This window comes from Halomonas sp. PGE1 (assembly GCF_013000985.1).
GTDB classification, from domain to species: domain Bacteria; phylum Pseudomonadota; class Gammaproteobacteria; order Pseudomonadales; family Halomonadaceae; genus Halomonas; species Halomonas alkalicola.
The window spans coordinates 55,859-277,654 of record NZ_CP053032.1; the positions used below are offsets into that span (position 1 = coordinate 55,859).

Sequence of the window (221,796 nt, forward strand, 5' to 3'; positions counted from 1 at the left end):
ACGGCAACCGTCTGGTGGATATCCAGCGGGAGGGCAACCTGGAACGCGACATCGACCTGCGCTCAAGCGAGGGTGCCGGCCCCCAGGTGGAAGGCGCCGACCCGCTGGAGACCACCCCGACCCCGGAGCCGCAGCCCGAAGGAGGCGCGACCGTGCCCATGGGCGGCGAGCCGGCCAGCGATTTCTGACCCGCAGGCGACGCCCCTGGACGCCCCGCCGTGGCCCTGCCCGGCGGGGCGTCAGCGTTTTTCGGCGGCCCGGGCCAGCCGGGCCTGCTTGGGATCGATGGTCAGCGGGCGGTAGAGCTCCACGCGATCGCCGGCCCGCAGCCGATGGCTCGCCGGCTCGCGCAGTCGCCTGCCGAAGATGCCGAGGTCGGGCTGCTCGAACGTCTCCGCGGGCAGCTCGGGGAAGCGCCCCGGCAGGTCGGCCAGGACCACCGCCTCGTTGGCGGTGGTGCCAAGGGGCACGCTCAGCGCCACTACGGCCTGATGCCCGGGCAGGGCGAAGGCGACCTCCACCGCGATCTCGGCCATGGCTCAGCGCCCGTAGAGCTGATCGGCGCGGCGGGTGAAGGCCTCCACCAGCTGCCCCGCCACCTGCTGGAAGAGCTTGCCGAAGGCCATGCCCAGCAGGCGGTTGGCGAACTCGAACTCCATCTCCAGGCACACCTTGCAGGCGTTCTCGCCCATGGGGATGAACATCCAGCGCCCGCGCAGGCGCTTGAAGGGGCCGCTGACCAGCGACATCTCGATGCGCTCCGGCTCGATCAGGTCGTTGCGCGTGGCAATGCTCTGCTCGATGCCCGCGCGACCCAGGGTCATCTCGCCGATCAGGTGGGAATCATCCCGCTCGATCAGGCGGGCGCGACGACAGCCGGGCAGGAACTCCGGATAGCGCTCGAAATCGTTGACCAGGTCGAACATCTGCTGGGGGGTATGTCGCACCATGGCGGTTCGGTTGACCGTTGGCATTGAGCTCTCCGCTGACTTCACAGTGCCCAGGGCGTATCATGAGCCGTTATTTCAGGCCTTGAATGGTATCACGCTTCCCCCCATATCGAAGGGGCGGCCGCCAAGGGCACGGACAGACACGAGGTTTCATGGCCAACAAGAAAGGCAAGGGCAATGGGCCCAGCAGCAACGTCATCGCCCAGAACAAGAAGGCGCGCTTCGAGTACCACATCGACGAGGTCTTCGAGGCGGGCCTGGTGCTGGCCGGCTGGGAGGTGAAGAGCCTGCGCGCCGGCAAGGCGCAGCTCACCGATACCTACATCCTGGTCAAGAACGGCGAGGCCTGGCTGCTGGGCAGCCATATCATGCCGCTCAACACCGCCAGCACCCACGAGATCGCCGACCCCGTCCGCACCCGCAAGCTGCTGCTGCACCGGAAGGAGATCGCCAGGATCTTCTCGCGGACCCAGGACAAGGGGCACACCTGCGTGCCGCTCAAGCTCTACTGGAAAGGCAACCGGGTGAAGTGCGAGCTGGCGCTGGTGACGGGCAAGAAGCTCCACGACAAGCGGGCCACCGAGAAGGACCGCGACTGGCAGCGCCAGAAGGGCCGCATCATGCGGGAACAAAACAAGGCGTAGGCTGTCACAGTGACGCGCATCCTGATAGGATGCACGATCAAGGGGGCGACATGGTTTCGACGCCGGTGACAACCCCTGCGGTGCATGCCGAGAGCGTGATGTATCTCGTAAATCCAACATCACGACTAAATAGTCGCAAACGACGACAACTACGCTCAGGGCGCGCTGGCAGCTTAAACGCTGTTAGCTTCTAGTCCGGCCCCGAAGTGATGTGCCCATTCATCACGGAGGGGATATGAGCCAAGACTGATGGGATCGTGATCGGTAGCGTCCTCATGCCGGTTGCTAAATCTACGAGGAATCGCGTCGCTGGATCCTGACCGTTGGAGCCAGAGGCGTTAAATCAAATAACGGAATCTAAGCATGTAGAGCCAATGGGCGAGTGCTGGCGGACGCGGGTTCAATTCCCGCCGCCTCCACCAAACAGTCGACGAATCAAGCACCTACGGGTGCTTTTTTCGTTTCTGGCCCTGCCGGGCGGCTGCCATCGGCCCGTCATGATGCGTGCGGCAGAATGACCTGGCCTCCCCTGAGCACCCTGGCCTGCGACTTTGGTCGCAGGCTTGACTCGAAAACCACTTGATACCAGCCTCAGGGGGAGCCATTATCTGCGCCCACTCGTCATCCCCCCCTGCGGGGAGCCGGGCGAGGCCAAGACCGGGGTGGCATCGGGTCGGGGGCGCCGAGGCGCTTCACTACCGATAAGACCCTACCACTGTTGACATTTCCCGATCTGGATTCGAAACCCCATGAGCAAAGTCCTGATTATTGGCGCCGGCGGCGTCGGCGGCGTGGTGACCCACAAGTGCGCCCAGCACCCCGAGGTCTTCAGCGAGATCATGCTGGCCAGCCGCAACGAAGCGAAGTGCAAGGCGATCGCCGCCCAGCTGGATCGCCAGATCCAGACCGCCCAGGTGGACGCCGACAGCGTCGATGATCTGGTCAAGCTGATCGAGTCGTTCAAGCCCGACGTGCTGATCCACGTGGCCCTGCCCTATCAGGACCTGACCATCATGGAGGCCTGCCTGAAGACCGGCGTGCCCTACCTCGACACCGCCAACTACGAGCATCCCGACGAGGCGAAGTTCGAGTACAAGGAGCAATGGGCCTTCCAGGAGCGCTACCAGGCGGCCGGCAACATGGCCACCCTGGGCTGCGGCTTCGACCCGGGCATGACCAACATCTACTGCGCCTACGCCCAGAAGAACCTGTTCGACGAGATCCACCGCATCGACATCCTGGACGCCAACGGCGGTGACCACGGCTACCCCTTCGCCACCAACTTCAACCCGGAGATCAACATTCGCGAGATCACCGCGAAGGGTCGCTACTGGGAGAAGGGCGAGTGGAAGGAGACCGACCCGCTGGCGGTGAAGCGCAAGTTCGACTTCGACGGCATCGGCGAGAAGGACATCTACCTGCTCTACCACGAGGAGCTCGAGTCCCTCAGCCAGAACATCAAGGGCCTGGAGCGCATCCGCTTCTGGATGACCTTCTCCGAGAAGTACATCACCCACCTCAAGGTGCTCGAGAACGTCGGCATGACCAGCATCGAGCCGATCGAGGTAGGTGGCGCCAAGATCGCCCCGCTGGAGTTCCTCAAGGCGGTGCTGCCCGACCCGGCCTCGCTGGGCCCGCGCACCAAGGGCAAGACCAACATCGGCATCATCGCCGACGGCATCAAGGACGGTAAGCGTCGCAAGGTGTACATCTACAACATCTGCGACCACGAGAAGTGCTACGAGGAGGTCCAGTCCCAGGCGATCTCCTACACCACCGGCGTGCCGGCGGTGACCGGCGCCATGCTGATGCTGGAAGGGATCTGGAAGGGCGCGGGCGTGTTCAACGTCGAGCAGCTCGACCCCGACCCCTTCATGGCGCGCATCGGCGAGATGGGGCTGCCCTGGCAGGTGGTCGAGCTCGACCCCGACCACGACCCCCTGGCCTGAGCCATGGCGAACGCACGCGAGCAGAGCCCGGACTTCGATCTCAATTTCGACGTTATGGCCTGCCCCTCACCGGCCTATGTGGTGGACGACGCCCTGCTGCGCAAGAACCTGGAGCTGCTCGGGCAGGTCCAGGCGCGCAGCGGTGCGCGCATCCTGCTGGCCCTGAAGGGCTTCGCCATGTGGAACACCTTCCCGCTGGTGCGCCAGTACCTGGTGGGCACCACGGCCAGCGGGCAGGACGAGGCGCGCCTGGGGGCGGAGACCTTCGGCGGCGAGGTGCACTGCTACTCGCCGGCCTTCACCGAAGAGGAGATGTCGGTGGTGCTGCGCTACGCCGACCACCTGAGCTTCAACTCCCCGGGCCAGTGGCGGCGCTTCCGCGAGACCATCGCGGGCGCGCCGCGCCGGGTCTCCTGCGGCATGCGGGTCAACCCCGAGCACTCCACCGGTTCGGTGCCGCTCTATGACCCCTGCGCGCCGGGTTCGCGGCTCGGCACCCGGGCGGCCGACCTCACCCCCGAGGTGATGGAGGGGCTCGAGGGGCTGCACTTCCACACCCTGTGCGAGCAGAACAGCGACGACCTGGAGTCGACCCTGGCGGCTTTCGAGGAGCGCTTCGGCCACTACCTCGCCGGCCTCAAGTGGGTCAACTTCGGCGGCGGGCACCATATCACCCGTGCCGACTACGACGTCGAGCGGCTGGTGCGGGTGATCCGGGGCTTCCGGGAGCGCCATCCGCACCTCACGGTCTACCTGGAGCCGGGCGAGGCGATCGCGCTGAACACCGGCTACCTGGTCTGCAGCGTGCTGGATATCGTCGACAACGAGGGCCCCATCGCCATCCTCGACACCTCCGCCACGGCGCACATGCCCGACGTGCTGGAGATGCCCTACCGGCCGCACATCATCGGCGGCGGCGAGCCGAACGAGAAGGCCCACACCTACCGCCTGGGGGGCATGACCTGCCTGGCCGGCGACGTGATCGGCGACTACTCGTTCGATGCGCCGCTTAAGATCGGCGACCGCCTGGTGTTCACCGACATGGCCCACTACACCATGGTCAAGACCACCACCTTCAACGGCATCCGCCTGCCGTCGATCTGCCGCATCGACGAGGCGAGCCGCGAGGTGAGCACGGTCCGCACCTTCGGCTACGTGGACTACATGCAGCGGCTCAGCTGAGCCGAAGCCGGACCTGGCACCGCCACCGTCCCGCCCCCCCCCCTGGCGCCCGCCATAGCAGGTCAGCGCAGCGCCAGGATGCCCAGCCCCAAGGTAATCACCACCATGCCCAGCACGCGCCGCCGCCAGGCGGCGCGCTCCCTGAACAGGAAGATTGACAGCAGAGTGGCAAACACGATGCCGGCGTTGGTGTAGGCCACCACCTCAGCCGCCGGCAGCTCGCGCATGGCGTGGATGACAAGGGCATAGGCCAGGCCGATGCAGCTGCCACCGACCAGCCCCGCCACGGCGCCGATCCGCTGTGGCGGTCGCCAGCGCCGGGTCTGGCCATGCATACGCCAGGTCAGGCACAGCCAGGCGGCCAGGTAACCCACCGAGAGGAACCCGACCAGCGCCATGAACGTCGGCAGGTGCGGCGTGGCCGCCTTGTCGCTAAGCGAATAGAGGCTGGTCGCCAGCATGGCCAGCAGGGCCCACGGCAGCGCGCGACGGTCCGTGGCATGGCGCGCCGTCGAGGCCATGATCCAGAGGCCGAACACGCTGACGCCGATGCCCACCCAGGCCAGCAGCGGGAGCGACTGTCCCAGCAGCAGCGAACCCCATAGCGCGATGAGCAGCGGAGAGCTGCGCACCAGCGGGTAGACCAGCGCCACCGGAGCCTGCTCATAGGCACGGGCCAGGCCCAGGAAGTAGATCGCATTGGCCGTCGCCGAGACCGCCAGCAAGGCCACCAGCTCCAGCGACCACGCCGCGCGGCTTGCCAGTTCCCAGAAACCCCAGGGGGCAAACAGCAGCAGGTGCGCGAGCAGCACCCACCATAGCGGGTTGGCCTCCCGCGGCAGATGGCGCGCCATCAGGTTCCAGATCACGTGCATCGTCACGGACAGCGCCAGCGCCAGCGAGGCGCTCATCGATCATCCGCCGAGATCTCCACGATATCGCCATCGCCGGCCACCGCCACCCCTGGCGGCGTGTCGGCGCCTTCGGCGATCCGCCACGCGTCCAGCTCATGGCCGATATGGGTGAGCCAGGTACGGTGTGCTCCCGCCTCGGTGGCGAGCCGCCGGGCCAGGTGCCAGTCGTTGTGGTTGCGCGGCTCGTCCCGGGGAGGGAAGGTGCAGTCGAGCGCCATCTCGAACGCCCCCCACCCCTGCAGGAAACCCATGGTCCCGGGTGGCAGGCCGAGGGTGTCGGTGAGGTAGGCGAAGCGCCCGCCCTGGCCATCCTCGATGGCATAGCCCAGGGTGGGCTTGGAGTGGATGAGCGGCAGAGGCGTGAAGCGCAGCCCCCCCAACCTCGAAGGGCGCGTACTTGCGGGCCGTCTCGAAGGCCAGCAGGCCGGGGTGCTTGAAGAGGTCGGCACACCCCTCGCTGTCCGGCGGGCCGAAGACGGGAATCGCGTCACCGCGCCCCCAGCGCAGATGCAACAGTCCCTGCACATGGTCGGCATGGTAGTGAGTGAGCACGATGGCATCCAGCCAGCCAGGCGGGAAGCGCTCGTGGAGATCCATCAGCCCGGCATCGATCAGCACCCGGGTACCGCCGCTCTCGACCAGTGCGCTGGACGGCAGACGCACATGTCGCGGGTCAACCCTCGCCCGCTCGCAGGCCGGGCAGTCACAGCCGAAGAGGGGCACGCCCCCCACGGCCCCGGTACCGAGAAAGGTCACGCGCATGGCAGCACCTCCCGGTGGCCTTCCCGGATCAGCCGCACCAGGGCCTCGCCGGCATCCTCGATCGTGCCGTCGTTGTCGATCCGGTGGCCCGCGAGACCCTCCGTGCGCAGCGCCGCGTGGCGCGCCAGACGCTGCTCGATGGCCACCGGCGTCTCACGGCCACGCGCCAGCAGGCGCTCGCGCAGGGTCTCGGTGGAGACCTCGATGGAAACCGGCACCAGCCGCGGATAGCGCGCTCGAGCCTGTTCCAGATAGCCCCGCGAGCCGTTGACCACCACGCTGATGTCGCCCGCCAGCCAGGCATCGATCTCGATGCCGATGGCGTAGCGCAGGCCGTGGCTCTCCCAGTGCATGGCGAACATCCCGCGCACCAGCCGTGCGGCGAACTCCACCTCGCTCAGCGCCACGTGGTTCTCGCCACCGGCCCCGGCCTCCCGGGTGATGTAGCGGTGGGCGAAGCACGCCGCGCCCGTATCCGCCAGTCGCTGCCTGGCGTAGCTCATCAGGGTATCCTTGCCGCTGCCCGAGGCGCCCATCACGTAGATCAGGCGTGCCTCGCTGCCGTTCTCCCTGCCCATGCCCCTGCTCCTCATCCGTGGTCGAAGTGGGCGACCAGTGCCGGCACGCCCCCCGACCAGACCCGCTCGGCCTGAGGCAGCCCGCCCAGGGTCTTCACCGCCACCAGGTCGGCGCGCTGGCCCACGGCAATCTCGCCGCGATCGGCCAGGCCCGCCGCCCGGGCCGGATTTCGCGTCACCAGCGCCACCGCCTCGGCCAGCGAGATGCCGGCCAGGTCGGGGAGGCGCATCACCGAGGGCAGCAGGGCCGCCGGCGAGTAGTCACCGCACAGGCAGTCGGCCACCTCCGCCAGCACCGCATCCAGCGCGCGCATGTTGCCGGACTGGGACTGGCCACGCAGGATGTTGGGCGCACCGAACAGGGTCGCCATGCCCTGCCTGCGGGCCGCCTGGGCGGTCTCAAGATTGACCGGGAACTCGGAGATGGCCGCTCCCAGCGTCCTGACGGTCGCCACCTTCTCGGGCGTGTCATCGTCGTGGCTTGCGATGGCCACGCGCTGCTCGCGAGCCAGCTCGGCAAGCCCTTTCATCCGCTGCATGGCCCCCTCGGCGGCGGCCGCCTTCTGGGCCAGGAGCACATCGATCTGTGCCCCGTCGGTTCGGTAGGTGCGGGACAGGTAGGTGCGGTAGGCCTCGACATCGCGGAACTGCCCCTGGCCAGGGCTGTGGTCCATGAACGAGATCAGGTGGGCATGCCCCTCGTTCAACAGGGCCGCGATGACCGGCGGCGCCGAGTCGTCGGTGACCTCATAGCGAACGTGGACACGGTTGTCGATCAGGGCGTGGGCGCGCCAGTCGCCGATGGCCCGGGCGATCTCGGCGGCGAAGGCGTTGTTGCGCACCCCCAGCTCATGGTTGGCGAACGACAGGGCGTGGTACACGGTGGTGACGCCGGCCGTGGCGTTGCGCTTGTCGGCCTGGGCGCAGGCGAACTCCAGCGGGAAATGCACACCGGGGCGAGGCTCCACCTCCTTCTCCATGGCATCGCAGTGCAGGTCGATCATCCCGGGCATCAGCACCCGGCCGCGCAGGTCGAGCTCGATGGCCCCGGCATGGCCGGCGGGGTCCAGGGCGGCGATGCGCCCCTCCTCGATCAGCACGGCGACATCGTCACGCACTTCGTCGGGCAGCACCACGCGGGCATGGGTCAGCAGGATCGCGGTCATGGGGTCGTCTCCTCCAGCAGGGCGGAAGCAGCAACCGGCGAGGAGAGCGTCACCACACGGTCGGCCAGCCGCTCCACCAGTTGCGGCTGGTGGAAGATGGCGAGCATTCCCACCCCCTCCGCCTTGATGGCGTTGAGCAGGTCCACCACGCGGTCGGTGGTGGCAGGGTCGAGGCTCGCGGTGGGCTCGTCGAGGAGCAGCAGCCGCGGCCTGGCGATCAGGCCCCGGGCGAGGTTTACGCGCTGTTTCTCGCCCCCCGAGAAGGTCGCCGGCGGCACCCGCCACAGGCGCTCGGGCACGTTGAGCAGTTCGAGCAGCCCGCAGGCGCGTTCGACGGCGAGCTCGCGGGAGGTGCCGCGCATCACCAGGGGCTCGGCCACCACCTCCATCGCCGACTTGCGCGGCAGGCAGTGCAGGAACTGGGTCACGAAGCCCAGGTCCTGGCGACGCAGTTCCAGTATGCGGTGTTCGCTGGCCAGTGCCAGGTCGGTGATGGCGCCGTTGGCATCGCGATAGAGGATGCGGCCGCTGCTCGGCAGGTAGGTGCGGTAGATGGCCTTGAGCACCGAGGACTTGCCGGCGCCGGTGGGGCCCACCAGGGCGGTCAGCTCGCCCGCATGGACCGCCAGGTCGACCCGAGCGCAGGAGGGAATCAGCGCATTCTGGTCATGCAGCTGGAACTGCTTGGAGAGACCTTCGATCTCGAGAATAGGAGGGTGCACGTCGGGCTCCTTACAGCGCAGAGGCCACCAGACGCTGGGTATAGGCGTGCTGGGGGTCTTCGAGGATTTGGTCGGTCAGGCCGGATTCGATGATGCGGCCATACTTCATGACGATGGTGCGCCCCGCCAGGAGCCGGATAACGCCCAGGTCGTGGGTTACCACGATCATGGCGGTGCCCAGCTCCTGCTGGATCTCCAGGATCAGGTCGAGGATGCGCGCCTGCACCGAGAGGTCGAGCCCGGTGGTCACCTCGTCGAGGTAGAGCAGCGGGGGCTGGGTGGCCAGCGCCTTGGCGATCTGCACGCGCTGCTGCATGCCACCGGAAAACTGCCTGGGAGACTCGTCCATGCGCTCCGGCAGCACCTCGGTACGCGCCAGCAGCCGTCGGGCACGCTGACGAATCTCGCCGTAGTGGGTCAGGTCGCTCATCAACAGGCGCTCGGCGATGTTGCCGCCGGACGACACATTGAAGTTCAGCCCCAGGTGGGGGTTCTGGTAGACCATGCCCAGGCGGTGGTTGCGCAGCCAGCGTTGCTGGGCGGCATTCAGGCTGAACAGGTCCCACTGGCGCGCCTCATCGAAGAGCAGCGCCTCTCCCGCGGTGGGCTGGTCATCGAAGTACAGCGTCTTGACCACGGTGGACTTGCCACTGCCGGATTCGCCCATGATCCCCAGGATCTCGCCCTGGTGCAGATCGAAGTCGATCCCGTGGCAGGCCACGACCGAGTGACAGTGCGGACAGATGTTGGTGTCCATCTCCGGGCCGGTGCTGTCGGTACACTGGGCGCAGCCGTGACCGTGAATCTTGGTCAGGCCGCGCACCTCGAGAATCTTCTTCATGACATCGCCTCCCCGGGGATGGTGTCGTGTTCGGCCAGGCGCGAGTGGCAGTAGTCGGAATCGGAGCACTGCCACTGCTTGTTGCCGTCGTCGTCGATCAGCTCATCGAGGAAGCTGTCGGTGGCGCCGCAACGGGCACAGGGTCGGCGCGCCCCCTGGGCATCGCGGAAGTCCTCGACGCGAAACGGCACATCATCGAAGGCCAGCGGCTCGGCCCGGGTGTAGGGCGGCACGGCGTAGATCTTCTTCTCGCGACCGGCACCAAGCAGGATCAGCGCCGGGCTGTTGTCCAGGCGCGGTACGTCATAGCGCGGGATCGGGCTGGGGTCGATCACGTAGTGGCCGTTGATACGCGTCGGATAGCGGTGCGAGATGGTGATCTCGTCGAACTGCACGATGTCCTCGTAGAGCTTGGTGAGCAGCCGCGAGTAGTCGGCCTCGCCGTGCATCACCTTGCGCCGCGCCTCTGAGGGCTCCACCACCACCAGCGGGTCGGGATAGGGCACCTGCAGGATCATCACCTGGGACTCGCTCAGCGCCACTTCGGGGATACGGTGGCGGGACTGGATCAGGCTCGCCTCGGTAGTGCGTTCGGTGGTGTCGACGCCCGGGCAGGTCAGCTCGACGAAGTGACGAAGGTTGACCGCGTTGACCGAGTCGTCGGCACCTTGGTCGATTACCTTGAGGGTGTCGCCCTCGCCGATCAGCGACAGCGTCACCTGCAGGCCACCGGTGCCGAAGCCACGCCCCATGGGCATCTCCCGCGAGGCGTAGGGGGTCTGGTAGCCGGGAATGCAGATCGCCTTGAGGATGGTGCGGCGCACCTCGCGCTTGGCGTACTCGTCAAGGAAACCGAAGCTGTAGGCCGCATCATCCAGCGGCAGTTCATAGCTCACGTTCATGACTCGACTCCTTGCGAGGACTGAGCGGCATCGGCCTTGCCCTGGGTGGTGCGCAGGCGGTCCATGTCGGACTGGAAGGTGACGTAGTGCGGCATCTTGTAGTGACTGGCAAAGCCCATCGAATCAACACCGTCCACGTGCAGCAGCACGAACTCCGGGTCCTCCGAGGGGTTGGCGGGGCCGTCACGCATGCCCTTCTGCAGGGCCCGGTCAAGGATCGCCATGGAGATGGCCTTGACCTCGTTGTGGCCGAAGCAGGCGCCATAGCCGAGGGTGAAGGTGGGGGGGCCATCGCTGTCGGCGCCCTCGTACATCGCCACCACCTCACACTCGGTGACCAGCACCTCGCCGGCCTCGACCGGCTCCCCGGTGACCGGATGCGGCAGCACCACGGGCAGGTAGCCCACGCGAAGCTCGGCAATGGTGGGGTGCACGTCGCCGTAACCGCGCATGTTCGAGTAGGCGATGGCCAGCAGCGAGCCGGTCTCGGCGCGCGCCATGGTGGCCAGCGCCGCCGAACGTGGCACCGGGAACACCAGCGGGTCACGGGTGATATCGAAGGCAGCCTCCCGCGAGCGCGTGAGCGGCGGCAACAGCCCCTCCTCGCGCAGGGCGTCGACCACCTTGGGGTAGCTGTCGGGCAAGTCGCTGTCGGCAACCCCTTCCATGAAGCGCCGCGAGACGGAGCGGAACGCCTCGGGTGACTCGTCGGCCAGATCGAGGCGCATCAGCCGCAGCGCGTAGTCGGTGGTGGGGCCGAGCATCTGCCCACCGGGGATGTCCTTGAAGGCACTCGAGATGCGTCGGATCAGCCGCATCTGGCGTGTCTCCTGCACCGGCAGGTCGAGCAAGCGCGGCTTGGTGGAGCGGTAGGCACGCAGCGCGAAGGCCGCCTCCAGGGTATCGCCCTGCATCTGCTTGATGGCCAGCGCCGCCAGGCGCGGATGATAGAGCCCCCCCCTCGGAGACTACCCGGGAGGTGAGCAGCCGCAACTGCTGCTCGATAGCAGTAAGGCTCAGCGGTGTGCCGGCCTCGCCTTCGGCGCAGCGCAGCGCCTCCATGGCGGCCTCGGCCCCGGCGATCGCCCGGCCGCCGCCCTTGATGGCAACATATCCCATCAGTGCACTCCTTCTACAGTCAGCCGAGTGGTACGCGGTAGCACCGCCACCGCCTGCTCACTCGCCAGGACCAGGTCCACGCCCAGGGGGAAGTGGACGTTCCACTCGTCGCGCAGTCGCCACCAGGCGGGATCGACGCCGGCTACCCGCAGCGTCTGCTCGGCCTGGATTCCCGGGCCGGTCAGGTGCAGTTCGATGCCCTCCTCCAGCGCCGGCACCTGGATGATCAGGGTGGCGCCCTGCTCGGGGTTCTCCAGCGAGCCTAGGCGGGGCGTCACCTCCGGCGGATGGGCGCCGGTGCAGAGCACGAAATCGGCGGATTCGACCGCGCTGCTGCGCACGCCCAGGCGCCTGACATCATCCTCCGACAGGCGCCGCTCGGGATCGGCCAGGCGGGAGGCACCATCGGTGAGGGTCGCCAGCAGCAGTAGGGTGGCCAACTCACCGTCGTCGGCCAGGCGCACGACCCGTCCCGGGTAGGAGAACGCCGTCAGCAATCCCCGGAAGGCTCGCTGCTGGCGTGGCGGCTGCCAGACGCCCATGCGGACATCGCGAGGGGCATCGAGGGTCATGGGATCATTCATCGCCATCCTCCTCGGCAGTGCCCAGCAGGGCGAAATCCACGCGGGTGGCGGCCAGCAGGGCGCGCCGCTGGTGGTCGCTTTCGGCCACCACCGTCGCCCCCTGCGCCAGCAGCTCGACGGCGCTCTCGTGGCCCGGCAGGCGGGCACTCACGGCGGCGTCGAGAATGGCCAGGTCACGCACCAGGCCCACCCGGTCGTCGACCAGGGTGGCCGCCCCCTCTACCGGGCCCTGTGCCGGACTGGCCAGTCGCACCTGCGAGCGGGCCAGGGGCACCTCGCCGATGAAGTAGGTCTCGCCCAAGGCGCTGTCGGCGAGCGGCATCAGCCCAAGGCCGGACTGCGCCAGCTCCAGGTCCTCGACCTCGTAACGCTCGGCCAGCTGTCGTGCCGTGGCCCGCACCAGCGTCGCAGGGAGCGCCGACCAGAGCCGCAGCCACTGCCCTCTGGGCCATTCATTCATTGAATTCATGGGATTGCCTTGCATGTCGGTTGGCGATCAGATCAGTCGGGCACGGATGCGCGCCTGCAGCTGATCGAGCAGGAAGACGAAGATGAAGATGGCGATCAGGATGGTCATCACATGGCCATACTGGAACATGTCGAAGCGGCCCTTGAGCTCCTGGCCGATGCCGCCTGCCCCCACCAGCCCCACCACCGTGGCCATGCGCAGGTTGCGGTCCATGATGTAGGCGGTGTAGGCGATGTACTGCGGCAGCACCTGGGGCAGCACGCCGTACCACAATGTCTTGATCTTGCCGGCACCGATGGCCTCCAGTGCCTCCTGGGGCTTCTTGTCGGCGTTCTCGATGTCCTCGGCGTAGAACTTGCCGAGGAAGCCCGCGGCATGCAGGCCCAGGGCCAGCACCCCGGCAATCGGGCCGAAGCCATAGGCCAGCACCAGAAACAGGGCCACGATCAGCTCGGGAACGGAGCGCAGCAGGCTGATGAACCCTCGGGCGGCGGTGTAGGTGAAGCGGTTGGCGCTGTAGTTGCGCGCCGCGAAGTAGGCCAGGGGAATGGAGAGCACCACCGAGAGCAGCGTTCCCCACAGGGCGATCTCCAGGGTCTCGACCATCTTGACGAAGACGGTCCAGACGTAGCCGAGCGGCTTGACCAGCACCTCGACCTGCTCGGTGGCCGCCTCCAGTTGCAGCGTCTCGAGGTTCATGCGCTGCTCGACACGCTCCTGCACCTCGATGTAGGAGAACAGGGGCAGGCGGTCGCGATCGAGGTCGCCCATGCGGTTGACCTCCTCGACCTCGCCGATCACCGGGGGCCACATCGCCGTGCCGACTCGCGAGAGGCCGCGCACCACCTGGGAGTCATCCGCCACGCCGATCAGGTTGCCCACCGCCTGGGTGGTCATCGCCACCATGCGATCCATGTCGGTACGCTGGCCGGTCACCAGCAGCAGGGCAACGATCAGCACCAGCCACAGCAGGTGCCTGGCGCTGTAGGGGGGCGACAGGTGCCACTTCACTTCCGCCCCCTTGGGGGGCACGGGAATAGGTCGCGTCGTCATGGCTCTCTCCTTACGCCAGGGAGACATTGGTCGTGCCTACAGCCAGCGATGACCCGTCCGCTTCTTCCGATGTGGTGTCGTCCCACACCGCGCCGTGGTAGAGCGATTCCACGCACTCGTCGGTGAAGGCCTCCGGCGAGCCATCGAAGACGACCTGGCCATCGCGCATGCCGACGATGCGGTCACCGAACTCCCGCGCCAGCTCGACCTGGTGCAGGCTGCACAGCACGGTGGCATTGCGCTCCCGCGCCGCGTCGCGAATCAGGCTCAGGATGTCGCTGGAGATCTTGGGGTCGAGGCTGGCGACCGGCTCGTCGGCCAGCACCACCTCGGGGTCGAGCATGAAGGCCCGGGCGATACCGACGCGCTGCTGCTGCCCGCCGGAGAGATCCCCGGCGCGGCGCTTGAGGTGTGCCGGGGAGAGCCCCACCTGGGCGAGCAGCTCGCAGGCCTTCTGGCGCTGCTCCGGCCGGAACCAGCCCGACATCGCCCGCATGGTGGATACCGTGGGCAGCAGCCCGGCAAGCACGTTGGCGGCCACGCTCATGCGGTTGGTCAGGTTGAAGTGCTGGTGGACCATGGCCACGCGACGGCGCAGCGCCGACTGGGTCCTGACACTGAGCTCGGTGCCATCGATCACCACCCGCCCCGAGGAAGGCTGCATCAGGCCGTTGACGGCCCGTAGCAGGGTGGACTTGCCCGCCCCGGAGGGGCCCAGGATCACGCAGAACTGCCCACGGGGTACCTCGAGGGAGACATCGCGAATGGCGTGGGTGCCGTCGGGCCATACCTTGTTGAGTGACTCGAAGCGAATCATGTCATTGCCTCTTGCTGACGCCCGGGCGGTGCCGGCCCGTGGTAACGGGCCGGCCTCCCGGGGCGTGAAGGGGGAACCGGCCGCTCAGCGGACGCTGCTCTTGCGGATGATGTCCTGCTTGAGGGGATCGTTGACCCGCTCGAACATCTCGCCGGCCTTGGTCATCACCTCTTCGCTGACGTCGGCGGTGTAGCCGTCCACCCGGCCGCCGCCGTAGCCGCGAATCTGCTCTGGGGTGATGCCCGGCAACTGGTCGATGCGGTTGAAGACGTCGCGCAGGGTCGCCTTGACTCCCCCATCGACATCGGGATGGATGGCCAGCGGCGGGTAGGGAATCGGCTCGCTCTTGGCCACCACGGTGATCCGGCTCGGGTCGATCGACCCGCCGTTGACCGCGCGCTCGTAGGAATCGAAGGAGGCACCGCCGGCATCCACCAGGCCCTCGGCCAGGGCCTGGAGCACGTTGGCGTGGCTGCCGGCCATGTTGATGGCACCGAGATCGTTCACCGGGTCGATCTCCGCCTCGAGCATCATCGCCAACGGCACCGCGAAGCTGGAGGTGGAGTTGACGTCGCCCAGCGCCACCCGCTTGCCGGGGAAGTCGGCCAGTGTCTCGATGCCGCTGTCGGCATGGGCGAAGAGGCCGGAGTAGTAAACGGAGCCGCCGTCGCGCACGGCCAGCGCCAGCAGTTCGGCGCAGCCCTGATCGCGGGCCTGCAGGTAGCTCAGCGGGCCAAACCAGGCGATGTCGGCCACGCCGTTGCACATCGCCTCCACCACCGAGCCGTAGCTCTGGCCCACCTTGATGTCGAAATGCAGGCCGGTCACCTGCTCGATGGCCGAGAAGACCGGCTGGAAGTCGCGGCGTGTGCCGTCCTCGGTTCCGCCATCGGCGGGCACCAGGATCACCCGCAGGGGGCTGCCGGCGCTGCCGTCGTTCTGCGTGGCCATGGCGGCAAGCGGAAGCGCCAGCAGCAGGGTGGCAGCGGCAAGCGGTTTGATCGAGGCAAGAGGTTTCAGATACATTGCAGGAGCTCCTGTGGGGGGAATGACGTTCAGCGAGGTTTGCGAGACCTTCATGGGTTGAGGCGCAGTTGGATCCGGTCTGCGCGGAACCGGGTGATGGCGTACTCGACCGGGGTACCATCCCGGTCATTCACGTTCACGCTCTTGACCCGCAGCACCGGTCGGTTCTGCGGCATGCCCAGCATCCTGGCGTCGTCCCCTTGCGGGAGCACCGCCGTCACCAGGCTCTCGGTACGACGCAGTCGGCAGCCGTAGCCCGCCTCCAGCAACGCATGCAGCGAATCGCGCTCGAAGCGCTCCAGCAGATCGGGAAAGCGCTCGGCCGGAGCGAAGTGCGAGATCACACACAGCGGGCGCCCCTCCACCAACCGCAGCGTCTCGATCCAGTGCACCGCCTCTCCCACGCCAATATCCAGCCGCTCGGCCACTCCTGCGATGGCGCCGAGGGTCTGCTTGCGCAGGATGCGCAGGTCGGTTATCAGGCCGAGCGAGGCCAGGTTCTCGGTGAAGCGGGTCGCCTGGGTGATCCGGTAGTCCAGTTGGGTATCCAGCACGAACACGCCGAGCCCATGGCGCCGCTCCAGCAGCCCCGCCTCGACCAGCTCATCCACGGCACGGCGCAAGGTATGGCGATTGACGCCGAACTGTTCGGCGAGGGCGGTCTCGGAGGGCAGGCCGTCACCCGGGACGAAACGGTGACGCACCTCCTGTTCGAGTCGGCTGGCGATCTGGCGGTAAAGGGCCAGCCCGGACTCACGGTCAACGGCGTAGAGGCTCATGTGTAGTCGTCTAGATAAGTGGACAGGTGCCACACTAGCGACGCTTGATGACGGCAAGGTGTCGGTTACGTGATAGTTGCCTTGCGCACCGCGGCACTTTCCAGCGGCGGCCCTGGCCTCTAAGGTGGAGGAAACCCATCGTGAAGGGAGTCAGTGATGCCCCGGGTCTACAAGTTCGGCGGCGCCTCGATCCAGGATGCCGACGCCATTCGCCGCCTGGGCGCGCTGCTCGCCGAGGGGGTGGCGCGCCCCCGCGCCATGGTGGTCTCGGCCATGGGCAAGACCACCAACGCCCTGGAGGCGCTGCTCGCGGCGGCCCGCCGGGATGACCAGGCCGACTACCGCCGGTGGCTCGCGGCGATCCGCGACGACCACCTGGCCGTGGCCCGCGCGCTGTTCGGCCCGGACAGCCAGGTGGCGGCCGAGCTGTCACGGCTTGTCGATGAGCTGGACGCCGCCCATGGCGCCCACCGCGAGGCCCCCTACCCCTTTCACTACGATCAGACCGTGGGCATGGGCGAGCTGCTCTCCACCACCCTGGTGGCCGCCTGGCTCAACGAGATCGGCGTGGCGACCCGCTGGTGCGACGCCCGGGCGCTGATCGTCACCGACGACCGCCACCAGACGGCCGAGATCGACTGGGCGGCCACCCACGAGCGCATCGCCTCGCTTGCCGCCGAGAGCGACGAGGTGCTGCTGACCCAGGGCTTCATCGGTGCCACCGAGGGCGGCGCCATGACCACCCTGGGCCGCGAGGGCTCCGACTTCAGCGCGGCGATCCTCGCCGAGGCCCTGGGCGCCGACGAGCTGACCATCTGGAAGGACGTGACGGGGCTCTTCAACGCCGACCCGAGGCGCTTCACCAACGCGCGCCAGATTGCCCGCCTCAGCTATGACGAGGCCCTGGAGCAGACCTGGTACGGCGCCAAGGTGATCCACCCCCGCACCCTGGCCCCGCTGCAGCGGGCCGGCATTCCGCTGACGGTGCGCTCCTTCCTGGAGCCCGAGGCCCCGCCCAGCACCATCGGCCCCGAGCCGGGCGAGGGCGACCGCCAGCCCGCCTTCATGCTGCGCGACGACCAGGTGCTGCTCGATGTCAGCCCCCGGGACGGCGGCTTCCTGGACGAAGCGCGCATGGCGGAGATACTGGCTCGGCTCGCCGAGGCCGGCCTGCATGCCAACCTGCTCGACGTCGAGGCCCTGCGGCTGCGGCTCTGCGTCGACCCGGCGCCCGAGAAGCTCGAACCGCTGGCCGACGCCTTGGCCACCGACTACCGCGTCCGTCGCCATGAGAAGCTGACGCTGCTCACCGTACGCCACCCCGACGAGGGGCTGCTGGCAAGGCTGGACGGGCACAGGACGCGGCTCGCCGAGCGCTGCAGCGCCACCACCGCCCAGCGGCTCTATCCCGCCGCCGAGTGCCCCGACACCTGGCAGATCCCGGAGTGAGCCCTCAGGCCGCGGCCAGGCGCCGCCCCACGCCGTGGCCGTGCCAGGCGGCGGCCAGCCACAGCAGCAGGCTGGCCAGGCCGTAGCCCAGCGCGGCCAGCGGCCGCGCCTGGGTCAGCAACGCCATGACCTCCAGCCCGAACAGCGAGAAGGTGGTGAAGCCGCCACAGAAGCCGGCCACCAGAAAGGGCTGCCAGCGCGCCACCCGACCGTGCCGTCGGCCGGCGGCCAGGGCGGCGAAGAGGGCGATCAGCCAGGAGCCCAGTACATTGACCGCGAGCGTCGCCCAGGGGAACCAGGGCCCCGGCAGGGCCAGCAGGGCCAGGCTGAGCTGGTAGCGCAGCGAGGTGCCGAGTGCGCTGCCGGCGCCTACGGCGGCATAGGCACGCCAGGCGCTCATGCCAGGCCTCCCGCCAGCCAGGCGCCCAGCCCCACCGCGACAAGCCCCATCCCCAGCGTGGCCGCCACATTGGCCAGTGCCGCCGTGGCCCGCCCCTGCTGCCACAGGGTCAGGGTCTGCAGGCTGAAGGACGACACCGTGGTATAGCCGCCAAGCAGGCCGATCGCCGCCAGGGACCAGGCGAGGCGCTCCTCGCCGGCCACTGGCAGCCCCATGAGTCCCGCCAGCAGGCCGATCACCAGGGCACCACTGAGGTTGACCACCAGGGTGCCAAAGGGAAAGGCGCTGCCGAGCCTTCGGCTCACCGCATTGCCGACCGCCAGGCGCGCCATGCCCCCCAAGGCCCCTCCGGCCGCCACCAGCAGCAGGCTGATTGCCATCCCAATGTCCTCTTCCTTCGCCTGAAATCGCGCGCCCTGCGCGCGCCTGCCCCCCAGTATCGCATGCCATGAACGGTCTACATGACCTGTACAGCGCTGTGCCGCTGCGACAGGTCGGGTCGAGGTCTCGCCGCAAAGCCCGTATCATGCCAAACCAGCGTTACCCTTGGATTCACACGACACATCGCCAACACGCAAGAGACGGAGGTCACAGCGTGAACCCCATGCGAGCCCTACCCCTGATGCTCGGCTGGCTGCTGATCGCCCTGCTGGCGCTGGCCGGCCCGGCCCAGGCCCAGCCGGCCGACGCAGCGGGCAGCCAGCCGGCGAATGCCACCCTGGCCGACCTGCTCGAGAACGAGGAGACCCGCCGGCAGCTGATCGAGCAGCTGCGCGGCATGGCCGAGGCGCCCGCCGCCGAGCCACCCGCGGAGGAGGCCGCCACGGCCTCGCTGCCCCGACAGCTGGCCGAGCTGACCAGCCGCATCGCCAGCGACATCGGCGGCCAGTTCGGCAGTGCCGTGGAGGCGGTCGGCGACCTCTTCACCGGCGGCCTGGAAGACAGCACCTTCGACACCGCGGCCTTCACCAGCGCGACCATCAACCTGGGCCTGGTGATCCTGGCCACCCTGGCGCTGTTCGTGGCCTTCCGGCGCCTGGCCAAGCCGCTGTTCACCGGAATCAGCCAGTGGTCGCTCAACGGCGAGGGGCTCACCCCGGTGCTGCGCCTGGTGATCTGCGTGGCCCTGGCCGCCCTGGTGGACGTGCTGGTGGTGGCGCTGGCCTACGTGGGCGGCAACCTGGTCGCCACCTTCGCCATCGGCGAGACCGGCGAGCTCTCCACCCGCGCCTCACTGTTCCTCAATGCCTTCCTGGTGATCGAGCTGCTCAAGGCGGCGCTGCGGGTGCTCTTCTCGTCGCGCTACGAGGGGCTGCGCCTGCTGCCGATCACCGCCGGGGAGGCCTCCTACTGGAACCGCTGGATCGCCAGGCTGATCGGCCTGGTGGGCTACGGCCTTATGGTGGTGGTGCCGCTGATCAACGTCTACATCGCCCCGGCCCTGGGCCAGGGGGTCGGCACCCTGATCATGTTCGGCGCCTTCCTCTACGCGGTGATCGTGGTGATGAAGAATCGCCTGCGCCTGCGCGACGCCATCAACGACAAGGCGAATCGCGCCACCATGGCCGCCACCCGGGTGAGCCTGCAGCTCTTCGCTCGCACCTGGCACCTGTTCGCCCTGGCCTACTTCGTGATGGTGCTGGTGGTGACCCTGACACGGCCGGTGGATGCCCTGCCCTTCGTGCTCTTCGCCACCCTCAAGACCATCGCCGCGGTGGTGGTGGGCATGCTGCTCTCCAGCTTCCTGACCCAGACCATCGGCCGGCGCATCACCCTCTCCGATGACCTGCGCCGCAAGCTGCCGCTGCTGGAGCCGCGCCTCAACAGCTACGTACCCAACGCCCTGCGGGTGATCCGCACCGTGATCCTGATCCTGGTGATCATGCTGGTGCTCAGCGCCTGGGGCGCCTTCGACCTGGCGGGCTGGTACGCCTCCGAGGCGGGTCGCGGCCTGGTCGGCAAGATGGTCAGCGTGGCGACGATCCTGGTGATCGCTATCGGCGCCTGGCTCGGCCTGGCCAGCCTGATCGAGCACAAGCTCAACCCGGAGACCGGCACCGGCGAGCCCGACGCCCGCGCCAAGACCCTGCTGACGCTGTTCCGCAACGCCCTGGCCATCGCCCTGATCACCATGACGGCGATGATCGTGCTGGCCGAGATCGGCATCAACATCGGCCCGCTGATCGCCGGTGCCGGTGTCCTGGGCCTGGCCATCGGCTTCGGCGCCCAGAGGCTGGTCCAGGACATCATCACCGGCATCTTCATCCAGGTGGAGAACGCCATGAACACCGGCGACGTGGTGACCGTGGGCGGCATCACCGGCACCGCCGAGCGCCTGAGCATCCGCTCGGTGGGCATCCGCGACCTCAACGGCACCTACCACATCGTGCCCTTCTCCAGCGTGGACACCGTCTCCAACTACATGCGCGAGTTCGGCTACCACGTGGGCGAGTACGGCATCGCCTACCGCGAGAGCATCGACGACGCCATCGTGGCGCTGCGCGAGGCCTTCGACGAGCTGGCGGCCGGCGACGACCACAAGATGAACATCCTCGCCCCGCTGGAGGTGGCCGGCGTCATTGCCCTGGCCGACAGCTCGGTGAACATCCGGGTGCGCATCAAGACCACCCCGGGCATGCAGTGGGCGGTGGGCCGCGCCTACAACCGCCTGGTGAAGCTGCACTTCGACAGCAAGGGCATCGAGATCCCCTTCCCCCACACCACCCTCTACTTCGGTCAGGACAAGACCGGATCGGCACCGCCCGCCAACCTGCGCGTCATGCAGCAGGACTTCACTATCGACGGCAGCCCGGCGGGACAGCCCAAGCAAGCTAACAACCACACCGACGACCGCTTCGATCCGCGGTCCCGGCCCAACCCGAAGTTCAAGGGCGACTTCGACGAGGACTGAGCCGACGGCTCAGCACCCTCGCAAGGCAAGGCGGGGCTGCCATCGGCAGCCCCGCCTTTGTTCTGCTGCATGGCGTCGCCCCGGGCCTCGCCGCGGCCGTGTCCCGCGGGCGCATGCCGACAACAACGAAGAAGCAGGAAGCAGAAGCAAGGAAGAAACAGGAAGCCGAAAGCAGGAAAGGGGCGCCGGATGGCGCCCCCTTCTCGGGTGGTGGCAGGGCGGCCGGAGCCGCCCGGCCTCAGGCCGACTTCTTCTCGCCGGCCTTCTCTCCCGCAGGCTTGCCGCCCTTGCCCGAGGCGTCCTCGGGTTTGGCTTTCGAGGGCCGCTTCTCGGCCAGCACGTCCTTGTCCTCCCGGGGCTGGGGCAGGGAGGGCAGCGACTTGTCGAGCAGCTCCACGCTCTGGCGGTAGTAGAGCTGGCTCTTGTTGTGCTCGCCCAGGTTGGCATAGAGCCTGGCCAGCTCGGCACAGACCACGCCGCTGGGGCGCTGGCGCTGGCTCGCCTCGAAGTACTCCTGGGCCTTGCCCCAGTAGGCGTTGCGCAGCGACAGGCGGCCCAGCGTCAGCAGCAGGTCCGGGTCGTTGGGCCGCTCCTGCAGCCACTTCTCGGCGGTCACCAGCTGGCGCGCGGCATCCACGTCGAGCAGGCCGTAGCGCAGCACCAGGCGGCTGTCCCAGTGCTCCTTGAGGGAGTGGCGCAGCAGCCGCTCGGCGATGGGCTCCTGGCGACCGCGCACCAGCGCCTCGGCGTAGAGCACGATCAGGTCGATGTTGCCGCGCAGGTGGTCGGGCATGTCGGCCCACAGGCCGCGCACCTTCTCGATATCGCTGCCCTCGCGGGCCTCGCGCACGATCAGCTCACGGTAGGCGCGCTGCTCGAGCTGGTCGCGCTCCTCCTTCGAGATCAGCTGCTGGGCGCCCAGGCGCGGCATCAGGCGGCGCAGGCCGTCCCAGTCGCTGACGCTAAGGTAGGCCTGCTTGAGCTGCTTGAGCACCTGGGGATGATTGGGCAGCTGGCGGTCCAGGCGGGTGAGGATCGCCAGGGCCTCCTCGTACTGCTGGCGGTCCAGCATCAGCTGGGCCTGCATCATGCCCACCGCGGTATCGGCCCCCTCGGTGCTCAGGTGCGCCCGCTTGAGCAGGGTGTCGGCCTGGTCGAAGCGGCCCTGGTAGTGGGCCGCCAGCGCCGCGGAGAGGTAGTTGACCAGCGGGGTGCTGGAGTCGTCCGCCGCCTTGACCAGCGACTTCTCGGCCTTCTTCCAGCGCCCCTCGGCCAGCGCCACCAGGCCGCGCACGGTACGCTTCATGGCGTTGCGGTTGCGGGCGCGGCTGTTCCATACCTTGAAGCGCGAGACCGGACGGGTCAGGCGCATCAGCACGCGCAGGGCGAAGTGCAGCACCAGGAAGCCGGCCAGCAGGATCACCAGGCCGAACCAGAAGGAGGTCTGCACCGAGGTGTCGCCGACGCGCACCAGCCAGTAGCCAGGCACGGACATCATCAGCTGGCCGAACAGCGCGCCGAGCGCCAGGCCCAGGACGACGATCAGGATCAGCTTTCTCATGCGTCATCTCCCCGGCGCGACTCGAAGCGGCGCTCGATGAAGGTGGCCAGGGCCTGCTGGGAGCCGCTGATATCCGGCAGCTCCGGGCGGATCGCCTGGGCCTTGAGCTCGCCCAGACGCTCGACGACCGACTGGACGCCGGAGGCGTCGGTGTCGTAGTAGCCCTCGATCAGGGTCAGCGCCTTGTCGAGGCTCGCCTCGAAGAGCTCCTGCTCCTCCTTGAGCAGCGCCAGCTGCGACTGCTCCAGCACCAGGCGCACGCTCTGGCGCAGGTAGGACTCCTGCTCGGGGGTGATCAGCGCCTCCAGGTCGGCGTCGTGGTGGCGGATGGTGACCAGCTCCTTGAGCTCCTGGCCGAAGCGCGAGAGCTGCTGCTGCCAGGTGCCGCTGGGCGCCTCCGTGATGCCGGAGCGCACGGTGACCTCCTCGATCTCCTGGGAGAGCGGCTGGCGGGCGATCTGCTGCTGCTGAGCGTTGAGGGCCAGCCACAGGCCGGTGCGGTCGACCCGCGGCACGGCATCCAGGGCGGCCAGCTCGCTGGCGATCTCGCGGCGCACCGGCACCAGGGCGGGGTTGTCCGCCTCGCGCAGGCGATCATCGGCGGTGCGCAGCAGGGCGGCCGCGCCCTGGACATCGCGCTCCAGCTGCAGGCGCTGGTTGGCCAGGCGCAGCAGGTAGGCGGCCTCGGCATGCAGCCAGTCGCGCTCGTCGGCCTCCTGCTCGCTGGAGAGCTCGTCGAGCACCCGGTCGAGGGTCTGGTTGACCTCGCCGCGATAGTCGGCGAACTCCCCCTGCAGGGCCTCGATGGCACCGTCCAGGGCGGCGTCGCGCTCGCTCTCACCCTGGTCCAGGCGGCTCTCCAGGTCCGCCAGGTCGGCGGCGCTGGCGAACTGGCCGGAGGCGGACTCCAGCTCGCTGATGCGCGCCTGCTGGGCATCGAGCTTCTGCCACGCCTGCCAGCCGAACAGCACCACGGCGATGGCGAGCAGGATCACCAGCACGATGGCGGCGAGGCCCGCCTTGCCGCCCTTGCCGCCCTTGCCGTCACCGCCGCCAGCCGGGCGAGCCGCGGCACCCGCACCGCTGCCGCCGGACACCGGCCGGGGCTCGGCGGGCTTGCCCTTGTCGGCAGCGCCGGCGGCCTTCTCGCCGCTGGCGGCCTGGGAGGCGGCCGGCTTGGCCGGCGGGGGCGTGCCGCCGGCCGCCGTGGCGTCCGACTTGCCTGACGACTGGGCCGGCGTGTCGCCCTTGCCCGCTGCCGGCTTCGGCTCGGGGCTCTCCGCCGGAGCCGGCTGAGCCGAGTCCTGGGAGGCCGCGTTCTGGCTGGCCTTGTCGTAGCGCCGCGAACGTCGCCGATTCTGGTGATTGCCCTTCCCGGCGTCGCCGCCCGAGGTCGCCGCTTGCGCGCCGTCAGACGCCTTCTGTTCGTCCTGCTCGTGTGGTTGCTTGCTCATCTTGTCGCTAGCCCTTTTCGAGATCGTCTTGATCGACATCGGCTTCCTGCGAGTGACAGGCGGCGGCCAAGGCCGTCGTCAGCGCGGTCGGCGTGGCGCCGGACGCCACGACAGGGGCACGGAACCCCAGCTTGCCGGCCAGTGTAGCCAACCGGGCGCTGGAAACGATTAGCGGTTGGTTCAAGGCGGCGCCCGTGCACCATCTTGCCAGATGTTCGAGGATTTCTCCGCTGCTGACCACCAGGGCGCGAAAGTCGCCCCGGGCCAGGCGGCGCTGCATGTCGGGAGAGGGGGAGAGCGGGGTGCGGCGATAAACCGCCAGGCGGGTCAGGCGGGCGCCGCGCGCGGCGAGGGTCTCGGCCAGCAGGGTGCGCCCGCCCTCGCCGGCCACCAGCAGGATCTTCTCGCCGTCGAGGCGCTGCAGGGAGCCCAGCTGCAGCAGCGCCTCGCTGGTGTCCTCGCCGGCCGTGGCCGGTGGCACGTGCACCCGCACGCCGAGCGCCTGATGCAGGGCGGCGGCGGTGGCCGCCCCCACGGCGTAGTAGTCGATGCCCACGGGAAGCTGCGGCCAGTAGCGGTCCAGCGCATCGGCCAGGCACTCGGCGGCGAAGGGGCTGACCACCACCACCCGCCGGAACTGGTCGAAGTCGAGCCAGGCGGCGCGCTGCGCCGGCGTCTCGGGCAGCGCCTCGAGGCGCAGCGCCTCGAGGCGGGCCACCGGCAGGCCGCTGGCCTCGATGGCCGCGGCGAGCACGTCGCCCCGCTCACCGGGCCGGGTGATCACGACCGGCTGGGCGTCCATCAGCCGGCGCCGTAGACCTCGGCGAGAATCTCGCCGGCACCCATCTCCAGCAGCTCCTCGGCGACGCGGATGCCCAGCGCCTCCGGCTCGTGGATGGAACCGCGCCCCTCGGCGCGCAGCACCCGGCTGCCGTCCGGGGTGCCCACCAGGGCACGCAGCCACAGGGTCTGGCCGTCATTCTCGAACACCGCATGGCCGCCGATGGGCACCTGGCAGCCACCCTCCAGGCGGGTATTCATGGCGCGCTCGGCGCGCACCCGGGTGGCGGTGTCGGGGTCGTCCAGGGGCGCCAGCAGGCCGATCAGCTCGGGGTCGTGCAGGCGGCACTCGATGCCCAGCGCCCCCTGGCCGCAGGCCGGCAGGCACACCTCGGGGGGCAGCTCCATGGCGATGCGCTCGTCGAGGCCCAGGCGCTTCAGGCCGGAGGTGGCCAGGATGATGGCGTCGAACTCGCCGGCGTCGAGCTTGGCCAGGCGAGTCTGGACGTTGCCGCGCAGGGAGAGGATCTCGAAGTCCGGGCGCGCCTCCTGCATCTGCAGGCCCCGGCGCAGGCTGGAGGTGCCGATGCGCGCCCCTTCGGGCAGCTCGTCGAGGCTCCTGTAGTGGTTGGAAACGAAGGCGTCGGTGGGCTCGGCACCGGCGAAGATCACCGACAGCCCCAGCCCCTCTGGGAAGTGCATCGGCACGTCCTTCATGGAGTGCACGGCGATATCGGCGCGGCCGTCGAGCATCGCCTCCTCGAGCTCCTTCACGAACAGCCCCTTGCCCCCCACCTTGGCCAGCGGCGTATCGAGGATCTTGTCGCCGCGGGTGGACATGGCCACCAGTTCCACCTCGAGACCGGGGTGGAGCGCCATGAGGCGGTCGCGAACGTGTTCGGCCTGCCACAGGGCCAGTTGACTCTTGCGGGTGGCGATACGCAGCTTGGTGATGGCTTGCACGAGGTTCTCCCTGTCCCGGTTCCCCTGCCGGCGTCCAGCGTCGCCGACGCCCGGTGGTATTGGCATTCGCTACAGCATATAGCCTGCCATCATAAAGCACCCGGCAGGGCAGGAGAAATCGACGCCCCGGGCGCCCCCTCGCCACGCCGACGGACTCTGGTACACTGCCCGGCATGTCCAGCCAGCGCCGCCGTGGCGGCGCCGGGGCCCTGTGGCCCCGCTTCACCGCAACCCGTTACGCAGGATGCAAAGTCCGATGAGCGCAGATTCCACCACCGCCGGCACCAACCAGTCCTGGGGCGGCCGCTTCAACGAGCCCACCGACGCCTTCGTCGCCCGCTTCACCGCCTCGGTCGACTTCGACCAGCGCCTGGCCTTCCACGACATCCAGGGCTCCATCGCCCATGCCACCATGCTGGCCAGGGTCGGGGTACTCAGCGAGGCCGAGCGCGACGCCATCATCCAAGGGCTCAGCGAGATCCGCGGCGAGATCGAGCGCGGCGAGTTCCAGTGGTCCGTGGCGCTGGAAGACGTGCACATGAACATCGAGGCGCGCCTCACCGACAAGATCGGCATCACCGGCAAGAAGCTGCACACCGGTCGCTCGCGCAACGACCAGGTGGCCACCGATATCCGCCTCTTCCTGCGCGACGAGATCGACCGGGTGGCCGCCGAGCTGGCCCGCCTGCGCCGCGGCCTGATCGAGCTGGCCGACCGCGAGGCCGACACCATCATGCCCGGCTTCACCCACCTGCAGACGGCCCAGCCGGTCACCTTCGGCCACCACCTGCTGGCCTGGCACGAGATGCTGGCCCGCGACCACGAGCGGCTGCTCGACTGCCGCCGCCGGCTCAACGTGATGCCGCTGGGCGCCGCGGCCCTGGCCGGCACCACCTACCCCATCGACCGCCACGTCACCGCCGAGCTGCTGGGCTTCGCGCGTCCCGCCGAGAACAGCCTGGACGCGGTGAGCGATCGCGACTTCGCCATCGAGTTCACGGCCTTTGCCAGCCTGCTGCTGATGCACCTGTCGCGCATGAGCGAGGAGCTGGTGCTGTGGACCAGCGCCCAGTTCGACTTCATCGACCTGCCCGACCGCTTCTGCACCGGCTCCTCGATCATGCCGCAGAAGAAGAACCCCGACGTGCCGGAGCTGGTGCGCGGCAAGACCGGCCGGGTCTACGGCCACCTGATGGGCCTGCTGACCCTGATGAAGTCCCAGCCGCTGGCCTACAACAAGGACAACCAGGAGGACAAGGAGCCGCTGTTCGACGCCGTGGATACCGTCAAGGACTGCCTAAAGGCGTTCGCCGACATGGTGCCGGCCATCGAGCCGAAGAAACCGCAGATGGCCGAGGCGGCCCGCCGCGGCTTCTCCACCGCTACCGACCTGGCCGACTACCTGGTGCGCCGCGGCGTGGCCTTCCGCGACGCCCACGAGATCGTCGGCCTCTCCGTGGCCTATGGCATCCGCGAGAGCAAGGATCTCTCCGAGATGAGCCTCGAGGAGCTCCGGCAGTTCTCCGACGTCATCGACGGCGACGTCTTCGAGGTGCTGACCCTGGAGGGCTCGGTGGCCGCCCGCAACCATATCGGCGGCACCGCCCCGGATCAGGTGCGCGCCGCCGCCCAGCGCGCCCGCGACGCCCTGGCCGCGATGGAGAGCGCCCCGGAGGCCGGCGCCTGATGGGCCGCCTGGCACTCGCCGCCCTGCCCCTGACGCTGGTCATGGCGCTGGGCCTGGCCGGCTGCGGCCAGAAGGGCCCCCTCTACCTGCCCGATGACGAGCAGGCGGCCGAGCAGTACGGCCCCCGCGACGCCGACAACGCCCCCGACGACAGCGAGACCTAGGCATGGATCATTTCGAGTATCGCGACGGCGTGCTCTACGGCGAGGAGGTCCCCCTGACCCGCATCGCCGAGCAGTTCGGCACGCCCTGCTACGTCTACTCCAAGGCCACCCTGGCCCGGCACTTCCGCGCCTATACCGAGGCGCTGGGCGGCCACCCCCACCTGATCTGCTACGCGGTGAAGGCCAACTCCAACCTCGCCGTGCTGGGCCTGCTGGCCCGCCTGGGCGCCGGCTTCGACATCGTCTCGGTGGGCGAGCTGGAGCGGGTGCTGGCCGCCGGCGGCGACCCCGCCAAGGTGGTCTTCTCCGGTGTGGCCAAGCAGGAGGCCGAGATGGCCCGGGCGCTGGAGGTGGGCATCAAGTGCTTCAACGTGGAGTCGCGCCCCGAGCTCGAGCGTCTGAATGAGGTGGCCGGCCGGCTCGGCAAGGTGGCGCCGGTGTCGCTGCGGGTCAACCCGGACGTGGACGCCGGCACCCACCCCTACATCTCCACCGGGCTCAAGGACAACAAGTTCGGCATCCCGGTGGACGAGGCGCTGGCGGTCTACGAACTGGCCGCGAGCCTGCCCCATGTGAAGGTGACCGGCCTGGACTGCCATATCGGCTCCCAGCTCACCGAGCTCTCGCCCTTCCTGGACGCCCTGGACCGCCTGCTGGTGCTGCTCGAGCGCCTGCGCGAGCGGGGCATCGAGGTGGAGCACCTGGACCTCGGCGGCGGCCTCGGCGTGCCCTATCGCGACGAGCATCCGCCGGCGCCCTTCGACTACGCCTCGGCCCTGCTGGAGCGCCTCTCCCGCTGGGCCGGCAGCGAGCGGCTGACCCTGCTCTTCGAGCCGGGCCGCTCGATTGCCGCCAACGCCGGCGTGCTGCTGACCCGGGTGGAGTTCCTCAAGCCCGGCGAGACCCGGAACTTCGCCATCGTCGACGCCGGCATGAACGACCTGATCCGCCCCGCCCTCTACCAGGCGTGGCAGGCGATCCTGCCGGTGGATACCCGCCGCGCCCGGGAGAGCGCCACCTATGACGTGGTGGGCCCGGTGTGCGAGACCGGCGACTTCCTGGGCAAGGAGCGTACACTGGCCATCGCCCCCGGCGACCTGCTGGCGGTGCGCTCCGCCGGCGCCTACGGCTTCGTGATGGCCTCGAACTACAACAGCCGCCCGCGCCCCGCCGAGGTGATGGTGGACGGCGAGTCCGCCCACCTGGTGCGCCGCCGCGAGCGCCTCGAGGAGCTGTGGGCCGGCGAGGCGCTGCTGCCCGACGACGAGGAGGGCGCGCGCTGATGCTGCTGCACTTCACCAAGATGCACGGGCTGGGCAACGACTTCATGGTGCTCGACCTGGTCACGCAGCGGGCGCGCCTGCAGGACGACCAGATCCGCCGCCTGGCCGACCGCCGTTTCGGCGTCGGCTTCGACCAGCTGCTGATCGTCGAGCCGCCCCGGGACCCGGACATGGACTTCCGCTACCGCATCTTCAACGCCGACGGCAGCGAGGTGGAGAACTGCGGCAACGGGGCGCGCTGCTTCGCGCGCTTCGTGCGCGACCAGCGCCTGACCCACAAGCACGAGATCCACGTGGAGACCGCCGGGGGCCCGCTGGTGCTGCTGGTGGAGGACGACGGCCGGGTGCGGGTCGACATGGGCGAGCCGCGCTTCGCCCCCGAGGCCCTGCCCTTCGACGCCGCCGAGGATCGCCCGCTGCACCTCCTGGCGGTGGACGGCGAGCGCGTCGAGATCGGCGTCGTCTCCATGGGCAACCCCCACGCGGTGCTGCGGGTCGAGGACGTCGACCGCGCCCCGGTGGCGCGCCTGGGCCCGGCCATCGAGTCCCACCCGCGCTTTCCGAAGCGGGTCAACGCGGGCTTCATGCAGGTCGTTTCCCCCCATGAGATCCGCCTGAGGGTCTTTGAACGGGGCAGCGGCGAGACCCTGGCCTGCGGCACCGGCGCCTGCGCCGCGGTGGCCAGCGGCATCCGCCAGGGGCTGCTCGAAAGCCCGGTCACCGTGCACCTCCCCGGGGGCGACCTGAGCATCGAATGGGGAGGCCCCGGCACCTCCCTGGCCATGAGCGGCCCCGCTGAACGCGTCTATGACGGCCGCCTCATCCTGACCTGAGCCCGCAGACCGCCGAGGAATCCGCATGTCACGAGCCGCCCCCGAACCGCGCAAGACCCTCGACCCGGACCGGGTAGCCGAATGGCTGGCCACCCACCCGGACTTCTTCGTCGGCCGCGAGGGGTTGCTGCAGCAGCTGCGCGTGCCGCACCCGGAGGCCCGCGGGGCCACCTCCCTGCTGGAGCGGCTGGTCCACGACCTGCGCACCCGTGCCGAACAGGCCGAGTGGCGCCTCGAGCAGTTGCTGGAATCGGCCCGCCACAACGAGGCCCAGTACCGACGCACCCGGGAACTGGTACTGGCCCTGCTGGAGGCCGAGGACAGCGATGCCCTGGGCCAGGCCCTGGCCACCCAGTTCTGCGAGCGTTTCTCCACCCCGGCGGTGGCGCTGTGGTGCCCGGCCAGCCTCACCGACGCCGAGCCCCAGCCGCCTCAGGCGCCACGCCAAGTGCTCGACGAGCACGCCGGTTCGCGCCTGGCGGCACTCCTCGACGGCCGCACCAGCCGCTGCACCCGGCTCACCCCCACCGACTGGAAGCGGCTGCTGCCCCACACCACGGCACCGCGTCGCTCCGGCTCCTGCGCCATTGCCCGGCTGACCCTGGGCGAGCCGCTGGGCTACCTGATACTGGCCAGTCCCGATGCCGATCACTTCCGCGCCAGCATGGACACCCTGTTCACCGAGTACGTGGGCGACGTGGTGGCCCGGCTGCTGGTGCGCCACGCCTCGTCTCGTGGCTGAGCGCCCCACAGCGTCCCTGGCCGGGGAGGTCGAGGCCTTCCTGGCCGGGCTCGCCCGCACCGCGAGCCCGGCCACCCTGGACGCCTACCGCCGCGACCTCGCCGCCCTGCTGGCCTTCCTCGCCGAGCGCGACATCGACGACTGGAACGGGTTCGACGCCGCCCTGCTGCGCCGTTTCCTCGGCGGCGAACGCGCCCGCGGCCTGGCCCCGCGCAGCCTGGCCCGGCGGCGCTCGGCGATCTCGCGGCTGGCCGACCACCTGGTGGCCGCCGGTCGGCTGACCCACAATCCGGTGGCCCTGACCCGGGCGCCGCGCCAGCCGCGCCACCTGCCGCGGCCGGTGGACGTCGACCGCCTGAAGGGCTTCCTGGAGACCCCTCACGACGGCTCGCCCCTGGCGGTGCGCGACCAGGCGATGCTGGAGCTCTTCTACTCCAGCGGCCTGCGCCTGGCCGAGCTGGCGGGCCTCGACCTGACCGACCTGCAGCCCGAGCGGGTGCGGGTGCTGGGCAAGGGCGGCAAGCCCCGCCAGGTGCCGGTGGGCCGCCATGCGCGCCGCGCGCTGGACACCTGGCTCGCCCTGCGCGAGACCCTGGCGGCGCCCGGCGAGACGGCGCTCTTCGTGGGCCAGCGCGGCACCCGCCTCGGCCACCGCGCCATCCAGCAGCGCCTGGCGCTGATCGCTCGCCGCCGCGGCCTCGACGAGCACCTGCACCCCCACCGCCTGCGCCACTCCTTCGCCAGCCATCTGCTGGAGTCGAGCCAGGACCTGCGCGCCGTCCAGGAGCTGCTGGGCCACGCCAACCTGGCCACCACCCAGGTCTATACCCGCCTCGACTGGCAGCACCTGGCGGCCAGCTACGACGCTGCCCACCCGCGGGCGCGGCGCCGGCCCGCCGCGGCACCCGACGAGGAACCATCGTGAGACTCGAGGCGATCACCTTCGACCTGGACGACACCCTGTGGGACAACGGCGGGGTGATGCGACGCACCGAGGAGGGCCACTACGCCTGGCTGGACGCGGCGCTGCACGCATGGCTGGAAGATCGGCTGGAAGAGCGCCTCGGCGGCCACGCCGACGGGGCAGAGCCGTCAGGCGCCCGCGGCCGCTTCGCCGAACGCTTCCCCCTGGCGGCCTTCATCGAGCGCCGCCTTCGCCTGGCCGGCGCCCACCCGCTGCGCCGCGGCGACTTCACCTGGCTGCGCCACCGTGCGCTGACCGAACTGCTTAACGAGTATGGCCTGGCCGCGGAGCACGCCGACCACTGGGCCAGCCGCGCCATGGAGCGCTTCATGGTGCTGAGGCACGAGGTCACGCCCCATGAGGAGGTGGACGAGCTGCTGGACGAGCTGGGCAGGCGCTACCGGCTGGCCAGCATTACCAACGGCAACGTGGAGATCGCCCGCCTGGCGCTGGGGCGCCACTTCCCGGTGGCCATCGCCGCCGGGGAGCTGCTCGCCCCCCAAGCCCGACCCGCGCCCCTTCCTGGCCGCCCTGGCCCGGCTCGGCACCCCGCCATCACGGGCGCTGCACGTGGGAGACTCCTGGGCCGAGGATGCCCTGCCGGCGCGACGCCTGGGCATGCAGGCGGCCTGGATCGGCCCGGACGACCGCGACCTGCCCGCCGGCATCCACCGCCTGGACCATGTGCGCGAGCTGCCCGAGCTGATCGCCTGGCTGGAGAGGCGGCGCTAGCCCTCCTCGCTGCCCAGCAGCCAGGCGTCCAGGCGCGCATGCGCCTCCTCGACGCCCTGCCCCTTGAGGGACGAGAAGAGCTGGATGCTGACCAGGTCCTCCCACTCGCGCAGCCGCGCGCGCACCTGCTGCAGGGCGCTGGCCGCCGCACCGCGCTTCAGCTTGTCGGCCTTGGTGAGCAGGATATGCACCGGCATCGCCTTGTCATCCGCCCAGCCCAGTAGGGTCTGGTCGAACTCCGAGAGCGGGTGGCGCACGTCCATCACCAGCACCAGGCCGCGCAACGAGGCGCGCCGCTGCAGGTAGTCCGAGAGGTGGCGCTGCCACTCCAGCTTGACCTGCTCGGGCACCTTGGCGAAGCCGTAGCCGGGCAGGTCCACCAGGCGCCGGTCGGCATCCTCGCCCAGGGTGAAGAAGTTGATCAGCTGGGTCCGGCCGGGGGTCTTGGAGGTGCGCGCCAGGGCCTTCTGACGGGTCAGGGTATTGATGGCGCTGGACTTGCCGGCGTTGGAGCGTCCGGCGAAGGCCACCTCGGCGCCGCTGTCGGGCGGACACTGGGCCAGGGTCGGGGCGCTGGTGAGGAAACGGGCGGTCTGATAGTTGAGTCGCGCCATGGCGATGACATCCTGACGATGGTCGAAGGGAGACGGGGCGCGGCTTGCATTCCCGCCGCCGGGGTGATTCGGTATAATGCAGTGTCTTTTGTCTGCGACCCGGGGCACGCTAGTGTACCACCGCGCCCTCGACGTCCGCGAACCGCCGGCGCCTGCGCAAGGCCCCGGGCAGGCTCGCGATCCGGGCGGCTCCCAGGGTACGTACCGGTCAACAATGTAACGGCAAAGTGGATTAGCGATGAGAAAGTTACTGGCAAGCCTGGCATTTACCATGGGCGCCGTCGGCGCCGCCCACGCCGACCTGGAGGCCGACGCCGATGCGGCGGCAGGCCGCGAGAAGGCGCAGAGCTGCGCCGCCTGCCACGGCCCGTCCGGCATCAGCCCCTCCTCGGCCTTCCCGCATCTCGCCGGCCAGCAGATGTCCTACACCGCCAAGCAGATCATGGACATCCGCGACGGCCACCGCCCGGTGCCCCAGATGGCCGGCCAGGTGGACGACTTCTCGGACCAGGACGCCTGGGACGTGGCCAAGTACTTCGCCGAGCAGGACGCCAACCTGGGCCAGGTCGATCCCGACAACACCGAGCAGCTGGCTCGCGGCGAGGAGCTTTACCGTGCCGGCGACCTCTCCAGGGGCATCCCGGCCTGCGCCGCCTGCCACACCCCCACCGGGGAAGGCATCGGCAGCGCCGTCTACCCGGCGCTCTCCGGACAGTTCGTCGAGTACACCGTCGCCACCCTGCAGGCCTTCGCCTCCGGCGAGCGGGCCAACGACCCGGCCAACATCATGCGCGACATCGCCGCCAAGATGAGCGATGACGACATGGAAGCCGTGGCCAACTACATGTACGGCCTGCACTGAGTCCGGCCCGTCGCAGGCAGCGACGCCACGCTCAGTTCTCGCCAGGGCGGCCCTCGGGCCGCCCTTGTCGTATCATCGAAGGCCCGGCCGCCACCGGGGAACCCTCGGTGGCGAACGCGCTCAAAGGCAGCGACGCCCGGCCTCGCCGGATCATCCAAGGAGAGAGTACGTGATGTTCAAGCCCCTGATGTTCGCCCTTGCCGGCCTCGGCCTATCGAGCCTGGCCACCGCCTCGCCGCTGGTCGAGGGCCAGCACTACGAGGTGCTGCCCCAGCCCGTCGAGACCCGCGTCGCCGAGGGCCAGATCGAGGTCACCGAGGCGTTCTGGTACGGCTGCCCGCACTGCTACAACCTGCAGGAGCATGTCACCGCCTGGTACGAGACCCTCGATGAGGACGTCAGCGTGGTGCATCTGCCCGGCACCATGGGCGGCGACTGGAACAAGCACGCCGCGGCCTTCTACGCCGCCGAGGAACTGGGCATCGTCGAGGCGGTCCACGCCGACTTCTTCGACGCCATCCACCAGCAGAACCGTCGCCTCACCGAGACCGACGACCTGGCCGACTTCTTCAGCGGCTACGGCGTCAGCGAGGAGGAGGCTCGCCAGGCACTCGGCTCCTTCGCGGTGAAGAGCAAGGTCAACCAGGCCCACTCGCGGCTGCGCGCCATGCGCCTGATGGGGGTGCCCGCCCTGGTGATCGACGGCCGCTACCTGGTCACACCCAGCAGCGCCGGCAGCCTCTCCAACATGCCGCAGATTGCCGACGCGCTGATCGAGAAGGTCCGCGAGGAGCGTGGTGACAGCTGAGATGTCGCATCTGGCCGAGGCAAGGACGCCGCCCCTCGAGGGCAGCCACCTGAAGCTGCTCACCTTCAACATGCAGGTGGGCATTCAGACCTCGGCCTATCACCACTACCTGACCCGCAGCTGGCAGCACCTGCTGCCCCACCCCAAGCGCCTGCGCCGGCTGGACATGGTCAGCGAGGTGCTGGGGCGCTTCGATATCGTCGGCCTCCAGGAGGTCGACGGCGGCAGCTTCCGCTCCAGCAACGTCAACCAGGTGGAGTATCTCGCCGGCCGCGGGGGCTTCCCGCACCATTTCAAGCAGCTCAACCGCAACCTGGGCCGCATCGCGCAGCACAGCAACGGGCTGCTGTCGCGGCTGGCCCCCAGCCGGATCGAGGAGCACCGCCTGCCCGGCACCCTGCCGGGACGGGGTGCCATCCACGCCCGCTTCGGCGAGGGCCCCAACGCTCTGCACCTCTTCGTGGCCCATCTGGCGCTGGGTCATCGCACCCGAGTGCGCCAGCTCGACTATCTCTCCGAGATCATCCAGCCGCTGCGCCACGTGGTGGTGATGGGCGACCTCAACTGCACCCCCGAGCAGCTCCACGGCCACCAGCGCTTCTGCGCCTCGCTGCCGCTGCATCCGGTGCGTCCACTGCTCAGCTACCCCTCCTGGCAGCCGCGCCGCGCCCTGGACCACATCCTGCTCTCCGACTCGCTGCAGGCCGACGACGTGCGCGTACCGGACCACCTGTTCTCCGACCACCTGCCGATCGCCGTAGATGTCCGGCTGCCTGCCGCCTGCCTGCAGGCCATGACCGCCCGCCTCAAGGGCGAGCCAGGCTGAGGAGAGCCAGGCGCCGGGGGATACGCGAGAGTGACGCTCGAGGGTGACACCCAGGGTTGAGAGCCAGGGATGACGATCGTCGCCGAATCGGCGATGATGCCCGTCGTTTCCGCTTCTGCACGAGACCTCCCATGACACCCCCTGCCCGCGAACCGGCCCTGCTCCGGGGCCTGGACGCCTTTACCGACCGCATCGGCACCAGCATCGCCTGGCTGGTGCTCCTCATGATGCTGGTGCAGTTCGCCATCGTAGTGATGCGCTACGTCTTCAGCATCCATAACACCGTGATGCAGGAGTCGGTGATGTACATGCACGCCGCGGTCTTCATGCTCGGCGCCGCCTGGACCCTGCGCCGCGACGGCCATGTGCGTGTGGATATCTTCTACCGCCGCCTCACTGCCCGGGGGCGCGCCTGGGTCGACCTCTGCGGCACCCTCTTCCTGCTGATCCCGGTGGTGCTCTTCATCGCCATCGGCAGCTTCGCCTATGTGCGCAGCAGCTGGGCGATCATGGAGCGCTCGCCGGACGGCGGCATTCCCGGCGTCTACCTGCTCAAGACCCTGATACTCGTGATGATGGCGCTGCTGCTGATCCAGGGCATCGCCCAGCTGATCCGCCAGGTGCTGATCATCCGCCACCGCCTGCCCAACGACACCCCGCAGCACGAGGAGCTCCTGTGATGCTGGCCACCCTCCTCGAGTTCATGCCGCTGATCATGTTCGCCGCGGTCTGCGGCGTGCTGATGCTGGGCTACCCGGTGGCGCTGTCGCTGGCCGGCACCGCCCTGATCTTCGCCGGCATCGGCTATGCGCTGATCCAGATGGGCGTGCCGGTGCCCTTCGAGACCCGCTACCTGGGCGCCATGCCCAACCGCCTCTACGGCATCATGACCAACCAGACGCTGCTGGCGGTGCCGCTCTTCGTGCTGATGGGGGTGCTGCTGGAGAAGTCGCGCATCGCCGAGACCCTGCTCGACGCCATGTCGCTAGCCTTCGGCGCCCTGCGCGGTGGGCTGGGCATCGCCGTGGTGCTGGTGGGCATGCTGCTGGCGGCCTCCACCGGCATCGTCGGCGCCACCGTGGTGACCATGGGGCTGCTCTCGCTGCCCACCATGCTCAAGCGCGGCTACTCGCCGTCGCTGGCCACCGGCAGCATCTGCGCCACCGGCACCCTGGGGCAGATCATCCCGCCCTCCATCGCCCTGGTGCTGCTGGGCGACGTGCTCAACAACGCCTACCAGCAGGCCCAGCTCTCCATGGGGGTGTGGAGCCCTCGCACCCTCTCGGTGGGCGATCTCTTCATCGGCGCCCTGGTGCCGGGCCTGCTGCTGGTGGTGGCCTATATCGTCTACCTGGTGATCACCGCCTGGGTGAAGCCCGATGCCGCCCCACCCGCCGACCGTGACTCCCTGATGAAGGAGCTGGGCCACACCGGCAGCCTCTGGCCGCTGCTGCTCAAGGGGCTGGTGCCGCCGGTGCTGCTGATCGTGGCGGTGCTGGGCTCGATCCTGGGCGGCTTCGCCACCCCCACCGAGGCCTCGGCGGTGGGTGCCTTCGGCGCCTTCCTGCTGGCGCTGGTGAACCGTCGCCTGAGCGTGCCGGTGCTGCGCGACGTGGTGCAGTCCACCGCCCAGGTCACCAGCATGGTGTTCCTGATCCTGATCGGCGCCGCGCTCTTCTCGCTGGTGTTCCGCGCCTTCGGCGGCGAGGAGCTGGTCACCGAGCTGTTCGAGGCGCTGCCCGGCGGCGTGGTGGGCGCCACCCTGGTGGTGATGCTGGTGATCTTCCTGCTGGGCTTCATCCTCGACTTTATCGAGATCACCTTCGTGGTGGTGCCCATCGTCGGGCCGGTGCTGCTGGCCATGGGGGTCGACCCGATCTGGCTCGGCATCATGATCGCGGTGAACCTGCAGACCTCCTTCCTGACGCCGCCCTTCGGCTTCGCGCTCTTCTATCTGCGCGGGGTGACGCCGGACTCCGTGCCCACCTCGGCGATCTATCGGGGGGTGACGCCCTTCATCGCCATGCAGCTGGCCATGCTGCTCGCGCTGGCGCTGATGCCGGGGCTCGCCACCTGGCTGCCCTCGGTGCTCTAGCCAAGGACTGGCGCCTCCTGCCGGCTTACTGGCAAAGCGGCGCCAGCCACTGGTGGGCGAGCAGCAGCACCACCGCGTAGCGCCCGCCCTTGGCCACGGTGATCAGCAGGATGGCCCGCCACCAGGGCAGCCGGAAGACGCCGGCCAGCACGGTGAGCGGGTCGCCCACCACCGGGGCCCAGGAGAAGAGCAGGCTCCACTCGCCGAAGCGGAAGTACCAGCGCTCGGCCCGGGCCAGCCCCGCCGGCGAGGCGGGAAACCAGCGCCGGTCCTGGAAGCGGCGCGCATAGCGCCCCATCCAGACGTTGATCAGGCTGCCCAGGGTGTTGCCGGCGGTGGCCACCGCCCACAGCATCAGGGCCGGCTCGCCCAGGCACCAGAGCCGCGCCAGCCAGACCTCGGAGCCCCCCGGCAGCAGGGTGGCGCTGACCAGGGCCACCACGAACAGACTCAGCATTCTCTTCCCTTCTCAGGTGACCGCATGACCGACGCATCCGCCCCGTCCACGCGCGTGATTCCCAATGTGCTGACCATCGCCGGCTCCGACCCCAGCGGCGGCGCCGGCATCCAGGCCGATCTCAAGACCTTCTCGGCGCTGGGCGCCTATGGTACCAGCGTGATCACCGCCCTGACCGCCCAGAACACCCGCGGCGTCACCGGCGTGCACCCGGTGCCCGCCGAGTTCATCGCCGCCCAGCTCGAGACCCTGCTCGACGACGTACGCATCGACGCGGTGAAGATCGGCATGGTGGCGAGCCGCGAGGTGGCCGAGGTGATCCGCGAGGCGCTGACCCGTCGCCGCCCCCGCTGGGTGGTGCTCGACCCGGTGATGGTGGCCAAGAGCGGCGACATCCTGGTAGACGATGCCGGCATCCGCGCGGTGCGCGAGGTGCTGGTGCCGCTGGCCGACCTGGTCACCCCCAACCTGCCGGAGGCCGCGGTGCTGCTCGACGCCCCGGTGCCGGACGACCGCGACGGCATGCTGGCCCTGGCGCCGGCGCTGCGGGCGCTGGGTGCCGGTGCCACCCTGCTCAAGGGCGGCCACCTCTCCGGCGAGGAGTGCCCCGACCTCTTGATCACCGACGAGGCGACCCACTGGATCGAGGGCGCCCGGGTCGACACCGCCAACCTGCACGGCACCGGCTGCACCCTCTCCTCGGCCATCGCCGCCCGCCTGGCCCTGGGCGAGGCCCTGCCGGCCGCGGTGGCGGGCGCCAAGCAGTGGCTGGGCGCGGCCCTGGCCGCGAGCCGGCGCCTTGATGTGGGTCAAGGGCGCGGCCCGGTGCACCACTTCCACGCCTGGTGGTAGGGCGAATCCGGCGTTTTGCTCCTTGCAGGGGCGGCGCCGGCCTCCCATCCTGAAGGTCCCACCTTCCGGGAAGCGGAGACCGCCACCATGACCCAGACGCTGCTGTTCGCCTGCGACCTCTCGGCCGAGAACCGCGCCGCCTTCGCCCGGGCCCTGCGCCTGGCCGGCGAACAGGGCGCCAGGCTGGACGTGATCCATGTGCTCGACCCCTACCTGCCGCGGCGGGTGCTGCATGACCTGGAGGAGGCGGTGGTGGCCGACATGCAGGCGATGCTGACCGATATCCGCGAGGACTATGCCCTCCCGGAGCCCCAGATGCTGCTGCAGACGGTGGCCGGCTCTCCCTATGCCGAGATCATCCGCGAGGCCCACGAACGCGAGGTGGACATGATCGTCCTCGGCGCCCACCGCAAGCGCGGCCAGCCGGACCTCGTCGCCGGCACCACCCTGGCCCGGGTGCTGCGCAGCGCCCCCTGCCCAGTGCTCACGGTGAGCCACCTGGCCAGCCAGGAGTGGCGCGATATCCTGGTGCCGGTGGACTTCTCGCTGACCTCCCGCCATACCCTGCGCGAGACCCTCAAGCGCTTTCCCGAGGCACGCCTCACCCTGCTCCACGCCTGGGACATTCCCGGCGAGCGGGAGCTGGGCTCCGACGGCGACTACGCCCGCTGGCGGGACCGCGAGGTGGCGCGGCTGCGTGCCCAGCTCGAGCGCGAGACCGAACAGCTGATGGCCGAGCTCGACAGGGTGCCGGAGCTGGAGCTGGTGCTGGAGCAGGGCGACCCTCTGGAGGTGCTGATGACCCGCCTGCGCCGCCAGCCCCCGGACCTGCTGGCCCTGGGCAGCCGCGGCCAGCTGGGCCGACAGAGCCATATCACCGAGCAGCTGCTGGCCGAGCCCCATTGCGACATCATGCTCTGCCGCGCCTGGTAGGCAGTATTCGATACAGAACCTCTACGCGATGATAAAGTCTGTACATGACCGCAGACCCATCGCCGGAGGTTCCCCATGCATCGTCCTGCCCGTCCCGCCCTGGCTCGGGGCATCCCCGCCCCCCTGGCGGCCCTGCTGCTCGCCCTGCTGCTGACCTGGCTGCCGCTGCGCGCCGACGCCACCCAGACGGTGGAGGTGCGGGGCGTGCAGTTCGCCACCGCGCTGGAGGAGTCGGGCCAGGCCTACCGCCTGATCGGCCACGGCCTGTTCCGCTACATGATCTGGACCGCCTATGCCGGGGCCTACTACCAGGCCCCCGAGGCGCCCGAGCCGGCCCCGCTGTCGGCCGTGCCGCGGCGGCTGGAGCTCGAGTACTTCCACGCCATCGCCGCCGATGACTTCGCCGCCGCCACCCGCGACAGCGTGCGCGAGCGCCTGGGCGACGCCGCCTACGGTGAGCTGCTGCCCGCCCTGAATGCCTTCAACCGAGCCTATCGCAGCGTCGAGCCCGGCGACCGCTACGCCCTGACCTGGAACGGCGAGGCCCTGCGGCTGGCCCTCAATGGCGAGACGCTCCATACCAGTGACGACCCGGCGCTGGCCAACGCGCTCTTCGGCATCTGGCTGGGTGACCGGCCGCTGCGGGACGACTTCCGCGACGCCCTGCTGGGGCGCCGCTGAGCAGGCGCGTGCTACGCTCGCTGCTTCCAGTCAGGCAACGGTCATGGATCATCGGGGAGAGCAGAGATGAAGGCACTGATCCAGCGGGTCACCCGGGCCAGCGTGGCCGTGGAGGGGCGCACCGTGGGCGCCATCGGGCAGGGCCTGCTGGCCCTGGTGGGCGTGGAGAAGGGCGACGACGAGGCCGCCGCCGACCGGCTGCTGCACAAGCTGCTGCACTACCGGGTGTTCGGCGACGCCGATGACAAGATGAACCTCAACCTGCAGCAGGTCGACGGCGGGCTGCTGCTGGTCTCCCAGTTCACCCTGGCGGCCGACACCCGCAAGGGGCTCAGGCCCAGCTTCTCCAGCGCCGCCCCGCCCGACGAGGGCCACCGGCTGTTCCACTACCTGCTGGCACGCGCCGAGACGGCCTGGCCCCGGGTGGAGAGCGGCGAGTTCGCCGCCAACATGGAGGTCTCGCTGGTCAACGACGGGCCGGTGACCTTCCTGCTGGAGAGCTAGCCGCCAAGCTCCGCCTCCATGGCCTCCAGCGCCTCCTCGGCGGCGAGCCACTCGGCCTCCAGGTCATCCAGGCGCGACTTGAGCTCGCCCTGGCGCGCCAGGGTGGCGGTGAGCTCCGCCTTGCGGGCGGCGTCGGTGTAGAGCGCGGCGTCGCCCAGCAGCCCTTCCACCTCGGCCAGTTCCGCCTGGACCTTCTCCATGGCCTGCTCGGCGCGGTCGCGCTGCTTCTTGAGCGGGCGCAGCTTCTCGCGCAGCTCGGCGGCGGCACGTCTTGCCGCCTTGCGATCCTCCCTGGGCGCCTCCTCGCCCCTGTCGGCACGCGCCTCGCGGCGCTCGCCCTCGAGGCGCGCCTTGAGCCAGGCCCGGTAGTCCTCCAGGTCGCCGTCGAAGGGCTCGACCCGGTGGTCGGCCACCCGCCAGAACTCGTCCACGGTGGCGCGCAGCAGGTGGCGGTCGTGGGAGACGATGATCACCGTGCCCTCGAAGGCCGCCAGCGCCTCGGTGAGCGCCTCGCGCATCTCCAGATCCAGGTGGTTGGTGGGCTCGTCCAGCAGCAGCAGGTTGGGCTTCTGCCAGGCCACCAGCGAGAGCGCCAGGCGCGCCTTCTCGCCGCCGGAGAAGCGCCCCACCTCGCCGAAGGCGTCGTCGCCCTGGAAACCGAAGCCGCCCAGGAAGTTGCGGATCTCCTGCTCGCTGGCCGCAGGCGTCAGCCGCTGCACGTGCATGAAGGGGGTCGAGGCGAGATCCAGCCCCTCGAGCTGGTGCTGGGCGAAGTAGCCGATGGCCAGGTGCTCGCCGGGTATGCGCTTGCCGGCCAGCAGCGCCAGCTCGCCGGTCAGCGACTTGATCAGGGTCGACTTGCCGGCCCCGTTGGGTCCCAGCAGGCCGATGCGCTGGCCGGGCAGCAGGGTCAGCCTGACCTGGTCGAGCTGGACCTTCGCCTCCCCCGCCTCGTCGCGATAGCCGAGCCGCGCCTCGTCCAGCACCAGCAGCGGGTGTGAGGTCCTGTCGGAGGCGGGAATGGTGAAGTGGAAGGGGGAGTCGGCGTGGGCCATGGCGATATCGCCCATGCGCTCCAGCATCTTGAGGCGGCTCTGGGCCTGGCGCGCCTTGGTGGCCTTGGCCCGGAAGCGCGCCACGAAGCGCTCGATCTCCTCGCGCCGCGCCTGCTGCTTGGCCGCCTCGGCCTGCTGCAGCGCCAGCTTCTCGGCCCGGGTACGCTCGAAGGTGGAGTAGTTGCCGCGGTAGAGCACCAGGCTCTGGCGGTCGAAGTGCACGATGTGATCGCACACCGCATCCAGGAAGTCGCGGTCGTGGGAGATCAGCAGCAGGGTCCCGGGGTAGCGCGCAAGCCACTGCTCCAGCCACAGCAGGGCGTCCAGGTCCAGGTGGTTGGTGGGTTCGTCCAGCAGCAGCACATCAGAAGGCATGAAGAGGGTGCGGGCCAGGTTGACTCGCATCCGCCAGCCGCCGGAGAAGTCCGACAGCGGGCGCGCCAGCTCCGCCTGGGTGAAGCCCAGCCCCACCAGCAGCTGGGCCGCTCGGGCCGGCGCGCTGTAGCCGTCCAGGGCCTCGATGGCGCCGTGCAGCTCCGCCTCGCGGTGGGCGTCATGGGCCTCCCGGGCCGCCTCGAGCGCTGCCTGGGTGGCGCGCAGCTCGCGGTCGCCGTCCAGCACGTACTCGACGATGGGGCGATCGAGGGCCTCCACCTCCTGGGCCATGTGGGCGATGCGCTGGCCGCCGCTCATCTCGACCTCGCCGCGGTCCGGGGCCAGCTCGCCGAGCAGCAGCTTGAAGAGGCTCGACTTGCCGGCGCCGTTGGGGCCGACGATCCCCGCCTTGTGACCGGCATGCAGGGTCAGGTCGGCCCCCTCCAGCAGGGCCTGGGTGCCGCGTTGCAGGGAAACTTGGCGCAGTGCGATCATGCGGGCTCCACGGGCTGTGCATGGGGGTCGCCGCCCTGTCGGCGACGACCGATGAAATGAACGATGATTCTACCGAAATGACGGCCGTCCTGCGGCGCCGTCTGAGCGAACACTCCCTGTGGGCATTCGCCCTGGCCCTCTACGCCCGCCCCGGGGTCGAGGCGGCCTGCCTGGCGCTGCAGGACGAGGCCGGCGTCGACGTCTGCGAGCTGCTGTGGCGCTGCTGGCTGCTGCAACATGGCGCCCGGCCCGGCCCGGCAGCCGAGGCAGGAGTGGCCGAGGTGCGCCGCTGGCAGGCCGAGGTCACCGCCCCGCTGCGAACCCTGCGCCGCCGGCTCAAGCCCGAAGCGGCCAGCGATGCCGGGGTCGCCGCGCTGCGCGAGACCCTCAAGCGCGCCGAGCTCGAGGCCGAGCGCGAGGCCCTGACGCGACTCGAGCGACTGGTCCTCGCGGGTGAAAAGCGGCTGTCTCCGACCACCGGCACAAGTACCGAAAAAGTCCTGGAAAGTGCCCTTCTCCTGCAGAAAAAAACCCATCTTTCAACGCTTCAGACGCTGATTGCCTCGCTTGACCCTCCCCCGGCCCCACGCTAGCCTGAAAAACACATGTGCGAGCGAAAGGCCCGTGTCGTGCCTGTCATTTTCGCAAGAACGTGACCATCCAAACCGTAAGGGGACTACAAGAATGAAGGCAACCAAGCTGTTGACCACGGCCACCGTCGGCGCCCTGCTTTTCGGCATGTCCGCGGCGGCCCATTCCGCCAACTGGCGCTATGCCCACGAGGAGTTCGAGGGCGATGTCCAGGACGTCTTTGCGATGGCGTTCAAGGAGTATATCGAGGAGAACTCCGACAACACCGTCCAGGTCTACCGCTTCGGCGAGCTGGGCGAGTCCGACGACATCATGGAGCAGACCCAGGCGGGCATCCTGCAGTTCGTCAACCAGTCACCCGGCTTCACCGGCGCGCTGATTCCCGAGGCGCAGATCTTCTTCGTGCCCTACCTGCTGCCCACCGACGAAGCGCAGGTCATCGAGTTCTTCAACACCAGCGTGGCCATCAACGAGATGTTCCCGGAGCTCTACGCCGAACAGGGCCTGGAGCTGCTCAAGATGTACCCGGAAGGCGAGATGGTCGTCACCCTGGACGAGCCCTTCACCACCCCGGAAGAGCTGCGCGGCAAGAACATCCGCACCATGACCAACCCGCTGCTCTCCGAGACCTATCGCGCCTTCGGCGCCAGCCCGACGCCGCTGCCCTGGGGCGAGGTCTACGGCGGCCTGCAGACCGGCATCCTGCAGGGTCAGGAGAACCCGATCTTCTGGATCGAGTCCGGCGGTCTCTACGAGGTCTCCCCGAACCTGGTCTATACCGGTCACGGCTGGTTCACCACCGCCATGATGGCGAACCAGGACTTCTTCAACAGCCTCTCCGAGGAGGAGCAGCAGCTGGTGCGTGACGCCAGCGAGCATGCCTACGAGATCATCATCGAGCATATCTCGGGCCTGGCCGACGAATCCCTGGCCAAGATCCAGGAGGCCTCCGACGAGGTCACCGTCACCCGCCTGACCGAGGAGCAGATCCAGGCCTTCCGCGACCGCGCCCCGCGCGTCGAGGAGCGCTTCATCGAGATGACCGGTGAGCGTGGCCAGGCGCTGCTGGAGCAGTTCCACGCCGACCTGGAAGCCGTGATGGCCGACGACTGATCGTCGTCTGCTCGTCATCACCGCTGATGCAAGGGGGTGGCCGCGAGGCTGCCCCCTTCTGGTTGATCCCCCTCGGGTTCACGACGACGCCATCGCCGCGGGGCCCGTGCACCTCGCGTACCCGGCGAGGATCCCGGCCACTCAGCGTTGAAGCCCAGGCGGCATCGTCCGGCCGGACGGCGTACCCTCGAAGAACGAAAGTGATAAGCGTGCGTGGGGAATGGAGAGGAGCCCGCCGACATGGAAATGAACGAAGACGACATTGCCGAGAAGAACTACCGCTCGACCCTGCCCGGCCCGCTGGGGGCCATCGACACCTGGATCAGCCGCACCGAGGCGGTGATCCTGGCCGTGGGGGTGATCCTCATGGCCATCAACACCATCGCCAACGTGCTGAGCCGCTTCCTCCTCGGCGAGAGCCTGCACTTCTCCGAGGAGATCAATCGCATCCTGATCGTGATGATCACCTTCGCCGGCATCGGCTATGCGGCCCGCCACGGGCGCCATATCCGCATGTCGGCCATCTATGACGCCGTGCCCACCGGCGGGCGACGCTGGATGATGATCGTCATCAGCCTGTTCACCGCCCTGGTGATGTTCGTGCTCTGCTACTACTCGATCGGCTACATCTCCACCCTCTACGGCCGTGGTCGCGTGCTCCCCTCGCTGAGCATCCCGGTGTGGATGATGTACGTCTGGGTGCCGATCGGCTTCGCCATCACCGGCATCCAGTACCTGCTCACCGCCATCAAGAACCTGACCTCCCGCGACGTCTACCTCTCGACCCATGTGGTGGACGGCTACAAGGACACGGAAACGGAAGTCTGATCCCGATCGGGCTAGCGAGGACACCTCACCATGACAGCCATCATCCTCTCCATCATGATCGTGCTGCTGCTGCTCGGCTTCCCGATGATGATCCCCCTGGCGACGGCGGCGTTCGTCGGGTTCTACATGACCTTCGGCGGCCTCGGCCAGATGGAAACCCTGATCCAGCAGATGATGGGCGGCATCCGCCCCACCGCGCTGATCGCCGTGCCGATGTTTATCCTGGCCGCCGACATCATGACCCGCGGCCAGTCCGCCAACCGCCTGATCAACATGGTCATGGCCTTCGTGGGGCACATCAAGGGGGGCCTGGCGGTCTCTACCGCCACCTCCTGCACGCTGTTCGGCGCCGTCTCCGGCTCCACCCAGGCCACCGTGGTGGCGGTGGGGTCGCCGCTGCGCCCGCGGATGCTCAAGGCGGGCTACAAGGACTCCTTCACCCTGGCGCTGATCATCAACTCCAGCGACATCGCCTTCCTGATCCCGCCGAGCATCGGCATGATCATCTACGGGGTCATCTCCGGCACCTCCATCGGCGAGCTGTTCATCGCCGGCATCGGCCCGGGCCTGCTGATCCTGGCCATGTTCTCGGCCTACTGCGTGGTCTACGCCACCATCCACAATGTACCGACCGAGCCCAAGGCGACCTGGAAGCAGCGCGCCGTCTCGGTGAAGGACGCCCTCTGGCCGCTGGGCTTCCCGGTGCTGATCGTCGGCGGCATCTACGGCGGCATCTTCAGCCCCACCGAGGCCGCGGCCGCCTGCGTGCTGTACGCGGTGATCCTCGAGTTCGTGGTGTTCCGCTCGCTGAAGCTGCACCACATCTACGCCATCGCCAAGTCCACCGGCCTGATCACCTCGGTGGTCTTCATCCTGGTGGCGGTGGGCAACGGCTTCTCCTGGATCATCTCCTTCGCCCAGATCCCCCAGACGATCCTCGCCGCCGTGGGCATCAACGAGGCCGGCCCGGTGGGCGTGCTGATCGCCATCTCCATCGCCTTCTTCGTGGCCTGCATGTTCGTGGACCCCATCGTGGTGATCCTGGTGCTGACGCCGATCTTCGCCCCGGCCATCGCCGCCTCGGGCCTCGACCCGGTGCTGGTGGGCGTGCTGATCACCCTGCAGGTGGCGATAGGCTCGGCGACACCCCCCTTCGGCTGCGACATCTTCACCGCCATCGCCATCTTCAAGCGACCCTACTGGGAGGTGATCCGCGGCACGCCACCCTTCATCTTCATGCTGATCCTGGCCGCCGCGCTGATCATCATGTTCCCGCAGATCGCCCTGTTCCTGCGCGACCTGGCATTCCGCTGATCCACTACCCCTGATCCAATAACCTCAAGAGAGGACACGCCATGTTCAATCGGATACTGGTCCCGGTGGACGGTTCCAGGGGGGCGCTGAAGGCCCTGGAGAAGGGCGTCGGCCTGCAGATGCTGACCGGCGCCGAGCTCTATACCCTGTGCGTCTTCAAGCACCACAGCCTGCTGGAGGCCTCGCTCTCCATGGTGCGTCCGGACAGGCTCGAGATCCCCGACGACGCCCTCAAGGAGTACGCCACCGAGATCGCCGTGCAGGCCAAGGCCCATGCCCTCGAGCTGGGCGTGCCGGCCGAGAAGCTGCGCGCCTTCGTCAAGGGTGGGCGCCCCTCGCGCATCATCGTGCGCTTCGCCCGCAAGCGGGAGTGCGACCTGATCGTGATCGGCTCCCAGGGCACCAACGGCGACAAGAGCCTGCTGCTGGGCAGCGTGGCCCAGCGCGTGGCCGGCTCCGCCCACTGTCCCACCCTGGTCGTCTGACCCAGGTGGTATCATGGCTGCGGTCGGGCCGGTCTTGCACCATCGCCGTGCGGAACCGCCCCGCCCCCGCGGAGTCCCATGGTCTCCAATCACCGATGGCGCTTCGCGCCTAACCACAAGGCCCGTTCATGAAGAGACTGCTGACCACCGCTTCCCTGACCGCCCTGCTGGGCGCCGCCCCCCTGGCGCTGGCTGCGCCGGAGACCGACGAGGGGCGTCTCGGCTACAGCCTGGGCGTGACCCTTGGCCAGAGCATCCAGCAGGACGTCAGAGACCTGGACGTGGACGCCTTCACCCAGGCGATCCAGGACGTCTTCGCCGGTGGCGAACTGGCGATGAGCGACGAGGAGATGGCCGAGACCCTGATGCAGTTCCAGCAGCAGGCGATGGCCTCTCGCCAGGCCGAGGCCGAGCAGCGGGCCGAGAACAACCGCGCCGAAGGCGAGGCCTTCCTGGCCGCCAACGCCGAGGCGGAGGGCGTCGAGGTCACCGCCTCCGGCCTGCAGTACCGGGTGCTGGAGTCCGGCGACGGCGCCACCCCGGGCCCCGAGGACAGCGTCGAGGTGCACTACGAAGGCACCCTGATCGACGGCACCGTCTTCGACAGCTCCCTGGAGCGCGGCGAGCCGGTCAGCTTCCGCGTCGATCAGGTCATCGACGGCTGGCAGGAGGCCCTGCAGCTGATGAGCGTCGGCGATAGCTGGGAGATCGTGATCCCCGCCGAGCTGGCCTACGGCGTCCAGGGCCAGGGGCCCATCGGTCCCAACGAGACCCTGATCTTCCGCGTCGACCTGCTCGACGTCATTGATGACTGAGCCCGACGCCGGAGCCCCATGATCCCTTCCTCCCTTCCCGCCGCCGGCCTTGTGCTGGCGGCGTTCGTCGCTGCCCCGGCGGCCGCCGACGCCCTCCCCGAGCTGCCCCGGCTGGGGCTTTCCGGGAGCGACACCAGCGTGATCGGCGTCTCTTCCGGCGGCTACATGGCCACCCAGCTCGCCGTGGCCTGGCCCGAGCGTTTCCAGGGGCTTGCCGTGCTCGGCACTGGCCCCTGGTCCTGCGCCCAGGGCACCCTGCGCCGCGCCCTGGGGCAGTGCATGACCACCCGGCTCGGCCCGCCGCCCCTCGATGAGCTGGAGCAGCGCCTCGCCGGTTACCGCGAGCATGACCGCGTGGGCAGCGCCGAGGCCCTGGCCGAACTGCGCGCCTTCGTCTGGCATGGCAACGCGGACGAGACCGTCGCCCCGGCTCTGGGCGCGGCCCTGGCCGAGCAGCTCGCCGGCTGGCTGGCGGACCCCGAGGCGCAGCTGCGCTTCGTGACCAGTGACAACGTCGGCCACGGCTGGCCCATCGGCCAGCAGGCGACCCCGCCCCCGGCCACCGAGCTGGGCGACTGCCGCCAGGGCGGCGGCACCCACCTGCTGGGCTGCGACCAGGACCTCGCCGGTGAGGCGATGGCCTGGCTCCACAATGCGCCGTCAGAGACAAACGAGGCAGCGGAACCGGGGGCCAACGAGGCGCCGGAGGCGCCCGCCGGCGACCTGCTGCACTTCGATCAGGGCGATTTCGCCGTCAAGGGGCTCGATGACTCGGGCTACCTGTTCGTGCCGGAGGCGTGCAACGAGGGGGGCTGTGCACTGACGGTCGCGCTGCACGGCTGCGGCATGGGCGCGGAGCAGATCGGCGAGACCTTCGTGCGCCACAGCGGCCTCAACGAGTGGGCCGCCGCCCACGATCGGGTGGTGCTCTATCCCCAGGCCGAGACCAGCCTGGCCAACCCCCAGGGGTGCTGGGACTGGTGGGGCTTCGCCGAGAGCACCTGGCAGCTCCATCCGCTGCACGATACCCGGGAGGGCACCCAGGTTCGCGCCCTCATGGCGATGATCGAGCGACTGCAGGAAGCCGCGACCCCGCCCTGAGGCGGGGTCGCAGCGTCAGCCGAAGACGCCAGTCAGAGCGCCTCGTCGAGGGCCGAGAGCAGGGCATGGGGCGCCGGCGAGTAGAGCACTCGCCGCAGGATGGTCCCCTCGCGATCCACCAGGTAGAGCGACGAGCTGTGGTCGATGGTATAGGCCATGGCCGACTCCGGGGTCTCGACCCGCCGCCAGATCACGCCGTAGCGCTCGGCGAGCTCCTCGAGCTCGGCCTCGCTGCCGGTGGCGCCGATGAAGGCATCGCCGAAGAAGCCGGTGTACTCCGCCAGCCGCTCGAGGGTGTCACGCTCGGGGTCCACCGAGATCATCAGCGGCACCACCCGCTCGCGCTCCGTCTCGTCCAGCTCGGCCAGCGCCTGGCGCACCACGGCGAGGCTCATGGGGCAGACGTCGGGGCAGTAGGTGTAGCCGAAGAAGACCACCGCCAGCTGATCCTCCTCGAGCTGGGCAAGGGAGAACTCCCCGTGGGTCGAGGAGAGCTCGATGGGGCCGCCGGTCGGGCCGTTGCCCGCACCGCTCGTCGCGAACTGCTGCTGGAACCAGCCGTAGCCGCCCACCCCCAGCACCAGCACGATCAGCGCGATTCCCGCCCAGAGTCCCTGTCGTTTCATAGTCGGCTTCTCTCCACCTCGAAATTGAATCCGCTGCCCAGGCGGTGGTCACCGCTGGTGACGATCACCCTGGCCCGCCAGGGCATCACCGCCTCGGTGCAGATCGGGATCTGTCCCTCACCGCGGAAGGCGCCATCGGCCTGACGGGCCAGCGGATAGCGATGCAGCCCCATGTCCATGTCACGGCCGATGAAGTCCACCACCACCGAGTCCGCCTCGACGCCCTCCAGGGCCACCGACATCGGCAGGAGCTCCAGGGCGCGGATCTCACCCTCGGCCCCCAGGTCCAGCGTCAGGCTAGCCCCCTCGCCCAGGGGCGCCCGACAGGGGCCCTGGCTCAGCTCGCAGCCGGTCTCCTCGACGTACCAGCGCACATTGTCGTCACCGCGAAGACTGTAGCTGGTCAGGTACCAGAGTGCCACGGCCACGGTGCCCAGGGTGAAGAGGACCAGCAGCCGCAGCAGCGGAGGGCGCGAGATGGCCGGGTCGGAGGAGACAGAAGTCGGCATGGTGACGAGGGAAAGTGCTCACGAGAGGACATGTCGCGGTAAGCTTATCAGCATTCGCCTGTGGCAGAGTGCGCAAGGATGTCGCAGGGCAACCCGATCAAGGAGATGACCATGACAGGCGTGGCAAACGCGCTGGGGCCGCTGTTCCTGCTGATCCTGCTGGGCGCCGCCCTGGGCCGGCTGCGCCAGCCGGGCGGCGACTTCTGGCCCCAGCTGGAGCGGCTGATCTACTTCCTGCTGTTTCCCGCCATGCTGGTGTCGACCCTGGCCACCGCCGACGTCAGCCAGGTGCCGGTGGCGCGCGTGGCCCTGGCCCTGCTCGGCGCCATGGGCCTCTTCGGCGTCCTGCTGTGGAGATTGCGAGGCTGGCTGGGCCTCGACCCGCCGGCCTTCACCTCGGCCTTCCAGGGGGCGCTGCGCTTCAACACCTACGTGGGGGTGGCCGGGGCCGCCGCCCTGCACGGCACGCCGGGGGCCACCGTGGCCGCTGTGGCCGTGGCGCTGATGGTGCCGGTGGTCAACGTCATGTGCGTGGCGAGCTTCATCGCCGCCGGGACCCTCGGTGCCGGCAGCCTCGGCAGGAGCCTGGCGGCGCTGGCCCGCAACCCGCTGATCCTCGGCTGCCTGATCGGCATCGGCCTGAACGTGAGCGGCATCGGGCTGCCGGGGTGGAGCGCGGACACGGTGGAGCTGCTCGGCCGCGCCGCCCTGCCGCTGGGCCTGGTGGCGGTCGGGGTGGCGCTGCGCCCCGAGGCGCTGCTGCGCCTCGATCGCGGCGTCTGGGTCACCAACGCCATCAAGCTGGGGCTGATGCCTGCCCTGGTGCTGCTGCTCGCCCTGGCGCTGGGTCTCGACCCGGTGAGCCGAGACGTGGCGCTGCTGTTCGCCGCCCTGCCCACCGCTACCTCCGCCTATATCCTGGCGCGCCAGCTGGGCGGCGACGCCGAGATGATGGCGGCGCTGATCACCGCCCAGACCCTGCTGGCCATGGCTACCCTGCCCCTGTGGCTGCGCCTGGCCGGCTAAGGGCACCGCCAGGATAAGCGCAAATAAAAAATATTCGCATTACTGTTGACACCGCAAATGAGAATGATTACCCTTGCTTCCAGTGGCGTTGATGAGCCGCCACTGCCATCGCAGGTACCGCCAGTCACCTGCCATGGTTTCTCCCTCCTCATTGCTAGTCACGGTCTTGCCGCCGCCCTGCCCAGGGCGGCTTTTTTTGGTCTCGAGACCCCCTCCTCATTGCTGCTCCTTACCACCCCAGGGTCTTGCCGCCGCCCCATCGAGGGCGGCTTTTTTTGGTTATCACGATTGGCGTGCCGGTCTCAGCGCTGCCCCTTAACGTCGCAAGGCTTTAGACGACTGGTGGGAGATCGGCTCCGCCGGGCGAATGGCGCCGCAGGCGCCCCGGCGGCGTTACTTGAGCTACCGCACACAGCCAAGGAGTCCTTCGGCCTCCCTTCGCCGGGCAGAGCCCAGTTCCTACAACGAATGCTCGGCCTCGGCAGAAACCCACGCCGATCCGCTTAACGGCTGTTTTCATCCCACACAAACAACGAAGCCCCTGCATGGCGGGGGCTTCGAGGAGCGAGGGCAGCGCGTGATCAGTCGACGCGACGGTAGATCAGGTCCCAGACGCCGTGACCGAGGCGCTCGCCGCGGGCCTCGAACTTGGTGAGTGGGCGGAACTCGGGCCGTGGCACGTAGGGGGCGGTCTGGGGCTCGGCGGTGTTGGCATAGCCCGGGGCGGCGTCCATCACCTCGGCCATCCACTCGGCGTAGGCCTCCCAGTCGGTGGCCATATGGAAGGTGCCGCCGACCTTGAGGCGGCTGCGTACCAGCTCGACGAAGGCGGGCTGCACGATGCGCCGCTTGTGGTGCTTCTTCTTCGGCCAGGGGTCGGGGAAGAAGAGCTGCAGGGTGTCGAGGCTACCCTCGGGCAGGCACTCCTCGAGCACTCGCAGGGCGTCCTCCCGGTAGACCCGCAGGTTGGTCAGGCCACGCTTGTCGGCCTCGTCGAGCAGCTTGCCCACGCCCGGGGCATGCACCTCGATGCCGATGAAGTCGGTGTCGGGATGGGTCTCGGCCTGCTCGATCAGCGAGGCCCCCATGCCGAAGCCGATCTCCACCACCCGCGGCGCGCAGCGGCCGAACAGGGCATCCAGGTCCTGGCGGCCATCGGCCAAGGTCAGGCCCAGCCGCGGCCAGACCTCCTCGAGGCCGCGGGTCTGGGCCTGGGTCATGCGCCCGGCACGCAGCACATAGCTCTTGATGCCGCGGCGGTGCAGCGGGGCGTCCGGGCCTTCCGGTCCGGTGGTGGCGGTATCGTCGCGGGACTGGTCACTCATGGGGCGGTCGGGGCTCTCGTTCTGGGCGCGGGTGTCAGGCGTTCGGTGCGGGCGATCGCTGGAGGCGTCAGCCGTTGATGCGGCCGGCGAAGGGCGAGGAGGGGTCGGCGCTCTGGCGACGCGGCATGCGCCCGGCCAGGAAGGCCTCGCGGCCCGCCTCCACCGCCTTCTTCATGGCGCTGGCCATCAGCACCGGCTGGCGGGCGTGGGCGATGGCGGTGTTCATCAGCACGCCGTCGCAGCCCAGTTCCATGGCCATGGCGGCATCGGAGGCGGTGCCGATCCCGGCATCCACCAGCACCGGCACGCTGGCCTGCTCGATGATCAGGCGGATGTTGTGGGGATTCTGGATGCCGTGACCGGAGCCGATCAGCGAGCCCAGCGGCATGATGGCACAGCAGCCCAGGCGCTCGAGCTCGCGCGCCACGATGGGGTCGTCGCTGGTATAGACCATGACGTCGAAGCCGTCCTTGATCAGCACCTCGGCGGCGGCCAGGGTCTCCACCACGTTGGGGTAGAGGGTCGAGTCGTCGCCCAGTACCTCGAGCTTCACCAGGTTGTGGCCGTCGAGCAGCTCGCGGGCCAGCCGACAGGTGCGCACCGCGTCCTTCGCCGTGTAGCAGCCGGCGGTGTTAGGCAGCAGGGTATAGCGCTCCGGAGAGATCACGTCGAGCAGGTTGGGCTCACCGGCCTCCTGGCCCAGGTTGGTGCGCCGCACGGCGAAGGTGACCACCTCGGCGCCGGAGGCGGCGATCGCCTCGCCGGTCTCGTCGAAGTCCTTGTACTTGCCGGTACCGACCAGCAGGCGGGAGGCGAATTCGCGCCCGGCGACGCGCAGGGGCTGGTCCTGGAAGAAGTCTGTCATCGAGTCTGCCTTGTGTGGTTGTCTTCGCGGTAGGGCGTCGGGCGCGGCGCTCAGCCGCCGCCGATGGCGTGCACGACCTCGACCCGGTCGCCTTCGGCCAGGCGGGTGTCGGCATGTTCGCTGCGAGGCACGATCTCCTCGTTCACCTCCACGGCGATGCGCCGGCCGGCGAGCCCCAGGGACTCGACCAGCTGGGCGACCGTGAGCTCGGGCGCCAGGGTATGCGCCTCGCCATTGAGCTGGATCTGCATGGCCTTCTCTCTGCGCTCCGGTGGCTGTCGTTGCGTTGGCTTTCGGACCCGACATTGTAGCCGAGTCCGCCCGGGCGGGGTACGGTGGCGGCCATGACGCGATGATGAGGAGACCCCGATGCAGGACCGAGGCTGGTGGCTGGGGGCGGCGCTCTCCGGCGCCGTGGTGGTGATGGCGGGGGCCTTCGGCGCCCACGCCCTGGAGGGGCAGCTCGCCCCGCGCCTGGTGGCGGCCTTCGAGACCGGAGTGCGCTACCAGGCCTGGCACACCCTGGCGCTGCTCGCCGTGCTGGCCTGGCGCGCTACGGCGCCCCTGGCGGGACAGCGGCTGGCCATGGGCCTGTGGGCGGCCGGCATGGGGCTCTTCTCGGGCTCGCTCTACGCCATGGCGCTGAGCGGCGCCGGCGGCCTCGGCATGATCACGCCCGTCGGCGGGGTGCTGCTGATCGCCGGCTGGCTGGCGCTGGCCGGCGCGGTGCTGCGCGCTCCGCGGCGCTGAGATCGCCCCCGCTTGGGCGCGCGGGCCGGTTCAGTCGCGATCGGGCAGGGCGTAGGTGGCGGTGACCAGCGCCACCGGCTGCTCGTCGCCGGCGGAGAAGAGTTGCACCTCGCCCACCGCCAGGCGCCGGCCCAGCTTGAGGATGCGCGCCGTGGCGATGATGTCGCGGTCGCCCCGCGGACGGCGCAGGAAGCGGCAGTGCAGGTCGCTGGTGACCGCCATGGGCTCGGGACCGATCTGGGCCAGGATCGCCACGTAGAGGCAGACGTCGGCCAATCCCATCAGGGTGGGACCGGAGACGCTGGCGCCGGGGCGCAGGTGCTCGTCGTCAATGGCCAGGCTCATGGTGGCACGCATGTGATCGACGGCCTCGATGGTCCCGATACGCTGGGGGAAGACCTCGTCGAGGAAGTCCTCGATGGTGGCGGCGGTCATCAGGGTCATCGGCGGGCTCCTTGCAGTGGATGGGGCGAATTGACGCTGGCGTCAACATAACCGAAAGCGCCCCGGGCAGATACCCGGGGCGCTTCTGGTGCACGGCAGGCCGCGTCGGCCTGCGCGATGCCTTCTTGCTTCGGCTGGGTTACTTCGCCTTGTGCACGGCGCGCCAGTGGTGCAGGAGCGGCTCGGTGTAGCCGGAGGGCTGCACGCGGCCCTTGAAGATCAGGTCGCTGGCGGCCTGGAAGGCGCTGGAGCCCGCGTAGTCGGCGCTCATCGGCGTGTAGGCAGGGTCGTTCGCGTTCTGCTCGTCCACCACCTTGGCCATGCGCTCCAGGGTCGCCTGGACCCGGGCGGCGTCGACCACGCCGTGGTGCAGCCAGTTGGCGATGTGCTGGCTGGAGATCCGCAGGGTGGCGCGGTCCTCCATCAGGCCCACATCGTGGATGTCCGGCACCTTGGAGCAGCCCACGCCGTGCTCGACCCAGCGCACCACGTAGCCGAGGATGCCCTGGCAGTTGTTGTCGAGCTCCTGCTGGATCTCCTCGTCAGACCAGTTGGCCTCGGCGGCCACCGGCACGCTGAGCAGCTCATCTAGGTAGTCCGGCTCGCCCTGGGCCTCCAGCTCGCGCTGGATGGCGGTGACGTCCACCTGATGGTAGTGCAGGGCGTGCAGGGTGGCGGCGGTGGGCGACGGCACCCAGGCGGTGTTGGCGCCGGCCTTGGGGTGGCCGATCTTCTGCTCCAGCATGGCAGCCATCAGGTCCGGCATGGCCCACATGCCCTTGCCGATCTGGGCGCGGCCGCGCAGGCCGCAGGCCAGGCCGACCTGGACGTTGTTCTTCTCGTAGGCCTGGATCCAGGCGGCGCCCTTCATGTCGCCCTTGCGGATCATCGGGCCCGCTTCCATGGCGGTGTGCATCTCGTCGCCGGTGCGGTCGAGGAAGCCGGTATTGATGAAGACCACGCGGGAGGCGGCCTCGGCGATACACGCCTTGAGGTTCACCGTGGTGCGGCGCTCCTCGTCCATGATGCCCATCTTGAGGGTGTCGCGGGCCATGCCCAGCAGGTCCTCGACGCGGCCGAACAGCTCGTTGGAGAAGGCGACCTCCTTCGGGCCGTGCATCTTGGGCTTGACGATGTACATGGAGCCTTCGCGGGAGTTGCGCGGCTCGCCTTCCCCCTTCTTGAGGTCGTGCAGGGCGATCAGGCCGGTCACGATGCCGTCGAGGATGCCCTCGGGCAGCTCGTTACCCTCGGCGTCGAGCACCGCCGGGTTGGTCATCAGGTGGCCGACGTTGCGCACGAACATCAGCGAGCGGCCGGGCAGGGTCAGGCTGCCGCCGTCGGGGGTGGTGAAGGTCCGGTCGGCGTGCAAGCGGCGGGTGATGGTCTTGCCGCCCTTCTCCACCTGCTCCTCCAGATCGCCCTTCATCAGGCCCAGCCAGTTGCTGTAGACCCCGACCTTGTCCTCGGCGTCCACCGCGGCCACGGAGTCCTCGCAGTCCATGATGGTGGTCAGCGCCGCCTCGACGACCAGGTCCTTGACCCCGGCCGGGTCGGTCTTGCCGATCGGGTGGCTCGGGTCGATCTGGATCTCCAGGTGCATGCCGTGATTGACCAGCAGCACCGACTCGGGGCTCGCCGCCTCGCCGGTGTAGCCCACCAGCTTGCCGGGCTCCTTGAGGCCGGTCTCGCGGCCGCCCTCCAGGGTGACCACCAAGTGGCCATCACGCAGCGCATACTTGACGGCGTCGCGGTGGGAGCCGGTGGCCAGCGGCGCGGCGCGGTCCAAAACGCCGCGGGCATAGGCGATCACCTTCTCGCCGCGCTTGGGGTTGAAGCTGCTACCCTTCTCGGCGCCGCCCTCCTCGGAGATGGCGTCGGTGCCGTAGAGGGCGTCATAGAGGCTGCCCCAGCGCGCGTTGGCGGCATTCAGCGCATAGCGGGCGTTGCTCACCGGCACCACCAGCTGCGGGCCGGCCTGGACGGCGATCTCGCGATCCACGTTGGCGGTGGTCACCGCGACCTTGGCGGGGGCCTCGGCCAGGTAGCCGATCTCCTTGAGGAAGGCGCGATAGGCCGGCATGTCACCCACCGGACCGGGATTCTCGCGGTGCCAGGCGTCGAGCTGCTCCTGCAGGCGATCGCGTTCGGCGAGCAGTTCGCGGTTCTTCGGAGTCAGATCATGGAAGAGGGCATCGACGCCGGCCCAGAACGCCTCGGCATCGACGCCGGTACCCGGGAGCGCCTGCTCGCTGATGAAGCGGTCCAGCTCGGCGGCCACCTGAAGGCGATGGCGAGTGACACGTTGGGTCATGTTGGATCTCCTCGTGCTTGGCAGCCGGCGGGTCGCGTGCCAGTCTGCCGGGACAGGGGTGGAGTGACTGCTGTGCCCGTGATTTTGTGGAAAATACTTCCATGTGTAAACCCGCAAAGCGCCGGGATCGCGCTCAGCTAGACCAAAAGATAAGGCAGGCCCGCATAGCTTGCCCGCTTTCCATGGTGTCGGTCCAAGCCCCGGGCCGGCAGGGTCGTGCGCCGCGGAGGATTCGATGAGCGACTTCACCCCACTGCAGGCGCTGGGCCCGGTTCGGCTGGTCACCCCCGCCGAGCCGGAGCCCGGCGACGACCACCTGGAGCGCTACCTCGGTCACTACGGCCTGGCCCCGCTGCTGGCCGAGCACGTGGGGCTCTACGTGGGCTACGTGGATGCCCGGGACTTCCGGCTCTGGACCCAGGTGTGGAGCCCCGACGACCCGGTCGGCACCGCCTTCGTGGTGCACGGCTATTTCGACCACCTGGGGCTCTATCGCCACCTGCTGGAGCGCCTGCTGGAACGCCGCTGGCGCGTGGTGCTGTGGGACCTGCCCGGCCACGGGCTCTCCAGCGGGCCGCGGGCCTCCATCGACGACTTCGACGACTACGGCGGCTGCCTGCACGCCCTGCAGCAGCACCTGGAGGCGGAGGGGCTCGCCCCGCGCCCCTGGATCGGCGTGGGACAGAGCACCGGCGCGGCGATACTGGCCACCGACGCCCTGACCCGCGGCGACGACGGTCACTGGGCCGGCCTGGCCCTGCTCGCCCCGCTGGTACGCCCCTGGGGCTGGAACCAATCCAGCTGGCTGCACCTGCTGGCAGGCCCCTTCGTGCGCTCCATCCCGCGCAGGTTCCGCGCCAACTCCACCGACACCGACTTCGCCGCCTTCCTGCGCGAGGGCGACCCGCTGCAGGCCGATCGCGTCGCCATCGGCTGGGTCAGCGCCATGCGCCGCTGGATGCCGCGGCTGCTCGCCCTGCCCCCCCACGCCGGTGAAGACCCTGATCCTGCAGGGGGAGCAGGACCTCACGGTGGACTGGGAGTGGAACCTCGCCGTGCTGGAGCGCAAGTTTCCCAATGCCGAGATTCACCGCCACCCCGAGGCGCGCCACCACCTGGTCAACGAGGCCGAGCCGATCCGCCAGGCGCTCTTCGACACCCTGGACCGCTTCATCGACGACCTGGCGCCCGCCGCCGCCCACCGCGAGATCGACCGCCCATGACCGCCCGCCGCCGCCCCCTGATCGCCTCCCTGCTCCTCGCCCCCCTGCTGCTGGCCGGCTGCGCCGCCGCCCCCGATCGCCCCGAGACCCTGCGTCAGGCGCTGCTCAACCTCGGCGAGCGCGCCGCCGGCCGGGTGATGGAGGCCTCCGCCCTGCCCAAGCCCCCCGCTGACCAGGTACTGCTGCTGGCCACTCCGGAGGTGAACGGGGAACTCAGCATCGGCCAGGAGCGCTTCCGCGAGAGCCTCACCCGGGCGCTGCTGGCGGTGAGCGACGGCCCCCAGGTGCTCGACTGGAGCGACAGCATGGGAGAAGGGGGTGGGGAGAACCAGTGGCGCCTGGAGAGCCGGCTGATGGCCGACGGGCCGCGCCTGCGGCTCTCGGACCGGGAGCTTCTGCCCTACCGCCTGACCCTGGTGCTGCGCCGCCCCGGCGGCGACTCGGTGATGTGGGAGGAGAGCCTGCAGGGCGCCCTGGACGCCACGGCGCTGTAGGGGGCGAGCCCCCTACCCCTTGAGCAGCCGATCCAGCTGCCGATAGCCGATCGCCTCGATCAGCTGCTCCCGGGCCGGCTTCGGCTCGCCGGCCAGGTCGGCCAGGGTCAGCGCCACCCGCAGCACCCGGTGGTAGGCCCGCGCCGAGAGCCTGAGCCGCTCCAGCACCTGCGCCAGCCAGGCCCGGTCGGCGCTGGCGAGGTCGCAGGCCGCCTCCAGCTCCCGCCCCGCCAGGTGGGCATTCAGCGCCCCCCGCGCCAGCTGCCGTTCCCGCGCGGCCATCACCCGCCGGCGGACGATCGCCGAGGACTCCCCCGTCGTCGCCGCCGTGAGCTGCTCCGGCGGCAGCGCCGGCACCTCCACCTGCAGGTCGATGCGATCGAGCAGCGGCCCGGAGAGCCGCGCCTGGTAGCGCTGGATCTGGGCCGCGGTGCAGTGGCAGGCCTGCCGCGGGTCCCCCAGATGGCCGCAGGGGCAGGGATTCATGGCCGCCACCAGCTGGAAGCGAGCCGGAAAGCGGCGCTGGTGGCTGGCCCGGGCGATATGGATCTGGCCCGATTCCATGGGCTCGCGCATCACCTCCAGCACGTGGCGCGAGAACTCCGGCAGCTCGTCGAGGAACAGCACCCCGTGGTGGGCCAGCGAGATCTCTCCGGGTCGCGGCTTCGAGCCGCCGCCTACCAGGGCCACGGCGCTGGCGGTATGGTGCGGCGCCCGAAAGGGGCGGCGACCCCACTCGGCGGCCAGCGGCAGGCCGCTGACCGAACGCACCGCCGCCACCTCCAGCGCCTCCTCCTCGGTCAGCGGCGGCAGGATGCCCGGCAGGCGGCTGGCCAGCATGGTCTTGCCAGTGCCCGGCGGGCCGGCGAAGAGCAGGTTGTGGGAGCCCGCGGCGGCCACCTCCAGGGCGCGGCGCGCCTGGTACTGGCCGCGCACCTCGGCGAGATCGGGCAGCGATGTCGCCGCCTCCGGCGGAGACGCCAGCCGGTGCGGCGCGATGGGCGTCTGGCCCAGCAGATGAGCGACCACGTCCAGCAGGTGGTCGGCGGGCAGCACCTCGAGGTCGCCGGCGAGCGCCGCCTCCTCGGCGTTGGCCCGGGGCACGATCAGCCGCCGCCTGGCACGGCGGGTGGCCAGGGCCAGGGGCAGCACACCGGTGATCGGGCGCAGGCCACCGTCCAGGGCCAGCTCGCCGACGCTCTCGATGTCCGCCAGGGCCTCCGGGGGCAGCTGCCCCGAGGCCAGCAGCAGTCCCAGGGCGATGGGCAGGTCGAAGCGCCCACCCTCCTTGGGCAGGTCGGCGGGAGCCAGGTTGAGGGTGATGCGGCGCAGGGGGTAGTCGAAGCCGGCGTTGACCAGGGCGCTGCGCACCCGCTCGCGGCTCTCCTTCACCGCCGCCTCCGGCAGCCCCACCAGGGTCATCCCCGGCAGGCCATTGGCCAGATGCACCTCCACCTGCACCTCGGGGGCCTCGAGGCCGAGGCCCGCACGGGTATGGACGATCGCCAGCGTCATGGGCGTTCCCTCGCCTGGAATCCTGCCCTCAGGCTAGCCCAGTAGGCGCCGGCCTGCCCGCCAGGCTCAGCGGCCGACTTCGCCGCCGCCGGCATCCTCCTCGGGAGCCTCGGGGGCCGCCGCTGACGGCGCCGGCACCTCGGCGGTGCGTTCCTCGAGCAGCGTCTCCAGCGCCGCCACCTGCTGCTCCAGCGCCTCGACGCGGGCGCGGGTGCGCTGCAGCACATCCATCAGGATGTCGAAGTCCTCCCGGGAGACCAGCTCCAGGCGGTCGAAGGCGCCGCGCACCACCTGCTGAATCCCCTTCTGCACCTCCTCCGGCGCCTGGGACGCGCCCTGCAGGCGCTCGCCGATCTGCTGGGCCAGTCGGCTGATACGGTCATGGCTCACCATGGGTCTCTCCTGAACGTGTGGAATGCCGGCTACAGGATACGCATGGCCCGCCGCGAACGCATGCCCTGCCGATGCGCCAGGATGGCGCGCCTGCACCATGACCCGGCACCAGCACGGTGCAACCGCCCGCCCGCCCTTCCCCGGGAGATCGGCCACGCGGCCGCAACCCCCACCCAACCAGCTGTTTTTAGATGCATTTACCAAGCATTGGCACGTTTGACGCAGTAGCAGGGCATGCGGCCGCCGTGCCCATACCCAACGCAACCGGGGAGACAAGGGATGAAACTCATCACCGCCATCATCAAGCCATTCAAGCTGGACGACGTCCGCGAGGCGCTGGCCGACAACGGCGTTCAGGGCATCACCGTCACCGAGGTCAAGGGCTTCGGCCGCCAGAAGGGGCACACCGAGCTCTATCGCGGCGCCGAGTACGTCGTCGACTTCCTGCCCAAGGTCAAGGTCGAGGTCGCCGTGGACGACAGCCGCCTGGAGACCGTCCTGGATGCCATCTGCGGCGCCGCCAACAGCGGCAAGATCGGCGACGGCAAGGTCTTCGTGACCCCGCTCGAGGATGTCATCCGCATCCGCACCGGTGAACGCGGTGCCGACGCCGTCTGATCGTTTCCTGCCTCTGGAGAGACTGACATGAGTGAACTGACAGAGCTGAGCTATGCGCTCGATACCTTCTACTTCCTGATCTGCGGCGTGCTGGTGATGTGGATGGCCGCCGGCTTCTCGATGCTCGAGGCCGGCCTGGTCCGCTCCAAGAACACCGCCGAGATCCTCACCAAGAACATCGCGCTGTTCGCCATCGCCTGCACCATGTACCTGCTGGTGGGCTACTACATCATGTACTCGAGCCCCGAGGGCGGCATCCTGCCCAACCTGGGCTTCCTGCTGGGCGGCGAGAACAGCGTCGATGCGGTGCTGGCCGGCGGCGATGACGCCCCCTACTACTCCATGCGCGCCGACTACTTCTTCCAGGTGGTGTTCGTGGCCACCGCCATGTCCATCGTCTCCGGTGCCGTGGCCGAGCGCATGAAGCTGTGGGCCTTCCTGGCCTTCGCCGTGGTGATGACCGCCGTGATCTACCCTGTTTCCGGCTTCTGGACCTGGGGCGGCGGCTGGCTCGACGCCGCCGGCTTCTCCGACTTCGCCGGCTCCGGCATCGTGCACATGGCAGGCGCCGCCGCGGCTCTCGCCGGCGTGCTGATCCTCGGCCCCCGCAAGGGCAAGTACGGCAAGGACGGCAGCATCTTCGCCATCCCCGGCGCCAACCTGCCGCTGGCGACCCTGGGTACCTTCATCCTGTGGATGGGCTGGTTCGGCTTCAACGGCGGCTCCGAGCTCAAGGTCTCCGATGTGGACTCCGCCAACAACGTCGCCCAGGTGCTGGTCAACACCAACGCCGCGGCCGCCGGTGGCGTGATCGCCGCCCTGATCCTGGCCAAGCTGTGGTTCCGCAAGGCGGACCTGACCATGACCCTGAACGGCGCCCTGGCCGGCCTGGTGGCCATCACCGCCGAGCCGCTGGCCCCCTCCGCGCTGGGTGCGGCGCTGATCGGTGCCGTGGGCGGCGCCATCGTGGTGGTCTCCATCGTGGCCATGGACAAGCTGAAGATCGACGACCCGGTCGGTGCCATCTCCGTGCACGGCGTGGTGGGCATCTGGGGCCTGCTGGTGGTGCCGCTCTCCAACGGCGACGCCACCTTCGGCGCCCAGCTGCTCGGCATCGTCGGCATCTTCGCCTGGGTCTTCCTCGCCAGCCTGCTCGTCTGGGTGGTGCTCAAGGCGGTGATGGGCATCCGCGTCAGCGAGGAAGAGGAATACGAGGGCGTCGACCTGGCCGAGTGCGGCCTGGAGGCCTACCCCGAGTTCAGCGTCGCCAAGAAGTGATGGCAATGCTCACCATGTGAGACGGCATGCTCCACCTGGCCCCTTCGGGGGCCTTTTTTCATCCCGCCCGCCGCGGTGTATGCTAGAGGACGATCAGGCGCAAGCGGGTGGCTCGGCCACCGCACCGAACAGACGAGGAGTCCGACCATGAAACTGGTGACCGCCATCATCAAGCCCTTCAAGCTCGACGACGTGAGGGAATCCCTCTCCGAGATCGGCGTCCAGGGGATCACCGTGACCGAGGTGAAGGGGTTCGGTCGCCAGAAGGGTCACACCGAGCTCTATCGCGGCGCCGAATACGTGGTGGACTTCCTGCCCAAGGTGAAGCTGGAGGTGGCCGTGGACGACGACATGGCCGAGAAGGTGATCGACGCCATCACCCAAGTCGCCAACACCGGCAAGATCGGCGACGGCAAGATCTTCGTGACGCCTCTCGAGCAGGTGATCCGCATCCGCACCGGTGAAACGGGCAAGGACGCGGTCTAACGCCGCAGAGCCAGCCTGAGTTCAAGGGCGATACACACAAAACCCCCGATGCCTAGGCACCGGGGGTTTTGCTTGGGGCCTGAGGCCTGGTGCTTACTTCTCGACGAAGGCCCGCTCGATCACGTAATCGCCGGGCTCGCCCATGCGCGGGGAGATCTTGAAGCCCAGGTCGTCGAGCAGCGCGCTGGTCTCGTCGAGCATGGCGGGGCTGCCGCAGATCATGGCGCGGTCCTGCTTGGGGTCCATGGGCGGAAGGCCGGTGTCCTCGAACAGCTTGCCGGTGCGGATATGGTCGGTGAGGCGGCCCATGGTGTGGAACTCCTCGCGGGTCACCGTGGGGTAGTAGACCAGCTTCTCCCTGATCTCGTCGCCCAGGTACTCGTGGGCCGGCAGCTCCTTCTGGATGAAATCGGCATAGGCCAGCTCGCTGACGCTGCGCACGCCGTGGATCAGCACCACCTTCTCGAAGCGCTCGTAGACCTCCGGGTCCTGGATCAGGCTCATGAAGGGCGCAAGGCCAGTGCCCGTCGACAGGAAGTAGAGGTTACGGCCCGGCAGCAGGTCGTCGGTGACCAGGGTGCCGGTGGGCTTGCGGCTGACCATGATCTGATCGCCCACCTTCAGGTGCTGCAGCCGCGAGGTCAGCGGGCCGTCCGGCACCTTGATGCTGAAGAACTCGAGGTGGTCCTCGTAGTTGGGGCTGGCGATGGAGTAGGCGCGCATCAGCGGCTTGCCGCCCACCTCCAGGCCGATCATCACGAACTGGCCGTTCTTGAAGCGCAGGCTGCGCTCGCGGGTGGTACGGAAGCTGAACAGGGTGTCGTTCCAGTGGTGGACGCTGAGCACCTCTTCCAGGGCAAACTTGCTCATGACGGCTCCTAGTATTCCCGAAAGGCTTTATATTCCAAAAAGGAATAGATGACTGCTTAATATTTGCATTGAATTCTAAGGGAAAGGGCGTTATCTGTTAAATGGATTGTATGGATAACCCTTATCCATAGTCTTGATATGGATCACCGGAGCCTGCGACATGCGTTTCACCCTGCGCCAGCTGGAGGTCTTCGTCGCCGTGGCCCAGCACGAGAGCGTCTCCCGGGCGGCCCGGGCCCTGTCGCTCTCCCAGTCGGCGACCAGCACCGCCCTGGCCGAGCTGGAACGCCAGTTCGACTGCCAGCTGCTCGACCGCATCGGCAAGCGCCTGAAGCTCAACGCCCTGGGCTTCCAGCTGCTGCCCAAGGCGGTGGCCCTGCTGGATCGCGCCGAGGAGGTGGAGGAACTGCTGCGCGGCCGCCAGGGCATCGGCACCCTGGACGTGGGCGCCACCCTGACCATCGGCAACTACCTGGCCACCCTGCTGATCGGCGACTTCATGCAGCGCTTCCCCGGCAGCCGGGTACGCCTGGCGGTGCGCAACACCCGCGCCATCATCGAGGGGGTGCGCCACCATGAGCTCGACCTGGGCCTGATCGAGGGGCACTGCGAGGCGGAGGACGTAGTCACCCAGCCCTGGGTGGAGGACGAGCTGGCGGTGTTCTGCTCACCGCGCCACCCCCTGGCGGGGGGCGGCCCGGTGGAGCTGGAGCGGCTGCTGCGCGAGGCCTGGATCATGCGCGAACAGGGGTCGGGCACTCGCCTGACCCTGGAGCAGGCCGCGCGCCACCGCCGCGGTCGCTTCAACGTGCTGCTGGAGCTGGAGCATACCGAGGGCATCAAGCGTGCCGTGGAATCGGGCCTCGGCATCGGCTGCGTGTCGAAACTGGCGCTGCGCGACGCCTTCCGCCGCGGCAGCCTGGTGCCGATTCCCACCCCGGAGCTGGACCTGAGCCGCCAGTTCGCCTTCATCTGGCACCGCCACAAGTACCTGGCCACCGGCATGCGCGAATTCCTCAAGCTGTGCCGGCAGATGACCGAGGGCATCACCCGCAGCGACCAGATCGCCCTGCCACCGGTGCCCTGAGGGCCAGAACGGCAGCGGGCCCGGCCATGGTGGCCGGGCCCGCGCGACGAACCGGGAGGAGGGGCGTCTCAGCGCATATCGCTGACCGCCTCCTGGATCTCCTCGAGGCTGGCCTTGGAGAGATCCTTGGCCAGGGAGTGGATCACCAGCTTGGCCGTGGGGCCGTCGATCTTCTCGCGCAGCTGGCCGAGGAAGCGCGGCGGCGCCACCAGGATCAGCTTCTGCAAGGTGTTGTCGACCCGGGCCCGGTAGATGCGCTCGGCCACCTCCTTGGCGAAGATCATCTCCTCATGGGTGCGGGCGGTGCTCTCGCCACCGGAGGAGCGCGAGGTCGTCGACGTCGACTCGTGCACGTCGGCGCCGCGGTCGGTCACCAGATCCCCCTCATGAAGCCGGCTGGCCGCATGCACCAGGCTCTCCTGCTCGACCAGCTTGAGCGCGTCGCGGGTGAAGATCCGAGCCCGCGCTGCGTCTGCCACCACGATATACGTCGTCATAGCCTCTCCTTGATGCAGGTTCTACCGATACCGAGACCACGGGTCTCGGCCGCACTACTCACTCAACATTGGCAAGCGTCCCGGGCCCGGTCAACCCACCGGCGCCCCTGGCGGCGAAGAACTGCGCCGGTGCTTGATCTGGGATAGCATCCGAGAACGTCCCCACGATACGGCCAGCACATGTCGACCCCGTCTCTCCCCGCTCATCCCCCCCGCCGCAACCGCTACCTGCTGATGCGCCACGGCCACAGCGAGGCCAATGCCCGGGGGCTGATCATCAGCACCCCGGAGCGTGGCCTGGCAGGCTTCGGGCTCTCGAGCCAGGGCCAGGCCCAGCTGGCGGAGCTGCTGGACGACTGGCGCTGGCCACGCCCCGAACGCCTGCTGCATTCCGACTTCCGCCGCACCACCGAGACCGCCGAGCGGGTCGCCCGGCACTTCGGCCTTGCCCCTGAATCCCATGTCGGTCTTCGCGAGCGCAGCTTCGGCACCCTGGAAGGCCTGGCGGACAGCCATTACGCGGACGCCTGGGCCCTGGATGCCGAGGACCCCGAGCACCAGGCCTTCGGCGTGGAGAGCGTCACCCGCGTGGCGAATCGCCTGCTCGCCGTGATCGCTGACCTGGAAGCCCAGGCGCAGGGACAGACCATCCTGCTGGTCAGCCACGGCGATCCGCTGCAGATCCTGCTCACCGCCCTGGAGGGGCGCCCGCTGAGCGCCCATCGCGACCGCACGCCGCTGGCACCGGCCAGCATCACGCTGCTGCCATGATGCCCGCGTCGCGCGACGCCACGGCTGCAGCGGCGCACCAACTGCTGTAGCATCTCGACTTCGCCGGCAAGGATGTCGGCGCGCCTCATCGCCACGATGTGCCTCCGGGAGGACCCCGATGCAACAGTTCCTGTTTCCCCGCCGCCCGCTGTCCCGCGGCACCCTGCTCACCTGTCACCTGCTGCTGCAGCTCGCCCTCGCGGCCGGGGCAGCCCTGTGGCTGGCGCCCCGCACTCCCTGGCTCGCCCCGCTGGGCTGGACGGAGGCCTGGCCAACGCTGGCGCTGGGCGGCGGCCTGTGGCTGCTGGTCGCGGTGGCCCTGCGCCTGCTCGCCGAGCTGTGGCTGCTGCCCCACCATCTGGCCGGCCAGCTCGGCGCCGGGCCGGTGATCACCCGCTCCTTCGAGCGCCGCCCGGCGGTGCATGACCCCGGCGCCGCCTGGACCAGCGACGCCCGCGCGCTGGACCCCGACGACAGCGTGGTGGGCAGCGCCCGGGTACGGCGCCCGGCCGAACCGCTGCGCACCCGGCAGGCCGCCCGGGAGCCCTCACTGGACCTGGCCGGCGGCCAGACCGAGACCACGCCGGCCCGGGAGCCGCGCCTCTAGGCCGAGGCAGCGCTCCACGGGCGCGGCTCAGTGGCCGAGGATCTGGCTGAGGAAGAGCCGGGTCCGCTCCGACTGGGGCGCGTTGAAGAAGGGCTCGGGGGCGTTCTCCTCGATGATCTGCCCCTGGTCCATGAAGATCACCCGATCGGCCACGGTCTTGGCGAAGCCCATCTCGTGGGTCACGCAGAGCATGGTCATCCCCTCGCGGGCCAGCTCGATCATGACGTCGAGCACCTCCTTGATCATCTCCGGGTCCAGCGCCGAGGTGGGCTCGTCGAAGAGCATCACGTCCGGGTGCATGCAGAGCGAACGGGCGATGGCCACCCGTTGCTGCTGGCCGCCGGAGAGCTGGCCCGGGTACTTGCGCGCCTGCTCGGCGATCTGCACCCGCTCCAGGTACTGCATCGCCTGGGCCTCGGCCTCGCGGCGCGACTTCTTCTGCACCCACATGGGCGAGAGGCAGCAGTTCTCCAGCACCGTCAGGTGGGGAAAGAGGTTGAAGTGCTGGAACACCATGCCGACGCTGCGGCGGATCTGCTCGATGCGCTTGACGTCCTGGGTCAGCGGCACGCCGCCCACCACGATCTCCCCCTCCTGATGCTCCTCCAGGTGGTTGATGCAGCGGATCAGCGTCGACTTGCCGGAGCCCGAGGGGCCGCAGATGACGATGCGCTCGCCGCGCCTCACGGTGAGGTCGATATCGCGCAGCACATGGAAGTCGCCGTACCACTTGTTGACGCCGCGCATCTCCACCATGGGGGTCTCGGCGCCGGCCCGGGTTGCCTGTTCATTCATTGTTTTCGTTCCTTACCGCTTGTGGCCGGTATGCAGTTTGCGTTCGAGGTACTGGCTGTAGCGCGACATGCTGAAACAGAAGATCCAGAACATGAAGGCGGCGAAGATGTAGCCCTCCAGGGCGAAGCCCAGCCAGCGAGAGTCCGAGAGTGCCGCCTGGACGATGCCCAGCAGGTCGAAGAGCCCGATGATCATCACCAGGGTGGTGTCCTTGAACAGCGAGATGAAGGTGTTGACGATGCCGGGGATCATCATCTTCAGCGCCTGGGGCAGCACGATCAGCCCCATGCGCTTCCAGTAGCCCATGCCCAGTGCCGCGGCCGCCTCCTCCTGCCCCTTGGGAATCGCCTGCAGGCCGCCACGCACCACCTCGGCCATGTAGGCGCTCTGGAACAGGGTGATGCCGATCAACGCGCGCACCAGGCGGTCGACGCTGACCCCGGTGGGCAGGAACAGCGGCAGCATCACCGAGGCCATGAACAGGATGGTGATCAGCGGCACTCCCCGCCAGAACTCGATGAACACCACGCAGAAGCTCTTGACGATGGGCATCTGCGAACGGCGGCCGAGGGCCAGCAGGATGCCGATCGGCAGCGCCGCCACCATCCCCACCACGGCGAGGATCAGGGTCAGCATCAGCCCGCCCCAGCGGTGGGTCTCCACCACCCGCAGGCCGAAGTAGCCGCCGTAGAGCAGCACATAGGCGACCACCGGGAAGCCCACCAGGGTGGCGACGGCCACCCAGCGCTTGAAGGGCAGCCGCGGAATGGCCAGCCAGGCGATCAGCGCCGCGAAGCCGGCGAAGACGATGTTCACCCGCCACAGCTCGGCCCGCGGGTAGAGCCCGTAGATGAACTGGGTCAGGCGGGCATTGATGAAGACCCAGCAGGCCCCCTCACGGGAGCAGTCGTCGCGGCTGGTGCCCACCCAGTCGGCATCGATGATCGCCCACTGGATCGTCGGCGCCAGCAGCAGGTAGAGCAGGTAGAGGCCCAGCAGGGTGAACACGCTGTTGACCGGGCCGCTGAACAGGTTGGCACGCAGCCAGGCCAGGGGGCCCACGGTGCGGATCGGTGCCGGTCGCGCCTCGATCATCTTGTCGCGAATCGTCATGGCGCTCTCCTAGCGTTCCACCAGCGCCACGCGGGCGTTGAACCAGTTCATGAACAGCGAGACCAGCAGGCTGATGGTGAGATAGACCGCCATGGTCATGGCGATCACCTCGATGGCCTGGCCGGTCTGGTTCAGGGTGGTGCCGGCGAACACCGAGACCAGGTCCGGATAGCCGATGGCGGTGGCCAGCGAGGAGTTCTTGATCAGGTTGAGGTACTGGCTGGTGAGCGGCGGGATGATCACCCGCAGCGCCTGGGGGATCACCACCAGCCGCAGCACCAGCCCCTGGGGCAGGCTGAGCGACTGGGCCGCCTCGGTCTGGCCGTGGGGAATCGCCTGGATCCCCGAGCGCACGATCTCGGCGATGAACGAGGCCGTGTAGATGGAGAGCGCCACCCACAGGGCGAGGAACTCCGGGATCACCGTGATGCCGCCGCGGAAGTTGAAGCCGCGCAGCTCCGGTACCTCCCAGGTCACCGGCACCCCGGTGAACACCAGCACGGCGAGCGGCAGCCCGACGATCAGCGCCAGCGAGATCCAGCCCGCCGGCAGCCGCCGCCCGGTGGCCTCGTGGCGCCGCCGGTTCCAGACCACCAGCACGATGCTGGCCACCACCGCCACCAGGGTGGCCAGCGGCACCAGCCCGAAGCCCGATTCGAACTGCGGTTCCGGCAGGTAGAGGCCGCGCACGTTGAGGAAGATCACCTCGCCGAAGGTGAGGCTGTCGCGGGCCGCCGGCAGGGTCCGCAGCACCGCGAAGTACCAGAAGAAGATCTGCAGCAGCAGCGGGATGTTGCGGAAGGTCTCGATGTAGCCGCTGGCCAGCCGGGCGATCAGCCAGTTGGGCGAGAGCCGTGCGATGCCCACGGTGAAGCCGATGACGGTCGCCGCCAGCACCCCCAGGGCCGAGACCAGCAGGGTATTGAGCAGCCCCACCAGGAAGGTGCGGCCATAGGTGCTCTGGGAAGAGTAGTCGATCAGGCTCTGGACGATGCCGAAGCCCGCGGTGTTGCCCAGGAAGCCGAAGCCGGTGGTGATGCCTCGCGCGGCGAGGTTGTCCTGGGTGTTGCCGATGATGGTGAGCATGAAGGCCGCAACGGCGGCCAGCAGCAGCACCTGGAAGAAGAGCGCCCGCTTGGCGCGGTCGCGCCAGAACGGGGGGCGTGGGCCCGCAGGGCGGCGGGCCGGGTGTCGAACGGACATGGGAAGTCTCCGCCTGGATCCGTCAAGCAGGATTCACGCCGGCCGCCCCGGATCTGCCGGGACGGCCTGCAGGGAAGGCGCCGGGGCGAGGGGTGCCGCCCCGGCCTCCGGGCTCAGCGGATCGGCGGGGCGTACTGGATACCGCCGTCGGTCCACAGGGCGTTGAGCCCGCGCTCGATCTCCAGCGGGGAGTCCATGCCGACGTTGCGCTCGAAGCTCTCGCCGTAGTTCCCCACCTGCTTGACGATCTGGTAGGCCCAGTCGGCGGAGAGGCCCATGCCCTCGCCGTAGTTGCCGTCCTGGCCAAGCAGGCGCGCGATGTCCGGGTCATCGGACTCGAGCATCTCGTCGACGTTGTCGCTGGTGATGCCCATCTCCTCGGCGTTGAGCATGGCAAACAGCGACCACTTCACGATGTTGAACCACTGGTCATCGCCCTGGCGCACCACCGGCCCCAGCGGCTCCTTGGAGATGATCTCCGGCAGAATCTTGGAGGCGTCCGGATCGGAGAGCTGGATGCGCAGGGCGGCCAGCTGGGAGGTATCCGAGGTGAGCACGTCGCAGCGGCCGGCCTCGTAGCCGCCCACGGTCTGCTCAGAGGTATCGAAGACGATGGGGTCGAACTCCATGCCATTGGCGCGGAAGTAGTCGGCGACGTTGAGCTCGGTGGTGGTGCCGGACTGCACGCAGATCGCCGCCCCGTCGAGCTCCTTGGCGCTGTCGATGCCCATCTCGGTGTGGATCATGAAGCCGATGCCGTCGTAGAAGGTCACCCCGGTGAAGTTTAGGCCCAGGGTGGTGTCGCGGGTGGTGGTCCAGGTGGTGTTGCGGGAGAGCACGTCCACCTCGCCGGACTGCAGCGCGGTGAAGCGCTCCACGGCGTTGAGCGACACGTAGCGCACCGCCTCGGCGTCGCCGAAGACCGCGGCGGCCACGGCGCGACAGACGTCGACGTCCAGGCCCTGCCACTCGCCCTCGTCATCCGGGGCCGAGAAGCCCGGGAGGCCGTCGCTGACGCCACACTGCACCGCCCCGCGGTTGCGGGTCTCCTCCAGGGTGGAGGCCTGGGCGACACCGGCGGCGGCCAGGGTCAGGGCGCCGGCGGAGGCCAGCAGCATCAGCTTGTTCTTCTTGTTCAGCATGGGGATCGTCCCTCGCTAGATGAGATCGTTGTCCATTGTTAAGACGTGCCGGAGCACGTCTCTGGACACTAGCAAGGATCGTTCCAACCCGGTTAGCCTGCCGCGATCGCGCCATTTCAACGCAAGCGGCGGCGGCCCCGCCCGGGTGCCGCGCACCATATCGCGCGGCCTCGCGAAGCCGCTCACCATTCGGGTGCATGCACGGACGAGGGTCGACTGGGCAGGGGCTCAGCGCAGCCAGCGCCGGAAGGCTGCCAGCAGCAGCACCGCGAAGGTAGCACCGAGGGAGTTGGCGAGGATATCGGCCCAGTCGCCGCCGCTGCGGCCCGGCACCGGGATCTGGGCGTATTCGATGGCGATGCCGTAGAGCACGGCAACCAGGAAGGCGAGCGGCAGGCGCACCCCGGCCAGGCCAATCAGCCCGGCGAGGCCCGCATAGCCGATGAAGTGGTTGAGCTTGTCCCACGGCAGGTTCGAGGGCATCTGGCTGCCCGGCGTCAGGCTGCCCAGGGCGATGGCCAGCGCCCCGAGAACGGCCAGCGCCGCCCAAAGGCGGCGCCGGTCGTGTAGACGTTCAAGCCAGGTCAGCAGGGGCCTCTCAGCCATGCTGGATCCGGCGGTGGTAGGCCGGGCTCAGCTCGTGCAGCGCCTCCATGAAGGCGGTGACGTTGTCCGGGTTGGTGAACTGGCTGATGCCGTGGCCCAGGTTGAAGACGTGGCCGGGCCCTGCGCCGTAGCTGTCGAGGATGCGCGCCACCTCGGCACGAATCGCCGCAGGACGGGCAAACAGCACGTTGGGGTCCAGGTTGCCCTGCAGCGCCACCTTGTGGCCGACCCGGGCGCGGGCATCGGACAATTCCGTCGTCCAGTCCAGGCCCACCGCATCGGGGCCCGCCAGGGCGATGTCCTCGAGCCACTGGCCGCCGTTCTTGGTGAACAGGATCACTGGTATCTTGTGCCCGTCGTGCTCGCGGATCAGGCCGGCGACGATCTGCTCCATGTAGCGCAGCGAGAACTCCAGGTAGGCCGGGGTGGAGAGTACGCCGCCCCAGGTATCGAAGATCTGCACCGCCTGGGCGCCGGCGCGAATCTGGGCGTTGAGGTACTCGGTGACCGCCGTGGCCAGGGTGTCGAGCAGGTCATGCATCACGCTGGGCGTGTCGTAGAGCATCGTCTTGACGTGGCGGAAGTCCTTACTGGAGCTGCCCTCCACCATGTAGGTGGCGAGCGTCCAGGGGCTGCCGGAGAAGCCGATCAGCGGCACCCGGCCGTTGAGCTCGCGGCGGATGGTGGAGACCGCCCGCATCACGTAGTCCAGGTCGCGCTCGGCATCGGGCACGCTGAGCGCCGCCACGTCCTCGGCGGTGCGCACCGGCTTGCGGAATTTCGGCCCCTCGCCGGTCTCGAAGTAGAGCCCCAGGCCCATGGCATCGGGAATGGTGAGGATATCCGAGAAGAGGATCGCCGCGTCCAGCGGATAGCGCTCCAGCGGCTGCAGGGTCACCTCGCAGGCTAGGTCATGGTTGCGGCAGAGATCCATGAAGTCGCCGGCCTCGGCGCGGGTGGCGCGGTACTCCGGCAGGTAGCGGCCGGCCTGGCGCATCATCCATACCGGGGTGCGGTCGACAGGCTGACGCGCCAGGGCGCGCAGAAAGCGATCGTTCTTGAGTTCCATGCAGGCGGTCATCCACGGGAAATGTCGCGCCATTGTAGCGCATCACCGCACGCCAGGCTTGACCGAGGCCAAGCTCCACGGTGGTGGCAGCGCCGGCTCGGCCTGATCTCAACCTGCCCGTGAGCCACGCCGCCGTTCCTGCTAGAATGGCCCACCACTCTGCGGCACCGCCCGCGGCCTGATACCGAGGTACCCAGTGACGATTCGCTTCATCGCCGCCTCTCGACTGCCCACCCCCTGGGCCACCTTCACCATGCACGGCTTCGAGGACGAGGCCACCGGCAAGGACCATATCGCCCTCACCCTGGGCGACGTGGCCGACGGCGAGCCGGTGCTGGGGCGGGTCCACTCCGAGTGCCTGACCGGCGACGCCCTCTTCTCGATGCGCTGCGACTGCGGCTACCAGCTCCAGGAGGCGCTCAAGCGCATCGCCGACGAGGGGCGCGGGGTGCTGCTCTACCTGCGCCAGGAGGGGCGCGGCATCGGCCTGCTCAACAAGATCCGTGCGTACCACCTGCAGGACCAGGGGGCCGACACCGTGGAGGCCAACGAGCAGCTCGGCTTCGGCGCCGACCTGCGTCGCTACGACCTCTGCGTGCCGATGCTCGAGCATCTGGGCATCGCCTCGCTCAGGCTGATGACCAACAACCCGCGCAAGGTCGAGGCTCTGACCAGCGCCGGTGTGCACATCGCGGAACGCGTCCCGCTGACCACCGGGCTCAACCCCCACAACGAGCAGTACCTCTCCACCAAGGCCGGCAAGCTCGGCCACATGATGGCGCTGGGCGACTTCACCCAGGCCAGCGACGTGGATATCGAACGCAAGGGCTGAGCGCACCGCGAGCCGCATAGGCCGCATAGAGAGAAGGGGCCTTCCATGTTGGAAGGCCCCTTCGCATGGTGGCCACCGCTGGTGGGCCAGCGGGCGATCTACTCGCCCAGCCGGGCGCGAATCGCGGCCTCGATGCCCGCGGCATCCAGGCCGCACTCGGCGAGCAGCTCGGCGGGCTTGCCGTGTTCCACATAGGCGTCCGGCAGCCCCAGGTTGAGCAGCGCCGCCTGCACGCCCTCGGCGGCCAGCAACTCGCCCACCGCGCTGCCGGCGCCGCCGGCCACCACGTTCTCCTCCAGGGTCACCAGCAGGTCGTGGCCCTCGGCCGCGGCCAGGATTGCCTCGCGGTCCAGGGGCTTGATGCTGCGCATGTTGAGGTGGGTGGCATCGAGGCGCTCGGCCACCTCGGTGGCCGGCGTGTTGAGGCTGCCGAAGGCCAGCAGGGCCACGCGTCGCCCCGGCTCGGCGCCGCTCTCGCGGCGCGTCTCGGCCTGGCCGATCGGCATCGGCTCCAGGTGGGCGGGGATCGCCTTGCCCGGGCCGGTGCCGCGGGGGTAGCGCACCGCGGCGGGGCCGGGATGGTGGTAGGCGGCGCTCAGCATGGCGCGGCACTCCGCCTCGTCGGCGGGCGCCAGCACCACCAGCCCGGGCACGCAGCGCAGGAAGGAGAGGTCCAGGCTGCCGTGGTGGGTGGGGCCGTCCTCGCCCACCAGACCGGCGCGATCGATGGCGAAGGTGACGTCGAGGTCCTGCACCGCCACGTCGTGGATCAGCTGGTCATAGCCGCGCTGCAGGAAGGTGGAGTAGATCGCCACCACCGGCTTCATACCCTCGCAGGCCATGCCGGCGGCCAGCGTCACCGCGTGCTGCTCGGCGATGGCCACGTCGAAGTAGCGCTCGGGATGCTCCCGGGAGAAGCGCACGAGGTCGGAGCCCTCGCGCATGGCCGGGGTGATGCCGATCAACCGCTCGTCGGCCGCCGCCATGTCGCACAGCCAGTCGCCGAAGACGTTGCAGTACTTCTTCTTCGACGCGGCGGGCTTGAGCGGCGGCGGCGTTTCGCCGTGCTTTTCCGGCTCGCTCTTTTCCAGCTTGGTGATGGCGTGGTAGCCGATGGGGTCGGCCTCGGCGGGCAGGAAGCCGCGCCCCTTGCGGGTGCGCACATGGAGGAACTGGGGCCCCTCCAGGTCGCGCAGGTTGCGCAGGGTCTGCACCAGCAGCGGCAGGTCGTGGCCGTCGATGGGGCCGATGTAGTTGAAGCCCATCTCCTCGAAGAGCGTGGCCGGGCTGACCATGCCCTTCATGTGCTCCTCGGTGCGCCGCGCCAGCTCCAGGGCCCCGGGCAGGTGGGAGAGCACCTTCTTGCCGCCCTCGCGCATGGTCAGGTAGGGCTTGCTGGAGAGGATTCGCGCCAGGTAGCTGGCGATGCCGCCGACGTTCTCGGAGATCGACATCTCGTTGTCGTTGAGCACCACCAGCAGGTTGGCGTCCACGTGGCCGGCGTGGGCCAGGGCCTCGAAGGCCATGCCGGCGGTCAGGGCGCCGTCGCCGATCACCGCGCAGGTGCGCCGCGTCTCGCCGCGGGCCCGGGCGGCCAGGGCCATGCCCAGCGCCGCCGAGATGGAGGTGCTGGAGTGGCCCACCCCGAAGGTGTCGTACTCCGACTCCGCCCGGCGCGGGAAGGCGGCCAGGCCACCGTGGTGGCGGATCCTCGGCATCGCCTCGCGGCGCCCGGTGAGGATCTTGTGGGGATAGGCCTGGTGGCCCACGTCCCACACCAGGCGGTCGTAGGGGGTCTCCAGCGCCTGGTGCAGCGCCACGGTGAGCTCCACGACGCCGAGGCCGGCCCCGAAGTGCCCCCCGGAGACCCCCACGCTGTAGAGCAGGTAGGCGCGCAGCTCGTCGGCCACCTGCGCCAGCTGCGCGGTGGACATGGCACGCAGCGCGGCCGGGGTGTCCAGGGTGTCGAGCAGCGGCGTGGCCGGACGCTCGGCGGGAATCTCGTCGAACAGCTTCATGGGCTCATCTGTCGTGTCAGTGGTCGCGCTCGATCATGTAGCGGGCCAGGGCCTTCAGGGGAATCGCGCCTTCGCCCAGCGGGGCGAGGGCCGCCACGGCCTCCTCCACCAGCTCGCCGGCGCGAGCGCGGGCGCCCTCGAGCCCCAGCAGGCTCGGGTAGGTGGGCTTGTCGCGGGCGGCATCCGCCCCGGACGCCTTGCCCAGGGTGGCGGTGTCGCCGGTCACATCGAGCACGTCGTCATGGATCTGGAAGGCCAGACCGATGGCGCGCGCGTAGTCTTCCAGGGCGGCCAGGCGCGGGTCCGTCTCGGCCACGGCGACGAGCCCGCCCAGGCGCACCGCGGCGCGAATCAGCGCGCCGGTCTTGTGACCATGCATGGTGGCCAGCGCTGCCACGTCGGGGTGGCCGCCCACGGCCGCCAGATCCAGCGCCTGGCCGGCCACCATGCCGTCGCGGCCGGCGGCCTCGGCCAGGGTGACCAGCATGGCGGCCAGCCGCGGGTGGGTGGAGCGGGCCAGCACCTCGAAGGCGAGCGCCTGCAGGGCGTCGCCGGCCAGGATCGCGGTGGCCTCGTCGTAGGCCTTGTGTACCGTGGGCTGGCCGCGGCGCAGGTCGTCGTCATCCATGGCCGGCAGATCGTCATGGACCAGGGAGTAGGCGTGGACCAGCTCGATGGCCATGGCCGGCGCATCCAGGGCGTCGTCCGCCGCGCCCAGGGCGCGACCGGCGGCATAGACCAGCACCGGGCGCAGCCGCTTGCCGCCCACCAGCACGCCGTGGCGCATGGCGGCATCCAGGCGCGGCACCGCGGCGCCCCGCTCGCCGAACAGCGCTTCCAGCCGGGCATCCACCCGGGCACGATCCGCGGCCAGGCCGGCCGCCAGGGTCTCAGCGTTCACTCTCATCCTCCGCGGGAGGGGCGAAGGGCGTCAGGGTCATGCCGCCCTCGGCGCCCTCGGTCAGGGTGCGCACCCTGAGCTCCGCCTCGTCGAGGCGGCGCTGGGCGTCGCGGGTCAGGCGAATGCCCTCCTCGAAGGCGGCCAGGGAGTCCTCCAGCGACAGCTCGCCGGACTCGAGCCGCTCCACGAGCCGCTCGAGGCGATCGACGGTGGTGGCGAAATCGGTCGCCTCCGCCCCGTCACTCTGCTGGCCATCGGGCCGCTGCCTGCGCTCCGCCATCGCTCTCCTCGCCCCGCTGCCGACTGCATCCGGCGTCTCGAAAGGCGACAGTATACACGCTCCCCCCCGGGGGTCGTCTGCCCCGGTGCCGGGTGCCCTGACTTGCATGGCGTTCATCTTGGCAGCGCAGCATTTTCATCCTGGCTCATGCCGGGCCTGTGCTAGAATAGCGCCTCTTTTTTCCTACCTGTCACTGCATGCGGCACGCGCCGGAAGGGGTTGATTCGACCATGGCCAAGACGTCCCTGGACAAGAGCAAGATCAAGGTCCTGCTGCTCGAGGGGGTCCACCAGAGCGCGGTGGACAATCTGCACAACGCCGGGTACTCGAACATCGAGCACCTGCCCACCTCGCTGGACGAAGCGGCGCTGATCGAGAAGATCCGCGACGTGCACTTCATCGGCATTCGCTCCCGCACCCAGCTCAACGAGCGCGTCTTCGCCGCTGCCGAGAAGCTGGTGGCCGTGGGCTGCTTCTGCATCGGCACCAACCAGGTCGACCTCACCGCGGCCCTGGTGCGCGGCATCCCGGTCTTCAACGCCCCCTACTCCAACACCCGCTCGGTGGCCGAGCTGGTGCTGGCCGAGGCGATCATGCTGCTGCGCGGCATCCCCGAGAAGAACGCCCTGGCCCACCGCGGCGGCTGGCAGAAGTCGGCGAAGAACTCCCACGAGGCCCGCGGCAAGACCCTGGGGATCGTCGGCTACGGCAGCATCGGCTCCCAGCTCTCCGTACTGGCCGAGTCGCTGGGCTTCGACGTCATCTATTACGACGTGGTGACCAAGCTGGGCATGGGCAACGCCCGCCAGGTGGGCAGTCTCGACGAGCTGCTGCGTCGTGCCGATGTGGTCAGCCTGCACGTGCCCGACCTGCCCTCCACCAAGTGGATGATCGGCGCCGAGCAGATCGCCTGCATGAAAGAGGGCGCCATCCTGATCAACGCCGCCCGCGGCAGCGTGGTGGTAATCGAGGCCCTGGCCGACGCCATCAAGGCCGGTAAGCTCAACGGCGCGGCCATCGATGTCTTCCCGGTGGAGCCCAAGGGCAACGACGAGGAGTTCGAGAGCCCGCTGCGCGGCCTGGACAACGTCATCCTCACCCCGCACATCGGCGGCTCCACCCTCGAGGCCCAGGAGAACATCGGCATCGAGGTCTCCGAGAAGCTGATCACCTACTCCGACAACGGCACCACCGTCACCTCGGTCAACTTCCCCGAGGTCGCCCTGCCGGCCCACCCGGGCAAGCATCGCCTGCTGCATATCCACGACAACGTGCCGGGCGTACTCTCCGAGATCAACCGGGTGCTCTCCGAGAACGGCATCAACATCGCCGGCCAGTACCTGCAGACCAACGAGAAGGTCGGCTACGTGGTGATCGACGTCGACAAGGCCTACGGCCCCCAGGCCCTGGATGCCCTGCGCCAGGTGGAGCACACCCTCAAGGTGCGCGTGCTCTACTCCGAGGCCGGCCAGCAGGCCTGACGCCTCACGCCACCTCCCGCAAGGCCCGCCGCCGCGTCATTCGACGCGGCGGTTTGTGTTCAGGGGCCTCGCTCCCCTTTCCATGGCCGGACTCTCCATGGTCGAACTCTCCATGGTCGAACTATCCATGGTCGAAGTGCGCGCCCACGGCCGCGCGCGCTAGGCTGGGCGTCAGACGCCGAACAACAACCGGGAGACCATGATGAGCGACTCGACTCCGCCCCTGCGGCGCCGCGATGAAGGCGGCGTGGCCACCCTGACCCTCAGCCGCCCGGAGAGCTTCAATGCCCTCTCCGAGGCGATGCTGGTCGCCCTCAAGGAGGAGCTCGGCCGCCTGGCCAACGATGGCAGCGTGCGCTGCGTAGTGATCGCCGCCGAGGGGCGTGCCTTCTGCGCCGGCCACGACCTCAAGCAGATGCGCGCCAACCCCGACAAGGCCTACTACCAGGAGCTCTTTGCCCGCTGCGGCCGGGTGATGCAGGCCATCGTCGAGCTGCCGATACCGGTGATCGCCCGAGTGCAGGGCATCGCCACCGCCGCCGGCTGCCAGCTGGTGGCCAGCTGTGACCTGGCCGTGGCCGCACGCTCCGCGCGTTTCGCCGTCTCCGGCATCAATGCCGGGCTCTTCTGCTCCACCCCGGCGGTGGCGCTGTCGCGCAACGTCAGCCGCAAGCGCGCCATGGAGCTGCTGCTCACCGGCGAGTTCATCGATGCCGAGACCGCCCGCGACTGGGGGCTGATCAACCGCGTGGCCGAGGACGACGCCCTGGACGACGCCGTGGCCGCGCTCACCGACAGCCTCTGCGCCAAGAGCGCGGTGGCGGTGCGCACCGGCAAGGCCATGTTCCAGCGCCAGCTGCAGATGCCCCTGGACGAGGCCTACGCCTTCGCCGGCGAGGTGATGGCCTGCAACATGATGGCCGAGGACGCCGGCGAGGGCATCGATGCCTTTATCGAGAAGCGCCCGCCGCAGTGGCGACATCGATAGTTCGGGGCGACATCGGTAGTTCGGGGCGACATCGATAGTTCAGGGCAGCATCGATAGCTCGGGGCGCCCTCGATAGCGCCGGGGGCCGGCGATCGCAAGGGTCGCCGGCCTCGTGCAGAGAGGGTGTGGAAGTGATTTCCGCAGGCGCGACAGCCCGCGGCCGACAGGGTATCCTGTGGCCCACAGCGGGCAACCGACACGAGGAGAGTCGAGGGTGAGCGAGGTCAAGCGCAGGACGGCGGGACGCCCCGCGGGATCGGGGAAGGCCAGCGGCGGCCACAGCCAGTCGCTGGTGCGCGGGCTCAACCTGCTCGAGCGCCTCTCGGCGAGCCCCGGGGGGCTTGCGCTCTCGGAGCTGGCCGAACAGGCGGATCTCGCCCCCTCGACGACCCATCGCCTGCTCCAGGCGCTGCAGGGACAGGGCTTCGTCACCCAGGACAGCGAGCTCGGCGTCTGGAAGATCGACGTCAAGACCTTCCGCATCGGCAACAGCTTCCTCGAGGCCCGCGACTTCGTGGCCACCAGCCGCCCCTTCCTGCGCCGCCTCACCGCCCTGACCGGCGAGACCGCCAACCTGGGCATCCGCGACGACGGCACCGCGGTGTTCCTAGCCCAGAGCGAGTCGTCCCAGATGATGCGCATGATCACCCGGCTGGGCTCCCGGGCGCCGCTGCACGCCTCCGGCGTCGGCAAGGCGCTGATGGCCTGGCTGCCCGACGACGAGCTCGAGCGCGTCCTCGCCGAGCGGGGCCTGGCCCGGGTTACCGAGAACACCCTGCACACGCCCGAATCGCTGCGCGCGGGCCTCGCCGAGATTCGCCGCCAGGGCTTCGCCTGTGATCGCGAGGAACACGCCATCGGCCTGCACTGCGTGGCCGCCTGCATCCACGACGAGCACGGCATCCCGCTGGCCGCCATCTCGGTCTCCGGGCCCGTGGCGCGCATCCCCGAGGCGCGCCTGCTGGAGCTGGGCGAGCTGGTCCGCGACACCGCCGCCGAGATCACCGCCCGGCTGGGTGGACGCCTCCCCGACGCCTGAGTCAATAGCCGATACATCGCGTTCGCTTGTGGCCTCACAGGCGGTATCATGTTGCGATGATCGCTACCGTGAGGCGGGCGCACCGCCGTCCCCTCGCGACACCCAACAGGCAAGCCTCAGAGTCTCGACATGTCATCCGCCACCGAATGCGTCTCCGCCCTCATCGATGACTTCCAGCAGCGCCGACCGATCCGCGCCGGCTCGCTGATCATCACCGTCTACGGCGATGCCATCGTGCCCCGCGGCGGCACCGTCTGGCTGGGCAGCCTCTCGAAGCTGGTGGAACCCATCGGCATCAACGAGCGGCTGGTGCGCACCTCGGTCTATCGCCTGACCCGGGAGACCTGGCTGCAGGGCGAGAAGGTCGGCCGACGGAGCTACTACAGCCTGAGCGGCCCGGGCAGGCGCCGCTTCGAGCAGGCCTTCAAGCGCGTCTACCACGGCGCCCAGGCCCCCTGGTCGGGCCAGTGGACCCTGGTGCTGCTGAGCCAGCTCGACAGCGCCCGCCGCCAGAAGGTGCGCGACGAGCTGGAGTGGCTCGGCTTCGGCCACTTCGCCCCGGGGCTGCTCGCCCACCCCATGCTCGGCCGCAGCGAGGCCATGGCCGCCCTGCAGGAGCTGGGGGCCGCCGACGAGGCCATCGTGATGCAGACCGAGGCCCTGGAGCCCCTGGCCAGCAAGCCGCTGCGGCTGCAGGTGCGCGAGAGCTGGAACCTCGACGAGCTGGCCGAGCACTACCAGCGTTTCCTGACCCTCTTCCGTCCGCTGTGGAAGGCCCTCAACGAGGAGAACCACCTCGACGAGGAGGCCTGCTTCATCGCCCGCACCCTGCTGATCCACGAGTACCGCCGGGTGCAGCTGCGCGACCCCCAGCTGCCCGACGAGCTGCTGCCCACCGCCTGGGAGGGTCGCAACGCCCACCAGCTGTGCCGCAACATCTATCGCATGATCTACCGGCGCGCCGAGAACTGGCTCGACCGCCACCTGGAGACCGCAGAGGGCCCGCTGCCGGCCCCTGGCCCCAGCTTCTACCGCCGCTTCGGCGGACTGGAGTAGTACCAGCGCCGCCACGCAAACGCCCCCTGCCATGGCTCATGGCAGGGGGCGTTTAGGTTGTCAGCACCGCGATGACAGCACCAACCGTTACCGATCGGCGGCTACTTGTGCCGGAACTGCGGCTTGCGCTTCTCGGCGAAGGCCGCCATGCCCTCCCGGCGATCCTCGAAGCCGAAGGTACTCTGGAAGGCGCGGCGCTCGAAGAGCAGCCCGGCCTGCAGGGTCATCTCGAAGGCCTGATCCACGGACTCGCGGATCATCTGCACCACCGGCCGGGAGTGAGAGGCAATGGTGGCCGCCAGGGCCAGGGCCTCGGCCTCCAGCTCGGCGGCCGGCACCACCCGGCACACCAGCCCGGCCCGCTCGGCCTCCTCGGCCTCCATCATGCGGCCGGTCAGGCAGAGCTCCATGGCCTTGGCCTTGCCAATGGCGCGCACCAGGCGCTGGGTGCCACCGGCGCCCGGCATGGTGCCGATCTTCACCTCGGGCTGGCCGAATTTCGCCGTGTCGCTGGCGATGATGGTGTCGCAGGCCATGGCCAGCTCGCAGCCGCCGCCCAGGGCGAAGCCGGAGACCGCGGCGATCACCGGTTTGCGACAGCGCGACAGGCGCTCCCAGGCCTGGCCGGCCGTATTGGGGAAGTCCTCGGCGAAGAGATCGGCGTGGGTGCGCTCGAGCATCTCGCCGATGTCGGCGCCGGCGGCAAACACCTTCTCGCCGCCGGTGATGACGATGGCGCCGATGGCCTCATCGGCCTCGAGGGCCTCGAGGGCCTCGGCCATCTCGGTGACCAGTCGGGCGCACAGGGCGTTGTAGGCCTGGGGGCGGTCCAGGCGAATCACGCCCACCGCCTCATGGGTCTCGACCCGGATCATCTCCTGGCTCATGACGACTGCTCCTTGGCGAGGGTCTGCTGCTTGGGCTGGGTGTCGCCGGCATTGAGGCGCGGCCGGTCGGCATCCAGTTCCGCCAGCGGCTCGCAGGGCTCCAGACTGTCGCGGCAGCGCTCGGTCAGCCGCTGATACTCCCGGGTGCCCTGCTGCTTCCAGGCCACTTCCTGATCGGTGAGCTCGCGCTTCACCGCGGCCGGCGCACCCATCACCAGAGACTGGGGCGGGCAGGTGAAGCCGGTCTTGACGAAGGCCGCCGCGGCGACGATGGAGCGGGCGCCGATCACGGCGTTGTCCATCACCACGGCGTTCATGCCCACCATGGCGTCCTGGCCCACCACGCAGCCGTGCAGCACGGCGCCGTGGCCGATATGGCCATCCTTCTCCACCTTGGTGACGCAGCCAGGGAAGCCATGCATCACGCAGGTGTCCTGAAGGTTGGCCCCCTCCTCCAGCACCAGCTGGCCGAAGTCGCCGCGCATCACCGCGCCGGGCCCCACGTAGCAGCCCGGCCCGACGATGACGTCGCCGATCAGCACCGCGGTGGGGTGCACGTAGGCGGTGGGGTGCACCACCGGGGTCACCCCCTCGAGTCGATAGCAGGGCATGACGCGCTCCTTCAGTCCAGCTTGCCGTGGCGACGGCTCTGCACCACCACGAAGCGACGGGCCACGAAGGCCTGGTCGCACAGGGAGGCGTTGGCCGCCGGGTTGCCGCCGGTGGCGTGGAAGTCGCTGTAGGCCGCGGATTGGTTGACGAAGACGCCACCGTCCAGGTTCAGCGACAGCGGGGCCGCCACTTCCATGGCCAGCTGCTCGAACTGCTCGGCCACGGCGTCATCGGTGGTGTAGGCGCCGAGGGTGATGGCACCCTTCTCGCCGATCACCTCGCGGGCCAGCTCGATGCTGTGGGCGGTGCTGTCGGTGGCGATCACGAAGCTGATCGGGCCGAAGCGCTCCTCGCTGAAGGCGTCGCGCTGGCTGGCGTCCACCTTGAGCAGCAGCGGGGTGTGGATGCGCGCCCTGGGGAACTGGGCGTGCTCGCGGGGCTCGCTGTCCAGCAGCACCTCGCCGAGGCCGCGGCACTCGTCGATGCGGGCGGCGGTGGCCGGCGACTGGATCGCCCCCAGCACGGCACAGGCACGGTCGTTGTCGGAGAGGAACTTCTCGACGGCCTTGGCGAGTGCCCCGGCCACCTCGTCGAAGGAGAGCTGACCCTCGGCGGTCTTGATGCCCCCCTTGGGCACGTAGATCGCCTGGGTGGTGGTGCACATCTGGCCGGAGTAGAGGCTCAGGGTGAAGGCCAGGTTCTGGGCCACCGGCTTGATCTGCTCGACGCTGTCGATGATCACGGTGTTGATGCCGGCCTTCTCGGTGAACACCTGGGCCTGGGTGGCGTTCTGCTCGAGCCACTCGCCGAAGGCGTTGGAGCCGGTGAAGTCGATCAGCTTCACGGCAGGATCCAGCGCCAGCTCCTTGGTCACCGGGGCCTCGGCGGTGTCGGGCATCATGCTGACCAGGCAGGGGTCGAAGCCGGCCTCCTCGAGCACCTCCTGGGCGACGCGAGCGGTCATGGCCACCGGCAGGATGGCGGCCGGGTGCGGCTTGAGGATCACCGGGTTGCCGGTGGCCAGGCTGGCGAACAGGCCCGGGTAGGTGTTCCAGGTGGGGAAGGTGGAGCAGGCCACCACCAGGGAGATGCCGCGGGGCACGATGTGGTAGCGCTTGTCGAGCACCAGGGGGTCATGCTTGCCCTGGGGCTTCACCCACCTGGCGGTGGCCGGCACCCGGGACATCGCCTGCCAGGCGTAGGTCACGGCCTCGAGGCCACGGTCCTGGGCGTGGGGGCCACCGGCCTGGAAGGCCATCATCGGCGCCTGGCCGCTGGTGTGGGTCACCGCCTCGGCGATGTCGGGGCTCATGGCGTTGAGGCGCGCCAGGATCTCCAGGCAGACGCCGACCCGGGCCTCGGCGCCGGCGTCGCGCCAGGCGGGCATGGCCGCCTGCATGGCGGCGATCAGCGCGCCCTGCTCGGGCTGGTCATAGGTCACGCCCAGCTCGAAGCCGTAGGGGGAGACCTCGGCACCCACCTGGCCGGCCACCGCCGGTACCTTGAGGGCGTAGTGCTGCTTGAGCATCGCCTCAAAGCGCTGGGACGCCCCCTTCACCGCCTCCTCCGGATACTTCCTGATGTTCTCCGGATAGGGGCTCCAGAAACCGCGGGTGGTGATGGCCTCGACGGCCTGATCGAGGGTCTCGCGATGACGGTCGAGCATCTGCTGGGCTTGCTGTGACATGGGTGGCTCCTGCCATGAGCGGCTTTATTCGATACGGGATAGCACGAAAGACTATCCATAGCGTAACGAAACATCAAACCACGCCGCCGCCGCCGGCTCCTTACCGCCCGCCGCGATAGCCAGAAAACCCTTTCTATATTAGCGCTTTGAGCAAATTTTCTGCCGCCAGACCGCCAACTTTCGACCATGGTCTAACCTGCCGGCCTGCGCGGGGCTATCTTCAAGATAACCCTCTGACAAGACAGCATAAATTGGAACAGCTCGAGCAAACACGATACATCATTGCCTGACTGTGCAAGTTGATGCGTATCAAAAAAAACCTATACTCGGCCTCAATAGCCGCCCGTGCAGGCCACGGGCCAGCCACCCGCGCCGACGCCGCGCCAGAGACGAGGACACCATGCCGAACCACCTGTTCGTCGAGGAGCCGCAGAGAGGGGTGCTGCGCATCACCCTGCACCGCCCCGAGGCGCTGAACGCCCTCAACACCGCCCTGCTGGGGGAGCTGGCCGAGACCCTGACCGCCGCCGAGCAGGACGCCGAGGTCCGCGCGGTGGTGATCACCGGCAGCCAGCGCGCCTTCGCCGCCGGCGCCGACATCAAGGAGATGGCCGAGCGCGACCTGGTGGGCATCCTCGAGGACCCCCGCCAGCGCCACTGGGCCACCATCGCCCGCTTCGGAAAGCCCATCATCGCCGCGGTCAACGGCTTCTGCCTGGGTGGCGGCTGCGAGCTCGCCATGCACGCCGACATCCTGATCGCCGGCGAGGATGCCCGCTTCGGTCAGCCCGAGATCAACCTCGGCATCATGCCCGGCGCCGGCGGTACCCAGCGCCTGGTGCGCGCCGTAGGCAAGGCGCTGGCCACCCAGATGGTGCTCACCGGCGAGCCGATCTCCGCCCGCCGCGCCCTGGAGGCCGGTCTGGTCAGCGAGATCACCCAGCCCGAGCTGACCGTGGAGCGCGCCGTCGCCGTGGCCGAGACCATCGCCACCAAGGCGCCGCTGGCCGTGCGCCTGGCCCGGGAGGCGCTGCACAAGGCCGAGGACACCGACCTGGCCACCGGCCTGCGCTTCGAGCGCCACGCCTTCACGCTGCTGGCCGGCACCCGGGATCGCGAGGAGGGCATCCGCGCCTTCCAGGAAAAACGCCCCGCCACCTTCAGCGGCCACTGATACACAGGAAACCGATCATGAGTGAAGCGCCCCTGCTCTATACCGTGGAAGACGGCGTCGCCCGCCTCACGCTGAACCGCCCCGACAGCCTCAACAGCTTCAATGCCGAGCTGCACGCCGAGATGCGCCAGGCCCTCAAGGCCGTGCGCCAGGACAAGAGCGTGCGCGCCCTGCTGCTGACCGGCAACGGCCGCGGCTTCTGCGCCGGCCAGGACCTCTCCGACCGCAACGTGGCCCCCGGCGCCGAGGCGCCGGACCTGGGCGAGTCCCTGGAGAAGCGCTACAACCCCATGCTGCGCACCCTGCGCGACCTGCCCTTCCCCACCATCTGCGCGGTGAACGGCGTGGCCGCCGGCGCCGGCGCCAATATCGCCCTGGCCTGCGACATCGTGCTGGCGGCCCGCTCGGCCAGCTTCATCCAGGCCTTCTGCCGGATCGGCCTGGTGCCGGATTCCGGCGGCACCTGGAGCCTGCCGCGCCTGGTGGGCATGGCCCGCGCCAAGGGGCTGGCGATGCTGGGTGACAAGCTCAGCGCCGAGCAGGCCGAGCAGTGGGGCATGATCTGGAAGGTGGTGGATGACGAGGCCCTGCAGGACGAGGCCCTGACCCTGGCCCGCCACCTGGCCACCCAGCCGACCCGCGGCCTGGCGCTGATCAAGCGCGCCCTGCACGCCAGCGCCGACAACGACTTCGACGCCCAGCTCGACCTGGAGCGCGACCTGCAGCGCCTGGCCGGCCGCACCGATGACTACCGAGAGGGCGTGGCTGCCTTCATGGAAAAACGCAAGCCCAGCTTCAAGGGGGAGTGAGATGCCCGCCCTCGCAACCAGTGACATCATCGCCGTGATCGGCGCCGGCGCCATGGGCGCCGGCATCGCCCAGGTGGCGGCCCAGGCCGGCCACCCGGTGCGCCTCTACGACAACCGCGACGGCGCCGCCCAGGCCGGCATCGACGGCGTGCGCCGCCAGCTCGAGAAGCGCGTGGCCAAGGGCAAGATGGCCCAGGCGGACGTCGACGCCATCATCAGCCGCATGACCCCGGCCGCCACCCTGGCGGAGCTGGCCGACAGCCGCCTGGTGGTGGAGGCGATCGTCGAGAACCTCGAGGTCAAGCGCAGCGTGTTCGCCGAGCTCGAGGCCCTCTGCGGCCCCGACACCCTGCTTACCAGCAACACCTCGTCGCTCTCCATCACCTCCATCGCCGCCGGCCTCGAGCGCCCCGAGCGCGTCGCCGGCCTGCACTTCTTCAACCCCGCGCCGGTGATGAAGCTGGTCGAGGTGATCTCGGGCCTGGCCACCGACGCCGAAGTCGCCGAGACCCTCTACGCCACCGCCGCGGCCTGGGGCAAGGTGCCGGTCCACGCCAGCTCCACGCCGGGCTTTATCGTCAACCGCGTCGCCCGCCCCTTCTACGCCGAGGGGCTGCGCCTGATGCAGGAGGGCGCTGCCGCCCCCGCCACCCTGGACGCCCTGCTGCGCCAGGCGGGCGGCTTCCGCATGGGCCCCTTCGAGCTGATGGACCTGATCGGCCACGACGTCAACTACGCCGTGACCCGTTCGGTGTTCGACGCCTACTACGGCGACACCCGCTTCGAGCCCTCCCTGGTGCAGCTCGCGCTGGTGGAGGCCGGGCGCCTGGGCCGCAAGAGCGGCCAGGGCTTCTACGACTATCGAGAGGGTGCCACCTCCGTCGCACCCGACTTCGCCCCCGCCGCCGAGGCGGCACTGCCGCCCCTGGTGGCCGAGGGCCAGCTCGGCGCCATCGCCCCCCTGGTGGCCCGGGCCGAGGCGGCCGGCCTCGAGGTGGTACGCCGGGAGAGCATCTCCGGCGAGGCGCGCCTGCGCCTGGACGGCCTGACCTTGGCCCTGAGCGACGGCCGCTGCGCCGCCGAGCGCGCCCGGGACGAGGGCCTCGAGGCCCTGGTGCTCTTCGACCTCTGCCTGGACTATGAGACCGCCAGCGCCATCGCCCTAGCGGCGAGCCCCGGCGTCGACGCCGAGGCCCGCACCCTGGCCACCGCGTTCTTTCAGCGCCTGGGCCTGGACGTTGCCTGGCTCACCGACACCCCCGGCCTTGCGGTGCTGCGCACCGTGGCCATGCTGGCCAACGAGGCCGCCGACGCCGTGCTGCAGGGCGTGTGCAGCGCACGGGATGGTGATCTCGCCATGCAGGCCGGCGTCAACTACCCCCGCGGGCCCCTGGCCTGGGCCGACGCCCTGGGCCTGGCCTTCGTCCATCGCACCCTGACCCATCTGCAGCAGAGCTACGGCGAGGAGCGCTACCGCCCCTCCTTCCTGCTGCGCCGCAAGGCCCTGGCCGAGGAGACCTTCCATGTCTGATCGCGAGCTGAGCCCGCAGCAGCTGGCCGAGGCCTGCGCCGAGTCCATGTTCGCCCGGGACAACGCCAGCCAGAACCTCGGCATGCGCATCGAGAGCGTGGCCCCCGGCCGTGCCGTGCTCACCATGACCGTGCGCGAGGACATGGTGCAGGGCCACGGCAACTGCCACGGCGGCTTCATCTTCGCCCTGGCGGATTCCGCCTTCGCCTTCGCCTGCAACACCTACGACGAGGCCACCGTGGGGGCAGGCTGCAGCATCGACTACCTGGGCCCGGGCCAGCTGGGCGACGTGCTCACCGCCACCGCCGAGGAGCGCAGCCGCCGGGGTCGCACCGGCATCTATGACATCACCGTGCGCAACCAGCACGGCGACGAGGTCGCCCTGTTCCGTGGGCGCTCCTACAAGATCCGCGGCACCGTTCGCCGCCTGGAAGAGACCGCCGCAGAGAGCCAAGCATGAAAGACGCCCTGATCATCGACGCCATCCGCACCCCCATCGGCCGCTATGGCGGCGCCCTCTCCCCGGTGCGTCCCGACGACCTGGGCGCCGTGCCCCTGCGCGCCCTGATGGAACGCAACCCCTCGGTGGACTGGACCCGCATCGACGACATCTTCTACGGCTGCGCCAACCAGGCCGGCGAGGACAACCGCAACGTGGCGCGCATGTCGGCGCTGCTGGCCGGCCTGCCCGTGGAGGTGCCCGGCACCACCCTGAACCGCCTGTGCGGCTCCGGCATGGACGCCATCGGCAACGCCGCCCGCGCCATCAAGGCGGGCGAGGCGGGGCTGATGATCGCCGGCGGCGTCGAGTCCATGTCCCGGGCACCCTTCGTGATGGGCAAGGCCGAGCAGGCCTTCTCGCGCAGCGCCGAGATCTTCGACACCACCATCGGCTGGCGCTTCATCAACCGCCAGATGAAGGCGCAGTTCGGCGTCGACTCCATGCCGGAGACCGCCGAGAACGTGGCCGAGCAGTTCAATATCTCCCGCGAGGACCAGGACGCCTTCGCCCTGCGCAGCCAGCAGCGCACCGCCGCCGCCATGGAGGCGGGCCGCCTGGCCGAGGAGATCGTCCCGGTCGAGGTGCCGCGCCGCAAGCAGGCGCCGCTGGTCGTGGATACCGACGAGCACCCCCGCGCCTCCACCACCCTGGAGCAGCTGGCAGGCCTGCCCACCCCCTTCCGCGAGGGCGGCAGAGTGACCGCCGGCAACGCCTCCGGGGTCAACGACGGCGCCTGCGCCCTGCTGCTCGCCTCGCCGGAGGCGGCCGAGCGCTACGGCCTCAAGGCCCGCGCCCGGGTGATCGGCATGGCCACCGCCGGCGTCGAGCCGCGCATCATGGGCTTCGGCCCGGCCCCCGCCAGCCGCAAGGTGCTCGAACAGACCGGCCTGACCCTCGACCAGATGGACGTGATCGAGCTCAACGAGGCCTTCGCCGCCCAGGCGCTGGCCGTGACCCGCGACCTGGGCCTTGCCGACGACGCCGAGCACGTCAACCCCAACGGCGGTGCCATCGCACTCGGCCACCCGCTCGGCATGAGCGGCGCCCGCCTGGTGACCACCGCCCTGCATGAACTGGAACGCCGGCAGGGACGCTATGCGCTGTGCACCATGTGCATCGGCGTGGGTCAGGGCATCGCCCTGATCATCGAGCGCCTCTGAGACAGCGCACAACGACATTCCCCTGCGACCGGAGATTCCGATGAACCAGATCGTCAAGCGTATCGACACCGCCAGCCTCGACCACCTGGAGACCGCCAGCATCGACGAGCTGCGCGCCACCCAGACCAAGCGCCTGCAGTGGAGCCTCAAGCACGCCTACGACAACGTGCCCTTCTACCGCGACTCCTTCGACCGCGCCGGCGTCCACCCCGGCGACATCAAGAGCCTCGAGGACCTGGGCAAGCTGCCCTTCACTACCAAGGCGGACCTGCGCGACAACTACCCCTTCGGCATGTTCGCCACGCCGATGAGCGAGATCGTCCGGGTCCACGCCTCCAGCGGCACCACCGGCCAGCCCACCGTGGTGGGCTACACCCAGCGTGACATCGACACCTGGGCCGACGTGGTGGCCCGCTCCATCCGCGCCGCCGGCGGCACCCGCAACGACAAGGTCCACGTGGCCTACGGCTACGGCCTCTTCACCGGCGGGCTGGGCGCCCACTACGGCGCCGAGCGCCTGGGCTGCGCGGTGATCCCGATGTCCGGCGGCCAGACCGAGAAGCAGGTCCAGCTGATCCGCGATTTCCAGCCGGACATCATCATGGTCACCCCCTCCTACATGCTCAACATCGCCGACGAGATGGAGCGCCAGGGGATCGACCCGCATCAGCTGCCGCTGCGCGCCGGCATCTTCGGCGCCGAGCCCTGGACCAACGACATGCGCACCGCGCTGGAGAAGCGCCTGGGCATCGACGCCCTGGACATCTACGGCCTCTCCGAGGTGATGGGCCCGGGCGTGGGCATGGAGTGCCTGGAGACCAAGGACGGTCCGACCATCTGGGAGGACCACTTCTACCCCGAGATCATCGACCCGGTCACCGGCGAGGTGCTCCCGGACGGCGAGTATGGCGAGCTGGTCTTCACCACCCTCACCAAGGAAGCCCTGCCGGTGATCCGCTACCGCACCCGCGACCTCACCCGCCTGCTGCCGGGCACCGCGCGCCCGATGCGCCGCATCGACAAGATCACCGGCCGCAGCGACGACATGCTGATCATCCGCGGCGTCAATGTCTTCCCGACCCAGATCGAGGAGCAGCTGCTCAAGATCGAGCAGCTCTCGCCCCACTACGAGATCGAGGTCACCCGCCAGGGCAACATGGACATGGTGCGCGTGCGCGTCGAGGCGTGCAGCAACGACGTCGCCCGCGACCCGTCGGCCTGCGAGCAGCTGGCCAAGCGCCTGCAGCACGCCATCAAGACCTACGTCGGCATCAGCACCCAGGTCGACGTCTGCGGCGTGGAAGAGGTCATGCGCTCCGTGGGCAAGGCCAAGCGCGTCAAGGACCTGCGCTGAGACCGCCCACCCCATCCTGACACCCCTTCATGTGGTCGCTCTCGGCCGCTTTCACGCCCCCGCAAGGGGGCTTTTTTGTGTCGCCTTGTCACCGCGCCACCCGCACGCCCCTTCCCCCCGCGATGCGGGGGCTACGCGGCGCCTATCGGCGAGACGCGGAAGAACCGACGCCTTAGCCTATGGTCTAAAGCGACACACAAGACTGATCCTTGCCAAAAAATCGTGTGTCACTATACTGCAAGACAAGACGACAATGAGCGTTTCCCCCTGATTGCGACGACGCGGAGGTCACCATGTACGCGCAGCTAGTCGAGACCGGCACCAAGAAGCTCAAGACCCTCGAGGAGATGGGCCCCGAGGAGCGCGCCTTCCAGGAGCGCATCGATGCCGAGATCAAGATCGAGCCCAAGAACTGGATGCCGGAGGCGTATCGCAAGACGCTGATCCGCCAGATCTCCCAGCACGCCCACTCCGAGGTGGTCGGCATGCTGCCCGAGGGCAACTGGCTGACCCGCGCCCCGTCGCTGAAGCGCAAGCTGCAGCTGATGGCCAAGATCCAGGACGAGGCGGGCCACGGCCTCTACCTCTACAGCGCCATGGAGACCCTGGGCGCCGATCGCGACGAGGAGATCCAGAAGCTCCACGACGGCCGCGCGAAGTACTCCAGCATCTTCAACTACCCGACGCTGAACTGGGCCGACATCGGCACCATCGGCTGGCTGGTGGATGGCGCCGCCATCGTCAACCAGGTGCCGCTGCAGCGCACCTCCTACGGCCCCTACTCCCGCGCCATGATCCGGGTGTGCAAGGAGGAGAGCTTCCACCAGCGCCAGGGCTACCAGATCCTGCTGACGCTGATGCGCGAGGGCACCGAGGAGCAGAAGGCGATGGTGCAGGACTCCATCAACCGTTTCTGGTGGCCGGCGCTGATGATGTTCGGCCCCTCCGACGACAACTCGCCCAACAGCGCCCAGTCCATGGCCTGGAAGATCAAGCGCCACAGCAACGACGAGCTGCGCCAGCGCTTCCTCGACCAGACCGTGCCCCAGCTCGAGCTGCTCGGCTGCACCGCGCCGGACCCGGACCTCAAGTGGAACGAGGCGACCGGCCACTACGAGTTCGGCGAGATCGACTGGCAGGAGTTCTTCGACGTCATCCAGGGCAACGGCCCCTGCAACCGTGAGCGCATCGAGGCCCGTCGCCGCGCCATCGACGAGGGCGCCTGGGTCCGCGAGGCCGCCGTGGCCCACGCCGAGAAGCAGCGCCAGCGCCGCGCCGCCTGAGACGCCGACAGGATCCTGTCGACACCAGACAACCACGGACGCCGCCGGGCGGCGTCCGCCCCCGACACCGAACGAGGTATTCCCCCATGGCAGACTGGCCCCTCTACGAAGTCTTCGTGCGCAGCAAGCACGGCCTGAACCACAAGCATGTCGGCAGCGTGCATGCCGCCGATCGCCAGATGGCCCTCGAGAACGCCCGCGAGCTCTACACCCGCCGCAACGAGGGCGTGAGCATCTGGGTCGTGCTGGCCAGCGACATCACCGCCTCCGCCCCCGACGAGAAGGAAGCGCTGTTCGACCCGTCCAACGACAAGGTCTACCGCCACGCCTCCTTCTACGACCTGCCGAAAGAAGTCGGCCACATGTAAGGGGGCTCCCATGCAGAACGTGTCACGCAAGACCCAGACCCCGCTGATAGAGTACCTGCTGCGCCTCGGCGACAGCACCCTGGTGCTGGGTCAGCGCCACGCCGAGCTGTGCGGCAAGGCGCCGGCCCTGGAAGAGGAGATGGCGCTGATGAACGTCGGCCTCGACCTCTTCGGCCAGGCCCGCAACTGGCTCACCTATGCGGCGGAGCTGGAAGGGGACGGCCGCGATGCCGACACCCTGGCCTTCCGTCGCGACGCCCAGGACTTCCGCAATCTGCTGCTCGTGGAACAGCCCAACGGCGACTTCGCCGAGACCATGGCGCGCCAGTTCCTGTTCGACGCCTGGCACGTGCCGCTGCTCGAGGGGCTGGCCGAGGCAAGCGACCCGCGCATCGCCGAGGTGGCCGCCAAGTCACTGAAGGAGGCGACCTACCACCTGCGCCGCTCCTCCGAGTGGGTGGTGCGCCTGGGCGACGGCACCGAGGAGAGCCACGCCCGCATGCAGCGCGCCATCGACACCCTGTGGCGCTTCACCGGCGAGCTTGTGCAGTTCGACGAGGTCGACCAGGCCATGGCAGAGGCCGGCATCGCCCCGGACGCCGAGACCCTGGTGGCCCGCTGGAACGCCACCGTGGAGAAGGTGCTGGAAGCGGCGACCCTGACCCGCCCGCCTGCGGATGCCTGGATGTACACCGGCGGCAAGGCCGGCCACCACACCGAGCATCTGGGCTTCCTGCTGGCGGAGATGCAGTACCTGCCGAGGGCCTACCCCGATGCGACCGTCTGGTAACGCCCCCATCGATCGGCAGCACGAGGGCCAGGACGACTGGCCCTCCACCGACCTGATCGGCAGCGACCGCCGCGGCCTGCCTCCGGCCGGGCCCGAGGGCGACGTCGACGCCGTGCTGGCGGTACTCCACGAGGTGCCGGATCCCGAGGTGCCCGCCGTCGACGTGGTGGAGCTCGGCATCGTGCGCGGCATCGACTGGGTCGAGGGCCGCCTGCGGGTCCAGGTCACGCCGACCTACTCCGGCTGCCCCGCCACCGAGGCGATCGAGCAGCAGATCGAGGAGGCGCTGACCGCCGCCGGCTACGTCGCCCCGCAGATCGAACGCCGCCTCTCGCCGGCCTGGACCACCGACTGGATCACCGAGGAGGGCCGCGAGAAGCTGCGCGCCTTCGGCATCGCGCCCCCCGTGGGCAGTGCCAGCAAGCGCAGCCTGCTGGGCGAGGACCCGGCGGTGCCCTGCCCGCTGTGCGGCAGCGAGCATACCGAGCGGGTCAGCGAGTTCGGCTCCACTGCCTGCAAGGCGCTCTACCGCTGCCGGGACTGCCTGGAACCCTTCGACTACTTCAAGTGCCTTTGACGAGATCACCCCATGAGCCGATTCCACGCCCTGACCGTTCGCGACGTCCGCAAGGAGACCAGCGAGTCCGTCTCCATCGCCTTCGAGGTCCCCGAATCCCTGCATGACGCCTTCCAGTACACCCAGGGCCAGTACCTGACCCTGCGCCGCGAGATCGCCGGGGAGGAGGTGCGTCGCTCCTACTCCATCTGCACCGGCGTGCACGAGGGCGAGATCCGCGTGGCGGTGAAGCTGGTGCCGGGCGGCGCCTTCTCCTCCTTCGCCAACCAGGAGCTGAAGGTGGGCGACACCCTCGAGGTGATGCCGCCCCAGGGCAAGTTCTTCGTGCCCCTGGACCCGAGCCGCAAGGGCCACTACCTGGCCGTGGCCGCCGGCAGCGGCATCACGCCGATCCTGTCGATCATCAGCACCACCCTGGAGACCGAGCCCGAGAGCCGCTTCACCCTGGTCTACGGCAACTTCTCCACCTCCACCACCATGTTCCGCGAGAAGCTGCAGGACCTGAAGAACCGCCACATGGAGCGGCTCAACCTGATCCACATCTTCAACCGCGAGGAGCAGGACATCGAGCTCTACAACGGCATCATCGATGCCGAGAAGTGCCGCACCCTGTTCGACCGCTGGCTGGACGTGCCGAGCCTCGAGGCGGCCTTCCTGTGCGGCCCCCAGGCGATGTCCGAGACGGTGCGCGACACCCTCAAGGAGTTCGGCATGGCGCCGGAGCGCATCCAGCTCGAGCTGTTCGGCACCCGCCCCACCGCCAGCGCACGGCGCCCCGAGGCCGGCGGCGTCGGCCAGGTGGCCCCGGAGAGCTCCCATATCAAGGTGATCATCGACGGCCGCACCCTGGAGTTCGAGCTGCCGAAGAACACCCAGAGCATCCTCGATGCCGGCAACGCCCACGGCGCCGACCTGCCCTACTCCTGCAAGGCGGGGGTCTGTTCCACCTGCCTGGCCAAGGTGGAGGAGGGCGAGGTGGAGATGGACGCCAACTTCGCCCTCGAGGACTACGAGATCGAGGCGGGCATGGTGCTCAGCTGCCAGTGCTTCCCGATCAGCAAGAACGTGACGCTCAACTTCGACCACTGAGCCATCGCGACACGACAGGACGGCGGCCCCAGGCCCCGTCCTGTTTTCGTGTTGGCCGCCTTCCAGCACGACTCCCTTCCCTGACCGACGACGAACGTGAGTTTCCATGACGATCAAGCGTGACCACGGCGCCGTGCAGCCCGGCATCCACTGGGGCCCCTTCACCCTGCGGATTCCCGGCGTGCACGTCGGCCTGACCCCCAGCGTCCACTTCCAGGGCGGCCTGCTGCTGCTCGCCACCGGCGGCGCCACCGCCCCGCTGCTGATGCAGTACTTCGGCGTCTCCTTCGAGATCGCCTGGACGGTGATGCTGGTGATGTTCTTCTGGGTCTTCGCCCAGACCTTCCTGTTCGGCGACGTCTACTCGGCGGGCGGCATCGCCGCTGGCCTGCCGCTGACCCTGGTGTTCCTCAACGGCTTCGACCCCGGGCCGGAGGCGATCCGCGCCATGATCGCGGTGACCCTGGTGGTCTCCTTCCTGTTTCTCTTCTTCGGCCTGACCCGACTGGGGGAGCGCTTCAACAACCTGGTCCCCGCCACCATCAAGGCGGGGATCATCATGGGCGCGGCGGTGGCGGCCTTCCAGTCGGAGTTCGACCGTCTGCCCAACATGCCCTTCACCCTGGTCACCGCCTGGGTGGTGGTGCTGGGGCTGATGTTCTCCGCGCCCTTCGCGCGCCTGCCCAACAGCCGGCTCAAGGCCCTGGTGGCGGCCAACGCCATGCTGGTGGCCTTCGCCGCGGCCGGGGTGGTGGGGCTGATCGCCGGCGAGCTCCGCTTCGATATCCAGTGGGGGATCTTCGTGCCGCCGTTGGGCGAGACGCTCGATACCCTGGCCCCCTGGTCCGTCGGGCTGCCCTCCTGGAGCGTGATCCTCTCGGCGGTGCCCATCGGGGTGATGATCTACGTCCTGGCCTTCGGCGACCTGCTGGTGGCCGACACCCTGCTCAAGGAGGCCGACCGCGCCCGACCGGACGAGAAGCTCGACATCGACGCCACCCGCAGCCACTACGTGCTGGCGATCCGCAACCTGGCCCAGCTGGTCACCGCCGGCCCCCTGGTGATGCTCCACGGCCCGATCTGGACCGGCGTGCAGGTGTTTCTGATCGAGCGCTACAAGAAGGGGCGCAACGTGATGGATTCGCTCTTCACCGGCACCACCAACTTCTACCTGATGGCGATCCCCATCGGGCTCCTGATGCCGGTGCTCGGCATCATCATGCCGATGCTGCCGGTGGCGCTCTCGGTGACCATCATCCTCACCGGCTTCGCCTGCGCCTACGTGGCGATGTCCATGGTGAGCAGCAACATCTCCCGGGGGCTGGTGCTGGCCATCGGCGTGCTCACCGCGGTGATGGGCCCCGCCTGGGGCATCGGCTCCGGTGTGGTGCTCTACTTCCTGCTGCTGGGCCGCGAGGAGGGCCAGCCGGCCGGCGAGCCCCACGAGGAGGACATCACCGACGAACTCGCCACCCGTGACGCCGAGGCATCCGCCTCCTCTTCCCCCAGCCTGCAGCGGAGCTGACCATGAGATTCGAACGTATCGTCGCCGCCCTGGACGGCTCCTCCCACGGCCAGCGGGTGCTGGATGCCGCCATCACCCAGGCGCGCCAGGCCGGCGGCAGCCTGAGCCTGGTGCACGCCCTGCCCGACGACGGCCAGGCACCGCTGATGTTCGCCGACATGGCCGGCAGTGCCAGCCAGGCACGCCGCGAGCAGCGCGAGCAGGCCCGCGAGCGGGGCAAGGCGCTGCTCGCCCACGCCCGGGAGCTGGTGATGCGCGAGGGGCTCGAGTGCCGCACCCTGCTGCTGGAAGGCGACCCCGCCCGGGCCATCTGCCGCCACGCCGAGGAGCACCACCAGGACCTCATCGTGATCGGCAGCCGCGGGCTCGGCACCGTCCGGGAGCTGATGCTCGGCAGCGTCAGCCACAAGGTGGCACAGCTGGCCGCGGTGCCGGTGCTGATCATCAAGTAGCCGCCCGGGCTAGGCGACCCCCTCGGCCTCCTCGACGCCGCGGCCCATGAAGGTCTCGGCGTTGGGGCAGAAGCCGCGGCACGCCTCGGCCTCGGCGAAGGCACGCATCGCCTGCCAGCAGCGCCCCACCTCGCTGCAGCGATTGCACGTCTCCTCCAGCCCGGCCAGCTCCTCCTCGGCGATAGCCGCCGGGTCCACCGCGAAGGTGGTCATCATCGCCGGCATCAGCACCTCAGAGGCGGCGAAGTCGGGCACCCGACGGTCATCCAGGCTGCGCGCCATGGCCTTCTCCAGCGGCGGGCTGAGCGGCTGCTCCAGGTCGCGGGCCAGCGCCTCGAGGGCCTCGGGGGCGTGGCGGCGCAGCTCGCGAACGACCCGCTCGCCCTGAATATAATCTGACAGCCTTTCCATAACGCTCTCCTTTCTCTGGTATCACCTTATGGCATGCTGTCAGCGTAGTGGAAAGCAAAATCCCCCGGTTTGACCTCAGTCAAACCGGGGGCTTTTTTGATACATCTTAAAGACAAACAGCCCTATAAATGGTGTCGCTTAAGGCGCCGCACGCTGCCGAGGGCCGCCGCCACGGGTGGCCATCAATAGAGTAGCTGGGGCAGGAACAGCGCGATCGCCGGGAACACCAGCACCAGCAGCGCCCGTATCGTACCGGCCGCCCAGAACGGCGTCACGCCGCGGAAGATCGTCCCCGTGGAAACATCCGGCAACACCGCCCGCAGCACGAAGACGTTCATCCCCACCGGCGGCGTGATCAGGCTGATCTCGATCACGATCACCACCAGGATGCCGAACCACACCAGGTCGTAGCCGAGCCCCGCCACCACCGGGAAGAACACCGGCACGGTGAGCAGCAGCATCGACATGCTCTCGAACACGCAGCCCAGCACCACGTAGATGGCGATGATCGTCAGGATCACCACGAAGGGCGCCACGTTCAGCCCGTTGACCAGCGCCAGCAGGTCGCCCGGCAGCCCGGCCCGGTTGACGAAGTTGGCGAAGATCAGCGCCGTCAGCACCACCGCGAACAGCATCGCCGTGGTGCGCACCGTGTCCATCAGCACCGCCATCAGCACCTTCGGCGTCAGCGCCCGGCGCATCAGGGCGATCAGGAAGGCGCCCATGGCGCCGATGCCGGCCGCCTCGGTGGGCGTGAACACCCCGAGATAGATGCCGCCGATCACCAGCACGAACAGCGCCAGGGTGCTGCCCACGCTCTTCAGCGCATTGAGCCGCTCCGGCCACGGCACCTTCTCCGCCGCCGGGCCGGCGCTCGGGTCGCGCCACAGCACCCACTTCACCGCCCCCAGGTAGAGGAAGATCCCCAGGATGCCGGGAATGAACCCGGCCGCGAACAGCTCGCGGATGCTGGTCTCGGTGAGGATGCCGTAGATCACCAGCATCACGCTGGGCGGGATCAGGATGCCCAGGGTGCCGCCGGCGGCGATCGAGGCCGCGGCCAGCGAGTCGTGGTAGCCGTACTTGCGCATCTGCGGCATGGCGACCCGCCCCATGGTGGCGCAGGTGGCCAGGCTCGAGCCGCAGATGGCGCTGAAGCCGCCGCAGGCGACGATGGTGGCCATGGCCTGGCCGCCCTTGCGGTGGCCCAGGAAGCCGTTGGAGGCGCGGAACAGCGCGTCCGACAGTCCCGCATGGGAGACGAAGTTGCCCATCAGGATGAACAGCGGGATCACCGACAGGCCGTAGTCCATGGCGGTGTCCACCACCCGCCGCGCCGCCATCGCCTCGGCGGCGTTCCAGTTGCCGGTCAGCAGGTAGAAGCCCACGAAACCGACGATGCCCATGGCAAACGCCAGCGGCACCCGCAGGAACACCAGGATCAGCAGCGCCGCAAAGCCGTAGAGTGCCTCAGTCATGGGCCCCTCCCCGTTCTGTAGAAGGACTCAGCGGACCGCCCTGCTTGACCACCTTGAGGCCCTCGAGCAGGTAGAGCACCGCCCGCGCCAGGGCCAGGAGCGCCGAGAGCGCCAGCATGGCGGCGATCAGCCCGATCAGGTAACCGCGCGGGATGCGCAGGAACTCGGTCACGTCGCCCCATTCGAAGGCGCGCTCGGCCAGCGCCCAGACGCGCCGCGCCATCACCCACAGCGCCGCCGTCACCAGCAGGTTGACGATCACCTCGCGCACCCACACCAGCCTGGCGGGGAAGATCGCATCGAGCAGGTCGACGCTGATGTGCTCCTGGCGCCAGCACACCACCGGCAGCGACAGGAACACCAGCGCCGCCAGCATCAGCTGGGTCAGCTCCACGGCGCCGAGGATCGGGGAATTGAAGAAGTAGCGGCCGGTCACGTCGGCGGTGGTCAGCAGCATCATGCCGAAGAGGGTGGCACCGGCCACCCCCTCCAGCATCAGCTGCAGACCCCGACCGATGCGCGCGGCGCGAGTCGTCGGGGAATGCATGGTCGGTCGCCCTCCATGTGGCGACAGGAGGACTTACTTGTACTCGTCGGGCACCAGCTCGCCCACGCTGTCGTCCTCGGCGGCGGCGGAGAGCTGCTCACGGAAGAACTCGATGGCGGCCATGGCATCGACGCCGCGGCTCGCGGAGACCGACTCGGACCACGCCTCGATCATGTCGTCGCTGATACCGCGCAGGGCCTCGAGGTCATCGCCACCCAGCTCGGTGAAGGTGTGACCCTGCTCCTCGGCGAAGGCGACGCCGCGCACGTCCATGGTGTCCATCATGTAACCGAACAGACGCGACAGGCGCTCGCCGGAGACCTCCTCGATGGCCTCGCGGTCTTCCGGGGAGACCTGGTCCCAGAACATCGGGTTCACGACGATGGTGAAGCTGCCGCGGTAGAAGCCGCCATCCACCTTGAGGGTGTAGGGGAAGATCTCGGCCACGCGGAAGCTGCGCAGGCCCTCGGGCACCAGCATGGCGCCGTCGATGACGCCCTGGGAGCCCGCCTCGTAGACGCCGGTGGGCGGCAGGGCCACGCCGGTCAGCTCCAGGGCGTTGGAGAGGTCCCCCATCACGCCGCCGCCGACGCGGATGCGCTTGCCCTTCATGTCGTCGAGGGTCTCGTACTGCTCGCGGCTGAAGATCCAGCCCGGGCCGTGCACGCCGGCCGCCACCACGTCGACGCCGCGATGCTCGCCGGCGGCGGCCAGGTACTCCTGGTGGGTGCGCCAGTAGGCGGCGGAGGCGTTCTCGGAGGAGAAGTCCTCGAAGGTGGGGAATTCGGGCAGCTTGGTCAGCTCGAAGCGGCCAGTGTTGTAGCCGTGGAAGACCCAGGTGGCATCGGCGATGCCGTCGGCCACCATCTCCATCTGGGAGGCGGGCGGGCCCATGTCATGCACCACGTCGACGGTGACGCGGCCCTCGGTGGCCTCCTCGATCCAGGATTTCCAGGTCGGCCAGACCATGGTGTTGATGCCGTGGTTGGGGCCGGCCCAGGTGCTGACCGTGAGGGTGGTCTGGGCCAGGGCGGAAGTGCTCATGATGGCGGCTGTCAGGGTGCCGAGCATCAGGCCTGTGGTCTTGTTCATTGTAGTTCCTCCGTCGTCGCGGGCGGCTGGCGTTTATCGTCGGGTGGCAGGGAGCGGCTTCCGGGGCGATCAATGCGATACACCGATCTACTTCAAATCGCCAATCCGGGAAACACGATCGGGCATACAATGCCTCTGCCACGACCATGAACGCAACGCCACCGCGACCAATAGCTAATACAACTTAAGTAGAATGCAAGAAAAATCGTTTAAAAACAGGAATCTGAAATCACACCCTGACGCATGGCTCGGCGTGAAGCGAGCACGGGCCCCTCATGCCCCGGGCAAGACATTGCGTTACGTCAGATAGCCTGCAAATAAAGAATCGGCAACACGTTTCCACCGAACGGCCGACAGGGAGCGAGACGCGGCCCCGCAGAAGGGCCCCGTATCAGAAAGTCCCGCCACGAAGAGACGCGCGTCTCAGCCGATACGCTCCAGCTGGCGTTCGAGCTTGCGCATCACGTTGAGCAGGTCGCGATACTCGCCGGCGCTGAGGGTGGCCACCAGCTCCGCCTCCCAGGCCTGGGCCTCGGGCACCAGCTCGGCCAGCAGCGCCTGGCCCGCCTCGGTGAGGTGCAGGTCATGCAGCCGCTGGTCCTTCGGCGAGGGCGTGCGGGAGATCAGGCCGCGTTCCTCCAGGGCCTGGATCGCCCGCGACACCCGCGCCTTGTCCATATTGGTGTAGGCGCAGACCTTCTTCGCCGTCAGGTCGTCGCAGTGGCTGAGCCAGGCCAGCACCCGCCACTGGGCCACGTTGAGCTGGTAGCGTTCGGCATAGAGCTCGGCCAGCGACTGGCTGATCTGGTCCGCCAGGCGGTTGAGCCGATAGGGCAGGAACTGGTTGAGGTCCAGCTCCGCCCGGGGGGCCGATGCCGCCCCCTCACCGCCCGGATCCCTGGCCTCGAGTCCGGCCTCGTCCATGTTCATCGCGATTCTCCTCGGGCCGCCTTCACAGGGGCGGCCATCAATAGAGCAGCTGGGGCAGGAACAGCACGATCGCCGGGAACACCAGCACCAGCAGCGCCCGTATCGTACCGGCCACCCAGAACGGCGTCACGCCACGGAAGATCGTCCCCGTCGAGACGTCCGGCAGCACCGCCCGCAGCACGAAGACGTTCATCCCCACCGGCGGCGTGATCAGGCTGATCTCGATCACGATCACCACCAGGATGCCGAACCACACCAGGTCGTAGCCGAGCCCCGCCACCACCGGGAAGAACACCGGCACGGTGAGCAGCAGCATCGACATGCTCTCGAACACGCAGCCCAGCACCACGTAGATGGCGATGATCGTCAGGATCACCACGAAGGGCGCCACGTTCAGCCCGTTGACCAGCGCCAGCAGGTCGCCCGGCAGCCCGGCCCGGTTGACGAAGTTGGCGAAGATCAGCGCCGTCAGCACCACCGCGAACAGCATCGCCGTGGTGCGCACCGTGTCCATCAGCACCGCCATCAGCACCTTCGGCGTCAGCGCCCGGCGCATCAGGGCGATCAGGAAGGCGCCCATGGCGCCGATGCCGGCCGCCTCGGTGGGCGTGAACACCCCGAGATAGATGCCGCCGATCACCAGCACGAACAGCGCCAGGGTGCTGCCCACGCTCTTCAGCGCATTGAGCCGCTCCGGCCACGGCACCTTCTCCGCCGCCGGGCCGGCGCTCGGGTCGCGCCACAGCACCCACTTCACCGCCCCCAGGTAGAGGAAGATCCCCAGGATGCCGGGAATGAACCCGGCCGCGAACAGCTCGCGGATGCTGGTCTCGGTGAGGATGCCGTAGATCACCAGCATCACGCTGGGCGGGATCAGGATGCCCAGGGTGCCGCCGGCGGCGATCGAGGCCGCGGCCAGCGAGTCGTGGTAGCCGTACTTGCGCATCTGCGGCATGGCGACCCGCCCCATGGTGGCGCAGGTGGCCAGGCTCGAGCCGCAGATGGCGCTGAAGCCGCCGCAGGCGACGATGGTGGCCATGGCCTGGCCGCCCTTGCGGTGGCCCAGGAAGCCGTTGGAGGCGCGGAACAGCGCGTCCGACAGTCCCGCATGGGAGACGAAGTTGCCCATCAGGATGAACAGCGGGATCACCGACAGGCCGTAGTCCATGGCGGTGTCCACCACCCGCCGCGCCGCCATCGCCTCGGCGGCGTTCCAGTTGCCGGTCAGCAGGTAGAAGCCCACGAAACCGACGATGCCCATGGCAAACGCCAGCGGCACCCGCAGGAACACCAGGATCAGCAGCGCCGCAAAGCCGTAGAGTGCCTCAGTCATGGGCCCCTCCCCGTTCTGTAGAAGGACTCAGCGGACCGCCCTGCTTGACCACCTTGAGGCCCTCGAGCAGGTAGAGCACCGCCCGCGCCAGGGCCAGGAGCGCCGAGAGCGCCAGCATGGCGGCGATCAGCCCGATCAGGTAACCGCGCGGGATGCGCAGGAACTCGGTCACGTCGCCCCATTCGAAGGCGCGCTCGGCCAGCGCCCAGACGCGCCGCGCCATCACCCACAGCGCCGCCGTCACCAGCAGGTTGACGATCACCTCGCGCACCCACACCAGCCTGGCGGGGAAGATCGCATCGAGCAGGTCGACGCTGATGTGCTCCTGGCGCCAGCACACCACCGGCAGCGACAGGAACACCAGCGCCGCCAGCATCAGCTGGGTCAGCTCCACGGCGCCGAGGATCGGGGAATTGAAGAAGTAGCGGCCGGTCACGTCGGCGGTGGTCAGCAGCATCATGCCGAAGAGGGTGGCACCGGCCACCCCCTCCAGCATCAGCTGCAGACCCCGACCGATGCGCGGCCAGAGGAGGGCTGAGGTCGACATGGCTCTGGTTGGCTCCTGGTCGTCACGGGAGATTGTTATGGTCGCCACCTTGCCGGCACACAGTCTCCTGTGCAACTAATTTGCGGTGCGAGGCACTTAGACTTAGGTATGAAAATCCAGGAAAAACGTTGATCTGAGGCAGAATTTTGCCGTCTCTCGGCGATGCAGTCGGCGAGGAATCCCTCGACAGGCTGGACATCTAGTTTCAATAGCAACTATGCTCGCTCGACCAGACAAGCAGCTCATCCTGACAACAGAAGCGCGTCGCCAGAGCGTGACGACCCCGACGACACCGGAGGAACCATGAGCAAGAAGTTCGCGTCCCACGCCGATACCGAAGAGAAGCAGGTCAGCTTCACCAAGCTGGCCGAGGGCCTCTACGCCTACACCGCCGAAGGCGACCCCAACACCGGCATCGTGATCGGCGACGACAGCGTGATGGTCATCGACACCCAGGCCACCCCGATCATGGCCCAGGACGTGATCCGCCGGATCCGCGAGGTCACCGACCTGCCGATCAAGCACGTGGTGCTGACCCACTACCACGCCGTGCGCGTGCTGGGCGCCTCCGCCTACGACGCCGAGAACATCTACGCCAGCCAGCACACCTACGACCTGATCGTGGAGCGCGGCCAGCAGGACTACGAATCCGAGGTCGGCCGCTTCCCGCGCCTGTTCCAGGGCGTCGACTCCGTGCCCGGCCTGACCTGGCCCAACATCGTCTTCCAGAAGGAGCTGACGGTGTTCATGGGCAAGCGCGAGGTGCGCATCATCCACCTGGGCCGCGGCCACACCAAGGGCGACACCATCGTCTGGCTGCCCGAGGAGAAGGTGATGTTCTCCGGCGACCTGGTCGAGTACGGCGCCACGCCCTACACCGGCGACGCCTACCACGAGTACTGGCCCGCCACCCTGGAACGCCTGGAGGCCATGGCCCCCCAGCAGCTGGTACCGGGCCGCGGCGATGCCCTCACCACCCCCGAGCTGTGCCAGGAGGCCATCCAGGGCACCCGCGACTTCCTCAACGACATGTACGAGAGCGTCAAGGCGGGCAAGGCCGCCGGCAAGTCGCTCTCCGAGTGCTACGCCGAGACCTACGCCCTGCTCAAGCCGAAGTACGGCCACTGGGTGATCTTCGATCACTGCGTGCCCTTCGACATCACCCGCTGCTACGACGAGGCGGGCGGCGAATACCCGGATCCGCGCATCTGGACCGCCGAGCGCGACACCGCCATGTGGCACTCGCTGCAGGAAGTGGTCGAGAACCAGTAAGGGTCCCTCGGGACCATCCCCCGGACCGTGACCGGCCGTCGGGTGCAGCGCACCCGGCGTCCCCATGGGAGCATCGCATGCCAACGACCTACAACAATCCCGTCTACCCCTACCGACGCCCCGCCGAGCTCGACAGCAGCGAGGTGCGCCACTGCCCGGTGGTGATCGTCGGCGCCGGCCCCTCGGGCCTCGCCGCGGCCATCGACCTGGCCCAGCAGGGCATCGCGAGCGTGGTACTGGACGACAACAACACCGTCAGCGTGGGATCCCGCGCCATCTGTTTCGCCAAGCGCACCCTGGAGATCCTCGACCGCCTCGGCTGCGGGGAGCCCATGCTCGACAAGGGCGTGACCTGGCAGCACGGCCGCGTCTTCTTCCAGGAGCGCGAGGTCTACGACTTCAACCTGCTGCCGGAGGCGGGCCATCGCGCCCCGGCCTTCATCAACCTGCAGCAGTACTACTTCGAGGAGTACCTGGTCGACCGCGCCGAGGCGCTGGCCGAGTGGATCGACCTGCGCTGGCTGCACAGGGTCACCGAGGTCGATGCGCAGCCCGGGCAGACCGCGCTCACCGTCGCCACCCAGGACGGCGACTACCGCCTGACCTGCGACTACCTGCTGGTGGCCGACGGCGCCAACAGCAAGATCCGCGACATGCTGGGCCTGGAGAGTCGTGGCCAGGTGTTCCAGGACCGCTTCCTGATCGCCGACGTGATCATGAAGGCCGACTTCCCCACCGAGCGCTGGTTCTGGTTCGACCCGCCCTTCCATCCCAACCAGTCGGTGCTGCTGCACCGCCAGCCGGACAACGTCTGGCGCATCGACTTCCAGCTGGGCTGGGACGCCGACCCGGAGGAGGAGAAGAAGGAGGAGAACATCCGCCCCCGCGTGCAGGCGATGCTCGGCGAGGAGGTGGAGTTCGAGCTGGAGTGGGCCAGCGTCTACACCTTCCGCTGCCGCAAGATGGACGACTTCATCTTCAACCGGGTGGTGTTCATGGGCGACGCCGCCCACCAGGTCTCGCCCTTCGGCGCCCGAGGCGCCAACGGCGCCCTGCAGAGCACCGAGAACCTGGCCTGGAAGCTGGCCCGGATCCTCAAGGGCCAGGCCCCCGAGGCGCTGCTGGCCACCTACAACACCGAGCGCCAGCACGGCGCGGCGGAGAATATCCTCAACTCCACCCGCGCCACCGACTTCATTACCCCGAAGAGCCGCGTCAGCCGGCTGTTCCGCGACGTGACCCTGGAGCTGGCCGAGCACTATCCCTTCGCCCGCAGCCTGGTTAACAGCGGCCGCCTCTCGCTGCCCTGCCGCTACGACGGCTCGCCCCTCAACGGCCCCGACGCCTATGGGTATCCGGCCGAAGGCGGCCCCGCCGACCTGCGCCCCGGCAGCCCGGCCAAGGACGCTCCGGTGAACCTGGCCGGTGAGGCGGCCTGGCTGCTCCACCAGTTCGGCAACCGCTTCGTGCTGCTGCTCGATGGCCGCGTCGACGCCGCCCGCGCCGAGGCCCTCGCCGCGGAGCTGGGCGAGCTGCTGGACCGCCAGGCGGATCTCGACCTGGTGATCGTCGGCCCGGCGCCCCACGCCCTCGCCGCCCTGCCGCGCACCACCCAGGTGGAGGACCGCGACGGGCTCATCGACGAGCGCTACGGCCTCACCGCCGGCGCCGGCTACCTGATCCGCCCCGACCAGCATGTCGCCGCCCGCTGGCGTGACCTGTCCGCCGCCGCCGTCGACGATGCCCTGGCCCGCGCCCTGGGCGCCCACCTCGCCGCGACCGCCGACACCACCATCCAGGGAGGCCGCCATGCCACGGCTTGAGCTGAATCCGAACTTCACCGACCCGGACGCCTTCTACGCCGCGCTGACCGAGCTGCACCGCGAGCGCAGCGAGACCGAGAGCGAGCGGATCAACGCCCGGCTGATCCTGCTGCTGGCCAACCATATCGGCGAGCAGTCGGTGCTGGAGGAGGCCCTGGCCATCGCCGGCCGGGCCGAGGCCCCGGCGACAGAACAAGAGAGGACGACCCCATGACGACCCAGACACTCGAGTACCAGAGCGGCTTTCGCAACCACTTCGCCAGCGAGGCGCTGCCCGGCGCCCTGCCCGAGGGGCAGAACTCGCCCCAGCGCTGCGCCTACGGCCTCTACGCCGAGCAGTTCACCGGCTCCGCCTTCACCGCGCCGCGCCACCAGAACTTCCGCAGCTGGCTCTACCGCATCCGCCCCTCGGTCTCCCAGAGCGCCTACCGGCCGCTGCCCGACCGCGCCGTGGCCACCGCGCCGCTGGCCCGCCCCGCCGCCGACCCCAACCAGATGCGCTGGGACCCGGTGCCGCTGCCGGAGGCGCCCACCGACTTCGTCGACGGCCTGCTGACCATCGCCGTCAACGGCGATGCCGGCACCCAGGCCGGCTGCGGCGTGCACGTCTACGCCTTCAACCGGGACATGACCGAGCGCTTCTTCTACAACGCCGACGGCGAGCTTCTGATCGTGCCGCAGCAGGGCACCCTGCGCCTGCGCACGGAGATGGGCGAGCTGGACGTCGCCAGCGGCGAGATCGCCCTGATCCCCCGCGGCATCAAGTTTCAGGTGCGCCTGGGGGCGGGCGTCGACGCCGCCCGCGGCTATGTGTGCGAGAACTACGGCAGCCCCTTCGAGCTGCCCGGCCTCGGCCCCATCGGCGCCAACGGCCTGGCCAACCCCCGCGACTTCCTGAGCCCGGTGGCGGCCTATGAGGACCTGCAGGGCGACTTCGAGCTGGTGGCCAAGTTCTCCGGGCGCTTCTGGGTCACCGACCTGGACCACTCGCCCCTGGACGTGGTGGCCTGGCACGGCAACGTCACCCCCTACAAGTACGATCTGGCCAGCTTCAACACCATCAACACGGTGAGCTTCGACCATCCGGACCCCTCGATCTTCACCGTGCTGACCTCCGCCTCCGACACCCCGGGGATGGCCAACATCGACTTCGTGATCTTCCCGCCGCGCTGGATGGTGGCCGAGAACACCTTCCGTCCGCCCTACTTCCATCGCAACCTGATGAGCGAGTTCATGGGGCTGATCCACGGCGAGTACGATGCCAAGGCGGAGGGCTTCCTGCCCGGCGGCGCCAGCCTGCACAACTGCATGTCGCCCCACGGGCCGGATGCCGAGACCTTCGAGAAGGCCTCGAATGCCGAGCTGACGCCCCACTACCAGGGCGCCACCCTGGCCTTCATGTTCGAAAGCCGCTACGTCTACCATCCCACCGAGGCGGCGCTGGAGGCGGAGTTCCGCCAGCGCGACTACGTGGACGTCTGGTCGACCCTGCGCTCGCACTTCGATCCGAACCGGCCCTGAGCCACGCGCCCCTCACCCAGAATGACGACGGGCCGCCACGCGGCCCCGCCCCCGACGACAAGGATTGAACGCCCATGAAACTGGCCACCCTCAAGAACGGACGCGACGGTGAACTGATCATCGTCTCCCGGGACCTCTCCCGCGGCGTCTCCGCCACCGACATCGCCCCCACCCTGCAGCAGGCCATCGAGGCCTGGGACGCGGTGAGCCCGAAGCTCGAGGCCCGCTACGCCGAGCTCAACGCGGGCAGCGCCGAAGGCGCCTTCGCCCTGGACCAGGGCCAGCTGCACTCGCCGCTGCCGCGCAGCTACCACTGGGCCGACGGCTCCGCCTACCTCAACCACGTCAAGCTGGTGCGCCAGGCGCGCAACGCCGAGATGCCCGAGACCTTCTGGACCGACCCGCTGATGTACCAGGGCGGCGGCGACAAGTTTCTTGCCCCCTGTGATGACATCGAGGCGGTCAGCGAGGAGCACGGCATCGACTTCGAGGGCGAGATCGCGGTGATCACCGACGACGTGCCCATGGCGGTGACCCCGGAGCAGGCGGCCGGCCACATCAAGCTGGTGATGCTGGTCAACGACGTCAGCCTGCGCGGCCTGATCCCCGGCGAGCTGGCCAAGGGCTTCGGCTTCTTCCAGGCCAAGCCCGCCTCCGCCTTCTCGCCCATCGCCGTCACCCCGGACGAGCTGGGCGACGCCTGGCAGGACGGCCGCGTCCATCTGCCGCTGACCGTGCACCTCAACGGCGAGAAGTTCGGCGAGCCCGAGGCGGGCCCCGACATGATCTTCGGCTTCCCGGAGCTCATCGCCCACGCGGCGAAGACCCGCTATCTCGGCGCCGGCGCCATCATCGGCTCAGGTACCGTCTCCAACCCGGACGCCGACGGCGGCCCCGGCAAGCCGGTGGCGGACGGTGGCGTGGGCTACAGCTGCCTGGCCGAGGTACGCATGGTGGAGCAGATCCTGCACGGCGCGGCCAAGACCCCTTTCATGCGCTTCGGCGACCGGGTGCGCATCGAGATGTTCGACCGCGAGGGCAGGAGCATCTTCGGCGCCATCGACCAGCAGGTGGTGAAGTACCAGCCCTGACGTCTCGAACCCAGCAAGGAGTGCCCCATGACCACGCTCTACGGCTACTTCCGCTCCTCGGCCGCCTACCGGGTGCGCATCGCCCTGAACCTCAAGGGCCTGGCCCATGACCAGGTCCCGGTCAACCTGGTCAAGGGCGAGCAGCGCGGCGAGGCCAACCTCGCCCGCCACCCCCTGGGGCTGGTGCCGTCGCTCGAGACCGACGAGGGGGTGACCCTCGTCCAGTCGCTGGCGATCTGCGAGTACCTGGACGAGGTGCACCCCGAGCCGGCGCTGCTGCCGGAAGACCCCGCCGGCCGCGCCCGGGTGCGCGCCCTGGCCCAGCTGGTCGCCTGCGAGATCCACCCGCTCAACAACCTGCGGGTGCTCAAGTACCTGGTGGGCGAGCTGGGGGCGGACGAGGCGGCCAAGCTGGCCTGGTACCGCCACTGGGTCGCCGAGGGCTTCCAGGCCCTGGAGGCGATGCTGACCCCCGAGGCGGGCAGCGGCGACTTCTGCCACGGCGACACCCCCACCCTGGCGGATCTCTGCCTGGTGCCCCAGGTGTTCAACGCCGAGCGCTTCGAGTGCGACCTCTCGCCCTACCCGAGGATCCGGCGCATCACCGAGCGCTGCCGCGCCCTGCCGGCCTTCGCCCAGGCCGCCCCGGGGGCGCAACCCGACGCCGGCTGATCTAGAATAAGCAGGCTAATGATAAGCGGGCGCCTCTCCGGCCGGAGAGGCGCCCGCCTCGCGTTCCCGAGCCTTTCCACGCTCCGAGAGGCCCCACAGCAGAAGGAACATCGGGTGCTGAAGCTGACCTCCCCCGCCACGGTGGCGACCCTGGCCGCGCTGACCGCGCTGGGCCCCCTGGCCACCGACATGTACCTGCCCGCCATGCCGGCCATGGCCGAGGCGCTGGGCACCGGCCCGGACCGGGTGCAGCTGACGCTGAGCCTCTACATGGCCGGCTTCGCCCTGGCCCAGCTGCTCTGCGGCCCGGTCTCGGATCGCTTCGGCCGCCGCCCGGTGATGATCGCCGGGATCGCCCTGTTCCTGGCGGCAAGCCTGCTCTGCGCCCTGGCACCGAACATCGAGTGGCTGCTGGTGGGCCGCTTCCTGCAGGCCTTCGGGGGCGCCGCCGGCCCGGTGCTGGGGCGCGCCGCGGTGCGCGACATCCACGGCCCCATCGAGGCGGGGCGCATCCTCTCCTACATGGCCAGCACCATGGCGCTGGCCCCGGCCCTGGCCCCGGTGGTGGGGGCGGGGCTGCTGCTGTTCTTCGGCTGGGAGTCGGTGTTCGTGGTGCTGGCGCTCTATGCCGCGGTGATGCTCGCCGTGCTGGTGCTGCTGCTGCCCGAACCGCTGCCCCGGGAGCGCCGCCAGTCGATCGCCCCGCGGGCGATACTGGCCAACTTCCGGCTGCTGCTGGGCCAGCGCGCCTTCATCGGCTATACGCTGGTCAACGCCGCGGCCTTCTCGGGGCTCTTCGCCTACCTCTCCGGCTCGTCCTTCGTGCTGATCGAGTACCTGGGCGTGTCGCCGACCCTCTACGGCGTGCTGTTCACGCTGATCGTGGCGGGCTTCTTCGCCGGCACCCTGGTCAGCGGCCGCTACAGCCACCGCCTGGGCCGCGACCGGCTGATCACCCGGGGCACCCTGATCTGTGCGGCGGGAGGCGCGGCCATGGCCGGCCTGGCCCTCCTCGGCGTGCATGCCCCCTGGGCGGTGGTGGGCCCGCACATGGTGTTCATGCTGGGGGTGGGCATCCTGATGCCCCAGACCATGGCCGGCGCCCTGGCACCCAATGCGCAGTGCGCCGGCGCGGCCTCGTCGCTGTTCGGCTTCCTGCAGATGACCATCGCCGCGGTGGTGGGCGGCCTGGTGGGCCAGTTCCACGACGGCAGCACGCGCACCCTGGCCCTGACCATAGGCCTGATGGGGCTGCTGTCGCTGGCGAGCCACCTGCTGCTGGTGCGCCGCCGCGCCGAGTCGGCCGAGCGCTGCCCGGCCGGCGAGGGCTGAGGGCTGAGGGCTGAGGGCTGAGGGCTGAGGGCTGAGGGCAGGCACAGGGACCACCATGCAGAAGGCCACGCAATGCGTGGCCTTCTGCGTTACCGGTGCGATGCCGTCAGGCGGCCTCGGCGGCGATGGTCACCGGCCGCCCCTCACGCAGCTCCTCGAGCAGCCGCGCGCGGCGCGCGGCGGCCTTCTCGGCCGCCGCCTCGCGCACCGGGCCGAAGCCGCGGATCTCCTCCGGCAGTTTGGCCAGCGCCATGGCGGTGGCGTGGGTGCCGGCGTCCAGGCGCGTCACCAGCTCGTCGAGCAGCGCCTCGTACTCCGCCAGCAGGCGGCGATCCAGCTTGCGGTCGGCGCTGAAGCGGAAGGGGTCGAAGGGGCCGTTGCGCAGGCCGCGCAGCCGGGCCAGCCCCTTCATCGCCTTGAGCATCCAGGGCCCGAAGCGGCGCTTCACCGGCCGGCCGCGGGCGTCCTTGCGGCCGGCCAGCAGCGGCGGCGCCAGGTGGAAGCTGAGCCGATAGTCACCGCCGAAGGTGGCCTCGAGCTCGGCGAGGAAGTCGCTCTCGGTGTAGAGGCGCGCCACCTCGTACTCGTCCTTGCAGGCCATCAGCCGGTAGAGCTGGGTGGCCACCGCCTGGGTCAGCGCCTCGCCGGCACCGAGGCGTGCCTCGGCCTCGCGCACCCGGGCCACCTTCTGCAGAAAGCGCTCGGCATAGGCACCGTCCTGATAGCGCGTCAGCAGCCGCGCGTGGCGGGCGATCACCTCGTCGAGGCTGGCGTCGGCGGCCAGGGGCGCCTCGTCCAGGCGACGCTGCAGGGTCTCCGGCTCCACCGCCGCCAGGCGGCCCCAGGCGAAGGCGCGCAGGTTCTTCTCGATGGCCACGCCGTTGAGCTCGATGGCGCGCTTGAGCGCCGCCTCGCCCACCGGCAGAAGGCCCTGCTGCCAGGCGAAGCCGAGCATCATGACGTTGGAGAAGACGGTATCCCCCAGCAGCTGCTCCGCCAGGCGGTTGGCGTCCAGGGTGGCGAAGTTGGCCGCGCCCACGGCGTCGCGCAGCAGGCCCAGGCGCTGGTCCGCCTGCATGTCGGCGTCGCGGTAGAGCACGTGGTCGGCGGTGGCCAGCTCGGCCAGGTTGGCCACCACCCGCGTGGTATCGGCCTTGAGCACGTCGAGGGCCTTCCGCGAGCTCGCCACCACCATGTCGCAGGCGATCACGGCGTCGGCCTGGCCCGCCTCGATGCGCACCTGGTGGAGATCGGCGGGCGCGGGGGCGAGGCGCACATAGCTCAGCACGGTGCCGCCCTTCTGGGCGAAGCCCATGAAGTCCAGCACGCTGGTGCCGCGCCCCTCCAGGTGGGCGGCCATGGTGATCAGCTGCCCCACGGTGACCACGCCGGTGCCGCCGACGCCGCCCACCAGCAGGTCATAGGGTCGGGTGAGCAGCGGGGCCTGGGGCAGCGGCAGCGCTTCCACCCGGCGCCAGAAGGCCTCGTCCACGGCCACGCCCTGGCCCTTGCGCAGCTCGCCCCCCTCCACGGTGACGAAGCTGGGGCAGAAGCCGCCCACGCAGGACATATCCTTGTTGCAGGAGGACTGGTCGATCTTGCGCTTGCGGCCGAGCTCCGTTTCGCGAGGCACCACCGAGAGGCAGTTGGACTGCACCGAGCAGTCGCCGCACCCCTCGCAGACGTGATGGTTGATGAAGACCCGCTTGGCCGGGTCCTCCATCAGACCGCGTTTGCGGCGGCGGCGCTTCTCGGCGGCGCACACCTGGTCATAGATCAGCACGCTGCAGCCGGGGATCTCGCGCAGCTCCCGCTGCAGGGCGTCCATCTCGTCGCGGTGGTGGAAGGTCACGCCCTTCGGGAACTGGCCCCGGTGGCCGCGATACTTTTCGGGCTCGTCGCTGACCACCGCGATGCGCTTTACCCCCTCGGCGGCGGAGCTCTGGGCGATCATCGGCACGGTGATCTGGCCGTCCACCGGCTGGCCGCCGGTCATCGCCACGGCGTCGTTGAAGAGCACCTTGTAGGTGATGTTGACCCCGGCGGCCACCGCCTGGCGGACCGCCATGGAGCCGGAGTGGAACCAGGTGCCCTCGCCCAGGTTCTGGAATACGTGGCCGTTACCGGTGAAGCGGCTCTTGCCCACCCAGTTGACCCCCTCGCCGCCCATCTGGATCAGCGATTCGGTGTTGCGCCCCATCCAGGAGGCCATGAAGTGGCAGCCGATGCCGGCCAGCGCCTTGCTGCCCTCCGGCACCCTGGTGGAGCTGTTGTGGGGGCAGCCGGAGCAGAAGTAGGGCAGGCGGCGCACGCCGCGAAGCTCGCGTGCCTCGGCGCGGCAGCGGTCCAGCTTGGCGAGGCGCGCGGAGAGGTCGATGCCGAAGAAGCGCTCGACCCGTTCGGCCACGTAGCCGGCCAGCAGCCGCGGGCTCAGCTCGCCCACGTAGGGGATCAGCGGTCGGCCCGCCTCGTCCTGCTTGCCGGTGATCAGCACCTCGCCGGGGCGGTCCGGCTCGGACATGTACTCCTTGATCTGGCTCTCGATGATCCCGCGCTTCTCCTCGATGACCAGCACCTCCTGCTTGGGGTGCACGAACTCGAGGATGCCGCGGCGGTGCAGCGGCCACACCATGCCCACCTTGTAGAGCTCCACCCCCAGCTCGCGCAGCTCCCTCTCGCCGAGCCCCAGCAGGCGCAGCGCCTCCATCAGGTCCAGGTGCCCCTTGCCGGTGGTGACGATGCCGAAGCGCGCCTCCTCGTTGGCATAGAGGCGCCGGTCGATGGGGTTGGCGGTGGCGAAGGCCTGCACCGCCGCCAGCTTGTGCTCGATGCGGGCCTCCAGCTGGGGCCCGGGCAGGTCCGGCCAGCGGTAGTGGAGGCCATCCAGCGGCGGCGTGAACTCCGGAGGCTCGAACTCGGGCAGCGGCGTGGCCTCGAGGGAGGCGCCGCTCTCCACCGTCTCGGAGACCGCCTTGAAGCCGACCCAGCAGCCCGAGAAGCGCGACAGGGCATAGCCCCACAGGCCGAACGCCTCGTATTCGGCCAGGGACGCCGGGTTCACGACCGGCATGAACCAGGCCATGAAGGCCACGTCGGACTGGTGAGGCATGGAGGAGGAGACGCAGCCGTGATCGTCGCCGGCCACCACCAGCACGCCGCCGTTGGGAGAGCTGCCGTAGGCGTTGCCGTGCTTCAGGGCATCGCCGGCACGATCGACGCCGGGCCCCTTGCCGTACCAGAGGCCGAAGACCCCCTCGACCTGCCGGTCCGGGTCGGTCTCCACCTGCTGGCAGCCGAGCATCATGGTGGCCGCCAGGTCCTCGTTGATGGCCGGCACGAACTCGATATTGGCCTCGGCCAGGGGCTCCCTGGCCTGCCACAGGGCCTGGTCGACGCCGCCCAGGGGCGAGCCGCGGTAGCCGCTGATCAGGCCCGCAGTATGACGGCCGTCGCGGCGGTCCAGGGCGGCCTGCCGCAGGGCGATGCGCACCAGCGCCTGGGTGCCGGTGAGGAAGATGCGCCCGGTGTCACGGGTATAGCGGTCGGCCAGGGTATAGTCGTCGAGCGTGCCGTCGAGGGCATCGCCCGGGACGACGGCGGGGGTGTGAGCGTTCATGGTCGCCACCTCGGTCAAGGGTTCGTTATCGTTGTATGCTGCGAAGTCTAGACCCGATGGCGATAAAGGTGCTTTCGAAATCAACCGGTTGAGCGCTACTATATGAGACAGGCTTTCTTTTTGATTCTGGAAAGGAAATGATCTTTCCTATAACGACAAGACGTGAAATGCCCCATGCAAGACGACCAGCTCGACGGCCACGATCGCCGCATCCTGAAGGTGCTCCAGCGGCAGGGCCGCATCACCAACCAGGAACTCGCCGAACAGATCGGCCTCTCCCCCGCGGCCTGCTGGCGACGGGTCAAGGCGCTGGAGGCCAGCGGCGTGATCAAGCGCTTCGCCGCCCTGGTGGACCCGGCCCGGGTCGGCCAGCCGCTCTGCGCCCTGGTGATGATCACCCTGCGCCGCCACAGCATCGACAGCACCACTGACTTCGAGGAGCGGGTCACCCAGTACCCGGAGGTGCTGCAGTGCTACGCCACCACCGGCAACGCCGACTTCGTGCTGCGGGTGGTGATCGAGGACATGGCCGCCTACGATCGTTTTCTCAACGAGAAACTCTTCACCCTGCCGGGCATCTCCCAGGTCCACTCCAACTTCGTGCTGCGCGCGATCAAGGACGAGACCGCCATCCCCATGCCCTGACCCGGACGCCCCATGCCCTCCACGAACACCCGCGTGATCCTGCTGCTGGCCCTGGCCGGCTTCGCCAGCATGGCCTCCATGCGCATCACCGACGCCATGCTGCCAGCGCTTTCCCAGGCCTTCGAACGGCCGGTGGCGGACGTGGCTCAGAACATCACCGTCTTCGCCATCGCCTACGGCCTGATGCAGCTCTGCTATGGTCCGCTGGGAGATCGCTACGGCACCCTGCGGGTGATCGGCCTGGCCACCCTGGCCTGCGCGCTCGGCGCCATCGGCTCGGCGCTGGCCGGCTCGCTCTCCTCCCTGCTGCTGTTCCGCACCCTGAGCGGGGCCACCGCCGCGGCGATCATCCCGCTCTCCATGGCCTGGGTGGGCAATAACGTCGGCTATGAGGCGCGCCAGGTGACCCTGGCCCATATGCTCTCGGGGGCGGTGATGGGGCTGATCACCGGCCAGGTGATGGGCGGGCTGCTCGCCGACACCCTGGGCTGGCAGGCCGCCTTCCTGGTGCTGGCGCTGCTCTTTCTGCTCGCCGGGGGGCTCTTGACCGGCGCCGTGCTGCGCGAGCCGACGCTGGCACCACCGGGGCAGGCCAGTGGCGGCGTCGCCTTCCTGGCGCGGCTCAGCGGGGTGCTGGCCATACCCCGCGCCCGGCAGATCCTCGCACTGGTGTTTCTGGAGGGGATCGCCGCCTTCGGCGCCCTCGCCTTCGCGGCGAGCCACCTGCACGAACGGCTCGGGGTCTCGCTGACCATGGCGGGGCTGCTGGTGGCGCTGTTCGGGGTCGGCGGGCTGCTCTTCGCCGCCCTGGCCAGGCCGCTGGTGGCAAGGCTCGGGGAGACCGGGCTGGCCGCCCTGGGCGGCCTGCTGATGGGAGCGGGCTTCTGCCTGGTGGCACTGGCGCCGGGGCCTGGCCTCGCGGCCGGGGGCGCCTTCGCCGCGGGGCTCGGCTTCTACATGATGCACAGCACCCTGCAGACCAACGCCACCCAGATGGCCCCCGCCGCCCGCGGCACCGCCATGGCGGTGTTCGCCGGCTGCCTGTTCCTCGGCCAGTCGGTGGGAGTCAGCCTCGGCGCCCTGGTGCTGCGCCTGGCCGGCAGCGGCGTGCTGCTGGCGCTGGCCGGCGCCTGGCTGCTGGTGTTGGGGCTGGTGTTCGCCCGGCGGCTCCGGGGCTGGAAAGCGGAACCCGGCGCCGAGGCGCCGGGTCCGTTAGACGCGCCGAAGAACTCCTAGCCCTGGTCGATGGTGGCGCCTTCCCGGGCCTCGTCGATGGCGGCCATCACCTGATCGATATCGGGCACGCGGTGCGCCAGGGCCAGCGCCAGCTGGGCGAGGAAGTGGCTCTCGTCGGCCTCCGGCAGCGCATCCAGGGTAGTGGCCAGGCACTCGTAGACCTGTTCGAGATCGGCGAAGGGCAGCGTCGGTGCGGTCATGATCAGTCTCCTCCCAGGGCAGTCTTGAGGGCAGCGTTGAGGGTGGCCTCGAGGTCGGCGGGGTCGAGGCGCTTCCAGCGGGCCGTCACGTGGCGGTCGGGGCGTGCCAGGTAGGCGCTGCCGGGCTCGGCGCCATAGCCGGCGAACAGGCTGCCATCCACGTCGACCAGGGTCTGGGCATCCGCCGGCGAACGCGCCACCCGCAGCAGGGTGAGGTCGTGACCCCGGGCCTGCAGGCTGTCGAGGCTCTCCCGCAGGGCCGGCGCGACGCGCCCATCCTCGCTGAAGTGCAGCAGGGTGAAGCCGGTGCCCAGGTGGTCGAGCAGGAAGTCGTCGTCACCCAGGCGGCGATTGATCAGCGGCGCCCCGGGCACCGGGCCGGCGGAGAAGGCCGGGTCGTCGGCCAGGGTCAGCGGGCTCTCGGCGTAGGTGCAGGGGGTCACCTGGCGGGGGTTGGCGAAGCCGCTGGCGTAGTCGTTGTGGAAGGCCAGCGCCAGGGCAGCGTTGCGCATCAGCCGGTAGCCGCGGGTCGGCGGGGTCATGAAGCGGGTGCTCTTGCCGGCGTTGGCGAAGACGTCCAGGGTGGCACCGCGCCGCTCCGGGCTGTAGCTGTCGAGCAGGGCCTCCGGGGCCTGGCCCTTGAGCACCCAGGCGAGCTTCCAGCCGGCGTTGGCGGCATCGGCCAGGCCGTTGTTGAGGCCGCGCACGCCGAAGATCGGCACCAGGTGGGCGCTGTCGCCGATGAAGAGCACGCGACCGTGCCGGTAGTCATCCAGCGCCAGGGTGTAGGCCTTGTAGAGGCTCCACCACTCCAGCTCCCACTCATCGCTCTCGTGCATCACCTCGCGGATGATCAGGCTCACCTTCTCGCGGATGCTGGCCTCCTCCACCGCCTGCTCCGGGTCCTCGTCGGGGCCGAGCTGATAGTCGATGCGCCAGATATGATCGGGCTGCCGGTGGACCAGGATGGTGGCGTCGGGCAGCGCCTTCGAGTGGAAGAAGGCGCGGCGCTCGGTGGGGAAGTCGGACTTCAGGCGCACGTCGGCGATCACGTAGCGGCCCTCGTAGGCTTGGCCATGCAGGGAGAGCCCCAGCGACTCGCGCAGGCGGCTGCGCCCGCCGTCGGCGGCCAGCAGGTAGTCGCAGGCCAGCGCGTACTCCCCCTCGGGGGTGGTCACCCGGAGGGTCACGCCGTCGGCATCCTGGCTCACGCCGGTAACCGCGCTCTGCCAGCGCAACTCGATCAGATCGCTCGCCTGGGCCTTGTCGATCAGGAACTGCTCGATGTACTGCTGCTGCAGGTTGACCATCGGGGCGTAGCGCTCCTGGTCGGAGTGCGGCATGCGAAAGCGATAGATCTCGCGGTCTCGGAAGTAGGTGCGCCCCTGGGTCCAGCCCAGCCCCTTCGCCGTGAAGGGCGCATCGACGCCGAGCTGCTGGAGGAGTTCCAGGCTGTGGCGGGAGATGCAGATGGCCCGGGAGCCGTCGTTGACGGTGGCCTTGTCGTCCAGCACCACCGAGGCGATGCCGTGGCGGGCCAGCTCCAGAGCGGCGGTCACCCCCACCGGGCCGGCACCGACGATGGCCACCCGGTGGCGCACCGCCTGGCCCTCGAGCTCGGGAGGACGAACGAAGGGGAAATGCGGATAATCGAAGTAGAGCGAATCGGTCTCGGCGCGTCCGGCGGGTCGCATGGCCTCTCTCCTGACAGGGGTTGGCGTTGTTGTATGGCGTGGCTGTCTGACGTCGAGGCAGCGTATCCCCGGGCCGAGCCGCCCCCTGTCCCGTCAAAGAGGGGACAGAACCCCCACACCCTGCGACGAAGGTGGCAACCCTGACAACCGCATCCTCGACAGGTCTCTCCCCGGACTGGCCGGCGCTGCTGGCAGCCGTGGCCGAGTGCGTGGCCCACCTGGGCAGTGCGCGCTTCGAGGAGGACCTGATCGCCCTGCTGCACCTTGGGGTGGGCATCGAGCAGTGCATCCTCTTCGCCTACGCCGAGGGCGACAGGATGGAGACCCGGCTGGTGGACAACTCGCGCTTCCCCAAGGTCGCCGGGCGCCTCGCCGCCCTCTATGCCGGCGGGCTCTTCCGCCAGGATCCCCACTATCCCCGGCTGCGCCAGCTGCTGGCGGAGGGCAGCGACGAGGCCCCGGGAGAGCTTGCGCCGATGCAGACCGAGACGATGTCGCCGGCCTACCGCCGCCACCTCTTCGCCTTTCCCGATCTCGCCGACAAGGTCTCGCTGCTGATTCCCGCGGGCCCCGTCGTCTACTACCTCAACCTCTACCGGGACCTCGGCCGGGGACGCTTCCGCTCAGGCGAGCTGGCGACCCTCGGCGCCCTGATGCCCCTGCTGGCCAGCCTGATCCGCCGCCACTACCGCCAGGCGCGCCCCGCCGCCCTGCCCGCCAGCGAAGAGGAGGCCGCGGCACTGGCGCCGCTCTCCGCCCGCGAGCGCCAGCTCTGCCTCTTTCTTCTGCGCGGCCACACCCTCAAGACCGCCGCCGCTGCGCTCGATGTCGCCCTCTCCACCGCCGAGACCTACCGCAAGCGCGCCTACGCCAAGCTGGGGGTGCGCTCCAAGGCGGCGCTGGTGTCACTGTGTCGGCGGGGGTAGGCCCTCATCGGCGAGGCGCCGAAAGCAAGAAGCCCCGGCACGGGGCCAGGGCTCTCGGCAGCAGGGCGGTATCCCCTCACTCGGCGGCGCGGCGCTCGAAGGCCTCGGCGTTGGGGCAGAAGCCGCGGCACTCCTCGACCTCGGCGCCGGCACGCATGGCCTGCCAGCAGTGGCCCACCACGGGGCAGGCGTTGCAGGTGTCACGCAGGGCGCCGTAGCCCGGCTGGGCGGCCAGCTCGGCATCCTGCAGGCCGAAGCGCTGCATCATCACCGGCATCAGGGTCTTCGCCGGCACGAAGGTGGCCGGCTGACCCGCCCCCAGCTGCCGGGCCATCTCGCGCTCGAAGCCCCGCTCCAGAGGGGAGTCGAGGTCGGTCAGCAGCTTCTGGTAGGTCGTGCCCGCCTCGTGCTGGACGTCACGCACCAGCTGAGGGGTGGAGGCGGCGTAGCAGCGCTCGGTCAGGCGTTCCCACCAGGATGAGGGGCGAGTGGTCTGGGCAGTGGCCATGGTGATGCTCCCGTCAGGTGATCGTGTGTCTGGGCTCAGTATCGACCCGCGGGAGCCTCGCTGCCTTGACCGAGGTCAAAATAGTTTCAAACGAAACTACCTCGGACTGTTGTCGACCACGTCCTCCGGCCCCATGCCGGGCTCCTCGGCCGCCAGCGCCAGCTGCTCGCGGAAGTAGGCCAGCGCCCCGCTGCCGTCCACGTCGTGGCGGGCCGCCTGGGCCACCCACTGGTCGGGCAGGTCGGCGGCCATGGCCTTGAAGCGCTCCACCTCGGCCTCGGGCAGCTCGATGAAGGTGTTGCCCTGCTCCCGGGCGAACTCCACGCCGCGCACGTCCACCACGTCCATCATGTAGCCGAACAGCCGCGAGAGCCGCTCACCGGAAACCGATGCGATGGCCTCGCGGTCCTCATCGGAGAGCGACGCCCAGGTGTCGGGGTTCATCACCAGGGAGAAGCTGCCCCGATAGAAGCCGCCGGGCATCTCCACCGTGTAGGGCAGCACCTCGGCGAGGCGGAAGCTGCGCAGCCCCTCCAGGGTCAGCATGGCGCCACCGATGACGCCCTGGGTGGCGGCCTCGTAGGTGCCGCCGGGCGGCAGGGCCACGCCGCTCAGCGACAGCGCACTGGAAACGTCGGCCATGATGCCGCCGCCGATGCGCACGCGCTTGTTGGCCAGGTCGTCCAGGCCATCGATGCCCTCCCTCAGGAAGAGCGCCCCCGGGCCATGCACCCCCAGGCCGATCAATTCCACGCCGCGATGCTCCCCCGCCTCGGCGAAATACTCGTGATGGGTGCGCCAGTAGGCCACCGAGGCCGCCTCGGAGGAGAACTCCTCGAAGGTGGGCAGCTCCGGCAGCTTGGTCAGTTCGAAGCGCCCCGGCATCAGGCCGTGGAAGAGCCAGGTGGCATCGGCCACCCCGTCGGCGATCAGGTCCATCTGGGCGCCGGGCGGCCCCATGTCATGCACCACGTTGACGGTGACGCGCCCCTCGGTGGCCTCTTCCACCCAGTTCGCCCAGGTAGGCCAGACGATGGTGTTGACGCCGTGGTTGGGGCCGGCCCAGGTGCTGACCTGGAGCTCGGTGGCCAGGGCCTGGGAGGAGAGCGAGAGCGCGCCCAGGCCCAGCAGGGCGGAGGCGGCGGTCAGGGTCACCAGCTTTTTCATTGTTGGATTTCCTTGTGGTGGGTGTGGTTGGCGTACCGGTCATCGGGGTGCCGGCGCTAGAGCGCCAGCACCAGTCGCTTGCCCCGGGCGCGGGAGCAGCAGGTCATGAGGCGATCCTGTCCCTCGCGCTCCGAGGCGGTGAGCACCTTGTCGCGGTGGTCGATCTCGCCGTCGAGCACGGCCACCTCGCAGCTGCCGCAGAGCCCCTCCTCGCAGTCGCTGGGCACGTCGATGCCCGCGGCGCGCAGGGTCTGCAGCAGGGTGCGGTCCCGCGGCACCGAAAGGGTCAGGTCGGAGTCGGCCAGCACCACCTCGAAGGCATGCTCGCGCTCGGGGTCCAGGGCCGTGCCCTCGGCGGAAAAGTGCTCCACGTGCAGGCTGCCCTCGGGCCAGTGGGCGGTGCCCTCGGCGAGGGCGTCGAGCAGCCGCTCGGGGCCGCAGGCGTAGATCAGGCTCCCCTCTCGCGGCTCGGCGAGCAGCGCCGCGAGGTCGAGTCGCGCGCCCTCTGCGCCGGCATAGAGGCGCAGGGCCGCCCCGTGGTCGCGCTCGAGTCGCGCCAGGAAGGCCATGGTGTCGCGGCCGCGTCCGGCATAGTGGAGCTCGTAGGGCTTGCCCAGCGCCTTGAGCCGGTCGGCCATGGCGATGATCGGCGTGATGCCGATGCCGCCGGCGATCAGCAGGTAGCCCTCGGCGCCTTCGTCCAGGCGGAAGTGATTGCGCGGGCCGCGCACCTCCAGCGCAAGCCCCTGCTTCACCGCCTCGTGGACCCAGCGGGAACCGCCGCGCCCCTCGGGCTCGCGCAGCACGGCGAGGCGCCAGTCGCCGCTGTCGGCCGGGCCGCAGAGGGAGTACTTGCGCGACTCGCCGCTGGGCAGCACCAGGTCCAGGTGGGCACCGGGGGACCAGGCGGGCAGGCGGCCGCCGGCCGGGTCGGCCAGGGTCACGCCCAGGACCCCCTCGGCCTCGGTCGCGACGCGGGAGACCCGCACCCGCCGCACGATGGCGCGGCTCTCCGGGGCGCCGATCGGGAAGTCGCGCTGGGCGGTGCGCACCGCCGGGTCGCGGCGTTCGGGGTTCTGCGCCGGGTCCCAGCGCACCCGGAGCGCCTCCGGGCCGCGGAAGGAGGTGTTGGGCAGGAAGGTGAACTCCTGCGCCTCGAGCTCGAGATGGGGCAGGCGCCGGGTGAACTCCTCGAGGAAGAGGCGCATCTCCAGGCGCCCCAGGTTCTTGCCCATGCACTGGTGGCTGCCGTAGCCGAAGGTCAGGTGGTCCACGGCGTTGTCGCGGTAGATGTCGAGCTCGTCGGGATTCTCGAAGTGGCGCGGGTCATGGTTGGCCGAGGCGGTGACCATGAGGATCCTGCCGCCCTCGGGAATGGTCACGCCCCCCACCTCCACCTCGCGGGTGGCGAGGCGGCGCCAGGCCACCACCGAGCCGGAGTGGCGCAGGCACTCCTCGGCGGCGGCGGGAATCAGCGCGGGGTTGGCACACAGCTCGGCCCACACCGCCGGGCGCGAGAGCAGCTGCCGGAAGGCGTTGGCGGTGGCCAGCGCCGTGGTCTCGTGGGCCGCCACGATGATCGCCATCATCATCGAGTGCAGGTAGCTGTCGGTGACGACGTCGGGCTTCTCGCGGTTCTTGGCGATCATGTCGTACATCCAGCCGTGGCCGTCCGGGCGCGCCTGCATCCGCCGCAACACCTCGCCGGAGTACTGCCAGAACCGGCCGACCCCCTCGGCCACCTCGACCTGCTGCGCCGGCGAGGGACGCCCCCAGGTGTTGAGGGTGTGGGCCACCGAGAAGCGCCTGAGCTGCTCCATGTCCTCCTCGGGCACGCCGAGGAAGTGCAGCGCCACGGTCAGCGGCACCTCCCAGAACAGCTCCGCCACCAGGTCGGCGCGGCCGCGGTCGATGATGGCGTCGAGCCGCTCGCGTACCAGGCGGCGCACCATGGGGGCGTGGGCCTCCAGCGCCTCCGGGGTGAAGGCGTCCAGCAGCTCGCGGCGCCGCGCCATATGGGCCGGCTCGTCCTCGTTCACCAGGGTGCGATGCATGCCGTAGTCGTAGCGCTTGAGCACCGCGAGGGCCTCGTCACTCGGCGGGGTGATCTTCTCCAGGGCGATGGAGGGCGAGAAGGTGAGGTTGTCGCGGAAGATCGCCTTGATGTCGTCGTAGCGGCTCACCACCCAGTAGCCGAGCTTCGGGCTCCAGAACACCGGCTCCTGATCCCGGGACCAGCGCAGCGCCTCGGCGGGATCGAGCTGGTAGGGACGCTCGAAGGGGTCGAAGGCCGCCGCCCGGGGCGATACCGGGCAGCCGTTCGGGGCGGGCTCGCCGGCGTGGTGACCGGCGCGGTGAAAGGGGCAGCCGCCCGCCTCGGCAGCGGGTTGGTTAGGGGCAGAGGTCATGCTGGGCTCCATCTGGACCGGTGCGGCGACGTCGCTTGTCGTGACTGGCCTTTGTCTTACTTTTATCGCACACTTTGTTCTATTGAACGCACAATGCGAAAAATAGGCCCCTTTCCCGGCGACGTCAACCGCGCCTCCCGGGAGCGCAGCGGGGCCGCTCACGACGCCCACGAGGTCGCCCATGTCCACCACCCTGCAGACCCTCGACCGCGGCCTGAACGCCCTGGCGATCATCGCCGAGCAGGCCGGCGGCCTGAGCGTGGCCGAGCTGGCCGAGCGCCTCGCGGTCCACCGCGCCATCGCCTACCGGATCGTCACCACCCTGGAGCAGCACGGCCTGGTGAATCGCGGCCGTGACGGCCTGCTGCGGCTCGGCGCCGGGATCAGCCTGCTGGCCTCGCGCTTCGAGCCCCAGCTGCGCGCCCTGGCCCAGCCGCGCCTCAAGGCGCTGGCGGCCGCCACCCGGGCCACCGCCTTCCTCTCGGTGGCCCAGGGCGAGGAGGCCGTGGTGATCCTGGTGGCGGAGCCCGACGAGGGGCTGCTGCGGGTCGGCTATCGGGTCGGCAGCCGCCATCCGCTCAGCCTGGGCGCGGCGGGCATCGCCATCCTCGCCGGACGCCCCGCCGAGACGGGCGAGGCCGAGGCCATCACCCGGGCCCGCCGGGAGGGCTACAGCCTGACCCGGGGCCAGCTGCAGCGCGGTGCCGTGGGGGTGGCAAGCCCCATTCCCGCCGATCCGCGGCGCAGCGGGGTGGAGGCCTGCGTGGGGGTGGTGGCCATGGATGACCTGGACAGCGCCGCCGCCATCGTCGAGGTGATGGCCGCCGCCCGGGCGCTGGCCGAGCTGGTGGCGCCCGCCGTCGCCGGGGCCGAGTGAAGCCGGCGCCGCGGCGGAGTACACTAGCGGCCGTCCACTCCCCCGCCAGCCGAGGCCGCGCCGATGAGTTCCCACCTGCTCTCCGTCGATTCCCTGACCCGTGACCATGTCGATCACCTGATGCGGGTCGCCGCCCGCATGGAGCCCATCGCCCAGCGGCGCCAGGTCACCCGCGTGCTGGAGGGGGCCGTGCTCGGCAACCTCTTCTTCGAGGCCAGCACCCGCACCCGGGTCAGCTTCAACGCGGCCTTCTGCCGGCTGGGCGGCAGCGTCTGCGACACCACCGGCTTCACCTTCTCCTCCATGGCCAAGGGCGAGTCGCTCTACGACACCAGCCGGGTGATGAGCGGCTACTGCGACGCCATCGTGATGCGCCACCCCGAGCTGGGCTCGGTGGCGGAGTTCGCCGCCGCCACCAACGTGCCGGTGATCAACGGCGGCGACGGTCCCGGCGAGCACCCCAGCCAGGCGCTGCTCGACTTCTACACCATCGACAAGGAGTTCACCCGCCTGGGCAAGCAGCTGGCCGGCGCCCACGTGCTGATGACCGGCGACCTGAAGTTCGGCCGCACCGTGCACTCGCTGATCAAGCTGCTCTCCCTCTACGCACCGCTGCGCATCACCCTGGTGGCGCCGCCGGGGCTGGAGATGCCGAGCCACCTGATCGACCTGGTGACCTCCCGCGGCCACCGCGTGGAGCAGCGCGACAGCCTGGCCAGCGACTTCGGCGACGTGGACGTGGTCTACACCACCCGCATCCAGAAGGAGCGCTTCACCGAGGAGATGAGCGAGGGTTTCAGCCTGTCGCGGGACTTCACCGTGGACCGCGCCTTCCTGGATGGCCGCTGCAACGACAGCACCATCGTCATGCACCCGCTGCCCCGGGATAGCCGCCCGGACGCCAATGACCTCGACGTGGACCTCAACGGTGACCCGCGCCTGGCGATCTTCCGCCAGACCGACAACGGCATCCCGGTGCGCATGGCGATCTTCGCCACCCTGCTGCAGGTGGATGAGCTGATCGAGAAGGAGCTGCGCCCGGTGCGCTGGTTCGTGCCGACCCGCGTGGGCGTTGACGACCGCGAGCTCTGACGGGAGGCGCTTCGGCGCGCTTCGCCTATGCTTGATGTCTGACATCAGCCTGCGAGGAGAGACCCATGAGCCTGCAACGCGCCTACCGCCTACTGGCGGTGTTCTACAGCCTGCTGCTGCTGATCGGGGCAATCGCCCTGCTGGCCGGCGGCGGCACCCCGCTGGCCATGGTGCACCTGGTGGTGGGCCTTGTGGCCGTGGCGGGGCTGTGGGGATACATCCTCAAGCGCGGGGTCATGGGGCCGCGGATGTGGCGGCCGCTGGCCGGGGTGCTCGCCGTGGGGGCGGTGGCGCAGCTCTTCGTGCTGCTGTCGGTCTCCCTGGACGGCGTTACCATCACCTGGATGCTGACCAGCGCGGTCTTCGCGCTGCTGCTGGTGGTGATCCTCTACCGCTACGGCGACCGCGATCAGGCGATCTGGGCCACCCCCGAGGAGCTCGCGGCCGCGCGGCAGCTGGAGACGCTGCTGGAGGGGCAGTCGCGGCTCGAGGCGCAGAAGCGCGAGGGCGACCGGGAGGCCAGCGTGCAGGTGGTGAAGGCGGGCGACGAGTACCGGGCCAGCGTGACGCGACGGCGTGACGGCCAGCAGGAGCAGTTCGAGGAGCGCTTCCACCACCCCGCGACCCTGGTGTTCTTCCTGGAGAAGTTCGCCGGGCTCTCGGTGCAGGACTTCGACCGGGCCGACCCGGCCTGAGCCCGTCGCTCAGCGGCCGGGCAGCCCCTCCCGGGCGGCGAACCAGCGCTCGACGATCAGCACCGCGCTGATGCCGTCGACGCTCGCCTCCCGGTAGTTGCCGCGGTGGCCGCGTTCCCGAGCGATCACCTTGGCCTCGCCGGTGGAGCCGCGTTCGTCGACCATCTCGCAGGGCACCCCGAAGCGGCCGAACAGGCGCTTGCCGAACTTGCGGGCGCGGGTGCTCATCAGCTGCTCCTCCCCTTCCGCGGTCAGCGGCAGTCCCACCACGAAGAGGTCGGGGCGCCACTCCTCCACCAGCCGGGCCACCTGCTGCCAGTCGGGGATGCCGTCCCGGGCCGGCAGGGGGTCGAGCTCGCGGGCGCTGGCCAGCAGTTCGTTGCCCACCGCCACGCCGATGCGCCGGGTGCCGAAGTCAAACCCCAGGATCAGCCGCTCGCCTTCCCGTGCCATCAGCCTTGCCCTGCCGCCATCAGGAGTGCCCCGCCTCGCGGGTCATCAGGTTGAGGTCGATGCCGAGGATGCCGGCGGCGGCCCCCAGACGCTGCTCCGGCGGCACCTCGAAGAGGATGTCGGAGCGCCCTTCCACGGTGAGCCAGGCGTTGTCGAGGATCTCCTGCTCCAGTTGGCCGGCCTCCCAGCCGGCGCAGCCCAGGCAGACCAGGAAGTCCTCGGGCCCCTCGCCCGCGGCCAGCGCCTGGAGCATGTCCATGGAGGTGGTCAGGGCCAGCTCCTCGGTGACCTGGATGCTGGAGTCCCAGGGGGTGCTTGCGCCGCGATGCAGGATGAAGCCGCGATCCTTGTGCACCGGCCCGCCGTAGTAGACCGGCGCGTTGCGATGGGGGCTCTCCTCGCCGCCGAGCTCCAGCTGCTCGAAGAGCGCCTCGAGGGTCAGCTCCAGCGGCCGATTGACGATCACCCCCATGGTGCCCTTCTCGTCATGGTCGCACAGGTAGCTCAGGCTACCGGCGAAGTTGGGATCTTCCAGGTGCGGCATCGCCATCAGGAAGTGATCCTTCAAACCGAAATGTTGCATGAGACTCCCCGGCGGTCCTAGCGCACGCCGTAGTGATTGCCTTGGCCGAACCGCCAGACGCGGGTGATGGAGAGGGTGTCCAGGCTGCCCATGCCCGCATCGAAGGGGCGATAGGGCGCCGCACCGTGGACGGTGTCCAGCGCGGCCTGGTCGAGTTCGGCATGTCCCGAGGATTGTACCACCTCCGCCTGGCGAAGCCCGCCGTCGCGGCCGATCACCACGCGGATGCGCAGCTGTCCCTGCAGATGGCGCGGCGCCGGATGCACGCGGTTGCCGTAGTCTTCCACTCGGCGGGTCCAGTCGTCGATGTAGCGCGCCTCGGCGGCGCGCTGGGCCGCCAGCTGCGGGCTGTCGCCCGCGGGGCCCGCCGCCTCCGGGCTGAGGCCCTGCTCGCGGATGCTGCGGGTGGCCTGGGCCAGCAGGTCGCGGCCCGAGGCGGAGGGCGCGGTGACGCTGGGCGGGGCGGCGGCATCCGCCGCCTGGGGAGCGCTCTCGCGGGGCTCGGGGGGCGTCTCCAGCGCCTCCTCGCTGTCGGCGGCGGGCGGTGCCCGCTCGTCGGGGCGTGCCTCGGGCTCCAGGCGCGCCTGCTCCGGCTCGGCCGGGGTGGCCGGGTCCACGTCGCTGACGCTCTCCTGCACCAGCGGCAGCTCCTCCATGGGCGCCGCGCGGGACTCCGCCGGCGCATCCTCCAGCTGTTCACCGGCGGCCTGCTGGTCGGCCTCGGCGATGGCGTCGGCCGTCACCGGCGCCTCGCTGGGGCGGGTGACCAGCACCACGTCGAGGCTCGAACGCGGCGCGGGGGGCGCGGCGAACTGCCAGCTGGCCACCACGCCGATCACCGCGAGGTGCAGCAGCAGCGCCAGCGACCAGGCCAGCCAGTGGCGATGGGGCCGGGTCACCGGCGCATAGCGGATGGGGTCGTTGACGCAGGCGCTCATGAGCTCTCCCGCCCCCCTGTGCTAGGCCCGCCGCTCGGCGAGCCGGCGCTCGATGGCGTCGAGCAGCAGCCCGGCGATATCGGTGCCGCGCTGGTCGTCGATCTCGCGCACGCAGGTGGGGCTCGTCACGTTGATCTCGGTGATGTAGTCGCCGATCACGTCGAGGCCGACGAACATCAGCCCCTTGTCGCGGATCATCGGCTGCACCTGGCCGATCAGCCAGTGGTCGCGCTCGGTGAGCTCGCGGCTCACCCCGGTGCCGCCGGCGGCCAGGTTGCCGCGGGTCTCGCCGGCCATGGGCACCCGGGCGAGGCCATAGGGCACCGGCTCGCCGTCCACCAGCAGGATGCGGGTGTCGCCGTCGGTGATCTCGGGGATATAGCGCTGGGCCATGATCTGCCGGCGGCCGCGCTCGGTGAGGGTCTCGATGATGGCGCCGAGGTTGCGGCCCTCCGGGCGCACGTGAAAGATCCCGCTGCCGCCCATGCCGTCCAGGGGCTTGTAGATCACGTCCTGGTGCTCGGCATGGAAGGCGCGCAGCTCGGGTTCGCTGCAGGAGACCAGGGTCGGCGTGCAGCACTGGGGGAACTGCTGGGCGAAGAGCTTCTCGTTGCACTCGAGCAGCGCCCGGGTGGGGTTGACCACCAGCACCCCCTCGCGCTCGGCGAAGCCCAGCAGGTGCACGGCGTTGAGGAAGTGGGCGTCCACCGGCGGGTCCTTGCGCATCAGGATCACGTCGAGCTCGGCCAGGGGGCGCGGCTCGGGCTCGCCGAGGTCGTACCAGTGGGCGGGGTCGCGGTGCACGGTGAGGTCGCGCAGCCGGCCGAAGGCGCGGCCGTCGCGCAGGAAGAGGTCCTCCTGCTCCAGGTAGTGCAGCGAGGCGCCGCGGTCCTGGGCGGCCCACAGCATGGCCAGGGTGGTGTCCTTCTTGTAGGCGATGTCGGCGATGGGGTCCATCACCACGCCGATCTTCGGGGCGCGTTCGCTCATGGTGTCGAAAATCCGCTTCGGAGGGAGTGACGCCAGTATGCCGCATGGGCGAGGGCCGCACCAAGATGGCGGCGTCCTTGACAGGGGTGACGCCCGCCACTAGATTTGGTTTCACTTGAAACTAAATAGCCCCGGGAGTGCCCCATGATCCAGCTCGAGCAGATTCACCACGTCGCCTACCGCTGCCGCGACGCCAAGGAGACCGTGGCGTGGTACCAGGACAAGCTCAACATGGAGTTCCTGGTGGCCATCGCCGAGGACCGCGTGCCCTCCACCAAGGCGCCGGCCCCCTACATGCACCTCTTCCTGGATGCCGGCAACGGCAACATCCTGGCCTTCTTCGAGCTGCCCAACTCACCGGAGATGGGCCGCGACCCCAACACCCCGGAGTGGGTCCAGCACATCGCCTTCCGGGTCGCCGACGAGGCCGCGCTGATGGCCGCCAAGGCGGAGCTGGAGAGCAAGGGGGTCGAGGTGGTGGGCCCCACCGAGCACGGCATCATCCGCTCCATCTACTTCTTCGACCCCAACGGCCATCGCCTGGAGCTGACCTACGTGAAGGGCACCGACGAGCAGATGCGCCGGCTGAAGGAGGTCGCGCCGGCGATGATCGAGGAGTGGTCGAAGACCAAGCGGGCACCCAAGCATGCCGCCTGGCTGCACGAGGAAGAGTTCAACGGTCTGGATTGAGCGGCGCCAGCCGGATGCCGGTGGGCGAAAGGGTGATCAGGCGCTGCTTGTAGAGCCGGCCGATGGCCTGCTTGAAGGCGTTCTTGCTCACCCCCAGCCGCGCCTTGATCTCGGCGGCATCGCTCTTGTCGCCCAGCGGCAGGTAGCCGCCGCTCTCGCGCAGCGCCTTGAGCACCGTCTCACCCACCACGTCGAGGCGCGCCGCGCCCGGGGGCAGCAGCGAGAGGTCCAGGCGACCATCCTCGCGCAGGCGCTTCACGTAGCCGGTCAGGCGCTGGCCGCGACGCAGCGGCCGGGTGATGTCGTCGCGATAGAGCAGCCCCCAGCAGCGATGGTCGACCACCGCCTTGAGGCCCAGATCGGTCTGCTCGGCGATCACCAGGGTCACCTCGTCACCCGCCGCGAGACCCTCGGCCTCGTCGGAGACGAAGCGGTCGAGCTTCTGGGAGGCCACCGGCCGCCCCTGCTGGTCCTCGTAGATCCTCACCAGCACCCGCTTGCCCACGCTGGGCCGGAAGCGCTGCTCGCCGTAGGGCAGCAGCAGGTCCTTGGGATGCCCCCAGTCGAGGAAGGCGCCGGTCTCGTTGACGGTGACCACCTCCAGGTAGGAGACCTCGCCCACCGCACACTTCGGGGCACGGTAGCGCCGGCCGGCGGCGGGACGCGGCGTGCGCGGTTCACGGGAATCGGACATGGCGATGTTCCTCGAAGCCAGGGATGAGAGGGGTCAGCGAGCGCTCACAGATCCCCGAAGCGGTACTGCAGCAGGCTCAGCGCCACCACCGGGGCGGTCTCGGTGCGCAGGATGCGCGGCCCCAGGGTGAGCGCGGCGAAGCCGGCGGCCCGGGCGGCCTCGACCTCGTCCTCGGCGAGCCCGCCCTCGGGGCCGATCAGCAGGGCCACGCCGGCCGGGGCAGTCTCCCGCTCGAGCCCGCCCTGGGCGTCGGTGGCCGGATGCAGCACCAGGCGCAGCGCCTCATCGCGCTCGGCCAGCCACTCGGCCAGCGCCAGCGGCGGGTGCACCGGCGGCACCACCGCGCGGCCGCACTGCTCGCAGGCGCTGGCCGCCACGGCCTGCCAGTGGGCGAGCTTCTTCGCCTCGCGCTCGCCCTTGAGGCGCACGTCGCCGTGCTCGGTGTAGAGCGGCGTGATGGCCGCCACCCCCAGCTCCACGGCCTTCTGGATGGCGTAGTCCATGCGATCGCCCTTGGAGATCGCCTGGCCCAGGTGCACGGCCAGCGGCGACTCGCCGCCGCCCGCTGCGACGGCCTCGATGCGCGCCACCACCCGCTTGCGGGAGGCCTCCACCAGCACGGCACTGGCTTCCTGCCCCATGCCGTCGAAGAGGCGCAGCGGGGCGCCCTCGCCCAGGCGTAGCACCCGCGCTACGTGGCGGGCGGGCCCCTCGGGCAGAACGACGTCGCCGCCGACGATGAAGTCGGCGGCGACGTGGATGCGCGGCGCTTTCCGGTGAGTCGTCACGGGTCGCCGTCGCCCTTACTGGGTCGCCTGAGCCTGGGCCTGCTCGGCCTCGCGCTTCTTCTTCTGGGCGTAGATCGCCTCGAAGTTGACCGGCGCCAGCATCAGGGGCGGGAAGCCGCCGCGGTTGACCAGGTTGTCGATGCACTCGCGGGCATAGGGGAAGAGCACGTTGGGGCAGAAGGCGCCCAGGGTGTGCTCCAGCTGGGCCCCCTCGATGCCGGCGATGCGGAAGAGGCCCGCCTGCTCGATCTCGGCCAGGAAGGAGGTGGTGCCCTCCTCGCTGTGGGTCACCTGGGCGGTGACCTTGATCACCACCTCGTAGAGGCCCTCGCCCACCTGACGGCTGGAGGTGTTGAGGTCCAGGCCGACCTTGGGCTTGAAGGGCTGCTGGAAGACCGCCGGCGAGTTGGGCGCCTCGAAGGAGATGTCCTTGACGTAGATGCGCTGCACGGAGAACTGCAGCTGGGGCTTGTCCTGCTGGCCGGCCGCCGGGTTGCCGGCTGCGGCGTTCTGGTTGTTCTCTTCCGCCATGGGAAAGGTCCTTTGACTCGATGAACGAAGTGGATTCGATGAAGGGGGTTACTTGCGCACGACCGGGAGGCCGTCGGCCTGCCACTGCATCATGCCGCCCTTGAGCTTGAGCACGCGAGGGTAGCCGGCCTTGGCCAGCTTGGCCACGGTCATGCCCGCCGTCTGGCCCGACTTGCAGACCACGATGATCGGCTTTTCCTTGACCTTGTTGAGCTCGCCCAGGCGCTCGTCGATGCGGCTCTGGGGGATGTTGCGCGCCCCGGCGATATGGCCGGCCTTGAAGGCGTCGGCATCGCGAGTATCCACCACCACCGCATCCTCGCGGTTGATCAGCTGGGTCGCCTCGCTCGCGGTCACGCCGTTGGCGCTGCTGTTGCGGACCTCGTAGAGGATCCAGGCGGTCAGCACCATCAGGAAGGCGCCCACCAGCAGCGGGTGGTTCTGCACGAATTCAAACAGCTGATCGATCATGGGTCCAGATAACTCTTGTCTCGGTGCACGAAGGGGAAGGCCGGGGCCAGGCGGGCCCGCCGAATGAACGGCGCCCAGTATACACGACGTCCCGCGGGCTGCGGCCGGCAATGACGCCCGGCGGCGCCATACGATATCATGCCGCAATCCGCCATCTGCCGCGACCCCGCCCGCTTCCCGGCCGCCCCGGGGCAGCACACCGGCGCAGCGCCTGCGCTGCAAGCCATCCCGGGCACTGAAGTGTCGCCAGCCACGCATCGAGGACAGCCCCATGACGAACCCCGCCAGCCAGAGCACGCCACGCCCGGTCGCCCTGATCATCCTGGACGGCTACGGCCATAACCCGGACGCCGCCCACAACGCCGTGCTGGCCGCCCGCACCCCGGTGATGGACCGCCTGCAGCAGGCGCATCCGGCGACCCTGATCCACACCGACGGCCGCCACGTGGGCCTGCCCGACGGCCAGATGGGCAACTCCGAGGTGGGCCACATGAACCTCGGCGCCGGCCGCGTCGTCTACCAGGACTTCACCCGCATCACCAAGGCGATCGAGGACGGCGACCTGGATCTCATCGACGCCCTGACCGCGCCCATCGATGCCGCCGTGGCGGCGGGCCGGGCGGTGCACCTGCTGGGCCTGCTCTCCCCGGGCGGCGTGCACAGCCACGACGACCACTTCATTGCCATGGCCGAGCTAGCCGCCCGCCGCGGCGCGCAGCGTATCTACGTCCACGGCTTCCTGGACGGTCGCGACATGCCGCCCAAGAGCGCCCTGGCCTCCCTCGAGCGCGCCAACGGGCGCCTCGCCGAGCTGGTCGGCGCCGACAACGGCTTCGTCGCCTCCATCATCGGCCGCTACTACGCCATGGACCGCGACAACCGCTGGGATCGCGTCGAGAAGGCCTACCGCCTGCTCACCGAGGGTGTCGGCGAGTTCGAGGCGGTGAGCGCCGAGGAGGGGCTGCGCGCCGCCTACGAGCGCGGCGAGACCGACGAGTTTGTGGCCGCTACCAGCATCCGCCCCACCGGCGCCCCGGTGGTGCTGGAGGAGGGCGACGCCGCCATCTTCATGAACTTCCGCGCCGATCGCGCCCGGGAGCTGACCCGCGCCTTCGTCCAGGAAAACTTCGACGGCTTCGAACGCCGCGTCTGCCCGCGCCTCGCCGCCGACGGCCTGGTGATGCTGACCCAGTATGCCGCCGACATCCCCGCCCCCGCGGCCTTCCCGCCGGCGTCGCTCACCAACACCCTGGGCGAGGTGATGGAGGCCCGCGGCCTGACCCAGCTGCGCATCGCCGAGACCGAGAAGTACGCCCACGTCACCTTCTTCTTCTCCGGCGGCCGCGAGGCCGAGTACACAGGCGAGACCCGGATCCTGGTGCCCTCCCCCCAGGATGTGAAGACCTACGACGAGAAGCCTGAGATGAGCGCCGTCGAGGTCACCGACAAGCTGGTGGCGGCCATCGAGTCCGGCGACTACGACCTGATCGTCTGCAACTACGCCAACGGCGACATGGTCGGCCACACCGGCGACTTCGACGCCGCGGTGAAGGCCATCGAGGCCGTCGACACCTGCGTGGGCCGGGTGGTGGAGGCGATCGAGAAGGTCGGCGGCGCCTGCCTGGTGACCGCCGACCACGGCAACGCCGAGCAGATGGTCAACCCGGAGACCGGCAACCCCCAGACCGCCCACACCACCTTCGCTGTGCCGCTGATCTACGTGGGCCCGCGCCCGGCGCGGCTCCAGGAGGACGGCAGCCTGTGCGACATCGCCCCAACCCTGCTGACCCTGATGGACCAGCCGGTGCCGGAGGAGATGACCGGCCGGGTGCTGGTCGACTTCGACGCGGCCTCCTGACGCGAGCCGGCCCCATGGCCAGCCCACGCCGCCTGCCCCGAGGGTCAGGCCGGTTCACGGTGGCGCTGCTGGCGCTCTGCCTGGCCGCGCCGCTGGCCGCCCAGCCCAGCGAGCGGGCGGCCCGGGAGCGGCTCGATGCCATCGGCAGCGAGATCCAGGGGGTCTCGCGACGCCTGACCACCACGCGGGAGGCCCAGGCGGAGGCCAGCCAGGGACTGCGCCGGGTGGAGACCGCCCTGGCCGAGACCCATCGTCGCCTCGACCTCCTGCAGGAGGAGCGCGAGGAGCTGGGCGACGAAATCGTCACCCTGGAGCGGCGCCGCGACCTGCTGGAGGCGGAGCGCGCCGACCAGGTCGAGGCCCTGAATATCCAGCTCGATGCCCTCTACCGCCTGGGCCAGAGCCCGCAGCTCAAGCTGCTGCTCAACCAGGACGACCCCGCCCGCCTCGACCGCCTGCAGCACTACCTCAACCATCTCTCCCGGGCCCGCAACGCGCGTCTCGATGAGCTGGCCCGGCTCGATACCGCCCTGGGCGAGACCCGCCGCGAGCTCGACGCCCGCGGCGAGCGCCTCGACGCCCTGGCCACGGAGCTCGCCGCCCGCTCCAGCGACCTGGCCGAGCAGATGCGTGAACGGGCCGCGCTGGTGGCCGACCTCGACAGCCGCTACGCCAGCGAACAGGTCCGCCTGACGGAGCTGGAGCAGGACCGCGCTCATGCCGAGCGGGTGCTGCGCCAGGTGCAGGAGGAGCTGGCCAGGCTCGAGCGCCCGCCCCCCTCCACCGCCATCGAGCAGACCCGGGGCGACCTGCCCTGGCCGGTGCAGGGCAGCGTCGCCTCGCGCTTCCGGGCCGGCGACGGGGTGCATCGCAACGGCATCCTGATCCAGGCCGCCGAGGGCACGCCGGTCCGGGCCGTGCACGCCGGCCGAGTGGTGTTCGCCGACTGGATGCGCGGTTTCGGCAACCTGCTGATCATCGACCACGGCGATCAGGTGATGACCCTGCACGCCCACCTCCAGCAGTTCGGCGTGCAGGTGGGGCAGGCGGTCTCCCGGGGTGACGTGCTGGGAGCGGTGGGCAACAGCGGTGGCCACCAGCGTCCGGCGCTCTACTTCGAGGTGCGCCGCGGCGGCGATCCCATCGATCCGCAGTCGTGGATCGCCACGCGCTGAGGAGCGCGCTATTTCCCTGCCCGGGGCCGCCGGGCTATGCTGGCTCCCTACCGTCCCGGAACAGCGGAGATCGCATGACCCCAGCGCTTCCCATGCCTGGCAGGGCCGGCCTCGCCCTCTCGCCGCGACGCCTGCTGGCCTCGCTGCTGCCCGTCGCCCTGCTGGCGCTCCCCCTGCCCGCCGTGAGCGCGGTGAATGACGACCTGCCGGTGGAGGAGATCCAGACCTTCGCCGAGGTGTTCGAGCGCATCAAGCGCGCCTACGTGGAGGAGGTGGACGATGCCACCCTGCTGCGCAACGCCATGCGCGGCATGCTCAGCGAGCTCGACCCCCACTCCGCCTTCCTGGATCGCGAGCAGTTCCAGAGCCTGCGCGAGTCGACCCAGGGCGAGTTCGGCGGGATCGGCATCGAGGTGGGGCTGGAGGACGGCCAGCTGACGGTGATCACCCCCATCGATGACACCCCGGCCTCCCGCGCCGGCCTGCAGGCCCGCGACCAGATCCTGAGCATCGACGACACCCCCACCGAGCGCCTCTCGCTGCAGGAGGCGGTCAACCTGATGCGCGGCGAGCCGGGCACCCGCATCGAGCTCACCATCCTGCGCCGCGGCGAGAGCTCGCCGCGCACCGTCACCCTGACCCGCGAGGTGATCCGCACCGAGAGCGTGCGCAGCGAGCTTTTGGAGCCGGGCTACGGCTACCTGCGCGTCAGCCAGTTCCAGACCCGCACCGGCGACCAGGTCGCCGAGCAGATTCGCCGCCTGGAGCGCGAGGCGCCGCTGAGCGGCCTGGTGCTCGACCTGCGCAACAATCCCGGCGGGGTGCTGCAGGCGGCGGTGGGCGTCGCCGACGCCTTCCTCGATAGCGGCCTGATCGTCTATACCGAGGGGCGCCTGCCGGACACCGAGATGCAGTTCAGCGCCAGCCCGGGCAGCGCGGCACCGGAGGTGCCCCTGGTGGTGCTGATCAACGGCGGCAGCGCCTCGGCGGCGGAGATCGTCGCCGGCGCCCTGCAGGACCAGCGCCGGGCGGTGGTGATGGGCACCGAGAGCTTCGGCAAGGGCTCGGTGCAGCAGATCATGCCGCTGGGCAACGGCGAGGGGCTCAAGCTCACCACGGCGCTCTACTACACCCCCAACGGCCGCTCCATCCAGGCCCAGGGCATCGAGCCCGACGTGGAGGTGGTGCGCGGCCGGGTGGAGGTCACGGAGACGGGCCGCGAGGTGCGCGAGGCGGACCTCGAGGGGCACCTGCGCTCCCGCGACGCGCCGCGGGAGCGCGCCGAGCTCAGCGAGCGCCTGCGCGAGGACTACCAGCTCGGCGAGGCGCTCAACCTGCTCAAGGCGCTCAATGTGTTGAGCCGGCGCTAGGCCGGCTCCATCAGCGGCATGTCCTAGGCAGCCGTCCCCGATGCCCCGTCGCCTGCTGCAGCAGCAGGCGCTTGAGCGGGGTAAGCCGGTCCACGGCGCCCATGCCCAGGTTGCGGGCCAGCGCCAGCGCCGGGTGGCGCGCACCGAACAGCAGCCGGAAGCCATCCATCAGCGCCAGCATGCCGGCGTTGTCGCCGCGCCGGCGCCGCGCATAGCGGGCCAGGACCCGCTCATCGCCCAGCGCCGCGCCGCGTCGCCGCGCCGCCAGCAGCTCCTCCGCCAGCACCGCCGCATCCATCAGCCCGAGGTTCACCCCCTGGCCCGCCAGGGGGTGAATGCTGTGGGCGGCATCCCCCACCAGCGCCAGCCCCGGCAGCACATAGCGCTCGGCATGGCGCTGCACCAGCGGGAAGGCCACCGCGCGGTCCACCACCGTCACCTCGCCCAGGCGATGGCCGATGGCCGCCGCAAGCGCCTCCCCCAGCGCCTCGGGCGCCAGGCCCAGCAGCCGCTCGGCCTCCTCCGGCGAGGTGGACCAGACGATGGAGCAGTGGTCAGACTCGCCGTTCAGGCGCAGCGGCAGGAAGGCCAGGGGACCGGTAGGCAGGAAGGCCTGACGGGCCACCTCGCCGTGGGGCCGCGCCACCTTCACCGTGGTCACCATTGCCCGGTGGCCGGTATCGCGCTGGCGGGTCTCGATGCCGGCGAGCTCGCGCAGCGGTGAGCGGGCGCCATCGGCGGCCACCACCAGGGGGGCCACCAGACGGCGGCCATCCGCCAGGTGCACGCACCGCCCCCCCTCGGCGTCCGTCAAGCCGGTCACCCGGGCACCCAGCAGCAGCCGCACCGAGGGCAGCGCCACCAGGCGCCGCTCCAGGGCGGCCTGGGTCACGTCGTTCTCGACGATATGGCCCAGCTTCGCCACCCCGGCCTGCTCGGCGGAGAAGCTCACCTCGCCGCTGCCCTCGGCGTCCCACACCTGCATGAACCGGTAGGGGCTGATGCGACGCGCCGCCATCCACTCCCAGGCGCCGAGCCGCTCCAGCAGCCGCTGGGAGACCGGCGTCAGCGCGCTGACCCGCATGCCGGGCTGCCCACGCCCCACCGCCTCGTGGTCCAGCAGCGACTCGCGGGCGTCCACCAGGGCCACCTCGACACCCGCCTGGCCCAGCAGGCAGGCCAGGGCCGCCCCGACCATGCCGGCCCCGACCACCACCACCTCGGCGTGCTCCGCGACGCCCGCCGGTCGTTCGTCGTGGCCCTGAGGCTCCGCACTCGCCTCCATCGGCCGCTCCTTGCCCACTGCACTCATGGTCGCTTCCTCATGATGTATCTCCTCTAGCGTTCCAGCCCCATGGCGCGCCGTGCCAGGCCGCGGCGCAGCGGGCCGGCCAGGTTGAGGCCGATCAGCCCCGCCGCCCGGGCATGGGAGAGCAGCGCGCTCTCGATGCCGAACAGCCGCACCAGGCCATCGCTGAACCGGACCACGTTGTGACGGTCGGCGTGGCGGCGCGCCTCGAAGTCGGCCAGCACCCCGGCGCTGCCCGGCGCCTCGCCGCGCTGCCGGCCGGCCTCCATGGCGGCCACCAGGTCCATCACCCCGCGCAGCGCCAGGTTGAAGCCCTGCCCCGCCACCGGATGCAGCGCATGGGCCGCGTTGCCCAGCACCGCCAGGCCCGGGCGCGTGGTCTCGCGAGCGGTCACCAGGCTCAGCGGATAGGCATGGCGGCTCCCCACCCGCCGGAACCGTCCGGCGCGGTCGCAGAAGGCCCGCTGCAGCTCGGCCAGGAAGTCGCCGTCGCCGAGGGCCAGCCGGCGCTGCTCGGCGCCCAGCGGGTGGGTCCAGACCAGCTCCATGGCCTGGCCGCGCAGCGGCAGCAGGGCGATGGGGCCCTCCGGGGTGAAGCGCTCCCAGGCCTCCCCGTCGTGGGGCCGGCTCAGCTCGACGCTGGTGATCAGCGCCACCTGGTCGTAGGGGTGGCTGTCGCTCTCGATGCCGAGCCGCTCCTTGAGCCCCGAGCGGCCGCCGTCGGCCAGCACGGTGAGCCCGGCCTCGAGGCGCTCCCCGTCGGAGAGGGTGAGGCGGTGGCCGCCGGACGTCGGCTCGATCTCCTCCACCCTGGCCGGACAGTGCCAGGCGATGGGCAGCTCGGCCAGGCGCCGATGCAGCACCTTCCCCATCCAGGCATTGGGAATCACATGCCCCAGGGCGGCCACCCCCAGCTCCTCGCTGGTGAGCCGGGTCGCCCCGAAGCGGCCGCGTTCGCTGACGTGGATACGCCGGATCGGCGCGGCGTGCTCGGCCAGGGCCGGCCACAGCCCCATGCCGGCGAAGTGCTCCGCCGACCCCTGGGCGATGGCGCTGGCCCGGGCATCGAAGCTGGGCTGGAAGGGGGCGTCGGCCATCTCGCGGATCGGGGCGGCCTCGATCACCGCCACCGACAGGCCGGCCCGTTCGATCATGGGCACCAGGGCGCAGGCCAGGCTGGCCCCCACCAGGCCGCCGCCGACGATGGCGATATCCACGCGACGCGGGGTCCGGGCGCCGCCCGGGACGGCCTCCGGGTCGCCCGCCCGGCCAGGGCGAGCTGAGGATCGGGGTTGATTCACGGCATCTCCGAGCAGGATATTTCGTAATGTAAATTACATAATGTTGAATTCGATGGCTTTTGTGGCGATCACTCTGCCGCCATCAGCGCCTCGATCTCGTCGATTCCCTTAGGCACTCCGGCGGTTAGCACCTCATGCCCGCCGGCGGTGACCGCCACATCGTCCTCGATGCGGATGCCGATGCCGCGGAAGGCGGCGGGAATATCCTCATCGTCGGGAACGTAGAGACCGGGCTCCACGGTCAGCACCATGCCCGGCACCAGGGAACGCGGCTCCCCCGCCTGGCGGTAGCCGCCCACGTCATGGACGTCGAGCCCCAGCCAGTGGGAGGTGGAGTGCAGGTAGAAGCGCCGGTAGCTCTCGTCATCGATGCGCGCCTGCACCTCGCCCTCGAGCAGCCCCAGGCCGATCAGCCCCTCGGTGAGGCCCCGCACCACGCCCTCGTGGAGCTCGGCCAGGGTCACCCCGGGCGCGATCGCCGCCACGGCCCGCTCCTGAACCCCCAGCACCAGGGCATAGAGGGCGCGCTGGGCCTCGCTGAAGCGGCCGTTCACCGGGAAGGTGCGGGTGATGTCGCCGGCATAGAGGTCGAACTCGGCGCCGGCGTCGATCAGCACCAGGTCGCCGTCCCGCAGCAGGGCGCGGTTCTCGATGTAGTGCAGCACACAGGCATTGGCGCCGCCACCGACGATGCTGGCGTAGGCCGGCCCGCTGCCGCCCTGCCAGCGGAACTCGTGCTCCAGCTCGGCCTGGAGGTGGTACTCGGCGAGCCCCGGGCGCGCCGTGCGCATGGCCCGCACATGGGCCCTAGCGGAGATCCGTGCGGCATGGCGCAGCAGCGCGAGCTCCGCCTCGCTCTTGATCAGCCGCGCCTCGTGGAGCAGCGGCGCCACGTCCGCCAGCGCCGCCGGGGGCGAAGCGCCCTGGCGGACCCTGGCCGCCAGGGCGCCGCGCACCTCCTCGGCGATGGCCATGGCCTCGGGGCTGTCCAGGGGCAGGTAGAGGGTGCGACGGCCGTCCAGCATCGCCTCGAGCCGCTCGTCGCGCTCGGCGTTCTCGAAGGCCTGGTCCACCGCGTGCTCGCGCACTGCACCCTCGGCGCCCAGCCGGATGCCGGTCCAGGCCTCCATCAGCGGATTGCGATCCTGGCAGAAGAGCACGCTCTCGCCCTCGGGGCGCCCCGGCAGCAGCACCAGCAGGGCATCGGGCTCCGGGAATCCCGTCAGGTAGTGGAAGTCGCTGTGCTGGCGGAAGGGAAACTCGCTGTCCCGGGAGCGGGTGACCAGGGAGGCACCGGGCAGCAGCACGGCGCTGTCGGCGGGCAGCGCCGCCATCAGGGCGCGGCGCCGCGCCAGGTACTCATCGTTGGTGATGGGGGCAGGGCGGGGCAGGATCTCGGGCAGCATGGAGGCTCCTCTGGATGGGGGTCGGCGGCTGGACTCAGGCAGGCACAGGGTCAGTGGCGGGTGTCGTCCCCGGCATCCTCGACCTGGGGCCTGCCGGGATGCTGCTCGGTGTAGAGCAGCATGGCGGCCATGCGGACATGTTCGGTGAGGGCGAAGAGGTCCCCCTCGTTCTCGGCGCTCTCCTCGAGCTCGACCTCCATGGCAGCCACGGAGGCCAGGTCGTCGAGGGCTTCACGCAGGGCAGGCGACCAGGCCTCGCGGGGGCCGTCACCGGCGTCCCTGACCACCTCCAGGAAGCCCAGGGTCCACTCCTGGAGCCCCCGGGCGCGCTCGGCCAGGGAGAAGAGGTCGTCGGGCAGCAGCGGCTCGAAGACGAGCTCGCTGCCGGCCAGGGCGTCGAGGGTCTGGCGCCGCCAGCCGAGGAAGCGTTCGGCACTGGGCTCGTCGCGGGGCTGCTCGACGCCCAGTGCCAGGCAGACCTCCTCGAGCCAGGCCTCGGCGGAGAGGTCGTGCATGGCCAGGCCAGCACACAGGCGGCCATCCAGGAAGGCCGGCGACTGCATGCTGCCGTGGAGCAGAAAGAGGTCGGCGATGGTGGAGAAGTCCTGGCGTTCGTTGATCAGTGACATGAGATGATCCGTGACGGGTGCGGGCAAGAAAGAGCCTCGCCGGGGGCGGCGCGTTGACCGCCCCGGAAGGGCTCTCTTATAGTGAGGTCCGAAACCTTTCCTGCCATGGATGTTAACGCATCGGGCCACCGGGGCGCGCGGCAGCTCTCCCGGCAGGCCGACCCGGAGCCTTCCGATGACCGACGCCTCGCGTCCGACCACCGATATCACCCTGCTGGGGCGCAGCTACATCATTGCCTGCCCGCCCGACGAGCAGGACAAGCTGGAGCGCGCCGCCCGCTACCTGGACCGCGCCATGGGCGGCATCCACGCCCAGAACAACCTGCTTGGCACCGAGCGGATCGCCATCATGGCGGCCCTCAACATCGCCAACGAACTTCTCGAGGCACTGGACACCCAGCGCGCCAGCGAGCGTCACCTGGACACGCTGAGTGCCCGCCTGGAGCGCGCTCTGGCCGATGCCCCCCAGCGCTGAGCGCCCGCTGCAGAATCCGTTGGCCACTCCCAGTGGCTCTGGTAGGATGAAGGTGTTCCCTGGGGTGTTTGCCAGTCGTTATCGTCCCTCGAGCCTATGCGCAGTACCCAGGGGGCCATATGCTAGCCGGACCCGTGTGCATGTCCGTGCGTCGGAAAGCCTGACGGTTCGGCTGCGGCCACCCACCTTGAACCACTGGGTTCAAGGGCCAGAACGACAGCGGCACTCTGGGGAACCTCGTCTGCCATGACCCACCTCATGACGACACCAGCCGCACCCCTTCTTCTCGAATCCTTCGACGGTTCTCGCCAGGCCCTGCGCCGCGAGCTGCGTCGACGTCGTCGTGCCCTGACCCCAGAGCAGCGCCAGGCCGCCAGCCAACGCCTGTGCCGCCGGCTGCGCCGGCTGCCGGAGGTCCAGCGCGCCCGGCGGGTCGCCCTCTACCTGCCCAACGATGCCGAGATCGACCCCACGCCGCTCATCGGCTGGCTGCGTCGTCGCGGCGCCCGCGTCCACCTGCCGGTGCTGCGTCCACTCTCGCGCAACCGGCTGTGGTTCGTGCACTACCACCCCGACACCCCCATGGCGACCAATCGCTACGGCATCCCGGAGCCCGAGACCCGCCATGGCGCCCATCGCGCCCGGCGCCTGCCCGCCTGGGCCCTGGACCTGATCCTGCTGCCGCTGGTGGGCTTCGACGAGGAGGGGCAGCGCATGGGCATGGGCGGCGGCTTCTACGACCGCAGCCTGGCCTTCACCCGCCGCCCCGGCCCGCGGCCAAGGCTGGTCGGCCTGGCCCACGAGTGCCAGCGGGTCGCCTCCCTGCCGGTGGAGCCCTGGGACGTGCCGCTGGACGCCATTGTCAGCGACGCCCGGGTCATTCGGCCCTGATACCCACGCCCAACACGACGAACGGGGCGATGCCTCTCGGCATCGCCCCGTTCGCTATCGTTCTCTGGTCATGGCGCTGTCGGCCGCCTCGCCGGGCTCAGCTGCCCGCGAGCGCCTGGGCGTAGCCGGTCGCCACGAGGCCGATACAGAACAGCAGCACCAGTGCCATGACCAGATCGGGCTTGCGCTTCATCATCGACTCCGTAGGGGGGTGGAACTGGGCGTGACTATAGGGCCATCCGGCCCTCACCACAACCGTCCTTACCCAACGCTTACAGATTGAAACACCCGGCTGCCGTGGCACAGGGCGCGAGTCAGCACTTACCCCACCGGGACACCCGGTCAGGCCATGAACAGCCGGTAGGCGGCGTTGTCCGTCTCCTTCCAGTAGCGATAGCCGATCTCGTCGAAGTGCTCCTTCACGTGGGTGCGGTCACCGTTGGGGATCTGCATGCCGACCAGCACCCGGCCGTAGGCGGCACCATGGTTGCGGTAGTGGAACAGCGAGATGTTCCAGTCGTGGGGCAGGTGGGTCAGGAAGTTCATCAGCGCGCCCGGGCGCTCCGGGAATTCGAAGCGGTAGACCTCCTCGTCGAAGTGCTCCTTCGGCCGGCCGCCGCCCAGGTGGCGGATATGCAGCTTGGCGAGCTCGTTGTCGGTGAGGTCCTCCACCGGGTAGCCCGCCTCCCGCAGGCGGTCGATCACCGCCTGGCGATCCTCGCCGCCCGGTTTGACCTGGACGCCGACGAAGATATGGGCGTTCTCGGGGTCGGCATAGCGGTAGTTGAACTCGGTGACCATGCGCTTGCCGATGGTCTTGCAGAATTTCTTGAAGCTGCCCGGCTGCTCGGGAATGGTCACCGCGAGGATCGCCTCGCGCTGCTCGCCCAGTTCGGTGCGCTCGGCGATATGCTGCAGGCGGTCGAAGTTGGTGTTGGCGCCGGAGTTGATGCACAGCAGGGTCTGCCCTTCGGCGCCGGTCTGCTGGATGTACTTCTTGAGGCCCGCCAGGGACAGGGCGCCGGAGGTCTCCGAGACCGCCCGGGTATCCTCGAAGATATCCTTCACCGCGGCACACATCTCGTCGGTGTTGACGGTGATGACGTCGTCGATCAGGTCGCGGACGATGGAGAAGGGCACCTTGCCGATCTGCGCCACGGCCACCCCCTCGGCGAAGACGCCGACCTGCCCCAGGGTCACTCGCCGCCCGGCCTCCATGGCCGCCTTCAGGCAGGCGCTGTCCTCGGCCTCGACGCCGATCACCTTGATGTCCGGGCGTAGGTACTTCACATAGGCGGCCACCCCGGCGATCAGGCCGCCGCCGCCCACCGGCACGAAGATGGCGTCCAGGCGGCCCGCGTGCTGGCGCAGGACCTCCACGGCCACGGTGCCCTGACCGGCGATCACGTCGATATCGTCGAAGGGCGGGATATAGGTGTAGCCGTGCTCCTTGATCAGCTCCTGGGCGTGCTCGGCGGCCGCGGCGAAGGCATCGCCCTTGAGCACCACCTTGGCCCCGCGGGCTCGCACCGCCTGGACCTTGATCTCCGGCGTGATGCGCGGCATCACGATCACCGCCTTGACGCCCATCAGCTTGGCGGCCATGGCCAGGCCCTGGGCATGATTGCCGGCGGACGCCGCGATCACGCCCCTGGCCTTCTGGGCCTCGCTGAGCTGGGCCATCTTGTTGTAGGCGCCGCGAATCTTGAAGGAATAGACCGGCTGGAGGTCCTCGCGCTTGATCAGGATGGTGTTGTTGAAGCGACGGGAGAGGAAGGGTGCCGGGGAGATCGGCGTTTCCCGGGCGGCTTCGTAGACCCGGGCCTGGAGAATCTTCTTGACGGTAGCTTCGAGCATCCTGATATCCCAGAGGCGTGACGCGGGGCGCCAGACGGTTGCTGCACTGCAGAGAACCCCTATTGGTAGCATCCCGGCCGGCCTGGCGTCCAGCGGCGCCATGGCTGGCTGGGCTACCGCAATTACCGATAGGGTGAGAGCGAAAGGCGCCGGGGACAGGTCGGAGAGGGGGTCCGAGGACCAGGGATGGCCGAGGTAGCCTACAGGGAAGTACTCGTAGCGCCCCCTCGAGGGCCTGTCACCGGAACAGCCTTGAGCGGCACTGCCAACTTCGATGGCCCTGATCGGCAGACGGGCCTCGCTGGCCTATAATGGCGCCCGACTTCCCGCCCATCCATTCCGCCGATTCACCCCACCCAAGGAGAGCGACCCATGACCCAGGCCGGCCTGACCCAGGATCAGCTGAAGGACGCCGTGGCCGCGGCCGCCATCGACGAGATCAAGCCCTGGCTTTCGCGCAGCACCGTGCTCGGCATCGGCACCGGCTCCACCGCCAACCTGTTCATCGACCGGCTGGCCGCCCTGCGCGACGACTTCAAGGGCGCCGTGGCGAGCTCCGAGGCCAGCGCCGAGCGCCTGCGCGGCCACGGCATCGAGGTGTTCGAGCTCAACAGCGTCGGCACCGTGCCCTTTTACATCGACGGTGCCGACGAAGTGAACGCTCACCTGCACATGATCAAGGGCGGCGGCGCGGCCCTGACCCGGGAGAAGATCGTCGCCGCCTGCGCGGAGAGGTTCATCTGCATCGCCGATGCCTCCAAGAAGGTCGAGCGGCTGGGCGAGTTCCCGCTGCCGGTGGAGGTGATTCCCATGGCGCGCTCCTACGTGGCCCGGGAGCTGGTCAAGCTGGGCGCCGATCCGGTCTATCGCGAGGGGGTGGTCACCGACAACGGCAACCAGATCATCGACTGCTTCGAGTTCATGATCGACGACCCGGTGGCCATGGAGGCCAGGATCAACGCCATCGTCGGCGTGGTCACCAACGGCCTGTTCGCCGCCCGCGGCGCCGACGTGCTGCTGCTGGGAACCGAGCACGGCGTGGAGCGACTGACCCCCGCCTGACCTGCCCCGACGGCGAAGCGAGCCCTCACTTCGTCGGCAGCAGCCGCGCCAGGCCCTCGAGGGTGCGCGCCAGCGCCCCGCGGTTGGCCGCCACCACGGCGCGGCCCGCCTCGCCGAGCCGGCGCCGCTCGGCGGGGTCGGCGAAGAGCGCCGCCAGGGCGGCGGCCAGCGCCGCCTCATCGGCCGCCTCTACCAGGGCCTCGGCCTCGCGCAGCACCTCGGCCACCTCCGCGAAGTTGGCAAGCGCAGGCCCCGTGAGCACCGGCACGCCGAGGGCGGCCGGCTCCAGCAGGTTGTGGCCGCCGATCGGCACCAGGCTGCCCCCCACGAAGGCGAGATCCGCCGCGCCATAGAACGCCAGCAGCTCCCCCATGGTGTCGCCCAGGTAAACGGCCGAGGTGGCCGTGGGCCACTCGTCCCGGGAGCGGCGCGCCGCGGGCATGCCCGCCTGCTCGCAGAGCGCCGCCACGCCATCGAAGCGCTGGGGATGGCGCGGCACCAGCACCAGCAGCGCCTCGGGAAGAACCTCGCGGAGTCGCGCATGGGCGGCCAGCAGCGCCGTCTCCTCGCCCTCGTGGGTGGAACCGGCCACCCACATCGGGCGCTCACCGAACCGGGTGCGCAAGCGCTCACTCACCTCGAGAGCCTTGTCATCGAGGGCGATATCGAACTTTAGCGAGCCCACTACCGTCGTGCGCGCCTCGGCCATGCCCAGCTCGAGAAAGCGTTCGGCATCGGCTCTCGACTTGGCCGCCAGCCAGTCGACGCAGGCCAGCGCCTCGCGCATCAGGGGGCGCAGGCGGCGGTAGCCGCGGAAGGCCCTGGGCGAGAGCCGGCCATTGACCACCGTCACCGGCACCCCCTGGCGCCGGCAGGCAGCCAGCAGGTTGGGCCACAGCTCGGTCTCGAAGAAGAGCGCCAGCGCCGGCCGCAGCCGGGTGACGAAGCGCGCCGCGGCGCCGGGAAAGTCCAGCGGCACGAAGCGGTGGACGAGGCGGTCGTCGTCGCGGGCCGCCGCCAGGGCCCGGGCGCGCTCGGCGCCGGTGGCGGTCATGGTGGTGAGGGTCAGGCGATGCCCGGGGTAGCGCGAGAGCAGCGCCTCGATCAGCGGGCGGGCCGCCAGCACCTCGCCCACGGAGGCACAGTGCAGCCACAGCATGGGCTCGCCGGGCGGCGTCTCGGGAATGCGCCCCAGGCGCAGGGCCCGGGGACTCTCGCCGCCCTCCCCGCGGGCGTCAGTGAGCGCATGCTCACGGCGGATGCGCCGCCAGATCAGCGGTGACAGCAGATGCAGCGCCGCCGAGTAGAGCCCCCGGGCCCAGCCCATCAGGTCTCGCGGTCGAGGATGGTGGAGATCATCGCCGTGGTGGAGACGCCATCCTCGAAGCCGAGCACCCGGACCTCACCGCCGGCCTCGCGCACCGCGGCACCGCCGGCGATCTGCTCGGGGCGGTAGTCGCCCCCCTTGACCAGCACGTCGGGCAGCACCGCCTCGATCAGCCGCTGGGGCGTGTCCTCGGCGAAGGGCACCACCCAGTCCACGGCGCCCAAGCCCGCCAGCACCTGCATGCGCCGGGCCAGGGGGTTGATGGGGCGCTTGGGCCCCTTGAGGCGCGCGATGGAGGCGTCGTCGTTGACCGCCACGATCAGTCGGTCGCCCAGCTTGCGGGCCTGCTCCAGGTAGGCCACATGGCCGGCGTGCAGGATATCGAAGCAGCCGTTGGTCATCACCACCCGCTCGCCGCGGGCCTGGGCGGCGCGTACCGCCTCGGTCAGCGGCGCCTCCTCAATCACCCCGAACTCCGCCAGCTTGTCGCCGTGCAGGGCGGTATAGAGCTCGGCGATGGAGAGGGTCGCGGTGCCCTGCTTGGCCACCACCAGGCCGGCGGCCAGGTTGGCCAGGGTCATCGCCTCGGGGAAGGCGTGGCCGGCGGCCAGGGCCAGGCCCAGCACCCCGATCACGGTGTCGCCGGCGCCGGTGACGTCGTAGACCTCACGGGCCCGGGTCGGCAGGTGCAGCGGCTCGTGCCCCTCGCGGATCAGGGTCATGCCCTTCTCGCTGCGGGTGATCAAGAGCGCCTCGAGCTCCAGATCGGCGCGCAGCGCCTCGCCACGCTCGGCCAGCTCGGCGTCGTCGCGGCAGTGGCCCACCACCGCCTCGAACTCCGCCAGGTTGGGGGTGATCACGCTGGCCCCGCGGTAGCGGGAGAAGTCGCTGCCCTTGGGGTCCACCAGCACCCGCTTGCCGCTGGCACGCACCAGGCGGATCAGCTCCTGGACGCGGTTCAGGGTGCCCTTGCCGTAGTCGGAGAGGATGACGAGGTCCGCCTCGGGCAGCGCCTCTTCCACCCGCGCCAGCAGCGCCGAGGTATCTACCTCGCCGAGCCCCTCCTCGAAATCGAGGCGGATCAGCTGCTGGTTGCGGCTCATCACCCTGAGCTTGGTGATGGTGGGAATGCCGGGGCTCCTGGCGAAGTGAGTGCCCACTCCGGCATCTTCCAGGCGGGACACCAGGCGGTCGGCGTTGTCGTCATCCCCCACCAGGCCTGCCAGGGCCGCACGGGCGCCCAGGGAGGCGATATTGAGCGCCACGTTGGCGGCGCCGCCGGGGCGGTCCTCGCTCTGCTCGACCCGCACCACCGGCACCGGCGCCTCGGGGGAGATCCGCGAGGTGCCACCGTGCCAGTAGCGGTCGAGCATGACGTCGCCCACCACCAGCAGGCGTGAGCGCTCCAGGGCGGTCAGATCAAGTTTCATCGTCGGGAAGCTCCCTTTCCGGGTGGGTGGCGGCGGCGTGGTCGAGCACCGCCTCCAGGCGCTCGATCACATCCTCGGCGTGGATCAGCGACATGGCGTCGGGGTGGCGCACCCGCTGTCCCCAGGGGATCTCCTCCAGGGACTTGTGCAGGTAGCTGCGCACGGCATCCGGGTAGCGATCGACCACGAACTCCCGCCAGCAGTAGGGGGCGGCGCGATCGGGGTTGGTGGTGGCATAGAGCCCCACCACCGGCGTGCCCATGGCATTGGCCATATGCACCGGCCCGGAGTCCGGGGCGATGACGGCGCGGGCGCGGGCAATCAGCGCCAGCAGGCCCTTCAGCGAGGTGCCACCGATGGCATCGATCACCGAGCCGGGCTCGCACAACGACTGGATCCGCTCGCCCATCTCGCGCTCCTGGGTGCTGCCGCCGCCGGTGAGCAGCGTCGGCAGGCCGTGCTGCTGCCAGGCGTGCTGGATCACCGCCGCATAGCCCTCGGCAGACCAGTTGCGGAAGTTGCGCAGCCGCGGGTTGGCGCAGGGGCTCATCAGCAGGTAGGGGGCGTCACCGGTCAGCGCCAGGGCCTCGTCATAGGCCGCCTCGGGCACCGGCAGGTCCCATGCCAGGGAGAGGTCCTCCACGCCCAGCAGGCGCGCGAAGTCCAGGAAGGAGTCCAGCACGTGGGCCCGGGGATGGGGCGCCAGCTGGCGATGGGTGAACCAGTGCTGGGCATCCTTGGCGCGCGCCTTGTCATAGCCCACCCGCACCCCGGCCTTGAGGCCGAGCGAGAGCACGCTGGCGCGAAGCGCCTGCTGCATGTGCAGCAGCACGTCGAAGCGGGTGTCGGCCAGCTCGCGCCACAGCGCACGCATGCCGGCAAGCCCGGTGGCCTTGTCGTAGACCACGAACTCGACCCCGGAGAGGCCGGCCAGTAGACTGTGCTCGCCCTTGCCGATGATCCAGGTGATGCGCGCCTCGGGCCACTGGCGCTGCAGGGCGCGAACCGTCGGTACCAGGTTGCAGACATCGCCCAGAGCGGAGAGTCGCAGCACGCCGATGTGTCGGGGTTGTGCAGGCAGAGGATGCTTCATGGGGTTGGCAACGTGTCGAGCGGGAAAGGTTTTCATTCTATATGATGCGGCGCGTTTATGTGACGCCGCGGCCGAAGTGCCGCCCGGGCCGCAGCTCGTCGACCCCGACCACTGGCGGAGCCAGGGGCGAGTCACCGGCGAGGCGCCGGGGCGCGGCGCCAGCCTCTTCCTGGACGCCGGCAGCGGCCACGAGTGGGTGCTGCGCCCCTACCGCCGCGGCGGCCTGATCGCCCGGCTCAGCGCAAAGCGCTACCTGTGGACCGGTCTCGAGCAGACCCGCGCCTTCCGCGAACTGCGCCTGACCGCCGCCCTTCATGAACGCGGCCTGCCGGTGCCCCGCCCGGTGGCCGCCGCCGTCACCCGCCTTGGCCTCACCTACGAGGCCACCCTGATCACCGAGCGCCTCCCCGGCGCCCGTGCCCTGGCCGAGCGGCTCGAGGCTCGCCAGGCAGGCGACGCGCTGCTCGCCGAGGTGGGGCGGACGATCCGCCGCTTCCACGACGCCGGCCTCGACCACGTCGATCTCAACGCCCGCAACCTGCTGGTGGATGAGGCACAGTGCATCTGGCTGATCGACCTGGACCGCTGCCGGCTGCGCCCGAAGGGCGCCTGGCAGGCCGCCAACCTGGCACGCCTCGAACGCTCGCTGGTGAAGTTCGGCGCCGGTGATGCCATGGCGCCGATCCGGCGGGGCTACGGGGAGGGCTGAGCCTTTCCAAGCGTGCCAGCATACTCCTCGGTCAGGCTGGCCACGTGGGCCGCCAGGGTAAAGTCTTCCTCGACGCGGTGCCGCGCCGCCTGCCCCAGGCGCTGGCGCAGCTCGGCGTCATCGGCCAGCTCGGCCAGGGCGGCGGCCCAGGCCGCGGCGTCCTCGGGGGGCGCCAGGCGCCCCGTCTCGACATCCAGCAGTTCGGGAATCGCCCCGCTGTCGCTGCCGATGACCGCCTTGCCGGCCGCCATGGCCTCGATCACCGTCAGGCCGAAGGCCTCGTTGCGCGAGGGCACGCAGACGATGTCCAGCGCAACGAACAGCCGCGGCAGGTCGCGGCGAAAGCCGGTGAAGGCGATGCGTGACGCAAGCCCCAGCTCATCGATGCGCCGACGCAGGGCCGCCACATGGGCCTCGTCGCTGCCCTCCCCCGCCGTCAGGCCGCCGATCAGCACCCCGTGCCAGGCAAGCTCGGGCAGAGTCTCGGCCAGGCGAGCCAGCGCCTCTATCCACACCTCCTGCCCCTTGCCCGGCGTCAGCCGCCCCGGCAGGCCGATGGCCACGGCCCCCTCGGGCACCCCCAGCTCGCGGCGCAGAGCGGCGCGCGCCTCGTCATCGAGGCATGGCGCATAGGGAGCGGGGTCGATGCCCAGGTAGAGGCGGCGGATGCGCTCGGCGGGCAGCGGGAAGGCCGCCAGGTTGCGCTGGCGGGTCGCCTCGCTGATGGAGAAGAGCCGGGTCACTCGCCCGTAGGCCCAGCGATGGTAGGGATCCTTCTTGGGCCGGGTGACCCCCATGTGGTCGGTGAAGAAGAGGCGCAGCGACGGCCGCAGGGTAGCCAGCAGGGCCCCCAGGCGCAGGTCGCTGGACTTGTGGCAGTGGATCACCTCGATCCCGTGGGCCTTCAGGTAGGCGAGCACGCGCCCCACGGCCAGCAGCGCCCGCCCCCTCGAGGCCAGGGTTAGCGGCTCGACGCCGGCCTCGCGGAAGCTCTCGGCGACCCGGGAGCCGGCCAGGGCCAGGCCGTGGGCCTGCCACCCCTGGCGGGCCAGCTCGGGTATAATCCGAGACGGATACATTTCCAGTCCGCCCCAGCCGCTGGAGAGACAGATATGCAGGACCTTGTGCGACAAGGCTGACTCCTTCGGTATCTCGGGGCTCGGGAGCCCGGATGACTGCTACTTCCGCTGCCCCGGGCGCGTCCTCGCGCCTGCTGGTGGTTCGCAACGACAAGCTTGGCGATTTCATGCTGGCGTGGCCGGCGCTGGCCCGCCTCAAGGCGGCCCGCCCGACCCCCCATGTCAGCGTGCTGGTGCCGGCCTACACGGCGCCCATGGCGCGACTCTGCCCCTGGGTCGACCGGGTGCTGGTCGATCCGGGCGAGAAGGCCGACCGCCACGAACGCCGGCGCCTTCTGGCCGAGGTGAAGGCGGCACGCTTCGATGCGCTGCTCACGCTCTTCTCCACGCCGCGTATCGGCTGGCTGGGGTGGCGTGCGGGCATTCCGCTGCGCCTGGCCCCGGCCACCAAGTGGGCGCAGCTATTCTACAACCGAAGGGTGGTGCAGCGCAGGTCGCGCTCGGAAAAGCCGGAATACCGCTACAACATCGAGCTGGCCGAGGCGCTGCTGACCGAGCTCGGCCTTGCCTCGGGGACCGCCCCCGAGCCTCCCTACTGGCCCCTCCCGGACGGCGAGCGCCGGGCCCAGCGCGAGCGCCTCGCCGAGGAGCTCGCGCTCGACCCGACGCGGCCCTGGGTGTTCCTGCACGGAGGCAGCGGCGGTTCGGCGGTCAACCTCTCCCCCGCGCAGTATGTGCGGCTGGTGCAGGAGGTGGACGCCCGCCTGCAGGGGGCGCGGCGAGCCCAGTGGGTGCTGACCGCCGGCCCCGGCGAGGAGGCCACCGCCGAGGCGATCCTGGCCCCGCTGCGCGAAGCTGGCATCGAGGTTCATCGCCTGCCGCCGCGGGCCGGCCTGGATGACTTCGCCCGGACGCTGGCGGCGGCGGATCTCTTCATCGCCGGCTCCACCGGGCCGCTGCATCTCGCCGGCTGCCTGGATCTCGCCACCGCCGGTTTCTACCCGGCCCACCGCTCCGCCACCCCCCTGCGCTGGCAGACCTGCAACCGCGCCGATCACCGCCTCGCCTTCTGCCCGCCCGCCAGCGCCGGCGAGCAGGACATGGCAACGATCGAGATCCCCGCGGCGGCCGAGGCGATCAGCGATCTCTTGCGCCGTCTTCCGGCGGCGGTGACGTCCGGGTCCTGATCCACAGGTCGGCGTATTTGGCGAAGGTGGAGTGGGCCGAGAGCAGCGCCAGCAGCAGCCCCTGCCGGCCGTCGAGGAAGCCCGCCTTGAGCAGGTACATGCGCAGGAAGCAGCCGATACCGTGGCCGATGCCCGCGGCGAGGCTGCCGCGCTTGCCGCGGGCCTCACGCTGCTCGGCCCAGGCCTGGGCGTAGTGGGCAGACTTCTCGAGGTAGTGGCGCAGGTCGCGGTAGGTGTAGTGGAGCAGGTCGCCCTCGAGAGGCCGCACCGCCAGCCCCTCGGGGTTTTCCAGCTTCTCGTGGACCAGGGCCTCGTTGTAGCCGGCACGCCCCCGGGGGTAGAGGCGCGCCACCCGATCCGGGTACCAGCCGGAATGGCGAATGAAGCCACCGAAGCACCATGAGAGCCGCGGCAGGGTATAGATCGCAAGGGTATCCCTTGCCACGGCGGCCTGCAGGCTCTCGCGCAGCTCCGGCGTTACCCGCTCGTCGGCGTCCACCATCAGGATCCAGTCGCTCTCCACCAGGGCTTCCGCCCTCTGTCGCTGGACACCGAATCCCTGCCAGTCATCCTTCATCACCACCCTGTCGGTAAACTCGCGCGCGACCTCTCGGGTCCTGTCGGTGCTGCCGGCATCCACCACCACGATCTCATCGACCCAGGCGAGGCTTTCCAGACAGGCAGGCAGGTGGTCCTGCTCATTCTTGACGATGAGCACGGCGGCAATGGACATGGCGTTTCCTTGGCAGAGGTTTGGCAGATGCCCAGTGTACGGCGACCGTCACCCCGGGACCAATGTGCTGGCCGGCGCGACTTGATAAGCTGGGTCGCAGGATCATCACCGATGCACACCCATGTCACGTCAACCGCTTGTCTCATCTCTGCGCCACCCTCGCTGGTGGGCGCTGCTCGCCATCGGGCTCTGCCTGGGCTACGCCATCGTCACGGTCAGCCTGCTGCCCTTCCGGGCCCTGCCGCTGATTGCCGGCGCCTGGCTGGGCGCCGGCTGGCTGCTGCGTTGGGGGGCGCCTGGCCAGCCGCATCCGCCGACCCGAACCTGGCCCTGGTCCCTGCTGCCGATCGCGCTGTGGGGGCTCTATGTCTACCTCAACGACAGCTTCGGCATCGTCGACCTGGGGGCGATCTTCTTCCACCTCCAGGCGGGCATCTCCGACCACGGCGGCAGCGACCGCCTGGTCGCCGCCGTGCTCTACAGCCTGAGCATGCTCGCCCTGCTGGCGGCCTTCACCTGGCTGGTACGGACCGACCACCGTTGGCGCCAGGGCGAGCGGCTGCTGGCCCTGGTGCTGCTGGCCAGCAACCCGCTGCTCTACGGCATGGGTCAGCGCGGCGCGGCCATCGTCACCGACGATGGCGCCTGGCTGGACCGCCGCTACGTGGCGCCGGTGATCGAGCAGGCCCCGTCCGATCCGCCCAACTTGCTGCTGCTCTACCTGGAGAGCATCGAGCGCACCTACGCCGACCGCGAGCGCTTCGGCGACGCCTATGCCGACCTCGATGCGCTGGGCGCGCGCGGCCGGGTCTTCGAGGGGATTCGCCAGCTCGACAATACCGGCTGGACCATGGCCGGGATGATCGCCAGCCAGTGCGGCACGCCGCTGATGCCCGCCGGCCTGCTGCATGACCGCCAGTTCTCGCCGCTGGACAAGATGGTGCCGGGGGTCGACTGCCTGGGGGATCTCCTGGCCGAACAGGGCTACCGGCTCAGCTACCTGGGCGGTGCCAGCACCGCCTTCGCCGGCAAGGGGCTCTTCTACGAGGGCCACGGCTTCGACACCGTGATGGGACGCGAGGAGCTGGCACCTCGGCTGGAGGATCCGGAGTATCTGAACAACTGGGGGCTCCACGACGACTCGCTCTATGACTTCACCGTCGAGGAGATCCGCCGGCTGGAGGCCGAACACGACGGCCCCTGGGGCGTGGTCAACCTCACCATCGCCGGCCACGCCCCCAACGGATATCCCGCCCAGAGCTGCATCGATCGCCAGGGAGAGTTCGACGGCGTCGACATCCTCTACTCGGTGGAATGCTCGGCCTGGCTGGCCCGGGACCTGGTGGAGCGCCTGGAGGCCGAGGGGCTGCTGGACAACACCCTGGTGGTGGTCGCCAGCGACCACCTGACCATGCGGGTCTCGGCCTGGGACCAGCTGATCGCCGGCGAGCGCGACAACACCTTCATGCTGCTGGGGCCCGGCATCGAGAGCGGGAGCCGCACCCGACGTGAAGCCTCCATGGTGGACCTCTTCCCCACCATCCTCGAGGCCATGGGCTTCGGCATCGAAGGCCACCGGGCGGGGCTCGGTGTCTCGCTGCTGGCCGACACCGAGACACTGACCCTGGTGGAGCGTCACGGGCTGGAGGGAGTCAACGCCCGCATGCGGGAAGAGAGCGCCCTCCAGCAGCGGCTCTGGGAAGGGCTGGTTCCCCAGGGCCGCGACGGGGACCCGGCGGCAGAGCCGCAGCAGCGTGACGAGCAGGTGGTGGAGACCCCCCAGGACGCGACCGGCGAAGGGCCGGCGAGCGTCCAGTAGGCCGGGCTACGCCTCCTCGACGGGGAGACGCCGCTCGGCCGCCAGCACCGCTGCCAGCAGCCGCTCGGGGGAGAGCTCGACGAGACAGCGGGTATGGCCCAGGGGGCAGGTCCGGGCGAAGCAGGGGGAGCAGTCGAGGCCCAGCGTGTGGATCTCGGCGCTGTCGGTGAGCGGGGGGGTGTAGGCCGGCGAGGAGGAGCCATAGAGGGCGTGCACCCGGGTACCCACCGCCGCCGCCACGTGCATCAGCCCCGAGTCGTTGGTGACCACCTGGCGGCAGTCGGCCAGCAGGTCCACGGCGTCGGCCAGCCGTGTCCGCCCGCAGAGGTTGTGGACATGCTCCAGCCCCCGGGCGATCGCCTCGCCGGCCTCGGCATCCTTGGGGCCACCCAGCACCCGCACCTCGAACCCCTCGGCCACCAGCGCCTCGGCCAGGGTGCGAAAGTGCTCGAGCGGCCACTGCTTGGCGGGACCGTACTCGGCCCCCGGCATCATGCCGATGGCCGGGCGTGACGAGAGCCCGTGAGCCCGACGCAGCTCGGCGAGATTGGCGGCATCCACGGCGAGGCGCGGGCGCGGTATCGGGACGTGACCATCGAGCGTCTCCCCGGCGGGCAGCCCCAGGGCCACGAAGCGCTTCACCGTCTGGTCGAGCACGGCCTTGTCGAGCCGGCGTCGCTCGTTGAGCAGACCATAGCGCTGCTCGCCGGTAAAGCCGACACGCTGCGGAATGCGCGCCAGCCAGGGCACCAGCGCCGACTTCCAGGAACGCGGCAGCACGATGGCGCGATCGAAGCGGCCGCGCAGCGAGCGGGCCAGGGCGCGCCGGGTTGCCCAGCCGAACTCGCCATGGCCCACGTCCAGGGCGACCGCCTCGTCCACCTCGGGCATGCGCTCGAGCACCGGCAGCGACCAGCCGGGCGCCACCACGCCGAGGCGGCAGCCCGGATGGCGCGCCTTGAGGGTCATGAACAGGCTCTGGGCCATCACCATGTCGCCGACCCAGGAGGGGCCAACCACCAGGATCCGCTCGCCGCCGGACTCTCCCGGAGGGGCCGGCTCAGCCATTCAGCCACTCCAGGTACTCGCCGACCCCCTCGGCCACGGTGCGAAACTCGCGGTCGTAGCCCGCCCGGCGCAGGCTGCCGATGTCGGCACGGGTGTAGCTCTGGTAGCGCCCCTTGAGCTCTTCGGGAAAGTCGATGTACTCGATGGTGCCGCGGCCGTAGTAGTCGATTACCGCCTCGCCGATCGCCTTGAAAGGCTCGGCGCGACCGCTGCCCAGATTGAAGATACCGGACACCTGGGGATTGTCGAGGAACCACAGGTTCACGCTGACCACATCGCCCACGTAGACGAAGTCGCGACTCTGCATGCCGGCCTCATAGCCCTCCCAGGCACCGAACAGCTTGACGCTGTCGCCGCCGCGGATCTGGGTGTGGTGATGATAGGCGACGCTGGCCATCTTGCCCTTGTGCTGCTCCCGGGGGCCGTAGACATTGAAGTAGCGAAAGCCCACCACCTGGCTCTCGAACTCATCCCAGCGGGCGCGCACGTACTGATCGAAGAGCAGCTTGGAGTAGCCGTAGACGTTGAGCGGCTTCTCGTGCTCCGGCGCCTCCACGAACACCTCGCTGCCGCCGTAGGTGGCCGCCGAGGAGGCGTAGAGGAAGGGGATGCCGCGCTTCTGGCAGAAGTGCAGCAGCACCTTGGAGTACTCGAAGTTGTTGTCGAGCATGAAGCGACCGTCCCACTCGGTGGTGTCCGAGCAGGCCCCCTCGTGGAAGATCGCCTCGATCTCGGGCAGCTGGGCCGGCTCGCCGCGCAGCTCCGCCTCGACCCGGCGACGGAAGTCGTCCTTGTCCAGGTAGTCGCCGAGGGTGCAGTCGGCCAGGTTGACGAACTTGGTGCCGTCCGACAGATCGTCGACCACCATCACATCCTGGCGGCCGCGCTCGTTGAGCGCCTTCACCAGATTCGAGCCGATGAAGCCGGCTCCGCCTGTCACTACGATCATGGGGATATCCTCTGTCTCGGGGCGTGCGCCTATAACCGATCTTCCGGTGATTGTATACTTGACGACCTGTGAATTCATGGCCAACGGTGCTTTCCGCAATGACTCTCTCGTCCTCGACATCCGCGCCGACCTCCGGGCCGGCGCCTGACGTCTCGACCTTCCAGGGGTTGATCCTGGCCCTGCAGCAGTACTGGGCCGACCAGGGCTGCGTGATCCTTCAGCCCCTCGACATGGAGGTCGGCGCCGGCACCTTCCATCCGGCCACCTTCCTGCGCGCCATCGGCCCCGAGACCTGGAACTCCGCCTATGTGCAGCCGTCGCGCCGCCCCACCGACGGCCGCTACGGCGAGAACCCCAACCGCCTGCAGCACTACTACCAGTTCCAGGTGGTGATGAAGCCCTCCCCCGCCGACTTCCAGGAGCTCTACCTGGGCTCCCTCAAGCACCTCGGCCTGGACCCGCTGGTGCACGACATCCGCTTCGTCGAGGACAACTGGGAGTCCCCCACCCTGGGCGCCTGGGGGCTGGGCTGGGAGATCTGGCTCAACGGCATGGAGGTGACCCAGTTCACCTACTTCCAGCAGGCCGGTGGCATCGAGTGCTACCCGGTCACCGGCGAGCTCACCTATGGCCTCGAGCGCATCGCCATGTACCTGCAGAACGTCGACAGCGTCTACGACCTGGTCTGGACCGTGGCACCGGACGGCTCCAGGGTCACCTACGGCGATGTCTACCTGCAGAACGAGCGCGAGCAGTCCGCCTACAACTTCGAGCATGCCGACGTCGACTTCCTGTTCGGCGCCTTCGACCAGCAGGAGCGCGACTGCGCCCGCCTGCTCGAGGCCGGCCTGCCGCTGCCCGCCTACGAGCAGGTGCTCAAGGCCTCCCACACCTTCAACCTGCTCGACGCCCGCCACGCCATCTCGGTCACCGAACGCCAGCGCTTCATCCTGCGCGTGCGCACCATGGCCCGGGACGTGGCCCACGCCTACTACGACTCCCGCAAGGCCGCCGGCTTCCCGCTGGCTCCCGAAGCCCTGCGGAAGGAACTGCTTGCCGACGAGGGAGACGCTTGAGCATGGCTGCCAACACCCTGCTGGTTGAACTGGGCGTCGAGGAACTGCCGCCGAACGCCATCGACGCCCTCTCCGACGCCCTGGCCGATGGCCTGCGTCGCGGGCTCGCCGACGCCGAGGTGGCCCATGGCGAGGTACGCGCCTACGCCACCCCGCGCCGCCTGGCGGTGCGGATCGAGGCGCTGGCCGACAGCCAGCCCGACCGCGAGGTGGAAAAGCGCGGCCCAGCGCTCGCCGCCGCCTTCAAGGATGGCCAGCCCACCAAGGCCGCCGAGGGCTTTGCGCGCTCCTGCGGCGTCACCGTCGACGACCTGATTCACCTGGAGACCGACAAGGGCACTTGGCTCGGCTATCGCGAGCAGCAGCAGGGGGAATCCACCGCTGCCCTGCTGCCCGCCATCCTGCAGAAGGCCATCGCCGCCCTGCCGGTGCCCAAGAACATGCGCTGGGGGGCTTCCCGGGTGGAGTTCTCTCGCCCGGTACACTGGCTGGTCGTGCTGTTCGGCAGCGAGGTGGTCGAGGCCGAGGCCCTGGGCCTGACGGCGGGGCGCACCACCTACGGCCACCGCTTCCACGCTCCCGCCGCCATCGAGCTGGCCCATGCCGATGACTACCTCGAGGCGCTGGAGCAGGCCTGGGTGCTGGCCGACCGCGACCGCCGTCGGGAGCGCATCCGCGAGCAGGTGCTGGCCGAGGCGGAGGTCCAGGAGGCCACCGCGGTGATCGACGAGGATCTGCTGGTCGAGGTCAGCGGCCTGGTGGAGTGGCCGGTAGCCCTGACCGGCAGCTTCGACGAGCGCTTCCTGGAGGTACCGGCGGAGTCGCTGATTTCCTCCATGAAGGCCAACCAGAAGTACTTCCACCTGCTCGATGAGGCGGGCAAGCTCAAGCCACTCTTCATCACCATCTCGAATATCGAAAGCTCCGACCCCCAGCAGGTGATCGAGGGCAACGAGAAGGTGATCCGCCCCCGCCTGGCCGATGCCGCCTTCTTCTACGACACGGATCGCAAGCGGCCCCTCGCTTCGCGCATCGACGAGCTCGCCGGCGTGGTGTTCCAGCAGCAGCTCGGCACCCTGGCCGACAAGGCCCACCGCAGTGCCGCCGTGGCCGCCTTCATTGCCGGCCAGATCGGCGGCGACGTGGGCCACGCTCGCCGCGCCGCGGAGCTCGCCAAGTGCGACCTGGTCACCGAGATGGTGCTCGAGTTCCCCGAACTGCAGGGCATCATGGGCCGCTATTACGCCGAGCATGATGGCGAGGCCGCCGACGTCGCCCAGGCACTGGAGGAGCAGTACCTGCCGCGCTTCGCCGCCGACGCCATCCCCCACAGCCGCACCGGGCTGGCCCTGGCCCTGGCCGACCGCCTGGACACCCTGTCCGGTATCTTCGGCATCGGCCAGCGTCCCACCGGCACCAAGGACCCCTTCGCCCTGCGCCGCGCGGCCATCGGCGTGCTCAACATCCTGGTCAAGGGTGAGCTGAACCTCGACCTGCGCGAGCTGCTCGAGCTGGCCGCCGCCCAGCATCAGGAGCTGCCCTATGCCGAGAAGCTGGTGGACGAGGTGCTCGGCTACATGCTCGACCGCTTCCGCGCCTGGGGCCAGGACGAGGGCATCTCCGCCGAGGCCTACCTGGCCGTACGCGCCCGCCCAGTCACCCGCCCGCTGGATTTCGCCCGGCGGCTGCGTGCGGTCCAGGCCTTTGCCGGCCGCGAGGAGGCAGCCGCCCTGGCCGCGGCCAATAAGCGGGTCTCCAACATCCTGGCCAAGCAGGCCGATGAGGTGGGCAGCCAGGTCGACGCCGGCGTGCTTCAGGAGGCGGCCGAGCTGGCCCTTCACGAGGCGGTCAGCGCCCAGCGCGAACGCGTGATGCCGCTGTTCGCCGAGGGCCGCTATGCCGAGGCGCTGGACGCCCTGGCCGGCCTGCGGGAGCCGGTGGATGCCTTCTTCGACCAGGTCATGGTGATGGCCGACGATCCGGCCATTCGCGCCAACCGTCTGGCGCTGCTGGCCAGCCTGCGTGCGCTCTTCCTGGAAGTGGCGGATATCGCCCAGCTGCAGCAGTAACACTGGGCAAAGGGAACGAAGGCCGGCAGCCAGCGCTGCCGGCCTTTTTCATGCCCGGCGAACGGGTGCGTGTTTCACGTGAAACAACCACGCCGTACTCGTCATCTATGGCCGGGCCGCTTGGCAGGACGTGTTCCACGTGAAACACTCCCCCTCTCGCTGACCGCAGGAGCCCGACCGAATGCCCTCCCCCGACCGCCTGGTGATCCTCGATCGCGACGGTGTCATCAACCGCGATTCCGATGCCTATGTGAAATCCCTGGCCGAGTGGATCCCCTACCCCAGCGCCATCCAGGCAATTGCCCGGCTGAGCCGGGCCGGCTGGACGGTGGCAGTGGCCACCAACCAGTCCGGCATCGCCCGTGGCTACTATGACGAGGCCACCCTGGCCGAGATGCACGAAGAGCTCGGTCGGCTGGTGAAGGAGGCCGGCGGCGACATCGACCATATCGCCTGGTGCCCCCACGGCCCTGGCGATGAGTGTGACTGCCGCAAGCCGCTGCCCGGCCTCCTGGAGCAGATCCGTGTCGAGCTCGGCATGCAGACCCTCGCCGGCAGCTGGATGGTGGGTGACAGCCTGCGCGACCTCCAGGCCGGCGAACCCATGGGTTGCCGGCCGGTGCTGGTTCGCACCGGCAAGGGGGAACGCACCCTGGCCAGCCACCCGGAACTGGCGGCAGAGGGCAGCGACACCCACGTCTTCGACGACCTGGCCGGCTTCGTCGACTGGCTGTTGGCGCGGCCATAGCAGCAGGCAGAGGACCCGCCGCCTCGGCTGCCCGGTTAACGAAGAAGGCCCGCCTCGAGATCGAGGCGGGCCTTCTTCTGTCTTTCAGCTTCATCCCGGCGCCTGGCGCCAAGCCATGTTTCACGTGAAACATGGCCTCACCTGATCGATGGGCGTCACACGTCGAGATTGGCCACCAGCGCATTGCGCTCGATGAAGTCGCGACGCGGCTCCACCTCGTCCCCCATGAGGGTGTTGAACATCATGTCCGCCCCCACGGCATCCTCGATGGTGACCCGCAGCATGCGGCGAGTCTCGGGGTTCATGGTGGTCTCCCAGAGCTGATCCGGGTTCATCTCCCCCAGCCCCTTGTAGCGCTGGATCGACAGCCCGCGCTGGGCCTCGGTCATCAGCCACTCCAGCGCCTCGTAGAAGGTCGAGACGCGCTTCTGACGCTCCCCGCGGGCCACATGGGCGCCCTCCTCCAGCAGGCCATCGAGGTTCTCGCCCAGCTCGGCCATGCCGCGGTAGTCGGCGCTGGTGAAGAAATCGATGCCCCACACATAGTCGGTGGTCACGCCATGAGCGGTGAGCGTCACCGCCGGCAGGTAGAGGCTCCGCTCGGTGTCCTCCTCAAGCCGGAAGGTGTAGCGCGGGCCACCCTCATAGGCCACCACGGCATCCATCTCGCCCTGCAGGTGGTCGATCCAGTTCTGCATGGTCACACGATCCCGCAGGCTGGCCTCGCCGTCCAGGCGCGCCGCATGCACGATCCGCTTGAGCACCTCGATGGGATAGACCCGCGACAGGCGATCGATGCGGCGCATCACTTCACGATACTGGTTGACGAGCCCTTCCAGCTGGGAACCGCTGATCCCCGGTGCGTCGGCGTTGACATAGAGACGGGCACCGTCCATCGCGGTGGCCGTCACGTAGTCGGTCATCGCCTGCTCATCCTTGAGGTAGAGCTCCTGCTTGCCACGCTTGACCTTGTAGAGGGGCGGCTGGGCGATGAAGACGTGGCCGCGCTCGATCAGCTGTGACATCTGGCGGAAGAAGAAGGTCAGCAGCAGGGTCCGGATATGGGAGCCGTCCACGTCGGCATCGGTCATGATGATGATCGAGTGGTAGCGCAGCTTGTCCGGATTGAACTCCTCGCGGCCGATGCCACAGCCCAGGGCGGTGATCAGGGTGCCCACCTCCGCGGAAGAGAGCATCTTGTCGAAGCGCGCCTTCTCCACGTTGAGGATCTTGCCCTTGAGCGGCAGGATCGCCTGGGTGCGACGGTCCCTGCCCTGCTTGGCGCTGCCACCGGCCGAGTCACCCTCGACCAGGAAGAGCTCGGAAAGGCTCGGGTCCTTCTCCTGACAGTCGGCCAGCTTGCCGGGCAGGCCGGCGATATCCAGCGCACCCTTGCGACGCGTCATGTCGCGGGCCTTGCGCGCCGCCTCTCGGGCGCGGGCGGCATCGAGCATCTTGTTGACGATCGACTTGGCCTCGTTGGGCTTCTCGATCAGGTAGTCGGAGAACAGTCGCCCCATCTCCTGCTCGACCGCTGTCTTCACCTCGGAGGAGACCAGCTTGTCCTTGGTCTGGGAGGAGAACTTGGGGTCCGGCACCTTCACCGAGATGATCGCCGTCAGGCCCTCGCGCGCGTCATCGCCGGAGGTGTTGATCTTGGACTTCTTGAGCAGGCCCTCGGCTTCGATATACGAATTGAGCGTCCGGGTCAGGGCGGCACGGAAGCCCGCCAGGTGCGTTCCGCCATCCCGCTGGGGAATGTTGTTGGTGTAGCAGAAGATGTTCTCGTTGAAGGAGTCGGACCACTGCATCGCCACTTCCACGCCCACCCCATCTTCGCGCTCGGCGTTGAAGTGGAAGACCGGATTGAGCACCGTCTTGTTGGTGTTGAGATGGTCGACGAAGGCCTTGAGGCCACCCTCATAGTGGAACAGCTCCTCCTTGCCGCTGCGCTCATCGATCAGGCGAATGGCCACGCCGGAGTTCAGGAAGGAGAGCTCCCGAAGACGCTTGGCCAGGATATCGTAATGGAATTCGATGTTGGCGAAGGTTTGCGGCGAGGGGCGGAAATGCACGCGGGTCCCGGTCTTCTCGGTCTTGCCCACTACGCCCAGCGGCGCCTGGGGCACCCCATGGTGATAGATCTGCTCGAACACCTCGCCGGCGCGCCAGATGGTCAGCTTGAGCTCCTCGGAGAGGGCGTTGACGACCGACACCCCCACACCGTGGAGGCCGCCGGAGACCTTGTAGGAGTTGTCGTCGAACTTGCCGCCGGCATGAAGCACCGTCATGATAACTTCCGCGGCGGAAACCCCCTCCTCCTCATGAATGTCGGTGGGCACCCCGCGGCCGTTGTCGCTGACCGTGATCGACTCGTCGGGGTGGATGACCACGCGGATCTCGCTGCAGTAACCGGCCAGCGCCTCGTCAATGGAGTTATCCACCAGCTCGAACACCATATGGTGCAGGCCCGTGCCGTCATCGGTGTCACCGATGTACATGCCGGGACGCTTGCGTACGGCATCCAGCCCCTTGAGTACCTTGATGCTCGATGAGTCGTAGGCCTGTTCGCTCATTGACTGCTCCATCATGAAGTCTGTCGTTCCAGTGGCGCCAGCTGCCCCTCTCCCGATGGCGAACGTTTCACGTGAAACATCGCGACGGGGGTGGCGGGCTGCCACAGATCTGCCAGGGCGTCGTGATCGACGCTGGTGATGAACGCCTGGCAGTGCATGCTTTCCAGCCAGTGGCAGAACACCCGTCGGTGGGCGCTGTCCAGCTCTGCCGGGAGATCGTCGATCAGGTAGAGGCAGTGTCGCCCCGTGGCGGCCTCCAGGAGCCGCCCCTGCGCCAGCTTGAGGGCACTCACCACCAGCTTCTGCTGGCCACGGGAGAGCACCTCCACGGCGGGGCGCCGATGCAGCCTGACCGCCAGGTCCGCCCGCTGCGGACCCTGCTGGGTAAAGCCCATCTGCCTGTCGACCTCCCTGCCCTGGCTCAGTATCTCACCGAGCTCACGGCGCCTGTCCCAGCCGCGCGTGTAGCGCAGCTGAAGGCCCGGCAACGGCATCAGGCCGGCCAGGGTCTCCTCGAAGACCGGGAGGAAGGCGTTGACCCAGGCGCTGCGCAGGGCATCGATGCGCTCGCTCCAGTGGACGAACTCGTGCTCCCAGGCCGACAGGGAAGCACCGTCCATTCTACCATGCCTGAGCAGGGCATTCCGATGTTTCAGCGCCCGACGGGCCCGCTGCCACGCCTCCAGGAAGTCATGTTTCACGTGAAACACTCCCCAGTCGAGGAACTCCCGTCGTCCCGCGGGAGGCCCCTCCAGGAGACGGAAGGCATCGGGATTGATCAGCTGAAGGGGGAGCGTCTCGACCAGGCGAGAGAGGCGGCTGACGCGTTCACCGGAGAGGCGGATCTCGAGTTCGCTCTCGTCCCGGCGCCGGCGCACGCCGAAGGGAATCGGGGGGTCACCCGCCAGGCGACCATGCAGGACCAGGCCCTCGGCATCATGGCCGATCACATGGCGCATCTGGCGGGTGCGGAAGGAGCGCCCCATGCCGAGCACATGGATACCCTCGAGCAGACTGGTCTTACCGCTGCCATTGTCTCCCGTGACCAGGTTGATTCGAGAACTCGGTTGAAAATCAATGGCTTGAAGGTTGCGAAGACCCTGAAAGGCGAGGCGATCTAGTGGCATGGAGAGATCCAGGCAGGGCGGCACCGCGGGTGCCGCCGCCAGTCACTAGAGACGCATGGGCATGACGACATAGAGAGCATCGCCGCCTCCCGGCTCCTCCATCAGCGCGCTGCTGTTGGGGTCGGCCAGGGTCATCTGCACACGGTCCTCGTCCAGGGCGTTGAGGACATCGATCAGGTAGCCGACGTTGAAGCCGATCTCGAGGCCGGGGCCGCTGTACTCGATGGCGATATTCTCCTCGGCCTCTTCCTGCTCGGGGTTGTTGGCCATCACCTTGAGGTTGCCTTCGGCCAGGTGCAGGCGCACGCCGCGGTACTTCTCGTTGGAGAGGATGGCGGTGCGCGAGAGCACCTGGCGCAGCTCGGCGCGCTCGGCGATGAACACCTTGTCGCCGCCGCGGGGGACCACCCGCTCGTAGTCGGGGAACTTGCCGTCCACCAGCTTGGAGGTGAAGGTGAAATCCCCCGTGTGAGCGCGGATGTGGCTGGCCCCGAGGGTCAGGCTGACCGGCTCCTCGCCGTCGTCCAGCAGGCGAACCAGCTCCAGGATGCCCTTGCGCGGCACGATGAGCTTCTGGGCCGGCTCCACCTGGATCTCGACGGGACGCGAGCAGACCGCCAGGCGATGGCCATCGGTGGCGACGGCACGCACCAGACCGGAGCGCATCTCCAGCAGCATCCCGTTCAGGTAGTAGCGCACGTCCTGCTGGGCCATGGCGAAGGAGGTGGCGTCGATCAGCTGCTTCAGAACGCCCCGCGGCAGGGCGAGCTCGATGCTGCCCTGGCTGTCCTCGATGTTGGGGAACTCCGCCACCGGCAGGGTCGAGAGCGTGAAGCGCGAGCGGCCGCTGCGCAGCACCGCCCTGCCCTCCTCCAGGGAGAGCTGGATCTCGGCATGGTCGGGCAGCGACTTGCAGATATCCATCAGCTTGCGCGCCGGCACGGTGGCGGCCCCCGGCTCATCCACCTGGCTGGCCACGGTGCGCCCGATCAGCTCCACTTCGAGGTCGGTGCCGGTGAGCGCTACCTGGTCCTGATCGACCTGGATCAGCACGTTGGAGAGTACCGGGAGAGTCTGGCGTCGCTCCACCACACCGGCCACCAGCGTCAGCGGTCGCAGCAGCGCTTCGCGGGAGATGGAAAATTTCATGTCGGCTCCACGTCTAGTCCTGAAGGATTGCGGCCCGTGCGGCCCGGGCCGAACGGCTAGGCAATCATTTAACCACAGCCGGGGCTCGGGGGGGCGCTGGGGGATGAGGGCAAGGAGTAGCGGCGATCGCGGCGCGGTGTCGCTCCGGCGCCCCATGCCGGAGGATCCGGCATTGGTGCCGTCAGCTGGTCAGCAGGCGCAGCAGGTTCTTGTAGTCTTCCCGGATATCGGCGCTCTCCTCCTGCAGCGACTTCACCTTGCGGCAGGCGTGCAGCACCGTGGTGTGGTCGCGACCACCGAAGGCATCGCCGATCTCGGGCAGGCTGTGGTTGGTCAGCTCCTTGGCCAGGGCCATGGCCACCTGGCGAGGGCGCGCCACCGAGCGCGAGCGACGCTTGGAAAGCAGGTCGGCAAGCTTGATCTTGTAGTACTCCGCCACGGTGCGCTGGATGTTGTCCACGCCCACCTGCTTGTCCTGCAGCGCCAGCAGGTCCTTGAGCGACTCGCGGATGAAGTCCTGGGTGATCGGCTTGCCCATGAAGTGGGAGTCGGCAATCACCTTCTTCAGGGCCCCTTCCAGCTCACGCACGTTGGAGCGGATCTTCTGGGCGATGAAGAAGGCCGCATCGTGAGGCAGGTCGACCTTGGCCTGGTCGGCCTTCTTCATCAGGATCGCGACGCGGGTCTCCAGCTCCGGCGGCTCGATGGCCACCGTCAGCCCCCAGCCGAAGCGCGACTTCAGGCGCTCCTCCACCCCGCTGATCTCCTTGGGATAGCGGTCGGAGGTGAGGATCATCTGCTGGCCGCCTTCGAGCAGGGCATTGAAGGTGTGGAAGAACTCCTCCTGGGAGCGCTCCTTGCCGGCGAAGAACTGGATGTCATCGATCAGCAGCGCGTCCACGCTGCGGTAGAAGCGCTTGAAGTCGTTGATGGCGTTGAGCTGCAACGCCTTGACCATGTCGGCCACGAAACGCTCGGAGTGCAGGTAGACCACCCGAGCATTCTCCCGCCGCCCGGCCAGGGCATTGCCAACGGCGTGCATCAGGTGGGTCTTGCCGAGGCCGACCCCGCCGTAGAGGAACAGCGGATTGTAGGCCCCTCCCGGATTCTCCGAGACCTGCCGCGAGGCGGCCCGGGCCAGCTGGTTGGACTTGCCCTCCACGAAGGTCTCGAAGGTGAAGTTGGGGTTCAGGCCACTGCTGTGCTTGAGGCTGCCCTCGACCTGCACCTGGCGCTCCCCGGCCGCCCGGCGGCCCGCGCCCTCCTCGCGCTGGGCGTCGAGCTCACGCTCATCGGCCACCTCACCACGCGGGGGAGTATGCACGGCGGGTGCCGCCGGGCGTCGTGGCGCGGCCGATACCGGGTTGCCCAGTTCGCGCGGCTGGGGCTGGGGCGCGGTGCGCCGACTGCCTACCGTCAGCACCACCTTGGGAGGCTTGGCCGGGGAGAGCTCGCGCATCAGCTCACCGATGCGCTTGGCATACTTGTCGCTGACCCAGTCGCGCACGAAGCGGTTGGGGGCCAGCAGACACAGCTCACCCGACTCCCCCTCTTCCGCCTGCAGCGGGCGAATCCAGGTGTTGAACTGCTGGGAGTTCAGCTCGTCCTGAAGGGTGTCCAGACACTGTTGCCAGAGAGCTAGCGCCACGCGGCCTCACCATCGGTTGGAAAACGGTCGCATATTGTATCGCCCCCGAGGATGGTTATCCACACCCCGCGGGCGCCGCGCCGCGGCTGTGGAAAACTTGCCCCGGACCTCGGGGATGGGTCCCGCCGAACGCTGGGGACAATATCTCGCTGTGGACGACTGGCGATTGCATCCACCGCTTCTGCACAGGACATCCCGTGCCATCCCACTGCCTGTCCACAGCCTAGGTCCTGCTGCAGAAGACTGTTTACGCTAGGGAAAGCCATCTTATCCACAGATACTGTCCCCACTATTAATAACAGGTTCTTTAAAAGGGATAGAAAATAGTAATAGTAGTTGTGGTGGTCGATGGCAGACCCGACGGCAGGGCTCGTGAGGCGCCTGTGCCGTCATCGCACTGGCGATCGCGTACGGAAAAATTGCACCCGGGCCGCGATATCACTACAATTTCCGGTCTTGAGCCGAATACCCCCGGGGTCCTCTGTGGAAACCGGACGCCTCGAAATTGTCGATTCTTCCTGAAAACCACGTGGGAATAACGAGTTATGAAACGCACCTTTCAGCCCAGCGTCCTGAAGCGTAAGCGCGTGCACGGTTTCCGTGCCCGTATGGCCACCAAGAACGGCCGTGCCGTCCTGGCCCGCCGTCGTGCCAAGGGCCGCAAGCGCCTGAGCGCCTGATCACGGACCCCAGGTGTCCCGTCAGGACTTCCCCCGCCGTCTGCGTCTGCTGACGGCCGGGGACTATCGGCAGGTCTTCGACAACGCGGTCTACAAGGTTCATGGCAAGGGCCTCATGGCCCTGGCGATTCCCAACGACCTTGGGCATCCACGCCTTGGCCTGATCGTCAGCAAGAAGAACCTTCGCCGTGCCGTCGACCGCAACCGCCTCAAGCGACTCGCCCGCGAATCCATACGCCTTCAGCAGCAGCGTCTGCCCGCCGTGGACATCGTGCTGATGGCCAGGCGAGGCGTGAAGGAGCTCGATAACGAGGTCCTGCATCGCCAGCTGCATGGGATGTGGCGACGTCTGGAGCGCGAGGCAAGCAAGGCCGCCGTCGACGACCAGCCAGGTACCGGGACACCCAGCGCGAACGCCAGTCAGGGCGGATGACCGGCCAACCAGGAGTCGTCACCATGTCGAGGCCCCTTTCCATGGTGTTCCCCGACCCTGCCGGTATCCCCGCCGAGAGTCCGTGTTCGGCACCCAGCCTGCCTCTGGCAGGCTTTTGTCTATCTCGGGCAGATGTTTTCCATCTCGCCCGCGGCAAGTTCACCACCCATCGGGCAGAAACCTCATGGACGTAAAACGACTCCTCTTGCTGATCCCCCTGGCGGTGCTCGCCTACCTGATCGTCGTGCAGTGGAATCAGGACTATGGCCAGGTCTCCCCTGAGCCCGAGGCCCCCTCCTTCACCAGCAGCCCGGCCAACGGCGAGGCCCAGCAGGCCGACCCGGATGGCCTGGCCGTGCCCGCCACGCCCAGCGCGTCGGGCGACGTCAGTCAGGCCATGCCCGGCGAGGTGAGCTCGCCCACCAGCAGCCGCGACCTGATCGCCGTGGTGACCGATGTGCTGGACCTGCGCATCGACCCCCAGGGCGGCGATATCGTCTACGCGGCCCTGCCCCAGCATCGCCTGACCCTGAACTCCGACCGCCCCTATGTGCTGCTCTCCGACAACGAGACGCGCAGCTACGTCGCGCGCTCCGGGCTCCAGCTGGACGGCCAGGCAGGACGTATCGCCTTCACACCGGAGCGCACCGAGTACCGCCTGAGCGAGGGTGAGGACCGCCTGGAAGTCGACCTCCGCGCCGAGGTCAACGGTGTCGACGTCATCAAGCGCTTCACCTTCGAGCGCGGCAGCTATGCAGTGGACGTCAACTACTACCTGGCCAACAACACCGAGGCACCGGTCACCGCGCGCTTCATTGGCCAGCTGGCCCGCGACAACAGCCCGGACCCCTCCAGCGGCGTGGCCCTGGGTATGAGCTCCTACCTGGGAGCGGCCTACTCCACCCAGGATAGCCGCTACGAGAAGGTCGACTTCGACGACATCCAGCGTGGTCGCTTCGAGAACCGTGACTCCCAGGGGGGCTGGGTGGCAATCATCCAGCACTACTTCGTCTCGGCCTGGGCGCCGCCCCAGAACCAGCAGAACCTCTTCTATGCCACCACCGACTCGCAGAACCGCAACGTCGCCGCCTTCGCCGGGCCGGTGACCAGCGTCGCCGCCGGGGGCGAGGCACGTCTGGGCGCGACCCTCTACATGGGTCCCAAGGTGCAGGACTACCTGGAGGCCGTGGCCCCCAACCTGCGACTCACCGTGGACTTCGGCTGGCTGTGGTTCATCGCCAACCCGCTGTTCTGGCTGCTCGACCAGATCCACAGCCTGATCGGCAACTGGGGCTGGTCCATCGTGCTTCTGACCATCGTGGTCAAGCTGGCCCTGTGGCCGCTCTCCGCCAAGGCCTACAAGTCCATGGCCCGCATGCGCAAGCTGGGGCCGGAGATGCAGCGCCTGAAGGAGCAGTATGGCGACGACCGCCAGAAGATGTCCCAGGAGATGATGAAGTTCTACCAGAAGGAGAAGATCAATCCTCTGGGCGGCTGTCTGCCGATCCTGGTGCAGATGCCGGTCTTCATCGCCCTCTACTGGATGCTGCTGGAGTCCGTGGAGCTGCGCCACGCGCCCTTCATGTTCTGGATCCAGGATCTCTCGGTGAAGGATCCCTTCTTCATCCTGCCGATCCTGATGGGCGCCTCCATGTTCGTGCAGCAGCTGCTCAACCCGACGCCTCCGGACCCGATGCAGGCGAAGATCATGCGCATGCTGCCCATCGTCTTCACCTTCTTCTTCCTGTGGTTCCCGGCCGGTCTGGTGATCTACTGGGTGGTGAACAACATCATCTCCATCGCCCAGCAGTACGCCATCACGCGCAAGATCGAGAACGATCCCACCGTCGGCAAGGGCATGAAGACCAAATAGCGTCGGCATGACGACCCGGTAGCGGAGAGTCCCTGCCGCACCTCCCCGGACCCCCGCCCCGTGCGGGGGTCTGGCGCTTACGGGGCCCGAAACGGACAATGGCCCCGCCACCACGAGGAGATTCCCATGGCCATCCTCCACGATCAGGACACCATCGCCGCCCTCGCCACGCCCCCCGGCCGGGGGGGCGTGGGCATCATCCGCGTCTCGGGGCCGCTGTGCGCCGCGATCGCCGAGGCGGTGGTGGGCCACTGCCCTGCCCCGCGCCGCGTCCACTACGGGCCCTTCCGGGGCGAATCGGCGGTGATCGACGAGGGTATCGCCCTCTACTTCGCCGGACCCCACTCCTTCACCGGCGAGGACGTGCTGGAACTCCAGGGGCACGGTGGTCCGGTGATCATGGACCTGCTGCTGGAGCGCTGCGTGGCGCTCGGCGCTCGGCTGGCCCGCCCCGGGGAGTTCTCCGAACGCGCCTTCCTCAACGACAAGCTCGACCTGGCCCAGGCCGAGGCGATCGCCGACCTGATCGACGCCAGCTCCCGGGCCGCCGCCGAGAATGCCCTGCGCTCCCTGCAGGGGGACTTCTCGCGCCGGGTCGAGGCGCTGGTGCAGCGGCTCATCGAGCTGCGCATCTACGTGGAGGCGGCCATCGATTTCCCCGAGGAGGAGATCGATTTCCTGGCCGACGGCAAGGTGGCCGAGCGGCTCGACGGGGTGATGGCGGAGCTTTCGGCGGTGCGCGCCGCCGCCGGCCAGGGGGCGCTGATGCGCGAGGGCATGAGCGTGGTGATCGCCGGCCGGCCCAACGCCGGCAAGTCGAGCCTGCTCAACGCCCTCACCGAGCAGGAGACCGCCATCGTCACCGATATCGCCGGCACCACCCGGGACGTGCTCCGCGAGCACATCCACATCGATGGCATGCCGCTGCACATCATCGATACCGCCGGCCTGCGCGACACCCCGGACGCCGTGGAACAGATCGGCGTGGCACGGGCCTGGGCGGAGATCGAGAAGGCGGACCGGGTGCTGCTGCTGGTGGACGCCACCACTACCGACTCCCTCGACCCCATGGCGATCTGGCCCGAGTTCGTGGCCAGGCTGCCGGACCCGAGGCGGCTGACGCTGGTGCGCAACAAGATCGACACCACCCGGGACGCGCCCGGCATCGAGTTATCCACAGCCACCCCGGTGATCCGGCTTTCCGCCCGGACCGGTGCGGGTGTGGATAACCTGAAGGCCCATCTCAAGGAGGTGATGGGCTACAGCGGCACCACCGAGGGGCGCTTCTCGGCACGCCGGCGCCACCTGGATGCCCTGGACAGGGCGCGACAGGCCCTGGAGAACGGCGAGGCTCAGCTGGCCGGCTTCGGTGCCGGCGAACTGCTGGCCGAGGACCTGCGCGACGCCCAGCAGGCGCTGGGCGAGATCACCGGAGAATTCAGCGCCGACGATCTTCTCGGCGAGATCTTCGGCAGCTTCTGCATCGGGAAATAGCCGTGCCCTCCTTCCGCTACTCCTCCACCCACCAGCCGCTGCGATAGCTCCCCGGCGAGCCCAGGTGGGCCACCACGGGCGCCATCGCCGCGGCCAGGCGCTCGTCGAGGCCCCAGGGCGGGTTGACCACCAGCATGCCGCTACCATACATGCCGCGCTCCGCCTCGCTGGGAACCTGCCGGGTGAATTCGCCGTACCAGACCTTGCGCAGCCCCCCGTCGCGGAGCGCTTCCAGCAGCTCGCGGTGGCGGCCCGCCGGCAGCAGCGGATACCACACCAGCATCACCGCATGACGCGCCTTGCGCATGGCCGTCAGCAGCGTCTCGGCCACCTCGAGATACTCCTCCTTGCGCTCGTAGCTGGGGTCGATCAGCACGCAGAGCCTCGGCGTCTTGACCGGCAGCCGCTGAAGCAGGCTCTTGAGGCCATCGCCATGGATCCGCTGGGCGGCTGCCGGGAAGGGCTGCTGGCTCAGGTGCTCGTGCTCGCCGGGGTGCAGCTCGAAGAGCCACTGCTGTTCCTGGGCCCTCAGCCGATGACCCATCCACCAGGGGGAACCGGGGTAGTGGGTCAGCCGCGAAGGGTCAGGCTGGGCACTCGCCAGGGCCGCGAGCCAGTCGCCCAGCAGCGGTTCGTTGGCCAGCGCCTGGCGGGCCTTCCAGAGCGGGATGACCCCGTCCCGATACTCCTGCAGCCGGGAGGTCTCGGCAGCATCGAGGGGATAGAGGCCGCGACCGGCATGGGTATCGATGTACGTAATAGAAGAATCTTTACGTAAAATATGATCGATGACCGCATGCAGGGTCAGGTGCTTGTGGACGTCGGCGAAGTTGCCGGCGTGGTAGGCGTGCTGATAGGAAAGCATGGATGGGGTTTGGCGACTCGGCAAGGACGGGACAAGGAAAAGGGGCCTGCCGCTTCAGGCGGCAGGCCCCACTCTGGCACTCGGCGGGCTCGCCTGGCCTTACTGGAACTGGCTCTCGATGGGGGTCAGGGTGATCTCGACGCGACGGTTCTGGGCGCGCCCCTCCTCGGTGGCGTTGCTGGCCACGGGCTGGGACGGACCATAGCCGGTCATGTAAAGGCGATTGCGCGAGACGCCGGATTGGGCCAGGTAGTTGCCGACGGATTCGGCGCGACGCTCGGAGAGACGCTGGTTGTAGTCGACGTTACCGGTGCTGTCGGTGTGACCGGCGATGTTGACCCGGGTATCGGTGTACTGGGTCAGGATCGACGCCACGTCGTTGAGGGCGTTGCGAGCGCTCATGGTCAGTTCGCTGGAGTCGAAGCCGAAGGTCACGCTGCTCGGCATGTTGAGCACGATATCGTCGCCGCGACGATCGACCTCGATGCCGGTACCGCGGGTGCTCTGGCGCAGCTCCTCCTCCTGGCGATCCATGTAGGCGCCGATGCCGGCACCGGCGGCGGCGCCCACGGCGGCACCGATCAGCGCGCGATCACGGCGGCTGGTGCTGCCGTCACCGCTCAGCGCGCCCGCGGCGGCCCCCACGGCGGCCCCGATGGCGGCACCCGTGCCGGTCTGGCTGCGCTGGGTCTGGCCGGAATAGGGGTCGGTCGTGGCGCAGCCCACCAGCAGGGCAGCGGCGGCAAGCGGGACGAGGAAGCGAGTGGGCTTGATCATGAGGTCAGATCTCCATGCAATCATCAGTAGACCCGGTAGGCATCCCTGCCGGGCAGTTCATCGGTATCACGGGCTGCGATGAGGCCGGTGGATCGGTCATTCCATGCCGATCAGCGCCAGCAGTTCATTCAAGAATAATAGACCCTGAGGCGATGCCTGCAGTCGATCGGCATCTTCCACGAGAAGTCCTTTTTTACGGGCGTGCTCGAGGCGCGCCTCGAGCACGGCGGACGGGCGGCCCGTGGCGGCTCGCCAGCGCGCCAGGGAGACCCCTTCGACCAGACGCAGGGCATTCATGGCGAACTCCAGCGGCAGCTCCTCGTCGGCAATGGGGCTGTGGCCGGCGATGAACCCCCGGGGGTCTCGGGCGCGGCGCAGGTAGGCCTCCGGCTGGCGGGCCTTCCAGCGCCGCTCGATGGCCAGGCCGGCGTCGCCATCGACGGCGCTCAGCTTGCCATGGGCGCCGGCGCCGATGCCCAGGTAGTCGCCGAAGCGCCAGTAGTTGAGGTTGTGTCGCGAGCGCCGCTGCGGGCGCGCGTAGGCCGAGATCTCGTAGCGCAGAAGGCCGGCCCGCTCCAGCCGCTCGTGGCCCAGGTCCTGGATATCCCAGAGCACCTCCTCTTCGGGCAGCCGCGGCGGCCGGGAGTGGAACTCGGTATTGGGCTCGAGGGTGAGCTGGTACCAGGAGAGGTGCTCCGGGGCGAGCGCCAGGGCCCGCTTCAGGTCGTCCAGGGCCAGCTCGGGGGTCTGGCCCGGTAGCCCGTGCATCAGGTCGAGGTTGAGGTTGTCGAAGCCCGCCTCGCGGGCCTCGAGCACCGCGGCCTCGGCGTCACGACCCGAGTGGATGCGACCCAGCGCCTGCAGCTGGGCATCCTGGAAGCTCTGCACCCCCAGCGAGAGCCGGTTGATGCCCGCCTCGCGATAGCCCGCGAAGCGCCCGCGCTCCAGGGTGCCCGGGTTGGCCTCCAGGGTGATCTCGATGTCCCGGGCCATGGGCAGGCGCGCGGCGACTCCCTCCAGCAACTGACGATAGAAGGAGGCCGACATCAGGCTCGGCGTGCCCCCGCCGATGAAGAGGCTGACCAGCTCCCGACCGGCGGCCAGCGGCAGGTCGGCATCGAGGTCGGCCAGCAGGGCCTCCAGGTACTCCCGCTCCGGCAGCGCCTGCTCGCGGCCGACGCCATGGGAGTTGAAGTCGCAGTAGGGGCACTTGCGCACGCACCAGGGCACATGCACATAGAGCGCGAGGGGCGGTAGGGCGATCATCGTGCCCCTGGGCCTTGGCCCAGCGCCTCGACCAGCGCCTGAAGGGCGCGCCCGCGATGGCTCAGGCGATTCTTTTCCGCCGACGACAGCTCGGCCACGCTCATGCCCTGCTCGGGCAGCCAGAACAGCGGGTCGTAGCCGAAGCCACCCTCGCCGCGGGGATGGGCCAGGATCTCGCCCTTCCAGCTGCGCTGAACGATCAGCGGCACCGGGTCCTCGGCGTGGCGCAGGTAGACCAGCACGCACCAGTAGCGTCCGGTTCGCTGCCCCTCGGGCACCTCCGCCAGCCGCTCCAGCAGCCGGGCATTGTTGCGCTCATCGCTCTTCGGCTCACCGGCGAAGCGCGCCGAGTAGATCCCGGGCGCCCCGTTCAACGCATCGACCTCCAGCCCCGAGTCATCGGCCAACGCCGGCAGGCCACTGACCCGGCTCGCCTCCCGCGCCTTGAGCAGGGCGTTCTCGACGAAGGTCAGGCCGGTCTCCTCCACCTCGGGGACGTCATACTCCTCCTGGGGCCTGACATCGAGGCCCAGCGGCGCCAACAGCTGGTGGAACTCGCGCAGCTTGCCGGCGTTGCCGCTGGCAAGGATCAGACATGCAGATGGAGAAGTGTTAGATGTCACTCATTAAGTCCTTGAATTAATGGATAATAATGGCTTGTAATCATAACGAGATCATGGGAGGCGTGAAGATGGTACCGAGGATGCGCCGACATGACTACGAGTGGGGGCGGGAAAACCAGCATCATGTATCCCTAAAGCATTAGAATTCTAACACTATAGGGCTTAAATAAAACACAACGTAACGGAACTTTACGAAACCAGTCTTATGGACCATGCTTCCCCAATCAAAACCGAACCCTTAGCTAAGTGCCTGCTCAGAAGAAAAAACGCATGAATTTTTCGTAACTGCATGATTTCATTGCCGCGCAGTGCGCGAAAACTTAAGCGCAGGCTCTTAGAGCAACAGCAACAGCATGGGAGCCGATGTCATGCGTCAAGGGAGTGAGCGGGTCCTTCTGGTCACCAATCAGAACCCCCAAACAACAATATTTGTAGACTTCATCACTGAGCAGATCACACGCATCGTGAGCGTCACAGCACCGCGAGACTATCTTGATACACCTTCGGGTGAGACGACCGTAGTGCTACTTGACGCAGATCATCTCGGTGAAGACATCATGCAGGAATGGCACAAGAAGCTGGCTGATACGCCATCATGTCATTTAACAGCTTTCAATTTGAGAGATGAGGATCATGCTGCAAGTCTTCTGACATTCCTGCATCTGCGTGGTGTATTTTATCGAGATGATCATCTTTTACAAATCTGCAAGGGAATTGACTCCCTCTTCTCAGGGAATCTTTGGATGTCACGTTCTCTGATGACGAGAATGATAGAGTTTTTCAGGAAGCAGCAACTTAACGCTTATCGTCCAAGCTGCGGATTGACGCAGCGAGAAATTGAAATACTGGGCATGGTAAGTTCGGGCGCATCAAATTGCGAGATTGCCAACCAGCTATTCCTTAGCGAATACACAGTAAAGTCACACCTTTACAATGTTTTCAAGAAAATAGATGTTCATAACAGAACTCAAGCGGCGAACTGGGCCAGGCAAAATATTGGAGTACTTCCCCCCCTCTGCCGCCATTAAGCGGAAATAGACATGTAGTGACAAGCGATTCATTACATGATTCCACGGAGAAGTCGTGATGAAATGCATGAGAACAGCGCTGGGATTCCTGATGATTGCTTTTTCATTAACCACTTTGGCAGAGCAGGGGGCCAGATTAATTGATAGTAGACCTCAAGCTGAAGAGCCAGCCAAAAATGAAGGGCTTGAGAACTTGGAGGAAGGGAGCGCAACAGAGGAGCTAAGTCGACAGTTCCATCTTAGTGAGCCCGGTCTTTCAGGAATCATAACTGACAGAACGATCACAATGCTGGGAAGAGAATTTTATAGGCAATTCACCCAGAAAAGCAATGAGAGCCCGATCATCTCAGAAACAAATCTATCTGTACACGAGAGGCCTGATGCGCGCTGGGGAAGTCAGGTATGGATAGCACAGAACAATAGAATAATACTTCAGGCAACACTACCACCAAGAATCAGCGATATAGAAGGATATGCAGAGGCGGCTTTTGATCAGGTCCAGCAACGATTGATCCAGGAGACCATCATGAGAGCTATTGGTAATGACCCTGACCTTGCAGATGAAGAAATTTAACCTTTTACAACAACATCCAGATCACTGAAAGAAGGAGTCACTCCATGAAGAAGCGCAATAAACTCCTGTCCTTGGCATGTTCTGCTGGAACAGCATTAACATTTCTTACACTCCCGGTCATGGCAGGAGAGCTTGTCTACAGACCTCTTAACCCATCATTTGGGGGTGACCCCCTACGCGGTAGTTATTTGCTCAACAAGGCACAGGCTCAGGATACCAAAAGGGACCCTAACGCCCCGGACTTCAGAGGGTTCAGCCAAGCCGACCTGTTTATTCAGGAGCTGCGCGCCGGGATACTTAATGAATCTCTAGAGCAAGCCCTCGAGGGCAACGTCAACCCTACAACCATCACCTCATCCACGCTAGACATACGTCTGGTGCCCAGCGGGTCAGGGTTCAATCTTAGAATCACCGACAAGACCACTGGTGAAGTGACAGACATAAATTTTGGCCAGCAATTTTAATAGAATTTAATATGCAAGGGACTATCAGGGGGAGGTAGAGCAATGAAAATATTTGCCATATGTCTTGCTTCGGGAATGATGGCGTTAAGTGGCTGCGCAAGCGTTGTGACATCATATGACTATCTGGAAGGAGCTCCAGCAACACTTGTCCCCAGAACAAGTACCTATCAGGATCTTGTGTCACTTCCAAGGCCAAGCGCTCCCATCTATACGGCAGTCTATGACTTCAGGGACCAGACGGGGCAGTACCGGCCTCAACCGGCAAGCACCTTCTCCACTGCAGTCACGCAGGGGGGAGCCGCAATGCTGAGCGCTGCATTGGCAGATTCGGGATGGTTCATCCCGCTCGAGAGGATCGGACTTCAGAACTTGCTGACCGAAAGAAGAATTATTCGAGCAAACCTGGAGAGATTCGGAAGGGAAAATGAGCTGGAATCCCTCAACGCTGCAAGAGTACTTATGGAAGGTGGTATTATTGCCTACGATACCAATATGAAAACAGGGGGCATCGGTGCTGAATATTTCGGGATTGGTGCTTCCACACAATATCAGGTGGATCAGGTCACTGTTAACCTGAGGGCAGTGGACATTTCAACGGGAGAAGTTCTAGCGAACGTCACAACCAGCAAGACGGTCTATTCCCATGAAGTGCGTGCCGGTGTGTATCGATTCGTAAGCTTCAGGCGCCTGCTTGAGGCTGAAGGTGGCTATACACATAATGAGCCAGTTCAGATGGCTGTGATGTCTGCCATTGAGTCTGCCGTAGTTCACCTGATTACAGAAGGTGTTGATCGAAATCTGTGGGCACTACAGAATCCTGATGATAGAGATAATAACATTCTACAGTCCTACAGGGATGCAATCTCACCAATGCTGTGACAGGCGAAAAACCCACCTCCCGAAACTCAAAAAAATTAAAGGGCTCCAGAAAGAGCCCTTTTTCATGGGGCAACACCCTCAATGGCGACATGATGCATTTCAGAAAATAATTACTTCTCCTGAAAATATTAGAATTTTAATACATATCTACTCGTATAGGAGCAAACCTCTAATACCACACACACTAGAATATACCATGTATCTTTTCATGCCTATTTCCTATGGCCAATGTGAAGCTTTGTGTCGAAACTGTAAGTGCAAAACGGAAAGTAGGGAAGCACCACAACCACACCCAGGCTCTTCAGGAAGGGCAGTGCAATGAAACTAAGGCTCGATCACAAGGCCATTAAATTGGCTACCATCGCTGTGCTGGCATCGGGTTTCCCACTGATGTCGCTGACTTCAGTTGCAATGGCAGGTGATGACCTTTCTGGCAATGCAGAGTTGAGCGTGGCTAGTGATAACGCCCTCTTTATTCAGCAGGCTAGAATAGAGCAAATAGGCAGCAATAATGCTGCTAGAACATATCAGGTAGGCAGCTACAACAGTTCATCTATTCTTCAGATCGGATCGGGAAACCAAGGGAGTATCTCGCAACTTGGCAGTGGCCATGACGCAGGAATCCTTCAGGCGGGAGGTTACCTTGAAGCTCGGATTACCCAGCAAGGATATGGACACAGTGGAAACATCGTTCAGAAAGGTTTTGGCAAGGAAGCCTCGATAACACAGCATGGAGTATATGGTAACGCCAATATTCAACAGCTGAGTACCTCTCGCGCACCCCCTGTTTCTGTGACACAGATTTCGCGCGGCTCGGCTTCGGTGCAGGTAATCCAACGCTGAGAAATAGACAGTCTCGTCGCTTTACCTGATAAGTGGATACAGATAGGAATTTGGGAAGGCCAGATCCTATATCCGGCTTTCTTGGCAAACCCCCTGGCTGCTCTAACAAGGTTTACAAGCATAACCAGGGAATCATCATGAAGGGGAATGACCATGAAACTCAAGATGACTGCTATCGCTGCCGCTATCGCCTTCTCCTCAGGCGCTGCCATGGCCAGCGACAATAACTCCACCATTGACCAGTCCGGATTCTACAATGATGCCGATGTAACACAGCTCGGCTTCAGCAACGAATCCGGTATCACATCTGACGGCTGGGGCAACGATGCCACCGTTGTGCAACTGGGGATGATGAACGAATCAACCATCGAGCAGGAAGGGATAGGCAACAGCGCCGATACCTACCAGAATGGCACTGACAATGCTGTTTCCCACCTGCAGACCGGCTGGGGTAACACCTCCAAGAGTGTTCAGAAAGGCTATCAGAACATGGCGACGGTCAGCCAGGACGGCATCAAGCTGAGTTCCGATGTCTACCAGAACGGCTATGGCAACCAGGCTGATGTTGAGCAGACCGGTACCGGTAACAGCTCCGAAGTAACACAGGAAGGTGGAAAATCATTCTATGGGTTTAACTTTGGAGGGCAGAACGAAGCCACCGTAATCCAGAGCGGCTACAAGAACGACTCTTCTATTACCCAGAAGGGCGACTATAACACCGCCACCACCACCCAGAGTGGGAAGTTCAACGATGCTACCGTGGTTCAGAAAGGTAGGTCTAACAACTCTGATATCAGTCAGTCTGGCTACAATGACCTGGCCGATGTCTACCAGAACGGCAAGAACAATGAATCCAGCGTGACCCAAAGCGGCTGGAACAACGAAGCCCAGGTGGTCCAGAAGGGCAACTCGAACGACTCCGATATCAGCCAGTCAGGCTTCAATGATCTGGCCGACGTCTACCAGTCTGGCTATGGCCACAGCTCTACTGTGGAGCAGTCTGCACTGGGTGGCTGGGGTGTCTTCGGCTCCTTTGCGGCCAACACCGCCAACGTGACCCAGCTTGGCATCTCCAATACTTCAAGTGTGTCGCAGCAGGGTGGCGGTAACAGCGCCACCGTCTTCCAGCACTAAGCTAGAAAACTTGCAAGAGCCCCGCGACAGCGGGGCTTTTTTTCGAGATACTGCTGCTTTAATAATATGTATATGACATGTGTGTGCAATGGATAATCCTGCATCTAGCAATAGCTAACCGAGATTAGTAGTGCTTCTCTTCACCCGGCGCTTACAAAATCAAGAACTCCATGAGGTATGACTCACAAACAGAAGCCCTCTTCTCTAGGCCACGTATGCACCCAAACTGAATGACGGTGACCTAGAACAAGTCAGCTAAAAAAATGGTAGCAAAATTTCCGTACTCGGCTATAGTAAGAAACATAGGGATACATAAGTTAACACGTCGATCCAGAACATCGTCACCGCCGGGAGATATCGATGCTGCATAGAGCAGGGCTAATGTTCACTCTGACCGGGTGCCTTCTGATGGCCCTCCCAGCAATGGCACAAGGCGTGGATGCCCAACGGGAGACATTGGTAGGACAAGCGAACGATGGTGCCCTGGAACCAGCCATCGCCGGAATGCTGCGCCTGTATACTCGCAGCAACGACTCTAGGGTCAGAGATGACCTGATTGCCCTGTTGATTCGTGCACAGCGCTATGAAGATGCCCTGAATCTTTGCATTGTGTGTGACGTTAGCGATTACAGCGATGGCGAGCTGTTGAACCTGGGGGGGGCAGCCAGATCCGCCGGCCGTCCCGAGGAATCTCTTGCCTTCTTTCAAGAGCTTTCGAAAAGAGACGCTCTTGATTCCAATGCCTGGCTCGGCCAGGCGCTTGCCAGCATTGATCTGGAACGTTTCCAGATGGCGGACAACCATCTGATGCAGTATGAATCGCTGGCGGGAACCACCTCCGCAGGTCTGGAAGCCAGGGGGTATCTTGCTGCCAGTACGAATGATGCCATGCAGGAACTTATGGCGCGACAGGCTCTCGTCGGCGAGAACCCCGATGATCAGACTGAACTCAAGGCAATCTACCGCCTGGCTACCGAGCTTGGAGCCAGCTCGGCTGCCCGACGACTTCTTGAACGTCACCCTGAAGCCTTCACTGCCAGGGATAGCCTCTGGCTGACCTATCATGAAGCGGTCACCAATATTCGGCTCGGCATCCATATCGATGAACACCAAAGCGTGCTGGAAGGCCTGTCTCAACTGGAAACCGTCATCCGCAGCCCCCAGGTAACTCCCGAACTCAGGCTGATGGCCGAGCGCGACAAGGTGGTTGCACTTTCCCACCTTCGGCAATTTGATGAGGCGGATCAGCTGAGCCTTCAGCTTGAACAAGAGCATGGGCCTCAGCCCCTGTACGTCACGAGGGCCAGGGCGCATGCACTGATCGGTCTTGGCCGCCCTGAGGATGCCATCAACGCCTATCGACAGATTCTTGACAAAGCACCTGAGAGAGGTAACGACATTGACGATCCACTATATGAAGGCCTTTTCTATGGGTATACCGATGCTCGCCAATACCGCAACGCCCGCGAACTGCTGAATGAATGGAGAACCATCGAGCCGGACTATCGCTGGGATTTCACGGGTACTACTCAGATCGAAAACCCTAATCGCCAGAAGCTGCTGATGCTGGAAGTACTGCTTGAGGCCTGGCGAGGTAACGAAGCTGAAGCCTATGACCGGCTTGATAGCTACCTTGCAGAGGCACCGGCAAATCCCTATCTATGGATGCTTCGTGGTGATATCAGCCGTTGGCGGGGCTGGCCTAGGCAAGCAAAGGTGGATTACCAGCAAGCGGCAGAGCTTCTTTCACCAGAGCAGCAGGAAATGCGCCACCACAGCGAGCTAATCGCGGAGCTTCAGCAAGGAAACTGGCGTGGAACGGTTTCCGACATTCGCCGGGAACTCAACCATGCAAAACCCGGTGTATCAAAAGATACACTTGAACGGGAGTGGAGAGAGCAGCGTGCCGCCGAGCTATCCACTTCATTCGATCGCAGCCGTGGATCTGGGTCGGGCACCCAAGCATCTCGTGAATGGGTAAACGATGTTATCTTTCGTGCACCGAGAAATGACAACGGTTCACGCATTTACCTGAGAAGACGGGATCAATATGGAAGCTTTGATGAGGAATCAATCCGATCCGCGTTTAGCATCGTTGGCTATGAGTGGAATCTTCACCCCACGACACTCGATATTTCAGCTGGTTACGAGTCAAAAATTAATAACGACGCCCACTTCGGGGTTACGCTACAGCATGACTTTTCCGATCATCTGAACGTTGCAGTAGGCGCTGAAATTAATAGCATTACAACACCATTGAGAGCCTTGAACGACGATGTCAGTGCCCATCGCTACCATGCTGATGTTATATACCGTCGTGACGAAAGGCGTACTCTGGGTGGAACAATAAGCCTGATGGATTTCGACGACGGCAACTTGAGGCGAAGTGCATACGGGTACTGGGACGAGCGATTGTATAAAAAAGACATGTGGGAGTTATCCTCGACTGCCTACCTTTCAGGTTCGGCCAACGACAATGTCGCCGCTAGCTACTTCAACCCCAAAGAAGACTTCCACGTTGGTGGACGTATAAATCTCGCCCATGAGCTTCCTTTGGGCTATCGAAAAACATTGACACAAAGCGCCACCTTGGGCGTGGGTGACTATCAACAACGTTATTTTAAAAGCGACACAACCTGGGAGCTTGGTTATCGGCACCGTTGGGAAATGTCCCCGACCCTGAGCGTGGAGTATGGTATCAGCCGTGAACGATCTATTTATGACGGCCAGCCAGAATATGACACCATCGTCACTGGTACCGTTGTCTGGAGGTTTCCGTGAATAACTCTTTAGTTACCGCTCTTCTGATAATTCTTGGCATCACCATGATGAAGCCTGCGCTGTCTAATGAGAAAGCGAGTGAGCTCATTGTCTTCAGCTATCACGATGTACTCGATAATACAGCTCAAGTTTCGAATCAGCATTTGCCACAGACCATCACGCGTGAGCGTCTAATTGAACACTTCAACCTTATCGATACACACGGCTACCACCCGATCAGTTTTCAAGAGTACCTTGATGCGGAAGCTGGATTTCAGCAACTTCCCGAAAAAGCGGTCATGTTGGTTTTTGATGACGGATATCGTAGCTTCTATGACACCGTTTACCCACTCTTGAAGCTTTATGATTTCCCGGCAGTCAGCGCAGTCGTTGGCAGCTGGCTGGACGTGCCAGAAGGAGAGAAAGTATCTTACGGGAACTCTCTGTTACCACGTGAATCCTTCATGAGCTGGCAGCAGCTACAGGAACTCCAGGAAGATCCTTTGGTTGAGATCGCTTCACATACTTATGACATGCACTACGGGGTGTCAGGGAACCCTCAGGGTAATGAGCAAGCTGTAGCAGTAACCAGCCGCTGGCAGAACGGCCAGTATGAGTCGGAGCAGGAGTATCTGCATCGTGTGCGCCTGGATATGGAAAGAGCCACCACTCAGCTTAAGGAACGTCTCGGCACGGCGCCACGATTAATGGTATGGCCCTATGGCGCCTATAGCGAAGCAACGCTCGATATTGCAGCTGAGTATGGCATGGCACACAGTTTCAGTCTGCTGAGCCAGCCTAATATACTGGGAGCCGAGAACCGCGTAATGGGACGCTACCTAGTCGACCAGGAAACTAGCCTGCAAACCTTAAAGGAGATTCTGGATAATCGAATCTGGGAGCGGGAAGAGCTTCGTATCGTCCACATCGATCTGGACTATGTCTATGATCCTGATCCCGATCAACAAGAGCGAAACCTTGACATACTCATTGATAGAATATATCGATTTGGTGTCAGCACGGTATATTTACAAGCTTTCGCCGACCAGAATGCCAATGGTGTAGCGGAAGCACTTTATTTCGAAAACCGCCATCTCCCGGTGAAGGCCGACCTATTCAATCGCGTGGCTTGGCAGTTGAAAAAGCGTGCCAATGTGAAGGTTTATGCATGGATGCCGGTGCTCGCCTTTGACCTTGGACCGGATTACCATTACGTCACTGATGCCAGGATAGGTCGTATTGCTGAGGAGCACTACCTTCGCCTATCCCCCTACTCAGCACGCAATCGCGAGGTCATCAAGGAAATTTATCAGGATCTTGGAAGATTGAATAAATTCGACGGACTTCTTTTCCATGATGATGCCTTCATGACAGACTTCGAGGATTCCAGTCCTGAAGCATCGGAGTGGTATAGTGAAAAGTGGTCACTCCCTGGGGATGTGAATATTATTCGCGGTAACCAGGAGCTTCTCCAACGTTGGACAGATCTAAAGATTGAACACATTACTGATTTCACCCTTGAGCTTGCCGATGCCGCAAACCTCTATCGTCAATCCGATAACAAGACTTTCACTACTTCTCGAAATCTGTATGCAATTACCGTGATGGAGCCAGAAAGCAAGCGCTGGTTTTCACAGACACCTGAGAATTTTGCTGCTGCCTATGATTATGTAGCAGTCATGGCCATGCCCCTCATGGAGGAAGCAGAGGATCCTGAAACCTGGCTTGACAAGCTTGCTCAGCACGCCTTGTCCCGTGTTCCGAGAAACCAACTTGTTTTCGAGCTACAGACTCAAGACTGGAGAAATCAAACACCAATAGACAATACGACTTTGATCGATTGGATCAAAAGAGTCAGGAAAGCAGGGATACCCCACATCGGCTACTACCCTGATGATTTTCATAACAACCATCCAGACATTAGTAAAATCGGGCCACATTTTTCATTATCCCGCCGCTTTGGAGTGAAAAGATGAATATACTTGATTATCTAGCTATTTTTACATTCATCTATCCAAGTGCCATGGCAACTGTGTGGATCTGTGGTGGTATATACTTTTATCTGCATTGGGAGAGGAAGCAGCCTTGGCCAACCATTCACGAATGGCATGATGATGCCCCTCCGGTCACGGTTCTCCTGCCTTGTTTCAATGAAGGAAGGAATATTGAAGAAACTGTGAAACACTTGTTTAATCAGAACTATCCCAATCTTGAGATTATTGCCATCAATGATGGAAGCACCGATGATACCGCCAGCAAGCTAGAAACACTAAAACTATCATTCCCCCAGCTCAAGGTGCTACATCAACAAAACAATGGAAAGGCCAATGCTTTGAACTACGGTCTAAGCAAAGCGAATGGAGAAATCATAGTTGGCATAGACGGTGATTCAGTTCTCGACTACGACGCCATAGGATATATGGTAGAACATTTTCGGGGCAGCCCGAAAGTCAGCGGTGTCACCGGAAATCCTAGAGTTCGAACTCGATCAACAGCGATCGGCAAGATACAGACGGGCGAATTTTCATCGATCATAGGATTGATAAAACGAGCTCAGCGCATCTATGGCATGGTTTTTACCATATCTGGTGTAGTCTGTGCTTTTCGCAAGAGTGCACTTGATGCTATTAATGGCTGGAACACCGATATGGTGACAGAGGATATTGACGTCAGCTGGCGTCTACAGCTCAATGGTGGGCAGGTAAGGTACGAACCTAGAGCGCTTTGCTGGGTGCTGATGCCTGAAACCCTGAGAGGACTCTTCCGGCAGAGACTGAGGTGGGCGCAGGGGGGAGGGGAGGTCTTCCTTCGGTATTTCACCACCTCATTGAAGTGGGAAAATAGACGATTTTGGATTTTGATGTTCGAATATATGCTAAGCGTCATCTGGTGCTACTCGGTCATCCTCTTCATATTGACTTGGTCTATGACTTCACTTTTTTCTGACTTCTCCTACAGCATGGCTGGAGATTTCATCAGCTATTTTGGTGGAGCTCTTGTTGCGATCAGCTTTATACAATTCACGGTAAGTTTTATTATTGACAGCCGATATGATAAGAAAATATTTCGCTGTGCCTACTGGTGTATCTGGTATCCATTTGTCTATTGGATACTAAACATGATCACGGTTGTAATCGCCTTTCCAAAGGCTGTCATGAGACAAAAGGGTCGCAATGCCACTTGGGAAAGCCCCGACAGAGGAGAACTCTTCCATGAGAAATAAATTACCTTCTATCATTATCGACAACCCTTCTCATATGAGTTTCGGGTACATGCTCCGCGACTTTTCCATCGCATTCGCGACATTAGCAATCTGGATCATATGTCTAGCTAAGCTATATTTGTTTTTGAGAAACGGGCAGGCTTTTGTCGCTGATATGTATCCTATTGCCATGGCAAGAATTATTCTTCTGGGATTTTTTATTACCTTTATTTCATTTCACCTATGGTCTTTATATAACAAATCATTATACAAAAGTGAAATGAAGAGAACCACCCACGCCCCAACTATTAGTGATGGTAATGAAGAGGTCATCGCTGGATCTCATGGTTCAGTAGAGCTGTCACCAAGCAGCATCACTGAACACGTAGACGCAACTCACTCTGCGCACCTCGAGTTCGGGAACGGCTAACGTTTCCAGCCTTTCTTACCTGAATTTCGAGCTCGCCATCACTACTGAGTTGTTTAACATTAATCTCGATGCCGGTACCCAAATAGTGAAAGTTTTGTGGCACTGTCCCTGCTAGCTGATGGGTAACGGCATCTTTCTTTTGGAAAACCGTCAAGCTCCCCGAGAATTCTGTTCCCGGCTCACCACCTATGATGACTTCAATATCATTACCTTGATCTTCTCTGTAATTTTCTTGCATTTTTATATCTCCAGCTGCCTGGGATGCAAAGCCGACACAGGCAATAAAGAACCATCTAGTAATTCTGTTATTCATGTCAGCTCCTGAATGGTCGCTCAGAATTGTCCCAGTAGAAGTCAGCCTGTCAGCCTGACATGTTCATTTACCAGATCTGCCAGGGTCTCGGCGGCGTTGTCCGCCGTGGTATCCAGGTGGACCAGGTGCAGGCGCTCCTCGTCGGCGAATGACTCGAAGGCCGCCTGCTGCCGCGACAGCACCCCGAGACTCCGGGCCACGTCGCTGCCCTGGCGACGCGCGCGCTTCTCGATGCGCCGCCTGAGCGTGGCGTCATCGGCCTCGAAGCTGACCAGCAGGCAGGGCAGGCCACGCGCCTCGGCCTGCTGGCGCAGCAGGTCCCGCTGCCAGCGGCAGAGGAAGGTCCCATCCACGCAGGCCGGGATACCGGCATCGAGCAGGGCCCCGGCACAGCTCGCCAGCCGGCGGTAGGTCCGTTCGGTGGCCTCATCGGAGAAGATATCCACAGCCGCTCCGTCGCCGCCCCCCTGTGGATGGATGGCGACGGGGTCGAGGTCATGCAGTCGGCGCCGCTCCGCATCCGAACAGACGCGAATGGCCCCCAGCCGGGCGACCAGGCCGCTGGTAAAGCGACTCTTGCCGCTGCCCGACACGCCCACGGCGATCACCAGCGGGGGGAACCGGAACTCGGCGATGCGTTCGGCCAGCGCCAGGTAGCGGCGGCACTCCCCCATGCACTCGGCCAGCAGGGCCGGGTGCTCCGGATCCTGGCCGTTGCCGGGCCGCCGGCGCAGCGAGCGGCGGGCACCGGAAAGCGCATGGCAGGTGCCATACAGTGACAGCAGCCTGGCCAGCTCGTAGTCCCCGGAAAGCCGAAGGTAGAGGTCCAGCGCCTGTCGCGTCAGGCCCGATTCGCCGCGGATCTCCAGCCCCACCATCAGGGCCGCCAGGTCACTGGCCGGATCCGCCGGCAGGTCGGCCCCGGGTGCCTCGGGGTCGCGGCCGATGGCATTGGCCATCAGCACCCGTCCCTGATGACCAAGCCGGCTGCCGGGGTGCGAAAGGGCCCAGCTGGGCAGCGCTGCACGCGCCTCCAGCAGCGGCCCCAGCCGGGCCATGTCCTGCTCCAGCCATGCCTCGAGGTAAGCCAGGCGTTCACGGTCCTCGTCGCCGGGGAGCCGCTCGCGGAGCGCCTCGATCTCACCATCGGCCAAGGCACGAACGGCAGCGGCCCCGGGGGCGCCAGGCGAGGGCTCGGCATCGGCATGAAAGGCCACCAGGTCGGCGATCAGCGCCTCTAGATCCAGGACGTCATCCTCTTGTCTTTGGCCCATCGTGCATCTCCGGGGATAGTCGATCGGTCAGGCGACGGTCACGCCTGCTGCATGGTCACGAAGGCCTTCTCGGCGGCATCCAGGGTGCGCTGGATATCCTCCGGCGTATGGGCGCTGGACATGAAGCCCGCCTCGTAGGCCGAGGGAGCCAGGTAGACGCCTTCGTCCAGCATGGCGGTGAAGAAGCGCCGGAAGGCGTCGGCATCGCAGGCGGTGGCCTGGGCGAAGTTGTCGACGCGACTCTGGCCGGTGAAGAAGAGACCGAACATGCCACCCGCATGCTGGGTGATCATCTCCACGCCGGCGGCGCTGGCACGCTCCTTCAGGCCATGGCAGAGGGTCTCCACCCGCTGGGCCAGGGCGTCGTGGAACCCGGGCTCGCGCAGCTTGGTGAGGAGGGCGATGCCGGCGGACATCGCCAGCGGATTGCCGGAGAGGGTGCCCGCCTGATAGACGGGGCCGAGCGGCGAGATGTTGGACATGATCGTCGCGCTGCCGCCGAAGGCGCCCACCGGCATGCCGCCGCCGACGATCTTGCCGAGGCAGGTGAGATCCGGGCGAATGCCGTAATGCGCCTGGGCGCCGCCCAGCGCCACCCGGAAACCGGTCATCACCTCGTCGAAGATCAGCACGCTGTCGTTGGCATCGCAGACCCTGCGCAGGCACTCCAGGAAGCCCGGCTGCGGGGGAATGCAGTTCATGTTGCCGGCCACCGGCTCGACGATGATGCAGGCGATCTGGTCACCGATCTCTTCGAAGCACTGCTCCACGGCGTCGATGTCGTTGTAGGAGAGCGTCACCGTGTGCTCGGCCAGGGAGGCCGGCACGCCGGGGGAGCTCGGCTCGCCGTGGGTCAGCGCCCCGGAGCCCGCCTTGACCAGCAGCGAATCGGAGTGGCCATGGTAGTTGCCCTCGAACTTGACGATCTTGTCACGGCCGGTGACTCCACGGGCCAGGCGGATCGCCGACATGGTGGCCTCGGTGCCGGAGTTGACCATGCGCACCATCTCGATGGAGGGGATCATCTCGCAGATCAGGTCCGCCATGGTGGTCTCGATGGCCGTCGGGGTGCCGAAGGAGAGCCCGCGATCCAGGCGCTCCCGCACCGCTCCCAGCACGTCCGGGTCGGCATGGCCGGTGATCATCGGCCCCCAGGAGCCCACGTAGTCGACATAGCGCTTGCCCTCCACGTCGAAGAGGTAGGCGCCCTGGGCGCGCTCCATGAACACCGGCGGACGCTGCATGCCCTTGAAGGCGCGCACCGGCGAATTGACGCCGCCGGGGATGTGGCGGCAGGCCCGTTCGAAGAGCTCGGCGGATGTGGTCATGGCGTATCTCGTCCTCGAAAGCTGTGGATAATTCTCTGGATAACCTTTTCATGGCCACCCGACTGCCCCCATTCTCGGCGTTCGGGCAGGGGATGGCCAGCCCGTGGCTCACCCGGAGGCAGCCGGCTCGTCCACTCCCTTGACCGGCGTCACGGGCAGTCGCCATAGCCGGCGCGGCAACGACTGTCCCTCACCGGGCCGCCAGCCGTTGGCCAGCGCCTGCCAGGTGAAGGCCTGGGCCTGCTCGCAGGCGCCCACCAGCGACTCACCGGCGGCCAGCCGCGCCGCCAGGGCCGAGGCCAGGGTACAGCCGGAGCCGTGGTAGCGCCCTTCCAGGCGGGGCCAGCTCCATTGTCGACTCTGATCCGGGGTGTGCAGGGTATGCGCCACGCGATCACCCGGCGTGCCGGGCACCGGCGAGTCGGTGCCGGTGACCAGCACCGCCTGGCAGCCCAGGGTCATCAGCTCCACCGCCCGCTCGGTATCCTCGCCGGGCTGGGCGGAGAGCCGGGCCAGTTCGTCCCTATTCGGGGTCAGGATATCCACCAGGGGCAGCAGCCGCTCGCGGAAGGCATCCACCAGCTCGGCTGTGGACAACTCGCGGCCACCGCCGGCCTTGAGCACCGGATCAACCACCAGCGGCACACCGGGGAAGCACCGCACGATGTCGGTCACCGCATCCAGACTGGCCAGGTCGGCCACCAGGCCCACCTTGATGGCGGCGACCTCGAAGTCATCCAGCGCCGCAGCGGCGGCGCGCATGATGTCGGGATCGGCGGGCACGACCCTCTGGACGTCACGGCAGTTCTGCACCGTCAGCGCGGTGGGAATGGTCAGCGCCCAGCCGCCGCAGGCGGCGATCGCCTCGGCGTCGGCGATCAGGCCGGCGCCCCCGGTGGGGTCATGGCCGGCCAGCACCAGCACCACCGGCAGATGGGGCGACACCGTCTCGGGGGTCGCCATCAGAAGGGCTTGAGCACGGCGAGGAAGATGATGATCAGCAGGGCGATCACCGGTAGCTCGTTGAACCAGCGGAAGAAGACGTGGCTCTTCGTGCAGCGCCCGTCGCGCAGCTGCTTGAGGTAGATCAGGCAGACATGGTGGTAGGCCACCAGCAGCGCCACCAGCAGCAGCTTGGCATGCAGCCACCCCTGGCTGAGCCAGAAGGGCATCAGGTAGAGCATCCAGCCCCCAAACACCAGCACCGCGATCATCGAGGGGGTCATGATGCCCCGGTAGAGCTTGCGCTCCATGACCAGGAAGTGGTCGATCGCCTGCTGCTCGCCGCGATCCCGCGCCATGGCGTGGTAGACATAGAGGCGCGGCAGATAGAAGAGGGCGGCGAACCAGGTCACCATGGCGATCAGGTGCAGGGCCTTGATCCACAGATACATGAAGACTCCTCATGGGAGAGTGGCGGGAAGGGCGCGAGCGCCAGGCAGGGCGCCACCAGGGGGAAGCCCCCCGGCAGGGCTACTCCTTGAGGGAATAGTACCGCTCGATGGCGCCCCGCGTGATGATACCGGAAATCCGCTTCTGTTTCGGGCGGTTGCCATGCTCCACGTAGAGCGCATCCACCGCCTGGTCGTTGAGTCGCTCGAAGGCCTCGGAGAGGGTCGCCTGCAGGTGGATGGGCGCCAGCTCCAGGCGCAGGCCGGGAATCTCCAGCAGGTCGATGAGCTCGGCGTCTTCTCCTTCGCCGTCCCCGTCCTCCGCTCGCGGCTCCGACTCGGCCTCCATCAGCCAGCGCGCCAGGTCGGCGGCCTTCAATGCCAGCACCGGCTTGTCGTCGCTGGAGCGTTCGATCAGGACCCAGATGGGGTTGCGGGTCAGCAGCGCCCGAGCGCGCTCCCGCGTCACCATGCGCGGCGTGCGCTCCAGGCTGCGCTCCATGACCGCCGGCACCGAGACCCGGGAGAGCGCCTGCATCAGCGGCTGCTGCAGCGGGTGCAGGCCATGGCGGGTCGCACTGATGAAGAAGCCGTCGCAGCGGCACAGCTGCCGCGAGGTGAGCCCGGAGACCACCACCGCCAGCATGCCGGGGAGGATGATGTTGGGATTGTGGGTCAGCTCCAGCAGGGCCATCAGCGCCGCCAGCGGCGCCTGCAGCACCGCCCCCATCATCGCCGCCATGCCGAGCATCGCATAGACCCCCGGATCGGCGCCCCGCCCGGGCCAGATCCAGCCGCCGAGCAGCCCCATCAGCGCCCCCGCCGCCGCGCCGATCACCAGCACCGGGCCGATGATGCCGATCGGAATGCCGCTGGCCACGGTGATCGCCGTCAGCAGCAGCTTGGCCACCACCAGCGCCAGCAGCACGTCCACCGCCAGGTCCCCGGTCAGCGAAGCACTCAGGCTGTCATAGCCGATGCCCTGCACCTCGGGGTACCACCAGGCCACGCCGGCGGTGGCCACGGCCACCAGCGAAAGGCGCAGCCACACCGGCAGCCCCTTGATCCATTCGCTGCGCGCCACGTGGATGAAGAGCCCCGCCAGCAGGCCGATCACCAGCGCCGTCACCACCAGCCAGGGCAGGTTGGAGAGGGAGCCCAGGCTCACCGTGGGCACCTGAAAGGCCGGCTCGGAGCCGTAGACCAGCTGGGCCACCAACGCTCCCATGGTGGAGGCCAGGATGACCGGCATGAAGCCGGCGATGGTGTACTCCATCATCACCACTTCCATGGCGAAGATGACCCCGGCGATGGGGGTATTGAAGGAGGCGGAGATCCCGGCGGCGGTGCCGCAGGCGACCAGCACCCGCAGACTGTTGTGAGGCAGGCGCAGCTGCTGGCCGAGGCCGCTGGAGGCCGCCGCCCCGAGGTGAATCGCCGGCCCCTCGCGGCCGGCGGAGAGCCCGCCGAGCACCGTGACCACGCCGACCCACCACTGGTTGAGCCAGTTGCGCAGGGGAAAGCGCCCCTGGTGGTAGGTCAGACGCTCCATCACGTGGCCGACGCCCAGCTTGCGGGCCTTCTCGGGCTGGCGCCACAGGAAGACGCCGACGAGGATCACCGCCAGGATCGGCAGGGCCGAGCGCACCTGGGGCGATAGCCCCTCGAAGGCCTCGGGGTCGCCGCCGGGCATGAAGGCCAGGGCGCCGAGGTCGATCAGCAGCCGGAAGCCGACCATGAAGCCCCCGGTGATCAGCCCCGACACCACCCCCAACACGCAGAGCTGGGGGAGGGCGTCGACGCTGGCCAGGCGCTGGCGGAAGCCCTCCAGGCTTAAGTCCGGCAGTGAGAAACGCGGCACGGCGAGGTTCCTGTTCGGCCAGTGACGGAGCCGGCTGGGTCGGCCCCTGCCTTCTTGTGTATCATATTCATCACAACCGAGCCCAGCCCAGGGCCAAGCGGAAGGAGGTCAACGTGATCAAGGTCGGAATCGTCGGGGGCACCGGGTATACCGGGGTCGAACTGCTCAGGCTGCTGGCCCAGCATCCCGAGGTCGAGGTGGAGGCCATCACCTCCCGCTCCGAGGCGGGCGTGCGCGTCTGCGACATGTACCCCAACCTGCGCGGCCACTACGATACCCTGGCCTTCAGCGAGCCCGATGCCGACCGTCTCGGCGCCTGCGACGCCGTCTTCTTCGCCACCCCCCACGGCGTGGCCCACGCCCTGGCCTTTGATCTGCTCGAGCGCGGCACCCGGGTGATCGACCTCTCCGCGGACTTCCGCCTGCGCGACGCCGAGGAGTGGGCCGAGTGGTACGGCCAGCCCCATGGCGCCCCGGCGCTGCTGGGCGAGGCGGTCTACGGCCTGCCCGAGGTCAACCGCGACAGGATCCGCCAGGCGCGCCTGATCGCCGTGCCCGGCTGCTACCCCACCGCCGTGCAGCTCGGCCTGCTGCCGCTGCTCGAGGCCGGCCTGATCGATGCCGGGCATATCATTGCCGACTGCAAGTCCGGGGTGACCGGCGCGGGCCGCGGCGCCAAGGTGCCCTCGCTGCTGGCCGAGGCCAGCGAGTCCATGAAGGCCTATGGCGCCGCCGGCCACCGCCACCTGCCGGAGATCCGCCAGGGCCTGGGCGACGCCGCCGGTTCGCCGGTGGGGCTCACCTTCGTGCCCCACCTGACGCCGATGATCCGGGGCATCCACGCCACCCTCTACGGGCGCCTCATCGGCGAGCCGGGCGACCTGCAGGCGCTCTTCGAGCAGCGCTTCGAAGGCGAGCCCTTCGTCGACGTGATGCCCGCCGGCAGCCACCCCGAGACTCGCAGCGTCAAGGGCGCCAACCTCTGCCGCCTCGCCGTGCACCGCCCGGGCAACGGCGACACCGTGGTGGTGCTTGCGGTGATCGACAACCTGGTCAAGGGCGCCTCCGGCCAGGCGATCCAGAACCTCAACCTGATGTTCGGCTTCGACGAGAAGGCCGGCCTCGCCGCCCCGGCGCTGATGCCCTGATCCCCGCTCGCCCTCTCCCCCGGCAAAAGTTGACCATTTTGCTGGGGATTGGGGATAATGACCGGTCGAATTCTCCGTTTCCCCCGAGGGAGCTCTCCATGAGCGGTGCCGAATCCTTTGTTCCCACGCCCCTGCTGCTCTCCGACAGCGCGCGCAGACGGCTCCAGTCGCTGATCGAGGAGGAGGGCAACCGTCAGCTCAAGCTGCGGGTCTACGTGACCGGCGGCGGCTGCTCGGGCTTCCAGTACGGCTTCGATTTCGCCGATGAGGTCGCCGAGGATGACACCGTCATCGAGTTCGGCGACGTCGCCCTGGTGGTCGATCCGCTCTCCTACCAGTACCTGGTGGGCTCCACCGTGGACTTCGAGGAGGGGCTGGCCGGCGCCCGCTTCCTGGTCCAGAACCCCAACGCCACCACCACCTGTGGCTGCGGCGCCTCCTTCATGGTGTGACGCCGCCTCCCCGGCGTCCGTGACACGGCGTACGTGAGAGACCCCGACTTGACGCTCTGGAGCATTCTCGCCAAGGTTGAACAGGCGAGACCCACCAGATAAAGACTCAATAACGGGGAATCTCATGACAAAATTCGCTTGTGTTACACCCTTCCTGAAGCAATCTGCACTGGCCGCCGCCCTGGCGCTGGGCCTCGGCGCGGCCGGTTCGGCGCTGGCCGACACGCCCCGTGTCAACGTGGTCACCGACCCCAGCTTCGTGCCCTTCGAGATGATGGATCCCGAGACCGGCGAGATGATCGGCTTCGACATGGACATCATCAACGAGGTCGCCGAGCGGGCCGGTTTCGAGGTCAACCTGACCACCATGGAGTTCGCCGGCATCATCCCGGCGGTGCAGACCGGCAGCCAGGAGATCGCCATCGCCGGGGTCACCATCACCGAGGAGCGCGCCCAGATCGTCGACTTCTCGGACCCCTACTACGACTCCGGCCTGCAGATCATCGTGCGTGCCGACAACGACAGCGTCGAGACCATCGAGGATCTCGAGGGCATGTCCATCGCCACCCGCATCGGCTCCACCAGCTATGACTTCCTCCAGGAGCAGCTGGGCGATCGCGCCGATATCACCCCCTACCCGGGCAACAGCGACATGTACATGGCGCTGCTCGGTCGCAACGTGGATGCCGCCTTCTACGACGCCCCCAACGTCGCCTACTTCTCGCAGACCCGCGGCGAGGGCCGTACCAAGGTGGTAGGTCCCCTCTACGAGGGCCAGCAGTACGGCATCGTCTTCCACAAGGGCAGCCAGTGGGTCGAGCCGGTGAACGAGGCCCTGGCCGAGATGCGCGAGGATGGCACCTACGCCGAGATCTACGAGAAGTGGTTCGGCGAGGCCCCCTCGGAGGAGTGAACCGGGCGCGCCCTGAACCCTCGTCGTGACGAGACGACGAGCTGACCAGCGGGGCCGGGCGGTAACACCTCCCGGCCCCGCCTCGTTTTCAGCCATCCCGGAGAAACGCCCGTGGACGTGACCTTTCAATTCGACTGGGCGGCGGCGTTCCGCTCCATCCCGCACCTGCTGCCCGGCATTCCCTGGACCCTGCTGATCTCCTTCGGCGGACTGGCCATCGGCTTCGTGATCGGCATCGTCTTCGGCCTGATGCGGATCAGCCCGTCGCGCCTGATGCGCTGGCCGGCGATCCTCTATATCGAGGTATTCCGCGGCACGCCGATCCTGGTCCAGGTGCTGTTCATCTTCTACGGCCTGCCCCAGCTGCTGGGCAGCCCCATCAACGCCCTGACCGCCGGCATCGCCGCCATCGCGGTCAACTCCGGCGCCTACATCTCGGAGGTGGTGCGCGGCGGGGTGCAGTCCATCGAGCGCGGCCAGCGCGAGGCCTCGCTGTCGCTGGGGCTCTCCCGTACCCAGGCCTTCCGCTACGTGATCTGGCCCCAGGCCTTCCGCCGCATGATCCCGCCCCTGGGCAACCAGGGCATCATCAGCATCAAGGACACCTCGCTGTTCTCGGTGATCGGCGTGGGCGAGCTGGTCCGCCAGGGGCAGATCTACATCGCCACGACCTTCACCGCCCTGGAGGTCTACTTCATGGTGGCCCTGATGTATCTGGCCATCACCTGGAGCCTGTCGCTGCTGCTGCGCCAGCTGGAAAAGCGCGGCCTGGTCGGACAATAGAGGGAGCCCACCCATGACACAGAACGACAAGGCGACCGCTCCCATCGTGCGCATGGAGAAGGTCAACAAGCACTTCGGCGACCTTCACGTGCTCAAGGGGATCGACCTCGAGGTGACCCCGGGGGAGGTCGTCGTGATCATCGGCGCCAGCGGCTCGGGGAAATCCACGCTGATCCGCTGCATCAACGGCCTGGAGGAGTTCCAGGCGGGCCACATCGAGGTGGACGGCAACGAGCTGACTCCCCACGGCAAGAGCGGCCGTGCGCTGCAGCGGATCCGCACCGAGGTCGGCATGGTGTTCCAGCAGTTCAACCTCTTTCCCCACCTCAGCGTGCTGGACAACGTCATCCTCGCCCCCATGAAGGTGCGCGGCTGGAGCCGCGCCGACGCCGTGGAGACCGCCGAGCGGCTGCTGGCCCGGGTCGGCATCAGCGACCAGGCCGCCAAGCACCCCACCCAGCTCTCCGGCGGCCAGCAGCAGCGCGTGGCCCTGGCCCGCGCCCTGGCCATGGAGCCGCGCCTGATGCTCTTCGACGAGCCCACCTCGGCGCTGGACCCGGAGATGATCGGCGAGGTGCTCGATGCCATGCGCGAGCTGGCGAGAGAAGGCATGACCATGATCATCGTCACCCACGAGATGGGCTTCGCCCGGGAGGTCGCCGACCGGGTGATCTACATCCACAAGGGTGAGATCGCCGAGCAGGCACCGCCGGAGCAGATTTTCGATCGCCCCGCCGACGAGCGCACCCGGAGCTTCCTGGCCCGGGTCCTCAAGCACTGACATCGCCCCTCGGAGCGACCGAAAAGCCCCTGTCGGCATCGGCAGGGGCTTTTTTTCGCCTGTGGATAGAATTTTCTACGGCGAGGCCGATCTGCGCTGCAGGGCCCATGCCAGAGGGGGTCGTGGATAAGAAGGCCGGTTGTTCACAGCCGCGGGCACAAGACAGGTACCCGGCGGTGGACAAGCCGTGCAGGAGTCCCGCTGTGGGCAAGTCGCCATTCCATCCACAGGCTCAGGACGGCATGTGCGCAGGCAGTCACCCTCTTGTCCCGCCTTTGGTCAACAATACAGAGCATTGATATCAAAAGGGTATTGTGGGTTATCCACGGTTTTTGTCCACACCAGTAGTTACTACCACAGCAGAACTTCTCTCTTTATATATTGATATTTAATGTTAGGGAGAGGGAAGCCACAGGGAAGGGCGAAGGCGGTGTGGAAAACCCTGACGATTACCCACAGGGGGTTTATACTGCCGGGCTGATTTCATCCCCCGACCGGAAGACGGCGCCGCGGCGCCAACGAGGTGCACCTTGGATTACCCCGACCGCTTTGACGTCATCGTCATCGGCGGAGGCCATGCCGGAACCGAAGCCGCCCTGGCCTCCGCCCGCATGGGCTGTCAGACCCTGCTGCTGACCCACAACATCGAGACCCTCGGGCAGATGTCCTGCAATCCCGCCATCGGTGGGATCGGCAAGAGCCATCTGGTCAAGGAGATCGATGCGCTGGGTGGCGCCATGGCCATGGCCACCGATCTCGGCGGTATCCAGTTCCGCGTGCTCAACGCCCGCAAGGGTCCCGCGGTACGGGCCACCCGGGCCCAGGCGGATCGGGTGCGCTACAAGGCGGCGATCCGCAGCATGCTGGAGAACCAGCCCAACCTGACGCTCTTCCAGCAGGCCGCCGGCGACCTGATCGTCGAGGGCGACACCGTCCGCGGCGTGGTCACCGAGACCGGGATCCGCTTCCTCGGCGAGACCGTGGTGCTGTGTACCGGCACCTTCCTCGGCGGGGTGATCCATATCGGCCTCGAGCAGAGCCGCGGCGGCCGCGCCGGCGACCCGCCCTCCAATCGTCTCGCCGAGCGCCTGCGTGCCCTGCCGTTCCGGGTCGACCGCCTCAAGACCGGCACCCCGCCCAGGCTGGATGCACGCAGCCTCGACTTCTCGGTACTCGAAGAGCAGCCCGGTGACACCCCCACCCCGGTGATGTCCTTCCTGGGCAGTCGGGCCCAGCACCCGCGCCAGGTGAGCTGCCATATCGCCCACACCAATGCGCGCACCCACGAGATCATCTTCGCCAACCTCGACCGCTCGCCGATGTACTCCGGCGTCATCGAGGGCGTCGGGCCGCGCTACTGCCCCTCCATCGAGGACAAGGTGCACCGCTTCGCCGACAAGGCGAGCCACCAGGTCTTTATCGAGCCGGAGGGGCTGGATACCCACGAGCTCTACCCCAACGGCATCTCCACCTCGCTGCCCTTCGACGTGCAGCTCGAGGTGGTGCGCTCGATCAGGGGGCTGGAGAACGCCCATATCACGCGGCCCGGCTACGCCATCGAATACGATTTCTTCGACCCGCGGGACCTGAAGCACTCGCTGGAGACGAAATTCATCCACAACCTGTTCTTCGCCGGGCAGATCAACGGCACCACCGGCTACGAGGAGGCCGGCGCCCAGGGGCTGCTGGCGGGGCTCAACGCCGCCCGGCGGGCCAAGGGGCTGGCGGCCTGGTGGCCGCGCCGCGACGAGGCCTACCTCGGGGTGCTGGTGGACGACCTGATCACCCTGGGGACGAAGGAGCCCTACCGCATGTTCACCTCCCGGGCCGAGTACCGGCTGCTGCTGCGGGAGGACAACGCCGACCTGCGCCTGACCGAGGCGGGCCGCGAGCTGGGGCTGGTGGACGAGACCCGCTGGGCCGCCTTCAGCGCCAAGCGCGAGGCGATCGACGCCGAGAGCGCCAGGCTCCGTGCCAGCTGGGTGCAGCCCGGCACGGCGGCCGCCGAGGCCGTGGCCGAGAAGACCGGCAAGGCGCTCTCCCGGGAGTACAGCCTGATGGACCTGCTCAAGCGTCCGGAGCTCGGCTATGACGATGTCGCCGCTCTGCCCGGTCTGCCGGGCGAGCCGGTGGCCGATGAAAGCGTCGCCGAGCAGGTGCAGATCCAGGCCAAGTACCAGGGCTATATCGACCGTCAGCAGGAGGAGATCGACCGGCTCAAGCGCCACGAGGCCACCCCCCCTGCCGCTGGATCTCGATTACGCGCGGGTCGAGGGGCTCTCCCACGAGATTCGCCAGAAGCTCGCCGAGGCGAAGCCGGCGACCCTGGCCCAGGCCTCGCGCATCTCCGGGGTCACCCCGGCGGCGGTCTCGATCCTGCTGATCCATCTCAAGAAGCGGCGCCTGCTCGACGACCACAGGGCGGCCAGCGCATGACCCAAGCGGATGCACGGGTCGAGGAACGTCTCGACCAGGGGCTCGAGCGGCTGGGGATCGCCGTGGACGCCGAGCAGCGTCGCCGCCTGCTGGCGCTGGTCGGCCTGTTGCACAAGTGGAACCGCGCCTATAACCTCACCGCGGTACGCTCGCCCGAGGAGATGGTCGCTCGCCACCTGCTGGACAGCGCCGCCGTGCTGCCCTTCGTGACGGGCCCCACCCTGCTCGATGTGGGGGCCGGACCCGGCTTTCCCGGCCTGGTGCTGGCGATCCTCCGGCCGGAGCTCGCCGTCAGCCTGCTCGACAGCAACGGCAAGAAGGTGCGCTTCCAGCGCCAGGCGGTGATGGAGCTGGGCCTGACCAATGTCACCCCGGTGCAGGCCCGGGTCGAGGCCTTCGAGGGGCGCTTCGACCAGGTGATCTCCCGGGCCTTCGCCAGCCTCGGCGACTTCGTCGCCCTGACGCTGCCGCTGGTGGCCCCTGGCGGCCAGTGGCTGGCCATGAAGGGCCCGGCGGTGGATGACGAGCTGGCCGGCGTGCCGGAGGGCGTGGTGCCGGTCGCCCGGCACGCCCTGGAGGTGCCCTTCGAGGTCGGCAGCCGGCTGCTGGTGGTCCTCGAGCACCAGGCCGATGGCTCGCGCCCATGACAACCCGCGTTTCCCAGCAAGGGAGTTGCCCGTGACCAAGATCATCGCCTTGACCAACCAGAAGGGTGGCGTCGGCAAGACCACCACGGCGGTCAACCTCGCCGCCAGTCTGGCGGCCCTGGATCGCCGCGTGCTGCTGGTGGATCTCGACCCTCAGGGGCATGCCACCATGGGCAGCGGCATCGACAAGCACGAGCTGGAGGGCAGCGTGCTGGACGTACTGCTGGGTGATCGCAGTGCCATCGAGGTGATTCTCGACTGCCCCGAGGCGGGCTATGCGCTGCTGCCGGGCAACGGCGACCTGACTGCCGCCGAAGTGGCGCTGCTGGATCGCGAGGCGGGCCGCGAGCGCTGCCTGGAGCGGGCGCTGGCCGACGTGGCCGGCGAATACGACGTGGTGCTGATCGACTGCCCCCCCTCGCTCAACATGCTCACCGTCAACGGCCTGACCGCCGCCAACGGGGTGCTGATCCCGCTGCAGTGCGAGTTCTACGCCCTGGAGGGGCTCTCGGCGCTGCTCGATACCGTGGAGCAGATCAAGGACAGCGTGAACCCTGGCCTGGAGGTCTACGGCATCCTGCGCACCATGTTCGACGCTCGCAACAGCCTGACCCGTGATGTCACCAAGCAGCTGCGCGACTACTTCGGCGATACCCTGCTCAAAGCCACCATTCCCCGCAACGTGCGGGTAGCCGAGGCTCCCAGCCACGGCTTGCCGGTCACCAAGTACGCCCGCTTCTCGCGGGGCAGCCAGGCCCACCGGGTGCTGGCCAAGGAACTGATCCGCCGGCTGTCGCTGTGATGACATCCGGCGTCTGCATGCCGCAAACGCTGTGATGAGGGAGTGTCGATGACGCGTAAACGCGCCCTGGGACGTGGACTGGATGCGCTGATTGGGGCCGGCGCCCGTCGCCGTGAGAGCCTCGACCTGCCCGAGATGGAGGGCGAGGGGGTCGACGAGGCCCCGGTCGCGCAGGCGCCGGATGCGGGGGAGCGCCTCGAGCGCCTGCCGCTGAACCAGCTGACCCGCGGGAAGTACCAGCCGCGCCGCGATATCCAGCCTGAAGCCCTGGAAGAGCTGGCCGACTCGATTCGCGCCCAAGGTGTGATGCAGCCCATCGTGGTGCGCCCCATTGGCGAACATCGCTACGAAATCATCGCCGGCGAGCGTCGCTGGCGCGCCGCCCAGCTGGCCGAGCTGGACGTGATCCCCGCGGTGATCCGCGAGGTCTCCGACGAGGTGGCCCTGGCCCTGGCGCTGATCGAGAACATCCAGCGCGAGAACCTCAATCCGGTCGAGGAGGCCATGGCGCTCAAGCGCCTGCTGGAGGAGTTCGAGCTCACCCAGCAGCAGGTCGCCGATGCGGTGGGCAAGTCCCGCGCCCAGGTGGCCAACCTGCTGCGGCTGCTGGCGCTGGACCCCGAGGTGCAGACCCTGCTGGAGCGCGGCGACCTCGACATGGGCCACGCACGGGCCCTGCTGGGGCTCTCCGGTGCCAAGCAGCGCAAGGCAGCCCATGAGGTGGTCAACAAGGACCTCACCGTGCGCGATACCGAGGCGCTGGTGAAGCGCCTCGCCGCCGGCGAGCCGAAGAAGGCCGAGAAGCCCGCGGCGAGCCCCGATGTGGCGCGCCTGGAGACGCGCCTCGGCGAGCTGCTCGGGGCGCCGGTGAAGATCCAGCATGGCCGGAGCGGCAAGGGGCGGCTGACCATTCGCTATACCAGCCTGGACGAGCTGGACGGAATCCTCGAGCACATCCGCTAGGGGGCAGGCGTCACGGTGGTAGGCTGTTGACAATTCCTGCACCTTTGGTCGCAAGAAGTGGCAGAAGCAGGCAAAATCCATGGCGGTTCTGTTGAAGCCCCGATAGCCCTTCCCTATAATCCGCCGGTGTTTGCCTTACGCTCAGGCAGCGCAGCAGCGGCGAAGTGGGCCGCGAGATCCGTGGCCAGGATGTCGACACGATGCACAGAGCCACCGCCGGCGCCGCGCGCCGGCAACTGGATTTCACGCGGCTGTTCCTGGCCCAGGGCCTGGCCGCCCTGCTGGTGGCCCTGCTGGGGCTCTGGCAGGCGGGCATCCCCGGCGCGTCATCCGCCCTGATGGGCGGGCTGGTCAGCCTGCTGCCGTCGCTCTACTTCGTGTGGCGGGGGCTGTATCGCGGGCGCCGGAATGTCATGAGTTTCTACCAGGCGGCAGCGGGCAAGTTCGGTTTGACGGTGGCACTGTTCGTGATCGTGTTCGTCACAGTGCCCCCCTCAAACCCAGCTTTATTCTTTGTCGCATATGTGGCGGCCCAACTCACGCACTGGCTGAGTCCCTGGCTGGTAAGTGAGCGGTCGACCCCCTGAACCTGAGGAAGCGCAGTATGGCAGCGGAAAACGAAGTGACCGCCATTTATTACATACAGCACCACCTCCAGAACCTGACCTTTGGCAGGCATCCGGAAAACGGCTGGTCGCTGGCCAGCACCTCCGCCGAAGCCACCGAGATGGGCTTCTGGGCGATCCACCTGGACACCATGGGGTGGTCGATCGCCATGGGGGCGCTGTTCCTGTGGGTCTTCCACAAGGCCGGTCGCATGGCCACCACCGGCGTGCCCGGCGGGCTGCAGAACGCCGTGGAGATCGTGGTGGAGTTCATCGAGAACCTCACCCGCTCCACCTTCCACGGCAAGAACCCCAGCATTGCGCCCCTGGCGCTGACGCTGTTCATGTGGATCCTGCTGATGAACAGCCTCAAGCTGATCCCGGTGGACTACTTCCCCGAGATGTTCGGCAAGCTGGGCTTCGAGTACATGAAGATCGTCCCCACCACCGACATCAATGCCACCCTGGGCATGGCCATCGGCGTCTTCCTGCTGATCATCTACTACAGCTGCAAGGTCAAGGGCGTTGGCGGCTTCGCCAAGGAGCTCGCGCTCACCCCCTTCAATACCTGGCTGCTGGCCCCCTTCAACCTGATCCTCGAGATCGTTGGTCTGCTGGTTAAGCCGATCAGCCTTGGCTTCCGTCTCTTCGGCGCCATGTTCGCCGGTGAGGTGATCTTCATCCTGATCGCTCTGCTGCCCTTCTGGGCCATCTGGCTGCTGGACGTGCCGTGGGCCATCTTCCACATCCTCGTCGTCTCGCTGCAGGCCTTCATCTTCACGACGCTCTCCATCGTGTACTTGAGCGCCGCACACGAGCACCACTGAGACCCGAGCAACGCTTCACCAAACCAACCCCTAAACCCTTGTAATTCAATCTACCAGGAGTACTACCATGGAAATCGTCTACATTGCCGCCGCCCTGATCATCAGCGTTAGCGCCCTGACCACCGGCTTCGGTTTCGCCATGCTGGGTGGCAAGCTGCTCGACAACACCGCGCGTCAGCCGGAAATGAGCGACCAGCTGCAGACCCGTACCTTCATCATGGCCGGCCTGCTCGACGCCGTGCCGATGATCGGCGTTGGTATTGCGATGTACCTGATCTTCGTCGTTGCCGGTTAATGGCCCAACCGAGCGCCTCTAGGGCGCTCGGTTCGCTTCTACCCGGTCGCCACGAACCAGTCAGAGGTACTTACCCGTGAATATCAACATGACGCTTATCGGGCAGACGATCGCCTTTGCGATCTTTGTCTGGTTCTGCATCAAGTACGTGTGGCCGCCGATCAGCTCTGCGCTTCACGAGCGCCAGAAGAAGATCGCCGACGGCCTCGACGCGGCCAGCCGTGCGTCACGTGACCTCGAGCTCGCTCAAGAACAGGCGTCTCAGACCCTGCGCGAAGCCAAGGAGCAGTCCTCACAGATCCTCGAGCAGGCCAACAAGCGTGCCTCGCAGATCGTCGAGGAAGCTCGCGAGCAGGCTCGCTCAGAGGGCGAGCGCCTGGTGGCCAGCGCCCGCGCCGAGATCGATCAGGAGATCAATCGCGCCAAGGAAGAGCTTCGTGCTCAGGTGTCGCGCCTCGCGATCGTGGGTGCCGAGCGTGTTCTGGAAGCCTCCATCGACGAAAAGGCACACCGCAAGCTGGTCGACAAGCTTGCTGCCGAACTGTGAGGAGGTGATCCATGGCGGAAACATCTACCGTCGCACGGCCCTACGCCAAGGCGGCGTTCGAGTATGCGCGTGATCACAAGGCCCTAGCCATCTGGTCTGAGCTGCTCGGCACCCTCGGTCAGGTCGTGGCCGAGCGTGACGTGCAGAAGCTGCTGGCCAGCCCCAAGCTGCTCGCTGAGCGCAAGGTCGAGCTGCTGCTCGAACTGGCCGACCTCAAGAAAGTTGACGAGGGCGTGGGTCGCTACCTCCGGGTGCTGGGTGAGCAGGAACGCCTGCTGGCTCTGACCGCCATCGCGGAACAGTTCGAACGTCTGCGCGCCGATCACGAAAAGCGCGTCGACGTCACCGTGGTGTCGGCCTTCGAACTCGACGCCAAGCAGCAGCAAAAGCTCGCCGGTGCGCTCAAGAAGCGCCTGAATCGCGAAATCTCCATTACCACTCAGGTGGACTCCAAGCTTCTCGGTGGCGTGATCCTGCGTGCCGGCGACACCGTCATCGACGGGTCGGTGCGTGGTCGATTGAACCGCCTTAGCGAAGCTCTTACCGCCTGAGTCTGAGGGACATGGCATGCAGCAACTGAATCCTTCCGAGATCAGCGACATCATCAAGCAGCGTATCGAGAAGCTTGACGTCGCATCCGAAGCCCGCAATCAGGGCACCATCGTCAGCGTTTCCGACGGCATCGTGAAGATCCACGGGCTCGAGGACGCGATGTTCGGTGAGATGATCGAATTCCCCGGCAGCATCTTCGGCATGGTGCTTAACCTGGAGCGCGACTCCGTGGGCGCCGTGGTACTGGGCGACTACCTGCAGTTGGAAGAGGGCATGACCGCCAGCTGTACCGGTCGCATCCTCGAGGTGCCGGTGGGCCCCGAGCTGAAGGGCCGCGTGGTGGATGCCCTGGGCAACCCCATCGACGGCAAGGGCGACATCGACGCCAAGCTCACCGATGCGGTGGAAAAGGTCGCCCCGGGTGTTATCACCCGTCAGTCGGTCGACCAGCCGATCCAGACCGGCTTCAAGTCCATCGACGCCATGGTGCCGATCGGCCGCGGCCAGCGTGAGCTGATCATCGGCGACCGCCAGATCGGCAAGTCGGCGATCGCCATCGATGCGATCATCAACCAGAAGGGCAAGGGCGTCACCTGTATCTACGTCGCCATTGGCCAGAAGCAGTCCACCATCGCCAATGTGGTGCGCAAGCTGGAAGAGCACGGCGCCCTGGAGCACACCATCGTGGTTGCCGCCGGCGCTGCCGACCCGGCCCCGATGCAGTTCCTGGCTCCCTACGCCGGCTGCACCATGGGCGAATACTTCCGCGACCGCGGCGAAGACGCCCTGATCGTCTATGACGATCTCACCAAGCAGGCCTGGGCCTACCGTCAGGTCTCCCTGCTGCTGCGTCGTCCGCCGGGCCGCGAAGCCTACCCGGGTGACGTCTTCTACCTCCACTCCCGTCTGCTCGAGCGCGCCGCGCGCGTCAACCCCGAGTACGTCGAGAAGTTCACCAACGGTGAAGTGAAGGGCAAGACCGGCTCGCTGACCGCGCTGCCGATCATCGAGACCCAGGGCGGCGACGTCTCCGCCTTCGTTCCGACCAACGTGATCTCCATCACCGACGGTCAGATCTTCCTGGAGACCGACCTGTTCAACTCGGGCATCCGTCCGGCCATCAACGCCGGTCTGTCGGTTTCCCGCGTGGGTGGTTCGGCCCAGACCAAGATCATCAAGAAGCTTGGCGGCGGTGTGCGTCTGGCGCTCGCCCAGTACCGCGAGCTGGCGGCCTTCTCCCAGTTCGCCTCGGACCTGGACGAGTCCACCCGCAAGCAGCTCGAGCACGGTCAGCGCGTCACCGAGCTGATGAAGCAGAAGCAGTACTCGCCGCTCTCCGTGGCCGAGATGGGGCTGTCTCTGTACGCGGCCAACGAGGGCCATCTGGATGACGTCGACGTCAGCAAGGTACTGGACTTCGAGCGTGCCCTGCACGACTTCATGAAGTCCGAGTACGCCGAGCTGCTCGACAAGATCAACCAGACCGGCGACTACAACGACGAGATCCAGCAAGGGCTGAAAGAGGGTCTCGAGAAGTTCAAGGCCACTCAGAGCTGGTAAGCCTGGAGGCCCGCCCGCCGAGGGCGGGCCCGGGAACTGTCTGAGGGCCACGAACGGAGTAGATCGCTATGGCAGCTGCAAAAGAGATTCGCACCCAGATCGGGAGCATCAAGAACACGCAGAAGATCACCAGCGCCATGGAAATGGTCGCTGCGTCGAAGATGCGCAAGGCTCAGGACCTGATGAAGGCCAGCCAGCCCTATGCGCGTCAGATCCGCAACGTCGTTGCCCATATTGCCGATGCCAACCCCGAGTACAAGCACGACTACATGGTCGAGCGGGACGTCGAGCGCGTGGGCTATATCGTGGTCTCCACTGACCGCGGCCTGTGCGGCGGCTTGAACGTCAACCTGTTCAAGGCGGTGCTCAAGGACTCGATGGCGTGGCGTGGCGAGGGCGCCGAGCTGGATTTCTGCGCGCTGGGTTCCAAGGCTGGCGGCTTCTTCAAGAACTACGGGGGCAACCTCGTGGCGGCGAAGAGCGGCCTGGGCGAGTCGCCCGAGGTCGAGGACCTGATCGGTAGCGTCAAGGTCATGCTGGAAGCCTATGACGAGGGGCGCCTGGATCGCCTGTACGTGGTGTATAACGAGTTCGTCAACACCATGACCCAGAAGCCGGTGGTCCGTCAGCTTCTGCCCTTGTCTGCGGACATGGGCATGGATGACTCCCACGAACAATCCGGTCCCGTATACACCTGGGACTACCTGTATGAGCCGGATGCCAAGGCGCTGCTGGATAGCCTGCTGGTTCGTTTCATCGAATCCCAGGTGTACCAGGCGGTGGTCGAGAACGCGGCGTGCGAGCAGGCCGCGCGGATGATCGCCATGAAGAATGCCACCGACAACGCCGGCGGCCTGATCGACGACCTGGAGATGATCTACAACAAGGCTCGCCAGGCCGCGATCACCCAGGAAATTTCCGAGATCGTCGGGGGCGCCGCCGCCGTATAGCGCCGGGGAGGGCGTGGCCCTCCCGGCACACAGGCTTCATAGGCAGGTTATTTAGAGGATCGCAAGATGAGCGGACGTATCGTACAAATCATCGGCGCGGTGATTGACGTAGAGTTTCCGCGGGACGACGTTCCCAAGGTCTACGACGCGCTGAACGTCTCGAACTCCGAGACCGTGCTCGAGGTCCAGCAGCAGCTGGGCGACGGCGTGGTGCGCACCATCGCCATGGGCTCCACCGAGGGCCTGAAGCGCGGCATGGAAACCGTCAACACCGGTGCCGCCATCTCCGTGCCGGTCGGCAAGGAGACCCTGGGTCGCATCATGGACGTGCTGGGCCGCCCCATCGACGAGGCCGGCGACATCGGCGAGCAGGAGCGCATGCCGATCCACCGCAAGGCGCCTACCTACGCGGAGCAGTCCGCTTCCAACGAGCTGCTGGAGACCGGCATCAAGGTCATCGATCTGGTCTGCCCGTTCGCCAAGGGCGGCAAGGTCGGCCTGTTCGGCGGCGCCGGCGTGGGCAAGACCGTCAACATGATGGAGCTGATCCGCAACATCGCCACCGAGCACAGCGGCTACTCGGTGTTTGCGGGCGTGGGCGAGCGCACCCGTGAGGGTAACGACTTCTACCACGAAATGACCGAATCCAACGTTATCGACAAGGTATCGCTGGTTTATGGTCAGATGAACGAGCCGCCCGGCAACCGCCTGCGCGTGGCCCTGACCGGCCTGACCATCGCCGAGAAGTTCCGCGATGAAGGCCGTGACGTGCTGCTGTTCGTCGACAACATCTACCGCTACACCCTGGCCGGTACCGAGGTGTCCGCACTGCTGGGCCGCATGCCCTCCGCGGTGGGCTACCAGCCGACCCTGGCCGAGGAGATGGGTGTGCTCCAGGAGCGCATCACCTCCACCAAGACCGGCTCGATCACCTCTGTGCAGGCCGTCTACGTGCCCGCGGATGACCTGACCGACCCGTCCCCGGCGACCACCTTCTCGCACCTGGACGCCACCGTGGTACTGGCGCGTTCCATCGCCGAGCTGGGTATCTATCCGGCCATCGACCCGCTGGACTCCACCTCGCGCCAGCTGGACCCGCTGGTGGTCGGTGAGGAGCACTACGACACCGCCCGCGGCGTGCAGAACGTGCTGCAGCGCTACAAGGAGCTCAAGGACATCATCGCGATTCTGGGCATGGACGAGCTGTCTGACGAGGACAAGCTGGCCGTGTCGCGGGCGCGTAAGATCCAGCGCTTCCTGTCGCAGCCGTTCTTCGTGGCCGAGGTGTTCACCGGGTCGCCCGGCAAGTACGTGTCCCTCAAGGACACCATCCGTGGCTTCCAGGGCATTCTCAACGGCGAGTACGATGAGCTGCCAGAGCAGGCCTTCTACATGGTGGGCACCATCGACGAGGCCGTCGAGAAAGCCAACCAGATGAAGTAATCCCGTCCATCAGGGGGATTCGCTATGGCGAACAGCTTCACTTGCAACATCGTCAGCGCCGAAGCGGCCATCTTCTCGGGCGAGATCGAGCAGCTGGTAGCCTCGGGGCTCATGGGGGATATCGGCATCCTCGCAGGCCACCGTCCGCTGCTCACCGAGCTCAAGCCGGGTCCGATTCGCGTCATCCACGAGGGTGGCGCGGAGGAGAACTTCTACGTCTCCGGCGGCTTCCTCGAGGTGCAGCCGAAGGTCGTGACGATTCTCGCCGATGCGGCATCCCGTGCCGGTGACCTCGACGAGGCCGCCGCCGAGGAGGCCCGCCAGCATGCGCTGAAGGCGTTCAACGACAAGTCGGCTGAGCTGGATTACACCCGCGCCGCCGCCGAGCTCGCTGAAGCCGTGGCCCAGCTGCGTACCATCCAGCAGCTGCGCAAGAAGGCCGGCAAGGGCTGATCCGGCCCGGGCCGTGACGGCGCGCCCCCCGATCCCGTGAAATAGCGGGTTCGGGGGGCGTTTTCGTCTCTGCTATCATGGGCGCCGGCCCCGCGCCGCTGGTTCCGCTCACCCATCTCTGCGCCCCCGGCGTCAGGAGGATGCCATGTCACTGAACGAGACCCTGCAGGAACAGAAGGAGGCGCTGGTCGCGGCCCAGGCCGAGGAGGACCGCGAGCGCCTCGACGAGATGCTGTCGGAGCTGCGTTCCGCGGACATCGCCGAGATCCTCGAGGAAGTCCTCGAGGAGGATGACGATCTGTCGGTCGCCATGGGCCTGCTCGAGGCCCTGCCGCTGGAGCGGCGGGCCAACGTGCTGGGCTACCTGCCCGGCGAGGAGCAGGTCGAGATCACCTCGACCATGTCCGACGAAACGCTGCTCTCGGTGCTCGAGGAGATGGGCTCCGACGAGCGCGCCGACCTCTTCAACCTCCTCGATGAGGACCGCCGCGAGGGGCTGCTGCGGCGCATGGCACGCCAGGAGCGTGAGGACCTCAAGCGGCTGGCCAGCTACGAGGAGGGCACCGCCGGGGCGATCATGACCTCGGACTACGTGGCCATCCCCACCGGCATGACCGTCTCTCAGGCGATGATGCGGGTGCGCCAGACCGCCCCCGACGCCGAGACCGTCTACCAGCTCTATATCATCGACCCCGACGGCAAGCTGGCCGGCACCCTGTCGCTGCGCCAGCTGATGGTGGCGCGCCCGGGAGCCCAGGTCGACGACATCATGATCAAGGACGTGATCAGCATTCCGGTGGACGCGGCCCAGGAGGAGGTCGCCCGGGTCGTGGCCCGCTACGACCTGCTGGCGCTGCCGGTGCTCGACGCCGACGAGCGCCTGGTGGGCATCGTCACCCACGATGACGCCATGGACGTGGCCGAATCCGAGGCCACCGAGGACTTCCACAAGGGCATGTCCATCGGCGCCCTGGAGGACGGCGTCAGCCGGGTGCCGCTGTGGAGCCTCTATCGCAAGCGGGTGACCTGGCTGGTGCTGCTGGTCTTCGCCAACCTCTTCTCCGGCGCCGGCATCGCCTACTTCGAGGACACCATCGCCGCCCAGGTGGCGCTGGTCTTCTTCCTGCCGCTGCTGATCGGCAGCGGCGGCAACGCTGGGGCCCAGGCCGCCACCCTGATGGTGCGCGGCATGGCCACCGGCGACGTCGGGGTCAAGGACTGGAGCACCCTGCTCGGTCGCGAACTGCTGGTGGCCGGCTCCCTGGGCCTGACCATGGCCCTGGCGGTAGCGCCCATCGGGGTGATGCGCGGCGGCGAGGCGGTGGCCATGGTGGTGGCCATGAGCATGGTGACCATCGTGCTGTTCGGCAGCCTGCTCGGCATGTGCCTGCCCTTCGTGCTCAACCGGCTGGGCTGGGACCCGGCCACCGCCTCGGCGCCGCTGGTGACTACCCTGATCGACGCCTCGGGGGTGCTGATCTACTTCAGCATCGCCACCGCCATCCTGTCCGGAGTCTAGCTATGGAGTGGCTGCAGGTCTTCGTGCTTTCCATCGTGCAGGGGCTCACCGAGTTCCTGCCGATCTCCAGCTCCGCTCACCTGATCCTGGTGCCGGTACTCACCGACTGGGAGGATCAGGGCCTCGCCTTCGACGTCGCCCTGCATATCGGCAGCCTGACGGCGGTGGTGCTCTACTTCCGCCATGAGCTCGCGCGCATGGCCGGCAGCTGGGTCGGTTCGCTGCGCGGCGGCGGCATGGACGAGGATGCCCGGCTCGCCTGGTGGGTGCTGCTGGCTACCGTGCCGGTCTGCCTGATCGGCTTCACCTTTCGCGATGCCATCGAGGTGGGCATGCGTTCGCCGCTGATCATCGGCGCGAGCCTGATCGGCTTCGGCCTGGTGCTGGGCTATGCCGACTGGCGCCGCCGCCGCGGCGGGCGCAGCGAGTACCAGCTGGGCCTCAGGGACGTGCTCTTCATCGGTGGCGCCCAGGCCCTGGCGCTGATTCCTGGCACCTCGCGCTCCGGCATCACCATCACCGCGGCGCTGCTGCTCGGCATGAGCCGGGAGGGCGCGGCACGCTTCTCCTTCCTGCTGTCGATCCCGGTGATCGTGCTGGCCGGTGGCCTGGAGATCGTCGGCCTGGTGCGGGAGTCCCATGCGGTGGACTGGCCGGCGGTGACGGTGGGGGCCATCCTCTCCGGCATCAGCGCCTACCTCTGCATCCACTATTTCCTGGTCTTCATCAAGCGCGTCGGCATGCAGCCCTTCGTGGTCTATCGGCTGCTGCTCGGCGGCTGGCTGCTGTGGCTGTTCTGGTAGTGGCCGACCCTCATCCGTCACGGGAGTGCCTGTCATCATGAAGTTCCTGCGTCTCCATTTCCCGCTGCTGCTCCTCGCCGGGCTGCTGCTGCTGGCCGGCTGCTCGGAGCGCGACCGTCCCCTCGACTCGCCGGTGCGCTTCGAGGGGGGGATCTTCGGCAGCTTCTATCAGGTGACCATCGCCGACTCGCTGACCCAGGGCCAGGCCCAGGCGCTGGAGCAGGGCATCCTCGAGACGCTCGAAGCGGTGGATGTCGGCATGTCGATCTACATCGAGGACTCGGAGCTCATGGCCTTCAACCAGTCGCCCCTCGGTGAGTGGCAGCCGCTCTCCGACGAGCTGGTCGAGGTGCTGGCGATCGGCCAGGCGGTGGCCGAGAAGAGCGACGGCGCCTTCGACGTCACCCTGGGGGGGCTGGTCAACCTGTGGAGTTTCGGCGGCGAGGCGCGTCCCCGCGAGGTGCCGGACGAGGCGGCGCTGGCCGAGCGCCTCGAGGAGGTCGGCTTCGATGCGCTTGAGCTCGACTCGGCGGGGCTGCAGGCGCGGCGCACCCGGGACGTCTTCGTCGACCTGGGCGGTGTGGCCAAGGGCCATGCGGTGGACCGGGTCGCGGCCTACCTCGATCGCGAGGGCATCGAGCACTATCTGGTCAACCTGGGGGGCGACCTGATCGCCCGGGGCTATCGCAATGCCGGCGGCGGGGACGACGGCGAGGCCGAGTCCTGGCGCATCGGCGTGGAGGCGCCGCTGGAAGACCGTCAGGAGGCGCAGTACGTGCTGCCCATCGGCGATGTCTCCCTGGCCACCTCCGGCGACTACCGCAACTACTTCGAGGAGGGGGGGCAGCGCTTCTCCCACACCCTGGACCCGCGCAGCGGCCGGCCCATCGACCATCGCCTGGCCTCGGTGAGCGTGCTGCACCCCTCCAACGCCTGGGCCGACGCCTGGGCCACGGCGCTGATGGTGCTGGGGGACGAGGCGGGCATGGCCCTGGCCGTCGCCCAGGACCTCAAGGTGTTGATGATCGTACGCGTGGACGAGGGCTGGGAGAGCCTCGTCAGCCCCGCCTTCGTGGCATACTTCGGCGATGAGCTGGTCGAGGAGCTCGGCCTGGTGGCGGTAGCCGAGCCGGGCGAGCTCGAGACCGAGCCCGCCCCGAACGAATGAACGACAGGAGTCATTGATGACGCTGGATGTGGTGATACTCGCGGCCGGGCAGGGAACCCGGATGCGCTCGACCCTGCCCAAGGTGCTGCACCGCCTGGCCGGCAAGCCCATGGTGCGCCACGTGATCGATACCGCGCGGGGCCTCGAGGCTGAGCGCACCCACGTGGTGGTGGGGCACGGCGCCGAGAAGGTGCGCGAGGCCCTGTCCGACTGCGAGGTGCACTTCGCGCTGCAGGCCGAACAGAAGGGCACCGGCCATGCCGTGGCCCAGGCCCTGGAGGGCCTCGGCGAGGGCAAGGTGCTGGTGCTCTATGGCGACGTGCCGCTGATCCGTCGCGAGACCCTGGCGGGGCTGCTGGACGGAGTCGATGACGACCACCTCGGCCTGCTCACCGTGACCCTGGCGGACCCCACCGGCTACGGGCGCATCCTGCGCAATGCCGAGGGCGAGGCGGTGGCTATCGTCGAGCACAAGGACGCCTCCCAGACGGAGCTTGCCATCGCCGAGTGCAATACCGGCATCATGGCAATGACCGCCGCCCAGCTGCGCCGCTGGCTGCCACGGCTCTCCGCCGACAACGCCCAGGGCGAGTACTACCTCACCGACATCATCGCCATGGCGGCCGCCGAGGGGGTCAGGATCGTCACCGCCCAGCCGGCCGACCCGCTGGAGGTGGAGGGGGTCAACAACCGGCTGCAGATGGCGCGCCTCGAGCGCGCCCATCAGCTGGCCACGGCCGAGCGGCTGATGGCCGACGGGGTGGCGCTGATCGACCCGGCGAGGATCGACATCCGCGGCGCCCTCACCTGCGGCCACGACGTGGAGATCGATGTGGGCTGCGTCTTCGAGGGGCAAGTGGAGCTCGGCGAGGGGGTGCGCATCGGCCCCCACTGCGTGATCCGCGACAGCCATATCGGCGCCGAGACGGTGATCGAGCCTCACAGCGTCATCGAGGGCACGGTGATCGCCGGTCGCGGTCGCGTCGGTCCCTTCGCCCGGCTGCGCCCCGGCACCCGCCTGGCGGTGGGCGCCAAGGTGGGCAACTTCGTCGAGACCAAGAACGCCGAGGTGGGTGAGGGCAGCAAGATCAACCACCTGAGCTACGTGGGCGACGCCCGGCTGGGCCGCGACGTCAACGTCGGCGCCGGCACCATCACCTGCAACTATGACGGCGCCCACAAGCATCGCACCGAGATCGGCGATGGCGCCTTCATCGGCTCCAACACGGCGCTGGTGGCCCCGGTGAGCGTGGGCAGCAACGCCACCGTGGGCGCCGGTTCCACCATCAGCAAGGACGTGGCGGACAACGCCCTGGCCGTTTCCCGCGGCCGCCAGATCAGCAAGGCCGACTGGCCGCGCCCCAGCAAGGACAGGTAAGGAGAGTCACCATGTGTGGAATCGTCGGGGCCGTTGCCGAGCGTAACGTGGAAGGCATTCTTCTCGAGGGGCTGAAGCGCCTCGAGTACCGCGGCTATGACTCCGCCGGCATGGCGGTGCTCTCGCCGGAGGGCACGCTGTCGCGCCGCCGGGCGGTGGGCAAGGTGGCGGCCCTGGCCGAGCGCCTGGCGGCGGAGCCGTTGCCGGGGCGCTGCGGCATTGCCCATACCCGCTGGGCCACCCACGGCCGGCCCAGCGAGGCCAATGCCCACCCCCACCAGTCCGGCGAGCGCCTGGCGGTGGTGCACAACGGCATCATCGAGAACCACGAGGCCCTGCGCCAGGAGCTCAAGGCGGCGGGCTATGTCTTCACCTCCGAGACCGATACCGAAGTGGTGGCCCACCTGCTGGAGCGCGAGAGCCGCGAGGCGGGCGACCTGCTGGCCGCGGTGCGCCGCGTGCTGGCCCGACTCGAGGGCGCCTATGCGCTGGGCGTGGTCAGCGCGGCCGAGCCCGATGTGATCGTCGGCGCCCGCAAGGGCAGCCCGCTGGTGGTGGGGGTGGGCATCGGCGAGGCCTTCCTGGGCTCGGACCCCCTGGCCCTGCTGCAGGTCACCGACCGCTTCATCTACCTGGAGGAGGGTGACATGGTGCGCCTCTCCGCGGGCGGTCGCATCGAGGTCTTCGATGCCGCAGGTGGACCCGTGGAGCGCGAGGTGCAGACCTTCGAGCACGGTGACGGGGCCGCCAGCAAGGGCGAGTACCGCCACTTCATGCTCAAGGAGATCCATGAGCAGCCGGCGGTGATCGCCGCGGCGCTCGAGGGCCGCCTGGGCGAGCGCTCGGTGCTGGTGGAGAGCTTCGGCCCCGACGCCGAGGCGCTGTTCGGCCGCGTCCGCCAGATCCATATCGTCGCCTGCGGCACCAGCTACCACGCCGGGATGGTGGCCCGCTACTGGCTGGAGCGCTTCGCCGGGGTGCCGGTGCAGGTGGAGGTGGCCTCGGAGTACCGCTATCGCCAGGTGGTGGTGCCCGAGGGCACCCTCTTCGTCACCCTCTCCCAGTCCGGCGAGACCGCCGACACCCTGGCGGCGCTGCGCTTCGCCAGGGAGCGCGGCTACCTGGCCAGCCTGGCGATCTGCAACGTGCCGGGCAGCTCCCTGGTGCGCGAGTCGGACCTGACCCTGATGACCCAGGCCGGCCCCGAGATCGGCGTGGCCTCCACCAAGGCCTTCACCACCCAGCTCACCGCGCTGATGCTCTTCACCCTGGCGCTGGGGCGGGTCAAGGGGCTCGACGAGGCCACCCAGGCCGAGCTGGTGACGGCCCTGCGCGGCCTGCCGCGACTGGTGGAGCGGGTGCTGGCGCTGGATACCGAGATCGAGGCGCTCTCCATGGCCTTCGCCGAGAAGCAGCATGCGCTCTTCCTGGGCCGCGGGGCGCACTTCCCGATCGCCCTGGAGGGCGCGCTCAAGCTCAAGGAGATCTCCTACATCCACGCCGAGGCCTACCCGGCCGGGGAGCTCAAGCACGGTCCCCTGGCGCTGGTGGACAGCGAGATGCCGGTCATCTCGGTGGCCCCCAACGACGAGCTGCTCGACAAGCTCAAGTCGAACCTCCAGGAGGTGCGTGCCCGGGGCGGCGAGCTCTTCGTGTTCGCCGACGAGGGGGTGGCGCTGGCCGAGGAGGAGGGGATCCGGGTGCTGCGCCTGCCCCATGTGCACGAGGCCCTCGCGCCGATTCTCTACACCCTGCCGCTGCAGCTGCTCAGCTACCACGTGGCGGTGCTCAAGGGTACCGACGTCGACCAGCCGCGCAACCTGGCCAAGAGCGTGACGGTGGAGTGACCCCGGTCGTGGCGCCGCCGCGCCTCTACCTGGGGCTGCCCATGTGGGCCAACCCGGAGTGGCGCGGCACCCTCTATCCGCCCCATGGCGGCGGGCTTGCAGAGTATGCCCGGGTGTTCGGCACGGTGGAAGGCAACACCACCTTCTACAGCGGGGGCCCCCGGGCGGAGACCGTGGCGGCCTGGGCGCGCCAGGCGCCGCCGGGGTTCCGCTTCTGCTTCAAGCTGCCGGGGGCGCTCACCCACGAGCGCCGCCTGGTCGGCATCGAGACGGAGCTGGAGGGCTTTCTCGAGGCGCTCTCGCCCCTGCATGACCGGCTCGGCCCCATGATGGTCCAGCTGCCCCGCGACTTCGGCGTGGAGGAGCTCCCCCGACTGGAGGCCCTGCTCTCCCGCTGGCCGGCGCAGATCCCCTGCGCGGTGGAGGTGCGCCACCCCGAGTTTTTCCACAAGGGGCCCGCCGAGGTCGCTCTCAACAGGTTGTTGATAAGTCACGGCGTCGACCGGGTGATGCTCGATGTGAGGCCGCTCTTCTCGACGCCGGCCAGCGGCCATCCCGGACTGCGGAAGGCTCAGGGAGAAAAGCCGAAACGCCCTTTACACGTGCTTTCCACGGGGGAGCGCCCCCTGGTGCGCTTCATCGGCCACCTGGACATGGCCATCAACGAAGGCTACTTCGAGGCCTGGATTCCGCGCCTCGCCCTGTGGATAAAACAGGGGAAAACCCCTTGGCTGATGGTGCATACCCCGGACAATCGCCAGGCGCCGGAGCTGGCGCGAAGGCTGCATGCGCGGCTCGCCGAGGCGTGCTCCCTGCCCCCGCTCGGGGCCTTCCCGGGCGAGGCCCAGGCGGCGCTGTTCTGAGCCGGAGCCGACCCGCCTCGGGAAAATGATCCCGGAGGACGGCAGCCGCTGGCCATCGAGCGTTTGATCGGATAGTTTTATCCCCCTGTGCGGCATACCCCATGGATATTGACCGGATCTTGCCCATAAAGGCGTGATTCCTGCCGGTATCGGCCGCACGGTGCCTGCCCTTCCCGGAGCAACAACCTGCCGGGCGGAGGCGGGCGGCACGGCAGTGATCCTGCCTGGATCCTGTCATGCTCTGGAAGACGCCGTGCGACCCATGGCGTCCTGGACGTGGCAATGACAAGCACAAGCCGTCATCGCGCCAGACCGGCCGATGGCGACACGTACACTCAGGGTAAATCATGTCTAAACTCGTGCATGCGCAGTGGTCATCGAAGATGACCTTCGTGCTCGCCGCCGCGGGCTCCGCGGTGGGACTGGGCAACATCTGGCGGTTTTCCTACATGGTGGGCGACAGCGGGGGCGCGGCCTTCGTGCTCATCTACCTGGCCTGCGTGGCCCTGGTGGGCCTGCCGATCCTGGTGGCCGAATGGCTGATCGGCCGGCGCGGCCAGGAGAACCCCATCAACGCCATGGCGGATCTCGCGCGCCGGAACGGACGCCTGCCGGCCTGGGCGGTGGTCGGTGCCAGCGGCGTGCTGGCCGCCTTCCTGATCCTCTCCTTCTATAGCGTGATCGGCGGCTGGTCGCTCTCCTACACCCTGGGTTCCGTCACCGGCCGCTTCACCGGCCAGGATGCCGACGCCATCGGCGCGCTCTTCGGCAGCCTGCTGGGTAGCCCGGGCATGCTGACCCTGTGGCACACCGCCTTCATGGCACTGGTGATCTTCATCGTCGCCCGCGGTGTGACCAAGGGGCTCGAGGGCGCCGTGCGCACCATGATGCCGGGGCTGGTGCTGCTGCTGATCGTGCTGGTCGGCTACGGCATGACCACCGGTCACTTCGGCGAGGCGCTGGCCTTCATGTTCCGCCCCGACTGGAGCGCGGTGACCGGGGGCGTGGTGCTGGCCGCCATGGGGCAGGCCTTCTTCACCCTCTCCCTGGGCATGGGCATCATGATGGCCTACGGCTCCTACCTGGGCGAGGACGTCAACCTGATCGGCACCGCCCGTACGGTGATCATCCTCGACACCGTGATCGCGCTGCTGGCGGGCATGGCGATCTTCCCCATCGTCTTCGCCAACGGCATGAGCCCCGCCGATGGGCCCGGGCTGATCTTCGTCAACCTGCCGGTGGCCTTCGGCAACATGACCGGCGGTGCCATCCTCGGCCTGATGTTCTTCCTGCTGCTCACCTTCGCGGCGCTGACCTCGGCGATCTCGCTGCTGGAGCCGGTGGTGGAGCTGGTGGAGGAGCGCACCCCGCTCTCCCGTGTGGCGGCGACCCTGACGAGCGGCGTGGCGGTATGGGCGCTGGGCATCGCGGCGCTGATGTCGTTCAACGTCTGGGGAGACTTCCTGATCTTCGGCCTGAACATCTTCGACCTGCTGGATACCTTCACCAGCAAGGTGCTGCTGCCCTTGACCGGCCTCGGGGCGATCCTCTTCGTGGCCTGGTGCCTGGAGCGCCAGAGCGTGGCCAGCGAGCTTGGCCTGGCCGGCGGCACGGAGCGGCTATGGCACCTGGTGGCCCGCTATGTGGCGCCCATCGGGGTGATCGTGGTCTTCGTCACCGGCCTGCTCTAGGCGGGACGATCCGAAGAGGGCAGAAAGCCCTGCGAGCCCCGCCCCGGCGGGGCTCGCGTCGTTGTGGGGGTGCCCTGGCCGTTGGGCCGGGGTCAGTGCATCTCGTCGAGCTCGTCTTCCGGCAGCTCGGCGATGTCACGGGACAGCTGCTTGAACTCCTCATGGAGCTCGATGCCCCGCCGGGCCCGCAGGTTGCGCTGGGCGGCGGTGCGGCTGCGCTGCTCGTGCTCGACGACTTCCATGCTCATGAAGATGTCGAGGAGTTCGCTCTTCAGGGAGGTTAACCGTTCGACATTGCGCATGATCGACTCTCCTTGGACACTACGCGGCACTGCAAGTCTTACTATATCTCACTTGACAGAATGATGACGATCAGGGTTTTACGCCACAACGCAGGGTAAACGCTAGCGTTCGGACGGGGTCACCGCTGGCGGCCGGGGCGGCACCGACATCTTGCGCTGCACAACGCCGGCTCCTTGGGCATACTGTGTCAAACCCGTTACCCGTATCGTCACTGCCCGGGGCGATACCCCCATTCGAGGAGCTTCCAGTGAGCAGCGCCCTTTTCGATGAGATGAGACGCCGCATGGAGCACTTCCGCCGCTCCGAGCAGAAGGTGGCGCGCTTCGTGCTGCGCAACCCCGAGGAAGTGATCCATATGCGCATCGTCGACCTGGCCACCGAGGCCAAGGTCAGCGAGCCCACGGTGGTGCGCTTCTGCCGCGCCCTGGGCTGCAACGGCTTCCAGGACTTCAAGCTCAAGCTGGCCCAGATGCTGGCCACCGGCAGCCAGTTCGCCCAGTTCTCCATGAACGACAGCGACTCGGTGGCGGAATTCTCCCAGAGCATCTTCGATTCCACCGTGGGCACCCTGCTGTCGGTGCGCGACCGCCTCGACAACGAGGCGCTGAGCCAGGCGATCAACGCCCTGGCCATGGCCAACCGGGTGGAGTTCTACGGCTTCGGCGCCTCCGGCGCAGTGGCCTTCGACGCCCAGCACAAGTTCTTCCGCCTGCAGATCTCCACCGCGGCCTATGCCGACCCGCACATGCAGAACATGTCGGCGGTGACCCTCAAGGAGGGCGACGTGGTGGTGGCGATCTCCCAGACCGGCCGTACCCGGGCGCTGGTGGCCAGCGTGCGCCTGGCCAGGGAGGCCGGCGCCACGGTGATCGGGCTCTGCCCCAGCGGCTCGCCGCTGGCCGAGGAGGTCACCCTGCCGCTCTATATCGACGTCCACGAGGACACCGAGATCTACACTCCCATGAGCTCGCGCATCGCCCACCTGGTGCTGGTCGACGTGCTGGCGGTGGGCGTGGCCAAGACCCGCGGTCCCAAGCTGGCCGAGCAGCTCAAGTCGGTGAAGAAAAGCTTGATTCCGCTGCGCTACCCCGAGGAAGAGGCCTAGGCAAAACCAGGCGCGGCGAGGGCAGGCCGAGGAGGAGAGGCGGGCAATATGCTAAGCTGATCGCCCATTTTCCGAGCAGCGATGCCCTCTCCATGGACGACGTCACGGCGATCCTCGACCACCTCAACACCGCCCAGCGCGAGGCGGTCAGTGCCCCCCAGGGCAACATGCTGGTGCTGGCCGGTGCCGGCTCCGGCAAGACCCGGGTGCTGGTCCACCGCATCGCCTGGCTGATGCAGGCCGAGGGGCTCTCCCCCTATGCCGTGCTCGCCGTGACCTTTACCAACAAGGCGGCCCGCGAGATGCGCACCCGCCTGGAGGCGCTGCTCGGGCTCTCCCTGCGCCACGTCTGGGTGGGCACCTTCCACTCCACGGCCCACCGCCTGCTGCGCACCCACTGGCAGGATGCCCGGCTGCCCCAGCACTTCCAGATCATCGATTCCGATGACCAGCTGCGCCTGATCAAGCGGCTGATCAAGGAGCACGAGATCGATGACGAGCGCTTCCCGCCGCGCCAGGTGCAGAGCTTCATCTCGGGCTGCAAGGAGGAAGGGCTGCGCCCCCACCAGGTCGACGTCCATGGCGACGCCTACCTGGGGCAGATGGTGGAGCTCTACGAGCGTTACCAGCTCACCTGCGAGCGCGGCGGCCTGGTGGACTTCGGCGAGCTCCTGCTGCGCAGCCTCGAACTCCTGCGCGACAACCCCGCCCTGCTGACCCACTACCAGGAGCGCTTCGCCCACGTGCTGGTGGATGAGTTCCAGGACACCAACACCCTGCAGTACGCCTGGCTGAAGCTGCTCACCGGCATGCGCACGCCGATGACCGTGGTGGGCGACGACGACCAGTCCATCTACGGCTGGCGCGGCGCCCGGGTGGAGAACATCCGCCGCTTCGAGCAGGAGTTCCCGGAGACGAAGACGGTGCGCCTGGAGCAGAACTACCGCTCCACCAGCGCCATCCTCGAGGCCGCCAACGCCCTGATCAGCCACAACACCGAGCGCATGGGCAAGGAGCTGTGGACCGACGGCGCCCGCGGCGAGCCCATCTCCGTCTATGCGGGCTTCAACGACCTGGACGAGTCCCGCTTCATCGTCGACACCATCCGCGAGAAGGTCGACGAGGGCTTCCATCGCCGCGAGATCGCCATCCTCTACCGCTCCAACGCCCAGTCCCGGGTGATCGAGGAGACCCTGATCCGCCAGGGCGTGCCCTACCGCATCTACGGCGGGCACCGCTTCTACGAGCGCCTGGAGATCAAGAACGCCCTGGCCTACCTGCGCCTGCTGCTCAACCGCGACGACGACGCCTCCCTGGAGCGGGTGATCAACGTGCCGGCCCGGGGCATCGGCACCCGCACCGTGGAGCTTCTGCGCACCCGGGCCCGGGAGAGCGGCGTCTCGCTGTGGCAGGCGCTGCATGACGGCGTGAGCGACGGCACCCTCAAGGGGCGCGCCGGCAGCGTCGTGCAGGCCTTCGCCGAGCTGATCGAGCGGCTCGACGACGAGACCGCGGGGCTGGCGCTGCACGAGATCATCGATCACGTCATCGAGCGCTCGGGGCTGGTGGAGCACCACCGCAGCGAGAAGGGCGAGAAGGGCCAGGCCCGGGTCGAGAATCTGGAGGAGCTGGTCAACGCCGCCCGCGCCTTCACCCAGGGCGAGTCCTTCGATCCCCCCGAGGCCGGCGAGGGAGCCGTGGCGCTGGAGGCCTTCCTCTCCGAGGCGGCGCTGAATGCCGGCGAGCACGAGGCGGACGAGTTCGAGGACAGCGTCCAGCTGATGACTCTGCACTCCGCCAAGGGGCTGGAGTTCCCGGTGGTCTTCATGGCCGGCGTGGAGGAGGGGCTCTTCCCCCACCGCATGTCGGCGGAGGAGCCGGGGCGCCTGGAGGA

The 221,796-nt window shown here is 68.0% G+C and carries 216 protein-coding genes, 2 other RNA genes and 5 pseudogenes (2 of these 223 only partly in view); 126 read left to right on the forward strand and 97 right to left on the reverse strand.

All coding sequences use genetic code 11. The features are described 5' to 3' along the window. Positions 1 to 188 carry the final stretch of an outer membrane protein assembly factor BamE gene (locus tag HIR79_RS00260; protein WP_169955910.1) on the forward strand. 280 nt of this gene lie to the left of the window's left edge, so only the last 188 of its 468 coding nucleotides appear in the window; the start codon falls outside the window, past its left edge; the stop codon is at positions 186 to 188. Positions 189 to 239: 51 nt separating this feature from the next. On the opposite strand, the gene HIR79_RS00265 is transcribed toward HIR79_RS00260, so the two are convergent. Together HIR79_RS00265 and HIR79_RS00270 are read right to left on the reverse strand one after the other, a co-directional pair. After that, positions 240 to 536 carry an RnfH family protein gene (locus HIR79_RS00265; protein WP_169955922.1) on the reverse strand — a complete coding sequence of 99 codons (297 nt, stop codon included), beginning with the start codon at positions 534 to 536 and terminating at the stop codon, positions 240 to 242. 3 nt (positions 537 to 539) lie between these two features. Beyond that, complete coding sequence (locus HIR79_RS00270; protein ID WP_110070004.1) at positions 540 to 974, reverse strand: type II toxin-antitoxin system RatA family toxin; 435 nt, start codon at positions 972 to 974, stop codon at positions 540 to 542. Between the two features lie 128 nt (positions 975 to 1,102). On the opposite strand from HIR79_RS00270, the gene smpB reads away from it, so the two are divergent. The 4 genes from smpB to nspC all read left to right on the forward strand — a co-directional run bounded on the left by smpB (position 1,103) and on the right by nspC (position 4,725). Then, entirely contained in the window at positions 1,103 to 1,594 is a 492-nt protein-coding gene (smpB, locus tag HIR79_RS00275; protein WP_169955924.1) for an SsrA-binding protein SmpB, read from the forward strand. A 41-nt stretch (positions 1,595 to 1,635) separates the two neighbouring features. Further along, positions 1,636 to 2,016, forward strand: a transfer-messenger RNA (tmRNA) gene (gene ssrA / locus HIR79_RS00280). A gap of 327 nt (positions 2,017 to 2,343) precedes the next feature. Continuing rightward, positions 2,344 to 3,543, forward strand: coding sequence for a saccharopine dehydrogenase family protein (locus tag HIR79_RS00285; protein WP_169955927.1), 1,200 nt, complete (start codon positions 2,344 to 2,346; stop codon positions 3,541 to 3,543). Positions 3,544 to 3,546: 3 nt separating this feature from the next. Continuing rightward, positions 3,547 to 4,725: a carboxynorspermidine decarboxylase gene (nspC, locus tag HIR79_RS00290; RefSeq protein ID WP_169955929.1), complete on the forward strand. Its 1,179-nt coding sequence runs from the start codon at positions 3,547 to 3,549 to the stop codon at positions 4,723 to 4,725. Positions 4,726 to 4,787: 62 nt separating this feature from the next. Here the strand turns inward: nspC and HIR79_RS00295 are convergent, their stop codons facing one another. The 15 genes and pseudogenes from HIR79_RS00295 to phnF form a co-directional block, all read right to left on the reverse strand. Continuing rightward, entirely contained in the window at positions 4,788 to 5,636 is an 849-nt protein-coding gene (locus HIR79_RS00295; RefSeq protein ID WP_110068992.1) for an EamA family transporter, read from the reverse strand. Next, positions 5,633 to 6,019 carry an MBL fold metallo-hydrolase gene (locus HIR79_RS18605; protein WP_283241846.1) on the reverse strand — a complete coding sequence of 129 codons (387 nt, stop codon included), beginning with the start codon at positions 6,017 to 6,019 and terminating at the stop codon, positions 5,633 to 5,635. The genes HIR79_RS00295 and HIR79_RS18605 overlap by 4 nt, the downstream gene beginning before the upstream one ends. Positions 6,020 to 6,107: 88 nt before the next feature. Next, positions 6,108 to 6,401: pseudogene (locus HIR79_RS18775) on the reverse strand (MBL fold metallo-hydrolase); the annotation flags it as partial. Then, positions 6,392 to 6,979, reverse strand: coding sequence for a phosphonate metabolism protein/1,5-bisphosphokinase (PRPP-forming) PhnN (gene phnN, locus HIR79_RS00305; protein WP_110068994.1), 588 nt, complete (start codon positions 6,977 to 6,979; stop codon positions 6,392 to 6,394). The gene phnN and the pseudogene HIR79_RS18775, both read right to left, overlap by 10 nt. A gap of 11 nt (positions 6,980 to 6,990) precedes the next feature. After that, positions 6,991 to 8,145: an alpha-D-ribose 1-methylphosphonate 5-triphosphate diphosphatase gene (locus HIR79_RS00310; protein ID WP_169955931.1), complete on the reverse strand. Its 1,155-nt coding sequence runs from the start codon at positions 8,143 to 8,145 to the stop codon at positions 6,991 to 6,993. Continuing rightward, positions 8,142 to 8,867, reverse strand: coding sequence for a phosphonate C-P lyase system protein PhnL (phnL, locus tag HIR79_RS00315; protein ID WP_110068996.1), 726 nt, complete (start codon positions 8,865 to 8,867; stop codon positions 8,142 to 8,144). The genes HIR79_RS00310 and phnL overlap by 4 nt, the downstream gene beginning before the upstream one ends. A gap of 10 nt (positions 8,868 to 8,877) precedes the next feature. Then, positions 8,878 to 9,708, reverse strand: a complete 831-nt coding sequence (locus tag HIR79_RS00320; protein WP_110068997.1) for an ATP-binding cassette domain-containing protein — start codon at positions 9,706 to 9,708, stop codon at positions 8,878 to 8,880. Next, positions 9,705 to 10,610, reverse strand: a complete 906-nt coding sequence (locus tag HIR79_RS00325; protein ID WP_169955933.1) for an alpha-D-ribose 1-methylphosphonate 5-phosphate C-P-lyase PhnJ — start codon at positions 10,608 to 10,610, stop codon at positions 9,705 to 9,707. The genes HIR79_RS00320 and HIR79_RS00325 overlap by 4 nt, the downstream gene beginning before the upstream one ends. Next, a pseudogene (locus tag HIR79_RS18320) lies at positions 10,607 to 11,557 on the reverse strand (carbon-phosphorus lyase complex subunit PhnI); the annotation flags it as partial. The gene HIR79_RS00325 and the pseudogene HIR79_RS18320, both read right to left, overlap by 4 nt. Before the next feature lie 171 nt (positions 11,558 to 11,728). Continuing rightward, positions 11,729 to 12,313, reverse strand: a complete 585-nt coding sequence (gene phnH, locus HIR79_RS00335; RefSeq protein WP_169955935.1) for a phosphonate C-P lyase system protein PhnH — start codon at positions 12,311 to 12,313, stop codon at positions 11,729 to 11,731. Beyond that, the gene (locus tag HIR79_RS00340) at positions 12,306 to 12,782 is read right to left on the reverse strand and encodes a phosphonate C-P lyase system protein PhnG (RefSeq protein ID WP_110069001.1); all 477 of its coding nucleotides are present in this window, start codon (positions 12,780 to 12,782) and stop codon (positions 12,306 to 12,308) included. Before HIR79_RS00340 ends, phnH begins: the two co-directional genes overlap by 8 nt. 27 nt (positions 12,783 to 12,809) lie before the next feature. Beyond that, positions 12,810 to 13,835 carry a phosphonate ABC transporter, permease protein PhnE gene (gene phnE / locus HIR79_RS00345; protein WP_110069002.1) on the reverse strand — a complete coding sequence of 342 codons (1,026 nt, stop codon included), beginning with the start codon at positions 13,833 to 13,835 and terminating at the stop codon, positions 12,810 to 12,812. Between the two features lie 10 nt (positions 13,836 to 13,845). Continuing rightward, a complete protein-coding gene (gene phnC, locus HIR79_RS00350; RefSeq protein ID WP_169955937.1) occupies positions 13,846 to 14,652 on the reverse strand; it encodes a phosphonate ABC transporter ATP-binding protein in 807 nt (268 codons plus the stop codon). A gap of 84 nt (positions 14,653 to 14,736) precedes the next feature. Then, entirely contained in the window at positions 14,737 to 15,678 is a 942-nt protein-coding gene (locus HIR79_RS00355; RefSeq protein WP_110069004.1) for a phosphate/phosphite/phosphonate ABC transporter substrate-binding protein, read from the reverse strand. Between the two features lie 50 nt (positions 15,679 to 15,728). Continuing rightward, entirely contained in the window at positions 15,729 to 16,457 is a 729-nt protein-coding gene (gene phnF, locus HIR79_RS00360) for a phosphonate metabolism transcriptional regulator PhnF (RefSeq protein WP_169955939.1), read from the reverse strand. A 156-nt stretch (positions 16,458 to 16,613) separates the two neighbouring features. Here phnF and HIR79_RS00365 point away from each other — a divergent pair, with 156 nt between their 5' ends. Beyond that, positions 16,614 to 17,906 (forward strand): aspartate kinase, encoded by a 1,293-nt coding sequence (locus HIR79_RS00365; RefSeq protein WP_169955941.1) that lies wholly within the window; start codon positions 16,614 to 16,616, stop codon positions 17,904 to 17,906. A 4-nt stretch (positions 17,907 to 17,910) separates the two neighbouring features. Here the strand turns inward: HIR79_RS00365 and HIR79_RS00370 are convergent, their stop codons facing one another. Further along, positions 17,911 to 18,306 carry a fluoride efflux transporter FluC gene (locus tag HIR79_RS00370; RefSeq protein WP_169955944.1) on the reverse strand — a complete coding sequence of 132 codons (396 nt, stop codon included), beginning with the start codon at positions 18,304 to 18,306 and terminating at the stop codon, positions 17,911 to 17,913. After that, on the reverse strand, positions 18,303 to 18,686 hold the full coding sequence (locus HIR79_RS00375) for a fluoride efflux transporter FluC (RefSeq protein WP_169955946.1): 384 nt from the start codon (positions 18,684 to 18,686) through the stop codon (positions 18,303 to 18,305). Before HIR79_RS00375 ends, HIR79_RS00370 begins: the two co-directional genes overlap by 4 nt. Before the next feature lie 215 nt (positions 18,687 to 18,901). Here HIR79_RS00375 and ybiO point away from each other — a divergent pair, with 215 nt between their 5' ends. After that, positions 18,902 to 21,217, forward strand: a complete 2,316-nt coding sequence (gene ybiO, locus HIR79_RS00380; protein ID WP_169955949.1) for a mechanosensitive channel protein — start codon at positions 18,902 to 18,904, stop codon at positions 21,215 to 21,217. Positions 21,218 to 21,455: 238 nt separating this feature from the next. Here ybiO and HIR79_RS00385 read toward each other — a convergent pair whose 3' ends face one another. The 4 genes from HIR79_RS00385 to hemC are packed head-to-tail and all read right to left on the reverse strand — an operon-like array spanning position 21,456 to position 25,975. Next, positions 21,456 to 22,778 carry a heme biosynthesis HemY N-terminal domain-containing protein gene (locus HIR79_RS00385; RefSeq protein ID WP_169955951.1) on the reverse strand — a complete coding sequence of 441 codons (1,323 nt, stop codon included), beginning with the start codon at positions 22,776 to 22,778 and terminating at the stop codon, positions 21,456 to 21,458. Then, positions 22,775 to 24,232: a uroporphyrinogen-III C-methyltransferase gene (locus HIR79_RS00390; RefSeq protein WP_169955953.1), complete on the reverse strand. Its 1,458-nt coding sequence runs from the start codon at positions 24,230 to 24,232 to the stop codon at positions 22,775 to 22,777. Before HIR79_RS00390 ends, HIR79_RS00385 begins: the two co-directional genes overlap by 4 nt. 7 nt (positions 24,233 to 24,239) lie before the next feature. Next, a complete protein-coding gene (locus tag HIR79_RS00395; RefSeq protein WP_169955956.1) occupies positions 24,240 to 25,034 on the reverse strand; it encodes a uroporphyrinogen-III synthase in 795 nt (264 codons plus the stop codon). Then, positions 25,034 to 25,975 carry a hydroxymethylbilane synthase gene (gene hemC / locus HIR79_RS00400; RefSeq protein ID WP_283241847.1) on the reverse strand — a complete coding sequence of 314 codons (942 nt, stop codon included), beginning with the start codon at positions 25,973 to 25,975 and terminating at the stop codon, positions 25,034 to 25,036. Before hemC ends, HIR79_RS00395 begins: the two co-directional genes overlap by 1 nt. Before the next feature lie 256 nt (positions 25,976 to 26,231). Here hemC and argH point away from each other — a divergent pair, with 256 nt between their 5' ends. The 8 genes and pseudogenes from argH to HIR79_RS18750 all read left to right on the forward strand — a co-directional run bounded on the left by argH (position 26,232) and on the right by HIR79_RS18750 (position 32,380). After that, entirely contained in the window at positions 26,232 to 27,662 is a 1,431-nt protein-coding gene (argH, locus tag HIR79_RS00405) for an argininosuccinate lyase (protein WP_169955958.1), read from the forward strand. Then, positions 27,662 to 27,826 carry an LPS translocon maturation chaperone LptM gene (gene lptM / locus HIR79_RS00410; protein WP_169955960.1) on the forward strand — a complete coding sequence of 55 codons (165 nt, stop codon included), beginning with the start codon at positions 27,662 to 27,664 and terminating at the stop codon, positions 27,824 to 27,826. The genes argH and lptM overlap by 1 nt, the downstream gene beginning before the upstream one ends. Before the next feature lie 2 nt (positions 27,827 to 27,828). Next, positions 27,829 to 29,109, forward strand: a complete 1,281-nt coding sequence (lysA, locus tag HIR79_RS00415; protein ID WP_169955963.1) for a diaminopimelate decarboxylase — start codon at positions 27,829 to 27,831, stop codon at positions 29,107 to 29,109. Then, complete coding sequence (dapF, locus tag HIR79_RS00420; RefSeq protein ID WP_169955965.1) at positions 29,109 to 29,942, forward strand: diaminopimelate epimerase; 834 nt, start codon at positions 29,109 to 29,111, stop codon at positions 29,940 to 29,942. Before lysA ends, dapF begins: the two co-directional genes overlap by 1 nt. A 25-nt stretch (positions 29,943 to 29,967) precedes the next feature. Continuing rightward, positions 29,968 to 30,684, forward strand: a complete 717-nt coding sequence (locus tag HIR79_RS00425) for a DUF484 family protein (protein ID WP_169955968.1) — start codon at positions 29,968 to 29,970, stop codon at positions 30,682 to 30,684. Then, complete coding sequence (locus HIR79_RS00430) at positions 30,677 to 31,609, forward strand: tyrosine recombinase XerC (RefSeq protein ID WP_249322208.1); 933 nt, start codon at positions 30,677 to 30,679, stop codon at positions 31,607 to 31,609. The genes HIR79_RS00425 and HIR79_RS00430 overlap by 8 nt, the downstream gene beginning before the upstream one ends. A 56-nt stretch (positions 31,610 to 31,665) precedes the next feature. Continuing rightward, a pseudogene (locus tag HIR79_RS18745) lies at positions 31,666 to 32,058 on the forward strand (HAD family hydrolase); the annotation flags it as partial. Beyond that, positions 32,006 to 32,380 (forward strand): HAD family hydrolase, encoded by a 375-nt coding sequence (locus HIR79_RS18750; protein WP_349304992.1) that lies wholly within the window; start codon positions 32,006 to 32,008, stop codon positions 32,378 to 32,380. The pseudogene HIR79_RS18745 and the gene HIR79_RS18750, both read left to right, overlap by 53 nt. Here HIR79_RS18750 and yihA read toward each other — a convergent pair. Beyond that, a complete protein-coding gene (gene yihA, locus HIR79_RS00440; protein WP_169955972.1) occupies positions 32,377 to 32,994 on the reverse strand; it encodes a ribosome biogenesis GTP-binding protein YihA/YsxC in 618 nt (205 codons plus the stop codon). The genes HIR79_RS18750 and yihA overlap by 4 nt on opposite strands. A 238-nt stretch (positions 32,995 to 33,232) precedes the next feature. Between yihA and HIR79_RS00445 the strand changes: the two genes are divergently transcribed. The 5 genes from HIR79_RS00445 to HIR79_RS00465 all read left to right on the forward strand — a co-directional run bounded on the left by HIR79_RS00445 (position 33,233) and on the right by HIR79_RS00465 (position 37,585). Then, a complete protein-coding gene (locus HIR79_RS00445) occupies positions 33,233 to 33,856 on the forward strand; it encodes a c-type cytochrome (RefSeq protein WP_169955974.1) in 624 nt (207 codons plus the stop codon). Positions 33,857 to 34,028: 172 nt separating this feature from the next. After that, on the forward strand, positions 34,029 to 34,664 hold the full coding sequence (locus HIR79_RS00450) for a thiol:disulfide interchange protein DsbA/DsbL (protein WP_169955977.1): 636 nt from the start codon (positions 34,029 to 34,031) through the stop codon (positions 34,662 to 34,664). A gap of 1 nt (position 34,665) precedes the next feature. Beyond that, positions 34,666 to 35,490: an endonuclease/exonuclease/phosphatase family protein gene (locus HIR79_RS00455; protein WP_169959415.1), complete on the forward strand. Its 825-nt coding sequence runs from the start codon at positions 34,666 to 34,668 to the stop codon at positions 35,488 to 35,490. A 131-nt stretch (positions 35,491 to 35,621) separates the two neighbouring features. Then, positions 35,622 to 36,170 (forward strand): TRAP transporter small permease subunit, encoded by a 549-nt coding sequence (locus HIR79_RS00460; protein WP_169955979.1) that lies wholly within the window; start codon positions 35,622 to 35,624, stop codon positions 36,168 to 36,170. Then, positions 36,170 to 37,585 (forward strand): TRAP transporter large permease, encoded by a 1,416-nt coding sequence (locus tag HIR79_RS00465; protein WP_110069026.1) that lies wholly within the window; start codon positions 36,170 to 36,172, stop codon positions 37,583 to 37,585. Before HIR79_RS00460 ends, HIR79_RS00465 begins: the two co-directional genes overlap by 1 nt. Before the next feature lie 25 nt (positions 37,586 to 37,610). Here the strand turns inward: HIR79_RS00465 and HIR79_RS00470 are convergent, their stop codons facing one another. After that, complete coding sequence (locus HIR79_RS00470; RefSeq protein WP_110069027.1) at positions 37,611 to 38,042, reverse strand: YqaA family protein; 432 nt, start codon at positions 38,040 to 38,042, stop codon at positions 37,611 to 37,613. A 24-nt stretch (positions 38,043 to 38,066) separates the two neighbouring features. Between HIR79_RS00470 and thiD (HIR79_RS00475) the strand changes: the two genes are divergently transcribed. The 4 genes from thiD (HIR79_RS00475) to dtd all read left to right on the forward strand — a co-directional run bounded on the left by thiD (HIR79_RS00475) (position 38,067) and on the right by dtd (position 41,012). Further along, the gene (thiD, locus tag HIR79_RS00475) at positions 38,067 to 38,894 is read left to right on the forward strand and encodes a bifunctional hydroxymethylpyrimidine kinase/phosphomethylpyrimidine kinase (RefSeq protein WP_169955981.1); all 828 of its coding nucleotides are present in this window, start codon (positions 38,067 to 38,069) and stop codon (positions 38,892 to 38,894) included. A gap of 87 nt (positions 38,895 to 38,981) precedes the next feature. Continuing rightward, on the forward strand, positions 38,982 to 39,827 hold the full coding sequence (locus HIR79_RS00480; protein ID WP_169955983.1) for a universal stress protein: 846 nt from the start codon (positions 38,982 to 38,984) through the stop codon (positions 39,825 to 39,827). 75 nt (positions 39,828 to 39,902) lie between these two features. After that, a complete protein-coding gene (locus HIR79_RS00485; protein WP_169955986.1) occupies positions 39,903 to 40,508 on the forward strand; it encodes a chalcone isomerase family protein in 606 nt (201 codons plus the stop codon). 66 nt (positions 40,509 to 40,574) lie between these two features. Further along, entirely contained in the window at positions 40,575 to 41,012 is a 438-nt protein-coding gene (gene dtd, locus HIR79_RS00490; RefSeq protein ID WP_169955988.1) for a D-aminoacyl-tRNA deacylase, read from the forward strand. Here dtd and HIR79_RS00495 read toward each other — a convergent pair. Beyond that, positions 41,009 to 42,937 (reverse strand): ABC-F family ATP-binding cassette domain-containing protein, encoded by a 1,929-nt coding sequence (locus HIR79_RS00495; protein ID WP_169955991.1) that lies wholly within the window; start codon positions 42,935 to 42,937, stop codon positions 41,009 to 41,011. The genes dtd and HIR79_RS00495 overlap by 4 nt on opposite strands. Before the next feature lie 20 nt (positions 42,938 to 42,957). Here HIR79_RS00495 and HIR79_RS00500 point away from each other — a divergent pair, with 20 nt between their 5' ends. From HIR79_RS00500 to HIR79_RS00530, 7 genes are all read left to right on the forward strand, one after another. Then, positions 42,958 to 43,530, forward strand: coding sequence for a TIGR02444 family protein (locus HIR79_RS00500; protein ID WP_249322209.1), 573 nt, complete (start codon positions 42,958 to 42,960; stop codon positions 43,528 to 43,530). Positions 43,531 to 43,621: 91 nt separating this feature from the next. Continuing rightward, positions 43,622 to 44,641: a TRAP transporter substrate-binding protein gene (locus HIR79_RS00505; RefSeq protein WP_169955992.1), complete on the forward strand. Its 1,020-nt coding sequence runs from the start codon at positions 43,622 to 43,624 to the stop codon at positions 44,639 to 44,641. Between the two features lie 240 nt (positions 44,642 to 44,881). Beyond that, the gene (locus HIR79_RS00510) at positions 44,882 to 45,469 is read left to right on the forward strand and encodes a TRAP transporter small permease (protein WP_169955995.1); all 588 of its coding nucleotides are present in this window, start codon (positions 44,882 to 44,884) and stop codon (positions 45,467 to 45,469) included. Between the two features lie 30 nt (positions 45,470 to 45,499). Next, on the forward strand, positions 45,500 to 46,783 hold the full coding sequence (locus HIR79_RS00515; protein WP_169955997.1) for a TRAP transporter large permease: 1,284 nt from the start codon (positions 45,500 to 45,502) through the stop codon (positions 46,781 to 46,783). A 41-nt stretch (positions 46,784 to 46,824) separates the two neighbouring features. Beyond that, positions 46,825 to 47,268, forward strand: a complete 444-nt coding sequence (locus HIR79_RS00520) for a universal stress protein (protein WP_169956000.1) — start codon at positions 46,825 to 46,827, stop codon at positions 47,266 to 47,268. Positions 47,269 to 47,396: 128 nt separating this feature from the next. Then, positions 47,397 to 48,083: a BamJ family beta-barrel-assembly machinery protein gene (bamJ, locus tag HIR79_RS00525; protein WP_110069036.1), complete on the forward strand. Its 687-nt coding sequence runs from the start codon at positions 47,397 to 47,399 to the stop codon at positions 48,081 to 48,083. Between the two features lie 18 nt (positions 48,084 to 48,101). Beyond that, positions 48,102 to 49,184 (forward strand): prolyl oligopeptidase family serine peptidase, encoded by a 1,083-nt coding sequence (locus HIR79_RS00530; RefSeq protein WP_169956002.1) that lies wholly within the window; start codon positions 48,102 to 48,104, stop codon positions 49,182 to 49,184. Between the two features lie 32 nt (positions 49,185 to 49,216). Here the strand turns inward: HIR79_RS00530 and HIR79_RS00535 are convergent, their stop codons facing one another. Both HIR79_RS00535 and HIR79_RS00540 read right to left on the reverse strand, forming a co-directional pair. Then, a complete protein-coding gene (locus HIR79_RS00535) occupies positions 49,217 to 49,810 on the reverse strand; it encodes an SCO family protein (protein ID WP_169956004.1) in 594 nt (197 codons plus the stop codon). Continuing rightward, positions 49,807 to 50,319: a hypothetical protein gene (locus tag HIR79_RS00540; protein ID WP_169956006.1), complete on the reverse strand. Its 513-nt coding sequence runs from the start codon at positions 50,317 to 50,319 to the stop codon at positions 49,807 to 49,809. The genes HIR79_RS00535 and HIR79_RS00540 overlap by 4 nt, the downstream gene beginning before the upstream one ends. Before the next feature lie 111 nt (positions 50,320 to 50,430). On the opposite strand from HIR79_RS00540, the gene HIR79_RS00545 reads away from it, so the two are divergent. Next, positions 50,431 to 51,345 (forward strand): AEC family transporter, encoded by a 915-nt coding sequence (locus HIR79_RS00545; protein ID WP_119023694.1) that lies wholly within the window; start codon positions 50,431 to 50,433, stop codon positions 51,343 to 51,345. A gap of 581 nt (positions 51,346 to 51,926) precedes the next feature. On the opposite strand, the gene trmB is transcribed toward HIR79_RS00545, so the two are convergent. The 3 genes from trmB to thiS all read right to left on the reverse strand — a co-directional run bounded on the left by trmB (position 51,927) and on the right by thiS (position 53,786). Beyond that, the gene (gene trmB / locus HIR79_RS00550) at positions 51,927 to 52,670 is read right to left on the reverse strand and encodes a tRNA (guanosine(46)-N7)-methyltransferase TrmB (protein ID WP_169956008.1); all 744 of its coding nucleotides are present in this window, start codon (positions 52,668 to 52,670) and stop codon (positions 51,927 to 51,929) included. Between the two features lie 67 nt (positions 52,671 to 52,737). Next, positions 52,738 to 53,535, reverse strand: a complete 798-nt coding sequence (locus HIR79_RS00555) for a thiazole synthase (RefSeq protein ID WP_110069040.1) — start codon at positions 53,533 to 53,535, stop codon at positions 52,738 to 52,740. 50 nt (positions 53,536 to 53,585) lie between these two features. Continuing rightward, positions 53,586 to 53,786, reverse strand: a complete 201-nt coding sequence (gene thiS / locus HIR79_RS00560) for a sulfur carrier protein ThiS (protein ID WP_119022683.1) — start codon at positions 53,784 to 53,786, stop codon at positions 53,586 to 53,588. Between the two features lie 118 nt (positions 53,787 to 53,904). Here thiS and HIR79_RS00565 point away from each other — a divergent pair, with 118 nt between their 5' ends. Continuing rightward, positions 53,905 to 54,285 (forward strand): DUF423 domain-containing protein, encoded by a 381-nt coding sequence (locus tag HIR79_RS00565; RefSeq protein ID WP_169956011.1) that lies wholly within the window; start codon positions 53,905 to 53,907, stop codon positions 54,283 to 54,285. A 30-nt stretch (positions 54,286 to 54,315) separates the two neighbouring features. Here the strand turns inward: HIR79_RS00565 and HIR79_RS00570 are convergent, their stop codons facing one another. Next, positions 54,316 to 54,729: a PaaI family thioesterase gene (locus HIR79_RS00570; protein WP_119022685.1), complete on the reverse strand. Its 414-nt coding sequence runs from the start codon at positions 54,727 to 54,729 to the stop codon at positions 54,316 to 54,318. 139 nt (positions 54,730 to 54,868) lie between these two features. Beyond that, complete coding sequence (locus HIR79_RS00575) at positions 54,869 to 57,043, reverse strand: malate synthase G (protein ID WP_169956013.1); 2,175 nt, start codon at positions 57,041 to 57,043, stop codon at positions 54,869 to 54,871. Positions 57,044 to 57,278: 235 nt separating this feature from the next. On the opposite strand from HIR79_RS00575, the pseudogene HIR79_RS00580 reads away from it, so the two are divergent. Then, positions 57,279 to 58,266, forward strand: a pseudogene (locus tag HIR79_RS00580) (alpha/beta hydrolase). Continuing rightward, on the forward strand, positions 58,263 to 58,760 hold the full coding sequence (locus HIR79_RS00585; RefSeq protein WP_169956015.1) for a hypothetical protein: 498 nt from the start codon (positions 58,263 to 58,265) through the stop codon (positions 58,758 to 58,760). The pseudogene HIR79_RS00580 and the gene HIR79_RS00585 overlap by 4 nt, the downstream one beginning before the upstream one ends. Positions 58,761 to 58,772: 12 nt before the next feature. On the opposite strand, the gene HIR79_RS00590 is transcribed toward HIR79_RS00585, so the two are convergent. Beyond that, positions 58,773 to 60,275, reverse strand: coding sequence for a YifB family Mg chelatase-like AAA ATPase (locus HIR79_RS00590; RefSeq protein WP_169956017.1), 1,503 nt, complete (start codon positions 60,273 to 60,275; stop codon positions 58,773 to 58,775). 66 nt (positions 60,276 to 60,341) lie between these two features. After that, positions 60,342 to 60,668, reverse strand: coding sequence for an accessory factor UbiK family protein (locus HIR79_RS00595; protein WP_169956019.1), 327 nt, complete (start codon positions 60,666 to 60,668; stop codon positions 60,342 to 60,344). A gap of 279 nt (positions 60,669 to 60,947) precedes the next feature. On the opposite strand from HIR79_RS00595, the gene HIR79_RS00600 reads away from it, so the two are divergent. From HIR79_RS00600 to glnK, 3 genes are all read left to right on the forward strand, one after another. Next, on the forward strand, positions 60,948 to 61,286 hold the full coding sequence (locus HIR79_RS00600; RefSeq protein ID WP_119023403.1) for a P-II family nitrogen regulator: 339 nt from the start codon (positions 60,948 to 60,950) through the stop codon (positions 61,284 to 61,286). 27 nt (positions 61,287 to 61,313) lie between these two features. Beyond that, the gene (locus HIR79_RS00605; protein ID WP_169956021.1) at positions 61,314 to 62,564 is read left to right on the forward strand and encodes an ammonium transporter AmtB; all 1,251 of its coding nucleotides are present in this window, start codon (positions 61,314 to 61,316) and stop codon (positions 62,562 to 62,564) included. A 147-nt stretch (positions 62,565 to 62,711) separates the two neighbouring features. Then, the gene (gene glnK / locus HIR79_RS00610) at positions 62,712 to 63,050 is read left to right on the forward strand and encodes a P-II family nitrogen regulator (RefSeq protein ID WP_110069051.1); all 339 of its coding nucleotides are present in this window, start codon (positions 62,712 to 62,714) and stop codon (positions 63,048 to 63,050) included. Between the two features lie 93 nt (positions 63,051 to 63,143). Here glnK and HIR79_RS00615 read toward each other — a convergent pair whose 3' ends face one another. Continuing rightward, entirely contained in the window at positions 63,144 to 63,920 is a 777-nt protein-coding gene (locus tag HIR79_RS00615) for a ferredoxin--NADP reductase (RefSeq protein ID WP_119023100.1), read from the reverse strand. A 160-nt stretch (positions 63,921 to 64,080) separates the two neighbouring features. On the opposite strand from HIR79_RS00615, the gene HIR79_RS00620 reads away from it, so the two are divergent. Further along, a complete protein-coding gene (locus tag HIR79_RS00620) occupies positions 64,081 to 65,007 on the forward strand; it encodes a LysR family transcriptional regulator (protein WP_119023101.1) in 927 nt (308 codons plus the stop codon). A 68-nt stretch (positions 65,008 to 65,075) separates the two neighbouring features. On the opposite strand, the gene HIR79_RS00625 is transcribed toward HIR79_RS00620, so the two are convergent. Then, positions 65,076 to 65,504 carry a host attachment protein gene (locus HIR79_RS00625; RefSeq protein WP_119023102.1) on the reverse strand — a complete coding sequence of 143 codons (429 nt, stop codon included), beginning with the start codon at positions 65,502 to 65,504 and terminating at the stop codon, positions 65,076 to 65,078. A gap of 180 nt (positions 65,505 to 65,684) precedes the next feature. On the opposite strand from HIR79_RS00625, the gene HIR79_RS00630 reads away from it, so the two are divergent. Then, positions 65,685 to 66,275 carry a histidine phosphatase family protein gene (locus tag HIR79_RS00630; protein ID WP_249322210.1) on the forward strand — a complete coding sequence of 197 codons (591 nt, stop codon included), beginning with the start codon at positions 65,685 to 65,687 and terminating at the stop codon, positions 66,273 to 66,275. A gap of 118 nt (positions 66,276 to 66,393) precedes the next feature. Beyond that, positions 66,394 to 66,882, forward strand: coding sequence for a hypothetical protein (locus HIR79_RS00635; protein ID WP_169956023.1), 489 nt, complete (start codon positions 66,394 to 66,396; stop codon positions 66,880 to 66,882). A gap of 27 nt (positions 66,883 to 66,909) precedes the next feature. Here the strand turns inward: HIR79_RS00635 and HIR79_RS00640 are convergent, their stop codons facing one another. The 6 genes from HIR79_RS00640 to hemE all read right to left on the reverse strand — a co-directional run bounded on the left by HIR79_RS00640 (position 66,910) and on the right by hemE (position 72,810). Next, positions 66,910 to 67,638 (reverse strand): amino acid ABC transporter ATP-binding protein, encoded by a 729-nt coding sequence (locus HIR79_RS00640; RefSeq protein WP_169959418.1) that lies wholly within the window; start codon positions 67,636 to 67,638, stop codon positions 66,910 to 66,912. Positions 67,639 to 67,689: 51 nt separating this feature from the next. Then, on the reverse strand, positions 67,690 to 68,790 hold the full coding sequence (locus HIR79_RS00645) for an amino acid ABC transporter permease (RefSeq protein ID WP_169956025.1): 1,101 nt from the start codon (positions 68,788 to 68,790) through the stop codon (positions 67,690 to 67,692). Between the two features lie 9 nt (positions 68,791 to 68,799). Then, complete coding sequence (locus HIR79_RS00650; RefSeq protein WP_169956027.1) at positions 68,800 to 69,993, reverse strand: amino acid ABC transporter permease; 1,194 nt, start codon at positions 69,991 to 69,993, stop codon at positions 68,800 to 68,802. Between the two features lie 113 nt (positions 69,994 to 70,106). Then, positions 70,107 to 71,135: an amino acid ABC transporter substrate-binding protein gene (locus HIR79_RS00655; protein ID WP_169956029.1), complete on the reverse strand. Its 1,029-nt coding sequence runs from the start codon at positions 71,133 to 71,135 to the stop codon at positions 70,107 to 70,109. A 228-nt stretch (positions 71,136 to 71,363) separates the two neighbouring features. Beyond that, positions 71,364 to 71,741: a VanZ family protein gene (locus HIR79_RS00660; RefSeq protein ID WP_169956031.1), complete on the reverse strand. Its 378-nt coding sequence runs from the start codon at positions 71,739 to 71,741 to the stop codon at positions 71,364 to 71,366. Further along, complete coding sequence (gene hemE / locus HIR79_RS00665) at positions 71,734 to 72,810, reverse strand: uroporphyrinogen decarboxylase (protein ID WP_169956033.1); 1,077 nt, start codon at positions 72,808 to 72,810, stop codon at positions 71,734 to 71,736. Before hemE ends, HIR79_RS00660 begins: the two co-directional genes overlap by 8 nt. Before the next feature lie 196 nt (positions 72,811 to 73,006). Between hemE and ribA the strand changes: the two genes are divergently transcribed. Then, positions 73,007 to 73,642, forward strand: coding sequence for a GTP cyclohydrolase II (ribA, locus tag HIR79_RS00670; RefSeq protein WP_110069058.1), 636 nt, complete (start codon positions 73,007 to 73,009; stop codon positions 73,640 to 73,642). 98 nt (positions 73,643 to 73,740) lie between these two features. Here the strand turns inward: ribA and dxs are convergent, their stop codons facing one another. From dxs to HIR79_RS00685, 3 genes are read right to left on the reverse strand one after another with little or no spacing between them, the layout of a single operon-like run. Continuing rightward, complete coding sequence (gene dxs / locus HIR79_RS00675; protein ID WP_169956035.1) at positions 73,741 to 75,660, reverse strand: 1-deoxy-D-xylulose-5-phosphate synthase; 1,920 nt, start codon at positions 75,658 to 75,660, stop codon at positions 73,741 to 73,743. A gap of 16 nt (positions 75,661 to 75,676) precedes the next feature. Further along, positions 75,677 to 76,561, reverse strand: coding sequence for a polyprenyl synthetase family protein (locus tag HIR79_RS00680; protein ID WP_240407699.1), 885 nt, complete (start codon positions 76,559 to 76,561; stop codon positions 75,677 to 75,679). After that, positions 76,551 to 76,841 (reverse strand): exodeoxyribonuclease VII small subunit, encoded by a 291-nt coding sequence (locus tag HIR79_RS00685; RefSeq protein WP_110069061.1) that lies wholly within the window; start codon positions 76,839 to 76,841, stop codon positions 76,551 to 76,553. Before HIR79_RS00685 ends, HIR79_RS00680 begins: the two co-directional genes overlap by 11 nt. A 230-nt stretch (positions 76,842 to 77,071) precedes the next feature. Between HIR79_RS00685 and serA the strand changes: the two genes are divergently transcribed. From serA to paaX, 4 genes are all read left to right on the forward strand, one after another. Then, positions 77,072 to 78,322, forward strand: a complete 1,251-nt coding sequence (gene serA / locus HIR79_RS00690; RefSeq protein WP_169956037.1) for a phosphoglycerate dehydrogenase — start codon at positions 77,072 to 77,074, stop codon at positions 78,320 to 78,322. A gap of 202 nt (positions 78,323 to 78,524) precedes the next feature. After that, positions 78,525 to 79,310 carry an enoyl-CoA hydratase gene (locus HIR79_RS00695; protein ID WP_211620887.1) on the forward strand — a complete coding sequence of 262 codons (786 nt, stop codon included), beginning with the start codon at positions 78,525 to 78,527 and terminating at the stop codon, positions 79,308 to 79,310. A gap of 214 nt (positions 79,311 to 79,524) precedes the next feature. Next, positions 79,525 to 80,349 carry an IclR family transcriptional regulator domain-containing protein gene (locus tag HIR79_RS00700; RefSeq protein ID WP_169956041.1) on the forward strand — a complete coding sequence of 275 codons (825 nt, stop codon included), beginning with the start codon at positions 79,525 to 79,527 and terminating at the stop codon, positions 80,347 to 80,349. Between the two features lie 129 nt (positions 80,350 to 80,478). Further along, positions 80,479 to 81,405: a phenylacetic acid degradation operon negative regulatory protein PaaX gene (gene paaX, locus HIR79_RS00705; protein ID WP_119023112.1), complete on the forward strand. Its 927-nt coding sequence runs from the start codon at positions 80,479 to 80,481 to the stop codon at positions 81,403 to 81,405. Positions 81,406 to 81,506: 101 nt separating this feature from the next. Here the strand turns inward: paaX and HIR79_RS00710 are convergent, their stop codons facing one another. The 3 genes from HIR79_RS00710 to paaN are packed head-to-tail and all read right to left on the reverse strand — an operon-like array spanning position 81,507 to position 84,591. Further along, positions 81,507 to 82,292, reverse strand: coding sequence for an enoyl-CoA hydratase-related protein (locus HIR79_RS00710; protein WP_119023113.1), 786 nt, complete (start codon positions 82,290 to 82,292; stop codon positions 81,507 to 81,509). Continuing rightward, on the reverse strand, positions 82,289 to 82,903 hold the full coding sequence (gene paaY, locus HIR79_RS00715) for a phenylacetic acid degradation protein PaaY (RefSeq protein WP_169956043.1): 615 nt from the start codon (positions 82,901 to 82,903) through the stop codon (positions 82,289 to 82,291). The genes HIR79_RS00710 and paaY overlap by 4 nt, the downstream gene beginning before the upstream one ends. Before the next feature lie 11 nt (positions 82,904 to 82,914). Next, a complete protein-coding gene (gene paaN, locus HIR79_RS00720; protein ID WP_169956045.1) occupies positions 82,915 to 84,591 on the reverse strand; it encodes a phenylacetic acid degradation protein PaaN in 1,677 nt (558 codons plus the stop codon). Positions 84,592 to 84,991: 400 nt separating this feature from the next. Between paaN and paaF the strand changes: the two genes are divergently transcribed. The 13 genes from paaF (at position 84,992) to HIR79_RS00785 (ending at position 97,205) form a co-directional block, all read left to right on the forward strand. Further along, complete coding sequence (gene paaF / locus HIR79_RS00725; RefSeq protein WP_169956047.1) at positions 84,992 to 85,765, forward strand: 2,3-dehydroadipyl-CoA hydratase PaaF; 774 nt, start codon at positions 84,992 to 84,994, stop codon at positions 85,763 to 85,765. Positions 85,766 to 85,782: 17 nt separating this feature from the next. Continuing rightward, positions 85,783 to 86,574 carry a 2-(1,2-epoxy-1,2-dihydrophenyl)acetyl-CoA isomerase PaaG gene (paaG, locus tag HIR79_RS00730; protein ID WP_119023117.1) on the forward strand — a complete coding sequence of 264 codons (792 nt, stop codon included), beginning with the start codon at positions 85,783 to 85,785 and terminating at the stop codon, positions 86,572 to 86,574. Position 86,575: 1 nt separating this feature from the next. Then, positions 86,576 to 88,105: a 3-hydroxyacyl-CoA dehydrogenase PaaH gene (paaH, locus tag HIR79_RS00735; protein ID WP_169956049.1), complete on the forward strand. Its 1,530-nt coding sequence runs from the start codon at positions 86,576 to 86,578 to the stop codon at positions 88,103 to 88,105. Continuing rightward, entirely contained in the window at positions 88,098 to 88,565 is a 468-nt protein-coding gene (gene paaI, locus HIR79_RS00740; protein ID WP_119023119.1) for a hydroxyphenylacetyl-CoA thioesterase PaaI, read from the forward strand. Before paaH ends, paaI begins: the two co-directional genes overlap by 8 nt. Continuing rightward, positions 88,562 to 89,767 carry a 3-oxoadipyl-CoA thiolase gene (gene pcaF, locus HIR79_RS00745; RefSeq protein ID WP_119023120.1) on the forward strand — a complete coding sequence of 402 codons (1,206 nt, stop codon included), beginning with the start codon at positions 88,562 to 88,564 and terminating at the stop codon, positions 89,765 to 89,767. The genes paaI and pcaF overlap by 4 nt, the downstream gene beginning before the upstream one ends. 40 nt (positions 89,768 to 89,807) lie before the next feature. Further along, positions 89,808 to 91,121 (forward strand): phenylacetate--CoA ligase PaaK, encoded by a 1,314-nt coding sequence (gene paaK / locus HIR79_RS00750; RefSeq protein WP_119023121.1) that lies wholly within the window; start codon positions 89,808 to 89,810, stop codon positions 91,119 to 91,121. A 293-nt stretch (positions 91,122 to 91,414) separates the two neighbouring features. Continuing rightward, on the forward strand, positions 91,415 to 92,404 hold the full coding sequence (paaA, locus tag HIR79_RS00755; protein ID WP_119023122.1) for a 1,2-phenylacetyl-CoA epoxidase subunit PaaA: 990 nt from the start codon (positions 91,415 to 91,417) through the stop codon (positions 92,402 to 92,404). Positions 92,405 to 92,490: 86 nt separating this feature from the next. Beyond that, positions 92,491 to 92,772, forward strand: coding sequence for a 1,2-phenylacetyl-CoA epoxidase subunit PaaB (paaB, locus tag HIR79_RS00760; protein WP_119023123.1), 282 nt, complete (start codon positions 92,491 to 92,493; stop codon positions 92,770 to 92,772). A 10-nt stretch (positions 92,773 to 92,782) separates the two neighbouring features. After that, entirely contained in the window at positions 92,783 to 93,562 is a 780-nt protein-coding gene (gene paaC / locus HIR79_RS00765; protein WP_169956051.1) for a 1,2-phenylacetyl-CoA epoxidase subunit PaaC, read from the forward strand. Continuing rightward, entirely contained in the window at positions 93,546 to 94,139 is a 594-nt protein-coding gene (gene paaD, locus HIR79_RS00770) for a 1,2-phenylacetyl-CoA epoxidase subunit PaaD (protein ID WP_169956053.1), read from the forward strand. The genes paaC and paaD overlap by 17 nt, the downstream gene beginning before the upstream one ends. A 12-nt stretch (positions 94,140 to 94,151) precedes the next feature. After that, on the forward strand, positions 94,152 to 95,228 hold the full coding sequence (paaE, locus tag HIR79_RS00775; RefSeq protein WP_119023126.1) for a 1,2-phenylacetyl-CoA epoxidase subunit PaaE: 1,077 nt from the start codon (positions 94,152 to 94,154) through the stop codon (positions 95,226 to 95,228). Between the two features lie 106 nt (positions 95,229 to 95,334). Beyond that, positions 95,335 to 96,753 (forward strand): hypothetical protein, encoded by a 1,419-nt coding sequence (locus HIR79_RS00780; RefSeq protein WP_211620890.1) that lies wholly within the window; start codon positions 95,335 to 95,337, stop codon positions 96,751 to 96,753. A gap of 2 nt (positions 96,754 to 96,755) precedes the next feature. Then, entirely contained in the window at positions 96,756 to 97,205 is a 450-nt protein-coding gene (locus tag HIR79_RS00785; protein WP_119023127.1) for a universal stress protein, read from the forward strand. 9 nt (positions 97,206 to 97,214) lie between these two features. Here HIR79_RS00785 and HIR79_RS00790 read toward each other — a convergent pair whose 3' ends face one another. From HIR79_RS00790 to HIR79_RS00820, 7 genes are all read right to left on the reverse strand, one after another. Next, the gene (locus HIR79_RS00790; RefSeq protein ID WP_119023128.1) at positions 97,215 to 97,616 is read right to left on the reverse strand and encodes a hypothetical protein; all 402 of its coding nucleotides are present in this window, start codon (positions 97,614 to 97,616) and stop codon (positions 97,215 to 97,217) included. A gap of 182 nt (positions 97,617 to 97,798) precedes the next feature. Continuing rightward, positions 97,799 to 99,094, reverse strand: a complete 1,296-nt coding sequence (locus HIR79_RS00795; RefSeq protein WP_169956055.1) for a TRAP transporter large permease — start codon at positions 99,092 to 99,094, stop codon at positions 97,799 to 97,801. After that, on the reverse strand, positions 99,087 to 99,641 hold the full coding sequence (locus HIR79_RS00800) for a TRAP transporter small permease (protein WP_169956057.1): 555 nt from the start codon (positions 99,639 to 99,641) through the stop codon (positions 99,087 to 99,089). The genes HIR79_RS00795 and HIR79_RS00800 overlap by 8 nt, the downstream gene beginning before the upstream one ends. A 33-nt stretch (positions 99,642 to 99,674) precedes the next feature. Beyond that, positions 99,675 to 100,733, reverse strand: a complete 1,059-nt coding sequence (locus tag HIR79_RS00805; RefSeq protein ID WP_169956059.1) for a TRAP transporter substrate-binding protein — start codon at positions 100,731 to 100,733, stop codon at positions 99,675 to 99,677. A gap of 423 nt (positions 100,734 to 101,156) precedes the next feature. Next, the gene (locus HIR79_RS00810) at positions 101,157 to 101,663 is read right to left on the reverse strand and encodes a MarR family winged helix-turn-helix transcriptional regulator (protein WP_119023474.1); all 507 of its coding nucleotides are present in this window, start codon (positions 101,661 to 101,663) and stop codon (positions 101,157 to 101,159) included. A gap of 37 nt (positions 101,664 to 101,700) precedes the next feature. Continuing rightward, positions 101,701 to 102,996 carry a TRAP transporter large permease gene (locus HIR79_RS00815; protein ID WP_169956061.1) on the reverse strand — a complete coding sequence of 432 codons (1,296 nt, stop codon included), beginning with the start codon at positions 102,994 to 102,996 and terminating at the stop codon, positions 101,701 to 101,703. Then, positions 102,989 to 103,543: a TRAP transporter small permease gene (locus tag HIR79_RS00820; protein ID WP_169956063.1), complete on the reverse strand. Its 555-nt coding sequence runs from the start codon at positions 103,541 to 103,543 to the stop codon at positions 102,989 to 102,991. The genes HIR79_RS00815 and HIR79_RS00820 overlap by 8 nt, the downstream gene beginning before the upstream one ends. Before the next feature lie 303 nt (positions 103,544 to 103,846). Here HIR79_RS00820 and HIR79_RS00825 point away from each other — a divergent pair, with 303 nt between their 5' ends. The 7 genes from HIR79_RS00825 (at position 103,847) to HIR79_RS00855 (ending at position 111,254) form a co-directional block, all read left to right on the forward strand. Further along, positions 103,847 to 104,815, forward strand: a complete 969-nt coding sequence (locus HIR79_RS00825) for an MBL fold metallo-hydrolase (RefSeq protein WP_169956065.1) — start codon at positions 103,847 to 103,849, stop codon at positions 104,813 to 104,815. Between the two features lie 77 nt (positions 104,816 to 104,892). Further along, positions 104,893 to 106,638, forward strand: coding sequence for an FAD-dependent oxidoreductase (locus tag HIR79_RS00830; protein WP_119022349.1), 1,746 nt, complete (start codon positions 104,893 to 104,895; stop codon positions 106,636 to 106,638). Beyond that, complete coding sequence (locus HIR79_RS00835) at positions 106,625 to 106,852, forward strand: DUF2783 domain-containing protein (protein WP_169956067.1); 228 nt, start codon at positions 106,625 to 106,627, stop codon at positions 106,850 to 106,852. The genes HIR79_RS00830 and HIR79_RS00835 overlap by 14 nt, the downstream gene beginning before the upstream one ends. Further along, entirely contained in the window at positions 106,849 to 108,159 is a 1,311-nt protein-coding gene (gene hmgA / locus HIR79_RS00840; RefSeq protein WP_169956069.1) for a homogentisate 1,2-dioxygenase, read from the forward strand. Before HIR79_RS00835 ends, hmgA begins: the two co-directional genes overlap by 4 nt. A 74-nt stretch (positions 108,160 to 108,233) precedes the next feature. After that, entirely contained in the window at positions 108,234 to 109,250 is a 1,017-nt protein-coding gene (locus HIR79_RS00845) for a fumarylacetoacetate hydrolase family protein (RefSeq protein ID WP_169956071.1), read from the forward strand. Between the two features lie 27 nt (positions 109,251 to 109,277). Further along, positions 109,278 to 109,922, forward strand: a complete 645-nt coding sequence (gene maiA / locus HIR79_RS00850) for a maleylacetoacetate isomerase (RefSeq protein ID WP_119022345.1) — start codon at positions 109,278 to 109,280, stop codon at positions 109,920 to 109,922. Between the two features lie 114 nt (positions 109,923 to 110,036). Further along, positions 110,037 to 111,254 (forward strand): multidrug effflux MFS transporter, encoded by a 1,218-nt coding sequence (locus tag HIR79_RS00855; RefSeq protein WP_119022344.1) that lies wholly within the window; start codon positions 110,037 to 110,039, stop codon positions 111,252 to 111,254. A gap of 106 nt (positions 111,255 to 111,360) precedes the next feature. Here HIR79_RS00855 and HIR79_RS00860 read toward each other — a convergent pair whose 3' ends face one another. Beyond that, positions 111,361 to 114,870 carry an indolepyruvate ferredoxin oxidoreductase family protein gene (locus tag HIR79_RS00860; RefSeq protein ID WP_169956073.1) on the reverse strand — a complete coding sequence of 1,170 codons (3,510 nt, stop codon included), beginning with the start codon at positions 114,868 to 114,870 and terminating at the stop codon, positions 111,361 to 111,363. 174 nt (positions 114,871 to 115,044) lie between these two features. Between HIR79_RS00860 and HIR79_RS00865 the strand changes: the two genes are divergently transcribed. Further along, a complete protein-coding gene (locus HIR79_RS00865; RefSeq protein WP_119022343.1) occupies positions 115,045 to 115,515 on the forward strand; it encodes an Lrp/AsnC family transcriptional regulator in 471 nt (156 codons plus the stop codon). 12 nt (positions 115,516 to 115,527) lie between these two features. After that, entirely contained in the window at positions 115,528 to 116,751 is a 1,224-nt protein-coding gene (locus HIR79_RS00870) for an MFS transporter (RefSeq protein ID WP_169956076.1), read from the forward strand. Here HIR79_RS00870 and HIR79_RS00875 read toward each other — a convergent pair. Together HIR79_RS00875 and HIR79_RS00880 are read right to left on the reverse strand one after the other, a co-directional pair. Further along, a complete protein-coding gene (locus HIR79_RS00875) occupies positions 116,748 to 116,951 on the reverse strand; it encodes a hypothetical protein (protein WP_169956077.1) in 204 nt (67 codons plus the stop codon). The two genes, HIR79_RS00870 and HIR79_RS00875, sit on opposite strands and share 4 nt — an antisense overlap. Positions 116,952 to 116,953: 2 nt before the next feature. Continuing rightward, entirely contained in the window at positions 116,954 to 118,645 is a 1,692-nt protein-coding gene (locus HIR79_RS00880; protein WP_169956079.1) for an FAD-dependent monooxygenase, read from the reverse strand. A gap of 131 nt (positions 118,646 to 118,776) precedes the next feature. On the opposite strand from HIR79_RS00880, the gene HIR79_RS00885 reads away from it, so the two are divergent. Continuing rightward, the gene (locus HIR79_RS00885; protein ID WP_249322211.1) at positions 118,777 to 119,571 is read left to right on the forward strand and encodes a helix-turn-helix transcriptional regulator; all 795 of its coding nucleotides are present in this window, start codon (positions 118,777 to 118,779) and stop codon (positions 119,569 to 119,571) included. A gap of 76 nt (positions 119,572 to 119,647) precedes the next feature. Here the strand turns inward: HIR79_RS00885 and HIR79_RS00890 are convergent, their stop codons facing one another. The 3 genes from HIR79_RS00890 to HIR79_RS00900 form a co-directional block, all read right to left on the reverse strand. Further along, entirely contained in the window at positions 119,648 to 120,079 is a 432-nt protein-coding gene (locus HIR79_RS00890) for a hypothetical protein (RefSeq protein ID WP_169956081.1), read from the reverse strand. Between the two features lie 96 nt (positions 120,080 to 120,175). After that, positions 120,176 to 121,246 carry a TRAP transporter substrate-binding protein gene (locus HIR79_RS00895; RefSeq protein ID WP_169956083.1) on the reverse strand — a complete coding sequence of 357 codons (1,071 nt, stop codon included), beginning with the start codon at positions 121,244 to 121,246 and terminating at the stop codon, positions 120,176 to 120,178. A gap of 56 nt (positions 121,247 to 121,302) precedes the next feature. Further along, complete coding sequence (locus HIR79_RS00900) at positions 121,303 to 123,654, reverse strand: cytochrome P450/oxidoreductase (RefSeq protein WP_169956085.1); 2,352 nt, start codon at positions 123,652 to 123,654, stop codon at positions 121,303 to 121,305. 181 nt (positions 123,655 to 123,835) lie between these two features. Here HIR79_RS00900 and HIR79_RS00905 point away from each other — a divergent pair, with 181 nt between their 5' ends. The 3 genes from HIR79_RS00905 (at position 123,836) to HIR79_RS00915 (ending at position 126,318) form a co-directional block, all read left to right on the forward strand. After that, entirely contained in the window at positions 123,836 to 124,531 is a 696-nt protein-coding gene (locus HIR79_RS00905; protein WP_169956087.1) for an IclR family transcriptional regulator, read from the forward strand. A 63-nt stretch (positions 124,532 to 124,594) separates the two neighbouring features. Beyond that, a complete protein-coding gene (pyrB, locus tag HIR79_RS00910) occupies positions 124,595 to 125,623 on the forward strand; it encodes an aspartate carbamoyltransferase (RefSeq protein WP_110069065.1) in 1,029 nt (342 codons plus the stop codon). 65 nt (positions 125,624 to 125,688) lie between these two features. Beyond that, the gene (locus HIR79_RS00915) at positions 125,689 to 126,318 is read left to right on the forward strand and encodes a hypothetical protein (protein WP_169956089.1); all 630 of its coding nucleotides are present in this window, start codon (positions 125,689 to 125,691) and stop codon (positions 126,316 to 126,318) included. A 9-nt stretch (positions 126,319 to 126,327) separates the two neighbouring features. Here the strand turns inward: HIR79_RS00915 and ruvX are convergent, their stop codons facing one another. Genes ruvX through gshB form a run of 4 tightly spaced genes read right to left on the reverse strand, consistent with a single transcriptional unit; the run spans position 126,328 to position 129,282 of the window. Then, the gene (gene ruvX, locus HIR79_RS00920) at positions 126,328 to 126,771 is read right to left on the reverse strand and encodes a Holliday junction resolvase RuvX (protein WP_110069067.1); all 444 of its coding nucleotides are present in this window, start codon (positions 126,769 to 126,771) and stop codon (positions 126,328 to 126,330) included. 19 nt (positions 126,772 to 126,790) lie between these two features. Further along, on the reverse strand, positions 126,791 to 127,354 hold the full coding sequence (locus tag HIR79_RS00925) for a YqgE/AlgH family protein (protein ID WP_119022329.1): 564 nt from the start codon (positions 127,352 to 127,354) through the stop codon (positions 126,791 to 126,793). Between the two features lie 17 nt (positions 127,355 to 127,371). Continuing rightward, positions 127,372 to 128,292, reverse strand: a complete 921-nt coding sequence (locus tag HIR79_RS00930; protein WP_169956091.1) for a TonB family protein — start codon at positions 128,290 to 128,292, stop codon at positions 127,372 to 127,374. Between the two features lie 21 nt (positions 128,293 to 128,313). Next, the gene (gshB, locus tag HIR79_RS00935) at positions 128,314 to 129,282 is read right to left on the reverse strand and encodes a glutathione synthase (protein ID WP_169956093.1); all 969 of its coding nucleotides are present in this window, start codon (positions 129,280 to 129,282) and stop codon (positions 128,314 to 128,316) included. A gap of 144 nt (positions 129,283 to 129,426) precedes the next feature. Between gshB and HIR79_RS00940 the strand changes: the two genes are divergently transcribed. Further along, positions 129,427 to 129,972, forward strand: a complete 546-nt coding sequence (locus HIR79_RS00940) for a VOC family protein (protein WP_169956094.1) — start codon at positions 129,427 to 129,429, stop codon at positions 129,970 to 129,972. Here HIR79_RS00940 and HIR79_RS00945 read toward each other — a convergent pair. The 4 genes from HIR79_RS00945 to HIR79_RS00960 are packed head-to-tail and all read right to left on the reverse strand — an operon-like array spanning position 129,956 to position 132,456. Beyond that, positions 129,956 to 130,666 (reverse strand): CvfB family protein, encoded by a 711-nt coding sequence (locus HIR79_RS00945; RefSeq protein ID WP_169956096.1) that lies wholly within the window; start codon positions 130,664 to 130,666, stop codon positions 129,956 to 129,958. The two genes, HIR79_RS00940 and HIR79_RS00945, sit on opposite strands and share 17 nt — an antisense overlap. A gap of 44 nt (positions 130,667 to 130,710) precedes the next feature. Then, on the reverse strand, positions 130,711 to 131,454 hold the full coding sequence (locus HIR79_RS00950) for a 16S rRNA (uracil(1498)-N(3))-methyltransferase (RefSeq protein ID WP_169956098.1): 744 nt from the start codon (positions 131,452 to 131,454) through the stop codon (positions 130,711 to 130,713). 15 nt (positions 131,455 to 131,469) lie between these two features. After that, the gene (gene secB / locus HIR79_RS00955) at positions 131,470 to 131,985 is read right to left on the reverse strand and encodes a protein-export chaperone SecB (protein WP_110069073.1); all 516 of its coding nucleotides are present in this window, start codon (positions 131,983 to 131,985) and stop codon (positions 131,470 to 131,472) included. Positions 131,986 to 132,033: 48 nt separating this feature from the next. Further along, positions 132,034 to 132,456, reverse strand: a complete 423-nt coding sequence (locus HIR79_RS00960) for a rhodanese-like domain-containing protein (protein ID WP_169956100.1) — start codon at positions 132,454 to 132,456, stop codon at positions 132,034 to 132,036. A 271-nt stretch (positions 132,457 to 132,727) separates the two neighbouring features. Here HIR79_RS00960 and gpmI point away from each other — a divergent pair, with 271 nt between their 5' ends. The 3 genes from gpmI to HIR79_RS00975 all read left to right on the forward strand — a co-directional run bounded on the left by gpmI (position 132,728) and on the right by HIR79_RS00975 (position 136,859). After that, positions 132,728 to 134,314: a 2,3-bisphosphoglycerate-independent phosphoglycerate mutase gene (gene gpmI, locus HIR79_RS00965; RefSeq protein ID WP_169956102.1), complete on the forward strand. Its 1,587-nt coding sequence runs from the start codon at positions 132,728 to 132,730 to the stop codon at positions 134,312 to 134,314. A 14-nt stretch (positions 134,315 to 134,328) separates the two neighbouring features. After that, the gene (locus HIR79_RS00970; protein WP_169956104.1) at positions 134,329 to 135,489 is read left to right on the forward strand and encodes a murein hydrolase activator EnvC family protein; all 1,161 of its coding nucleotides are present in this window, start codon (positions 134,329 to 134,331) and stop codon (positions 135,487 to 135,489) included. A gap of 74 nt (positions 135,490 to 135,563) precedes the next feature. Further along, entirely contained in the window at positions 135,564 to 136,859 is a 1,296-nt protein-coding gene (locus HIR79_RS00975) for a S41 family peptidase (protein ID WP_240407660.1), read from the forward strand. Positions 136,860 to 136,869: 10 nt separating this feature from the next. Here HIR79_RS00975 and HIR79_RS00980 read toward each other — a convergent pair whose 3' ends face one another. The 4 genes from HIR79_RS00980 to HIR79_RS00995 all read right to left on the reverse strand — a co-directional run bounded on the left by HIR79_RS00980 (position 136,870) and on the right by HIR79_RS00995 (position 141,504). Continuing rightward, positions 136,870 to 138,171: a UbiH/UbiF/VisC/COQ6 family ubiquinone biosynthesis hydroxylase gene (locus HIR79_RS00980; RefSeq protein ID WP_283241848.1), complete on the reverse strand. Its 1,302-nt coding sequence runs from the start codon at positions 138,169 to 138,171 to the stop codon at positions 136,870 to 136,872. 26 nt (positions 138,172 to 138,197) lie between these two features. Next, entirely contained in the window at positions 138,198 to 139,385 is a 1,188-nt protein-coding gene (ubiH, locus tag HIR79_RS00985; RefSeq protein WP_119022319.1) for a 2-octaprenyl-6-methoxyphenyl hydroxylase, read from the reverse strand. 152 nt (positions 139,386 to 139,537) lie between these two features. After that, positions 139,538 to 140,875, reverse strand: coding sequence for a Xaa-Pro aminopeptidase (gene pepP / locus HIR79_RS00990; RefSeq protein ID WP_169956106.1), 1,338 nt, complete (start codon positions 140,873 to 140,875; stop codon positions 139,538 to 139,540). Between the two features lie 50 nt (positions 140,876 to 140,925). Next, the gene (locus HIR79_RS00995; protein WP_169956108.1) at positions 140,926 to 141,504 is read right to left on the reverse strand and encodes a UPF0149 family protein; all 579 of its coding nucleotides are present in this window, start codon (positions 141,502 to 141,504) and stop codon (positions 140,926 to 140,928) included. A gap of 175 nt (positions 141,505 to 141,679) precedes the next feature. Between HIR79_RS00995 and HIR79_RS01000 the strand changes: the two genes are divergently transcribed. The 3 genes from HIR79_RS01000 (at position 141,680) to HIR79_RS01010 (ending at position 142,870) form a co-directional block, all read left to right on the forward strand. After that, positions 141,680 to 141,979 carry a cell division protein ZapA gene (locus HIR79_RS01000; RefSeq protein WP_119022317.1) on the forward strand — a complete coding sequence of 100 codons (300 nt, stop codon included), beginning with the start codon at positions 141,680 to 141,682 and terminating at the stop codon, positions 141,977 to 141,979. A gap of 53 nt (positions 141,980 to 142,032) precedes the next feature. Further along, positions 142,033 to 142,217, forward strand: a non-coding RNA gene (gene ssrS / locus HIR79_RS01005) — 6S RNA. 20 nt (positions 142,218 to 142,237) lie between these two features. After that, complete coding sequence (locus tag HIR79_RS01010) at positions 142,238 to 142,870, forward strand: 5-formyltetrahydrofolate cyclo-ligase (protein ID WP_169956110.1); 633 nt, start codon at positions 142,238 to 142,240, stop codon at positions 142,868 to 142,870. A 342-nt stretch (positions 142,871 to 143,212) separates the two neighbouring features. Here HIR79_RS01010 and ilvA read toward each other — a convergent pair whose 3' ends face one another. Next, a complete protein-coding gene (ilvA, locus tag HIR79_RS01015) occupies positions 143,213 to 144,727 on the reverse strand; it encodes a threonine ammonia-lyase, biosynthetic (RefSeq protein ID WP_169956112.1) in 1,515 nt (504 codons plus the stop codon). Positions 144,728 to 145,114: 387 nt separating this feature from the next. Here ilvA and rpiA point away from each other — a divergent pair, with 387 nt between their 5' ends. Further along, complete coding sequence (rpiA, locus tag HIR79_RS01020; RefSeq protein ID WP_110069151.1) at positions 145,115 to 145,789, forward strand: ribose-5-phosphate isomerase RpiA; 675 nt, start codon at positions 145,115 to 145,117, stop codon at positions 145,787 to 145,789. A 25-nt stretch (positions 145,790 to 145,814) separates the two neighbouring features. Here the strand turns inward: rpiA and waaA are convergent, their stop codons facing one another. From waaA to HIR79_RS01035, 3 genes are read right to left on the reverse strand one after another with little or no spacing between them, the layout of a single operon-like run. Then, the gene (gene waaA, locus HIR79_RS01025; protein ID WP_169956114.1) at positions 145,815 to 147,116 is read right to left on the reverse strand and encodes a lipid IV(A) 3-deoxy-D-manno-octulosonic acid transferase; all 1,302 of its coding nucleotides are present in this window, start codon (positions 147,114 to 147,116) and stop codon (positions 145,815 to 145,817) included. Further along, positions 147,116 to 148,546, reverse strand: a complete 1,431-nt coding sequence (gene hldE, locus HIR79_RS01030) for a bifunctional D-glycero-beta-D-manno-heptose-7-phosphate kinase/D-glycero-beta-D-manno-heptose 1-phosphate adenylyltransferase HldE (protein WP_169956116.1) — start codon at positions 148,544 to 148,546, stop codon at positions 147,116 to 147,118. The genes waaA and hldE overlap by 1 nt, the downstream gene beginning before the upstream one ends. Then, positions 148,536 to 149,639, reverse strand: coding sequence for a glycosyltransferase family 9 protein (locus HIR79_RS01035; protein ID WP_169956118.1), 1,104 nt, complete (start codon positions 149,637 to 149,639; stop codon positions 148,536 to 148,538). Before HIR79_RS01035 ends, hldE begins: the two co-directional genes overlap by 11 nt. Between HIR79_RS01035 and HIR79_RS01040 the strand changes: the two genes are divergently transcribed. Then, positions 149,638 to 150,348 (forward strand): 3-deoxy-D-manno-octulosonic acid kinase, encoded by a 711-nt coding sequence (locus tag HIR79_RS01040; RefSeq protein WP_169956120.1) that lies wholly within the window; start codon positions 149,638 to 149,640, stop codon positions 150,346 to 150,348. The two genes, HIR79_RS01035 and HIR79_RS01040, sit on opposite strands and share 2 nt — an antisense overlap. Here HIR79_RS01040 and HIR79_RS01045 read toward each other — a convergent pair. Further along, the gene (locus HIR79_RS01045) at positions 150,333 to 151,481 is read right to left on the reverse strand and encodes a glycosyltransferase family 4 protein (protein WP_249322212.1); all 1,149 of its coding nucleotides are present in this window, start codon (positions 151,479 to 151,481) and stop codon (positions 150,333 to 150,335) included. The genes HIR79_RS01040 and HIR79_RS01045 overlap by 16 nt on opposite strands. 38 nt (positions 151,482 to 151,519) lie before the next feature. Between HIR79_RS01045 and HIR79_RS01050 the strand changes: the two genes are divergently transcribed. Beyond that, positions 151,520 to 152,614, forward strand: coding sequence for a glycosyltransferase family 9 protein (locus HIR79_RS01050; protein WP_169956122.1), 1,095 nt, complete (start codon positions 151,520 to 151,522; stop codon positions 152,612 to 152,614). Here HIR79_RS01050 and HIR79_RS01055 read toward each other — a convergent pair. Continuing rightward, positions 152,565 to 153,347, reverse strand: a complete 783-nt coding sequence (locus tag HIR79_RS01055) for a glycosyltransferase family 2 protein (protein WP_169956123.1) — start codon at positions 153,345 to 153,347, stop codon at positions 152,565 to 152,567. The two genes, HIR79_RS01050 and HIR79_RS01055, sit on opposite strands and share 50 nt — an antisense overlap. 121 nt (positions 153,348 to 153,468) lie before the next feature. On the opposite strand from HIR79_RS01055, the gene HIR79_RS01060 reads away from it, so the two are divergent. Then, positions 153,469 to 155,166, forward strand: coding sequence for a sulfatase-like hydrolase/transferase (locus tag HIR79_RS01060; RefSeq protein ID WP_169956125.1), 1,698 nt, complete (start codon positions 153,469 to 153,471; stop codon positions 155,164 to 155,166). A 6-nt stretch (positions 155,167 to 155,172) separates the two neighbouring features. Here HIR79_RS01060 and waaF read toward each other — a convergent pair whose 3' ends face one another. Together waaF and rfaD are read right to left on the reverse strand one after the other, a co-directional pair. Beyond that, the gene (gene waaF, locus HIR79_RS01065; protein WP_169956127.1) at positions 155,173 to 156,234 is read right to left on the reverse strand and encodes a lipopolysaccharide heptosyltransferase II; all 1,062 of its coding nucleotides are present in this window, start codon (positions 156,232 to 156,234) and stop codon (positions 155,173 to 155,175) included. Beyond that, entirely contained in the window at positions 156,227 to 157,183 is a 957-nt protein-coding gene (rfaD, locus tag HIR79_RS01070) for an ADP-glyceromanno-heptose 6-epimerase (RefSeq protein WP_169956130.1), read from the reverse strand. The genes waaF and rfaD overlap by 8 nt, the downstream gene beginning before the upstream one ends. A gap of 98 nt (positions 157,184 to 157,281) precedes the next feature. Between rfaD and glyQ the strand changes: the two genes are divergently transcribed. The 3 genes from glyQ to gmhB all read left to right on the forward strand — a co-directional run bounded on the left by glyQ (position 157,282) and on the right by gmhB (position 161,076). Beyond that, complete coding sequence (gene glyQ, locus HIR79_RS01075; protein WP_110069093.1) at positions 157,282 to 158,259, forward strand: glycine--tRNA ligase subunit alpha; 978 nt, start codon at positions 157,282 to 157,284, stop codon at positions 158,257 to 158,259. A gap of 2 nt (positions 158,260 to 158,261) precedes the next feature. Next, on the forward strand, positions 158,262 to 160,328 hold the full coding sequence (gene glyS, locus HIR79_RS01080; protein ID WP_169956132.1) for a glycine--tRNA ligase subunit beta: 2,067 nt from the start codon (positions 158,262 to 158,264) through the stop codon (positions 160,326 to 160,328). A 181-nt stretch (positions 160,329 to 160,509) separates the two neighbouring features. After that, complete coding sequence (gmhB, locus tag HIR79_RS01085) at positions 160,510 to 161,076, forward strand: D-glycero-beta-D-manno-heptose 1,7-bisphosphate 7-phosphatase (RefSeq protein ID WP_169956134.1); 567 nt, start codon at positions 160,510 to 160,512, stop codon at positions 161,074 to 161,076. A 155-nt stretch (positions 161,077 to 161,231) separates the two neighbouring features. Here gmhB and gyrB read toward each other — a convergent pair whose 3' ends face one another. From gyrB to dnaA, 4 genes are all read right to left on the reverse strand, one after another. Then, the gene (gene gyrB, locus HIR79_RS01090) at positions 161,232 to 163,652 is read right to left on the reverse strand and encodes a DNA topoisomerase (ATP-hydrolyzing) subunit B (protein WP_169956136.1); all 2,421 of its coding nucleotides are present in this window, start codon (positions 163,650 to 163,652) and stop codon (positions 161,232 to 161,234) included. Between the two features lie 11 nt (positions 163,653 to 163,663). Beyond that, a complete protein-coding gene (gene recF, locus HIR79_RS01095; protein ID WP_169956138.1) occupies positions 163,664 to 164,779 on the reverse strand; it encodes a DNA replication/repair protein RecF in 1,116 nt (371 codons plus the stop codon). A gap of 45 nt (positions 164,780 to 164,824) precedes the next feature. Then, positions 164,825 to 165,928: a DNA polymerase III subunit beta gene (dnaN, locus tag HIR79_RS01100; protein WP_169956140.1), complete on the reverse strand. Its 1,104-nt coding sequence runs from the start codon at positions 165,926 to 165,928 to the stop codon at positions 164,825 to 164,827. Positions 165,929 to 166,109: 181 nt separating this feature from the next. Next, positions 166,110 to 167,576, reverse strand: coding sequence for a chromosomal replication initiator protein DnaA (gene dnaA / locus HIR79_RS01105; RefSeq protein WP_169956142.1), 1,467 nt, complete (start codon positions 167,574 to 167,576; stop codon positions 166,110 to 166,112). 545 nt (positions 167,577 to 168,121) lie between these two features. Between dnaA and rpmH the strand changes: the two genes are divergently transcribed. The 4 genes from rpmH (at position 168,122) to mnmE (ending at position 172,056) form a co-directional block, all read left to right on the forward strand. After that, positions 168,122 to 168,256 carry a 50S ribosomal protein L34 gene (rpmH, locus tag HIR79_RS01110; RefSeq protein ID WP_010626003.1) on the forward strand — a complete coding sequence of 45 codons (135 nt, stop codon included), beginning with the start codon at positions 168,122 to 168,124 and terminating at the stop codon, positions 168,254 to 168,256. Between the two features lie 13 nt (positions 168,257 to 168,269). Beyond that, entirely contained in the window at positions 168,270 to 168,689 is a 420-nt protein-coding gene (gene rnpA / locus HIR79_RS01115) for a ribonuclease P protein component (RefSeq protein WP_169956144.1), read from the forward strand. Between the two features lie 184 nt (positions 168,690 to 168,873). Beyond that, positions 168,874 to 170,562 carry a membrane protein insertase YidC gene (gene yidC / locus HIR79_RS01120; protein WP_169956146.1) on the forward strand — a complete coding sequence of 563 codons (1,689 nt, stop codon included), beginning with the start codon at positions 168,874 to 168,876 and terminating at the stop codon, positions 170,560 to 170,562. A 126-nt stretch (positions 170,563 to 170,688) separates the two neighbouring features. Beyond that, positions 170,689 to 172,056 carry a tRNA uridine-5-carboxymethylaminomethyl(34) synthesis GTPase MnmE gene (gene mnmE / locus HIR79_RS01125; RefSeq protein WP_169956148.1) on the forward strand — a complete coding sequence of 456 codons (1,368 nt, stop codon included), beginning with the start codon at positions 170,689 to 170,691 and terminating at the stop codon, positions 172,054 to 172,056. Between the two features lie 16 nt (positions 172,057 to 172,072). Here mnmE and HIR79_RS01130 read toward each other — a convergent pair whose 3' ends face one another. The 4 genes from HIR79_RS01130 to rdgB form a co-directional block, all read right to left on the reverse strand. Then, positions 172,073 to 172,921 carry a 23S rRNA (adenine(2030)-N(6))-methyltransferase RlmJ gene (locus HIR79_RS01130; RefSeq protein ID WP_169956150.1) on the reverse strand — a complete coding sequence of 283 codons (849 nt, stop codon included), beginning with the start codon at positions 172,919 to 172,921 and terminating at the stop codon, positions 172,073 to 172,075. Between the two features lie 99 nt (positions 172,922 to 173,020). Further along, the gene (locus HIR79_RS01135) at positions 173,021 to 173,698 is read right to left on the reverse strand and encodes a YiaD family glycine zipper/OmpA-like lipoprotein (RefSeq protein ID WP_169956152.1); all 678 of its coding nucleotides are present in this window, start codon (positions 173,696 to 173,698) and stop codon (positions 173,021 to 173,023) included. Between the two features lie 96 nt (positions 173,699 to 173,794). Further along, a complete protein-coding gene (hemW, locus tag HIR79_RS01140) occupies positions 173,795 to 174,964 on the reverse strand; it encodes a radical SAM family heme chaperone HemW (RefSeq protein ID WP_169956154.1) in 1,170 nt (389 codons plus the stop codon). Beyond that, positions 174,961 to 175,587: an RdgB/HAM1 family non-canonical purine NTP pyrophosphatase gene (gene rdgB / locus HIR79_RS01145; RefSeq protein WP_249322213.1), complete on the reverse strand. Its 627-nt coding sequence runs from the start codon at positions 175,585 to 175,587 to the stop codon at positions 174,961 to 174,963. Before rdgB ends, hemW begins: the two co-directional genes overlap by 4 nt. Positions 175,588 to 175,940: 353 nt before the next feature. Here rdgB and HIR79_RS01150 point away from each other — a divergent pair, with 353 nt between their 5' ends. From HIR79_RS01150 to pgaC, 9 genes are all read left to right on the forward strand, one after another. Further along, positions 175,941 to 176,615: a response regulator transcription factor gene (locus HIR79_RS01150; RefSeq protein WP_249322214.1), complete on the forward strand. Its 675-nt coding sequence runs from the start codon at positions 175,941 to 175,943 to the stop codon at positions 176,613 to 176,615. A gap of 67 nt (positions 176,616 to 176,682) precedes the next feature. Beyond that, positions 176,683 to 177,189, forward strand: a complete 507-nt coding sequence (locus HIR79_RS01155) for a CsgE family curli-type amyloid fiber assembly protein (protein ID WP_169956156.1) — start codon at positions 176,683 to 176,685, stop codon at positions 177,187 to 177,189. Between the two features lie 44 nt (positions 177,190 to 177,233). Further along, complete coding sequence (locus HIR79_RS01160) at positions 177,234 to 177,653, forward strand: curli assembly protein CsgF (protein WP_169956158.1); 420 nt, start codon at positions 177,234 to 177,236, stop codon at positions 177,651 to 177,653. A gap of 42 nt (positions 177,654 to 177,695) precedes the next feature. Further along, a complete protein-coding gene (locus tag HIR79_RS01165) occupies positions 177,696 to 178,532 on the forward strand; it encodes a CsgG/HfaB family protein (RefSeq protein ID WP_169956160.1) in 837 nt (278 codons plus the stop codon). Between the two features lie 318 nt (positions 178,533 to 178,850). Further along, positions 178,851 to 179,375: a hypothetical protein gene (locus tag HIR79_RS01170; protein WP_169956162.1), complete on the forward strand. Its 525-nt coding sequence runs from the start codon at positions 178,851 to 178,853 to the stop codon at positions 179,373 to 179,375. A gap of 153 nt (positions 179,376 to 179,528) precedes the next feature. Next, positions 179,529 to 180,509 (forward strand): hypothetical protein, encoded by a 981-nt coding sequence (locus HIR79_RS01175; protein ID WP_169956164.1) that lies wholly within the window; start codon positions 179,529 to 179,531, stop codon positions 180,507 to 180,509. Positions 180,510 to 180,890: 381 nt separating this feature from the next. Beyond that, positions 180,891 to 183,290 (forward strand): poly-beta-1,6 N-acetyl-D-glucosamine export porin PgaA, encoded by a 2,400-nt coding sequence (gene pgaA / locus HIR79_RS01180; RefSeq protein ID WP_169956167.1) that lies wholly within the window; start codon positions 180,891 to 180,893, stop codon positions 183,288 to 183,290. Continuing rightward, complete coding sequence (gene pgaB / locus HIR79_RS01185; protein WP_249322215.1) at positions 183,287 to 185,245, forward strand: poly-beta-1,6-N-acetyl-D-glucosamine N-deacetylase PgaB; 1,959 nt, start codon at positions 183,287 to 183,289, stop codon at positions 185,243 to 185,245. The genes pgaA and pgaB overlap by 4 nt, the downstream gene beginning before the upstream one ends. Then, entirely contained in the window at positions 185,242 to 186,492 is a 1,251-nt protein-coding gene (gene pgaC, locus HIR79_RS01190; protein ID WP_169956170.1) for a poly-beta-1,6-N-acetyl-D-glucosamine synthase, read from the forward strand. Before pgaB ends, pgaC begins: the two co-directional genes overlap by 4 nt. A gap of 353 nt (positions 186,493 to 186,845) precedes the next feature. Here the strand turns inward: pgaC and HIR79_RS01195 are convergent, their stop codons facing one another. The 6 genes from HIR79_RS01195 to HIR79_RS01220 all read right to left on the reverse strand — a co-directional run bounded on the left by HIR79_RS01195 (position 186,846) and on the right by HIR79_RS01220 (position 193,068). Then, positions 186,846 to 187,214, reverse strand: a complete 369-nt coding sequence (locus HIR79_RS01195) for a hypothetical protein (RefSeq protein WP_169956172.1) — start codon at positions 187,212 to 187,214, stop codon at positions 186,846 to 186,848. Between the two features lie 41 nt (positions 187,215 to 187,255). Beyond that, on the reverse strand, positions 187,256 to 188,488 hold the full coding sequence (locus tag HIR79_RS01200) for a P-loop nucleotide/nucleoside kinase family protein (RefSeq protein WP_169956175.1): 1,233 nt from the start codon (positions 188,486 to 188,488) through the stop codon (positions 187,256 to 187,258). Between the two features lie 38 nt (positions 188,489 to 188,526). After that, positions 188,527 to 189,816: a glutamate-1-semialdehyde 2,1-aminomutase gene (gene hemL, locus HIR79_RS01205; protein ID WP_169956178.1), complete on the reverse strand. Its 1,290-nt coding sequence runs from the start codon at positions 189,814 to 189,816 to the stop codon at positions 188,527 to 188,529. Positions 189,817 to 189,924: 108 nt separating this feature from the next. Next, positions 189,925 to 190,779 carry a bifunctional hydroxymethylpyrimidine kinase/phosphomethylpyrimidine kinase gene (gene thiD / locus HIR79_RS01210; RefSeq protein WP_169956180.1) on the reverse strand — a complete coding sequence of 285 codons (855 nt, stop codon included), beginning with the start codon at positions 190,777 to 190,779 and terminating at the stop codon, positions 189,925 to 189,927. Then, positions 190,779 to 191,210: a protoporphyrinogen oxidase HemJ gene (gene hemJ, locus HIR79_RS01215; protein WP_110069110.1), complete on the reverse strand. Its 432-nt coding sequence runs from the start codon at positions 191,208 to 191,210 to the stop codon at positions 190,779 to 190,781. The genes thiD (HIR79_RS01210) and hemJ overlap by 1 nt, the downstream gene beginning before the upstream one ends. 79 nt (positions 191,211 to 191,289) lie before the next feature. Then, on the reverse strand, positions 191,290 to 193,068 hold the full coding sequence (locus tag HIR79_RS01220; RefSeq protein WP_169956183.1) for a chloride channel protein: 1,779 nt from the start codon (positions 193,066 to 193,068) through the stop codon (positions 191,290 to 191,292). A gap of 113 nt (positions 193,069 to 193,181) precedes the next feature. On the opposite strand from HIR79_RS01220, the gene argC reads away from it, so the two are divergent. The 25 genes and pseudogenes from argC to HIR79_RS01345 all read left to right on the forward strand — a co-directional run bounded on the left by argC (position 193,182) and on the right by HIR79_RS01345 (position 218,494). After that, complete coding sequence (argC, locus tag HIR79_RS01225; protein WP_169956186.1) at positions 193,182 to 194,216, forward strand: N-acetyl-gamma-glutamyl-phosphate reductase; 1,035 nt, start codon at positions 193,182 to 193,184, stop codon at positions 194,214 to 194,216. A 98-nt stretch (positions 194,217 to 194,314) separates the two neighbouring features. Further along, positions 194,315 to 194,668 carry an iron-sulfur cluster insertion protein ErpA gene (gene erpA / locus HIR79_RS01230; RefSeq protein ID WP_169956189.1) on the forward strand — a complete coding sequence of 118 codons (354 nt, stop codon included), beginning with the start codon at positions 194,315 to 194,317 and terminating at the stop codon, positions 194,666 to 194,668. A 124-nt stretch (positions 194,669 to 194,792) separates the two neighbouring features. Next, a complete protein-coding gene (locus tag HIR79_RS01235) occupies positions 194,793 to 195,581 on the forward strand; it encodes a transporter substrate-binding domain-containing protein (protein ID WP_169956191.1) in 789 nt (262 codons plus the stop codon). Between the two features lie 111 nt (positions 195,582 to 195,692). Further along, on the forward strand, positions 195,693 to 196,364 hold the full coding sequence (locus HIR79_RS01240; RefSeq protein WP_119022283.1) for an amino acid ABC transporter permease: 672 nt from the start codon (positions 195,693 to 195,695) through the stop codon (positions 196,362 to 196,364). A 13-nt stretch (positions 196,365 to 196,377) separates the two neighbouring features. After that, positions 196,378 to 197,145: an amino acid ABC transporter ATP-binding protein gene (locus HIR79_RS01245; RefSeq protein ID WP_119022282.1), complete on the forward strand. Its 768-nt coding sequence runs from the start codon at positions 196,378 to 196,380 to the stop codon at positions 197,143 to 197,145. Between the two features lie 530 nt (positions 197,146 to 197,675). Further along, a pseudogene (gene mnmG, locus HIR79_RS01250) lies at positions 197,676 to 199,581 on the forward strand (tRNA uridine-5-carboxymethylaminomethyl(34) synthesis enzyme MnmG). Then, positions 199,578 to 200,228 carry a 16S rRNA (guanine(527)-N(7))-methyltransferase RsmG gene (rsmG, locus tag HIR79_RS01255; RefSeq protein WP_169956193.1) on the forward strand — a complete coding sequence of 217 codons (651 nt, stop codon included), beginning with the start codon at positions 199,578 to 199,580 and terminating at the stop codon, positions 200,226 to 200,228. Before mnmG ends, rsmG begins: the two are co-directional and overlap by 4 nt. Positions 200,229 to 200,259: 31 nt before the next feature. Then, complete coding sequence (locus HIR79_RS01260) at positions 200,260 to 201,030, forward strand: ParA family protein (protein ID WP_169956195.1); 771 nt, start codon at positions 200,260 to 200,262, stop codon at positions 201,028 to 201,030. A 48-nt stretch (positions 201,031 to 201,078) separates the two neighbouring features. Next, a complete protein-coding gene (locus HIR79_RS01265) occupies positions 201,079 to 201,993 on the forward strand; it encodes a ParB/RepB/Spo0J family partition protein (protein ID WP_169956197.1) in 915 nt (304 codons plus the stop codon). A 164-nt stretch (positions 201,994 to 202,157) separates the two neighbouring features. Beyond that, a complete protein-coding gene (locus HIR79_RS01270; protein WP_349304993.1) occupies positions 202,158 to 202,580 on the forward strand; it encodes an ATP synthase subunit I in 423 nt (140 codons plus the stop codon). Positions 202,581 to 202,597: 17 nt separating this feature from the next. Further along, the gene (gene atpB, locus HIR79_RS01275; RefSeq protein ID WP_169956199.1) at positions 202,598 to 203,425 is read left to right on the forward strand and encodes a F0F1 ATP synthase subunit A; all 828 of its coding nucleotides are present in this window, start codon (positions 202,598 to 202,600) and stop codon (positions 203,423 to 203,425) included. Positions 203,426 to 203,492: 67 nt separating this feature from the next. Next, positions 203,493 to 203,720, forward strand: a complete 228-nt coding sequence (gene atpE, locus HIR79_RS01280) for a F0F1 ATP synthase subunit C (protein ID WP_169956201.1) — start codon at positions 203,493 to 203,495, stop codon at positions 203,718 to 203,720. A 76-nt stretch (positions 203,721 to 203,796) separates the two neighbouring features. Then, positions 203,797 to 204,267: a F0F1 ATP synthase subunit B gene (locus HIR79_RS01285; RefSeq protein WP_169956203.1), complete on the forward strand. Its 471-nt coding sequence runs from the start codon at positions 203,797 to 203,799 to the stop codon at positions 204,265 to 204,267. An 11-nt stretch (positions 204,268 to 204,278) separates the two neighbouring features. Then, positions 204,279 to 204,818 (forward strand): F0F1 ATP synthase subunit delta, encoded by a 540-nt coding sequence (locus HIR79_RS01290; protein ID WP_169956205.1) that lies wholly within the window; start codon positions 204,279 to 204,281, stop codon positions 204,816 to 204,818. A 16-nt stretch (positions 204,819 to 204,834) separates the two neighbouring features. Next, entirely contained in the window at positions 204,835 to 206,379 is a 1,545-nt protein-coding gene (atpA, locus tag HIR79_RS01295) for a F0F1 ATP synthase subunit alpha (RefSeq protein WP_169956207.1), read from the forward strand. Positions 206,380 to 206,447: 68 nt separating this feature from the next. Next, entirely contained in the window at positions 206,448 to 207,329 is an 882-nt protein-coding gene (gene atpG / locus HIR79_RS01300; protein ID WP_169956209.1) for a F0F1 ATP synthase subunit gamma, read from the forward strand. Between the two features lie 66 nt (positions 207,330 to 207,395). Then, complete coding sequence (atpD, locus tag HIR79_RS01305; protein ID WP_169956211.1) at positions 207,396 to 208,772, forward strand: F0F1 ATP synthase subunit beta; 1,377 nt, start codon at positions 207,396 to 207,398, stop codon at positions 208,770 to 208,772. 24 nt (positions 208,773 to 208,796) lie between these two features. Further along, complete coding sequence (locus HIR79_RS01310; RefSeq protein WP_169956213.1) at positions 208,797 to 209,225, forward strand: F0F1 ATP synthase subunit epsilon; 429 nt, start codon at positions 208,797 to 208,799, stop codon at positions 209,223 to 209,225. 145 nt (positions 209,226 to 209,370) lie between these two features. Continuing rightward, positions 209,371 to 210,744, forward strand: a complete 1,374-nt coding sequence (gene mgtE / locus HIR79_RS01315; RefSeq protein WP_169956215.1) for a magnesium transporter — start codon at positions 209,371 to 209,373, stop codon at positions 210,742 to 210,744. Positions 210,745 to 210,746: 2 nt separating this feature from the next. Next, a complete protein-coding gene (locus tag HIR79_RS01320; RefSeq protein WP_169956217.1) occupies positions 210,747 to 211,547 on the forward strand; it encodes an undecaprenyl-diphosphate phosphatase in 801 nt (266 codons plus the stop codon). A gap of 37 nt (positions 211,548 to 211,584) precedes the next feature. After that, entirely contained in the window at positions 211,585 to 212,715 is a 1,131-nt protein-coding gene (locus HIR79_RS01325) for an FAD:protein FMN transferase (protein ID WP_169956219.1), read from the forward strand. Positions 212,716 to 212,731: 16 nt separating this feature from the next. After that, positions 212,732 to 214,093: a bifunctional UDP-N-acetylglucosamine diphosphorylase/glucosamine-1-phosphate N-acetyltransferase GlmU gene (glmU, locus tag HIR79_RS01330; protein ID WP_169956221.1), complete on the forward strand. Its 1,362-nt coding sequence runs from the start codon at positions 212,732 to 212,734 to the stop codon at positions 214,091 to 214,093. An 11-nt stretch (positions 214,094 to 214,104) separates the two neighbouring features. Next, positions 214,105 to 215,940 carry a glutamine--fructose-6-phosphate transaminase (isomerizing) gene (gene glmS, locus HIR79_RS01335; protein ID WP_169956223.1) on the forward strand — a complete coding sequence of 612 codons (1,836 nt, stop codon included), beginning with the start codon at positions 214,105 to 214,107 and terminating at the stop codon, positions 215,938 to 215,940. Beyond that, on the forward strand, positions 215,937 to 216,803 hold the full coding sequence (locus HIR79_RS01340) for a DUF72 domain-containing protein (protein WP_502708655.1): 867 nt from the start codon (positions 215,937 to 215,939) through the stop codon (positions 216,801 to 216,803). The genes glmS and HIR79_RS01340 overlap by 4 nt, the downstream gene beginning before the upstream one ends. A 347-nt stretch (positions 216,804 to 217,150) precedes the next feature. Further along, the gene (locus tag HIR79_RS01345) at positions 217,151 to 218,494 is read left to right on the forward strand and encodes a sodium-dependent transporter (RefSeq protein WP_169956225.1); all 1,344 of its coding nucleotides are present in this window, start codon (positions 217,151 to 217,153) and stop codon (positions 218,492 to 218,494) included. A 92-nt stretch (positions 218,495 to 218,586) separates the two neighbouring features. On the opposite strand, the gene HIR79_RS01350 is transcribed toward HIR79_RS01345, so the two are convergent. Next, positions 218,587 to 218,796 (reverse strand): PA3496 family putative envelope integrity protein, encoded by a 210-nt coding sequence (locus HIR79_RS01350; protein WP_110069414.1) that lies wholly within the window; start codon positions 218,794 to 218,796, stop codon positions 218,587 to 218,589. A gap of 248 nt (positions 218,797 to 219,044) precedes the next feature. On the opposite strand from HIR79_RS01350, the gene hexR reads away from it, so the two are divergent. Beyond that, positions 219,045 to 219,902 carry a transcriptional regulator HexR gene (gene hexR / locus HIR79_RS01355; RefSeq protein WP_110069415.1) on the forward strand — a complete coding sequence of 286 codons (858 nt, stop codon included), beginning with the start codon at positions 219,045 to 219,047 and terminating at the stop codon, positions 219,900 to 219,902. Between the two features lie 92 nt (positions 219,903 to 219,994). Beyond that, positions 219,995 to 221,796: the 5' portion of a DNA helicase II gene (gene uvrD, locus HIR79_RS01360; protein WP_110069416.1), read on the forward strand. 400 nt of this gene lie beyond the right edge of the window; only the first 1,802 of its 2,202 coding nucleotides appear in the window; the start codon lies at positions 219,995 to 219,997; the stop codon falls past the right edge of the window.

Bases quoted from the DNA above. Each gene is read 5' to 3' on its own strand.
- atpD (WP_169956211.1), top strand. From the start codon at position 207,396: ATGAGCGGACGTATCGTACAAATCATCGGCGCGGTGATTGACGTAGAG.
- secB (WP_110069073.1), bottom strand. From the start codon at position 131,985: ATGGCGGAAGAGAACAACCAGAACGCCGCAGCCGGCAACCCGGCGGCC.
- argH (WP_169955958.1), top strand. From the start codon at position 26,232: ATGAGCGCAGATTCCACCACCGCCGGCACCAACCAGTCCTGGGGCGGC.
- hmgA (WP_169956069.1), top strand. From the start codon at position 106,849: ATGACGACCCAGACACTCGAGTACCAGAGCGGCTTTCGCAACCACTTC.
- phnE (WP_110069002.1), bottom strand. From the start codon at position 13,835: ATGACGACGCGACCTATTCCCGTGCCCCCCAAGGGGGCGGAAGTGAAG.
- HIR79_RS00485 (WP_169955986.1), top strand. From the start codon at position 39,903: ATGCATCGTCCTGCCCGTCCCGCCCTGGCTCGGGGCATCCCCGCCCCC.
- glyQ (WP_110069093.1), top strand. From the start codon at position 157,282: ATGACTCTCTCGTCCTCGACATCCGCGCCGACCTCCGGGCCGGCGCCT.
- HIR79_RS00810 (WP_119023474.1), bottom strand. From the start codon at position 101,663: ATGAACATGGACGAGGCCGGACTCGAGGCCAGGGATCCGGGCGGTGAG.
- rpmH (WP_010626003.1), top strand. From the start codon at position 168,122: ATGAAACGCACCTTTCAGCCCAGCGTCCTGAAGCGTAAGCGCGTGCAC.
- HIR79_RS01130 (WP_169956150.1), bottom strand. From the start codon at position 172,921: ATGCTTTCCTATCAGCACGCCTACCACGCCGGCAACTTCGCCGACGTC.
- glyS (WP_169956132.1), top strand. From the start codon at position 158,262: ATGGCTGCCAACACCCTGCTGGTTGAACTGGGCGTCGAGGAACTGCCG.
- hemL (WP_169956178.1), bottom strand. From the start codon at position 189,816: ATGACCACATCCGCCGAGCTCTTCGAACGGGCCTGCCGCCACATCCCC.
- HIR79_RS00865 (WP_119022343.1), top strand. From the start codon at position 115,045: ATGCAAGACGACCAGCTCGACGGCCACGATCGCCGCATCCTGAAGGTG.
- HIR79_RS01150 (WP_249322214.1), top strand. From the start codon at position 175,941: ATGGGAGCCGATGTCATGCGTCAAGGGAGTGAGCGGGTCCTTCTGGTC.
- HIR79_RS00595 (WP_169956019.1), bottom strand. From the start codon at position 60,668: ATGGTGAGCCATGACCGTATCAGCCGACTGGCCCAGCAGATCGGCGAG.
- paaN (WP_169956045.1), bottom strand. From the start codon at position 84,591: ATGTCACAGCAAGCCCAGCAGATGCTCGACCGTCATCGCGAGACCCTC.
- gpmI (WP_169956102.1), top strand. From the start codon at position 132,728: ATGACGAACCCCGCCAGCCAGAGCACGCCACGCCCGGTCGCCCTGATC.
- HIR79_RS01310 (WP_169956213.1), top strand. From the start codon at position 208,797: ATGGCGAACAGCTTCACTTGCAACATCGTCAGCGCCGAAGCGGCCATC.
- HIR79_RS00945 (WP_169956096.1), bottom strand. From the start codon at position 130,666: ATGTCCGATTCCCGTGAACCGCGCACGCCGCGTCCCGCCGCCGGCCGG.
- HIR79_RS00805 (WP_169956059.1), bottom strand. From the start codon at position 100,733: ATGAACAAGACCACAGGCCTGATGCTCGGCACCCTGACAGCCGCCATC.
- HIR79_RS00630 (WP_249322210.1), top strand. From the start codon at position 65,685: ATGTCGACCCCGTCTCTCCCCGCTCATCCCCCCCGCCGCAACCGCTAC.
- bamJ (WP_110069036.1), top strand. From the start codon at position 47,397: ATGAAGAGACTGCTGACCACCGCTTCCCTGACCGCCCTGCTGGGCGCC.
- HIR79_RS00500 (WP_249322209.1), top strand. From the start codon at position 42,958: ATGGGGGTCGCCGCCCTGTCGGCGACGACCGATGAAATGAACGATGAT.
- HIR79_RS00815 (WP_169956061.1), bottom strand. From the start codon at position 102,996: ATGACTGAGGCACTCTACGGCTTTGCGGCGCTGCTGATCCTGGTGTTC.
- smpB (WP_169955924.1), top strand. From the start codon at position 1,103: ATGGCCAACAAGAAAGGCAAGGGCAATGGGCCCAGCAGCAACGTCATC.
- HIR79_RS00385 (WP_169955951.1), bottom strand. From the start codon at position 22,778: ATGAGAAAGCTGATCCTGATCGTCGTCCTGGGCCTGGCGCTCGGCGCG.
- hemE (WP_169956033.1), bottom strand. From the start codon at position 72,810: ATGGAACTCAAGAACGATCGCTTTCTGCGCGCCCTGGCGCGTCAGCCT.
- paaX (WP_119023112.1), top strand. From the start codon at position 80,479: ATGTCATCCGCCACCGAATGCGTCTCCGCCCTCATCGATGACTTCCAG.
- HIR79_RS00895 (WP_169956083.1), bottom strand. From the start codon at position 121,246: ATGAAAAAGCTGGTGACCCTGACCGCCGCCTCCGCCCTGCTGGGCCTG.
- HIR79_RS00340 (WP_110069001.1), bottom strand. From the start codon at position 12,782: ATGAATTCAATGAATGAATGGCCCAGAGGGCAGTGGCTGCGGCTCTGG.
- paaC (WP_169956051.1), top strand. From the start codon at position 92,783: ATGCAGAACGTGTCACGCAAGACCCAGACCCCGCTGATAGAGTACCTG.
- atpB (WP_169956199.1), top strand. From the start codon at position 202,598: ATGGCAGCGGAAAACGAAGTGACCGCCATTTATTACATACAGCACCAC.
- HIR79_RS00635 (WP_169956023.1), top strand. From the start codon at position 66,394: ATGCAACAGTTCCTGTTTCCCCGCCGCCCGCTGTCCCGCGGCACCCTG.
- HIR79_RS01245 (WP_119022282.1), top strand. From the start codon at position 196,378: ATGACACAGAACGACAAGGCGACCGCTCCCATCGTGCGCATGGAGAAG.
- HIR79_RS00465 (WP_110069026.1), top strand. From the start codon at position 36,170: ATGCTGGCCACCCTCCTCGAGTTCATGCCGCTGATCATGTTCGCCGCG.
- HIR79_RS00375 (WP_169955946.1), bottom strand. From the start codon at position 18,686: ATGGCAATCAGCCTGCTGCTGGTGGCGGCCGGAGGGGCCTTGGGGGGC.
- mgtE (WP_169956215.1), top strand. From the start codon at position 209,371: ATGTCACTGAACGAGACCCTGCAGGAACAGAAGGAGGCGCTGGTCGCG.
- HIR79_RS00830 (WP_119022349.1), top strand. From the start codon at position 104,893: ATGCCAACGACCTACAACAATCCCGTCTACCCCTACCGACGCCCCGCC.
- HIR79_RS18750 (WP_349304992.1), top strand. From the start codon at position 32,006: ATGAGGAGGTGGACGAGCTGCTGGACGAGCTGGGCAGGCGCTACCGGC.
- HIR79_RS01000 (WP_119022317.1), top strand. From the start codon at position 141,680: ATGACCGACGCCTCGCGTCCGACCACCGATATCACCCTGCTGGGGCGC.
- HIR79_RS01060 (WP_169956125.1), top strand. From the start codon at position 153,469: ATGTCACGTCAACCGCTTGTCTCATCTCTGCGCCACCCTCGCTGGTGG.
- phnC (WP_169955937.1), bottom strand. From the start codon at position 14,652: ATGATTCGCTTCGAGTCACTCAACAAGGTATGGCCCGACGGCACCCAC.
- HIR79_RS00860 (WP_169956073.1), bottom strand. From the start codon at position 114,870: ATGAACGCTCACACCCCCGCCGTCGTCCCGGGCGATGCCCTCGACGGC.
- HIR79_RS01040 (WP_169956120.1), top strand. From the start codon at position 149,638: ATGGGGTTGGCAACGTGTCGAGCGGGAAAGGTTTTCATTCTATATGAT.
- rsmG (WP_169956193.1), top strand. From the start codon at position 199,578: ATGACCCAAGCGGATGCACGGGTCGAGGAACGTCTCGACCAGGGGCTC.
- HIR79_RS01010 (WP_169956110.1), top strand. From the start codon at position 142,238: ATGACGACACCAGCCGCACCCCTTCTTCTCGAATCCTTCGACGGTTCT.
- HIR79_RS00520 (WP_169956000.1), top strand. From the start codon at position 46,825: ATGTTCAATCGGATACTGGTCCCGGTGGACGGTTCCAGGGGGGCGCTG.
- HIR79_RS00685 (WP_110069061.1), bottom strand. From the start codon at position 76,841: ATGGCGGAGCGCAGGCAGCGGCCCGATGGCCAGCAGAGTGACGGGGCG.
- HIR79_RS00505 (WP_169955992.1), top strand. From the start codon at position 43,622: ATGAAGGCAACCAAGCTGTTGACCACGGCCACCGTCGGCGCCCTGCTT.
- paaD (WP_169956053.1), top strand. From the start codon at position 93,546: ATGCGACCGTCTGGTAACGCCCCCATCGATCGGCAGCACGAGGGCCAG.
- atpE (WP_169956201.1), top strand. From the start codon at position 203,493: ATGGAAATCGTCTACATTGCCGCCGCCCTGATCATCAGCGTTAGCGCC.
- waaF (WP_169956127.1), bottom strand. From the start codon at position 156,234: ATGGCTGAGCCGGCCCCTCCGGGAGAGTCCGGCGGCGAGCGGATCCTG.
- HIR79_RS00655 (WP_169956029.1), bottom strand. From the start codon at position 71,135: ATGCTGAACAAGAAGAACAAGCTGATGCTGCTGGCCTCCGCCGGCGCC.
- HIR79_RS00795 (WP_169956055.1), bottom strand. From the start codon at position 99,094: ATGACTGAGGCACTCTACGGCTTTGCGGCGCTGCTGATCCTGGTGTTC.
- ruvX (WP_110069067.1), bottom strand. From the start codon at position 126,771: ATGGCACGGGAAGGCGAGCGGCTGATCCTGGGGTTTGACTTCGGCACC.
- maiA (WP_119022345.1), top strand. From the start codon at position 109,278: ATGACCACGCTCTACGGCTACTTCCGCTCCTCGGCCGCCTACCGGGTG.
- HIR79_RS00355 (WP_110069004.1), bottom strand. From the start codon at position 15,678: ATGTATCTGAAACCTCTTGCCTCGATCAAACCGCTTGCCGCTGCCACC.
- HIR79_RS00425 (WP_169955968.1), top strand. From the start codon at position 29,968: ATGTCACGAGCCGCCCCCGAACCGCGCAAGACCCTCGACCCGGACCGG.
- HIR79_RS01345 (WP_169956225.1), top strand. From the start codon at position 217,151: ATGTCTAAACTCGTGCATGCGCAGTGGTCATCGAAGATGACCTTCGTG.
- HIR79_RS00585 (WP_169956015.1), top strand. From the start codon at position 58,263: ATGACCGCCCGCCGCCGCCCCCTGATCGCCTCCCTGCTCCTCGCCCCC.
- paaA (WP_119023122.1), top strand. From the start codon at position 91,415: ATGTACGCGCAGCTAGTCGAGACCGGCACCAAGAAGCTCAAGACCCTC.
- atpG (WP_169956209.1), top strand. From the start codon at position 206,448: ATGGCAGCTGCAAAAGAGATTCGCACCCAGATCGGGAGCATCAAGAAC.
- HIR79_RS00980 (WP_283241848.1), bottom strand. From the start codon at position 138,171: ATGAGTGCAGTGGGCAAGGAGCGGCCGATGGAGGCGAGTGCGGAGCCT.
- HIR79_RS00450 (WP_169955977.1), top strand. From the start codon at position 34,029: ATGTTCAAGCCCCTGATGTTCGCCCTTGCCGGCCTCGGCCTATCGAGC.
- pyrB (WP_110069065.1), top strand. From the start codon at position 124,595: ATGAGTTCCCACCTGCTCTCCGTCGATTCCCTGACCCGTGACCATGTC.
- pcaF (WP_119023120.1), top strand. From the start codon at position 88,562: ATGAAAGACGCCCTGATCATCGACGCCATCCGCACCCCCATCGGCCGC.
- lysA (WP_169955963.1), top strand. From the start codon at position 27,829: ATGGATCATTTCGAGTATCGCGACGGCGTGCTCTACGGCGAGGAGGTC.
- HIR79_RS01320 (WP_169956217.1), top strand. From the start codon at position 210,747: ATGGAGTGGCTGCAGGTCTTCGTGCTTTCCATCGTGCAGGGGCTCACC.
- rfaD (WP_169956130.1), bottom strand. From the start codon at position 157,183: ATGATCGTAGTGACAGGCGGAGCCGGCTTCATCGGCTCGAATCTGGTG.
- HIR79_RS01290 (WP_169956205.1), top strand. From the start codon at position 204,279: ATGGCGGAAACATCTACCGTCGCACGGCCCTACGCCAAGGCGGCGTTC.
- HIR79_RS01035 (WP_169956118.1), bottom strand. From the start codon at position 149,639: ATGAAGCATCCTCTGCCTGCACAACCCCGACACATCGGCGTGCTGCGA.
- HIR79_RS00645 (WP_169956025.1), bottom strand. From the start codon at position 68,790: ATGACGATTCGCGACAAGATGATCGAGGCGCGACCGGCACCGATCCGC.
- HIR79_RS00780 (WP_211620890.1), top strand. From the start codon at position 95,335: ATGACGATCAAGCGTGACCACGGCGCCGTGCAGCCCGGCATCCACTGG.
- HIR79_RS00820 (WP_169956063.1), bottom strand. From the start codon at position 103,543: ATGTCGACCTCAGCCCTCCTCTGGCCGCGCATCGGTCGGGGTCTGCAG.
- HIR79_RS00370 (WP_169955944.1), bottom strand. From the start codon at position 18,306: ATGAGCGCCTGGCGTGCCTATGCCGCCGTAGGCGCCGGCAGCGCACTC.
- HIR79_RS00545 (WP_119023694.1), top strand. From the start codon at position 50,431: ATGACAGGCGTGGCAAACGCGCTGGGGCCGCTGTTCCTGCTGATCCTG.
- HIR79_RS00600 (WP_119023403.1), top strand. From the start codon at position 60,948: ATGAAACTCATCACCGCCATCATCAAGCCATTCAAGCTGGACGACGTC.
- HIR79_RS01050 (WP_169956122.1), top strand. From the start codon at position 151,520: ATGACTGCTACTTCCGCTGCCCCGGGCGCGTCCTCGCGCCTGCTGGTG.
- HIR79_RS01235 (WP_169956191.1), top strand. From the start codon at position 194,793: ATGACAAAATTCGCTTGTGTTACACCCTTCCTGAAGCAATCTGCACTG.
- HIR79_RS00510 (WP_169955995.1), top strand. From the start codon at position 44,882: ATGGAAATGAACGAAGACGACATTGCCGAGAAGAACTACCGCTCGACC.
- paaI (WP_119023119.1), top strand. From the start codon at position 88,098: ATGTCTGATCGCGAGCTGAGCCCGCAGCAGCTGGCCGAGGCCTGCGCC.
- HIR79_RS00555 (WP_110069040.1), bottom strand. From the start codon at position 53,535: ATGACAGACTTCTTCCAGGACCAGCCCCTGCGCGTCGCCGGGCGCGAA.
- HIR79_RS00365 (WP_169955941.1), top strand. From the start codon at position 16,614: ATGCCCCGGGTCTACAAGTTCGGCGGCGCCTCGATCCAGGATGCCGAC.
- paaH (WP_169956049.1), top strand. From the start codon at position 86,576: ATGCCCGCCCTCGCAACCAGTGACATCATCGCCGTGATCGGCGCCGGC.
- mnmE (WP_169956148.1), top strand. From the start codon at position 170,689: ATGGCCATCCTCCACGATCAGGACACCATCGCCGCCCTCGCCACGCCC.
- glnK (WP_110069051.1), top strand. From the start codon at position 62,712: ATGAAACTGGTGACCGCCATCATCAAGCCCTTCAAGCTCGACGACGTG.
- HIR79_RS01175 (WP_169956164.1), top strand. From the start codon at position 179,529: ATGAAACTCAAGATGACTGCTATCGCTGCCGCTATCGCCTTCTCCTCA.
- HIR79_RS00460 (WP_169955979.1), top strand. From the start codon at position 35,622: ATGACACCCCCTGCCCGCGAACCGGCCCTGCTCCGGGGCCTGGACGCC.
- thiD (WP_169955981.1), top strand. From the start codon at position 38,067: ATGACCGACGCATCCGCCCCGTCCACGCGCGTGATTCCCAATGTGCTG.
- pgaC (WP_169956170.1), top strand. From the start codon at position 185,242: ATGAATATACTTGATTATCTAGCTATTTTTACATTCATCTATCCAAGT.
- paaG (WP_119023117.1), top strand. From the start codon at position 85,783: ATGAGTGAAGCGCCCCTGCTCTATACCGTGGAAGACGGCGTCGCCCGC.
- HIR79_RS00640 (WP_169959418.1), bottom strand. From the start codon at position 67,638: ATGGTGGAGATGCGCGGCGTCAACAAGTGGTACGGCGACTTCCATGTG.
- HIR79_RS00480 (WP_169955983.1), top strand. From the start codon at position 38,982: ATGACCCAGACGCTGCTGTTCGCCTGCGACCTCTCGGCCGAGAACCGC.
- HIR79_RS00875 (WP_169956077.1), bottom strand. From the start codon at position 116,951: ATGACCGCACCGACGCTGCCCTTCGCCGATCTCGAACAGGTCTACGAG.
- phnF (WP_169955939.1), bottom strand. From the start codon at position 16,457: ATGAGCCTCTACGCCGTTGACCGTGAGTCCGGGCTGGCCCTTTACCGC.
- HIR79_RS00620 (WP_119023101.1), top strand. From the start codon at position 64,081: ATGCGTTTCACCCTGCGCCAGCTGGAGGTCTTCGTCGCCGTGGCCCAG.
- HIR79_RS00785 (WP_119023127.1), top strand. From the start codon at position 96,756: ATGAGATTCGAACGTATCGTCGCCGCCCTGGACGGCTCCTCCCACGGC.
- HIR79_RS00390 (WP_169955953.1), bottom strand. From the start codon at position 24,232: ATGAGCAAGCAACCACACGAGCAGGACGAACAGAAGGCGTCTGACGGC.
- HIR79_RS01265 (WP_169956197.1), top strand. From the start codon at position 201,079: ATGACGCGTAAACGCGCCCTGGGACGTGGACTGGATGCGCTGATTGGG.
- HIR79_RS01200 (WP_169956175.1), bottom strand. From the start codon at position 188,488: ATGGGCCAAAGACAAGAGGATGACGTCCTGGATCTAGAGGCGCTGATC.
- dtd (WP_169955988.1), top strand. From the start codon at position 40,575: ATGAAGGCACTGATCCAGCGGGTCACCCGGGCCAGCGTGGCCGTGGAG.
- pepP (WP_169956106.1), bottom strand. From the start codon at position 140,875: ATGCTGCCCGAGATCCTGCCCCGCCCTGCCCCCATCACCAACGATGAG.
- HIR79_RS00970 (WP_169956104.1), top strand. From the start codon at position 134,329: ATGGCCAGCCCACGCCGCCTGCCCCGAGGGTCAGGCCGGTTCACGGTG.
- HIR79_RS00995 (WP_169956108.1), bottom strand. From the start codon at position 141,504: ATGTCACTGATCAACGAACGCCAGGACTTCTCCACCATCGCCGACCTC.
- paaY (WP_169956043.1), bottom strand. From the start codon at position 82,903: ATGCCCTGCTATCGACTCGAGGGGGTGACCCCGGTGGTGCACCCCACC.
- dnaN (WP_169956140.1), bottom strand. From the start codon at position 165,928: ATGAAATTTTCCATCTCCCGCGAAGCGCTGCTGCGACCGCTGACGCTG.
- yihA (WP_169955972.1), bottom strand. From the start codon at position 32,994: ATGGCGCGACTCAACTATCAGACCGCCCGTTTCCTCACCAGCGCCCCG.
- paaB (WP_119023123.1), top strand. From the start codon at position 92,491: ATGGCAGACTGGCCCCTCTACGAAGTCTTCGTGCGCAGCAAGCACGGC.
- HIR79_RS01195 (WP_169956172.1), bottom strand. From the start codon at position 187,214: ATGAATAACAGAATTACTAGATGGTTCTTTATTGCCTGTGTCGGCTTT.
- HIR79_RS00265 (WP_169955922.1), bottom strand. From the start codon at position 536: ATGGCCGAGATCGCGGTGGAGGTCGCCTTCGCCCTGCCCGGGCATCAG.
- HIR79_RS00285 (WP_169955927.1), top strand. From the start codon at position 2,344: ATGAGCAAAGTCCTGATTATTGGCGCCGGCGGCGTCGGCGGCGTGGTG.
- HIR79_RS00790 (WP_119023128.1), bottom strand. From the start codon at position 97,616: ATGGAAAGGCTGTCAGATTATATTCAGGGCGAGCGGGTCGTTCGCGAG.
- pgaA (WP_169956167.1), top strand. From the start codon at position 180,891: ATGTTCACTCTGACCGGGTGCCTTCTGATGGCCCTCCCAGCAATGGCA.
- HIR79_RS00310 (WP_169955931.1), bottom strand. From the start codon at position 8,145: ATGACCGCGATCCTGCTGACCCATGCCCGCGTGGTGCTGCCCGACGAA.
- HIR79_RS00395 (WP_169955956.1), bottom strand. From the start codon at position 25,034: ATGGACGCCCAGCCGGTCGTGATCACCCGGCCCGGTGAGCGGGGCGAC.
- HIR79_RS00710 (WP_119023113.1), bottom strand. From the start codon at position 82,292: ATGAGCCAGGAGATGATCCGGGTCGAGACCCATGAGGCGGTGGGCGTG.
- HIR79_RS01165 (WP_169956160.1), top strand. From the start codon at position 177,696: ATGAAAATATTTGCCATATGTCTTGCTTCGGGAATGATGGCGTTAAGT.
- HIR79_RS00470 (WP_110069027.1), bottom strand. From the start codon at position 38,042: ATGCTGAGTCTGTTCGTGGTGGCCCTGGTCAGCGCCACCCTGCTGCCG.
- HIR79_RS00615 (WP_119023100.1), bottom strand. From the start codon at position 63,920: ATGAGCAAGTTTGCCCTGGAAGAGGTGCTCAGCGTCCACCACTGGAAC.
- waaA (WP_169956114.1), bottom strand. From the start codon at position 147,116: ATGGGCTGGGCCCGGGGGCTCTACTCGGCGGCGCTGCATCTGCTGTCA.
- HIR79_RS00695 (WP_211620887.1), top strand. From the start codon at position 78,525: ATGAGCGACTCGACTCCGCCCCTGCGGCGCCGCGATGAAGGCGGCGTG.
- glmS (WP_169956223.1), top strand. From the start codon at position 214,105: ATGTGTGGAATCGTCGGGGCCGTTGCCGAGCGTAACGTGGAAGGCATT.
- HIR79_RS00960 (WP_169956100.1), bottom strand. From the start codon at position 132,456: ATGATCGATCAGCTGTTTGAATTCGTGCAGAACCACCCGCTGCTGGTG.
- HIR79_RS00325 (WP_169955933.1), bottom strand. From the start codon at position 10,610: ATGAACGTGAGCTATGAACTGCCGCTGGATGATGCGGCCTACAGCTTC.
- lptM (WP_169955960.1), top strand. From the start codon at position 27,662: ATGGGCCGCCTGGCACTCGCCGCCCTGCCCCTGACGCTGGTCATGGCG.
- HIR79_RS01160 (WP_169956158.1), top strand. From the start codon at position 177,234: ATGAAGAAGCGCAATAAACTCCTGTCCTTGGCATGTTCTGCTGGAACA.
- thiS (WP_119022683.1), bottom strand. From the start codon at position 53,786: ATGCAGATCCAGCTCAATGGCGAGGCGCATACCCTGGCGCCCGAGCTC.
- paaK (WP_119023121.1), top strand. From the start codon at position 89,808: ATGAACCAGATCGTCAAGCGTATCGACACCGCCAGCCTCGACCACCTG.
- HIR79_RS00605 (WP_169956021.1), top strand. From the start codon at position 61,314: ATGAGTGAACTGACAGAGCTGAGCTATGCGCTCGATACCTTCTACTTC.
- HIR79_RS00660 (WP_169956031.1), bottom strand. From the start codon at position 71,741: ATGGCTGAGAGGCCCCTGCTGACCTGGCTTGAACGTCTACACGACCGG.
- ilvA (WP_169956112.1), bottom strand. From the start codon at position 144,727: ATGCTCGAAGCTACCGTCAAGAAGATTCTCCAGGCCCGGGTCTACGAA.
- HIR79_RS00650 (WP_169956027.1), bottom strand. From the start codon at position 69,993: ATGTCCGTTCGACACCCGGCCCGCCGCCCTGCGGGCCCACGCCCCCCG.
- gshB (WP_169956093.1), bottom strand. From the start codon at position 129,282: ATGAGCGAACGCGCCCCGAAGATCGGCGTGGTGATGGACCCCATCGCC.
- HIR79_RS00540 (WP_169956006.1), bottom strand. From the start codon at position 50,319: ATGCCGACTTCTGTCTCCTCCGACCCGGCCATCTCGCGCCCTCCGCTG.
- gyrB (WP_169956136.1), bottom strand. From the start codon at position 163,652: ATGAGCGAACAGGCCTACGACTCATCGAGCATCAAGGTACTCAAGGGG.
- glmU (WP_169956221.1), top strand. From the start codon at position 212,732: ATGACGCTGGATGTGGTGATACTCGCGGCCGGGCAGGGAACCCGGATG.
- HIR79_RS00925 (WP_119022329.1), bottom strand. From the start codon at position 127,354: ATGCAACATTTCGGTTTGAAGGATCACTTCCTGATGGCGATGCCGCAC.
- HIR79_RS00835 (WP_169956067.1), top strand. From the start codon at position 106,625: ATGCCACGGCTTGAGCTGAATCCGAACTTCACCGACCCGGACGCCTTC.
- HIR79_RS00900 (WP_169956085.1), bottom strand. From the start codon at position 123,654: ATGACCTCTGCCCCTAACCAACCCGCTGCCGAGGCGGGCGGCTGCCCC.
- HIR79_RS00930 (WP_169956091.1), bottom strand. From the start codon at position 128,292: ATGAGCGCCTGCGTCAACGACCCCATCCGCTATGCGCCGGTGACCCGG.
- phnN (WP_110068994.1), bottom strand. From the start codon at position 6,979: ATGGGCAGGGAGAACGGCAGCGAGGCACGCCTGATCTACGTGATGGGC.
- gmhB (WP_169956134.1), top strand. From the start codon at position 160,510: ATGCCCTCCCCCGACCGCCTGGTGATCCTCGATCGCGACGGTGTCATC.
- HIR79_RS00800 (WP_169956057.1), bottom strand. From the start codon at position 99,641: ATGCATTCCCCGACGACTCGCGCCGCGCGCATCGGTCGGGGTCTGCAG.
- HIR79_RS00495 (WP_169955991.1), bottom strand. From the start codon at position 42,937: ATGATCGCACTGCGCCAAGTTTCCCTGCAACGCGGCACCCAGGCCCTG.
- HIR79_RS00575 (WP_169956013.1), bottom strand. From the start codon at position 57,043: ATGACCCAACGTGTCACTCGCCATCGCCTTCAGGTGGCCGCCGAGCTG.
- HIR79_RS00825 (WP_169956065.1), top strand. From the start codon at position 103,847: ATGAGCAAGAAGTTCGCGTCCCACGCCGATACCGAAGAGAAGCAGGTC.
- paaE (WP_119023126.1), top strand. From the start codon at position 94,152: ATGAGCCGATTCCACGCCCTGACCGTTCGCGACGTCCGCAAGGAGACC.
- HIR79_RS01155 (WP_169956156.1), top strand. From the start codon at position 176,683: ATGAGAACAGCGCTGGGATTCCTGATGATTGCTTTTTCATTAACCACT.
- HIR79_RS01350 (WP_110069414.1), bottom strand. From the start codon at position 218,796: ATGCGCAATGTCGAACGGTTAACCTCCCTGAAGAGCGAACTCCTCGAC.
- dapF (WP_169955965.1), top strand. From the start codon at position 29,109: ATGCTGCTGCACTTCACCAAGATGCACGGGCTGGGCAACGACTTCATG.
- thiD (WP_169956180.1), bottom strand. From the start codon at position 190,779: ATGGCGACCCCCGAGACGGTGTCGCCCCATCTGCCGGTGGTGCTGGTG.
- HIR79_RS00915 (WP_169956089.1), top strand. From the start codon at position 125,689: ATGAGCCTGCAACGCGCCTACCGCCTACTGGCGGTGTTCTACAGCCTG.
- HIR79_RS00570 (WP_119022685.1), bottom strand. From the start codon at position 54,729: ATGACCCTGATGACCGCCGCCACCATCGAGGACTTCCTCGACGAGGTC.
- HIR79_RS00905 (WP_169956087.1), top strand. From the start codon at position 123,836: ATGTCCACCACCCTGCAGACCCTCGACCGCGGCCTGAACGCCCTGGCG.
- HIR79_RS00890 (WP_169956081.1), bottom strand. From the start codon at position 120,079: ATGGCCACTGCCCAGACCACTCGCCCCTCATCCTGGTGGGAACGCCTG.
- HIR79_RS00530 (WP_169956002.1), top strand. From the start codon at position 48,102: ATGATCCCTTCCTCCCTTCCCGCCGCCGGCCTTGTGCTGGCGGCGTTC.
- HIR79_RS00320 (WP_110068997.1), bottom strand. From the start codon at position 9,708: ATGAAGAAGATTCTCGAGGTGCGCGGCCTGACCAAGATTCACGGTCAC.
- atpA (WP_169956207.1), top strand. From the start codon at position 204,835: ATGCAGCAACTGAATCCTTCCGAGATCAGCGACATCATCAAGCAGCGT.
- hemJ (WP_110069110.1), bottom strand. From the start codon at position 191,210: ATGTATCTGTGGATCAAGGCCCTGCACCTGATCGCCATGGTGACCTGG.
- HIR79_RS00625 (WP_119023102.1), bottom strand. From the start codon at position 65,504: ATGACGACGTATATCGTGGTGGCAGACGCAGCGCGGGCTCGGATCTTC.
- HIR79_RS00590 (WP_169956017.1), bottom strand. From the start codon at position 60,275: ATGACGCTGGCGATCGTCCATACCCGTGCGGGCCTCGGCCTCGAGGCC.
- HIR79_RS00455 (WP_169959415.1), top strand. From the start codon at position 34,666: ATGTCGCATCTGGCCGAGGCAAGGACGCCGCCCCTCGAGGGCAGCCAC.
- HIR79_RS00565 (WP_169956011.1), top strand. From the start codon at position 53,905: ATGCAGGACCGAGGCTGGTGGCTGGGGGCGGCGCTCTCCGGCGCCGTG.
- HIR79_RS00270 (WP_110070004.1), bottom strand. From the start codon at position 974: ATGCCAACGGTCAACCGAACCGCCATGGTGCGACATACCCCCCAGCAG.
- HIR79_RS01055 (WP_169956123.1), bottom strand. From the start codon at position 153,347: ATGTCCATTGCCGCCGTGCTCATCGTCAAGAATGAGCAGGACCACCTG.
- paaF (WP_169956047.1), top strand. From the start codon at position 84,992: ATGCCGAACCACCTGTTCGTCGAGGAGCCGCAGAGAGGGGTGCTGCGC.
- HIR79_RS00845 (WP_169956071.1), top strand. From the start codon at position 108,234: ATGAAACTGGCCACCCTCAAGAACGGACGCGACGGTGAACTGATCATC.
- hldE (WP_169956116.1), bottom strand. From the start codon at position 148,546: ATGAAACTTGATCTGACCGCCCTGGAGCGCTCACGCCTGCTGGTGGTG.
- HIR79_RS01170 (WP_169956162.1), top strand. From the start codon at position 178,851: ATGAAACTAAGGCTCGATCACAAGGCCATTAAATTGGCTACCATCGCT.
- HIR79_RS01135 (WP_169956152.1), bottom strand. From the start codon at position 173,698: ATGATCAAGCCCACTCGCTTCCTCGTCCCGCTTGCCGCCGCTGCCCTG.
- dxs (WP_169956035.1), bottom strand. From the start codon at position 75,660: ATGAAGCTGTTCGACGAGATTCCCGCCGAGCGTCCGGCCACGCCGCTG.
- HIR79_RS00940 (WP_169956094.1), top strand. From the start codon at position 129,427: ATGATCCAGCTCGAGCAGATTCACCACGTCGCCTACCGCTGCCGCGAC.
- erpA (WP_169956189.1), top strand. From the start codon at position 194,315: ATGAGCGGTGCCGAATCCTTTGTTCCCACGCCCCTGCTGCTCTCCGAC.
- nspC (WP_169955929.1), top strand. From the start codon at position 3,547: ATGGCGAACGCACGCGAGCAGAGCCCGGACTTCGATCTCAATTTCGAC.
- trmB (WP_169956008.1), bottom strand. From the start codon at position 52,670: ATGAGTGACCAGTCCCGCGACGATACCGCCACCACCGGACCGGAAGGC.
- HIR79_RS00880 (WP_169956079.1), bottom strand. From the start codon at position 118,645: ATGCGACCCGCCGGACGCGCCGAGACCGATTCGCTCTACTTCGATTAT.
- HIR79_RS00515 (WP_169955997.1), top strand. From the start codon at position 45,500: ATGACAGCCATCATCCTCTCCATCATGATCGTGCTGCTGCTGCTCGGC.
- phnH (WP_169955935.1), bottom strand. From the start codon at position 12,313: ATGAATGATCCCATGACCCTCGATGCCCCTCGCGATGTCCGCATGGGC.
- recF (WP_169956138.1), bottom strand. From the start codon at position 164,779: ATGCCACTAGATCGCCTCGCCTTTCAGGGTCTTCGCAACCTTCAAGCC.
- HIR79_RS01325 (WP_169956219.1), top strand. From the start codon at position 211,585: ATGAAGTTCCTGCGTCTCCATTTCCCGCTGCTGCTCCTCGCCGGGCTG.
- yidC (WP_169956146.1), top strand. From the start codon at position 168,874: ATGGACGTAAAACGACTCCTCTTGCTGATCCCCCTGGCGGTGCTCGCC.
- serA (WP_169956037.1), top strand. From the start codon at position 77,072: ATGGCCAAGACGTCCCTGGACAAGAGCAAGATCAAGGTCCTGCTGCTC.
- HIR79_RS00870 (WP_169956076.1), top strand. From the start codon at position 115,528: ATGCCCTCCACGAACACCCGCGTGATCCTGCTGCTGGCCCTGGCCGGC.
- HIR79_RS00535 (WP_169956004.1), bottom strand. From the start codon at position 49,810: ATGAAACGACAGGGACTCTGGGCGGGAATCGCGCTGATCGTGCTGGTG.
- HIR79_RS00975 (WP_240407660.1), top strand. From the start codon at position 135,564: ATGACCCCAGCGCTTCCCATGCCTGGCAGGGCCGGCCTCGCCCTCTCG.
- HIR79_RS00445 (WP_169955974.1), top strand. From the start codon at position 33,233: ATGAGAAAGTTACTGGCAAGCCTGGCATTTACCATGGGCGCCGTCGGC.
- HIR79_RS00295 (WP_110068992.1), bottom strand. From the start codon at position 5,636: ATGAGCGCCTCGCTGGCGCTGGCGCTGTCCGTGACGATGCACGTGATC.
- hemW (WP_169956154.1), bottom strand. From the start codon at position 174,964: ATGATCGCCCTACCGCCCCTCGCGCTCTATGTGCATGTGCCCTGGTGC.